Here is a 230,686-nt window from a genome sequence, read left to right as displayed (position 1 = left end):
CCGGCCCATGGACGACGAGCTGCCGCCGGAACCGCTGGACAACCCGCGCCGGCTGCTGGTGTGGCCCGCGCCGGACGTCACCACGCAGCAGGCGCTCAGCGACCGCGGATACCGGCCCGTCATCGTGAACTCGCGCGAGGAGGTCAGCGCGCAGATCGCGGCCTTCCCGGCGGCACTGTTCGTCGATCCGCTGACCGGGCCGATCACCCGGACCGCCCTCCAGTCGCTGCGCCAGGCCGCCGTGGCCGCCGAGGTTCCGGTGCTGGTCACGGCCGGGCTCGGGCAGGCGACGCGCGAGGCGGCGTACGGCGCCGACCCCGCCGTACTCCTGAAGGCGCTCGCCCCGCGTGACAGTGAGCAGCATCCGCCGCGGGTACTGCTCATCGAGGAGCACGCGGAGATCGCGCTCGCGCTGACGGCGACACTTGAGCGGCGCGGGATGCAGGTCGCGCGGGCCGCGAGCGACGCCGACGCGGTCACGCTGGCCTCGCAGTTGCGGCCGAACCTGGTGGTCATGGACCTGCTTCAGGTAAAGCGTCGTAGGTCCGGAATCGTGGACTGGCTGCGGGCGAACGGGCAGTTGAACCGCACACCTCTGGTCGTCTACACGGCTGCCGTCGACCAGGCCGACCTGCCGAGGCTCGCGTCGGGCGAGACGGTGCTGTTCCTCGCCGAACGGTCCACCAGCGCCGATGTGCAGAGCCGGATCGTCGATCTGCTCGCCCGCATCGGCACCAATTGATCAATACCGATCGGCACATTCTGCATACGTGGGGTGGGGCAATGTTTCACGTGAAACATTGCCCCACCCCACGTATGTCAGCCACGTATGTCAGCCACGCATGTCACCCGTGCATGAGCCCCGGCCGGCCGTCAGAGCTTGGTGACGTCCAACTCGCCCTCCGCGTACTGCTTGCGCAGGACCTTCTTGTCGAACTTGCCGACGCTCGTCTTCGGGACCGACTCGATGATCGTCCAGCGCTCCGGGAGCTGCCACTTGGCGATCTTGCCCTCGTCGGCGAGGAAGGCGCGCAGTGACGCGAAGTCGGCGGTGGAGCCCTCCGACAGGACGACCGTGGCCAGCGGGCGTTCGCCCCACTTGTCGTCGGGGACGGCCACGACGGCCGCCTCCATGACGTCCGGGTGGGCCATGAGGGCGTTCTCCAGGTCGACGGAGGAGATCCACTCGCCGCCGGACTTGATGACGTCCTTGGCACGGTCGGTGAGCGTCAGGAAGCCGTCGGTACTGATGGTGCCCACGTCGCCCGTCTTGAGCCAGCCGTCCTCGCTGAACTTGTCGGCGGGGCGCAGGGGTTCGCTGTCGGGGCCGTTGTAGTAGGAGCCCGCGATCCACGGGCCGCGCACCTCCAGCTCGCCGGCCGATTCGCCGTCCCAGGGCAGTCGTTCGCCGCCCGGGCCGCTCAACCGGGCCTCGACGCTCGCCGGGAAACGGCCCTGCGTGAGGCGGTACGCGAACTCCGTGTCCGTACCCACCGCATGGGCCGGCGGCCGGGCGATCGTGCCGAGCGGGGAGGTCTCCGTCATGCCCCAGGCGTGGCAGACGCGCATGCCCAGCTTGTCGAAGGCGGCCATGAGGGCGGGCGGGCAGGCGGAGCCGCCGATGGTGACCTGGGTGAGGGACGAGACGTCCCGGGGGCGTGCGGTGAGCTCCCCGAGCAGGCCCTGCCAGATGGTGGGGACGGCGGCGGCGTGCGTCGGCCGAATCTTCTCGATCATCTCGGCGAGCGGGGCGGGCTGTAGGAACCGGTCCGGCATCAGCATGTTGACGCCGGTCATGAAGGTCGCGTGGGGCAGGCCCCAGGCGTTCACATGAAACTGGGGGACCACTACGAGGGAGGTGTCCTGGTCGGTCAGACCCATGGACTGGGCCATGTTGACCTGGAGGGAGTGCAGGTAGATGGAGCGGTGCGAGAACACCACACCCTTGGGATCGCCCGTCGTCCCGGAGGTATAACACATGGAGGCGCCCGTGCGTTCGTCCAGCTCGGGCCAGTCGTAACCGGTCGGCTTCCCGGCGACGAGGTCCTCGTACTCGTGCACCTGGGCGTGCGACCCAGCGAGGGCGGAACGGTCACCGGGGCCGGAGATCACGACGTGCTCGACCGTCTTGAGGTGCGGGAGCAGCGGGGCGAGCAGCGGCAGGAGCGAGCCGTTCGCGATGATCACCTTGTCGGCGGCGTGGTTGACGATCCAGGCCAACTGCTCAGGGGGCAGACGCAGGTTGAGGGTGTGCAGGACCGCGCCCATGGAGGGGATCGCGAAGTAGGCCTCGACGTGCTCGGGGTTGTTCCACATCAAGGTGGCCACGCGGTCGTCGCCGACCACTCCGAGGTCGTCGCGCAGGGCGTGTGCGAGCTGTGCCGACCGGGCCCCGATCTCGGCGAAGGAACGCCGCCGCGGTTCGTCCTCGCCGGTCCAGGTGATGACCTGCGAGTCGCCGTGGATCGTCGACCCATGGGTCAGGATCCTTGAGATCAGCAGCGGTACGTCCTGCATGGTGCTCAGCACGGCGTCCTCCCGGGGCTTCATTGCCTACTCGGTGGTAAAGGTTGTGCTGATTCTGCTCACATACCGAGCGGTACGTCACTAGGGGAGAGTGATCGATCAGATCACGTCATGCCTCGGGAACTATCGGAGGTCACAAGAGGTTCCCGTCCGGGAACCAACGGGCTGATTCACCGGCGAATTCACCGGCGCAGCCACCAGCCGATCCACTGGCTACCGACTACCGACCACTGGCGGAGCTACCGGGCGAGGACCAGCTCAGGGTCCTCGCGCAGCTTGCCGAGCGCCCGCGAGACCGCCGACTTGACCGTGCCCACGGACACCCCGAGCACCTCGGCCGTCTGGACCTCACTCAGATCCTCGTAGTACCGCAGCACCACCATCGCCCGCTGCCGCGCCGGCAGCTTCATGATCGCGCGCCACATCGCGTCGTGCAGCACCTGATGGTCCGCCGGATCGCCGACCGGCGTCCCCTCGGGCTCGGGCAGCTCGTCGCAGACGAACTCGTCGACCTTCCGCTTCCGCCACTGCGACGTCCGCGTGTTCAGCAGCGCCCGACGGACGTAGCCGTCCAGCGCACGGTGGTCCTCGATCCGCTCCCACGCGACGTACGTCTTGGTGAGCGCGGTCTGCAGCAGGTCCTCCGCGTCGCTCGGATTCGCGGTGAGCGACCGGGCGGTGCGCAGCAGCACCGGGCGGCGGGCCTTCACGTACGACGAGAACGAGGGGTACGTGGGGTACGAGGGATGCTTGGGGTAGGACGCGAACGACAGGGTCTGCGTCGTCGGCGTAGCCGCGTTCGAAGCGCTCGTGCAGACGAGTGTGGTCATGGCTCTACGCTAGGTTCGCCCCCTACTCGGGCGGATCGGCCGCAGGTCCCGAAGCCACGTCCGCCTCAGGTTGTAGGAAGGGGGCTGCCTCCACCTCCTGAAGGTGGAGGCCGGGTACGGGACTATGAGGGTTCAACCCTGAGGGGTCGTACAGCGGTAGTACGGAGGCTGCTCCTCCAGTAGTAGAGGGAACCCCGGGCCCACTGGCCGGCCGGACGGTCGCGCTCATCCGGCGGCCGTCAGCACCAGCCCCGAGGTCGGCACCCCCGTACCTGCTGTGACCAGCGCTGTTTCCGCGCCCGGCACCTGGTTGACGGAGGTTCCGCGGAGCTGTCGTACCGCCTCCGCGATGCCGTTCATGCCGTGCAGGTACGCCTCCCCGAGCTGACCCCCGTGCGTGTTCAGGGGCAGCCCCTCGGCCGCGACGAAATCCGCCGCCTCACCCGGTGCGCAGAAGCCGAACTCCTCCAGCTGCATCAGCACGAACGGTGTGAAGTGGTCGTACAGGATGGCGACGTCGATGTCGGCCGGGCCCACCCCGGCGGTCCGCCACAGCTGACGGGCCACCACGCCCATCTCCGGGAGCCCGGTGAGGTCGTCGCGGTAGAAGCTGGTCATCTGTTCCTGCGCTCGGCCGGCGCCCTGAGCCGCCGCCGCGACGACGACGGGCGACTGCCGCAGCTCGCGCGCCCGTTCGACGGAGGTGACGACGACCGCCTGGCCGCCGTCCGTCTCCTGGCAGCAGTCCAGCAGCCGCAGCGGCTCGGCGATCCAGCGCGAGGCCGCGTGGTCGGCGAGGGTGATGGGCCGGCCGTGGAACCAGGCGGCCGGATTGGTCGCCGCGTACTTCCGGCCGCGGACGGCGACCTGCCCGAACGCCTCCGGCGACAGCCCGTACGCGTACAGGTACCGCTGCGCCGCCATCGCCACCCAGGAGGCGGGCGTGAGCAGCCCGAACGGCAGCGACCAGCCGAGCGCCACTCCCTCCGCCGACGGCTCCCGCCGCTGCACCCCCGACCCGAACCGCCGCCCCGACCGCTCGTTGAACGCCCGGTAGCAGACGACGACCTCGGCCACCCCGGCCGCGACGGCGAGCGCGGCCTGCTGCACGGTCGCGCAGGCGGCGCCCCCGCCGTAGTGGACCCGGGAGAAGAAGGACAGCTCCCCGATACCGGCGGCCTGCGCGACGGTGATCTCCGGGCTGGTGTCCATCGTGAACGTGACCATGCCGTCCACGTCGGCGGGCGTCAGCCCGGCGTCGTCGAGCGCGGCCCGCACCGCCTCCACGGCCAGCCGCAGCTCGCTGCGCCCCGAGTCCTTGGAGAACTCGGTGGCCCCGATGCCGACGATGGCCGCACGACCGCCTAGGTCGTCGCGCGCGTGCAGGGTCACAGGGTGCCTCCCCGCGAGGTCGACGGGGATACGGATGGAGGTACGGATGGAGGTACGGAGACGGTCACTGTCGCGGACACGTGCCGGCCGATCCCGTTCGCCCCGAGGACGCGTACGACGACCATGTCGCCCTCACCCTCACCCTCGCCGTCGACGTCCTCGATCCGTCCGGTCAACACCATGGTGTCGCCGGGGTAGTTGGGGGCGCCGAGACGGATGGCGAGCTTGCGCAGTACCGCGGTTGGCCCGAAACAGTCGGTGACGTACCGTCCCACCAGCCCGTTCGTGGTCAGGATGTTCATGAAGATGTCGGGGGACCCCTTCGCCCGCGCCGACTCGGCGTCATGGTGCACGTCCTGGAAGTCACGGGACGCGATCGCCCCGGCGACGATCAGCGTGCGTGTGATCGCGATCTCCAGCGGCGGCAGCTCGTCCCCGGCCCTCATCCGCCCACCTCCGCGGGAAGGTCGCCCCGGAACACCGGAAGCGCCGGCTGCCCCTCCTCGTACCGTACGAACTCCAGCCGCACCGGCATCCCGATCCGCACCTTGTCGTACGGCACGCCCACCACGTTGCTGACGATCCTGACGCCCTCCGCGAGCTCGATCAGCCCGACCGCGTAGGGCGGGTCGAAGGCCGGGAAGGGCGGGTGGTGCAGGACGACGTACGAGAAGACGGTGCCGTCGCCGGACGCCTCGACGGTGTCCCACTCGCCGCCGCCGCAGGCGTTGCATCCCGGCAGCCAGGGGAAACGGAGGGTACGGCAGCCGAGGCAGCGTTGGATGAGGAGCTGGTGCCGGTCGACACCGTCCCAGAAACCGGCGTTGTCGCGGTTGATGACCGGCCGGGGGCGCGTGGGGGTGGGGGTGAGGGTGGGAGCGGCCTGGGGTTTCTGCCCCGCAGGTGTCTCGGACGTCTCAGGTATCTCGGGTATCTCAGGGGCGCGTGAGGGGGCGTACGTGCGTACCGGCGCGTACTTGAGGATCCGGAAGCGGTGGGTGCCCACCGGCTCACCATCCACTCGTACGTCCGTCCGGGTCGTGACGAAGTACCCGGTGCCGAGCTTGGTGGTCTTGGGCCCGGAGACCGACTCGAGGACCGAGTCGAAGGCGACCAGGTCCCCCGGCCGCAGGGGCCGCAGATAATCCTGCTCGCAGTCGGTGGCGACGACCGAGGTGCAGCCCGCGTCGTCGAGCAGGGCGAGCAGTTCCTCGTACGCGGCCGAGCGGCCCGGATTCCCGGAGAGGCCGCCCATGGTCCACACCTGGAGCATGGCGGGCGGCGCGACGGCGTCCGGTCCGGCGTACGCCGCACTCGTGTCGCCCAGCGCCTCGCACCAGTGCCGGATCATCGGCTCGTTGACGGGATCCTTGCCGACACCGCCGCTGACGGCGGGGCGCCCTTCGAACGCGGCGAGCCGCTCGGCGAGTTGGTCACCGGGCGGATCACCGAGGCGGGGACCGGGCCGAGGACCAGGCCGATGACCGGGCTGATAACTGGGTAGGTGGGTCACGGTTTCTGACTGTCCGTCAGATAATGGAGGGTGTCAAGGGTCCGGAAAACGCCTGCGCGGCGGCACGAAGTACGTGCCGCCGCGCAGACGCGTTACCACCCCGTGAAGCGCTCCCCACAAGGGAGTTCAGGACCGCCGGGGACCCACACCCCAGCCGGCCCACGGCTCACCAGAGGTTGGTGAAGTTGACGACGGCGTTGGACTGGTCGATGGCCGTGAAGGCGGAGCCGTTCACCTGTGCCGTGTTGTTCTGGTTCGAGGCGCCGGAGCCGACCGCCTGTTGCTGCGAGGTGGACGAGTTGCCGTTGTTGTTTCCGCCCACGCCGCTGCCGATGATGCTGGCGACGGCCGAGTTCGATCCGTCGTCCGCGAAGGCGCCGTTGTCCGCCGTCGCGACGCCACTGAAGAGCGCGGCGGCGAGGGGCAGAGCCGAGACGGCGGCGAGAACGCGGGCGGTACGGATGCTTGCCATGTCTGTTCCTCCAGAACATGTACGCCCCGGCTCCAGTGCCGGACCGTACGAAGTACGCGTGATGCGTAGTGCGTGTGATGCGTGAACCACCTCTAGCCCCAAGGCAGTTGGCCACCCGCCCCGGTGCTGCTTCGCCGCTGTGCACTGCGTCGCGAGATCAGGATTGCCCACCGAATCCCCGGCGAACCACCCCGGAACCAATCATTCCCCCTCAAGCGTGATGACAAGTCGATAAACCCTCTTCAAGTCACGGAAGTTGCAGGTCAGGCCAATGAGGGTGATTCACGCCAACCAGTACGGCTGAGACCCAAGGGACGCAAGGGCCGAAGCGTTCCCGCACATTTCAAGCCATTCCGCCAAAACGACCCCGAAGGGCCACGCACCCTTCCCTTTTTCGAACATGAGTACGAACATGGAAACATGGCCACCACAGACCGGCAGGCCACGACGCTGGCCCTCGCCCACGCCCTGTCAGCCGCCGAACGCGGCCTGGCCGTCATCCCCCTGTCCCGGACGAAACTCCCGGCCCTGCGCTCCCCCCACCACGACGACCCGGCCCCGCCCCCGTGCCACGGCGAGTGCGGAGGCATGGGCCACGGCGTGTACGACGCCACGACCGACCCGTCCCGCATCCGCGAACTCTTCGCCGCCGCCCCCTGGGCCACCGGCTACGGCATCGCCTGCGGCCTGCCCCCGCACCACCTCATCGGCATCGACCTGGACACCAAGTCGGGCACGGACTCCTCCGCGGCCCTGCGCGAACTGGCACTGCGCCACCTCTTCACGATCCCCGAGACGGTGGTCGTCCTGACCCCGTCCGGCGGCCGCCATCTCTGGCTGACCGGCCCCGCGGACGCCGTGGTCCCCAACTCGGCGAGCCGACTGGCTCCCGGCATCGACATCAGAGGAGCCGGCGGCTACCTCGTCGGCCCCGGCTCCCGCACCGAACACGGCGTCTACGGCACGGCCCCCGGCACGGCCCACCTGACCCCGGCCCGCTGCCCACCGTCCCTCCTGCGCCTCCTCCTACCGCCGCCGCGCGCACACCGCTCCGCGTCCCCCACGCCGAGCGAACACGGCCAGGGCCTGGTCCAGTTCGTCCTCGCGGCCCACGAGGGCCAACGCAACACCCGCCTCTTCTGGGCAGCCTGCCGCGCGTACGAGAACGGCATCGGGCCCGCTCTACTGGCCCCTCTCGTGGAAGCAGCCGTCCAGACGGGACTTACGGAACGGGAGGCACGGGCGACCGTTGCCTCGGCGGCGCGGATGACGGGGTGGCGGGGGTGAACCCCCGGGCGGGCCGGCGGCCTGCGGCGCCGAACACGCAGGAGGGGCACCCCGGTGTCGGGGTGCCCCTCCTGATCGGCTCACACACTGAACCACTGCGGAAGCGGTGAGATTCGAACTCACGGTGACATCGCTGCCACGACGGTTTTCAAGACCGACCGGTTTCACGCGGCGGCATGCCCCTGACCTGCACACATGATGCCCCGGGGTGCATCATCCGATCTGTGTTGGCCAGAGGATGGCCACAAGGCTCTGTCGCGAGGCCGGTCGGGCCTCAGAACAGCCCCTGCCCATGGGATGAAACGTCAGCCGTTGGCGTCCTCGGGTGCCCGTCCCACCGCGAGCAGATGCGAACTGGCGGCGAGCAACTCCGGGTATGGCTCAGCCATCCGCGCGGCTGCCATGGCGGCCGCGATCAGGTCGTCTGTGGGGCCGTCGCCCGGTTGCTGTTCCACCGCTTTCACGAGCGACCACGCCGGACCCTCGATTCCGAACACCTGCACGTCGCTGAGCCCCGCTTGCCGAAGCTCATCAGCGAGTTCCTCACCACGATGGAAGTACGCCAGGGTGAAGTGATCACCATCGTGCACCCCAGTTCGGAGGATCTTCGAGACTGCCTCGTGCATGCGCTCAGTGTGGAGGTGCGCGTATGTGACGTGCTCGAACAGTGAGGCATAACGGTTGATCGCCGCTGCGGCTACCAACCCGCCCGGCTTCACGACGCGGCGCGCCTCTGACAGTGCCTGACGGCGGTCGCCAGCATCGGGCAAGTGGTAGAGCGGACCGAGTAGTTGCACGACGTCGTAGCTGTCATCGGCCGCGTCCAGGTCCCGCGCGTCTCCGAGGGACGCCGGGCAGACGGCGGACGCTTGTTCAACGTGGCGGGGAACGGGGTCCACCAAGGACACCTCGTATCCGTCCTTCACCAACCACTCCGCATGCGCTCCGGTGCCGCCCCCGACGTCCAGCACGCGCGCGGGGGCCGGCGGTAGGAAGCGGCGCAGGAGTTCTTTGGTTCGGGCCAGTTCGAGACGGCCGTCTGCCGACCGAGTCAGGCGGCTGTCCTCGTTCACGGTCTCGCCGTAAAAGCGCAGGACAGAGGGGGCCAATTCGCGATTCGACATAGCAGCAGTATGGTGTGTACCGGTGGACCAGTCCACCCTGGAGTGTCGGAAGGGAAGTCATGGCCCTACTGAAGTACGAGGAGATCGCGGAGTCGCTACGTGCTCGTATCGCCGCTGGCGAGTTCGCTCCGGATGAGCCTCTGCCATCCGGACGCGACCTCGCGGAACAGTGGTCGGTGTCGCGTGCGACCGCCATCAAAGCAATGGACGTGCTGCGTAGCGACGGTGTCGTCGTAGCCAAACAGGGAACGGGATTCGTCGTGACGAACACCCCCGTCGCGCGACCTGCGGGCGCACGACGGGCGGGTTCCGCCCGCATCTCTGGAGGCATGCCCTACGAGAGGGTGGGTGAGCCGGATTGGGCCGAGCCCCCGGTACGCGTGGCCACCGCGCTGCGCATCGATTCGGGAGTCTCCGCATTGCGGCGCATCCGACTCCACCGACTCCCGGACGGGAGCCCGCACAGCTACGCGGAAGCGTGGTTCCCGCCGGAGATCGCGGAAGCCTCGCCCCGCCTCGCGGACACCGCCCCGATCGCCGAGGGAACGACTCGTTACGTTCGTCGGCAGACCGGCCGCTATCCGGCGGAGGGGGTGGACGTGACCACGGTGCGGCTCGCAACTGAGCACGAGTCACACCACCTGGCGCTGCCTGAGGCGACGGCGGTTGCCGTCATCCTGCACACCGCGTACGACCAACAAGGGCGCCCGCTCGTATGTGAAGAGGGGGTCACCCCCTCCCCCCACTATGAGCAGGTGGAGACCTATGCGATGTAGGCCTGAGTTACCCATAGAAGAGCTGGACCGGTCCGCCGGTCCAGCTTTTTTGATGCTCTTTCAGCTCTCTGGCCAGCAGGAATGCTCCGAATGTCGACAAAGCTCATGCCGCCCGACTTGACTGGACCGGTCCACCGGTCCAGTCTATGGATGTGCCCGGAGGAAAGCCCCGCAAGGGGTGAGTACGAAGGAAGCGCGAATTGATTGAGAACTCAACAGTGTGCCGACCCAGCCACCTGAACACGGGTGGTCGATGGGTTGCCTCCCCTGCCCGGCCACGACGGGCGTACGCAGCAAAGCAGGCAGGGGAACGGGGCCCGCCGATCCGATCGGCGCCGGCCCACACCTACGACACCTCAGGAGTCAACGCATGTTCGACACGACGTCCCAGGAGTCCACCACCGACTTGACCTCCCCGGAAGCCGTGCAGATCGGCCAGGAGGTCTACGACCGCATCACGTCCGGCGAGTGCACGGACGCGGTGGCGGAGCTGAACGAGGCCTACGGCCGCAACGACTGACCCACCCACCACATCAACGGCGCGCGGCGCCCGGGGTGCAACCCGGGCGCCGCTTCGGGCCGTACCACCCTGCGAGAGGAACCACGACCCATGAAGCACATCGGTGCTGATCAGAAAGCTGTTACCACCGCTCTTCCCGACCGCGAGCCGACGTTCGCTGAGCTGGGCGCCATCTCGGTTGAGATGCCGCTGATCCTGGCGGAAGTCGAGTTGCTGGACGCACAGATCATGACGCTGGACCGCACCCCCACGGAGCTGGACGCGCGGCGTATCCGCCGGGCCCGCCGCAAGGTGCTGGCCGCCCGCCTCACCCTGGCGAACCTGACCACGATGCACATCCCGGGGGTGGGAGCGTGAGCGCGACCCTGGCACTGGACTGCCTCAGCGCGCCGCTGCGGGCGTTGCGGGTGCTGGCGGTGGACTTCGGGCATCTGCCCGCGCCGCACGTGGACGTGACCACGGTCTACCCGGACCGGCTGCGACTGAGCTTCCATGACGACCTGTCCGTGTTCGAGGCGTGGCGGGAGGCCCTGGGGGTCGACCCGGACATGGTCGACTACCGCGAGCAGAGCGCCGGCCAGACGCGCGTGCTGAAGGTGTTCGTCGACTTCTCGGGCGCCGTGCTGGAACTGACCGGCTACAGCGACATGCCCGTTGCGGCGGTGGCGTGATGGGCCGCCGCTTCAAGGACATGCAGACCCCGGAGCAGCAGTACGCGGCTCAGCAGGCCGCCCGCCGCGCTGACACTCCCGCGCCCTCGCGTCCGGTCGCCGCTGCCACGCACCGCGAGTGGGTGGCCATGTCGGCACACCAGCAGGCCGCGCACCTCGCCCGTCTGGACGGCCGTGAGGACGAGGCCCGCCGCTGGGAGCAGCAGGAAGCACAGGCCACCGCCCCGGCACCCAGGAAGCGGGGGTGGTTTCGGTGAGCCTCAACCGCAAGGGTCGGGCCGCTCTCGTGCTGGCCCTGGTCGCGGTCGTCGGCATGGCGTTCCGGGTGTCGTGGAACGCGTTGCGGGACATCGCGAACGCGGTCGGTGCGGATGACACCGCCGCCACCCTCTACCCGTTCGTGGTCGACGGCCTGATGGCCCTGGCCCTGGTCGCCGCTCTTGTGCTCGACGGCAAGGATCGGACGTTCGCGTTGCGGGTGCTGGGCGCCTACACGCTCGCCTCGTTGGTCCTCAACTACGTGCACGGTCTCGTGCCCGAGCTGCACGACGCTACGGCCGGTTGGGGACGGCTTGCCGCCGGCGAGTACGCCAACTGGGTGTTGGTCCTGCTGGCGACGTCGCTTCCGGTCGGGTCGATCTACTTCGGATCGGATCTGGTCGCCAAGGTGCTGCACCACCAGCCCACCCCGGTCCCCGACCCGATTCCGGCCCCGATCGTGAATGCGGAGGAATCTACCGAGACCATCAGTTATCGGTCTACCCCTGACCTGCTGGAATCGACTCCGCTGCCCGCGTTGGCGGCTGCGGTACCGGTGCCCGATCCGGCCGAGGTCGAACCGATCGTACGGAGTGCGGTGGCGGCTGAGTCGGTCCGTCCGCGTCGGGCGACCGGCAGGGTTCCCGCCGTCGCCCGCCCGACCCGACCGAAGCGCACACCGGATCAACTGCTCGCTGAGGCACGGAAGGTGACGGCCGGTTGGCCGGACGCCAAGCTCACCGCTGAGGGCATCCGCCTCGAACTGCACACCTCCCCGGTCAACGCCCGGATGCTGCGCGACACCTTGCGTGCCGAGCGTGCCGCCGAGGGCGGGGCGGTGGCGGTGTGAGCGGGCTGCGGATCGGCTCCGTGTGCACCGGATACGGCGGCCTGGACGAAGCCGTCCAGGCCGTGTTCGGCGGGGAGCTGGCGTGGGTGGCGGACAACGACCCCGGCGCCGCCCGCATCCTCGCCCACCACCACCCCGACGTGCCCAACCTCGGGGACATCACCGCCGTCGACTGGCACGACGTGGAACCCGTCGACATCTACATCGGCGGGTATCCGTGCCAGCCGTTCAGCTCCGCCGGCAAACGGAAGGGAACCGCCGATGCCCGGCACATCTGGCCCCACATCGCCCGTGCCCTTCGCGTTCTACGACCCCGCTACGCGGTCTTTGAAAACGTCGCAGGGCACCTTTCTCTCGGATTCGACACCGTCCTCGCCGACCTTGCCGCCCTCGGGTTCGATGCACGATGGTGCACTCTTCGCGCGTCCGACATCGGCGCCGCTCACCAGCGCAAACGGCTCTTCGTCCTCGCCTGGCCTGCCGACACCGGCAGCGCGGGACTGGCGGGGCGGGGGCCAGCGGGGGCAGCTCCCGACGGCCGTCACCTCGCTGCTGCCGACGCCCTCGACGTCGGAGAACACCGGTCCGGGACACGCCGCTCAGGGCGGGATGAACCTGCGCCACGTCGTCTCCCTGCTGCCGACACCGGTGGTCGGGGACTCCAAGGGCGCCCGCCAGTCGACAGCCCCGAACCCCCGCAGCAGTTCTCCGACGCTGACGGACCTGACGTTCAGCGGGGCACTGCTGCCGACTCCCCGCGCGTCGGCGAACGAGAACCGGCAGACCAGACGGACGCCGTCGCAGGAAGCGGGGACGCACGGCAAGTGCCTGGCAGCGGAGGTATCGAGTCTGCTGCCGACCCCGCGGGCATCCGACGGGGAGAACGGCGGACCCAACCAACGCGGGAGCAAGGGCGACCTGGCGCTCCCCTCGGCAGCACACCGGATTGGGGCGTCTACGGCCCGGCCGTCGCCCGCTGGGAAACCGTCCTCGGACGCCCCGCTCCCCGGCCAACTGACGCTCTGGGACGACTGAACCCCCCGTTCGTCGAATGGCTCATGGGCCTCGACGCCGGACACGTCACCGACGTACCCGGCCTCTCCCGCTCCGCACAGCTCAAAGCCCTCGGCAACGGCGTCATGCCCCAACAGGCCATAGCCGCACTGCACACCCTCACCACCGCCGGACACCACTCCGGCACCCTCGCCGCCTGAAACGGCCAACCCACAACCACCGTTTACAGAAGGGGAGTTGCCCGTGTCCAAGTCCGAGATCCGCCGTATCGACCGCGAGATCCACAAGGCCGCCGCCAAGCTGGAAGCGGTCAAGCGGGGCGAGTCGTGGCCGCTCAACGGTGCCGAGCGCCGGGCCATGGCCCGCGCCACCATCGGCGGCTCCTACAAGGTCGTACGGGGCAAGAGCACCGCCCGTGCGGAGCAGCAGATCGACACCACCACCTCGAACGCGGAGATGCGGCTGACCGCCGAACTGGCCGCCCTGCACGGCGAGAAGCAGCGCCTGATCACCGAAGCCGCCCGCGAGAAGGCGGCGAAGAAGCGTTCCGGCTGGTTCTGACCAGCCAACCCAGCAAGACCAGGCGCCGGGGTGCCCGCTCTTTCCACGGACCCGGCCACCCCGACGCCCTCACCCCCAACTCCCGCCCCCAAGAGGGGCAGTCAGGAGCACCACCAGCATGACCGACAACATCATCCCTCTCACCAAAACCCCCCTCACCGGCGCTGAGCCGGACGTGGCCCCCACGGTCCTGACCGTGGTGCCCGACGCCCCGCCCGCGCCCCTGACGCCGTTGTGGGTGCGCTCCGGACGTGCCGTCAAGACCGCCGTCACCCACGAGAGCACCAAGACGGCTGTTCGTGCGGTGGCCCGTCACGGCCTCTACACGTTCAACGGGGGCCGGATCGTGGCCCGCCGCACCTGGGACGGCAAGACCGGCGCCCGATACGAACGCATGATCCGCACGGCGGAAGCCGCCGGGAACCTGGAGGCCGCCGAGGAGTGGGAGGAGCGGTTGCAGCGCTTCCGCCAGGCACGCCACCACCGCCGCATGGACCTGCTGCACTCGCCCGTAGAGGCCGCCAAGGGACTTGCGGTCGGTACCGGGGTGGGCATCGGCGTGCTGGTCGCCCTCGGGGTCGTCATGGCGATCAACAACCACGACATCGGCGACGTCATCACCCCGCTCAAGGCGACCATCGAGTTCATCGCCCTGCTGATCCGAATCGTCCAGGTCACATGGGGCACCGCCATCATCGTCGGCCCGTTGCTCGCCCTGTTCGCCCTGTGGGCGGTCGGCAGCAAGCAGCAGGCCGCCCCGGCGTGGGCGCTGCCCGCGAACGTCCGCAGTGGTGAGGGTGAGCCGGTCACCCCGTCCATCGTCGTCAAGGCCCTGCGCGACCTCGGAGTACCCGCGCTGCGCAACGCCATCAAGGACATGGGCGACGCCGGCGCGTCCATGCTCGGACCGATCCGCATTGCCGGATGCGGTGTCGAGGTCGACGTGACGCTTCCCTCGGGGGTCTCCACGATCGAAGTGCAGAACCGGCGCCGGAAGTTGGCGGAGAACCTGACGCGGCACGAGCACGAAGTGTTCATCACCATCCCTCAGGCGGCCCGTACGGTGCGGCTGTGGGTGGCCGACTCCGGGGCGCTCGATGAGCCGATCGGGCCGTCTCCGCTGGTCACGGACGAGACGATGACCGCCGACTACACCAAGGGCAAGGCCCCGTGGGGTCAGGACCTGCGCGGCGACATGGCGGCACTGAGCCTGTATCAGCGCCACCTGCTGATCACCGGTCTGTCGAACCAGGGCAAGACCGTGGCCCTGCGCTCCCTTGCGCTGTGGCTGGCCCTGGACAAGTCGGTGCAGTTCTGGATCGGTGACCTCAAGGGCGTGGGCGACTGGGCCATGTTCGACGGCCTGGCCAGCATGTTCATCCAGGGCCCGACCGACGACCACGTCATCCAGGTGACCGAGATGGTCGAGGGCGCGGTCGAGGAGATGAACCGCCGTATCCAGGCCCCGCCCGGAACGGTGTTCCCCGCCCTGATCGTGATCGTGGACGAAGCACAGATGGCGTTCATGTGCCCGGTCGTCGACGACGAGCGGCGCCCCTACGGCGGAGCCAAGGCCACCTCGCGGTATTTCATGGCGGTCCGCAAGATTCACAACCAGGGCCGCGCGGTGAACGTGCTGATGTGGCAGGGGACGCAGGACCCCACCGACCAGAACCTTCCCAAGCTGGTCCGCGAGGGTGCCCACACCCGTGCCTCGCTCGCGCTGGGCACGGAGTCTCAGGCGCGGATGGCGCTGGGGGACAAGGCTGTCGACGGGGGCGCGGCCCCCAACCTGCTGCGCCCCGGCCTGGATCAGGGAACCCTGGTTCTCGCCTCGTCCGGCATCGACATTCCCGCCGGGCAGGCGTCCATCACGGTCCGCACGCACTACATCGACGACGACGCGGCCGAAGCCATCGTTGCCCGCGCCAAGGCGATGCGCGACGGGATCACCACCCTGCGCGTCGTCGACAAGGGGGAGGAGCGGGACGCCCTCGCCGACATCCTCGACGTCATCGGGGACGAGGAGCGCTCGCTGACGCAGGACGTCATCAAGCGGCTCTCGGTCCTGGACTCGGACGCCTACGGCCGCTGGTCGTTCGTCGACCTCAAGCGCGTGCTGGAGGCCGCCGACGTGGAGCCCTACAAGTCGCACGGCCGGATGAACATCCGCCGTGACGACGTCGCCCGCGCCCTCGCCGACCGCGACAGCGACGGTTCCGCTTCCGCCTCCTGATCGCGGGGAGGCAAACCCTCCCGTCGTGGGGAGGCGGGGAGAACTCCCCAACCGCCTCCCCACCCTGCCTCCCCCACTCTGATCAGCGGAAACATCATTTCGGGGAGGCGGGGAGGCACTCCAGGTCAGACCCCTGAAACCCCCTCCACAGCGCCCCCGGAAGGGGGTGTCCCTGCCTCCCCAAACCAGCACCGGAAGGGATTCCGCATGTACCCCGACCACACCCACCAGGCGCCCGACAAGCGGGCCATGACCATCCATCAGCCGACCCCGATACAGCCCGTCATCGCCGCACCCGCGCCGCTCGTTCCCGTCCAGCCGGGCACCATCCCGGCGGTCGCGAGCATCGTCCTGCCGGACGGCCGCGTCGTCACCGGCTACGCCATCAACCCCCTCCACCCCGAGCCCGTCACCACCCCGCCGGCCGTCTCCCGGACGGCCGTGAACGTCGCTCTCGGGGGCGTCGGGTTCCTCGCGGTGTGCGGCGGCCTGCTGCTCCTCACCACGTTCATCACCGCCCTCACCACCCTGATCACTCAGCTCATCACCCTGGCCGCCGTCATCTTCGGCGGCTGGATCGCCGTCCAGATCTTCGGCGCGAGCGGCCACAAGGGCGGGACCACGATCAACGCCCGCAAGGCAGTCATCAAGCGCAACAAGTTCTACGGCTGAGAGACCAACACCTGTGCTCCGAAAGGAAGTCATGACCACGCCCACCACGACATCCGCCGCCCTCCGGGACGACGACCCGCTCATGGAAGCCATCGCCCTCGCCGTCTGGGAACAGTGCGAGCGGCAGGACTACCGCACCACCAACGACGACCCCCGCAACATCGCCGCCGTCGCCGCCACCGTGGCCCGCGCACTCCTGCTCCCCGACACCACCGCCGACGACCCCGGGCCGGAGCCGGAGCCGTGGCCGACGCCGGAAGAGGCGTACGCCGACGCCCCGCACCCCCGCGACGAGTTCGACTGGCTCATCAGCCAGGCCGACGCCGGCAAGCGCAACCGAGAGTGGTGGCTGCGCCGCGCCGCCGCCGTCGACCGCAGGAGCGCCAACCTCCCGCCCGACCACCGCCTCAGGGACGAACACGCCCTCGAACTGGCCCACTTCCTGATCGAACTGGACGGCGCCACCGTCACCGGCGACCCCCGCCGCTACGTCCGCCGCCAGTACCTCTACTGGGCCAGGAACAACTAGCTACGCCAAGGGCGGCCCCCGTCTCGGCAAAAGTCCGGGGCCGCCCTTGTCACCCAGCACCCTCAAGGAACTGGAGACATCCAGCATGACCCATGACCCCCGTGCCGCGCTGCTGCGCGCGGCACTCGCCGCCGCTGAGCACGGCTGGCCCGTCCACCCCCTACGCCCCGGCGCCAAACCCCCCGCCCTGCACGGTGAGGCCGCGTGCCCCGGTACCGGCGAGTGCGCCGCCGGACACCGCAAGTGGGAGCAGCGCGCGACCCTCAACCCCGACGTCATCCGCGCCGCGTGGGCACTGCGCCCGTTCAACGTCGGCATCGCCACAGGCCCCGCCGGGCTGGTCGTCGTCGACCTCGACATGCCCAAGCCACAAGACGGTGCGGACACGCCTGACGGCTTGACGTCCTTTCAAGCGCTCTGCGAGCGCGCCGGGCATGCCGTCCCCGACACCCTCACCGTGCGGACCCCCAGCGGTGGCCGGCATCTGTACTTCACCACCCCGCCCGGCATCCGACTGCCCAGCACCAAGGGCACGTTGGCCCCGAAGATCGACACCCGCGCGTGGGGTGGCTACGTCGTCGCCGCCGGGAGCATCACCCCCGCCGGACCGTACGAGACTCTCAGCGGCTCTGTGGCGGCTCCGGTGCCCGGATGGCTGCTGAGCATCCTTCAACCGGCGCCCAAGCCGTCACAGACCCCCTCAGGGCCCGTAACGACACAATCAGGTCGATACGCTGACATCGCGCTCGGCAACGAGACCCGCAACGTCTCCGGGGCCCAACCCGGGGAACGCGAAACGAAGTTGTTCCGGGCAGCGCGCGCCATGGGGCGGTTCGTCGCGTGGGGCGACCTCCCCCGCGCTCTGGTCGAACAGGCTCTTCAGGAGGCGGGCGAGAGGGCCGGACTCACCGCTGCCGAGTGCCGCTCCACACTCCGCAGCGCACTCAACTGGTCGATCACCCACAACCAGCGCCGCCGGGACGCGGCATGAACACCCCACCCCGTCCCCCTCTGAAGAGCATCACCCTCGCTGCGACAGGCCCGCGCGCCGCCGAACCCACCGCACCCCGCACGGCCGTGGGCGAACCGAAGGGCGTCGCCGAAGGCGTCCGAAGTGCTGTTGGTTCTGACCCCGACACGGTCACCATCAGCGGCATCTGCCCCGGGCTGCAAGTGCAGTTCACCCACCCGCCCATCGCTGACTGGCTCTGTGCCTGTGGGCACCACGAGCGCGCCCGGGGCCGCGCCGCCGTCATCGAACTCACCACCCGCGTGACCGTCGGCCTCTGCCCCCACGTCACCACCGCCCAAGAAGGAAGGGCCGCCGCATGACCGAGTCGACCGCCACCCCGCCCGCCATCGACGGCGCCGCGCTGCTCAACGAGGTGGAAGCCTTCCACCGCCGCTTCAACGTCTTCCCCCACGAGGCCGCCTACGTCGCCGTGGCGTTGTGGGACGCGCACGCGCACCTGCTGGACTGCTTCGACTCCACCCCGCGTCTCGCCTTCCTGTCCCCGGAACCGGGTTCGGGGAAGTCGCGGGCCCTGGAGATCGTGGAAACCCTCGTGCCGGAGCCGATGACGGCCGTCAACGCGTCCGCCGCCGCGCTGTTCCGGTCGGTGTCCGGACCGAACGGGCGGCCCACGATCCTGTTCGACGAGATCGACACCGTGTTCGGCCCGAAGGCGGGCGACAACGAGGAACTGCGCGGGTTCCTGAACGCAGGCCACCGCCGTACCGGGGTCACCTACCGGTGCATCGGGGACGGCGGCAACCAGACCGTTCAGGCGTTCCCGTCGTACTGCGGAGTCGCGGTCGCCGGACTCGGGAACCTGCCCGACACGATCATGACGCGGTCCGTCATCATCCGCATGCGCCGACGGGCCCGTAACGAGCGCATCGAACCCTTCCGCGCCCGTCTGCACGAGGCGGAAGGCCACAAGCTCCGTGACCGGCTCGCCCAATGGGCCGAACACGCACGCGGGTTCGTCATGGGCGCCTGGCCCGACATGCCCGACGAGGTCAGCGACCGCCCGGCGGACGTGTGGGAACCCCTGCTCGCCATCGCCGACGCGGCCGGCGGCGACTGGCCCGACCGGGCCCGCGCCGCGTGCGTGACGCTGGTGACCGCGTCCAAGACCAACGACAAAGGCAGTCTCGGGGTCCGGCTGCTGACCGATCTGCGTGATCACGTGATGGTCGGCATCGACCGCCTGCCCACCATCGCCATCCTCGACCGGCTCAACGCGCTCGATGACGCGCCGTGGGCCGATCTCAACGGCAAGCCGCTCGACAGCCGGCGCCTGTCCAAGATGCTCGCGGAGTACATGACGGCCGACACCGAGCCGATCGCGTCCCGCAACATCAAGGCCGCCGGGAGCGTCCTCAAGGGCTACTACGCCACCGATCTGCACGACGCGTGGGGCCGCTACTGCCCCCCACCCCCGGAAAGTCCGCTACCTCCGCTACCGGGCACCGAAAACCTGGCCTGACCTGCGATAACACGGTAGCGGCAACCACCCCCGGTTGCCGCTACCGTGCCGCTACCCATCCGCTACCGCTACCTTTCCCGCTACCTCCAACAGGCCTCTGACCTGCGCGGTAGCGGCGGTAGCGGAAGTAGCGCCCCTCAGAAGGGGGCCCCGAGCCCCAACACGGCACTTCTCCAAGGAGTTTCGCCATGGCCCGCCCCCAGATGCTCAAACTCCCCGAAGTCCTCTCCGAGATCGAGATGAGCCGCGCCGCCTTCTACCGGATGCGCGCACGCGGCAAGGCACCGAAGCTCATCAAGCTCCCCAACGGCCAAATCCGTTGCCGCCGGGGCGACTTGGATGCGTGGTGGGCCAAGCACGAGATCGCCGCCTGATCACTGACCGAACCGAAGGGACCCCGCCATACAGCGGGGTCCCTTCTCCATGAGGGAGCACGATGCACAGCTACGACGTGCGCGTTTGGAACATTCGCAAGCGCCCGAGCAAAGCCGCTCCGTTCCAACTCCGGTGGCAGGTGGACGGAACGGAACACCAAGAGAGGTTCGCGACCAAGACGCTCGCGGATGCCCGCCGTGCCGAACTACTCACCGCGACCCGCAAGGGCGAGCCGTTCGACACCGAAACCGGCCTGCCCGTCTCGGAGGTCCGCGAACGCAACCGCACGACTTGGTACGCCCATGCCCGCGCGCACGCCGCGCGGAAGTGGCCGACCGCTGCGGCGAAGCACCGAGCGAGCATCGCGGAAAGCCTGACCATCGCCACGATGGCCGTCTGCTCGACAGGGAAGGGCCGACCAGCAGACGAACTCTTGCGCCGCGCGCTCTACCAATGGGGGTTCAACGCCGGACGCCAGGACCAGGAACCGCCGGAAGCGGAGGCCGCCGCGTTGGCGTGGGTCGAACGCAACGCGCCGGCCGTTGTCGACCTGGACAACGCCAAGCGCATGCGCACGGTCCTTGAACACCTGGCCAGCCGTCAGGACGGCAAGCCCGCCGCCGCGAACACGTTCCGGCGCCGTCGCGCGGTGCTGAGCAACTGCCTGCGTCTGGCCGTGGAACACGAACTACTCCCCGGCAACCCTCTGCACCGCGTCCACTGGGAGACACCCAAAACCGTGGAAGAACTGGACGTGCGCAGCGTCGCCACCCCTGCGCAGGCGCGAGCACTGCTGGACGCGGTCCGTGCGCAGGGCCCGCGCGGGGCTCACCTGGTCGCGTTCTTCGCCTGCATCTACTACGCCGCACTGCGGCCGGAAGAGGTGTCGATGCTGAGCGCTGAACAGTGCGACCTCCCCGAGGCAGGGTGGGGACGGCTCATGCTCGCCGGCGCCCGGCCACAGGTGGGCTCAGCGTGGACGAACGACGGCAAGCCGTACGAGGAGCGGCAACTGAAGCATCGGGCCCGCCGTTCCGTCCGCCCGGTGCCCATCCCGCCTGTCCTGGTCGCCCTGCTGCGCGCTCACCTAGACGCATTCGGGACCACACCCGAGGGGCAACTCTTCACCGCCGTACGGGGCGGTCCGATCCGTTCACAGGAGTACGGCGCGGCCTGGAAGGAGGCTCGCCGGAAGGTGTTCACGGCCGCGCAGGTGGCCTCTCCACTCGCCGCCATCCCGTACGACCTGCGACACGCGTGTGTGTCGTTCTGGCTCCGCTCCGGGGTGAGCCTCGCGGAGACCGCCCGCCGCGCGGGGCAGAGCGTGGCCGTACTCCAGCGCTACTACGCCAAGGTGCTGGACGGCGAGGAAGCCAAGATGAACGCGATGATCGAGAAGGGATTGGCGGAGTAGGGGAACGGAAGCGAGGGGCGTAAATCCTGGCCGCAGGTTGGCCGCACGCGCTGGTCAGAGATGGGATACAGGCGAGTCAGGGTGAGACAGGGTGAACGCAGATGGGGTGTCCCTCACTGAGGGACACCCCATCTGACCTGCAACGCATATGACCTGCGCGGAAGCGGTGAGATTCGAACTCACGGTGACATCGCTGCCACGACGGTTTTCAAGACCGTTCCCTTAGGCCGCTCGGGCACGCTTCCCCGTGCCGGGCCTGATCAGCTCGGCGCGGGACAAGAGTAACGGGTCCTCACGTGGGCGCGTGGGTCAGCTGTCGCCCTCGCGGGAGCCCAGGGTCAGTTCGACCGTCTTTGACTTGCCGTCGCGTTCGTAGGTGATCTGGACCTTGTCGCCGGGCTTGTGGGTCCAGATCTCGCCGATCAGGGTCGGGCCGCTGTCGATCACGTGGTCGTCGAGCTTGGTGATGACGTCGCCGGGCTTCAGGCCGGCCGCGGCGGCCGGGCCGCCCGACTCGACGGGGTCGGCGGCGTCCGTCGACTTCTGGCTGATCTGCGCGCCGCCCGTGCCCTCGGTCAGGGTGACCGAGGCGCCGATCTTCGCGTAGACCGGCTTGCCGGTCTTGATCAGCTGCTGTGCGACGTACTTGGCCTGGTTGATCGGGATGGCGAAGCCCAGGCCGATCGAGCCGGACTGGCCGGTGCTCAGGCCGCCGCTGCTGGAGGACTGGATCGCCGAGTTGATGCCGATGACGTTGCCGGCCGCGTCGAGCAGCGGGCCGCCGGAGTTGCCCGGGTTGATCGACGCGTCGGTCTGCAGGGCGCTCATGTACGACGCCTTGCTGGTGGCGCTGCCGTCGCTGGAGGCCACCGGGCGGTTCTTGGCGCTGATGATGCCCGTGGTCACCGTGTTGGAGAGGCCGAAGGGGGCGCCGATCGCGATCGTCGAGTCGCCGACGGCCACCTTGTCGGAGTCGCCGAGGGTGAGCGGCTGGAGGTCCGACGGTGCGTTCTTGAGCTTGATGACCGCCACGTCGTAGCCCTGTGCGTGGCCGACGATCTCGGCGTCGTACTTCTTGCCGTCAGGGAAGGTGGCCGTCAGCTTGCCGCCGTCGACCGCGTCCGCGACGACGTGGTTGTTGGTGACGATGTGGCCCTGGGTGTCGAAGACGAAGCCCGTACCGGTGCCGCCCTCGCCGCTGGAGCTCTCGGCCTCGATGGTGACCGTGCTCGGCAGTGCCTTGGCGACCACGCCCGCGACCGTGCCCGCGTCGCGCTTCAGGTCGCCGCCGCTCTGCTGTGCGGCGGCGACCGTCGTCGACGTGGTGGAGTCGTCGTTGTCCTTGGCCAGCGTGTAGCCGAGGCCGCCGCCCAGACCGCCCGCGACCAGCGCGGCCACCAGCACGGCCGCGAACAGCCCGCCGCGCCCGGACTTCGGTTTCGGCTGCTGGTCGTACGTGGCGCCCCAGGGCGTGCCCGTGTCGCCTCCGCCTCCGCCGTCCGCGTACGCCGCGCTGTCGCCGGCGTCCATGTACGACGGCGTCACCGGCGGCGGGGGCGGTGGCCAGGCGCCCGCCTCGTGGCCCGACCCGGCGCCCTGTCCTGTCTCCGGCGCTCCTGCCGACGCGTACGCCGGTACCTGGCCCGCGTGCGCCGGTTCCGGCTCCGGTGCGCCCGGGGCGCTCGAAGGCACCGGCGGGAGCGGAGTCGTCGATGCCTCGGTCGCGGTGGCCTGCGGGGAGGCAGCAGGAGATTCCACCGGCACGGGAGGTGCGGACGGGGCCGGGGGTACCTCAGTGCCCTCGTTCTCGGTGCTCACAGCTCTGTCTCCTCGATCCACGGCTGTCCTGGTCGGTCGCACTTGGTCACGTCCGATCACATATGTACGTACCCGTTTACACGGGTACGCGGTCGGTACGTTTCAGCTGTGCGTGTCCTTTTGTATGCCGTCAGCTTTTACCACCGGCCGTCAGGGCACCATAAGCGGTGCCTGTGGGTCCGGGACGATCCTTTATATCCGACAAGTCACACAAACATGGGTATCTGTTACGCGCGCGGGGTGCCCGCCGCGTCACGACCGTCCTCCGACGGTGACACCATGACGCGGTGACCCACGCACGACAGCACCCGATCCAGGTCGTCGCCCACCGCGGAGCCTCCGAAGAGGCACCCGAGCACACGCTGGCCGCCTACAAGAAGGCGATCGAGGCCGGCGCCGACGCCCTGGAGTGCGACGTACGGCTGACCGCGGACGGCCATCTCGTCTGCGTCCACGACCGTCGCGTCAACCGTACGTCCAACGGCCGCGGCGCGGTCTCCGCACTGGAGCTCGCCGATCTCGCCGCCCTGGACTTCGGTTCCTGGAAGAACGGCGACGAGGCCCCCGACTGGGAGCACCGCCCGGAGGACCGCGAGGACACCTCCGTACTCACCCTGGAGCGGCTGCTCGGACTCGTCGCGGACGCCGGGCGGCGGGTGGAGCTGGCCATCGAGACCAAGCACCCCACGCGCTGGGCGGGCCAGGTCGAGGAGCGGCTCCTGTTCCTGCTCAAGCGGTTCGGGCTGGACGCCCCGGCGTCCCCGGCCGATTCGCAGGTACGGGTCATGAGCTTCTCGGCGCGCTCGCTGCACCGGGTCCGCGCCGCCTCGCCGACGCTGCCGACGGTCTATCTGAACCAGTTCCTCTCACCCCGGCTGCGCGACGGCCGGCTGCCTCTGGGGGTGCGGATCGCGGGCCCCTCGATCCGGATCGTGCGCAGTCACCCGGCGTACATCGAGCGGCTGAAACGCGCCGGTCACCAGGTGCACGTCTGGACCGTGAACGAGCCTGAGGACGTCGACCTCTGCGTGGACCTCGGCATCGACGCCATCATCACCAACCGCCCGGGCGCGGTCCTGCGGCAACTGGGCCGCTGACCAGCCAGGCTCCCGCGACGACGGAACCCCCTCGGCCACGAGCCGTCTCTTACCCGACTCCGACCCCGGTTCGCGCCAGGACTCTTGACCTGACGGTCTCCGTGAGGAAACCTCCACCTTCGGCCATACCGTCGAAATCCGGCCACTCGGTTACAGGGAGTGCACCGGCGCGTTCGCTCTGTGTTCGATCACCGCGAGTGCGTCATACAAGGCGGAAGGGACGGTTTCCGGTACAGGCCAAGGGGGCATTCACACCGTGGCGTGGGGCAAAGGAGGTCTCGGGGGTGGCGTTGGTGGTGGCACAGGAGGTGCCCACGTCGTCGAGCATGGCCGTTCCCCATGGCCCTGCGGGCGTGGGGAGAGCAAGGCACCGGATGCGCGATCAGTTGCGCACGGGCGGTGTGTCGGAATCGGTCATCGACGACGCGGTGTTGATCCTGTCCGAACTCTTGAGCAATGCGTGCAAACACGGTCGGCCACTGGGCGAGGCCCTGGCCGGTGACGGCGATGTCCGGGCAGCGTGGCGCGTGGAGAACGGCGGCAGACTCACCGTCGAGGTGACGGACGGCGGCGGTCCGACCCGCCCGGTTCCGGCGACCCCTTCGGTGACGGCGCACGGCGGTCGTGGGCTGAACATCATCACGGCGCTGGCCAACGACTGGGGTGTCCGCGACGACACCCGCGGCGAGGTCACGGTGTGGGTCGTCGTCAACGACGACGTCCACGACCCGGACGCGGGTCACCGGCGTACCGACTTCGCCACCCGCATCACGGCGCGCTCGATGTCCGCGATACCCGAGCTGGACTTCGCGGACGCGTTCGACGACATGGACTGACGGCATACGGACGGCCGGACGTGTCCACAGGTCCGGCCGTCGGTGTGCGGTCCGTTGTCCACAGGGTCCCGTCGGCCGTCGTACGAGCGGCTAGGCTCGCGCCAGTACGAGACGAGCCGTAACCGGGAGACAGCCACGATGGCCAAGAAGCGACCCCAGACGAAGGCCTCGCGGCCCCAGCTGTCCGACCGGGAGATCCCGGTTGTCGGCGCCCGTGAGCCCTGCCCCTGCAACAGCGGCCGGCGCTACAAGGCCTGTCACGGCCGGGCCGCCGCGCACGCGGTGACCGAACTGGTGCACCGGCCCTTCGAGGGCCTGCCCGGCGAGGGCGACTGGGTGGCCCTGCGCGAGCTGGTCCCCGCCGCCACCGTGGAGCTGACCCTGGCGGGCGGCCTTCCCGAGGGCGTTCCCTCGGTCACACTTGCGACGGTCCTGCCGATGGCGTGGCCCGCCCTGCGCCGCGACGACGGCTCGGTCCTGCTCGGTCTGCAGAACGACACGTCGTCCGGCGACATCAGCCGCGACCTCGCCGACACCCTCCGGCGCGCGCTCGCAGCGGAGCCCGGTACGCCCGTCCAGGGCCGCCGCGCCCCGGCCGAGGGCCCGCGACTGCAGGACCTGCTCGACCCCGAAGGCGCGTTCGAGCCAGTTGTGCACACGGGGTTCGAGTTCTGGGTCCCGGACGCGGAGAACGCCACGGCGGACGTCACCGCTTCCCTGGAGCGGGCGAACGACGCCGCCATCCCGACCGTGAAGCTGACGGGCGTCGACGCCGCGTACTGGTGCGAGACGCCGGACAAGAACCACCTGCGCTGGGTGATGCCGCACGGTGAGGAGCAGCTGCTCGACGCCCTCGCGCGGCTGCACGCGGCCGGGCGGTCCAGCCTGGGCGAGGGCACGCGCCTGGTGGGTTCCTTCCGGGCGCACGGCCTCACCGTTCCGGTCTGGGACCTGCCGACCGGCGTCACCGCGGAGGACGTCGAGAAGCCGGCCGCCGAGTTCGCCGACCGTCTCGCCACCGCCCTGGCCTCGGAGGCCCCGCTCACCCCGGAAGAGCGCCGCGCCCGTGGCGGCCTGACCAACCGACAGGTGACTCTCAGCTGACGCACAGTCGGATCGGCCCGCTCCGACCGGGTGACTCCTGTCACAACTCCCCGTGAGAACAGGGGAATCGGTGTCCGAATAGCCAAGTTCGAATTTGCGAACCGCCGATCTCTTGTTAGCGTTGCAGTAGCCCGGTTGCTGGTGCATCCCCCGTCGCCAGCAACCGGGTCTTTCTGTGCCCGGAGATCCAGCAGTGGCCCGCGCGGCGTTCTGTACGGAACCGTGCCGCGCGTCAACTCCCGTCAGGCGCACCGGAGTTGCTCCCCGACCGCAGCAACAGCGGTCCCTGCCCGGCCACTCCCGCGAACTCCGCTACCGCCATGTACGCGCCCGGCTCACCCGCTGTGCGCTCCCTGGGCGTCTCGCACACCCCCGGCTCGTCCTCCGCGCCCACCGCGCACCGCAGCTGCACGGTGTGGGCCTCGGGCCCCATGAGACTCAGTACGGACGTGAGTGCACGGCCGGTGGCGTTGCGGTAGTAGGTGCGCGCCCAGGTCTCCTCCCCCTGCGACAGCACACAGGTCTGTGCCTCGATGCCGTCGGGGGAGGTGAGTTCGGGACCGCAGCGGGCGGCCGTGGCGAGCCCCAGACCCAGCAGCAGCGGTGAACCGGCGGGAGGATCGGCGGCCTCTCGCGCCTTACCGTCCTCAGGGCCCTCCTGAGGGCCCTCTTCCGGCGTCAGGGAAAGGAGGGCGGCGCGGTCCGCGTCGCCCACCGGCCCCGCGGACGCGACGGCCAGCGGCAGGGCGACCGTGAGCGCCACGACGCCCGAGAGAGCGAGCAGACGGAGGTTCATGGAGGTGAAGATAACGACAGGGGACGGGCGCCCGGTTGCCCGCGCGCCCGACACCCCTACAACTCGGGCGCGCTCACACCCGTACGAGTGAGCGCCTCGACCACGGCGTCCACCACGGCCTCGACATCGGGCACCCAGGGCGAGGCCGAGCCGGGCAGTGGTGCGCGCTCCCAGCGGATCTGGCCCTGGCCGGTCTCCGACGGGGGCAGCGCGATGTAGCCGCCCTCGCTGTGGAAGCGGAGGGAGCCGGGCACGAAGTCCTGCGCGTACAGCAGTTCGCCCAGCTGTTCCATCGTGTACGGCTTCACGAGCAGCGACCAGCGGGTGGGCGCCGCGACGACCGGACCCAGGCGCATGCCCTTGCGGTCCAGGGCCTCGAGGGCACGGGCCGCGGCCAGGGCCGGCAGGCTCACCGCGCACGGTGCCGCGCCGCCGGTGGCGAGGATGATGGGGGCCGTCGGCCGGTTGGTCCACCACCAGCGCACCATGCGCTCGTCGGTGGTGGCCGCGAGCAGACCGGGGTCGAACGGGTGAGCACCGGGGACCGTGCACTCCGGATCCGGGCAGCCGCAACGGGCGCGCCCCTGTGGATCCGGTGCCACGCCCGGGAGTACGGGCCACTGCCATCCGGTCGCGAACGTCAGAGCCGCGCCGAGCACCTCAGGCTTCCCGCCGTCACGCCGGGACAGGAGCCTGCGTCGCCTTCCGAGCCTTCCGAGGATCTCGCGCATGAGCGCTCGTTCCTTTCCGTTGCACGCCTGGCAACACCGTGGGCCACATCACGTCATGTGCAGATCACTTCACTGTGCGTACCTTCTGGCGCATCCCAACCTGTGGGAGGCAAGGGGCAGCCCCCCTGTTGTGCGCCGAGCGCCGAGCGTTGGCTACGTCCGCGTCCATACTGCGTTGATCAAAAGCATGGGCATGGCGCGGGGTGGCGGAGTCTGGCGTTTTGCCGTCCCGCGTGTTCTCTCCGCCTCCGCCAAGGGAGGATGGGGCACGGTCGTCGATGGTTAAGACGCCCGGGTCCGTCGCCAGGTTCCGGGAGGTTCCACAACCACCCCTGGTCTTCACCGAGAACGTACCCATCAAGACCGCTGTGACGCTCCGTCGAACCAGGCCAGTCGACCGCAATAACCCGCTACCCGAGTCAGTTTTAAGCCAACTTCGCTTTTCCGCAAGGGGACCCCGGCAAACCCATGGACACCAGGAATCCCGGCAGGACAATGCTGGACATCCCCTCACGAGTGCGTGTACATGTGGAGACACTGCTAGCGGCGCAGAATCACATGGGGGTTTGCGATGCTATTGAGCAATAAGCGCCGGTCGGAAGGCCGGACGCCATGAACGCCCCGCACCTCCCGAAAGTGGCCGGAATCGATGCCACGGTTCCCTCGCCCGCACACACTGTCGCGCCCGCGCCCGTATCCCCGGACACCCCAGCAGACACACCCGCGCTGACCTGCCCCAACGGCCCCGGCATCCTCCTTCAGGACCGCCTCGCCGGCTGGGTGTCCGACCTCACAACGCTGCACGAGCTCACGGAACGGCTGGCACGCACGGCATCACTCGCCGACGCACTCCAGGAGCTGCTGCGCGCCGGAGCCGCTCTCGTGGGCGCCCGGCGCGGTCTCGTCGTTCTGGAACCCGGTGACGGCCTGGGTCCCGACACCACCATTGGCCTGGGGCTTGCCCGCTCGGACCTCGGGCACATCGAGACGATCCCGCGCGGCGCGATGCCGTACGGCCGGCTTCTCGACACGGCCGCCGGGCTGCCCGGCGGCGAGAGCGAAATCACACACCCGGACCTCCTCGCCGAGGACGGTCTCGACCCCCGCCACCGCGAGGTGGCCGCCCGCCTCGGCTACGGGGCGAGCTACTCGCTCCCGCTGTCCACCGAGTCCGCGGGCCGCCTCGGCGCGGCCGTCTGGCTGTACGACGAACCCGCGGAGCCGGTCGAACGGCAGCGTCACCTCGTCGGCCTGTACACGCGGTTCGCGACCGAGCACCTGGCCCGGCTGGTCGAAGTGGAGCGCACGCGCGCGTGCGTGCGGACGATCTCCGAGGAACTGCTGCCCGCCCGGCTGCCCCGGACGGCCGGCGTCCAGCTCGCCGCCCGGCACCGCACCGGCCCGCGCGGCGGCGGCGACTGGTACGACGCGCTGCCGCTCCCGGACGCGGCCCTCGGCCTGGCCGTGGGCGCGGTGACCGGCTCCGGGCCCAGTGCGATCGCCGCGATGGGCCGGCTGCGGGCCTCCCTGCGCGCGTACGCGGTGATGGAGGGCGAGGACCCGGTGGCGGTCCTCTCCGACCTGGAGCTGCTGCTGCGGCTCACCGAGCCCGCCCGCTGCGCCACCGCCCTGTTCGCGTACTGCGAGCCCGCGCTGCGCAAGATCACGCTGGCCGGTGCCGGGCACTGCCCGCCGCTGGTGATCGGCGAGCGGCGCACGGAGTTCGTGGAGACCACCGTGTCGGCGCCGCTCGGGATGCTCGCCTGCTGGGAGGCGCCCAGCGTGGAGTTCCGTACCGAGCCGGGAGAGACGGTTCTGCTCTACACCGACGGGCTGCTGCACCGTACCGGCGCCTCCGTGGACAGGGCCTTCTCGCGGCTGCACGCGGCTGCGGCGAGCGTGCCCAGGCAGCTGCGGGACGATCCGGGCGCGATCGCGGACCACGTCCTGCGGAGCATGCTGCCGGACGAGCTGGACGCGTCGGACGGTCAGGAGGACGTCGTACTGCTGTCGGCGCGGTTCGAGTGAGCGGCCGGACACCCGGCCGGACATCCATCCGGCCGGTCGTCCGGTGGATCGCCTCTCGCGCCCCTGGGCCCCGTCCCGTACGACCGTACGATGGACGGGGTCCAGTGCCGTATCAAGGAGGATGACCGTGGCGGACGAGCTCAATCCGGTGACCCCGGAAACTGAGACCGAGCCCGAAGAGCCGATCAAGCAGCGGAAGAACGGCCTGTACCCGGGCGTCTCCGACGAGCTTGCCGAGAGCATGAAGTCCGGCTGGGCCGACACCGAGCTGACGGGCCTGGAGCCCATCGCGCAGGCCGGTCACACCGCCGCCCGGCGAGCCGCGCTCTCCGCGCGCTTCCCGGGCGAGCGCCTGGTGATCCCCGCGGGCAATCTGAAGACGCGTTCGAACGACACGGAGTACCCCTTCCGCGCGTCGGTCGAGTACGCCTACCTGACCGGCAACCAGACCGAGGACGGCGTTCTCGTCCTGGAGCCGGTCATCGACGGTCACAGGGCGACGATCTATCTCCTCCCGCGCTCCGACCGCGAGAACGGTGAGTTCTGGCTCTCGGGGCAGGGTGAGCTGTGGGTCGGCCGCCGGCACTCGCTCGCCGAGGCCGAACAGGTGTACGGCATTCCGGCCTCGGACGTCCGCGAGCTCGCCGCCGCACTGACGGAGGCCACCGGGCCGGTGCGGGTCGTACGTGGGTTCGACGCCGGTATCGAGGCCGCGCTGACCGACAAGGTCACCGCCGAGCGCGACGCCGAACTGCGGGTCTTCCTGTCGGAAGCGCGGCTGGTCAAGGACGAGTTCGAGATCGGTGAGCTGCAGAAGGCCGTCGACTCGACGGTGCGCGGGTTCGAGGACGTGGTGAAGGTCCTCGACAAGGCCGAGGCGACCTCCGAGCGCTACATCGAAGGGACCTTCTTCCTCCGCGCGCGGGTCGAGGGCAACGACGTCGGCTACGGCTCCATCTGCGCGGCCGGCCCGCACGCCTGCACGCTGCACTGGGTGCGCAACGACGGGGCCGTGCGCTCCGGAGAGCTGCTGCTGCTGGACGCGGGCGTCGAGACGCACACGTACTACACGGCCGACGTCACCCGGACGCTGCCGATCAACGGCACGTACACCGAGATCCAGAAGAAGATCTACGACGCGGTGTACGACTCCCAGGAGGCCGGGATCGCGGCCGTGCGGCCCGGGGGCAAGTACCGGGACTTCCACGACGCGGCACAGCGGGTGCTGGCCGAGCGGATCGTGGAGTGGGGGCTTGTCGAGGGGCCCGTGGAGCGGGTGCTGGAGCTGGGGTTGCAGCGGAGGTGGACGCTGCACGGCACCGGGCACATGCTCGGCATGGACGTTCACGACTGCGCTGCGGCGCGGGTCGAGTCGTATGTCGACGGGACGTTGGAGCCGGGGATGGTGCTGACCGTTGAGCCCGGGCTGTACTTCCAGGCTGATGATCTGACCGTGCCTGAGGAGTATCGGGGTATTGGGGTGCGGATCGAGGACGACATTCTGGTGACCGACAGTGGGAACCGGAACCTTTCGGCTGGGCTTCCTCGGCGCTCGGATGAAGTCGAGGCGTGGATGGCACGTCTCAAGGGTTGAGTTTCGTCTGCGGGTGATTCGTGTCTGGTCGCGCCCACGCGGCGGAGCCGCAAATGTCACAGCCCCGCGCCCCTGGCCATGTCGGCGTGGACCTGCATCTTGAGTTCGCCGTCGGTGAAGGGCGCCGTGGCGGGCTCGAGCGTGCCCTGCGGGATGCCGTTCGGGGCGGGCGGCTCGCGCCCGGGGTCTTGCTGCCCGCCACTCGGCGGCTCGCTGACGAGTTGGGGGTCTCGCGGGGGACCGTGAAGGCCGCCTACGACCAACTGGTCGCCGAGGGGTACCTCAGCGCTCGGCAGGGCGCCGGTACGCAGGTGGCCGCGCTGCCCTCCGCGGACGCCGGACCGCCGGAGGCACACGTACACGCGCGTGTGCCCCGGTTCGATCTGCGGCCCGGGAGTCCGGACGTGGGGACGTTCCCGGCGGACGCCTGGCTGCGGGCGCTGCGCCGGGCCATCGCGACGGCGCCCTCCCTCGCGTACGACTACGGCGATCCGCGCGGCCGGATCGAGCTGCGGACGGCGCTGTCGGGCTACCTGGGGCGGGCCCGCGGGGTACTCGCGCCGCCCGAGCGGATCGTGATCACCTCCGGGTACGTGCAGGGGCTCGCGCTCCTCACGCGCGTGCTGGACGGCGCCACGATCGCCATGGAGGACCCGGGGCTGCCCTTCCACCGTGAGGTCGTACGGCGGGCCGGCGGACGGGTCGTACCGGTGGGCGTCGACGAACGCGGCGCCCGCGTCGAGGAGCTGGCCGCCCGGCACGAGGTCGCCGCGGTCGTCGTCACGCCCGCCCATCAGTACCCGACCGGCGTCACCCTGCACCCGGAGCGGCGCCGGGCGCTCACCGACTGGGCACGCGCGCGTGACGGGCTGATCGTCGAGGACGACTACGACGGGGAGTTCCGTTACGACAGACAGCCCGTCGGGGCCCTTCAGGGCATGGCTCCGGGGCAGGTCGCCTACATCGGCACCGCCTCCAAGACGCTCGGGCCCGCCCTGCGCCTCGGCTGGATGGTGCTGCCGCCCCACCTCGTCGACGCGGTCGCCGACGCCAAGCTGCACAGTGATTTCCACACCGAGACCATCGGCCAGCTGGCCCTCGCCGAACTGATCACCAGCCACGCGTACGACCGGCACGTGCGCGCGTGCCGCCTGCGCTACCGGCGTCGCCGGGACCGGCTCGTCGAGCTGCTGGGCGCCCGTCGGAACGTGCGCGGGATCGCGGCCGGGCTGCACGCCCTGGTGGAGGTGGCCGACGAGGCGGCGGTCCTGGCACGGGCCGAGGAGGCCGGGCTCGCGGTCGGGCATCTCGGGGAGCACTGGCACGCGCTGGGCGAGGGGACGGCGGCGGAGCGTCGGGCGCAGGGGCTGGTCGTGGGGTACGGGACGCCCCGGGAGCGGGTGTATCCGGAGGCGCTGGAGGTGCTCGGGCGGGTTCTGGAGGGCGGCTGATTACGGTCTGCCGGGAGTTGGACCGGGAGTCACGCCGGGAGTGAAATTGGGTCATGAAAGAGCGGAACTATTGGGCCTGCCCATCGGTCCACCGTGCTTCTAACGTCGTCTGTATGACCAACTCCCTCGTCCCGCCCGCAGGCCCGCAGCGCGTCCTCGCCCTGGCCCAGCTGACCAACTCGGTCGGCGACGGGGCGTACTACGTCACCTCCGCCCTCTACTTCACCCACGTCGTCGGGCTCGCCCCCGCGCGCGTGGGGCTCGGGCTGACGCTCGCCTGGGCGGTCGGTTCGCTGGTCGGGGTGCCGCTCGGGCGGCTCGCAGACCGGCGCGGGGCGCGCGGGACCGCCGTACTGCTGGCGCTCGCCACGGGGGCCGCGGTGGCGTCCTTCCTCGTCGTGCGGGGGTTCGTGCCGTTCGTGATCGCGGCCTGTGCCTACGCGTCCGCGCAGTCGGGGCTCGCGGCGGCCCGGCAGGCGCTGCTCGCCGGGCTGGTGACCGCCGGGGACCGCACGCGGCTGCTCGCGCACCTCCAGTCCACGCTCAACGCCGGTCTGGCAGTGGGCGCGGGACTCGGCGGCCTCGCGCTGAACGCCGGGACCCGGGCCGCGTACCTCGGGGTGTTCGCGCTGGACGCGGCGAGTTTCCTGGTGTGCGCGGGGCTGCTGCTGCGGCTGCCGTCGGTGGCGCCCGTCGCCGTGACGAAGTCGCGGGGGCTCGGTGTGCTGCGCGACCGGCCTTACGTCGTCGTGACGCTGCTCAACACCGTGCTGCTGCTGCGCATGCCGTTGCTCAGCCTCGGTATCCCGCTGTGGATCACCGAGCGGACCGACGCTCCGGCCTGGGTCGTCTCCGCGCTGTTCGTGCTCAACACCGGGGCCGTGATGGTGTTCCAGGTGTGGATGGCGCGCGGGGTGTCGGGGCTCGCGTCGGCCACGCGCGCGGTACGACGGTCCGGGTGGGTCATGCTCGCGGCGTGCGCGGTGTTCGCCCTGTCGGCGGGGCTGAGCCCCTGGGTGGCCGTCGGTGTCCTGGTGGTCGGCGCGGCGCTTCAGGTCGTCGCCGAGATGGGGCAGTCGGCGGGGTCCTGGCAGCTGTCGTTCGAGCTGGCCACGGCCGACCGGGTCGGCGAGTACCAGGGCTTCTTCGGCACCGGCGTCACCGTGGCCCGTACCGCGGGGCCCCTCGTCCTCACCACGCTGCTGGTGGGCTGGGGGACCCCGGGTTGGCTGCTGCTGGGCGGGGTCACGCTGGTGGCGTCGTACGCGATGGGGCCGGCGGCCCGGAAGGCGGCCACCGCCGGCCCGGCGGGCGCGGGTGTCAGGCAGCCCGTGTCAGTGAGCTGACCGGCAGGGAGTCGAGGAACAGAGCCCCCGCGAAGAGGCCCGCGCTGCCCCGGGGGCTCCACGCGCGCGTGTGGAGGTCCTCGTCGAAGGCGGTCAGCGCCGCGGCGCCCGCCTCCGTGGACGTGCCGCCCGCCTCCAGGATTCCGCGGGCGCCCGCCTGGACGTGGCGCAGGCCGAGCGGGCCCGCCGTGTACAGCAACTCGGTGTCCTGGAGCGTCGACATGACGGTCACAAGGGCATCGAGACGGGCCTCCGCCTCCGTCGCCCCGGTCGAGCGGGCGGTGCCCAGGGCCTCCAACGCGCGCCGTACGTGCGGGAATCCGGCCCTCGCCTCGCCACGGGCGCCTGCCGCGCCGTACTTCGCCGACACCGAGGAGCCCCGGGAGGCTTTGCGCGGGGCGCGCTTGTCGGGGTGGGAGGCGATGCGCTTGGCGGCCGCGGCGACGTCGAGTGCCTTGGCCCGGGGGTCCAGGGCGGCTGCCGCGACCAGCAGGCCGAGCGCCCACAGGGCGCCCCGGTGGCCGCCGCCCGCGAGCTCCACCGAGTGCTCGGTGGACCGGCCGATCGCGCCGAGTTCCGTACGGAGACCGGGTGTCGGTTCGCCGGCGCGGCGCGCCGCCGCGGCCATCGCCGCGAGGCCGGGCGCGAGCGCCTTGGCCGACCAGCGCAGGGCAAGTTGGTCCTTGCGCGTGGTGCGGGCGTCGAGATCGCGCGGGTCGGGCAGGCCCGGCTTGGGAGCCAGGGCCAGCTGCCCGGTCAGCGCGTCCACGGCGGCCAGCGCCAGCGCCTCGTCCTCACGGCTGCTCATGGCCGCAGCCTACGAGGAAGCCGAGGCGGATGGGGAGGCGCTGTCGGTCGGTGCGTCCGTCGGCGGCTCACCGCTCGGGGGCGTACCGCCGCCTCCGCCGCCGCTGCCCGCGCCGGTGTTCTCGGCGTCCGGGTCGATACCCAGGGTGATGAAGCCCTTGTAGCCCTTGGAGACGTCCTTCTTGTGGACCGGCTTCAGGGTGAGCAGACCGCTGGAGGAGCCGCCGCCGTCGTACACCATGTCGTTGTCGAGGGTGGTGTAGCTGCCGGAGTGCTTCGAGTAGGGCTCCAGGGCGAAGATGCCCTCGGCCGCGTCGTCGGGGAAGAACAGCTGGCCGGTGTAGTTGACCGTGCCGCCCTCGTAGGTGCCGTCCTCCTTCTGGCCGCCGGTGTGGACCTTGAGGTGGATGTGGCAGGTGCGCGGGGTGTACCAGCCGGGGAAGATCGTCTCGAACTTGACGACCCCGTTGGCGTTGGCGACCTGGTAGCCGCGCAGGTACGTGTTGTCGTTGGCCGTGGAGCCGTCCTCGCTCTCGGCGGGGGCCGAGCCGCCGGGGTTGGCGGTGGTGTAGCCGGAGTAGTAGCCCCAGGCGTCGCAGTGCCAGATCTCCACGGCCGCGCCGGCGACCGGGGCGCAGGACTCGGTGGTGTCCTGGACGGTGATGCGCAGGGTCAGCGGGACACCGGACTTGCCCTCGGTGATGTCCTTTCTCACCAGTGCGTTGTCCAGGTAGTACGGCCCCTCGGTCACGCTCGACATGAGCACGCAGGCGCCGCTGCTCTCGCTCGCCGTGGCGGACGCCGTGGCGTCGGCGGTGGCGGTGCTCGTCGCCTCGTCGGCGAAGGCCGACTGGTAGCCCGCGACCACGAGCCCGCCGGCGGCGACCGTGCCTCCGGTCACCGCGAGAGCGCGGCGCCGGCTGATCGATGTGTCCTTGTGGTTTCCCGTCATGACCAGAAAATTAGGGACGGGGTCCGTCAGGAACATGGGTGTGGACTGAGAGCCGCCTGTGAAGCTTGAGAAACCTGAAGTCGGCGCCATCGTGACGCACGGGTCACCGCTGCGGACCGACCGCTCCCGGTGCTGTCACACCGCCATCAGCGGCGCGCCCTTCTGCCACTTGAGGATCTTGTCGAAGCTGACCACCGCACCACCCCGGCCCGGCTTGTTGCCGATGGTGACGTGATCGGCGAGTTCCTCGATCAGCGACAGACCCCGGCCGCTCTCCGCGTCGTACGAGACGGCGGCCATGGGCGCCGGTCGGCGTGGAGCCTCCGGGGCCGCCGGGCTCGCCGGGAAACCGGGCCCCGAGTCGGTGACCTCGATGCGGCACTTCTCCCCGTCGAGGTACGCGGTGACGCGATAGGCCCCGCGGGAGTCGTCGCCGTGCCCGGTGTCCCCGCCGTGCTCGACGGCGTTCGCACAGGCCTCGCTGAGCGCGACGGAGAGGTCGAAACAGATGTCCGGGTCGACACCCGCCGTCTCCATGGTGCCCAGCAGCAGGCGCCGGGCGAGCGGAACGCTCGCGGCCTCACGCCGAAGATGGAGTGACCACCAGATGCTCATGCTCCAGCCTCCAGGCCGCGGCTCGACATACCTGTACGTATTGCCGCCAGTGGCGGTGTGTAAGCACGCAGTTGACGTGATGCCGCCCATACGGGGGATGCGTCTCGGGCTTCAATCGGTGTATGTAGTGCATCAACCGACAGAAGCGATCTTCCGGTTGTACACGGTTTTACCTGGCGGTAGCCGACCGCACTCCACCTTGTGGACCTGCCGTAAGGGTGGCGTGGGGCCAGTGCGATGATGAGCCCGCCATGACTGCCCGCCGACGGCGCACAGCGCCCTCCGGAAGCGCCTTCCGGATGCTGAGGGCCGCGGTGTTCTCCGCGGTCTGTGTCGTGCTGGCCGGGGCCGGTCACACCCTCGCCTCCTGCGCCTCCGTTCCGCTGTGGACCCTGGGCGCCGGTTTCCTCGGGGTTCTCGCGTGCGCGGCACCGCTCGCCGGACGGACCCGATCACTGCCGGGCATCGTCACCCTGCTGGCCGTCGGCCAGACCGTCCTGCACACCCTGTTCGGGCTGGGGCAGCACACCGCGTCGTCGGCGGTGGCCTCCACGGCGGCCACGACAACCGCGACGGACACAGCCCTGGTCGCCCGGGCCGCCCGGCTGCTGTGCGGTGCGCCGCTCGCGGCGATCAGCCCGGCCCAGGCCCAGCGGATCCTCGCCGACGCGCGGATCGGTACGGGCGTTACGGGTGCGGGCACCGGTAGCGGTAGCGCTACCGGCATGGACATGGGGTCCATGAACCACACGGCGGACGCCCTCGCGTCCGGCGGGTCCGTCGCCTCCCTCGCCTCCCTCGTCTCCCTCCTGCCGACGCTGCCCATGCTGCTCGGCCACCTCCTCGCGGCCGTCGCCACCGGCTGGCTGCTGCGCCGCGGGGACCTGGCTCTGCTGCGGCTGATGCGGCTGTCGGCGCACGGGGTGGCCGAGGCGGCACTCGTACGATCCCTGCGCGGGGCGCTCGCGCTGGCGCGCGCACTCCTCACGGGCCTTCCGGGTACGCCCGGTACGGCGCCGCACGCACCGCGCGCGTGGACCCTCGTACCCCTCGGGCCGTCCGCCACCGAGCTCCAGCACACGGTGATCCGGCGCGGTCCGCCGGCCGCCCCGCTCGTGCTCGCCGCCTGACACGACGCGACCGCTCCCCATCGGGTACCCAGGGTCTTCGGATCCGAGGGTCCGAGTCCGAGGAAGGGCCGCCGTCGTGCGGCACGCGCGTGTGTGCGTCGTTTCGCACACGCGTCCCCCTTCCGCCTGCTCTTCGTCTCCGATCTGTCGGATCCTCTCCGGCCTGTCGGGTCGGACCTCACTCGAAGTGGAGCGCCTTCCGTCATGAAGGTTTCCCGTATCGCCGCCACCGGCGTCCTCGCCGGTGCCACCGTCCTCGTCCTGTCCGGCCCCGCCTTCGCGCACGTCAGCGTGTCGGCCGAGGGCACCGCCGCCAAGGGCGGCTACGCGACCGTCAACTTCAAGGTGCCGAACGAGCGCGACGACGCCTCGACCACCAAGCTCGAGGTCAGCTTCCCGACCGACCACCCGCTCGCCTCGGTGATGCCCGAGGCGATCCCCGGGTGGACCGCCAAGGTCACCAAGGCGACGTTGGCCAAGCCCCTCGAAATGCACGGCGAGAAGATCACCGAGGCCGTCTCCAAGGTCACCTGGACCGCCGACGACGGCAAGGGCATCCGGGCCGGCTTCTTCCAGAAGTTCCCGCTGTCCCTCGGCCAGCTGCCCGAGGACACCGACGAACTCGTCTTCAAGGCGCTCCAGACGTACTCCAACAAGGAGGTCGTCCGCTGGATCGAGGTCCAGAAGGACGGCGCCGAGGAGCCCGACAACCCCGCTCCGGTGCTCGCCCTGTCCGCCGCCACCGAGGACCACCACGGCGGCTCGGCGGCATCCACGGCCTCCGCGGAGCCCGCCGAGCAGGCCGCCGCGAAGACCACGACCACCGTCGCCGAGGCCGCCGACAGCAGCGACACCACCGCGCGCGTACTCGGCGTCGTGGGCATCGTCGTCGGTGTCGCGGGCGTGGCGTACGGCGTGGCCGGCCGTCGCCGCACCACCGTCTGACACCCGCTCACCTCCGGTGCGCACCGGGGGCGTGCGGTTGTCCCGTACGCCTCCGGTGTCCCGTACACCCCTGGGTGCGCGCCGAACCTTCCACGAACAACACCTTCGGGAACTCTCCTTATGCGCAAGAAGCTGTTCGCCGCGTCCGCCCTGCTCGTCGCGGCCACCCTGACCCTCTCCGCCTGCGGCAGCGGCGACGACTCCAACCAGTCCGTCGCCGATGTCTCCGTCGAGCCCGGCTCGGACAAGGCGGCCACGATCCTCGACCAGCCGTTCGAGAAGCCCGACCTCGTCCTCACCGACACCCAGGGCAAGCCGTACGACTTCCGCGCGGAGACCAAGGGCCGGCCCACGCTCGTCTACTTCGGCTACACCAACTGCCCCGACGTCTGCCCGCTGACGATGAGCAACATCGCCGTCGCCAAGACGAAGCTGTCCAGGGCAGACCAGGACAAGCTCCGCATCGTGTTCGTCACCACCGACCCGAAGCGGGACACCCCGGCCGCGCTGGGCAAGTGGCTCAAGGGCATCGACCCCCAGGTGGTCGGCCTGACCGGCGACTTCGCCACCATCCAGGCGGGCGCCCGCACCCTCGGCATCTCCGTCGAGCCGACGTCGAAGGACAAGAACGGCAAGACGATCTCGATGCACGGGACCCAGGTCATCGCGTTCTCCCCGAAGACCGACGGCGGCTATGTCCTGTACGGCGAGGACGCCACCGTCGACGACTACATCAAGGACCTCCCCAAGATCATCAAGGGGCAGAACCCGTGAGGCCCGCGAGGCCCGCGAGGTTCATGAAGCCCGCGAGGCGGCTGTCCGTCGCGACGGCCGCGGCGCTCGCCGGAGCACTCGTACTCGTCCTCACCGGGTGCGGGAGTTCGGGCTCCGGGTCCGACGACGACAGCGCCGGCGCCGGCCTGTCCGTCGGCTCCGCCTACATGCCGCAGCCCGTCTCGGACTCCATGGCCGCCGGATTCCTCGTCATCACCAACAAGGGCGCCGCCGGTGACGTGCTCACCCGCGTCACCAGTTCTGTCGCGGGCGAGGTGACCGTGCACAAGACCGTCGGGCAGACCATGGAGGAGGCCGAGCGCCTCGACATCCCGGCCCACGGCGAACTCGTCCTGCGGAGCGGCGGCGACCATCTGATGTTCGAGCAGCTCAAGCGCAAGCCGCGAGAGGGCGAGAAGATCTCCGTCCAGCTGCACTTTGCCAAAACCTCGCCGATCACCGTCGAGATGCCGGTGAAGTCCGCGACGTACAACCCGAAGACCGGACACTGAGACCGAGGGAGGGACCACCGTGACACAGACCATCGCCCCGCGCCTGCGGCCCCTGGTGCTGCTGTTCCTCGCGGTCGCCGCCGCGCTGCTCGCCGGGCTGGCCGGCGCCGCGCCGGTCTCCGCACACGCCGCGCTCACCGGCAGCGCCCCGCAGCAGGGTGTGGTGGTCGACAAGGCCCCGACCCAGGTGACGCTGACCTTCTCCGAGAAGGTCGCACTCTCCGACGGCGCGTTCCGCGTGCTCGACCCCAAGGGCAAGCGCGTCGACACCGGCAAGGCGACCGAGCTGAGCGGCACGACGTACGGCGTCCCGCTCCACGCCGGGCTGCCCGACGGCACGTACACCGTCGCCTACCAGGTCGTCTCGGCGGACAGCCACCCCGTCGCCGGCGCCTTCACCTTCTCCATCGGCGCCCCCTCCGTCACCTCCGTCTCGGTCTCCGACCAGACGGCGGGCGGCGGGGTCGTCGGCGCCCTCTACGGCTTCGGCCGGTACGTCTCGTACGCGGGCTTCATCGTCATGGTCGGCGGCGCCGCCTTCGTCCTCGCCTGCTGGCAGCGCGGCTCCGGCGTACGGGCACTGCAACGGCTCGTCGTCTCCGGGTGGCTCGCGATGACCGCGGCCACGCTCGCGCTGCTGCTGATGCGCGGCTCGTACACCGGCTCCGGCAAGGTCGGCGACATCTTCGACCTGGGCCTCCTCACAGACGTCCTCCAGACCAAGACGGGCGCCGCTCTCGTCTCCCGGCTGCTGCTGCTCGCGGCCGGCGCGCTGTTCATCGCGGTCCTCTTCGGGGCGTACGCCAGGCCCGAGACGGAGTCCACAGAGGATCACGAGGACGGGGAAGAGGGGGAAGAGCTGGACGACAGTTCCGCGCGGCGCGACCTCACCTTCGGGCTCGGCATCGGCGGCGGTGTCGTGGCGATCGGCCTGGCCGCCACCTGGGCGCTGGCCGAACACGCCTCGACCGGCCTCCAGCCCGACATCGCGATGCCCGTCGACGTGCTCCATCTGATCGCCGTCGCCGTCTGGCTCGGCGGGCTCTCGGCGCTCCTGGTCGCACTGTTCCGGGCGCCCGCGGACGCCCCGATCGAGGGTTCGGCCGTACGCCGCTTCTCGCGCGTCGCCTTCGGCAGTGTGCTGGCGCTGGTCGCGACCGGCATCTACCAGTCCTGGCGCCAGCTCGGCTCCTGGTCGGCGCTCACCGACACCTCGTACGGACAACTGCTGCTCGTCAAGATCGGCCTGGTGGTCGTCCTCGTCGGCATCGCCTTCATTTCGCGCCGCTGGACCGCCCAGTTGCCGGAGACCGCCCCGGCCGAGGCGGCGGCGGACGAGGATACGGAGAGCGCTGAGGAACCGGTCGCCGCAGCCGCCAAGGGCGGGGGCGCCAAGCGGGCCGCCCAGCTCGACCGGCAGCGGGCCGCCGTCGACACCGCGCGGCTGAAGCGGCTGCGCAACGCCGACCCCCTGCGCTCGGGGCTGCGCCGCTCGGTGCTCGCCGAGGCGGGCGTCGCCGTCGTCCTGCTCGCCGTCACGACCGTGCTGACGTCCACCGAGCCGGGCCGTACGGAGGAGGAGGCCAAGGCCGCCACCTCGGCGTCGTCCTCCTCGTCTCCTTCCTCCTCGGACGCGGACTCCGACGGGACGGGCGCGCTGACCCTGGACATGCCCTTCGACACCGGCGGCCAGGACGGCAAGGGCCTCGTGCGGCTCGACATCAACCCCGCCCGCGTCGGCGGCAACGTCATGCACGTGTACGTGGAACGGACCAACGGCAGGGCGTTCGACGTGCCCGAGGTGAAGGTCGCCTTCACTCTCACCGCCAAGAAGATCGGGCCGCTGACCGTGAACCCGGACCGCGTCGCCACCGGACACTGGACGGCGAACGAGATCCAGATCCCCATGGCCGGCGACTGGAAGATCGCCGTGACCGTGCGGACCTCCGACATCGACCAAGTGACCGTCGACAAGAACGCGCAGATCGGCTGAATCGCACCATGGCTGACCAGTCCACCAAGGAAGACAAGAAGGCGAACGCCGTGGGAAGTGCCCAGGAGAACGGCGAACAGGGGATCTCGCGTCGGCGGCTGCTCGGCACCGCCGGCGCCACCGGGCTCGTGCTCGGTGCGGCGGGCGGAGCCACCGGCTATGCCGTCGGTTCCTCCGAAGGCGACTCCGGCTCCGGCGCCTCCGGCCAGTCCCCGGCGCTCACTTCGGTGGGCGCGGACATGGCAATGTTTCACGGGAAACATCAGCCGGGCATCACCGAGGGCCTCCAGGCCAGCGGCCACCTCGTCGCCTTCGACCTGGCCGCAGGCGCCGGCCGCACCGAGGCCGCCGCGCTGCTGCGCCGCTGGTCCGACACCGCCCAGCGGCTCATGGCGGGCGAGGGCGCCGCGCACGACGACACGGATGTCGCCCGGGACGCGGGCCCTTCGTCCCTGACGGTCACCTTCGGCTTCGGATACGGCTTCTTCGCCCGCACCGGCCTGGAGAAGCAGCGCCCGGCGGCGCTCGATCCGCTGCCCGAGTTCTCCTCCGACCACCTCGACAAGGCCCGCAGCAACGGCGATCTGTGGGTGCAGATCGGCGCCAACGACGCCCTTGTCGCCTTTCACGCCCTGCGCGCGATCCAGAAGGACGCGGGCAGCGCGGCCCGGGTCCGCTGGCAGATGAACGGCTTCAACCGGTCGCCGGGCGCCACCGGCCGGCCGATGACCGCCCGCAACCTGATGGGCCAGATGGACGGCACCCGCAACCCGAAGCCGTCCGAGGCCGACTTCGACAAGCGCATCTTCGTGCCCTCCTCCGGCGAACCGTCCTGGATGGCGAACGGCTCCTATGCCGTCGTACGCCGTATCCGCATGCTTCTCGACGACTGGGAGCAGCTGTCGGTCAAGCAGCAGGAGGACGTCGTCGGGCGGAAGAAGTCGAACGGGGCGCCGCTCAGCGGCGGTTTTGAGACGACCGCGATGGACCTGGAGAAGGTCGACGCCAACGGCGATCTGGTGGTCCCCATCAACGCGCACTCCCGGATCACCCGCCCCGACGAGAACGGGGGCGCTGCCATCCTGCGGCGCCCGTTCTCCTTCCACGACGGGATCGGCGCGGACGGGACGCCCGACGCGGGGCTCCTCTTCGTCTGCTGGCAGGCCGACCCGCTGCGCGGTTTCGTCCCCGTCCAGCGCAAGCTCGACCGGGGCGACGCGCTGTCCACGTTCATCCGGCACGAGTCGAGCGGACTGTTCGCCGTGCCGGGCGGGGCGGGCGAGGGCGAGTACGTGGGGCAGCAGCTGCTGGAGGGGTGACGCGGCCGGTTCCCAGCCGGTGTCCGGGTCCACAGCACACCGGCTGGGCCCCTGTCACCCCTCGTGGCGGTGGGGTCGGGAAGCGCGCACCGGGTTCGGCAAGGGCCTGTCCGGCGGATCAGGTCGGGGGAAAGCAGCGGCGCCTTATCGGCACACGTGAGCGGGGCTTGGTGCGTGCAGCTGCAAGGCGGAGGAGGGCGTCAACGCGGAGCGTTGGCAACCGACGACAACGCCGCAGATGGGCGTGCCAAGCCCCGCGTCCCTGGCGTGAGCCGCCGGACAGGCCCTGGGGGCCATTAGGGTGAGGTCATGCCAGCCAGCTACGCGTATCTCGGCCCCGAGGGCACCTTCACCGAAGTTGCCCTGCGCACGCTTCCGGAGTCGGCCACCCGAGAGCTGATCCCGATGGTGTCCGTGCCGGCCACGCTCGACGCGGTGCGCAGCGGTGAGGTCGAGGCCGCGTTCGTGCCGATCGAGAACTCCGTCGAGGGCGGTATCACCACCACGCTCGACGAGCTGGTCGCGGGCTCCCCGCTGATGATCTACCGCGAGGTGCTGCTGTCGATCACCTTCGCGCTGCTGGTCAGACCGGGCACCAAGCTGTCGGAGATCAAGACCGTCACCGCCCATCCGGCCGCGCAGTCGCAGATCCGCAACTGGATGAAGGTCAACCTCCCGGACGTGGTCTGGGAGTCGTCCGCCTCGAACGCGGACGGTGCCCGGCTGGTGCAGGAGGGCCGGTACGACGCCGCCTTCGCGGGTGAGTTCGCCGCCGCCCGGTACGGCCTCACCGCGCTGGAGACCGGCATCCACGACGCGGAGAACGCGCAGACGCGGTTCGTCCTGGTGGGCAGGCCCGCCCGGCCCGCCGCGCCGACCGGCGCCGACAAGACGTCCGTCGTCATCTGGCAGCGCGACGACCACCCCGGTGGACTGCGTGATCTGCTGGGCGAGTTCGCGGTGCGGGGCGTCAACCTGATGCTGCTCCAGTCCCGGCCGACCGGACAGGGCATCGGCAACTACTGCTTCGCCATTGACGCCGAGGGCCACATTTCCGACCGGAAGGTCGCCGAGGCCCTGATGGGGCTCAGGCGGATCTGTCTCAAGGTGCGGTACCTGGGTTCGTACCCGCGTGCGGACATCGGCGTGGAGGACGTGCGCGCTCCCCTGCCGGGGACGTCCGACGAGGAGTTCGTGACGGCCGCCGACTGGGTGGCTCGTTGCCAGGACGGCCGCTTCTAGCCGGTCCTTCGGCCCTTCAGGCCGGTCCTACCAGCCGATTTCCGTTATCCACAGAAGTTATCCACAGGCTGGCTTCTCGACCTGGGGACAAGTCGACAACGGAACACCGGTCTGTCGACAAATCTCCCTACAGGCCGTCGACTCGTCCACAGCCCGGCATGCCACCCTTCGTCCACTCGTTTCCCTGGCGTAACTCCCCGGGGTTACGCATTTCCACTCGAAAGTGGGCGTTAGGGTGGTTTGCTTCGGGAATTGGCCATCCCGCGGACACCTTTCGAAATGATCACTTCAGTAATCCACAGATCTTTCGCACAGCCTGTGGATAACTTTTCCCGGGTGTGGATTACTGTGGACGACCCCGCCCCAAGTCCCCTTCACCGCAAGGGATTCGAGTCAACCAGGCACTGCCGCCCGACTCGTTCAGGGAAGCCGACCGCCTTCCTTTGACGCCACTCGGATACATCAACATTTCGGGCAAATGGCTACACAAGGTGCGTATGGAAATACCGAGTAGTGAGCGCCGACCCGGCACCGGTAGCCTTGGAGGGTGATTGACCTTCGCCTGCTCCGTGAGGACCCCGACCGTGTGCGCGCTTCGCAGCGCGCCCGTGGAGAGGACGTCGCGCTCGTCGACGCTCTCCTGTCCGCCGACGAGCGGCGCAGGTCGTCCGGCGCCCGTTTCGACGAGCTGCGTTCCGAGCAGAAAGCGCTCGGCAAGCTGATCCCCAGGGCCTCGGGCGACGAGAAGGCCGAGCTGCTGGCGAAGGCCGGACAGCTCGCCGCCGGCGTCAAGGCGGCCGACGCCGAGCAGCACGAGGCGGACGAGGAGGCCAAGAAGCTTCTCGTCCAGCTCGGCAACCTGGTCCACCCGGACGTCCCCGTAGGCGGCGAGGAGGACTTCGTCGTCCTGGAGACGCACGGCACGATCCGCGACTTCGGCGCCGAGGGCTTCGAGCCCAAGGACCACCTGGAGCTGGGCGAGGCGCTGGGCGCCATCGACGTCGAGCGCGGCGCCAAGGTGTCCGGCTCGCGCTTCTACTACCTCACCGGTGTCGGCGCGCTCCTTGAGCTCGCCCTCGTCAACGCGGCGATCGCGCAGGCCACGGAGGCCGGCTTCATCCCGATGCTGACCCCGGCGCTGGTCCGCCCGCGCGCGATGGAGGGCACCGGCTTCCTCGGCCAGGCCGCGGAGAACGTGTACCACCTGGAGAAGGACGACTACTACCTGGTCGGCACCTCCGAGGTCCCCCTCGCCGCGTACCACATGGACGAGATCCTCGACGCCGACAAGCTGCCGCTGCGCTACGCCGGCTTCTCGCCGTGCTTCCGCCGCGAGGCCGGCACCTACGGCAAGGACACCCGGGGCATCTTCCGCGTACACCAGTTCGACAAGGTCGAGATGTTCTCGTACGTCAACCCCGAGGACGCGGAGAACGAGCACCAGCGTCTCCTGAACTGGGAGAAGCAGTGGCTGACCGCCCTCGAACTGCCCTTCCAGGTCATCGACGTGGCCTCGGGCGACCTGGGCGCCTCCGCCTCGCGCAAGTTCGACTGCGAGGCGTGGATCCCGACCCAGGGCAAGTACCGCGAGCTGACCTCGGCCTCCAACTGCGACAGCTTCCAGGCCCGGCGCCTGTCCGTGCGGATGCGCGACACCAGCGACGGCAAGAACAAGGTGCAGCCGCTCTCGACGCTGAACGGCACGCTGTGCGCCGTACCGCGCACGATCGTGGCGATCCTGGAGAACCACCAGCTGGCCGACGGCTCGGTGCGCGTACCCGAGATGCTGCGCCCGTACCTGGGCGGCCGGGAGCTGCTGGAGCCGGTCGCCAAGTGACCGACGCCGCTGGGTCGTTCCCGTACCGGCTCGTCGCGACCGATCTCGACGGAACGCTCCTGCGCTCCGACGACTCGGTCTCGGCGCGCACCCGTGAGGCACTCGCCGCGGCCACCGCGGCGGGCGCCGCGCACATCGTCGTCACCGGCCGGGGCGTGCGCTGGACGCGCCACGTCCTCGACGAACTGGGCTACGAGGGACTCGCGGTCTGCGGCCAGGGCGCACAGGTGTACGACGTCGGGGCGCATCGTCTGCTGACGTCGATCACCCTGGACCGGCAGCTGGCCTCGCTCGCGCTGGCGAAGATCGAGGCGGAGGTCGGGCCGCTGTTCCTGGCGGCGAGCCGGGCGGGCCTCGACGGCGAGGTGCTGATCGGGCCGGGCTACGAGAGCGTGGGCTCGTTGCCCTTCGTGCCGGTCACGGAAGCGTCGGACCTCTGGACCGAGCCGCTGGGCAAGATCTACATCCAGCATCCGACCCTGTCCACCGACGAGCTCACCGAGGTCGCCGCCCGGACCGCGGGCGGCTTCGTCACGGTCACCATGGCCGGCGAGGGGATCGTCGAACTCCTCCCCCTGGGCCTGTCCAAGGCGAAGGGGCTGTCCCTGGCGGCCCGTCGGCTGGGCCTGAGGTCCGCGGACACGATCGCCTTCGGCGACATGCCCAACGACATCCCGATGTTGACCTGGGCGGCACACGGCGTGGCGATGGCGGGCGCCCACGCCGAACTGCGTGCGGTGGCGGACGAGGTGACGTCGTCGAACGACGAGGACGGCATCGCGGTGGTGCTGGAGCGGTTGCTGGCGTAGGCCCCTGCGGGGGCTGGGGGGTCTGGGAGGGCGGCCCGCGCGGAGTGAATCGCGCGCTCGAAGTGGCCGCCCCGGGCAGCTCCCCCCGCTTGGCGGGCCCTCCGGAGGTAGTGACTGCTCCGGAGCCCGCCGCGGGCTTGCCCTGAAGGAAGCCGCGCGAACCGCCGTGCATCGGCGTCGCCCGGCTCCGCTCCCAGTACCCGACACCAGCCACCGGATCTACGACATCAGACCTCTGACATCGGACAGATCTGGCGTACTGGACACAACTACTGTGCCTGTACGCCGCGTTCGATGCCACCGAATAAAACTGGTGAGCGGGCTCCGGGGCCGACCGGGCGCTCTACTTGCGGCGCCACCTGCGACGACGTGACTTGCTGAAGAACCAGCCCGCCGGGGGCTCGTCCGACCTCCAGGGCTGCGGCTCGGGTGCCTCGGCGCGCCATCTCGCCGCGAGCATCCGGGCGCGGGCGGACGGTTCGGCGGTTCCGGCGGAGCGTATGAAGTCCTCGTCGAGGACCAACTCGTCCCAGATGTCCCTGTCCCCTGCCATCCCCGTCCTCCTCGCCCCGCGGCCCCGTTTGTCCAGTGTGCCCGGACGCGCGTGAAGTCCCTGTCAGAAATCCCTGTCAGGAGACCGCGCGCATCCGGGCCCGCTACCGCCTACTCCTCGCCGGTCGGTGTCAGCGTGCGCAGCTTCTGGCCGGCGTACCAGGTGGCGAGGACGGTGACCGCGATCAGCAGGACCGTCGCCGTGGTCAGGCCGACGTCCGAGGTGATCAGCTCACCGCCGGTGACCTTGTGGCCGACGGCGAGGGCCCACTGCTGGACGCTCAGTGTGCGCGCCCCGGGCACCAGGGAGCCGAACAGGGCCTCCCAGACCAGGGCGTAGACGAGCCCGAAGACCACGGCGTGCCGGGACACCGTGCCGAGCAGCAGGAAGAGCGCGGCGTAGGCGATGGAGGCGACCAGCGCGGCGACCGTGTAGGAGACGGCGACCTGCTGGCCGTTGCCGTTGAGGATGAGGCCGGCGATGAACGTCGGCACCGCCGAGAACGCCATGGTGACGCCGATCGCGACGATCAGCTTGGTGTAGATGATCTTGGATCGCTTGAGCGGCTTGGAGAGCAGGTAGACGACGGAGCCGTCGTCGATCTCCGGCCCGATGGCGCCGGTGCCCGCGATGACGCCGATGAGCGGCACCATCGTGGCGAGCGCGAGGCCGCCCAGCACGTCCGCCGCCGTCTGGTCGTCGGCGCCGACGAGGCCGCGTACGGCGACGGCGATCACGATGAGCAGCAGGGGCAGCGCACCGAGGATGAGCGCCCGGCGGCGGCCGAGCAGGGCCCGGTAGGTGAGCCGGGCGACTGTGGGGTCGTACATTTTCGGCCTCCTACGCGGCGACGAGATACGAGAACACGGATTCGAGGGACTCGTCGGACGGCGAGACCGTGAGCAGCCGGATGCCGTGATCCCTGGCAACGCGGGGCAGCAGGGCGGTGAAGCGGCCGAAGTCGACGGCCTGGATGCGCAACGCGCCCTCCGCGAGGTCCACCTCGATGCCGGAGGTCGACGGGTCGGCGATCAGCGCGGCGGCCAGGGCCCGGTCGTCGCTGGAGCGGACGAGGTAGCGGTGCGGGCGGTCGGTCATCAGACGGCGGATCCGGCGGAAGTCACCGCTGGCCGCGTGCCGTCCGGCGACGACGACCTCGATGTGGGCCGCCAGCTGCTCGACCTCTTCGAGGATGTGCGAGGAGAACAGGACCGTGCGGCCCTCGGCGCCCATGCGGCGCAGCAGGTCCATGAGCTGCATGCGCTGGCGCGGGTCCATGCCGTTGAAGGGCTCGTCGAGCAGGAGGAGCGACGGGTCGTGGACGAGCGCGCTCGCCATCTTCACGCGCTGGCGCATGCCCTTGGAGTACGTGGAGATCTTGCGGTCCTGCGCGTACTCCATCTCGACCGTGGCGAGCGCCCGCTGTGCCGCCTTGGCGCCGAGGCCGTGCAACTCGGCGTTGGCGACCACGAATTCCTTGCCGGTGAGGAAGTCGTACATCGCCTCTCGCTCGGGGACGATGCCGATGTGCTTGTAGATCTGCTCGTTGCGCCACACGGGCTGTCCGTCGAGGGTGACGGTGCCGGTGGAGGGGGGCAGGAAGCCGCCCATCATGTTGATGAGGGTGGACTTCCCGGCGCCGTTGGGGCCGAGGAGGCCGGTGACGCCGGGGCCGATCGTCATGGTGATGTCGTTGACCGCCACCACGTTGCCGAACCAGCGCGAGACGTGGTCGATGTTGAGCGTGGTCACAGTCCGACCTTTCGGTAGCGGCGCAGCAGAAGGCCGTAGCAGCCGGCGATGAGACCCAGGACGGCGAGCAGGAAGACCACGCCTTCGCCGGTGCTGGGGCCCACCCCTCCGGGGTAGGCGGACGTGGCACCCAGGAAGGCCGTCTGCACCCCGTCGATGAGCGTGATGGGCGAGAAGAGGCCGATCCAGGAGACGACGCTCGAACTGCCCTGCCCGTCTCCCATGGTCTGCGCGTCGGCGATGGCCTGGAGCGTGGACACCGCCCCGTAGGAGATGGTCAGTACGGCGATGACCGCCGCGATACCGAAGCCCCGGCGCGGGGTGACCGCCGAGATGACGAGGCCGATACCGGCGAACAGCAGCGAGAGCAGTGCCACGGAGACGAGCCCCTGGAGGAAACCCTTGGTCTGGTCGGTGAAGTCGAGCTTGGCCAGCAGGGCGCCCGCGTAGAGCACGATCAGCGGCACCGCGGTGATGAGGAACAGGGCCGAGGCCAGCGCCGCGAACTTCGCCCGGACGTAGTCCGCGGTCTCGATCGGGCGCGAGAAGTACAGGGGTACGGTCTTGAAGCGCAGGTCGCGGGAGACGGCCTGGGGTGCCTGCGAGGCGACGTACAGGCCGATGACCGCCTGCATGATGATCGCGTAGTTCGTGTACTCGACGGGCAGTTTGGTGGCCTTGGTGGCGACCGCGACCGCCACCATGATGGCCGCCGGGACGCACATCACCGCGAAGAGCACCATCGGCAGCACCTTGGACTTGACCGAGCGGCCGAGGCCGTAGGAGCCGCGCAGGGACTGCGAGTAGAGCGAGCGCCGGGCGTACGCACGGCCCAGGCGCTGGCCGTCGTACGAGCGGTAGCCGATGTTGTGGATGCGGGACTGGGCGCCCGTCTGTGCCGGGGTCTGCTCAACCGCCATGGCCGACCGCCTCCTTGCCCAAGCTCTGCGGCACGTCGCCGCGTTGTTCGTCGCTGTCGGTGAAGACCTCGGAGATGTGGTGCCTGCGCTGTTCCATGCGCACCAGACCGAGGCCGAGGTCGGCGACCGTGTCCCGCACGAGGTCGTAGGTGTCCTCGCCCTGGGCGGTGAGCAGCAGGATGTGTCCGGCGCCGGGCAGGCCGCTGCCGTCGTGGGTGTCGACCCCACGCGCGTGGAGCGCGTCGCGCACCGCGGCGGTGCCGTCCGGGTGGTCGTCGGTGTCGGTCACCTCGATGGCGAGGATGGCCGTGGACTGGGTGAAGTCCGTGGTGGAGCTGGACCGCAGGAGCTTCCCGCCGTCGACGACCACCACGTGGTCGCAGGTCCGCTCCAGCTCGCCGAGGAGGTGGGACGTGACCAGCACCGAGATGCCGAAGTCGGTGTAGATGCGGCGGATCAGGCCGAGCATCTCGTCGCGGCCGACCGGGTCGAGGCCGTTGGTCGGCTCGTCCAGGAAGACCAGCTGCGGGTCGTGGACCAGCGCCTGGGCGAGCTTGACGCGCTGCTTCATGCCGGTCGAGTAGCCGCCGATGGGACGGTAGCGCTCCTCGTACAGTCCGACGTGGCGCAGGGTGTCCGCGGTGCGCTCACGGGCGGCGGCAGGCGGGAGCCCGGACATGCGCGCCATGTGCACGACGAACTCGGTGGCCGAGACGTCGGGTGGCAGGCAGTCGTGCTCCGGCATGTAGCCGACGCGCTCACGGATGGCGCCGCCCTCGGTGGCGACGTCGAGTCCGAGCACGGCGGCCCGGCCCTCCGTGGCGGGAGACAGACCCAGCAGGATCTTGATCAGGGTGGATTTGCCGGCGCCATTGGCGCCGACGAGTCCGGTCACACCGGGTCCGATGTCCATGGAGAGCCGGTCGAGCGCGGTGACCCGGGGGAACCGCTTGCTCAGGCTTTCGGTCGCGATCACAGTCACGTCCACGACGTTAGTGGCGCACACCACATCGGTCGTCAACCCGAAGAGCTGTCTCGGCATCCACCTTCAGTCGTACGGGCCCGTAGGGGTCCCCCTCAGGTCGAACAACCGACAGCCGGTTGTCCACATCAGCTCCGTTGTCCACAGACAGGCGTCCGACTGTTGACGCGGGCTCTAACAAGTGTCAGATTCGCGAGGGTCAAGTTACGGGCACGTAGCGCGGTCGATGGGGACGGTGGGCGGCGGCAATGACGACGGCGGAGGCGGACGGACCCACCGGGAGACCGGCTGGGAACCTGATCGGGGAGCCGGCCACGGAACTGGCCGGGTTCAGACGGGTGCAACGGCTGGCGTACGAGTGCGCGGAGGCCGTGGCAGCTCGGCTGGAGCCGGGGATCACCGAGCGCGAGGCGGCCCGGATGCTGCGGGAGTGGCTGCGCGAACGGGGCGTGCGGGACTGGTTCCATCTGCCCTTCGCCTGGTTCGGGGACCGCACGGCGTTCGTGAACTTCCGCATCCCGCTCCAGTTCTTCCCGACCGGCCGCCGGCTGGAGCCGGGGATGCCGTTCATCCTGGACCTGGCCCCGGTCCACCGGGGTTTCGCGGCGGACATCGGCTACTCCGGCTCGCTCGGCGCCAACCCGGTGCAGGACCGGCTGATGGCCGACCTGGAGGCGCACCGCGAGCTGATCCTGCGCGAGGTGCGCGAGCGGCGCCCGCTGCGCGAGATCTACGAGGACGTGGACCGCCTCATGGTCCGCCAGGGCTATGCCAACCGGCATCGCGCGTATCCCTTCGGGGTGATCGCGCACAAGATCGACCGGGTACGCGAACGGCCTTGGTCGCCCCGGCTGTTCGGGTTCGGAACGCAGTCCCTGAAGGGGCTGGCGGGCGACGCGCTGCGCGGCCACCGCGAGGGCTGGTCACCCCTGTGGTCGCCCTACCGCTTCTCCGACCACCCGCCGCAGCCGGGTCTGTGGGCGGTGGAACCGCATCTCGGATTCCGGGGCACGGGGGCGAAGTTCGAGGAGATCCTGGTCGTCACGGACTCCGCGGACCCGCGGGAGAGCGCGTTCTGGCTTGACGACGATCTGCCGCACGTGCGGCGCTGGGCGGAGGCGAAGTGACGATCGTGACCCTTGAGACGGAGGACGAGTGACTCTCGACGGGGCGCGTGAGCGCCGGGTACTGACGGGCGGGATCGACCTGTGTGTCGCCGAGTTGGGGGACCCGGCGGACCCCACGGTGATCCTCGTGCACGGCTATCCGGACACCAAGGAGGTGTGGTCGGAGGTCGCCGCACGGCTCGCCGACCGCTTCCATGTCGTGCTGTACGACGTGCGGGGCCACGGCGGTTCGACAACGCCGCGTCCGCTGCGTGGCGGCTTCACCCTGGAGAAGCTGACGGACGACTTCCTGGCGGTCGCGGACGCGGTCAGCCCGGACCGGCCGGTACATCTGGTGGGGCACGACTGGGGCTCGGTGCAGTCCTGGGAGTTCGTCACCGTCGCGCGCACCGAGGGCCGGATCGCGTCCTTCACCTCGATGTCCGGGCCGTCCCTCGACCACCTCGGCCACTGGACGAAGGGGCGCCTGAGGCGGCCCACTCCGCGCGCGGTCGCCCAACTCCTGGGCCAGGGACGCAGGTCCTGGTACGTGTACGCGCTGCACACGCCCGTGCTGCCCGAACTCGCCTGGCGCGGCCCGCTCGGCAAACGCTGGCCGAAGCTGCTGGCCCGCCTCGAAAAGGTCTCCGGGGACGGCTACCCGACCGCCTCCCTGCCCACGGACGCGGCCAACGGCGCCTGGCTGTACCGGGACAACGTCCGGTCCCGGCTGCGCAGGCCGCGCCCGGACGCGCACGCGCACGCGCCCGTGCAGCTCATCACGCCCCTGGGGGACGCGTTCCTCTCCGAGCGGCTGTACGACGGACTTGAGCGGTGGGCTCCCCGGCTGGTGCGCCGCACGCTCGACGCCAAGCACTGGATCCCGCGCACCCGGCCCGACCAGGTGGCCGCCTGGATCGGGGAGTTCGTGACCGCCAACGAGGGCGGGCGGCTCCCGGCGACGGCAACGGGCGCGTACGCGCAGCGTTTCGGCGGTCGGCTCGTCCTGGTCACCGGGGCGGGCAGCGGCATCGGACGGGCGACGGCCTTCGCGTTCGCCGAGGCGGGCGCCCGCGTGGTGGCCGTCGACCGGGACGCCGAAAGCGCCGTCCGCACAGCCGAGTTGGCGCGCCTTGTCGGCGCCCCCGAAGCCTGGGCGGAGCCTGTCGACGTCACGGACGAGCAGGCGATGGAGAAGCTCGCCGAGAAGGTCGCCACCGAGTACGGCGTGGTGGACGTGCTGGTGAACAACGCGGGGATCGGGCTCTCCGGGTCCTTCTTCGACACGACCCCGGAGGACTGGAAGAAGGTCCTGGACGTCAACTTGTGGGGCGTGATCCACGGTTGCCGGCTCTTCGGGAAGCAGATGGCCGAGCGCGGACAGGGCGGCCACATCGTGAACATCGCGTCCGCAGCCGCCTACCAGCCCTCCAAGGTGCTGGCCGCGTACAGCACTTCGAAGGCCGCGGTGCTGATGCTCAGCGAGTGTCTGCGTGCCGAGCTGGCGGGCCAGGGCATCGGCGTCTCGGCGATCTGCCCCGGGATCGTCAACACGAACATCACAACGACCGCGCGCTTCGCGGGAGTCGACGCCGAGGAACAGGCCCGCCGGCAGAAGCGTACGGCGCGGCTGTACGGGTTGCGCAACTACCCGCCGGAGAAGGTGGCGTCGGCGATCCTGCGCGCGGTGGTACGCAACGAGGCGGTCGCACCGGTGACGCCGGAGGCCCGGGGAGCACATCTCATGTCCCGTTTCCTGCCGAGTGCGTTGAGGACCCTGGCGCGGATGGACCCGCCCTTGTGACCGGTAACCCCAAACGGCAATAAATCTAACCAAGTTGACCAAAAGCCTTAAACTACTGGCTGGTTGTCCACAGTTTCTTCAATTCCCCTGTGGATAACCGCACTTGGCTGTGGATCAAACCTCCGCACCAAAATCAAATGCGTGATCACCGTCTCGCCCGGCACCCTTACGGGACGACCGAGAAAGAGATGGATGAAGAGATGGATGAAAGACGCACCGTGAAGGTGTCGAAGTACCTGTCGAAGCATCTGCGGCACCAGCCGGAACGGATCGGGCTCGCGCTCGACGAGGCCGGCTGGGTCGAGATCGACACCCTGATCACCGCTGCCACGGCCCACGGCTTCCGGTTCACCCGGGACGAGCTGGACCACGTGGTCGCCGCCAACGACAAGAAGCGCTTCGCGATCGACGGAACCCGCATCCGCGCCAGCCAGGGCCACAGCGTCGAGGTCGACCTCGGGCTGCCCCCGGCGACCCCGCCGCCGTACCTCTACCACGGCACGGTCGACCGCTTCCTGGACGCGATCCGCGCCGAGGGCCTTCGGCCCATGAACCGGCACGCCGTACACCTCTCGGCCGACCGTGAGACCGCGACCCGGGTCGGCGCCCGCCGAGGGCGACCCGTCGTGCTCCCGGTCGACTCGGCCGCCATGCACCGCGACGGCCACATCTTCCACGTCAGCGCGAACGGCGTGTGGCTCACTGAGGTCGTACCGCCGCGCTACCTGCGGTTCTCCGGCCCGCACTGACATCGCAGGGCACTGACACCGAACGGCACTGACCCATGCACTGACCGCCCGGTGACTGTTTCACGTGAAACATGAACGGCGCCCAGGCTCTGGAGCATGAGTCTGCACCTGAGCACCGTGATCCTGCCGTACCGCCGTTGGCACGAGGGTGGCCGTTCGACCTGGCAGCGCGCGGAGCAGCTCGGGTTCCACACCGCGTTCACGTACGACCACCTGTCCTGGCGCACCTTCCGGGACGGCCCGTGGTTCGGTGCCGTGCCCACGCTCACGGCCGCCGCCGTCACCGACACCGACCGGCTGCGCCTGGGCACCCTGGTGACGTCGGTCAAGGCTTTTTCACCTATCGCGTCCTGACCTGCCAGATTCCCCTTGGTCGGGGAGCGCGGTTGCCCGCTCAGATGCCGATGAGCCGGACGCGGTCGCCGCACAACCGGGCCATGTCGTCGATGTCCGAGGTCAGCATCGCCACCGGGCCCGGCTGACGCAGCGCCACCTCGGCGACGGTCGCGTCGATCGCGTACTTGTGGCCGTGCAGACCAGCGGCCTCGAGGAGTTCCGCGGACGCTTTCGCCGCGTCTTCGGTCACCGGCTCGACCTTGACGCGGGACAGCACCCACCGCAGCCGGGGCATGTCAACCCGCGCATGGCTGACTTCCACGATGGTGTCGGCTCCGATGACGAGGTCGGCGCCCATGGCATGGAACACCTGGAACATCACGAGAATTTTGCGGTCCTGTGCGATCCAGGCGGAGAGCCCCCGTCCGCGCCAGGACGACGGTCTCGACGTGCTCGTTCACGCAGCGCTCACCGACCCGTCCGCGCCCGTCGCCCCGAAGATCCTGGAACACGCCTCCGCCAGCTCCTCCTCGGCGAACTCCCCGTGCTCCTCCTCGTGACGCAGCAGGTCGGCGCCGAGCAACTGGTGCCGCAGCTGCCGAGCCACCGCCTGGGCCACATGACCGGAGACGTTGTCGGTGAGCTTCCTCAGTTCGGCGACCTGCTCGGTCGGCAGCGTCACCGTGATCCGTGTCGTATCCGCCATGGCCCGAACATACTGCGATATGCGCCCCCTGATCGTCCCACTCGACCCACGTCGGCAGGCGGCGCAGGGTACCCACTGCGGGCAAGACCGAGGCCGTGCCCGCCGAAAGAGGACCACCACCGTGGTCCGGGTTTGAACGCGATCGTGCCCGGCCGCCATGATGGGCTTGCCCGACGTCGGCAAGCGGCCGATCAGCGCGCGGCGCCACGTCGGACAGGGCCCGAGCGTGTCGGGTGGTGTGCGGGGCGCGGTGAGGGCCGCCTGGAATCGATGGGGCGAAAGAGCGTGGCACGGGTCGTCGTACGAGAACCACACACGGGCACGAGAGTCGCGCCGCCGATGGCCTCGCCGGAGGCAACCGCCTTCGCAAGGGCCCTGCTCGACGGCGGCTGGGCGGCGGTGTTCCTGCCCGGGGAGCCCGCCCGCCTCGGACGGCTGCTGCTGTGGCAGCCCGTGGGGGCAGCAGCCGACGGCGGCGTGGCGCCCGCGGGCATCGGGACCGAGTCTGTGGAGCTGGTGCTGCCGCACGGCCGGTCGGTCCGACGGCGCAGAGTGGAGGGGTATGCGCTGCCCGTCGCTCTCGCCGTGTCCGCCCTGGCCGGGGCACAGCCGCCGCATCCGTCCGCCACAGCCTGGCAGGCAGCCGCCCGTTTCGCGCTGCGACTGCTCGCCGACGGCCGTGTCCATCCGGCCCTCACCCCCGCCGGCTACGACACCTGGCAGGCCGGCCCCTTCACCGCCGCCCAGCGCCGGACGCTGGACGCCCTCGCCGCCGCCTTCCCGCCCCACGCACACTGCCTGCCCGAGCCCGGACCGGCCCCGCTGCGGATCGCCGAACCGGCCGCGCTGGTACGCCAGTTCTGCGACGCGATCGCCGACGATCTGGTCCGTACCCCGGCCGCGCCGCTCGCCATGGGTGCGGTGCCGTACGCCTGGCGCGAGACGCGTGCCGTACCCGCCCTGCGCGAGTGGGCCGAGGAGACCACCGCCGCGCTCACCGCCGAGGTCGGTGTGTCGCTGCGCGTCGACCTGCCCGAGGGGCGCCGTCGGCAGTTCCGGGCAGTCCTGCAGTTGCACACCGCGGCGGATCCGGCGCTCGTCGTCGACGCCGCACGGCTGTGGAACGAGCCGGCCGAGGTGGAGCGGTTGCTCGGCCCGCGCGCCGAGACCGAGACGCTGCTCGCGCTGCGCCGCGGCGCCCGCGCATGGCCCCCACTCCAGCGGCTGCTGAAGGACGCCGCCCCCGACGAGCTCCGGCTGACCGACGACGAGGCCTTCGACCTGCTGGGGGACGCAACCGACGCGCTGCGCACGGCCGGTGTCGACGTGCACTGGCCGCGCGAGCTGGTCAAGGCGCTCACCGCGACCGCGGAGATCGGGCAGCGCACCGCCCCCGGCTCCAGCGCGGGCAGCCTCCTCGACGCCGACGCTCTTCTCGACTTCCACTGGCAGATCTCACTCGGCGGCGAACCGCTCACCGAGGCCGAGATGGACGCCCTCACCGAATCCCGCCGCCCCCTCGTCCGGCTGCGGGACCAGTGGGTGGTCGCCGACCCGAAACTGGTCGCCCGCGCCAGGCGCCGCCGAATGGAACCGCTCACCCCCATGGAGGCGCTGAGCGCCGCGCTGACCGGCGAGGTGGAACGGGACGGCGACCCGATCCCCTGCGAGGCGGTCGGCCAGTTCGGCGACCTCGTCGCCCGTATCCGCGATCCTGAATCCCGTATCCCCGCCCCGCAGCCCGCCGCGCTCGAAGCCACCTTGCGCGACTACCAGAAGCGGGGCCTCGCCTGGCTGGCCGAGATGTGTGAACTCGGCCTCGGCGGCTGCCTCGCCGACGACATGGGCCTGGGCAAGACCATCACCCTGCTCGCCCTGCATCTGCACCGCCAGACCGACCCCGCCACCGCGGGCCCCACGCTCGTCGTCTGCCCAGCCTCCCTGCTCGGCAACTGGCAGCGCGAGGCGGCCCGGTTCGCACCGTCCACCCCCGTACGCCGCTACCACGGCGGCGACCGCCACCTGGACAACCTGGCCGGCGACGAGATCGTCCTGGTCACCTACGGGGTGCTGCGTCGCGACCGCGAAGTCCTCGCCGAGACCGCCTGGTCGCTGGTCGCCGCCGACGAGGCCCAGCACGTCAAGAACCCTTACGCCGTCACCGCCCGCGAACTGCGTGCCCTGCCCGCCCGCGCCCGCGTCGCCCTCACCGGCACCCCCGTGGAGAACAACCTCTCCGAACTGTGGGCGCTGCTCGACTGGACCACCCCCGGACTCCTCGGCCCGCTGACCGCCTTCCGCGACCGGTACGCCCGCCCCATCGAGGCCGGCGAGGACCCCGAGGCCGCCGAGCGCCTGTCCCGTCTCGTCCGTCCCTTCCTGCTGCGCCGCAGAAAGTCCGACCCGGGGATCGCACCCGAGCTGCCGCCCAAGACCGAGACCGACCGCGTCGTCTCGCTGACGGCCGAACAGACCAGCCTGTACGAGGCGGTGGTCCGCGAGACCATGGCGAGGATCGCGGAGTCCGAGGGCATCGCCCGCCGCGGCCTGGTGCTCAAACTGCTCACCGCGCTGAAGCAGATCTGCAACCACCCGGCCCAGTATTTGAAAGAACACGGCTTGAAGGAGCACGGTCTGCGTCGGTCCACACCGTTGCGAGGCCGCTCAGGCAAGCTCGAACTGCTCGACGAACTGCTCGACACCATCACCGCCGAGGGTGAGTCGGTGCTGGTCTTCACCCAGTACAAGCAGATGGCGACCCTTCTGGAGAAACATCTCGCCGAGCGCGGCATCCCCACCCTCTTCCTGCACGGCGGCACCCCCGTCGCACGGCGCGAGGAGATGGTGGAACGCTTCCAGCGCGGTGAAGTACCGGTGTTCCTGCTGTCGTTGAAGGCGGCGGGCACCGGCCTCAACCTCACCCGCGCCACCCACGTCGTGCACTACGACCGCTGGTGGAACCCGGCCGTCGAGGACCAGGCCACCGACCGCGCCTACCGCATCGGCCAGGACAGGCCTGTCCAGGTGCACAAGCTCATCGCCGAGGGCACCGTGGAGGACAAGGTGGCGAAGCTCCTGGAATCCAAGCGCGCGCTCGCCGACTCCGTCGTCGGCTCCGGCGAGGCCGCCCTCACCGAACTGTCCGACGCCGACCTCGCCGAACTCGTCTCCCTGGGGAGGCAGTCATGAACTCCTCGCTCCCCGGCCCGCGCCGCGCACCCGCCCGTGGCAGACGCGCCTTCGCCGCCACCTGGTGGGGCCAGGCATGGGTGACGGCCCTGGAGGACTCCACCCTGGACTCCGGACGTCTGTCCCGCGGACGCACCTACGCCCGCCAGGGCAAGGTCGGTACGACCACCGTCGCCCCGGGCCAGGTCAAAGCCGCGGTCCAGGGCAGCCGCCCGCGCCCGTATCGCGCCTCGGTCCACCTGCCCATCCTCACCGACACCCAGTGGGACACCCTCCTCGACACCGTCGCGGCCCGAGCCGGGCATCTCGCCGCGCTCCTCGACGGCGAGATGCCCGCCGAACTCGTCGACGACGCCCGCCAGGCAGGCGTCCCCCTCCTCCCGCTGCCCACCGAACTCGACCCTGACTGCTCCTGCCCCGACTGGGGACACCCCTGCAAGCACGCCGCCGCGCTCTGCTACGCCATCGCCACCACCATCGACGCCGACCCGTTCGTCCTCTTCGCGCTGCGCGGCCGTGGTCGCGAGGAGGTCCTCACCCAACTGCGCGCACGCCGTACAGCCACACAGGAGACCGCGAGTCCCCCGGCCCCGGACGGCATCCCCGCCGCAGCCGCGTACACCCGCTGGGCCGATCACGCCCCCCATCTGCCCGAACCCCCCGAGCCGTCCGCCCACACCATCACGCTCCCCGTCACTCCGCCGTTCGGCAGTGGGCTGGCCACCACGGACCTGGAGCGGCTCATGACCGACGCTGCCGCCCGCGCCGCGCGACTCCTCGCGGGTGACACCACCGACCTGCACCTGACCCCGCACCAGGACGCGGTACGGATCGCCGCGAGCAGTCACGGGCCCGAGTGGTTCCACCGCCTGACCGTGAACACAGGCACCAAACCGGACGCGTTCGCCCGCCTCACCCGCGCCTGGCGCCACGGCGGTCCCACCGGCCTCACCGTCGCCGAACACCCCCACACCCCCGACCCGGTGACGATGAAGGCCGCCCGGACCGGCCTGACCGGCGCCCTCACCGAGATGACCACGGCCCCCGTCCCCCTCAGGACCTGGCGCAACCGCCTCACCCTCACCGACCACGGCATCCAGCTGCGCCTGGGCCCCGACTCCCACTGGTACCCCTACTCCCAGGACGACGACGGCGAGTGGTGGCCGGCGGCACCGGCGAACACCGACCCGGTCACGGCCCTCACCTCTGTCTGGCAGCGGACGGCAACGTAACGTCGGCGATGGTGCCCGTGGCATCGACCCCTACAGATACGGTGGGGAGCCACCGAGGACCGGCAGACCTGCGGGCCAGTTCTTCGAGCTGGCGAACGGGGCCCCGTTTCACCGAACAGCCGGGCCATGCCACCGACTTCGGACACCGATGTGGCCACCGTGCCCGGCCACCGCAGTGTCATCTCGGTGACCGCCGCGTCGATCGCCGTACGTTCACGACGCCCCGGATGACACCTGGGCGGATGTCGACGACCTGCGCGCCAAGGCGCCTGGGTTGGCGAGAACGGGTCGGATCCCGGTGCACCACCGCCCGCCTCTCGGCAAGGGATCTGACGACGGATTGTCCGGGCGGGAGTCCGGAGACGTCGGCGATCGCGGCAAACGGCTTCTGCGGCAACCGCACTTCGGGCATGATCCGATGGGACATGCCCGTCGGCAGTACACCCGCGCGCCGGAGTTCGCGGAGCGGTACGGGGCGGCACCGGTACGACTCAGGGGGTACACGTGGTGGCGCTGGACGGCCCAAGCCTGGGCAGAATGCTGGACGACGTCGCGGTCGGAAAGATCCAGTTACCGGACTTCCAGCGTCAGTGGAAGTGGGACGACGACCGGATCCGCGCTCTGCTGGCCACGGTGACACTCGACTACCCGCTGGGCGTGGCCATGACGCTGGACACGGGCGGCGAGGCGCAGTTCAAGGCACGGCCACTGTACGGAACCGTGGTACAGCCCGGCATCGTTCCCGAGCAGCTTCTGCTGGACGGGCAGCAGCGGCTGACCTCCCTTTTCCAGGCGCTGCGGTCGGACCGGCCGGTGGAGACGAGCGACGCGCGGAACAAGCCCGTCCAACGCTGGTACTACATCGACATCTCGCAGGCGGTGAATGAGGAGTCCGACCGGGACGAGGCGATCCGGTCCATTCCCGCGGATCGCCTCCTGCGAGGCTCCTTCGGACGGCCGTTCCTGGATCTGTCCAGCAGAGAAGCCGAATGTACGGCCGGCTTCTTCCCGCTGAACCTGATATTCGACGCGGACGCCACCGGCAGGTGGCAGCGCGCCTACGTCAGCGCGTCCGATGACCGCTGGGACACCTGGTCCGCGTTCCAGGCGAAGGTCATCGACACGGTCAAGGGCTTCAAGGTGCCGCTGATCCGCTTGCCCAAGGAAACCCAGAAGGACGCTGTCTGCTCGGTTTTCGAGCGAGTCAACACCGGTGGTGTGGTCCTCAACGTGTTCGAACTGCTCACCGCGACCTACGCCGGAGACGACCGGTACAGCCGTGAACACGGCCGGGACTTCAGTCTCAGTGAGGACTGGAGGACGGCCAAGCAGATGCTCAGCACCGCGTATCCGGTTCTCGGTTCCATCGACGCCGACAGTCGGCATGAGACCGGACTGACCAGTCTGGACTTTCTCCAGACGATCGCTCTCGTGCAGACCTGGCAGCGCAAACAGCGGTTCCTGTTGGACAACCCGGGAACGGCCAGTCCACCTGCGGTCAGCTGTAAGCGCCGTGATCTGCTGCACCTGCCTCTGGCCGACTACAGCGCACTCGCCCCCGAAGTCACCAGTGCCTTCGCCTGGGTCGGCAAGTTCCTCGCCTCGCAGCACGTCTTCAAGGAGAGGGATCTGCCGTACGGCTCGCAGTTGGTCCCACTGGCGGCCATCGCCGCACTCCTCGGCCGGGAAACGTGCGAGGAGCCGACAATCAGGGAGGGACTGGCCCGCTGGTACTGGTGTGGCGTGCTCGGCGAGCTGTACGGAGGGGTTACGGACACCCGCTTCGTCCGTGACGTGGAACAGGTCATCGCCTGGCTGACCGATGGCGGCCCCGAGCCGGACACCATCGCCGAGGCTTCCTTCCAGGAGCAGCGCCTCCACCGGCTGACCTCACGCAACAGCGCCGCCTACAAAGGCATCTACGCACTGTTGATGAAGGAAGGCGCGGTGGACTGGCGCTTCCCGGACGAGGCCATCAGCGAGCAGAACCTGACCGGCTGGTCCGTCGACATCCGGCAGGTTTTCCCCAAGGCGTGGTTCGACCGCAATGAGGCTGACAGCGCGCGGATGACCAGCATCGTCAACAAGACCGCCCTGTCGTTCCAGGCGTACCAGACCATCGGCGGCAACCCCCCTTCCATTTACCTCGTCGCGTTGGAGAAGGCGGCTGGAATCAGCGGCGACTGGCTTGACGACATGGTCGGAACCCACCACATCAGCCCCAAAACCCTCCACGACGACGACTTCGACGCGTTCTACCGGGACCGGGCCGCGCGCTTGCTGAGTCTCGTGGAACGGGCCATGGGCAAAACGACGGTCTGAGAGGAAGTCGATGTCAGCTTCGGGCGAACTCGACGTGGCGGGCCTGGCCGGTGCCACGCTGAGCCGACGTCAGCTGCTCGCGCACTGGAACATCCAGTTCCGCAACCATGCGGCGGTGTCACGCGTCTCGCTCGACCTGAGCAACGCCGGGCTGACCACAGTGCCGGATCTCGCCGTCGGCCCCATCGACGGCGAGATCCGTGTGGTACGTCTGGCCGACAGCGATGCCGGTTCCGTACAGGGGCACCCGCCCGGTGGCGCTACCCCGGACACCCATCAGGCTGTTGACGTCGAGGACCTGAGCCACATCGTCCGGGACCCTCTTCAACCAGTGGACACGGGCGACACACCGGATTCCGGCGGGTCACCGGACGAGGCGCCCGGAGAGGATCCCGTCGGCCTGCTGCCACAGACCGCGCTGCGGATCAGCGTGTTCTCCTCAGCCGTCGGCGGAGCCGTCTCCGTCATGCCCGACGACACGCTGCCCAAGGCCATGAGCATCATGGCCGAACGCGGCTTCTCCCAGTTGCCCGTCCTCGACGGCCTGGGCGCCCTGCAAGGAGTCGTCACCTGGGCTTCCATCGCCCATATGCACGCCACCGGCCGGGAGGCCACCGTCCGGAACGCCCTCACCAGCGAGTACCACGCAGTCGAGTCGACCGCCTACCTCCTGCCGGTAGTTCCCATGATCCAGGCATATGGCTTCGTCCTGGTGCGCAGTGCCGCAGGATCAGTGACCGGCATCGTCACCACAGCGGACCTCGCCGACCAGTTCGTGGCCATCGCACGCCCGTTCTTCGTACTCGGTGAGATCGAACGGCGCCTCCGCCGCTGCCTCAGCCGGGTATACGGCGAGGACGACGTGCGACAAGTACACAGGGACCGACGTCGCAGACAGGTCGATCAGTTGATGTTCGGCGAGTACGTCCGGCTGCTCGACGACGAGGAACGCTGGAAGAAGCTCAACTGGCCCGGGGTGGACCGTGGCCACTTCGTCGGCCTGCTCCGCCGTGTGAAAGACGTCCGCAACGGCGTCATGCACTTCAACAGCGGGTATCCGGACGACGAGGCGACAGCCCTGCTCGACCGGTTCGTGGGCATCCTCCGCGGCTACGACCCGGACTCGACCGCCTGATGACGCCGCAGCGCTCGGCCGTACGGAGTCCTGGCACCGAACCATCCAGGGGGAACCGAGCCCGCCGGGACCACAGCATCGAGTTGCGCCGGGGCCCCGACGCCCGCTGGCACCCCTGCTCCCGGGACGACGACGGGAAATGGTGGCCCATGACACCGGCCGACACCGACCCGGTTGCCGCGCTCACCTCGGTCTGGCGGCCGACCAGGAGGTGACGGGGACGGCGGGTTCCGCGCCTGGCCAGCGGCGTCAGGCCCGAGGCGGACCGGTCAGGTGTAACCGAGTTCCTGCAGGCGGGTTCTGAGTCGTTCCGCAGCAGCCTCGCTCTGTCTCTCCAGGTCCGTGTAAGAAGTCCCGTACCGGTCACCCCATGCGCGGTAGACGTCGACCAGTCCCTGGCGCTCGGCGGCAGCAAGCCTCTCCACGCGAGAGCAAAGGTCGTTGCCAAGGACGTCAAGTACTCGTTCGCGCGCCAGGTTCCCAGGAAGATACGGAGGTCGGCCGTCGGCCACCGCCCACCGGTCGATCACCCCGGGAAAGCCTCGGAGGTCCAGGCTCCTGAGGTCGTCCTGCCGAACGTCCCACCATGCCGCGAAGGCACCGGTCAACTGGTACCGGTCCAGGATCCCGGCCGGCAGGAGCTCCTCACGGAAAGAGGCCAGGAGCCGGGAACGCAGCATCAACAGCCTGCTGGTGCCCGCGAGTTCGGCAATGCGTGATTCCGTTGCCCGCCACCAGGAACGGCAGTGGTCGACGAAGTCCCTCTCTCGGGCAGCGGCCAGTTCCGGGATACGCGCCGCGGTCGCCTCGCAACCGCTGCCCAGGAAGTCGAGGTAGCCGGAGCCCTTCGTCGTGAACAGGTCTGCGACGCCGATTCCGAAGACCTGGAACCTCCCCATTTCCGTGTCGACCTCGCTTCTCGGCACTCCGCCGAACAGCGCGGCACGGACGTCCAGCGACGGCTCGGCGGGCGGACCCGCATCGACGTAGCGCCGGATGTTGAGGTTGAAGCCGTTGTCCGCGATCTCATCCAGGGACACCACACGCGAGAAGCCGGGGATGTCCGACCACTCGCGGAACGCGCCCACGATCTTCTCCACGTTCTGCGGCTCCAGGCGGTTCTGCGACCGCCCCGTGACCACTTCGCGCTCGGCGTTGACGAACAGCACCTGGCCGCGCTGATCCATCGGTGTCCCGTCCGTGCCGCGCAGCACCAGGATGCAGGCGGGGATGGCCGTGCCGTGGAAGACGTTCGGTCCGATACCGATCACCGCTTCGAGTCGGCCGTCCTCGACGATTCCCTGGCGGATCTCCGCCTCCGCCCCGCCCCGGAACAGCACACCGTGCGGGGTGACGACCGCTCCGATCCCGTCCGGACGGAGTGTGGCCAGCACATGCTGAACGTTCATCAGATCGGCCTTCCCGCCCCGCTCGGGTGTCCAGCCGTACTTCATCCGCTCCGGATGCCTCATCTCCTTCTCTGAGTAGTTCATCGAGAAGGGAGGATTGGTCAGCACACGGTCGAAGCGCCTGAGGTGGCCGTTTTCCAGTGAGTGAAGCGGATCGGTCAGTGTGTCCCCGCAGAGCACGGAACTGTCCGTGAGGCCGTGCAGCAGAAGGTTCAACCGGGCCGTGGAGCACGTCGCGGCGTTCATCTCCTGCCCGAAGAGAGCGAGGTCCGCGCCCTCCCCACCATGCTCCTCGACGTACCGTCCGGCCTGGACGAGCATGCCTCCAGAACCGGCGAACGGATCGTAGACCGACTGTCCCTTCCGCGGCCCGACCAGGCGCACCATCAGCCGGACCACGGAACGGGGCGTGAAGAAATCCCCGCCGCGTTTCCCCTCGCTGTCGGCGAACGCGCCCAGAAGGTGGTCGTAGGCACGGCCGACCGTGTCGCCGAACTCCAGGTCGCCGTCGTTCAGCGGAATACGGTCGAAGTGACCGACCAGTGCCTTCAACTCGGCGGGGCTCAGCCTCACGTCGAAGTCGACGGCCTCGAACACGTCCTTCAGGACTTCGGGGTTGCTCTGCTCAAGTTCCCACAGCGCCTCGTTGAGCACACGCCCCGGCGCCTTGCCCTCGTAGTCGACGATCTGGGACCAGCGCGCACGGTCAGGCACCCGAAGGATGCCGGGCTGGTCCGAGACCCGCTTGAGAACCAGCATCGCGGAGATGACGTCACGGTACTGCGACGCGTCCATCCTGCCGCGCAGGATGTCGGCAGCGGCAAAGAAGGCCTGTCCCAGTTGACTGACGGTGATCAGGCTCATGTGCGCCTCACTCCCTGGATCAGCTCTCCGAAGATGGCCGGCCGCAGTGCCTCCAGGCGATCGGCCATCTGCCGTTGGATCCTGATCCGGTTGTCGACGTCCGCCAGGGCTTCGACGACAGCGTGCTGCCGGTCCAGGGGCGGCACGGTGACCGGCAACTCGTTCAGCATCACCGAGTTGAGCGAGGGCACCGTACCCGGGATGGACTGGCCCAGCATGAACCGTTGCACGGGCGGATACGACAGGTACGACACGAGATACTCGGGCAGGACACGGTCCCGCTGGGGCCTGATGCGCAGACAGGACGAGCCGTAGAACCAACTGGCGTGTTCTGCCTCGATCAGCCCCAGTCGGCCGAGCGTCCCCTGCCGCACGACGAGGATGTCGCCCTCCCGCAGCGAGAACCGGGAGAGGCGTTTCGACTCGTCCCACGGCACCCGCCGTAGCCGCCGGGTGTCAACTGTGTGGTCGTCGGTGAGATCCGGCGGTGAGATCACCGGCACTCCGTCGGGGCCGTCGTGCAGGTTGTCCAGCAAGGACCCGGACGGACCGGCCTTCACTTCACACAGGCTCCCGAGCGGGATCTCGTGGTCCCAGACCATGGATACATCGTCTCCTTTCACGGCCCCTCCGTCCTCTTCCCGACGCTGTCGATCCGCCATGGTCACGCGCGTGGGCGGTGGGGTGCGGGTGCGCACCCGCACCCCACCGCCCACGGTCAGGCGACGCGCATCCAGTACCGCATGGCAGCGCGCACCAGTTCCTCCGCGACGGCGGCCAGCAGAGCCATGACGACCATGATCAGCGCCGCCGGACCTTGCCCGACGGCGAAGGCGCCGACCACGACCACGACGATGATCACTACGAGCGGCACCACGGCCTTGATGGCCCTCGGCGGGAGGGACCATGCATGATGGGTAACGGCATTCCTCACGAGGATGTCCTTTCTGTCTCCGCACACTGTGCGGGGATGGTTGAGCCGCGCCACCCTGCATGCTGTCCAGGCCCAGCAGGGTGGTGCGGCGGTTCACATACGGCACCGCACACCAAGTCCGGGCCCCGCCCGATCCTTGATGACACTGAAGACACTACATCTCGAAGCTAGCTTCGCAAAATGTCGAGCACGTCAACTGTCCCACCGAGGACGGAGAGTTGATCCGCGTCCCCTGACGACGTCACCACGCCCGGTGGGGCACCCCGCCGGTCTCGTTTATCGTCGAGAGCATGCGTCTGAGCACTGTGATCCTGCCGATCCATCGATGGAACGACGGACAGAAACTGTGGCAGAGAGCCGAGGAACTGGGCTTCCACGCCTCCTACACCTACGACCACCTCTCCTGGCGCACCTTCCGGGACGGGCCGTGGTTCGGGGCGGTACCCACGTTGACCGCAGCGGCGACGGCTACGCAGGGTATGCGGTTGGGTACTCTCGTAACCTCGGTCAAGACGTTTTCGTCTATCGCGCCCTGAGCTGCGGCGATTCTGGTTTTCGGCGGTTGGGCGCAGGGATCCGCGCTCGCTGGCGGGACGGTGTCGCGGTCAGAGCCCGATCATCTGGACCTTGCTGCCGCACAGCCGGGTCATGTCCTCGACATCCGACGTGAGGATGGCGACCGGCCCGGGCTGACGCAGGGCCGTTTCCGCAACGGTGGCGTCAATCGCGTACTTGTGGCCGTGCAGACCAGCGGCCTTGAGTAGTTGTGCTGCCGCCTTGGCCGCTCCCTCTGTGACCGGCTCCACCTTGACCCGGGAGAGTACCCATCGCAGCCGGGACAGGTTCACCCGGGAGTGGCTCACCTCCACGATGGTGTTGGCGCCGACGACAAGATCTGAGCCCATCTCGTGGAACACCTGGAAAATCGCCAGAATCTTCCGGTCCTGGGCAACCCAGGCCGACAACCCCTCGCTGTCCAGGACGACCGTCTCGATATGCCCGCTCACGCGGCGCTCGCGCCGCCCGCGGCCTGCGTCGTACCGAAGATGCGTGCTCGGGCCTCGCTCAGCTCCTCCTCGGTGAAGGCCCCGTGCTCGTCTGTGTGGCTGCGCAGGTCGGCCCCGAGAAGCTGGTGCCGGATCTGTCGGGCCACTGCGTCGGCCACATAGCCGGAGACGTTGTCCGTGAGCTTCTTCAGCTCCGCCACCTGCTCGGTGGGGAGCGTCACCGTGATGCGCGTGGTGTCAGCCATGACAGCAAGCATACCGAGGTATGCGCCTTCGAGCACAGGCTATTGCCGGGCGACTGCGCGACGCGCCAGTTCAGCGGGTCCGGTGGCGGTATGCCTCGATCCAGTGCGAACCCTCTGGGGCGGATTCGGACAATGGCAGGTCCAGAACTCCGATGTTCTGCCGGACCGCTCCCCGAGCGCAGCGGGCAACCACGCGCCCGTCCCGGGTCAGATCGAAACCGATCACGTTCACCTCGACACCGAGGAAAGTGGTGGTGAACGGTACGGCGAGGTTCTCCTCGATCATCGTGAAGAGGCCGGTGAGCTCATCTACCTCACCGTAGGACACCCTCGCCGCCGCGTTCCCGCCCACGCCCACTGCCTGCCCTTGCTCGGCTCGGCCCGGCCCGGCCCGGCCCGCTGCGGATCTTCGAACCGGCCGCGCTGGTACGCCATTCCGCTGTCATGTAAAGGGTGACTACCGACGGCCGGTGAGGAGCGCGCTGAGGCGGTCGCCGATCACGGAGACACCAGGGCGGGGCCCGTTCGCGTAGTACCAAGGCTTACGCTGGCGCAACAGCGCCTCGCCGTGCTCACTCCAGGTGAATTCGGGCTTCCGCAGCAGCTTCCGGAAGACCACGTCGGCTGTCTCCGGGTACGCGACGGCCAGCCGTCTGATCGGCAGCGGCCCGATCGACTCCTCGCGCAGGTAGGTGCGCAACAAATCCTGGTGCTGCCTGCGTCCCGTGAGGGCCGGGTTCGCGAAGAGGTCCCGCAACATTCCGTAGTCCGCGTAGAAGTTGAGCCCGTCGACCTCGTCATAGACGACACCGATGGTGTCCGTGTCCACCAGTTCTTGCGGCAGCTCGAAGAAGGGGAAATCCAGACCAGGAAGCCGCCTGCCCCGAGCACGATCGGGCTGTCCGGCGACGGCGGCCTCTTGACGGTGACGGTAGTAGGCGTCGAGGAGATCCTCGGCCTCGGCAGGCGGAAGAACCAGTTCGTCACCGCCGCAGAACTCGACGAAGGCAGCCCGGTCCTCGCGCATCCGCTGCCATCCCTGCTCGATCTTCTCAGGGTTGCGGAAGACGAGTTCTGGCCGACTGGTGGCCAGGTGAAGGACGGTCTGGGCGATCTCGGCGGCGCTGGACTTGGGGTAGCCCGACATCGCCCCGGACACCAGCCACGCCCCGCTGGCCGAGCGAACGGGTACCAGGCAGGTGTGCAGGAAGCTCCCCCTGGACACTCCGCGGAACGCCACCCGCCCCACATTGAAGTACGTGCGGTACTCCAGGTCGTCGACCAGGTTCAGCAGGACGACGGCATCCTTCTCCTTGCGCCGGACCTCGAAGATGCCCTCGACCGGGTCACGCCAGCCGAGCAGTATCTCCCGGTCGACCGCGGTCAAGTCCTTCCGCCTGGCGACGAACCGGTCCACCACGGTCGAACCGTCCGGCAGGCGGTACCGCAGGATGAAGTGGTCGACGATCCGGATCGCCCCGCCCTCGTCCAACTGCCGCTCAGGCCCGGCGGCTTCCAGAAGGAGGGGCGTCAACCACCGGTCGAAGCGGGCGCTCTGCCCGAAGGCGACCAGCTGCCCTTTCAACTCGGCACTGCGCTCGATGAGGTCGGCCAGCGACAGCTCGCCACCGCCCTGCCGTGTGCCCGGTACGGCGTCAGCCACGTTCAGCCCTCTCAGACAAGCCCGTTCCATGTGGGTGTTAGGTGCCCGGCCTCAGCCGGCCCAGTGACGGTACGCCTCGATCCGCTCCGCGCCCTCGGGCGCCGGGCTGGGCAACGGCAGTTCCAGGATTCCGATCGATTGCCGCATGCCGCCACGAGAGCACAGTGCGAGGATCCGTCCGTCCGGCGTGAGGTCGATGCCACGCACGGTCACCTCGACACCGAGAACCACGGTGGTGAAGGGCAGTTCAAGGTGCTCCTCAAGCATGGTGAACAGACCGGTCAGTTGCTCGTCGTCGTTGTAGGCGTCGACAGTCGCCTCTTCGATCATGGCCTCAAGCTCGGCCGTGTCCAGGGCACCCATGGGACAACGCTAGCGTCCCTCCGGGTGGCAAGGGGCGGCAATGGTGCCTGGAACCCCACCCCGGACCGGCGAGGGCGAATGGTGGCCCGCTGCACCGGCCGACGCCGACCCTGTCGCGGCCCCCACCTCTGTCTGGCAGCGGACGAAAACGTAGTGCCGGCGGTGGTGCCCATGGCATCGACCGCTACGGATACGGTGGGGAACCACCGAGGACCGGGGGTTCGGATGAGACAGGGCGACGCCACCTATGAGGCAGCCGCTTGACGAGACGGTGAAAGTCCTTCGGCGCTGGGCACAGGAAGGCCGCACCGACGGCTGGTACAAGTCTCTGAGCGAAGAGCTGAAGGCGAAGGGACACAACGTCCACTACCGCGGTCCGACAATTCAGCCACCTGCTCGGTGACGCCTGCCGCCGGGACAGCGAGGGGATCGAGCCCATGCTCTCCGCGATCGTGATCCTCAAGGCGACCGGCAGACCCGCGGGGCAGTTCTTCGAGCTGGCGAACGGGTCCCCGTTTCACCGGACGGCCGCAGACTGGACCTGGGAGCAGGAGCGCGCCCGCGTCTTCGCGCACTACCGCGCGGGCTGAAGGACACCCCCAGGCGGGGTGTCCGGTGCTGCGGTTGCTCCGAGTCACCGGAGCATAGAGTCGTAGGCATGCGACTGAGCACCGTAATCCTTCCCATCCACAAGTGGGGCGAGGGACAGAAAGTCTGGCAGCGCGCCGAAGACCTCGGGTTCCACGCCTCATACACGTACGACCACCTCTCCTGGCGCACCTTCCGGGACGGGCCGTGGTTCGGGGCGGTACCCACATTGACGGCAGCGGCGACGGCTACGCAGAGTACTGGGCACTCTCGTAACCTCGGTCAAGACGTTTTCGCCTATCGCATCCTGACCTTCAGGAACCTTCACCGGCCTCGGGTTTCGTCGGGGCCGGACGGTCGGCACACCGGTGAAACCAGCCCCCTGCCAGGGGCCGGTTCACGCTTCAGGCTGCTGCGAAGGCCAGGACCGTGTTGTGGCCGCCGAAGCCCAGTGAGTGGCTGAGAGCCAGGCGGACGGGTTGGGTGCGGCCGGCTGCCGTCACGATGTCGATTCCGGTGGTGGTGTCGTCCGGTGTGGTGAAGTTGGCGGTCGGCGGGACCGTGCCGCTGACGATGCTCAGCACGGTGAGGGCGGCCTCGATGGCTCCCGCGGCCCCCATGGTGTGTCCCAGAACTCCCTTGGCGGACGTGACCGATGGTGGCCGGCGGGGATAGAGCTCCCGGATCGCGGTGGCTTCCACGCTGTCGTTGAGGGGCGTGCTGGTGCCGTGGGCGTTGATGTGGTCGACGTCGTCCGGGCCGGCTCCCGTCTGCTCCAGGGCTCTTCGGGTCGCGGCTCGCAGTCCCGCTCCTTCGGGGTGTGGCGCGGTGGGGTGGTGGGCGTCACTGGTACTGCCGTGACCTGCGAGTAACGCCAGTGGGCGGGCTGCGCGGGAGGCGGCGTGCCGTCCGCGTTCCAGGACGAGCATTCCGCAGCCCTCGCCGAGGACGAAGCCGTCGCGGTCCTTGTCGAAGGGGCGTGAGGCGCTGCCGGGGTCGTGGTTCCGGATGGAGAGTGCACCCATCTTGGCGAAGGCGGCGGCGCACAGGGGGGTGACCATGGCGTCGGTGCCTCCCGCGATGGCGATGTCGCAGGCCCCGGACTTCAGGAGGAGGCAGGCGGTGATGAGGGCGGTGGCTCCCGAGGCGCAGGCGGTGGAGGTCTGCAGGGAGGGGCCGGTGGCACCGAGTTCGAGGGCGAGATGGCCGGCGGTCATGTTGGGGAGGAAGGCGGGCAGCGTCATGGGCGAGACGACGCCGTGGCCGGTGGTGAGCAGTTTGCGGTGCTGGGTTTCGAGTGTGCTGATGCCGCCCGCCGCGGTGCCGACGATCACGGCCACCCGTGCGGGATCCCATTCGCCGGGGTCCAGGCGGGCCGCGTCGAGGGCCTCGCGGGCGGCGGTGAGCAGGAAACGGGTGCCGGGGTCGAAGCGCCAGAGCCGCCCCGGTCCCGGTTCCAGGGGCGGTACGCGGCAGGACATGGTCACCGGGCTGCCGCTGAGGGCGGGGTCGGTCCGAGCGGTGGGCCTGCCCGCGCACACGGCCTTCCAGGTGGGTTCGGCTCCCACGCCCGCGGGTGTCACCAGGCCGACGCCGGTGACGGCGATTTCTTCGCTCACTGCACGGCCTCGCGTCCGGACGCCGGTGCGTCAAGGAGCGCTGTCACCGAGCGGGCCACGTCGGCGACGGTGAGGTCGGCACTGGCGGCGGAGTCGTCGAGCGGGACCTGCCACTCCTCCTGGAGCGTGACGTAGAGCTCCACCACGGCGAGGGAGTCGAGGTCCAGGTCGTCGAGGGTGGCGTCGGGGCGGATGCGTTCGGCGTCGACCTCGAACTTGTCACTGAGGAGGGTCACGATGCGGTCGTAGACGCGGTCCACGGATGGCTCCTTGAGAGGTCGGGCGTGCACAGGGGCGTGGTGTCCGGGCCGGCGGGCGGGGCTTCGGACCGGGGGACGGCGGCGGGCCAGTTCAGCGTGGCGGAGGCCCAGGTGAGTCCGCCGCCGAACGCGGTCAGCAGCGACCGCTCGCCGGGGGCGACGGCTTGGTGAACGGCGGGATCGGCCAGGACCAGGGGGATGGAGGCGGCGGCGGTGTTGCCGAGTTCCCCGATGTTGCCGAACCGGTGGGCGGGTGCGATGCCCAGGCGGTCGCCGACGGAGTCCAGGATGCGCTGGTTGGCCTGGTGGCCGACGAAGGCCCGTACGGTTTCCGGTCCCCAGTCGGCCTGGCGGAGGACGGAACCCGCGGACTGGGTCATCCGGCGGACCGCGTGGGCGTAGACCGTGCGGCCCCGCATGTGGAAGTAGCGTGCGTCCGGTTCGGGCGGCGGCAGGCGGTGCGGGTGGCGGGATCCGCCGTACGGGACGGTGATGAGGTCGCTGCCGCTCCCGTCGGCTCCGAGGTCGACGGCGGTGACGGCTCCGGGTTCGTCGGTGGTGCCCGCGGTCAGCAGCACGGCTCCGGCACCGTCGCCGAAGATCGGCGCGGTCTCCCGGTCCGCGGGATTGACGATGCTGGTGTAGGTGTCGGCGGCGATCACCAGGATCGTGGAGCAGGTGCCGCTGCGGACGAGGGCCGTCGCCGTGGCCAGCGCGTACAGGAAGCCGGAGCAGACCGCGGCGATGTCGAAGGCGGGGATGGTGCCCAGTCCCAGCCGGTGGGCGACCGCGGGAGCCGTGGCGGGGCAGGGGTGGTCGGGTGTGCTGGTGGCCAGCAGCAGCATCTCGGGGTGGTGGTCTCCGGCGGAGGCGAGGGCCGCCCGTCCCGCGCCGACGGCCAGGTCGCCGGTGCTGGTGCCGGGGCCGGCGTGCCGTCGGCGTGCGATGCCGGTGCGGTCGCGGATCCAGGCGTCGTCCGTGCGCAGGTCCCCACGTGCGACGACCGTGTCGTTGTCGACGACGTGCGGCGGGAGGCAGGCTCCGATCCCGGTGATGACGGCGGTCGGACGAGCCGGGTGCGTGAAAGTCCTCTCGTGGGCGTTCATGCCGCGGCGAACGGCGAGGCAGGTTTCGGGTAGCCGGCCAGACCGCCGTCGGGTACGGCCAGGCCGCCGTCGACGACGAGCGCGTGCCCGATCACGAAGGACGAGGCCGGGGAGGCGAGGAAGAGAGCGGCGCCGGCCACCTCGTCCGCGGTGGCCCACCGGCCGAGCGGGACATGGCTGGTCAGCCAGTCCGAGAGAGGGCCGGGCCCGCTGGCGAAGGCGGTCATGTCGGTACGGGTCCAGCCCGGGCACAGCGCGTTGACGCGGATACCCTGACGTGCCCAGCCGACCGCGAGGCTGCGGGCGAGGGAGAGCTGGGCCGCCTTGGTGGCGGCGTACGCCTCCATCATCGGGGTGCCGACGAGCCCGGCGACGGAGGACATCAGGACCAGGCTGGCGCGGCCGGAGTCGGCCAGGTGGGGGTGGGCGGCCCGGCACAGCGCGGCCGTCGCGTTGAGGTTGACGGTGACGACGGTGTCCCAGTCCTGCTGACGGGCGTGCTGAAGCGGTGTCATCAGAGGGCTTCCGTCCTCTGCCGTCGGGAGGGTGCCGGCGTTGTGGACGACGATGTCCAGGCCGCCCAGCGCGTCGGCCGCCGCGTCGGTGAGGTCGGCCGCGACGCCCGGCTCGGCGAGGTCCCCGGCGAGGGCCACGGCCTTGCGGCCCCGGTCCTCCACCGCCCGTACGGTGCCGTCGAGAGCGCGCAGCGTACGGGCGGTCACCGCCAGATCGCAGCCCGCGTCGGCCAGGGCCTCGGCAACGGCCTTGCCGATGCCCCGGGACGCGCCCGTCACCAGCGCGCGTGCGCCGTCCAGGCGGAACAGGTTCATGGCGTTCATCGCGGGACTCCTTCGGATTCGGATTCGGGCGGTCGTGAGATGACGGTTCCGGTCGCGGTGGACGCGGGTACGACGGCTGCCTCCGGCGTGATGGCGTGTGCCCCGCTCCAGGTGAGGAGCGCGCTGCCCCAGGTCATACCGGCGCCGAAGACGGCCAGGAGGACACGGTCTCCGGGCCTCAGCTGCCCGCGGGACGCGGCGCGGGCGAGTGCGTACGGCGCGCTGGCGGCACCGATGTTGCCGACCTCGTCACCGACGACCACCAGACGGTCGGCGGAGATGCCCAGGTCGGCGCCCATGCGCCTCAGCAGTACGGGGTTGGGCTGGTGGGCGACGACGCAGTCGACGTCCCCGATGCTCAGCCCACCGCGTGCGAGGGCATCGGTGATCAGCCGGGGGAAGACGTCTGTGATGAACCGGCTGATGGTGCGGCCGTCCATGCGGATGCAGTGGTCGCGGCCGACGAGCGTGGCCGGGCTGGCCGGGAGGCGGCTGCCGCCCGCCGGGATGAGGACGCGGTCGGCGAGGGCGCCGTCGGAGCCGAGGCTGAAGTGCGTGAACCCCTGAGGGGCGGGCACCGGCCCCAGGATGGCTGCGGCGGCCCCGTCGGCGAACAGGACGGCGGTGCCCCGGTCGGCCGGGTCGAGGAACTTCGAGTACGTCTCGACGCCCACCACCGCCGCGTACCGGATCCCCTCGGTGCCCCGCAGCCAGTCGTGCGCCACCTTGGCCGCGAACAGCCAGCCCGAGCAGGCAGCGCTGACGTCGAGGGCGACGGCGCCGGAAGCGCCCACCAGAGTCTGGATCCGGCAGGCGGTCGACGGCCCCAGTTCGTCGGGGGTCGAGGTGCCGCAGACCAGCAGGCCGATGTCGGCGACATCGATGCCGGCCGCCTCGGCCGCCGACCGGACGGCGTGCGCCGCCAGGTCGGAGGCCGCCTCGGCAGGGCCTGCCACATGGCGTTTGAGGACGCCGGTGCGTTCTCTGATCCACTCCGCCGTCACGCCGGCAGCCTCCGCGACCTCCGCGTTGGTGCGGACCGTGGGTGGCAGATGGGTGCCCATGCCAAGGACGCCGATACGGCGCTCGCCCGTCATTGCGTACCTCCTCGGGTCCAGGTGAGCGTGGCTCGCAGCGCGGTGTCGTAGTCCGGGGCTGCCAGGGGGGCGCACACGACGTCGTCGGGATGGGCGAACGCCTCCGTCAGCAGCGGTAGATGAGGCCCGATCGCATCGCACAGCTCGTCGGCGACGACGGACAGCCCCCGGATGTCCGCCGGTCGCAGCGTTCCGTGGGCGAGCAGTGAACCGGACCAGCGGCGGGCGGCCATGACGCCGTGCAGGGCCGCCAGCGGCCGAAGGGCCTGTGCCAGGCCGTGATCGCGTATCCCGTCGAGCGTGCGGGGCACGTCCTCGGCCACGAGCACGTCCGCATAGACCTCGCCGAGCAGCCCGGCGTCCTCCAGCAGCGGGTTCCAGGCATCGAAAGGGGCGTTCGGGTCCGTCGTGCGCAACTGCCCCGACAGGCGCTGGGTCAGGCTGTTCTGATGCCGGCGTACGACCGCGGGCCACCAGTGCGGGGACGCGGGTGGTGCCGACGGGGTTTCCCCTGGTGGCTGTCCGCCCTCTTCGGCGAGGGAGCGGCCGATGTCGTAGAAGATGAGCTGGCTGTCCCCGCCCGCCGCGTCGAAGGCATGGTGGAAGCCGTGGTAGGCGGCCAGGCCGTTCACGTCCAGGTGCCCGGAGAAACCGCAGCGGCTCTGACAGACGGCAGTGACCCGGGCCGCCAGCCGGACCGCGGCGGCCTTGTACGCGGCCAGCGGGCGGTTGACGGCGGCCCACGGTGTGAACCCCATCGCCTCCGCCCCGTTGCCGGCCGGGGGCACCGGGGCCGCGAGGGACTCCGCCCACACGGTGCGCGCCCCGTCGGCGGCGCATGTCAGGGCGAACGCGTCGGCCAGCGCCCCCAGCACGGCGCGTTGCTGGGTCCGGTACGCCAGCAGGGGGACGCCGGGGGACAGCTTCCCCTGAGTGCGGCGCTGCCGCGCGTAGTTGACGGCCTGTACGGCCGACTGGCGGGCGGTCGCGGCCGCGACCGCCGGCATGGTCGCCCACAGCCCCTGCCCCACGCGCAGGGTGCGCTGCAGGCGTCGCTCGCTCGACCCGGCCGGGTCGTGGAACGTGCCGTCGTCACCGATGCCCGCACCGTCGGCCAGCCAGTGGGCGTACGGCACCCGGACGTGGTGGAAGCGCACCAGGACGTAGTCGAGGGGCAGTGCGCCCAGCCCGAGCGGCGAGGAGACCTCGACGCCGGGAAGCAGCCCGTCGTCACCGGTCAGCTCGACCACGAACGCGAAGACCCCGCGGTCCGTGCCGTCCGTGACCAGGCGCGCGAGCACCACCGCCGTCTGCGGTACGTCGAGGGTTCCGGCGCTGCCGAACTTGGCGGCCTGTGGGTCCGGCGTGTGCAGGACGAACTCGCCGGTGGCCCGGTCGAGTTCCGCGTGCGTCCGGGTCGCGAGGTGGCTGTTGGCCTGGCCGGCCTCGGTGATCAGGTAGACGCCCTTGGCCCGGCCTGCCCGCAGCGCCTCCATAAGCCGTCCCAGGTGTTCGCCCTGGCCGTCGGCGAGTTGGGCCATGGATCCCAGGCAGAGGAGGTGGTGGACCAGGGCCGCCAGACAGAGGGAGGGGTCGGCGACGGCGGCCCAGGCGTGGACGGCAGCCACCTGCGCCGGATCGTCGAGGAGACGGTTGGCCTTCGGCAGGGTTTCGCCCAACAGACGTAGGCGGTGCAGCAGTTGTCGGCCGCCGTTGTCGGCTTTCCCGGCATCGGCGGGACCGCGGCCGGCGGCGAGCGCCTTGTGCAGTGCGGAGAGGAAGGACGAGTCACAGGAACCGTGGAGGAGTCGTTGCATCTCGTCACGGGTGGCCACGGGGAGGGAAGCGAGGGACATCGCTGGTTCTCCAGGTCGGGGAGCGGGGGTCACCAGGGGAAGTCGGTTTCGGCGAGAGGCGCGTGGACGGGTGGTGCGGTGTCCGCGGACAGCACCCGGCGGGCGCTGGAGGCCAGGGCGTCCCCCGTACCCGCTTCGAAGAGGACGTCCGGACGATGCCGGGCCGCCTGGCGCAGTACAGCGGGCACGGCGGCGGGCCTTACCAGGCAGTCGGCCAGGCGCCGCGCCAGGTCGTCGTCCGGACGGTAGCGCCGTCCGGCGACGGCGGAGTACACGGGGAAGCGGGCCTCGGACCAGGTGCGGGCGCGCAGCGACGCGGCGAACACCTCGGCCTGGGAGGCGAACGACGGATGGTGGGAGGAGAACGGCAGGCGCAGCCGCGCGCTTGCCACGTCCGAGTCCGCAGCAGTCTTCTCGACACGTACCAGGTCCGGCACGGGGCCCGCGACCACCACCGACCGGTCGTCGTTGACCACGGCCACCCTCGCGTCCGCCGCTCCGGCCTGTTCCAGCAGACGGCGAGCGGACGGTTCGGGACAGGAGAGGAGGGTCAGTCCGCCGGGACAGGAGGCGAGCACGAGCGAGAGGTCGTGGGCCGCGCGTGCGCCGTCGTGGATGGTGAGAACTCCGGCGGCGGTCAGCGCGGCGATCTCGCCGAAGCTCACTCCGACGACGGCAGACGGCGCTCCGTAGGCGTCGCACAACGCCTGGTGCACCGCCACCGAGGCGCCGAACAGGGCGAGTTGGGTGGCTCCCGTGGCCGCCTGCGCCAGATCCCGCCCGCTGGGCGGATTCGCCCCCAGCAACCACGGACCGAGCGGCGGCAGACCGAGCCCGACCGCGATGTCGTCGATCTCCTGGAAGACCTGACGGACGGCGGCGAGCACGCCGCCGTCGGCACGGGCAGCGCGTACCAAAGAGCTGACGGAGAAGTCCCCTTGTCCTGGGAACAGATGGACGGAACGCCGCCAGTCGGACGGACGATCCGGTCTGCGCGCGGGGCTGATGTGCATCTCACCCTTCCGTTCGGACAGGTCGCCTGTGCACAAGGGGCGTACGGCTGCAACGTGTGCTCGGCCAGTGCGCACTGTGCACGGCCGCCAGTGGAGCCACACCCTGAGCGTGCCTGACCGAAAGCGCTTCCAGCGCCCATGCGGGAGGCAAACCCGTTGAACACGTGCGGGCGTTGAACGCCCGTACTGACGAACCGCCGAGCGGGACAGAAAGAGGAGCGTGCGATCGCCCCGTACACCGAACCAGGCCCTGCGCTTCCTCCTGGCCGAGGCCGGGTGGACCGGGGCCCGCCTGGCACGCCAGGTCAACACGCTCGGCGCCGCCCAGGGAACCCCACGTCACTACGACCGCACCACGGTCGCGCACTGGCTGGCCGGCAGCCGCCCGCGCGCACCCGTACCCGGCCTCGTCGCGGAAGCCCTCTCCCGGCACCTCGGCAGACCCGTCCGAGTGGAGGACACTGGGCTGCTCGGCCCCGGGCAGTGGGACCACGGCGTCGAATCGCCACCGGGTGAAGGGAGTGCCGTGGAACGCCTCGACCGGATACTGCGCGACACCGGCCGGCGAAGCGTCGCACTCGTCGGCGCCTACTCGCTGGCGGCGCTGGCCGTACCGCACGGACCGTCCTTCGCCGCGAAACCACGGACCTCCACAGCCACTCCGGCGCCTCGCGTCGACATGGCCCACGTGGCCTCCGCCAGGGAACTGCTCGGCCTCTACTCCCGGGCTGACGCCTCCTTCGGGGCCGGACCGGTACGCGAACCGCTGCGCCAGTACCTCTCGACGACGCTGCTCCCGTGGCTCCGCTGCGACATGAAACCCGCCGTCCGACGCGAGCTGCTCACGGTGGCCGCGCAGCTCACCTACCTCTGCGCGTTCACCCACTTCGACATGAACCGCCACGCCGCCGCGCAACGCTTCTACCTCACCAGCATCGAACTCGCCCGCGAAGCGGGCGACCCGGTCGGACACGCGCTCGGCCTGCGCGGACTGAGCGTGCAGGCCCACGCACTGGGGCACTTCGCCGAAGCCCAACGCCTGGCCGAAGCCGCTGTACGTACCGGCGCACGTCACGTCCCGCCACACCAACAGGCTTTCTTCCTAGGCCAGTTGGCCGTCACCAAGGCGGGTCTGGGCGACACCCGTGCCACCCGCATGCTGGCCACGGCCGAACGCTGCCTGGAAAGGTCGTCGAGCGGTGTCTCACCGGTCGGAGCCTTCCATCACGGCTCCCTGGCTCTTCAGCACGCTGCCGTGGCCAGGAGCATGAGTGACAACCGCGCGGCTGCCCGGGCGCTCGACCTGTCATTACGGTGTCGTCCGGCCGACGAACGAAGGTCCGGTGCCCTCGGCCTCGCCGAACTGGCCGCGGTCCAGCTGGCGGCCGGCCGCCTCGAACAGGCGTGCCGGACCTGGCGCGACTTCCTCGATGTACACCCCCACATACACAGTGCTCGCGCCGACGACCGGCTGCGCGCCCTGACCGCTGAACTCCGTCCCCACGCCGCGCACCCCGCCGCCGCGGCACTCCTCGCACGAACTCGCGAGATGCGCCCTGGCGCCGGCCGTGACAGTGACCGCGCGCGCCGCCCCCGAAACGTTCCCTGAGAGAGCCGCGCATGGCCCCGCTTCCCTCTGCTCACACTGCCCCGACAGGGTGAAATCGGAGTCCAAGGTGGAAAAGAGGTAATTCGTGCCTGTTGGATGGTGGTGCGGCCATCTCTTTTCCCACTTTCCCCCTACGCCCATTCCTGCGACCCCCACCAGGAAGATGAACCGAAGCGTCCTCTCCGAAGTACTTCACTCCACCACCCTGCACGTCGCTCCGGGCGCGCTCGCAGTGGCCAGATCCTTCAGGCACCCCACACGCGGCATGGTCGACTGTCCTGCGCACCACCTGCTCGCCGCGCACGCCCGGCGAGCGGGCCTCGTCGCCGACAGCCTCTCCTTATCGGACACGGACCTGGGCGATGCCCTCCCGGAGGCGCCGACCACTGTCTTCACCGTCTCCTACGAGAAACCGGAAGGCGGACATCGCGGGCTCGCCCTCGCGGTGCGCAGCAACGACCCCGCCGCGATCGCCTTCGCACGCCGACAGATCGAGTCCTGGCAACCCGTACTGCGCACACGCCGGGTACTTTATGTAGTCGCTCCGACGGTCGGGGGCACTGCCGACGGCCCTCGGACGGCGGGTCACCCGGTGCCGTCGCAGACAACCGACGGCCCCCGCAGCCCATGGCAGCCGTGCGGCTGCCCCGCCGGCGCCTCGTGCCCTGCGACCGGAAACGCGCAGCGCGCCCTGCGCCGGTTCCTGGACCGGGGAGCTGAGGTGGTCGTCGTGGGAGCACCGGTCGCCGGTACCGGGACATGGCCGGCGCAGGCCCTCGGGGCAAGCGCGGTCCTGGTGCGGACCCCGCAGGAAGCGGAGCTCCTCACCGTCACCGACCCTGACCGCCTCGCATTCGCCGTCACCCCCGGTGCCGCCGTGTCCGAAGTGGCGGAGATCCTGCACGTGCTGCGACGACGCTGTCCCCGTCTGCGGGGCCAGCACCCGCGGGAGTGGTGCTACACCATGGACGATCTGCGCACGGTCGTCGCTTCGGCACTGACCCAGTCCGACACGCTGCTGGTCACCGGCGAGGAATCCGCACCCGCAGTCAGGACCGCGATCACGCAGGCCGCTCGGGCAGGGGTACGAGTCCGCGACGTGACCGAGCTGGCGAATCTGCGCCCAGACGACATCGACGGCGCGACGATCACCCTGCTGGACGCGACACCGGACGGACGGGGCCGACGGGAGGTCGGCCAAGCCCTCAACGGTCTGGGGCCGGCAAGCCATGTCCGCCGCGAGGTGCGCTCCTACCCCGAGCCGTCACACGACGCTGCCCAGAGCATTGCCGCGAGATGATCCGCGCGCGGCCGACCGGGTACCGGTCGGCCGCGGGCCTGTCCAGACATACCGCCGATCAACCCGGACGGCAAGGCAAGCATCGTGTGAGGACCGTCCCGATGAGGTTCGGGGCGGGACGGCGTACTTCCATGGCGTGAAAGGTATTGACCCAAATGAGTGACGCATTGATCTCGACGTCACGGAACCTGTCAACTTGGGTTCGTGAACGCCTCATCCACTCAGGGTTTCAGCCCACGGGGTGCGTCGGATCCGCGGTGCCAGCGGCAGCGGACCGAACTCCCCTCAAGTGAGCGCTGTACGACTGCGGCGCAGTTCGAGATCGCTCGGCACATCGACTTCCCGCTGATCGTGTGCGCGGAGCACCTCGGTCCAGCGCTTTTGACAGCTCCCAACGTCCTGTGGCCGCCCAGCATCACGTTGCTGAGATGACTTCCGTCGCGTGCGGCGGCGGATCGGACTCGGGTGATTCCGCCGCCGGCGCGAGTGGTACGCAGGCCGCTGCTCCCGCCCAGGACGGAGCCGCGGAAGCGGGAGGCGGCGACCCGGTGGAGACGCCGCTGACCGGCGAGGCGAAGGAGAAGGCCGAGGCGGCGGCGCTGGCGGCCTACCCGGGCACGGTGGTCAAGTCCGAGGAGGACGCGGAGAACCCCGGCATGTACGCGGTGGAGATCACAGGAAGACCGACGACAGCGAGGTCGAGGACTTCCGCCGCGATCACACGGGGACAGAACACATAGCAGGATACGGCGCAAGGGTCCAGCCGGTGCGCGACGCGTAGGAAGAACTGCGCAAGACCGCGAGCCTGCTCGGCGACTTCATCCGCGTGTAGAGGAAGACCACGGCCCCGCAGTGAAGGAAGTACTCACATCAGCATTGCGGGCGTCAACGCGGCCTGGTGACAGAGCCGTTGGGGATGTTGTGATGACCCTTGGTAGCCTCTCACCGCCTACGTGTCCCCGTGACGGTGAGAGGTCGCGTCACCTCTTGGTCCTGAAACCGGCGAGATGGGCAACTGGGCTACGGCCGGAAGGAACAGCAAGGGCCAGACGGAGTCGCTCGCGGCGGCGAACGCGGGACCGGTCCGGGTGGATCGCTACAACCATGTGCCCTCGCATGATCGGGCTGGCGTGCCGACACGATGCCCCCTCCGCGGGGCAGGTATGCGCCAAGCATTCGAAATTCACCCGTTCGAGCATTCGCCTTGATGGCACGACCCCGCAGGGTGCTACCACAGGCAGATGCAGAAACGGAGTGAAGTCTCCCGGAGTGATGACTGCGGGGCCATAGCGTGCATCGTTCGCGCGGTCCGCGCGGGCGACGACCAGCTCGTCGGAGTGCTCCTGCGCCGGTTCGCGCAGCATGCGGAGATCGAAGCCCTTTTCCGGCTCCGGGATGCACTCGACAGTGACGACGGTCCGCCTCCGTGGCCATCGGCTCCGGCCGGTGGCAGCAGAATCGATCGTCCGGAAACCATGTGTGCAACGTCCCTCGCACTCCGGTGTGACCCGCGGTGTGGGTGTGGCCGCCGTACCTCCTGAGGGCCGCCTTCGTTCACCGGATATGGACACCAACGTTTACGCCCTGATCGACCCGGAGGGCGAGTTGTACTTCCGTACCGGGGTGCCGTACGCAATGTGGAGAGATACCGATCCGCACAACGGGTCGCACTGCGGGTTCACCGTGATTGATGCACAGCACCAGACCCGTACCCGCGGGGTGCGCGGGTACGTCGGAGACGTCTCCGCGCTGTTCCCGGAAATGTACCTGCCGAACCCGATCGCTCAGCGGGTCGCCTCCGAACTCACACAGCAGCAGGCCATCGCACTGTTCGGCAAGCTGACGCTCTGCGGGTGCCGGTACGACGACGGCGAAGCCGAAGACGTGGGGCTGACCGAGCAGCAGCAGGAGGCCATCCGTGCCGCGCACAGAGTCGCACTCGCCGACACTGACCCCGCCGAGGCGGGACTGGTCGGGGGACCGTCAAGGTCACCCTCAGTTTGAGCCGGGCGATCGCAGGCGGTTGGGCGGAGGGCGGGGCGGTCGTCGATGACGATCGCACTGCCGTGCCGGGTTCCGGGACTGCGACTCCCACCGGTAGGCGTCCTTCAGGAGGGTGCAGACCGACGGTCCGTACGTGCGGGTCGCACACGGCGTCGAGGGTCTTCACCTATCGGGTCGTGCCGGTGGCGACCCGTCCGCACCAGGCCACTCGTCCTGGGCGATGCCTGGCAGCGCTGCGGCGACCTCCGATGGTGCACCATGCAGTCCGAACGGGTGCGGGCGCGGGATGGGCGGTGCCTTTCCAGCGGGGAATCGGCCATCGAGTAGGAGTCCGACATCGAGTGCCGGAACATGAGTGACGGGCCATCAGCACCGACCCGTACTCGCCCACTGCGGCGTCTTGAAGGGTGATGAGGTTGAACTACCAGAGCCGCCCACCTTCCCCAATTGGTCCGATTTTAGAAGATATGGGAAGGATGGGGAGTAGGTGCGTGCGTCACGGTGGTCAGCCTGCTCACCGCTCGGCTCTGGATGTTGAGTAGCTATGACCAGACGCTGATCTTTGAGGAGGGGAGCGTGTAAAACTTGGGAGGGGTGTTGCACCTCGTGGCTGCGCTGGATACGTGAATCCCATGTGATTCCACGGCAACTTCGCGTGCCAGGAGGCCCAACCACGATGTCAGCGAAGTGACTGCTTGGTCTTTACTGTGGCCTCTTTCCGTGCGTCCATTAGTCGAGTTGCTTGAGCGCTTCGGCAGCGATGCGCTCGAAGACGGCCTGGTCCGCAGTGAAGTCCGAGTCGGGAATCGGCCAGTGGATCACGATCTCGGTGAAGCCGAGGTCCCGGTGGCGGCCGGCGAAGTCAACGAACGCGTCCACCGACTCCAGCGGGCGGTTCCGGTCCGGGGTGAAACCGGTCAGCAGGATCTTGTTGAGCTCGGCCGCGTCCCGGCCGAGCTCCGCGCACGCCTTGTCGAGCTTGCCGACCTGGCCGCGCATCGCCTCCAGCGACTGCTCGGGGGTCCCCGTCTCGTACAGCTTCGGGTCGCCTGTAGTCACCCACGCCTCCCCGTACCGGGCGGCGAGCCGCATTCCGCGCGGGCCGGTCGCCGCCACTGCGAAGGGCAACCGGGGCTGCTGCACACAGCCGGGGATGTTCCGGGCCTCTTCGGCCGCGTAGTAGAGGCCCCGCTCTGTCACGGCGCCCTCGGTGAGTAGCCTGTCGAGCAGCGGCAGGAACTCGCCGAACCGGTCCGCCCGCTCCCTCGGCGTCCACGCCTCCTGACCCAGCACGGTGGCATCGAAGCCATTGCCACCAGCACCGATGCCGAGTGTGATCCGGCCTCCGGAGATGTCGTCGAGCGAGATCAGCTCCTTGGCCAGCGTCACGGGATGCCTGAAGTTTGGCGACGTGACGAGGGTGCCCAAACGCATCTGCTCCGTGACGCCCGCTGCGGCCGTCAGCGTCGGGATCGCGCCGAACCACGGGCCGTCCCGGAACGAACGCCAGGAAAGGTGGTCATAGGTGTACGCCGTGCGAAACCCCAGCTCCTCCGCGCGCTGCCACGCGGTACGGCCTCCCTCATGCCAGCGGCGGTACGGAAGGATCACTGTGCTCAGGCGCAAGCTCATGTCTCAGAGCCTACGGCGATGCTCGGCCAGTCTGAGACACACAGGGCTCGGCGCAGATCCTGGGCCTGACCTCGGGGGAACCTGGGTGGCTCCCTCCTGCAGGGACGCCTCAACACGCTTTCCAAGTCTTCGTCCGGGGGTTCGGTGGAGGCAAGGGTGTTCTGCCCTGGGGTGGAGTGGAGTCTCGGACAGGGGATGGCCGGTGCTGGACGCGGGTGAACGAGACCAAAACTGAGACCAGAGCTCGGTCAGTTATTGCTGGTCAGCGCGGATTTATGGTCCCGCTGCGCACGGCTGTCAGTGCAGGGTCTGCTTTGCGGCTGGCGTGATTCGAGGGTGGACCGCAGCGAAGGTCAAAGGCGGAGTGCCGAAGGCGGTGGCGAAAGATTGGTCGTTTGCTGGTCTGCTGCTGTCGGTTCTCTGGGCTTGCTCTCGACGGCGTGTTCCTAGGGTCGTTGACGTTCCCCCGGAAGTCCGGCCCCGCCGGACTCCGCACCCCGTACCGCTCTGGAGACACCTGATGCGTGCAATGCCCCGTCGTGCCCTGGCCGTCGTTCCCTCCGCCGTGCTGATGTTCGCGCTCGTCGCGTGCGGCGGCGGATCGGACTCGGGTGATTCCGCCGCCGGCGCGAGTGGTACGCAGGCCGCTGCTCCCGCCCAGGGCGGAGCCGCGGAAGCGGGAGGCGGTGACCCGGTGGAGACGCCGCTGACCGGTGAGGCGAAGGAGAAGGCCGAGGCGGCGGCGCTGGCGGCCTACCCGGGCACGGTGGTCAAGTCCGAGGAGGACGCGGAGAACCCCGGCATGTACGCGGTGGAGGTCAAGAAGGCTGACGGCAGTGAGGTCGAGGTCTACCTCGACCCGAAGACGTACAAGGTCGTCAAGACCAAGGACGAGGCGGCCGACGACGACGGCAGCTGATCCCTGGCCGGTCCGGAGGAAGGAGCGCCATGCCCACCGACCCCGCACACCCCGCGCCGGCCCAGCGGCCGGACCCCGAGGCCACGGCGGTACTCGCCGCCGCCTCCCTCGACCCGGCTGAGGGCGGCTACGGGGACCGCTACGGGGAGGACGCTTTCGACTATCCCGAGCATCACTCTCCCGCCCCGGCGCAGTCGTGGGCGGCGGCGGGTGAACAGCCGGCCGGGTACGCCTCGACAGCGGACCCCGCTGATGAGGAGTCGGCAAGCGGGGACGTGGGGCAGCGGCGCGCGGGCGGAGACCGCTCACGCCCGGCGGGCCGGGGGCGGCAGGTGGCCGCCCGGCGCAGGCCGGCCCTGATGGTCGCCGCCGCGCTGGTGGTCATGGGTGGCTTCGGCGTCGCTCTTTCGATGGTGAGTGACACGCTCTCCTCCGATGCGGTGCCCAGCGGCTCCAGCGGTACCGCACAGGTTTCCGCGCCGAAGTCGCCCACCGAGCCGTCTCCTTCGCCGGATGCCACGGCCTCCCCCTCGCCCCCCGCCGCTGGTGGAGCCGGCGGAGCCGGTGTGTCTGCTGCGCCGAGCCCGACCGGCCTCCTGCCCAGCGCCCGTGAGCAGCACGGCGACGAGCGCGGAGACGACGGACGGGAGGAACACGACCGCGAGGACGGCGGCCGCGCCGACGACGACTGACATCCCTCCTCGGCGTCCGGTGCTGTCGCTGCCCCGCTACCGCCGCCCGGCCGGTCCCTCACTCCCGCTCGACCGGCCGGGCGGCTTCCCCTTGGCGTTGCTGTCGCGGTCGCGTCGCATCATCCGTTTCCCCAGGTCCCAGGCGGGTTCTCGTGAACACCCCAACCCCCGTGGCACAGCTGTGCGAGCCTTTCGGCATGCGGCTGCTGCTGATAGAAGACGACGACCGGATCGCCGGGCCACTCACCGAGGGGCTGGGCCGCTACGGCTTCACCGTGGACCGGGCGCGCACCGGCGCCGCCGGACTCGCGGACGCCGCCGACACCCCGGATCTGGTCCTGCTCGACCTCGGGCTGCCGGACATGGACGGTCTCGACGTGTGCCGCAGCCTGCGGGCCCGCTCGGCCATCCCGATCATCATGATCACTGCCCGGGGCGAGGAGGCCGACCGGGTGGCGGGGCTGGAGCTCGGCGCGGACGACTACATGGCCAAGCCGTTCGGCGTACGGGAGTTGGTGGCCCGTATCCGCGCGGTCACCCGCCGCACCGGCGCCCTGCCCGCTGTCCCGGCGGGACCGGACGCGACCTCCGCGATACCCGCGGCGGCCCCCGCACCCCAGCAGCTCGGCCCGTTGCAGATCGACCGGCGCACCCGCCAGGTCCGTGTCGGCGGACGCGAAGTGGCCCTGTCCCCGAGGGAGTTCGACCTGCTCGCCTACCTCGCCCAGGATCCTGGCGCCGTGCACTCCCGTCAGCAGATCATGGACGCGGTGTGGGACCCGCACTTCTTCGGCCCCACCAAGACCCTCGACGCCCATGTCGCCGCCCTGCGCCGCAAGCTCGGCGATCCGGGCTGGGTGACGACCGCGCGCGGCGTCGGCTTCCGCCTGACCGTGCCCGGCGATCCGCCGCCCGAGGCCGTCCGATGACCCGGCGCCTGCTGTACAGCTATCTCGGCCTGGCCCTGCTGGTGCTGGCCGGCCTGGAGATCCCGCTCGGCTACCTCTACGCCCGCGGAGAGACCGCCCGCTTCGCCCAGAGCGTCGAGCGGGACGCGACGATGCTCGCCGAGGTCACCGAGGAGAACATCGAAGAGGGCAACACCGCCGACCTGCCCACCCTGATCGGCGACTACACCGCCCGCACCGGCGGCCAGGTCATCGTGGTCGACCGCACAGGCGTGGTGCTGGCCGCCTCCGGCTCATCCGTCCCGGCCGGCACGAACCTGTCCGCCGAGCCGGACATCGCCACCGCCCTGAACAACCAGCCCACCACCGGCACCCGCACCGCCACCGACGGCGCAGAGGCGCTCTACGCCACCCAGCCCGGCGCCTCCGGCACCACGATCCGCGGCGCGCTGCGCCTGGCGTACCCGATGACGATGGTCACCGACCGCATCCACACCATCTGGCTCGCCCTCGCACTGGCCGGGGCCTGCGTCCTGGCCGCGGTCGCCCTGGTCGCCTTCACCCTGGCGCGCTGGATCACCCGCCCGCTGCGCACCCTGCACCGCGCCACCACCCAGCTCGCCGACGGCCGCCTGACCAACCCGCCCGACGCCACCAGCGGCCCGCCCGAACTGCGCGAACTGGCCACCTCCTTCACCCACACCGCCACCCGCCTGCAACAACTCCTGGACGCCCAGCAGGCGTTCGCCGGCGAAGCATCCCACCAGCTCAAGACCCCGCTGACCGCGCTGCGCCTGCGGCTGGAGAACTTCGAGCCCTACCTCGACCCGCGCGCCCACGACAGCCTCGACGAAACCATCGGCGAGGTCGAACGACTCGGCCGGATGGTGCACGGACTGCTCGCCCTGGCACGCCTGGAGAACTCGGCCACCACACCGGAACCGACCGACCTGGACGCCGTACTGGCCGAGCGCGCCGCGATGTGGGAGTCCCTCGCCGCCGAACAGGACGTCGCCGTCACCGTCACCGGCACGACAGCAGGCAGCGTCTGGGCGATCCCGGGGGCCTTGGATCAGGTCATCGACAACCTGGTCGCCAACGCGCTCCGCGTCTCCCCACCCGGCACCACCCTCACCCTCGCCCGAACCCCCGGCGCCGAACTGCACGTCATCGACCAGGGCCCCGGCCTGCCACCGGCCGACCGGGAACGGGCCTTCGACCGGTTCTGGCGCGCCTCGGACTCCCACCACGACGGCACCGGACTCGGCCTGCCCATCGTCCGCCACCTGGTCCGCGCCTCCGGCGGAGAAATCACCCTCCACCCTGCCCCCGGCGGCGGCCTGGACGCCCGCGTCCGCCTGCGCCCCGTGACCGGCGGACGGAGGCGGGCCGGGGACGAGGCGCCACGGCCGACACGAGCTACGGCTACGGCGCGCTGAACAGGCCGAGCCGTCCCAGGACCTCGTGAGCCTGGTCCACGACGCGGACACCACCGCGCGGCACGGCGGGCCCCCACGTTAGGCTGACTGCCAGCAGTGATCTGTGATGACTGCGCGGCGGTGGGGCTCGCCGTACCCGAACCGCGGCATCGGTGCCGCCAACAGTCCCTACTTGCGATGGTGTGCGCCCGCGTGCGTGCGGGCCCCGGCGAGTAGGAGACGTACGTTCATGACAGTCCCCAAGTCCCAGACGGTGGACGAACCCACGGACCCCGACGTCGATCTGCACGTGCCCGCCCAGCGGCAGCAGTCCTGGCGGGCACAGGGACCGATCGTGGCGGTGGTGGCGCTCGGCGGAGCAATCGGGGCCTCCGCCCGGTACGGGGCCTCGCACGTGCAGCTGCTGCTGGGCACCGGGCTGTGCGGGGCGCTGACGACGTACTCGACGTTCTCCTACGAGACGCTGCGGCTGGCCGAGGACGGGGCGCGGTTCTTCGCCGCCGCCAATGTGATCGCGAGCGTGGTGGCCGGACTGGGCGCGGTGTTCGTCGGGGTCGCCTTCGCCGAGGCGCTGTGGGCGTGACCAAGGATTCCGCCCGCCAGTCGACCCGGATGGGGCCCTGGCGGTTCGTCGTCTGGTTCGGCACGGTCAGCCTGCTCGCGGACTTCGTGTACGAGGGCGCCCGCTCCATCACCGGCCCCCTGCTGGCCTCACTCGGCGCGTCGGCGCTGGTGGTGGGCGTGGTGACGGGCGCGGGCGAGGCGGCGGCCCTGGGCCTGCGACTGGTGTCGGGACCGCTGGCGGACCGTACCCGCCGCTTCTGGGGTCTGGCGATCGCCGGGTACGCACTGACGGTGGTCTCCGTACCCCTGCTCGGCGTCGTAGGCGTGCTCTGGGCGGCGTGCGCGCTGGTGATCGCCGAACGTGTGGGCAAAGCGGTGCGCTCGCCGGCGAAGGACACGATGCTGTCGCACGCCACCGCCGCGACCGGGCGCGGGCGCGGCTTCGCCGTGCACGAGGCGATGGACCAAATCGGCGCGCTGATCGGACCGCTCGTCGTGGCCGGCATGCTCGCGATCACCGGCGGCGACTACGGGCCGGCGCTGGCCGTGCTCGCCCTCCCGGGCGTCGCGGTCCTGGGTCTGCTGGTGTGGCTGCGGGCGCGGGTGCCCGACCCCGAGGCGTACGAGCGGGAGGTGGTCACTTCCAGGGATGAGCCTGCATCGGACGGTCGTCTACCGACGGCGTTCTGGACGTATGCGGCTTTCACCGCTGCCACCACCACCGGGTTCGCCACCTTCGGCGTGCTGTCGTACCACCTGGTCGAGCGGCATCTGATGGCTGCGGCGTGGGTGCCGGTGCTCTACGCCGCTGTCATGGCCGTCGACGCCGTGGCAGCGCTCGCCACCGGCTGGCTGTATGACCGCCACGGCGCACGTGTGCTGATGGCGCTGCCGGTCCTGACCGCCGCCGTAGCGGTGCTGGCGTTCACCGACACGGTCGCGGTCGCGGTGGCCGGGTCCCTGGTGTGGGGCGCGGCCATGGGTATCCAGGAATCCACCCTGCGCGCCACGGTCGCGGACCTGGTGCCCAGCGGACGGCGGGCGACCGCATACGGCCTGTTCGCCGGTGTCGTCGGCGCGGCGAGCCTGGCCGGTGGGGCACTGACCGGCGGCCTGTACGGCTACTCGATTCCCCTGCTGATCACCGTCGTGGTCGCCATCCAAGTCCTCTCCGTGGTTCTGCTGGCCGCCACGCGAGCCACTTGGCGCTGATCACAGGAGCGTCTCGGGTTGGGGGTATGCCACCCCGGGGTACGACATCAGACTCGGCGCGTCGAAGGACTGAACTCCCGGTGCCTCATGGTCGGTTTCGAGGGATCTCCCACGCGCGAGTTTTGGTGGAGCACCGGTCAACTTCCGCCATGTCCACCGAGAGGCTGCCTTCGCCGTCGGCTACGGCTTGCTTGCACGCGTCCCGGATAGCGATCAGTTCGTACACCACGGTCGGTCCTTGAGGTGGTCTCGTCGTGACGGGCTAGCTTCCGAGGATGGCCTCCCGTGCCGCTCGTGACCAGATGGCCTGCTGACGCATGGTGAAGCCCATGCGGTTCCAGTGGAACAGGACGTGGCGGGCGAGGACACCGCGGGTGCCGAGGGCGAGTCGTCCTTCGCGGCCGGCGTCTCCGAGGGTCTGGCCGCCGTGCTTCACCGCGTCGGCCCAACCGGCGAGGGGAGCCAGCGAGTTGCCGACGGTGAGGGCGGGATCGGTGTCGGCCGCCAGGAGTTCACGCACCGTGCCGCTCATGGCGGTCACCCGCTCCGGCGGAACGTCGTCAGGGAGAGGGCGCTTGGCCTCGACGCGTGCCCACACGTCACCTTGCTCGCTCCATTCCTGTCCGGCGGCGCACAGAAACAGGGTGGTGATGATCAGCGAGGTCGCCTTGGCGTCGAGTGGGACGCTGTCTTCTGCTGCCGAACCACGTAGGTAGTCGAGAACTCCCACGCTGTCCGCATGGAACAGAGCGTGGGCGATCCTCATCCCGTCAGTGCCGCCGAAGGCAACGGTCTCGGCCTCGTACGGCGACGGCCACCAGCGTCTCACCACGCCCCACGAGACCGCGCTGTCGAGAGCCTCATGGATGGGCTCCGATGCGCACTCGCCGATCGTCTGCGGGCCGTGGACGACGCGGAGACGCCAGCAAGGGGACTTGCGGACGAACCACCAAGCACCGATGGCCCCAGCGTCGCAGGCTTCGCGTAGAGACGGGAGTAAGTAGGCGAGGAAGGTGCGTTGGGCGGTCGGGTAGTCGGTGAACTCGATGTTCACCTGCTGCCAGTCGGTGGCGGATGACCGTGCGTCAAGTGCTGTTCTTCCAGCGGCGCAGTACAGCCTGACGGTTTCGGCCAGGTGTTCCGGTGAGGAATGCAGCTGGGCAGAGACCGCCTCGATCGGGGTGCCAGCCAAGACGGCGTGGACGGCTCGTTCTGCCGTTCTGCTGTCGTGCAGGTCCACGACTTCCTCCTTTCGGGGCCTCTGTCAGGCGAGGAGCAGGCAGGCATCCCAGTCTCTGGCCGGTGCCTCGTCGGTTTCGATGCCCTGGAAGGCGAGCGCGGCTCCGGACGTGCCTTCGAGGAACCCGGCTTCCGTCGGTGTCTCGGCGGTGAGGAAACGTTCGCTGAGATGGGGCAGGAAGCTGGTGAAAACGGCTGGCTCGTCGGCGTCCTGGGCGACGCGCTGAACCACCCGCATGAGGCCGCCGATGCCGTGACAAAGGCCCCGACCGGTGAGTTGGTCGAGTTGGAGAGGGTCGGCCAGACAGTCCAGGAGCGCTCGTTCGGCCATGCGTCTGCGGTCGGCGTCGCTGAGGGCGAGGGCGGCGAGTTGCTGGGCGCGGGTGAGGCCGGGGGTGCCGTAGCACCAGGATGGTGCGGCCGGTTGCATGGGGCTCGCGGTGGTGTCGGTGATCCAGCGCGGCCATCGGGTGCCTCGGTGGTCGTCGACGCGTTTCTGGTCCAGCCAGCGGCAGATGCGCAGCATCGCCTCCTGGTGGCCGTGCACAGTGATGCCGCGCAGGTGTGCCAGTGCGAGGAGGGTTAGGGATCCGGTGATGCCGTGGGCCAGCCCGGCATTGGCGTGGCCGCCTGGGGTGGGTGCGTGGAGGTTGACGGGGCTGTGCCCCACCCACCAGCCGGGCCGTGGGCATCCGTCGGGGCCGGGGAGCGGCTCGGTCAGGCGCACGAGGTATTCCAGGACGCTTTTGAGTTCCGGTCCGTCGGGGGTGCGGCGCAGGAGGAGGGCTCCGAGGCCGGTGAGGCCGCGCAGTAGGTCGTACTCGGCGAAGCTGGTGGGTCGACCCTGATCGATACGGGTGTGGGCGGCCTCCAGGCGGCTTCGGGTGTGCGTTGCCACGATGCGGTCGAGGGCGTTGAGGGCGCCGGCGTATTGGTTGCTGTCGGCGGCGGTCAGGTGCAGGACGTACGCCATCGCGGGTGCGCCGAGGAACAGGCCCGCTTGGTCGCCGTCGATCAGTGGGCCGACGGCGGCGAGTCGACGGTGGACGGCCTGCCACGATCCACGGCCTTGGCGGGCGTGTTCGATGTGGAGCAGGGCGATACCCAGGGGGCCGTGGGCGAGGGACTGCCGGAAGGCGGTGTCCTGCTCGGGGACTGGTCTGACGCCGGTGGTCACCGTGGTGCTCCTTCGGCGCGGGCGCTCCAGGACAGGGCGGCGGTGCGGGCCAGGCGGCGGCAGACGGTCTCGTTGCCGGGATCGATACCGGCTGCCCGGTTGTGGTGCATGTGCAGCAGAGACGGCAGTACGTCGATGGGTTCGGCGCCGTGGTCGGCGAGGGCGGTGCGGTACGTCTCCAGTGCGGCGCGGCGACTGGCCCAGGCGGTGACGACGCGTTCGCCGCCTGGCAGGGCTCGCAGGGCGGCGAAGTCGCTGTCCGGGGCGGTCAGTTGTATGGCCAGTGCTTGGAGATCACGCGAGGGCATCTTGCCTTGTCCCTTGAGCAGGTACTCGGTCAGCCAGCGGCGCCCGGCCGCTGGGCTGCCGGTGAACGTGGCGGTGATGTCCGTGATGCCGGCGGCGGTGACGGCCGGCTGTAGGTGGGGAGGTAGGCCGAGCGTCTGTTGGGCGATTGCGGCGGCGGAGTCGGCGGCGAAGGCGCGCTCGGCGGCGGCCAGGGTGTCGCCGGTGCCGTAGCGGCCGGTTTCCGGTTCGTCGGTGTCCCACTGGATGCTGCGGATCAGTCCGGTGGTGCGGAGTTCCGCTGCCCAGGCTCCGACGTGCTGCGCGGCGGTGCCGAAGGCATCGGGGGCCGGCAGTCGGAGGCGCAGACGCAGGTGGGTGTCCGGATCGCTGTAGCGCGTGTACCACCACAACGGCTCGCCGCCTGCCCAGTCCTGGAACAGACCGGGCAGGTGCGTGGTCAGGATCTCCGGGGCGCGTTCGGGGTGGCAGTAGATCTTCAGGTACGCCCATGGAGAGGTGCCCGGCAGGCGCCCGCTGTCGCGCCGTACGACCGCTGTCGTTCGGGGGCGGTGGACTGCGGGTGGGAGGCTGGAGGCGAACGGCATGGTGATTTCGTGGGCGTGGCCGAGCCAGCCGTATGCCTCGGCTTCGGGGGCTTCGTGCAGTGTCGCGGTGCCGGTGCGCTCCAGCTCCATGCGCAGGAGGTGTTGGTGGGTGGGGTGGTCGAGGTCGAGGCGGAGGCGCTGGTCGTCGGAGCCGAGGAAGACGGTGCGGGTTACGCCGTAGCGGCAGCGCCAGTCGGTGAGGCGGCGTAGCCGGCCGGGACGGTCGTCGTGGCCGAGGTCGCTCAGTCGCAGGTGCCAGCAGGCGGGCGACAGGATGGTGCGGCCGGTGCGGACTTCGGGCAGGAAGGGAAGTCGGGCGGCGGCTCCCCAGGCGAAGGGGGTCAGCACGGCTGTGTGAGAGCGGTGCACCTCGGTGACGAAGCGGACCAACGGATGGGTGGCGTTGGTGAGTTCGACGGCGTTCATCACCGACGGCTCGATGAGTTTGCCGGTGGACAGCGAGGCCAGGTAGAAGCGCTTCGAGTCCGCGGTTACCGCGAGGTCGTCCAGGTCGAGCGTGGCGGCGGGGTTGTGTTCGCCCAGCGACAGCAGGTGTGGCGTGACGGCGAGGGCGCGGCTGACGTTCTGGGTACGGCGGCGCAGCGGCGGGCTGGAGACCTGTGCTCGCTCCGCGTCGGCGGTGAGCGTGGGCAGGGCCGCGTACGCGGCCGTCATGCGGTGGCGGTCGGCTGACTCCAGCATGGCCAGGAACCGGCCTGTCGTCGTGCCCGCCGCCTGAGACAGGCCCGCGACACTCAGCGCGAACTGCCCCTGCTGCAGGGCGTCCAGGGAGGTGGCAAGCACGGAGAAGCACAGCTCGACATGGGCAGGGGCCTGAGTGGCCTCGTCGACGGCGAGCGCGGCAAGATCCTCTTCCGTCAGGACCACCTCACGTACCTGGTTCGCCGCCGCGTGTTGGGCGAGGGCCAGCAGGTGTTCGTCCCGGCGGGTTGTGCCCTGGACGGGTCGCTTGAGGACGGAACCGCGGTAACCCGCCGGAAAACCGAGGCCGATGTCGGGATCAGTGAGGTCACGGACCGGGACGAGGGCGCCCATGCTGTAGCGCTCCAGGAAACGGGCGCGGTAGTCCTGCCAGGCCGGGGGCCCGGCCGGGAACGGCGAGATACGGGCCATCACTTGAAGGGCGTGTTCTGCTTCTCGGGCGACCTCGGCGGGCAGGACGACTTCGCAGTCGGGCAGCAGATTCACCACCAGGGTCTGCTCGGTGACGCCGGTCAGGGCTGTCATGCGCCGGGTGGCCTCGATGCGTAGAGCCCGCTGTTCGTCGGCCGAGGCATGGTTGTGCCGGATCAGAAGCTGATGGATCCGCCGGAGGTGCCCAGCCGTTGCTGCCTGGGGCTCGGTGCTGACGGTTGTCAGTTCGGCCAGATCTGTCAGGTCTGCCAGTTCGGCCACCAGGTGCCCGAGGGCGTCGTCACAAACCATGGGCGCCCGCAGGCTGGTGATGAGGATCTGGTGTGCGACGAGGCTATGAACCATGTCCTCGATCACCGACGTGGGCGTGTCGGGATGGCCGGCGTGCAGTTTGGCGACGATGTCGTCGACCGTGATCGGCGAACGGGCCAGTTCAAGGACTGCCTCGGCAGCGGGCGTGCGGCGCAGGGTGACCTCGGCCGGGCCGTCCTTGCCCGGCTGGTGAGGTACGGCGATCCGGGTGCCCCGGAGGACGCAGGTGGCATCGGCGATCACGGGCAGGCGCCGCAGCAGATCGCGGTTCTGCTCCAGGGCGGTGACCATCTCGGTGAGCCACTCGGCGTCCGCTCGGGCGGAAGCCCGGTGTCCGGCGCCCCATTGGACCTGGGCCTGGTTCCCGAGGCGTACGGGCGCGGGGCCTGCGAACAGGCCGAAGGGGGTTGCACGGTGCTGCATCCGCAGCAGGTAGCGCACCAGGGAGATGACCGTGCGCCGAACGGTTCGGGGCCGCTGGTCACGGCTGTTGAGCACGCTGTGCACGGCCTCGACCAGAAGAGGGCTGGCGACCTCGATGGCAGCCGCCGTGGCATCGTCCGTCCAGACCTTGCCGATCCACTCCCGCCACTGCTCCACATCGCCGGAGGAGCTGCCGTCCAGGTCAGGCCAGGGAGGCACCTGGGCCGCCAGCGGTCGGGCGGCTGCTCTGATCAGAATCGCGTCAACGGCCTTGTACATCCCCATCCCCGTGGCTCCTTCGTCCGTCGTCCTGGGCGGTGCGGGGCCGGGCCCAGGACTTCGGCCCGGCCCCGCACCGGTTGGTCAGCCTCCGATGCAGGTGCTGTTGGAACAGGCGGACTGGCAGGTCGCCCCGCAGCCGTCGCCGGTGTCGTTCAGAAGACCCGGCACGACCGGGGCGGACGCGATGGTCTCGATGTTGAGGTCGAAGTCCGTGTCGGCGGCGGTCGTGAAGTCCGTGGCGGCCTTGAGCGCGGTGTTGCCCTGCTGTGCCATCTCGAATTCCTCCCGTAGAGCTGGGTGGGATGTGCCTTGCTGCCCTGACCGGTGGGCGCTGTCGGCGCTACGGCCAGGTGATCAGGACCCGTGTGTGGGGCCGGTCGAGGACCCGGCCCTCGGGAAGCTGCCCGTCCGGCGTGGACGCCGGGTAGACCTCGATCTGTGCCCGGTCGCGGCGGTGCTCGCGGTCCCAGACCCGGATCTCCTCCACCAGGTGCTCGGCGACCTTCTGGCCCTGCGAGCCGTGGCCGATGGCGCCGAGCTCGAATCGGTCCGGGTTGTCGGTACGACGCACGGTGCGGTAGGCGAAGCTGTCCGCGTCGACGAGCGTGGGCACGCCGAGCGGCGAGGCGGAGGCGACCAGGCCGCGTTCGCGGGCAGCCGGTGTCGCGGCCAGGAGCGGCAGGTTGTCCAGGGCGGTTGTCAGCCAGAGGTCCAGGTGCTCGCTGGACTCGTCACCGGCGAGCGTCACCCCGGACCAGGCTTCGACACGAGGGCTGCGCAGGGCGGCTCGCAGCCCGTCGGCGTGGGGCTCGGGGTGGCCGTCCAGCCGCAGCCCGACCTCTTCGCCCTCGGTGTCGTGCAGGAGGACCAGGCGGACCCGGTTCTCGCCGACGCCCTGCATGGGCACGAAACCGCACAGCTCGACGCTGTCGCTCACCAGCCGGTCGCCGTGGCGGACGAGCGCGACGGTGCGGGTCATGCCGCGCATCCGCAGAGGCACGACGATACGGCCGCCGTCGACGAGTTGTTCGGTCCAGGTCGGCGGGATGTCGGCGGCCTGGACGGTGACGATGACGCGGTCGTACGGGGCGTGCTCGGCCATGCCGTACTCGCCGTCGGCGGTGATGACGCGCACCTGCTGGTCGTAGCCGGTGTCGGCCAGGAACTTCTCGGCGCGTGCGGTGACGTCGGGGTCGATGTCCACGGTGACGACGAGGCCCTCGGGGCCGACGATCTCGGCGAGGTAGGCGGCGTTGACGCCGCCGGAGCCGATCTCCAGGACCCGCATGCCGGGCCGGATGGCGGCCTGTTCGATCTGCATGGCCTGGATGCGGGCGGCGGACACCGAGCTGATGGCCACGCCGTCGGCGTCCTTCTTCGTGATCGCGGCATTCTCCGCCTGGTACACCGCCGCCATGTCATCGTCGGGGGTGGCCAGATGACGGGGGACCTTGCGGAACGCGGCCACGACGTGCGGGCTTCGGGCTGCATCGAGCGCGATCAGTTCCCGGACCATCGCGTCGCGCAACTGCTGGTCGGACGCGGGGGCTCCGTCGTCAGGGGTGGTCATGTCGGGGACGTTGTTCACAGGCTCTCTCTTTCTCGGCTACGGAGGGTTGTCACGACGCGGCCTCCAGGGGCACGGGCTGGTCGACGTGCTTGGTAGCCATGGGACTCAGTGACCAGCTGCACCACACCCACTTACCGCGACGGTTCCCCCGCCTGCGGTATCCCCAGTCGTCCGAGAACGCCTCCACCAGCGCTAACCCGCGGCCGGACTCGTCGTCGGCCGACTCGCGGCGTGGCACCGGAAGAGCGGAAGAGACATCGGCGACCTCGATGAGGACCGTCTCGTCGCGCTGCTGCAACACCATCACGATCGGCCCTGAGGTGTGCTGCAGGGCATTGGTCACGAGTTCTGACGCGACGAGCACCATGTCGTCCGCCAGGTTGTCCAGGCCCCATGCGGCCAGCGTCTCGTGCACGGTCCTGCGCGCCCTGGACACGGCTTCCGGGCTGGGCTCCAGAGGCGTCGCGACCACGCGCAGGATGCGGCCGACTGACGGCCGCGATTCGGTGGCCGTCATCATTCCCACCCGCGCGATACATCCTGGCCTCGCCGTACGGTCCCCGTGCTGTTGCTGAAACGGCTGACCGAGGCGCAATCGGCGCCCTCACCGGCCGGAGTCGCCCACGGCTGCACGGACAGAGTGGTGGGACAGGCCCGGCCACCCGGACGTAGGGGAAGCGGCCGTCTGTCCTGGAGGGCCAGTGGAGGGCTTTCCTGCATCGCGGCGAGGCTCCTTGGGAAGGAACGGACAAGACCGAGCGGGATCTCAACCACCGTGTACGTTGCCGGTGATGACTCCTCGCACTCGGTGACGGCGACCAGAGTGGGCCTGATGTGGATCTCACCGCCATGGCCCAGCAGATAGCGTCCGGCGCTCTTCCGGGTGACAGACGTCGCGCGCGGGTAGCGTCGAAGTGTCGTCTGAGCCAAGGGTGTTGCGTGCGGAGCAGGTGACGGGATCCCCTGCATGCGAGGGAGCCGCAGGCCCAGGGCCGACGGCGGATGGTCAGTGGTCTTCTTGGCCGAGAGGGGCCGACGATGGATGAACGTCCCAGGACGCTGCTCAAGGCTCTGGTGGCCCAACGCCACTGGCGCTACAGCGACTTCTTGGCCCACTTCACCCGCATCGCCGAGAAGGTCGTCAAGAAGGGCACCGCGAACCCGACGATCTCCGAGGCGCAGTTCCGCCGCTGGACCGCGGGAACCATCCGGACCCTGCCGAGCCCGGACGCCTGCCGGGTGCTGGAGGAGATGTTCGGCGTCAGTGCCGCCGCCCTGTTCCAGGCGCCGCCCTCGCCCGAGTCACCCGCACCCGTATTCAGCCTGAAAGACGAGATCGACATGACCGCACGCGACGCATCCAGCGAGGCCGGCGCCGCCGCCTCCGCGTCCATCTCCGACACCACACTCGACCAGTTGCGAGACGACGTCGCCGAACTCGCCCGCCGCTACCACTCCTTCTCGGCGTTCGAGGTCCTCCAGAACGCGCGCAGGCTGAGGGAGGAAGCCGAACAGCACCGCGACCGTACCCAGGTGCCTGCCCAGCAACAGGACCTGCTGATCATCGCCGGTCAAGCCTGCGCGCTGCTGTCCGCGGCGGCCTTCGACCTCGGTTCCCTCGACGGCGCCACCCGCCTCGCCCGCGCCTCCGCGCTGTACGGCGAGACCGCCCGCTTCACACCGCTACGGGCCTTCGCCGGAGGCGCTCTCGCCTACATCGCCTACTTCTCCGGCCGCCCCGCCGAGGCAGCCCAGATCGCGCAACGCGCGCAGATGCTCACCGGCCTCGGCGATGTCGCGCACCGCCGCCTGGCGGCCATCGAGGCACGCGCGCATGGCCACCGAGGCGACGCCGCCTCCGCCCAGCAGGCCATCGACGTCTCCCATCGGGAGGGACGTGGTGAGACCGACGACCTGCACGACGGCGTGGCCGGCGAATTCGGCTTCCCCGGCGAGCGGTTGGCCATGTCCAACGCCTCGACCTGCCTGCTCCTCGGTGACGGCGAACAGGCCGAGGCCGCAGCCCGCACCGCCCTGGAGCTGGTAACCAGCAAGCCGGAGGCACTGTGCTCCGCACGCGTCGTGGGCGGGGCCGCCGCGGATCTGGCCGCCGCGCGGCTGCTGAGCGGTGATCTCGACGGAGCCGTCGATGCCCTCGAACGCGTCTGGACCGTGCCGGGTGAGCAACGCGCCACCGGCCTGCTGACCCGCACTGCGCGCATCCGCCGGGCCCTGACCGACGAACGCTTCCGCCGAACGCCCCTCGCCGACGAGATCGGCGATCGGCTGGAGCACTTCAGCAGACTCGCCGCCCAGCACCAGCTCGGTGCGGGCGCCGGAGCGGTGGCCGCCCTGGAGGGCTGAGGGAACTCAGGAAGCGGAGGCCAGGGCAGCGAGGATCCTGGCCTCCTTCTCGGGCGCGAGCCCGTGCTCCGCCCGGCGGGGGTGATCCACGGGGCGACCGTCGGCCCGCAGCCACGCCCATGTGTCCGTGATCGTCTCGGTGAGCGGACGGCACCGCAGACCGGCCTCCACCGCACGGCCGGCATCCACCGACCACACCCCTGTGTGGGTACGCCACAGGGGCAGTTCGGTCCACTGCCGCACTCCGTGCTCGGCGAGCAACTCCGGTTCCACCCACACCAGATGGCCGTCCGTCCCGGTGACGGCGAGACACGCGTGCAGGAAGTCCCCGAAGCCCATCCCCTCGGGGTGAGCCACGTTGAAGGCGCCGCCAGCGGTCGCAGCTGCCTGGTCCACGGCGAACGCCGCGACATCGCGCACGTCGACCGGCTGGATGAGCCGGTCGGCCGGAGCCGGCGCCAGCACAGGTCCGCCCCGGCCGGCCCGGTGCAGCCACCACGGCAGCCGACCCACGTACTCACCCGGCCCAAGAATGACCCCGGGCCGCAGAAACACCGCCCGCTCGCCGAACGCCTCACTGACCGCGCGCTCCCCGCCGGCCTTCTGAAACCCGTACTTGGTGGGCGAACCGTCCGAGCCCGTGTAGCCGAAGGACTCGTCCGCGTCGGACGGGCACTCCAGCACCTCGGACGACTCGGTCAGGGTCTGGTGCGGCCAACCCGAATACACCGACACGGTGGAGACGTGCACCCACCGGGACGCCGCATCACGCAGCGCCCGTGCGGCCAGCCGCACGTCACGCGGCGGAAAATCGGAACTCGACGTGTCGATCACGGCATCCCAAGGCCCCTGGGAAGCAAGCCGGTTGAGGTCCGCCACCTCGGTACGGTCGCCATGGACCGCGCGCACCTCGGGCACATCCCGCCCGGACCGGCCACGGTTGAACGTCGTCACGTCCCAACTGCGGCGTAGCGCCTCGTCCACGATGCTCTTGCCCAGGAACCACGTACCGCCCAAGACCAGAATCCTCATGCCCGGAATCCTGCCCTTCCCGAAGACTCAGGAGAAGAGACCCCTGTCGACGGTCTCGTCCCCGCTCTAGCGATGTCTCATGGTGTGGTTATCCCCACCGCCAGGGGGTGACTTACCGGATAGGCAATGACATCGGTGCGCGGCGATCATGTGTCCCGGAGACAGCTTGTTGGCCACGCATGACGAAGGGACACTTCATCGATGCGCATCCTCCTGATCGGGGCGCCCGGAGCTGGCAAGGGCACGCAGGCCGTGCGCCTTGCCGCGCATCTGTCGATCCAGCACATCTCCACCGGTGACCTGTTCCGCGAGCACATCGACCAGGGCACCGAGCTCGGGCAGAACGCCTACACGCACATACGCGCTGGCCTTCTGGCACCGGACGAGGTCACCATCGAGGTGGTCAAAGAGCGCCTTGCCCGTCCAGACACCGAGCGCGGATTCCTGCTGGACGGCTTCCCTCGCAATCTTGCCCAGGCGGATGCGCTGGACGGCATCCTGGCCGACTCGAAGTCGAGGCTGGATGCCGTGCTAGACCTGGAGATTCCTGAGGCCCAGGTGGTCAGGCGGATCGCTGGACGACGGTTGTGCCGTCAGGACCGCGAACACATCTTCCACGTCGACTACAGCCCGCCTGAAGTGGCAGGAGCCTGCGACGTCTGCGGCGGTGAGCTGTACCAGCGCGATGACGACCGCGAGGCAACCGTTCGTAAGCGACTGGAGGTCTATCGCAGCGAGACGGCGCCGGTCATCGACCACTACCAAGCTCAGGGCCTGGTGACCACGATCTCGGCCGAGGGCCAGGTCCAGGAGGTCCTGGACCGCGCGCTGGTCGCGATCGGCGACGGTCAGGTCGATGCATCCGGCACGTCGAGTTGCTGACCCCTCCATTGAGAAGGACCGCCGACGTGGTCATCGAGGCCCGGAGCACCGGGATTCCTGTGAACCTGGTGTGGCCCGTCAGCGCTGCCCGCGCCAACTGATCACCATGGTCGCGGGCAGGGCCACGGTGACGATCAGCGTCGGCGCGGTCGCGCCGCTTCCTGCTGGGGGATGGCCGCCGCGACGGGGGCCGGAGCGGGGTTCGGCTTTGGGCGGCGAGGTGGCGCGGTGACGTATCCGAGGTGGTGCAGCCGCCAGACGAGGACGTCGCTGGCCGAGTCTGCGCTGTCGAGTTCGCGATGGGTGGCAGCTTTGGCAAGCAGGGCGGCCGTGTCGTGGCCGGCGCGTTCGGCCTGGTCGAGGACGGCTGTCAGTCCGTTCCAGCCGGGCTCGGCCTGGAGGCGGTCGGCGAGGTGGGGGAGGGCGGCGTGGACCGTGGCGGTGTGGCGTCGTCGGTTCGGGGCGGGCAGGTGTTCGCCGTGGGTGCGCAGGGTGGCCAGTGGGCCAGCAGCGGTGGCCTGGTAGGCGGTACGCAGGTGGCGGGCGGCGAGCTGGGCGGCCTCGGCCTGCTGGGCGTGGCCACGGGCGGCATGCCAGCGGGCGGCAACGATGACGGCCAGGATCACGACGTCGAGGATCAGGGCGGTGGCGGCGCCGTCCGGGCCTCGGCCGAGGGCCGTGCCGGAGTGGACGATCTGGCCGGCTGCACGGCGCAGGGCGTACATCTCCTGATCCTTGGCGCGGATGTGGGAGCGGCTGGCACGCTCGAAATGCCGTGCGGCTGCTTGCAGTTCGGCGCGGCTGGAGGGGGGTGAGGTCTGGGCGAGAGCGTCGAGGACCTCGCCGACCCCGATCAGCTGGGCTGCCGCTGTGTTGTCGTCCTCGGCCGTCATCGAGGTGAGGGCGGAGTCGGCGGCCTGGACGGCGACGTAGCGGGCGCGGGCTGGTGCCGAGGCGCCGCTCGGGTCCAGGGCCGTGGGCGGCGGGGCCGTGTCCGTGGGGGTGGTGAACCGTTTCCGGATGCGGGGCAGGGACAGGTCGGGGGCGAGGGTGGATCCGGCGAACCAGATGGGCTCCTTGGTCTCGTTGCGGTCGCCGACCATGGCGACCTTGTAGCCGAGCGCATCACCGGAGGGCGCGGTGCGCTTCTTTATGCGTACGCCTTCCGCGGCGAGCCGGTCGAAGAACTCCGCCTCGTCGGCGGCGCCGGCCAGGGCGCGGCGGACGTGCTCGTGCAACAGCTCACGGGAGGCGTCTTCCTGGCCGAGGCGTTCGGCCTTGTGGCGCTCGGCGCTGGTGGGGCGCTTGGCGGCGGTGCCGTCGCCTTCCTTGAGGCGGCGGAGCCCGAACTCCTTCTCGATCTTGCGGCATTCGGCCTGGGCGCGGGTGCCGTCCTTGTGGTGGCGGGGTCGGGTGCGATCGGCGCGGACGAGGGTGGCGACGATGTGGATGTGGTCGGGGGCGTGGCGCACAGCGATCCAGCGGCAGGCTTGGTCGTCGCCGTCGGGGGCGATGCCGGTGGCGTTCAGGATGCGGCGGGCGACGATCGCCCATTCCTCGTCGGACAGGATCCGGTCGCCGGGGGCTGTACGGACGGGGCAGTGCCACACGTGCTTCTTCGGCGCGTTGTCGCCGAGGGCGTCGACCCACAGGTCGAGGTCGGCGGCCAGGTCGCTGAAGGTGGCGTTCGTATCGCGGCCGGGGTCGGGCAGGTGGGGGTCGTAGGCGGCGACGAGGTGTGGGTCGATGTGGGCCTCGATGTCGCTGGTGCGGTAGAGGTAGTGGATGAGTCCGATGGTGCGGGAGCCGCGGGAGACGTCGGGGACCACAGTCTCAGCTCACCAGCTTCCGTGCGGCGGTGCGGATCTCGGTGGCGGCATCCGCGACGGCGTCGGCGGCGCGGGCGATGTGGGGTGCGTCGCCACCGGAGTTGAGGACCTTGGCTATCTGGTTGAGGTTGGTGCCGGCGCGCACCAGCTGGATGCGGGCGGCTTCGAGGACGTCGAGGGCGTCGTCGTGGTCCAGGCGGGGGCGGCCGTGGATTTCGGCGTGGACGGCCTGGGCGATGAAGCGGGCCTTGGAGATGCCCTTGGCGTCGGCGGCCTCCTGAATCTCGGTGGCCTCGGCGGTGCTGGCGCGGAAGGTCTGGCGCTCGGAGCGCTGCTTGGGCTGCCGGGAGCGGCGACGTCCTCCCCGCCTGGCCCTGGCCGACGGCTCCCGCCGTTGTTCGTGGCCGCACTCGGCCACGAACCCCTGACCCGGCGCCTCCTGGTGCCGGGCCTCCTCCGCCACCCCCGGGGCGGAGGCAAGCGCACTGGACCGGCCATGGGACGGTCCAGTGCTACAGCTTGCTCCGTCTGGGGCAGAGGCGGTGGTCGTCTGCTGCTGGGGTGTGGGGAGTTCGTGGTGCTCGTCGGACATTGGGTTCTTCTCCATGGAGTCGTTCGGGATGCGGGTCGTAATCGCGGCCGTGAAGCCGAGGACCGCGAGGGGCGGTCACAGGACCGGGCTTCGGGGCCGGCGTGGTGCAGGTGAAGAGCTGGAGTGCTGAGGCGCGGGCCGGCAGCGACGCTCAGGCGGCTGTGCCTGGCGTTGGCGGAACGTGATTCGCCAACGCCAGGCGTTCTGCCGCAGCTCTCATGTGGCGACGGCGTCCTTGGCGGCGCTCAGTTCCGCCTTGACGATGTCGGCGGCCTTCTGGGCGCCGTCCTTGCTGATCGAGTAGCCCTTGGCCCGGACCGCCCTCTCCAAGGCAGGGCGGGGGACCTGGCCTGTCTCGGCGCCCATGGCGCGGGCCATGGTCAGCAGCTCCTCGTCGGGTACGGTGCGTTTGCGCCGGTCCGTCCTGAGCGCCGTCTTGGCGCTCGGCGTCATGGCGATGGCGGGCTTCGCCTCGGGCATGGGCACCTCGTTCGCCTTGGCGGGAACCCCTGTGTTGGCGTCGTCCGTCTCCTCGTGGCGGATCTGGCGGTCCTGCCTTGGCGTGGCGGATTCGGCGGACGGGGTGGCGAGGGTCGCGTCCGCCATGGCGCCTTCGCCGCCGAGATGGCGGTTCATCACGAGGTAGAGGTGGACGGCGCCGGCAAGGGCGAGTGGAGCGATGCCGGACAGAGCGCCGACAGTCGCGTTGTTGAGGCGTAGGCGGGTCCCTTCGTTGAGGCCGACGGCGTGTACGACGTTGGCCCAGATGCTGGTGAGGGTGGCCGCGCCGACGAGCGCCCACACATACAGGCGGGAGCGCAGCGGGGCCCCGCGCAGGATGAGCAGGGCGACGATGCCGATGGCGATGAAGCCGTCGATCACCAGGGGGAAGAGGTAGGTGAGCAGCCCGCGCACATGGCTGGCGACGGCCATCTGACGCAGCGCGTCGTAGGAGAGCGCGAAGCCGATGGTGGCGAGCAGGACGATGCCGACGCGGATGGTGAGGCTGCCGCGGACGGCGGCCGGGGCTGTCGGTGCAGGGGAAGGCAAGGCAATCGCTCCGGGAACGCAGGGCACTGGGGCTTGAGGAGGAGTGCACTCCCACGCGGACCCCTCTACAAGGAGGGGGCCGCGCGTGAGTAACCGGTGATGTGAGGTGTGTGTGGGTTCGCGTGAGCTTCTGACCTGGTCATTTATCGGCTGGGTAGCCCCGCGTGAGGGGCCGGTGAGTCCGTCGCCGGGACCTGGTCCGTGAGCGCCCGCGTGAGTCGCCGTTCCGGCGCCGGACGCTTCCCCGACACCGGAACCCGCCTCCGTCAGGAGACGACGGCCATGTGTCGTGCCGTGACCCGGTAGCGGACCTGGCGGCTGCCGCCCGGCTCCTGTTCCTTGGTGGCCTGCCCGACCTCGTGGAGGGCCTTCAGCGTGCGCCGGGCCCTCTCCTGCTCCTTGGCGCTCGGGTCCGCCTCTCCGGTCATCAGGGCCGCGAGTTCCCTGCTGGTGAGGCCGCCCGGTGCATCGCGCAGCAGGGTGTACGGGTCGAGGGGGACGTCGACGCGCGAGGTGCCGCGCCGGTGGTCGTGGACGACCGTGAGGGGGCCGATCTCGCCGGTCACCGTCTTGGCGTGGTGGAGCTTGACCGTCGCGTCGCCCGCTCCCCCGCTCAGGAACATGACGCTGCCCGCACCCGCCGTGAACCAGGTGGTGCCGTACACCTTGTCCAGCGTCGGGCGTCCGCCGGGCTTGGCGTCCGCTGCGGACTTGCGCTGGTGGTGCAGTTCCAGCAGTTCGACGCCGGAGCGGAGCAGTTGCTGGCGGGCGCGGTTGTAGGCGCCGACGGCCTCGTCGTCGGTGAGCTTGCCGACGATGTCCTTGACGCTGTCGATGACCACGGTGTCGGCGTCGTGGTGGGCGGCGAGTTCGGCGAGCAGGTTCGGCTCGCGGTCGAGCGTGGCCGGAAGCGGTCCTCCCCAGACGACGAGCCGGTCCCGGAGGGTCTCCTCGTCGATCGGGCGTACCAGGCGTCGCAGGGCACGGGCGATCTGCGGCGGCCGGTCCATGGCGAGGTACAGCACGCGCCTGCCTTCGGTGACGGGCATCCCGAGCACCAGCGCCTGGAAGCCGAGCCGAGCCATGACGAGCTGGTGGGCGATGGTGCTCTTGCCGACCCCCGGCGGGCCGACCACCATCAGGCTCTCGCCGCTCGCCCATCCCGTCTGCTCGGGCGTGCCCCATACCGGCGGGACCTCGGTGCCGAGGCTGTTCACGAAGTCCCAGCCGTCGACGGCGAACCGGCTGAGCCTGCCGCCACCACTCGATCCGCGCCAGTCGGTGCTGTCGAGGGCACTCTGCAGCAGCACGCGTATCTGGGCAGGGTCGGCGCCTTCGGCACCGCTCTGCTGCAGGGTGTGCACCGCCGCCGCCTGAAGGCGGCGCAGCTCCGCCTTCTCCCGCACGATCTCGGCGTAGTAGTCGCAGTTGGCCGGCCCTGGGGTCGCGCCGGCGAGAGTGTGGAGGTAGGGGGATCCGCCGACGCGGGTGAGGGCGCCGACCCGTCCGAGTTCCTCGCCGAGCGCGATGGGATCGGTGGGCGATCCCTCGTCGCGCAGGGAGAGCAGGGTCCGCCAGATGTCGCTGTGCGCGGGTCGGTAGAAGTCGATGGCCTGCAGAATCGGCCGGGCGGCATCGACTGCCGCCGAGCTGTACATGCAGGCGCCGAGCACGGCTTGCTCCGCCTCCAGGTTGTGCGGCGGTACGGACAGACCGGGACCGTCGACCTCGTCGAAGCGGGTGTTGGTCTGAGGGGATGCGTTGCGGGCGGGCGAGAACGTACCCTGGGGCACAGAACTTCCTCACTCGGTGCCATACGGGCTGGCAGGCCCGGCACCGGGACAGATCGTTTATGGGCGGTCGTCTGGGAGTCGTTTCGGCCTTCGGCGCTCCAACGCCGGGGGCCGCTCCCATGTCTGCGGCGGCTGCTGCGTCTACGCGGCCTTCGCGTACGTCGTGGTCGTCATCAGGTCGGCCAGCCGCGCCGCACTGTGCGGGCTGATCGTCGTCCTGAATCCAGCGCAGACGCGCTCCAGGGCCTGGGCGCGGGCCGCTTCCTGGGCCTCTCGGCGGCCGGACGGTCGTACGGAGACCGCGGTGTCCTGGCGCTCCGACGGCAGTGGCATGGGCAGGTCCTTGCTGACGGTGCGGGGCTGGCAGGCCCCGCACCGCCGGTCGTTCGATGGGCGGTCGGTCGTGCGCTCGGTCCCGAGGTGCTCCAACACCTGGGGCCGTGCGTGTCGCCTACGAAGGACTGGCAGGTCCTCCGCGGTTGAGCTCAAGTTTCCGGAGATTCGCCGGTTGGGTTAACCGGCGATCCGTGGTTATAATCCGCGGCCCTCTTGACCGGCACAGAGCTCAGGGACCGTGACCTTCATTGCCTACAGCGGGTTCTGCTCGATGGCGATCCGGTCCCAGTCGAAGACCCCGCTGGGTTTGGCGGACGCGTCGATGACCACCCCGGAGAACAGGAACCGCAGCACCGCGTTGCGCCGCTCGTCGGTCATCTCCTCGGCGTGCCAGGCGGCTTTCGCTCCAGGGCCCGTCAGCCCGTCCAGCAGCTTCATCGGCCGTACGACCAGACGGCGCTGGGCCTTGGCGATGCGGTCGGTGATCTCCTTGCGCATCTTGCGGTACTCCGCCGTCGAGATCTCCTTCGCAGTCCACATCTCGTTCAGCTCGACGAGCTGCCTCTGATCGGCCGCGACGGACTCCGTCGCGGCGTCCGGCAGCGAGGTCGAGGCGAGTTTCCCGGAAACCGTGAGCTTGCCGAGCAGGTCGATGGCGGCCTCCGTGACGAATTTCTCCAGTTTCACCGCGACGATGCGCCGCACGCACTTCTTGTCGCCGTTGCGGCTCTTGCGCGTACACAGGTAGGACGGCACCGCGCCGACCTTCGTGCCGGACATGAGCGTGCCGCAGCGCGAGCACATGACCAGTCCACGCAGGAGATAGAAGCGGCGCAGCTCCAGGTTGGTCTGGTGGATCGCGGAGCGGTACTCGCGCCGGGCGCGGGTCTCCTCCCAGGTGCCCCGGTCGATGATCGCGGGCCACTTGCCCGGCCCGACCTCTTCACCCTGGTGCATACGGATGCCGGCGACGTGCCGGGAGTCGAGGAGCGCGCGGACCGTGCCCTGTGACCATTCCTTGCCGTACACGGTCTTGATGCCGCGCTTGTGGAAGAGGAGGGCGATCGCGCTCGGGCTCTGGCCCTTGAGGTACCGGTCGAAGAGCTCTCGGACGATCTCGGCCTCGTCCTCCTTGATCGTCACGCCGTCCGTCTCGTACCCGAAGCGGCGCTTACCCGAGTGCGGCAGACCGTTCTCGGCGCGTTCCTTCAGCGCCGACTTGAGCCGCCGGGAGGTGTCGTCGGACGACCGGCAGGCATGGGCTACCTCGATGCGCAGGATGAACCGGTCGTCGGGGTCCGACAGGTCCCGCCGGTTCGCCTCGCCGTGCAGCGTGATCCGGTGCTCGTCGGAGACCTGGAGCAGTTCCTCCAGGTCCCTCGGCTGCCGCATCAGCCGGTCCGGGTGGTACGCGATGACGTGGCGGAACTCGTGCCGCTGGGCGCGTTCGAGAAGCTGGTCCCAGCCCGGCCGCTTGCGGCCCCGGCTCCACGCCGACCTGCTGTTGTCCACGAAGACGTGGGCGGGGTCGATGGTGAGTCCCCGGCGCTCGGCGATCTCCCTGCAGATACGTTCCTGCCGATCGACGCCGGTCTGGTCGTCGTCGTCCGCCTGGGATATCCGGCAGTAGAGAGCCGCAGGCTCACCTGGGGTTATGGTCGGCTCGTGGGGCCTGGGTCGTCGCATGGGACCGATGGTATGAGCATGCAGTGGGCTCGCCGAACTTCCGGCACCCGGTGACGCTGGCCAAGGAGCTGATCTCCCTCGACGACGTGTCGAACGGCCGGATCACCCTCGGTATCGGCGCGGGCGGCACCGGCTTCGACGCCACGGCGCTGGGCCAGGACCCGTGGACACCCCGGGAGCGTGCCGACCGGTTCGGCGAGTTCGTGGCGCTTCTCGACAAGCTGCTGACCGAGGACGGCAAGGACGGCGTCTCGTATCAGGGCGACTACTACTCGGCCCACGAGGTGCGCAACATCCCGGGCTGTGTGCAGCGCCCCCGGCTGCCCTTCGCGGTGGCCGCCACCGGGCCGCGCGGGCTGAAGCTCGCGGCGCGGTACGGGCAGGCGTGGGTGACGACCGGTGACCCCCGGCTGTTCGAGAGCGGCACGCCCGAGCAGTCGGTCCAGGCCCTGCGCGGGCAGACCGAGAAGCTGGCCGACGCCTGCGCCGCGATCGGCCGGGACGTGAGCGGGCTCGACAGGATCCTGCTCACCGGGTTCACCCCGGACCGGGGGCGTCCGCTGGAGTCCGTGGACGCGTTCGTCGACTTCGCGGGCCGGCACCAGGAGCTGGGCTTCACCGAGATCGTGATCCACTGGCCGATCCCCGACTCCGACTTCGCGGCCGACGAGCGGGTCTTCGAGCGCATCGCCACGGAGGCGCCGGCGCAACTGCGCTGACCCGGCGCCGGTCAGGGCGGCCACTCACCTGGGCGGACCGCCGCACGGGCGTGCGCGGACGTACGCGAGAATGGGCGGGTGACCTCAGCGACCAGAGAGCCCGAGACCCCCGCCGCCGCCCTCCCGATCCGGCTGATCGCCACCGACCTCGACGGCACGCTGCTGCGCGACGACAAGTCGGTGTCCCCGCGCACGATCGCCGCCCTGGCCGCCGCCGAGGCCGCGGGCGTCGAGGTCTTCTTCGTCACGGGCCGCCCGGCCCGCTGGATGGACATCGTCAGCGAGCATGTCCACGGTCACGGTCTGGCGATCGTCGGCAACGGCGCCGCCGTGGTCGACCTGCACGGCGGCCCCGGCGCCCACCGCTTCGTGAAGGTGCGGGAGCTGGCCAGGGACAACGCGCTGGACGCCGTACAGCTGCTGCGCGAGGCCGCGCCGGGGACCGTGTACGCCGTGGAGCAGACCTACGGCTTCCATCAGGAGCCGGGGTATCCGAAGCTGCACATGGAGGTGCCGGACAATCTGGCGCCCGCCGAGAAGCTGCTGGCCCCGGGCGGGCCGAGCGACGGTGAGCCCGTGCTCAAGATCCTCGCCTTCCATCACACGATGGACCCCGACGCGTTCCTCACCACCGCCCGGCTCGCGATCGGCGACCGTGCCAACGTGACCCGCTCCAGCCCCAGCGCCCTGCTGGAGATCAGCGGCCCCGAGGTCTCCAAGGCGAGCACCCTGGCGCTGTGCTGCGCCGAGCGGGGCATCTCGTCCGAGGAGGTCGTCGCCTTCGGGGACATGCCGAACGACGTCGAGATGCTCACCTGGGCCGGCCGGTCGTACGCCATGGGCAACGCGCATCCCGACGTCGTCGCGGCGGCCTCGGGGCACACGGCGCCCAACAACGAGGACGGAGTGGCCGTCGTGATCGAGCGGCTGCTCGCGGAACGCCTCTGAGGAAGCCGCCCTACGGGGACCGCGCCTACAACTGCACCCCCCGCGCCACCAGCCACGCCGCCGGGTCCACCCCCGATCCCAGTTCCGGTGTGACACGTACCTCGAAGTGCAGATGCGGGCCGGTCGAGTTGCCGGTCGTGCCGGTCTGGCCGATCCACTGGCCCGGAGTGACCCGCTGTCCCTGGTCGACGGTGACGGCGGCGAGGTGCGCGTACTGCGTGTAGTAGCCCCCGGGGTGCTCGATCACGATCTCGATGCCGAAGGCGCCTCCGCACGACACCGACACCACCGTGCCCGCACCGACCGCCCGCACCGGAGTGCCGATCGGTACCGCGAAGTCCTGCCCGGTGTGCCCGTTCGCCCACCGGTCGCCGCCGCTGCCGAAACTCGCGGACAGCTCGTACGTCTCCACGGGCGTGACGTACTCCGGCATGGTTCCGGGATCCGGCTGGTCGAGCCGGACGGCTCCCCGGCAGGAGCCCGCCGCGACCGAGGAGTCGGCCCGGCCCTGGAGCGTCCAGCGAGCCTCTTCGAGCTTCGCCTCGATGGACCGCTTCAGCTCGGCGAGTTCACTGTTCCGCCGCTCCAGCTTCTGCCACTGCGCCGCCGCCTTCGCCTCGTCGGCGGCGAGCCGGGCCTCCGCACGCCGGCTCTTGTCGATCGCGTTGTTGACGGCGAGATCGGCCTGCCACACGGCTCGCTGACCGCGCATCAGCTCCTCGGGGCTGTCCGCGAGCAGCATCTGCGCGGTGAGCGGCAGGCCGCCTCCGCTGCGGTACTGGCCGCGTGCGATCCGGCCCAGGTCCTCGTGCAGGACGGCGATGTCGCGCCGTTCGCGGGCGAGGAGTCCCTCGTACCGCCGGGCCCTGGCCCCCTCCACCGCGGACTCGCGCCGTCCGGCCTCGTACTGCTGCGTCACCACGGCGGCATCCGCGTACAGCCGGGTCACCTGGGTGCTGAGACCCGAGTCCGTACCGGAGTCGGATCCGGGGTCCGTGTCCTCGCCCGAGGCGGCCGTGGGCCGGGCGACCAGGACCGCGAGCGCGCACAGCAGTGCCGGAACGAGCAGCGGATGACGGCGATGTGAGCCCATGTCAGCGATCGTGTACCGCAAACCGGTCCGGTGGCCTGTTCAAGTCGTACGCCCGGGGGACGCCTTGCCACGAACGGCCCAGCAACGGGGTACACGGCAGCCTCAGTACGGCGCCTGCCACACGACCGTCGTTCCGCCGCCGTCCGGGCCGCTGCCGGGTCCGTGGCGGCTGTCGCCGCCCAGCGACTCGGCGCGCCGTTTCAGGTTCCTGAGGCCGCTGCGCCGACCGCCCTCGGGAATGCCGACACCGTCGTCGGCGACGGTCAGCCGTACGCCCGGCCGACCGTCCGGCAGGGTCACGTCCGCGTCGACCACGACATCGATCCGGGACGCCCCGGCATGCCGGAAGGCGTTGGACAGCCCCTCACGGAGGGCGGCGACGAGGTTCTTGCCGGTCAGCTCGCCGACGGTGGTGTCGACCGGACCGACCACGCGGAGGGAGGGCTTGAATCCGAGTGCCACGGCGGCCATGTGGATCTCCCGTCGCACCCGTGTAGACAGCTCGGACGGCACTTCGCCGGGGTCGTCCTGGAGCGCGAAGATCGCGGTACGGATCTCCTGGATGGTGACGTCCAGTTCGTCGACGGCCCTGCCGACGCCGTCCCGCACCTCGGGCGCGACCGGTCCGCGCTGGGCGCTCTCCAGCATCATCCCGGTGGCGAACAGCCGTTGGATGACGAGATCGTGCAGGTCACGGGCGATCCGGTCACGGTCCTCGTACACCGCGAGCCGTTCCCGGTCGCGCTGTGCCTCGGCCATCATCAGCGCGAGCGCGGCCTGCGCGGCGAACTGGACGGCGAGCGAGCGCTCCGTCTCCGTGAACGCGCGCTCTCCCCGCGCGCGGGGCATGGCGAGGCTGCCGACGACGCGGCCGTCGCTCTGCAGGGGCAGCAGCATGGTGGGCCCGTAGTCCCGGTTGAGGCCGTTACCCATGGCAAGCCGGGGGTCGGTGGCCGCGTCCGTGACGAACACCGGCCGGCCGTCGAGGAGTTCGGCGACGACCTCGCTCTCCGGCGGGATGATCACCCCGAGCGCGTCGGAGGGGCGTTCAGCGTCCACGGCGACGATCTCCAGGCCGCCCTCGTCGGCGGGCAGCAGCACGATCCCGGCCGCGGCCCCGGAGAGCCGGCGGGCCTGCTCGGCGACGATCCGGAGGGAGTCGCCGATGTCGCCTCCCGAGAGGAGCGCGGTGGTCACGGCCACGGACCCGTCGATCCAGCGCTCGCGCTGTCTGGCGGCCTCGTACAGGCGGGCGTTGCCGATGGCGATGCCCGCCTCGGCGGCCAGCACACGGACCAGGGTCAGGTCGTGCCCGGTGAACGGGCCGCCGCCACGCTTGTCGCCCAGGTACAGATTCCCGAAGACCTCGCCGTGCACCCGGATCGGCTCGACCCACCGGACGGTCTCCTCGTCGACGCCGTGGTGCACGAAGTCGGCGAAGCCGATGCCGTCCTCGGCGAGGACCCCGATGGCCACGCGCCCGGCGTCCACCAGTGCGGTCGCCGTCGCACAGATCCGCTCCAGCGTGGCATGCGGCCCGAGCCCGCTCCCGACGGCCCGCATCGCCTCCAGCAACTGCGGCACGCACGGCTCGGGACGAAGCGACGGGTCGGACATCCCCCGAGCGTAATTACTCCCGTTTGTCACCGAAAGTCGAGCGGCGACGACTCCCCTGACGAACAGAGGTGCAGAGGGCTGACAGGCAGGGGACTAACGCACCGCCGCCACCGACGCCAGTTGCTCGGACTCCGCCTCCCGCTCGGCCATCCGCCGCAGCGGCCCCTCGACGGCGACCAGCTCCGCGTACGTCCCCCGCTGCACGACCTGCCCCCCGTCCAGCACGATCACCTCGTCCACGGCGTCGAGTCCGGCCAGCCGGTGGGTGATGAGCAGCGTCGTACGGCCCTCGGTCGCGGCCAGCAGATCGGCGGTGAGCGCGTCGGCGGTCGGCAGGTCCAGGTGTTCGGCGGGCTCGTCGAGCACGAGCACCGGGAAGTCCGCGAGCAGTGCCCGGGCGAGCGCAAGCCGCTGCCGCTGCCCGCCGGACAGCCGCGCCCCGTGCTCGCCGACCAGGGTGTCGAGCCCGTCGGGCAGCGACTCGGCCCAGTCCAGCAGGCGGGCCCGCGCGAGGGCTCCCCGCAGGTCGTCCTCGGTCGCGTCCTTCTTCGCCAGCAGCAGGTTCTCGCGCACGGAGCTGTCGAAGAGGTGCGCGTCCTGGGCGCACAGCCCGACCAGCCGCCGTACGTCGTCGCCGTCCAGCGCGTACGCGTCCACGCCGCCCAGCGTGTAGGAACCGGCGTCCGCGTCCAGGAATCGTAGGAGCGCCTGCGCCAGCGTCGTCTTGCCGGACCCGGACGGGCCGACGACGGCGATCCGGCGCCCTTCGTCGAGGGTGAGGTCGAGGCGGGCGAGCGCGTCCCGGTCCTGTCCGGCGTGGCGGGCTGCCAGGTCTTTGACGACGACAGGGAACGCCGACAGAGGCGCGGGGAGCGGCTCTTCGGGCTCGCGCACGGGCTCGGGCGCGTCCAGGACCTCGTACACGCGCTCGGCGCTCCTGCGCACCCGCTGCCGGTACCGCACGGCCAGCGGCAGCCCGAGGACGGCCTCGAAGGCGGCCAGGGGAGTGAGGACGACAACGGCCATGACCACCCCGTCGAGCCGCCCGTCGGCGACCCCTTGGGCACCCACGAGGGCGGTGGCCGCGACCGTCAGCCCGGACAGCAGCGCGGTGAGTCCGTCGCCGAGCGCGGTGGCGGTGGCGGCGCGCGAGGCGATCCGGGTGAGGGCGGAGTCGGCCCGCCGTACCTGCTCGGTACGTCCGTTCAGGGCACCCGCGACCGTCGACTCGGCGGTGCCGGTGAGCAGGTCGGTCACGTGCGTGGCGAGTGCCCCGCGGGCCGGGGCGAGCCGGCGTTCCGCGCGTCGTGCCACGGCGCTGGTCACGAGGGGGACACCGACACCGGCGGCGAGCAGTCCGGCGGCGAGGACAGCCCCGGCCTCCGGCAGCAGCCACGCCGTGAACCCGACGGAGGCGGCGGAGACGACGAGGGCGGCCCCGGCGGGCAGCAGCCAGCGCAGCCAGTAGTCCTGGAGGGCGTCCACATCGGCGACGAGCCGCGACAGCAGGTCCCCGCGCCTGGTCGTCCGCAGTCCGGCGGGCGCCAGCCGCTCCAGGCGCCGGTAGACGGCGACCCGGGTGTCGGCCAGCATCCGCAGCACGGCGTCGTGCGACACCAGCCGCTCGGCGTACCGGAAGACGGCCCGTCCGATCCCGAAGGCACGCGTGGCCGTCACGGCGACCATCAGATACAGCACGGGCGGCTGCTGCGAGGCCCGCGAGATGAGCCACCCGGAGGTCGCCATGAGCCCGACGGCACTGCCCAGGGCGAGACTCCCGAGCAGCAGCGCGAGTCCGAACCGCCCACTCCGGGCCCCGGACATGGCCCGCACCCGCGCGAGCACGCCAAGTCGCCCCGCAGAAGTGCTGGGCACGCTTTCTTCCTCGCCGAGCACGGGGAGCCGTGCACTCTGCGGGCCGCCCACGACAAGCCCGTCGCCGCCGAAGGAACCGCCGGCCTGCTCGGCACCAGGCAGGTGAGCGGGGCGGGCAGCCTCCTCCAACCGCACCACCCGGTCCGCCACCGCCAGCAGCGCCGGCCGGTGCACGACCAGCAGCACCGTCCGTCCGACGGCGAGGCGCCGTACGGCGGCCACGACCTCGGCCTCGGTCTCCCCGTCCAGCGCGGCCGTCGGCTCGTCGAGCAGCAGCACAGGCCGGTCCGCGAGGAACGCCCGGGCCAGCGCGAGCCGTTGCCGCTGCCCGGCGGAGAGCCCGGCCCCGTCCTCGCCGAGCACCGCGTGGACCCCCTCGGGCAGCGCGTCCACGAACTCCAGCGCACCGGCGTCGGCCAGCGCGCTCCGTACGGCGGTGTCGTCGGCGTCGGGGCTGGCCAGCCGTACGTTCTCGGCGATCGACCCGGCGAACAGGTGGGGCCGCTGCGGCACCCAGGCCACCCGCGAACGCCACCGCTCCAGGTCGATGCCGGTGAGATCGGCGCCCCCGACCGACACCCGCCCTTCCGTCGGCCGTACGAACCCGAGCAGCGCGTGCAGCAGCGTCGACTTGCCCACGCCGCTCGGTCCGACGAGCGCGACCGTCTCGCCGGCCTCCACAGCGAAGGACGCGTCCGACACCGCGTCCACCGACCGCCCGGGATACCGGACGGTCACGCCCTCGAAGGCCACTCCGCCCTCCGGAACCGGCCCGGTCCCGGACTCCGGCACCGGCGTCTCCAGCACGGCGAAGATCTCCTCGGCCGCGGCCAGGCCCTCCGCCGCCGCATGGAACTGGGCGCCCACCTGCCTGAGCGGCAGGTACGCCTCGGGCGCGAGGATGAGAATGACGAGCCCGGTGTACAGGTCCATCTCGCCGTGCACGAGCCGCATACCGATGGTCACCGCGACGAGCGCCACGGACAGCGTCGCCAGCAGTTCCAGCGCGAAGGACGAGAGGAAGGCGATCCGGAGCGTCCGCATCGTCGCCTGCCGGTACTCACCGGTGATCCGCCGGATCGACTCGGCCTGCGCCTTGGCCCGGCCGAACACCTTCAGCGTCGGCAGCCCGGCCACGACATCGAGGAAGTGGCCCGACAGCCGGGACAACAGCCGCCACTGACGGTCCATGTGGGACTGCGTGGCCCAGCCGATCAGCACCATGAAGACCGGAATGAGCGGCAGAGTGCCGACGATGATCGCGGCAGACACCCAGTCCTCGGTGACGATCCGCGCCAGCACGGCCACGGGCACCACGACCGCGAGCCCCAACTGCGGGAGATAGCGCGAGAAGTAGTCGTCGAGCGCGTCCACCCCCCGAGTTGCGAGGGCGACCAGCGACCCGGTCCGCTGCCCGCTCAGCCATCCGGGGCCGAGCGCGACGGCCCGCTCCAGCAGCCGCCCGCGCAACTCCGCCTTCACCGCCGCGCTCGTCCGGTGGGCGGCCAGCTCGGTGAGCCAGCAGACCACCGCCCGGCCACCGGCGACAGCCACCAACAGCAGCAGGGGCGTACGGAGTTCGGTGACCGAAAGTCCGTGCTGGAAGGCTCCGACGACGACCTCGGCCATGAGCATGGCCTGCGCGATGACCAGCCCCGCGCCGACGGCACCGAGGCCGACGACCGCCAGCAGGAAACGGCGAGTGGCACCGGCGTACCGGAGGAGGCGCGGATCGATTGGTTTCACGTGAAACATGCCCTTCGGTCCAGGGAGGTGGTTTCACGATGTTTCACGTGAAACATCGTGAAACCACCTCCCACAGACAGAGATGACGCAGACAGCGATGACGCGGACAAGGACGACTCAGTGCGTGGCCTCGGCGAGGTGCTGCGTGCCGATCCGCTTGCGGAACACCCAGTACGTCCAGCCCTGGTAGAGCAGGACCATGGGGGTGGCGATCCCCGCACACCACGTCATGATCTTCAACGTGTACGGGCTCGACGAGGCGTTGGTGACCGTGAGGTTCCAGTCCGCGTTGAGCGAGGACGGCATGACGTTCGGGAAGAGCGTCAGGAACAGCATCGCGACGGCGGCCACGATGGTGACCCCGGAGAACGCGAACGCCCAGCCCTCACGCCCCTTCCGCGCCGCCCCCAGCGCGGCGACCAGGGCGAGCACGGCCACGACCGCCGCTGCCAGGGAGCCGGCGTCACCGTTGTCGGCCTGGGTCCAGCCCAGGAACGCGAGCGCGACGACGGCGGCCAGGAGTCCGACGCGGACCGCCAGCTTCCGCGCCCGTTCCCGGATGTCCCCGACGGTCTTGAGGCCGACGAACACCGTGCCGTGGAAGGTGAACAGCGACAGGGTGACCAGGCCGCCGAGCAGGGCGTACGGGTTGAGCAGATCGGCGAGATTCCCGACGTACTCGAAGTCCGCGTCGATCTTCACCCCGCGCACGATGTTGGCGAAGGCCACGCCCCAGAGGAACGCGGGCAGCAGCGAGGTCCAGAAGATCGCGGTCTCCCAGTTGCGCTGCCAGTTCTCCTCGGGCCGCTTCACCCGGTACTCGAAGGCGACGCCCCGCACGATCAGGCACACCAGGATGAGCAGCAGCGGCAGATAGAAGCCGGAGAAGAGGGTGGCGTACCACTCGGGGAAGGCGGCGAAGGTCGCGCCGCCCGCCGAGAGGAGCCACACCTCGTTGCCGTCCCAGACGGGCCCGATGGTGTTGATGAGGACCCGCTTCTCCGCACGGTCGCGGGCGAGCAGCTTGGTGAGGACGCCGACCCCGAAGTCGAAGCCCTCCAGGAAGAAGTAGCCGGTCCACAGGACGGCGATGAGGACGAACCAGACGTCGTGAAGTTGCATGGCGATTCCAGCTCCCTGGGCCTAGTAGGAGAAGGCCATCGGCTTGTCGGCGTCCTGTGGGTCGCCGCCGATCTTCGTGGGCGGGTTGAGGTCGGCCTCGGTCAGTTCGGGCGGTCCGGCCTTGACGTACTTCACGAGGAGCTTGACCTCGATGACGGCGAGGATCGCGTAGAGCGAGGTGAAGACGATCATCGAGGTGAGGATCTCGCCCTGCGAGACCCCGGGAGAGACCGCGTCCCGGGTCTGGAAGATGCCGTACACGACCCACGGCTGGCGGCCCATCTCGGTGAAGATCCAGCCCCAGGAGCTGGCGATCAGCGGGAAGCCCAGGGTGAGGACGGCGATGCGCCAGTACCACTTGGTGAGCGTCGGGCCGAGCGCCTTCCCGGGCAGCAGCGAGAGGTGCGGTACCTCGTCGTCGCCGACCCGCAGATGCTGCGGCAGCATGAACTTCTTGCGGGTCAGCCAGAGTCCGGCGAGCCCGATCGCGAAGGACGTCATGCCGAAGCCGATCATCCAGCGGAAGCCCCAGTAGGCGACCGGGATGTTGGGCCGGTAGTCGCCGGGCCCGAACTTCTCCTGCTCGGCCTTGTTGACGTCGTTGATGCCCGGGACGTACGAGCTGAAGTCGTCGTTGGCGAGGAAGGACAGCAGGCCGGGGATCTCGATGGCGACCTTGTTGTGGCCGGCCTCGACGTCGCCGTAGGCGAAGACGGAGAAGGGCGCAGGAGCCTCGCCGTCCCAGAGGGCCTCGGCGGCGGCCATCTTCATCGGCTGCTGCTTGAACATGACCTTGCCGAGGAGGTCACCGCTGACCGCGGTGAGCAGACCGCCGATGACGACGGTGACCAGGCCGAGCCGCAGCGAGGTCTTCATCACCTCGATGTGCTTCTTGCGCATCAGATGGAAGGCGGCGATGCCGACCATGAAGGCGCCACCCGCGAGGAAGGCCGCGGTGAGGGTGTGGAAGACCTGGGTCAGCGCGGTGTTCTGGGTGAGGACCAGCCAGAAGTCGGTGAGCTCGGCGCGCCCCTTCTGTTCGTTGATCCGGTAGCCGACGGGATGCTGCATCCAGGAGTTGGCCGCGAGGATGAAGTACGCCGACAGGATCGTGCCGATCGAGACCATCCAGATGCAGGCCAGGTGGATCCTCTTCGGCAGCTTGTCCCAGCCGAAGATCCACAACCCGATGAAGGTGGACTCGAAGAAGAAGGCGATCAGCGCCTCGAAGGCGAGCGGGGCACCGAAGACATCGCCGACGAAGCGCGAGTAGTCGGACCAGTTCATGCCGAACTGGAACTCCTGCACGATGCCGGTGACGACACCCATCGCGATGTTGATCAGGAAGAGCTTGCCCCAGAACTTGGTGGCCTTGAGGTACTTCTCCTTCTCCGTGCGCACCCAGGCGGTCTGCAGGCCGGCGGTGAGCGCGGCGAGGGAGATCGTCAGCGGGACGAACAGGAAGTGGTAGACGGTGGTGATGCCGAACTGCCATCGGGCCAGAGTCTCGGGCGCCAAAGCGACGTCCACATCTCCTCCTTACGAGCCGTGATCATTGCGGCAGTCCGTCCCGGTTGCCAACTGGCACGAGAGGGACAAACAGGACGCGCTTGTGAACGCGTTCACATTCACAAGCAATTATGGCGCATACCCGTTCGAACTTGGAGGGGCGGGGGGTCCCTAAACGAGGCCTGACCGGCCCTTGACGGAAAAGGGCCGGTCAGGCGGGGTCCGGACGGTCCGTGAGCGGGTCTGGTACCGACGCTCGGGACCTCGGACTAGAGCTCCTTACGGAACATCTCCGCCGCCTTCAGAAAGACGTCGTTCGCCTCGGTCTCCCCGACCGTCACCCGGACCCCCTCGCCCGGGAACGGCCGGACGACCACTCCGGCCCGCTCGCACACCGCCGCGAAGTCCACCGTGCGCTCCCCCAGCCGCAGCCACACGAAGTTCGCCTGGGTCTCGGGCACCGTCCAGCCCTGGCCGCGCAGACCGTCGACCACCCGTGTGCGCTCGGACACCAGCGAACCGACCCGGCCGAGCAGCGCGTCCTCGGCCCGGAGCGAGGCCACCGCCGCGTCCTGGGCGAGCTGGCTCACCCCGAACGGCACCGCCGTCTTGCGCAGCGCCGCCGCCACCGGCTCGTGGGCGATCGCGAACCCGATCCGGAGCCCGGCGAGGCCGTACGCCTTGGAGAAGGTCCGCAGCACACAGACGTTCGGCCGGTCGCGGTAGAGCGTGACCCCGTCCGGCACCTCAAGATCGCGCACGAACTCCTTGTACGCCTCGTCGAGCACCACCAGCACATCACCGGGCACCCGGTCCAGGAACCGCTCCAGCTCGGCCCGCCGTACGACGGTCCCCGTCGGGTTGTTGGGGTTGCAGACGAAGATCAGCCGGGTCCGGTCGGTGATCGCGTCCGCCATCGCGTCCAGGTCGTGCACGTCCCCGGGCGTCAGCGGGACCTTGACCGACGTGGCGCCGCTGATCTGCGTGATGATCGGATAGGCCTCGAAGGACCGCCAGGCGTAGATCACCTCGTCGCCGGGCCCGCTGGTGGACTGGATCAGCTGCTGTGCGACGCCGACCGAGCCGGTGCCGGTGGCCACATGGGAGACCGGCACGGCGAAACGTTCTGCCAGCTCGCTCATGAGCTCCGTGCAGGCCATGTCCGGGTAGCGGTTGAAGGCCCCCGCGGCTGCCGTCACGGTCTCCAGCACGCCTGGCAGCGGCGGGTACGGGTTCTCGTTCGAGGACAGCTTGTAGGCCACCGGACCGCCGGACGCGGCCGGCCTGCCCGGCTTGTAGGTGGGGATCCCCTCCAGCTCGGCGCGCAGCCTGGGGCTCGTCTCGCTCACCGCAGTCCTCCTCGTGACCACCACCGGCTCAGCACGGCCACCCGCTGCCGGTTACCGGGTACCAATGCTTCACACCTTATGAGGATTCGGCGCCGCCGCGTACGGGTCGGTCGCAGCCGAGAGTCTCCGAAGCCCTCCGCGCCCCAACCTCACCCGCCCCACGGGCATCAGTGGTATCAGGGGTATCACCGTACAAAATTGTACGAATCGGGGGGCGCATTGCGCTTCTCGGCACGCGCCGGTGGCTCACGCCGTGGCGCGCATCCCCCGTAGAGGTGAGTTGAGACCTCTTCGAAACATCGGTCACTTGGCAGGCCTATGCGCGCCGACAAGTCAGGTAGGGCAGTAATATCGTTCAACTGGCTTCTTTTCTAAGGCAGTTGATAACTTTTGACCATGCAGAAACGTGCCTGTCAACGACTGCATATGCGTCCGCACTACCCCACCGCATGAGCCCTACTATCGGCTCGCCATGACAGCAGCAGGGAAGCACCAGGTGAGCCGAGCGGAGACAACCCGACGAGCCAGCCGGCCGGGCCGGGCAGGCATCAGAGACGTGGCCGCCGCCGCCGGCGTCTCGATCACGACCGTCTCCGACGCCCTCAACGGAAAAGGCAGGCTCCCGGACGTCACCCGACGCCATGTCCGTGAGGTCGCGGACCGGCTGGGCTACCGCCCGTCGGCCGCGGCCCGAACCCTCCGTACCGGCAAGTCCGGGCTGATCGGTCTGACCGTGACGACATACGGGGATGAACCTTTCACCTTCACCGAGTTCGCGTACTTCGCGGAGATGGCGAGAGCCGCCACCTCGGCCGCGCTCGCCCGGGGCTACGCCCTGGTCATCCTCCCCGCGACCTCCCGCCACGACGTGTGGTCGAACGTCGCCCTGGACGGCACGGTCGTCATCGACCCGTCCGACCAGGACCCGATGGTCACCGAACTCGTCCGGCAGGGGCTGCCCGTCGTCTCCGACGGCCGCCCGGCCGGCTCGCTCCCGGTCACCGCATGGGTCGACAACGACCACGAGGCGGCGGTCCTGGGCATCCTCGACCATCTTGCCGCCGCCGGCGCCCGCCGCATCGGCCTGCTGACGGGGACGACCACCGACACCTACACCCGTCTCTCGACCACGGCGTACCTGAACTGGTGCGAGCGGGTCGGCCAGGACCCGGTGTACGAGTCCTACCCGGCCCACGACCCGTGCGCGGGCGCCGTGGCCGCCGACCGGCTGCTGGCCCGCCCGGACCGCCCGGACGCCGTCTACGGCCTCTTCGACCCGAACGGCACCGACCTGCTGGCCGCGGCCCGCCGCTACGGCCTGCGCGTCCCGGAGGACCTCCTGCTGGTCTGCTGCAGCGAGTCCACGGTGTACGCCACCACGGAGCCGCCGATCACCACCCTCTCCCTGAAGCCGCGCCGCATCGGCACGGCGGTGGTCCAGCTCCTGATCGACGCCATCGAGAACCTCGACTCGGACATGCCGTTCGAGCAGGTGATACCGACCGAGCTGATCGTGCGGACGTCCTCGCAGCGACGTCCGCCGCGCACGACGGTCAGTCATCCGCGGTCGCCCGAGGAAGGGTGATCCGGGGGCGGTGGTGAGGGAGGACGAAGTGGGCTTGTGCGGGGCCGGTTCCCGCAGAGCGGGGCCGTACGAGGGGTCGGCCCCGTAGGGGAAGCGGGAACCCGGCCCCGTTCAGGAACGCGGGACACCGGCGTCCGATAAGTTCACGGGCGCCGGTGTCATGATCGTACGAAGCGTCGGTGTCCGAGGTTCGAAGCAAGGTACGAAGCAGACGAGTCCGGGGCGGGACCAGACGGGAAAGCCCCTCCGAATCGGGGCGAAAGCCGCGGTGAACTGGGCTCCTTCGCCGATTCACCACCCCTGGGTCATCACATGGCGCGATCCGCATTCCTATGATGGGCCCACGACACCGCGGGCCGCTGCGACCAGGCAGTCCGATGCGGTGCAGATGCGGCGCAATGGTGGAGGGGTCGATGACTCAGGGGACCGGTCAGGTACCCGAGGTGACGCGGACGGCGACGTTGCGCGACTTCCGGGTGCCCGCTTACGTCCATGAGGCCGGTCCGCACACCGACGGCACGGCCCCCGGGGACGTCACCGCCGGGGCGGCCGACACCGAGGTCCAGGAGCCCGCCGAGGGCGCGCAGACCCCGTCCGACCTGGAGGAATACCCCGACGGGTACACGCCGACGCAACGGGACCTGCCCGTCATCAACCGCGGCGACACCCTTCAGGTGACCGTCGATCCGGCGGCCCTGGCCGCCGACGGCCCGGGACCTCTCTTCGTCGTCGGCGACGTTCACGGCTACCTCGACGAACTGGTGGGCGCCCTTCAGGAACAGGGCCTGATCGACAGCGCGGGCGACTGGTCCGCGGGCACCGCCCGGCTCTGGTTCCTCGGTGACTTCACCGACCGCGGTCCGGACGGCATCGGCGTCATCGACCTGGTCATGCGGCTGTCCGCCGAGGCAGCCGCGGCCGGCGGCTACTGCAAGGCCCTCATGGGCAACCACGAGCTGCTGCTGCTGGGCGCCAAGCGGTTCGGTGACACCCCCGTCAACTCGGGCGCGGGCACGGCCACCTTCCAGGCGGCCTGGTTGCTGAACGGCGGCCAGAAGACCGACATGGACCGGCTCCAGGACCACCACCTCCAGTGGATGGCCCGCCTCGACGCGATCGAGGAGGTCGACGGCCACCTGCTCGTGCACTCGGACACCACCGCCTACCTCGACTACGGCGACTCGATCGAGGCGGTCAACGACACCGTCCGCGAGACGATCACGCGCAACGACGCGGACGAGGTGTGGGATCTGTTCCGCAAGTTCACCAAGCGCTTCTCCTTCCGCGACGAAGGCGGTGCCGAGGCCGTACGCTCCCTCCTCGATACGTACGGCGGCACCCGCATCGTTCACGGGCACAGCCCCATCCCGTATCTGGTGGGCGACATGGGCACCGAGGACGACGGCGAGAACAACTCCGGTCCGAACATCGAACATCCCCATGTCTACGCCGACGGGCTGGCCATCGCGATGGACGGCGGCGTGACCATGGCCGGAAAACTGCTGGTCCAGGAACTTCCACTGGACCTCTGACGGATATCCGCGCGTTTCCCGGGCAGGCGTCCTCCGACTACGAACCGCGTCGGACGGGGGACAGTCGCACGGCAATTTCTTCAAACCCCCTGTCACCACGCGCCGTCGCCGCTCTACCATCGGCTTATCCGTAGCAGGCTCCCCTCCGTTTCTGCCCGACGGCTCGTCAGCATGCCGAGCCCCAAGCCCTACGGAGCATCGGGGGATGCACATGAACAGCGTTCCGCAGCACCTGCTGAACGAGGACCGCCAGGAATACGAGCGGATCCTCGATGAGGCGCTGCGCTCCGCCCCACAACGCCCGGAACTGGCCGCCGTCGGTCAGCGTCTGAACCCCGAACAACTGCGCACCATGGCACTCAACGCCACCGCGCTCATCACGGTCGCCGCGGCGGCCGAATACCAGCACTACGTGAAGGTCCGCGACGAACTGCGCCACCCGGCGCCGTCCACCCCGTCGTCCCTCCACGAATCCGGCACCACCGAACCGGGCACAGGCGCGTTGGGGCTCGCAGGCATGGGCGAGGTCGCCGCCGAGACCGCCGGGGCGGGCGCCGTCGCCGTCGTCGCGGTCCTGGCTCCCGTCCTCGCGGGCACGGCCGCGGCGATCTTCCTGCTCGTGGGCTACGTCCTCAAGATGCTCGACCCCGAGCCGACGTTCGCCCGGACCATGCTCACCACCGGATGGGTGTTCGGTGCGGTGACCGCGGTGGCCATACTCGTCGCCGCGGTGGGTCTGCTCCTCACTGCCCTGCGCAACAGCCCGGAGGCGGAGGAGGCCGGGGCGTACGGCGAACTGACCGGGGAGGTCGCGCAGGCCAGGGAAGCCTGGCGCGAGGCCCTGCTGGAGCGCGGCATCATGCCGTTCCTCCGCGACGCCCTCGCCGATCCCGGTACGGCGGCCATGAACCGCAAACCGGCCCCGGAACCCACCACCGGCCGTATGCCCCGACTCGGCTACAACCGACCCGGCTTCAGCAGCCCCGATGACGGCTCGACGACGGGCCACCGCCCCAGCTTCTCGAGCCCGGACTTCAGCAGCCCGGACTTCGGAGGCCCGGACCACCCGCCGGAGTGACCGGCCGGTCCGGCTGCCGGACCCAGGACTCAGGCGGAGCAGGCGGCTACCGAAGCCGCCTGACCACCTGGGCCTCCGCACGCTCCACAGGCGTACGGCCGTGCACATGGACCAGGGCCAGGTGTACGGGGCCGGGGCCACCGGTGGAGAACGAGGAGGAGCTCTCGCTGAAGCCTCACGAGTACTCCCTCGTGCCGCTGGCCTTCGTCACTCAGTCCGCCAGCGGCAGATACACCCTGTTCCCACTCGCCGCGAACTCCTTCGACTTCTGGAGCATCCCCTCGGCGACCTCCTCGGCCGTCGCCCCCGCAGCCGCCGTACCGCCGAACCGCTCCGTGATGCTCTGGCTGATCTTCATCGAGCAGAACTTCGGCCCGCACATCGAGCAGAAGTGGGCCGTCTTGGCAGGTTCGGCCGGCAGGGTCTCGTCGTGGAACTCCCGCGCCGTGTCCGGGTCGAGGGCCAGGTTGAACTGGTCCTCCCACCGGAACTCGAAGCGGGCGTCGGAGAGCGCGTCATCCCATTCCTGCGCACCTGGGTGCCCCTTGGCGAGGTCGGCTGCGTGGGCGGCGATCTTGTAGGTGATGACGCCGGTCTTGACGTCGTCGCGGTTGGGCAGACCCAAGTGCTCCTTGGGTGTGACGTAGCAGAGCATGGCCGTGCCCCACCAGGCGATCATCGCGGCACCGATGCCGGAAGTGATGTGGTCGTACGCGGGCGCGACGTCCGTCGTCAGCGGGCCGAGCGTATAGAACGGAGCTTCATCACAGATCTCCTGCTGCAGGTCGATGTTCTCCTTGATCTTGTGCATCGGGACGTGTCCCGGGCCTTCGATCATCGTCTGTACATGGAAACGCTTCGCGATCTTGTTGAGTTCCCCGAGCGTCCTCAACTCCGCGAACTGCGCCTGGTCATTGGCGTCCGCGATCGATCCGGGCCGCAGACCGTCACCCAGGGAGTAGGTGACGTCGTAGGCGGCGAGAATCTCGCACAGTTCTTCGAAGTTCTCGTACAGGAAAGACTCCTGGTGGTGCGCCAGGCACCATGCCGCCATGATCGATCCACCGCGCGAGACGATGCCGGTCTTGCGGTTCGCGGTGAGCGGTACGTACGCGAGACGGACACCCGCGTGCACCGTCATGTAGTCCACGCCCTGCTCGGCCTGTTCGAGGACCGTGTCCTTGTAGATCTCCCAGGTCAGTTCCTCGGCCCTGCCGTCCACCTTCTCCAACGCCTGGTAGAGCGGCACCGTGCCGATGGGAACGGGGGAGTTGCGCAGCACCCATTCGCGGGTGGTGTGGATATTGCGGCCGGTGGACAGGTCCATGACCGTGTCGGCGCCCCAGCGCGTCGCCCAGGTCATCTTCTCGACCTCCTCCTCGATGGAGGAAGTGACCGCGGAGTTGCCGATGTTGGCGTTGACCTTCACCAGGAACCGCTTGCCGATGATCATCGGCTCGATCTCCGGGTGGTTGACGTTCGCGGGCAGTACCGCACGTCCGGCGGCGATCTCCTCGCGGACCACCTCGGGGTCCAGATTCTCCCGGATGGCGACGAACTCCATCTCGGGCGTGATCTCCCCGCGGCGGGCGTACGCGAGTTGCGTCACCGCCTGTCCGTTCCGGCTCCGGCGCGGCTGCCTGGGCCTTCCCGGGAACACCGCGTCGAGGTTCCTGAGCCCGCCGCGCGGCGAGGTGTGCTTGATCCCGTCGTCCTCCGGACGGATGGGGCGGCCCGCGTACTCCTCGGTGTCGCCTCGGGCGATGATCCAGTTGTCACGCAGCGGCGCGAGCCCCCTGCGGACATCGGTGTCGGTCTGAGGATCGGTGTACGGGCCCGATGTGTCGTACAGAGTGACCGACTTCCCGTTGGTGAGGTGCACCTGACGGACCGGCACCCGCAGGTCGGGGCGTGAGCCGCCGACATACCCCTTGTGCCAGCCGACGGACTTCCCGGCCTCCTGGGACTGGTCGCCCTGGCTGGGCTGTCCGTCCTGGTCGGAGGCAGGCGTGCGTGTGTCCTTGATGGTCATGAGACCTACTCCCTACGCCGGCATTACCCGGTAACAGGTTCAGCGGTCGACGCAGCGGATTCCGTCTGCCGATGTTTCATGTGAAACATCACTCGTTCCACATGTTCCACGTGAAACATCGCTAAGACGGAGGTCAGCGCCCTCTCAGCCCGGTGCTCCGAGCTCCCGCGTGTGCAAAGGTGCCTCCACGCTAGCGTCAATTTGGGCGAGGTGAACAGAGGGCCCCTGCCGTTCTTGCGATGATCGGGCGGTGACCACGACGCAAGGACCCCCATACCCGTCCTCCGAGCCACCGCGCGGAAGCGGTACCGGGCACGGTTCCGGGCCGGGCAGCGGAAACAGCGGCGGCACCGGCCGAGAGCGCGGGCCCCGGCCCGGCAGCGACTCCGGCGGCCTCGGTGGGGCGACCGGACCGGGTGCCGTTCCTGGATACGGGCCCGGCCGACGGTTCGATCGCGGCTACAGGCCCGGAGCAGGTGCAGGTGCAGGTCAGGACAGCCGACCGGCTCCGGGTGGCCAAGGTCCGGGCTTCGAAGCCGAGGGGCCCGGGACCGGCCAGTTCGGCCCTCTTCCCACTTCCGGTGGAGGGCGAGGTCCCGGCTCTGGAACAGGCAGTGGTCACGATCACCGGTTCAACCCGCAACACGGCGCCGACCATGGCCACTCCGGGCACGGGAACGGTCCCGGCGACGGTCACAGCGGTGGACCCGGCGGCGGTTCTGATGCTGGGCACGGACCCGGACCGGGTGGTGGGCACGGGGGCGGGAGCGGGAGCGGTGACGCTCACGGACCCGATGACAACAACGGTCACTCGCACGGCCACAGTCACAGCCATGGCCCGGCAGCCCCCGTCTCCGTCCACCTGCGGAAGATCATCGGCGCGATTCTGATCCCCTTCGCCGTGGCGGTCGTGGTCGGGCTCGCGGTGCTGTGGCCCGGGGGCGCCCCGGCGCACGAACGCACCGGCGTCGGCTTCGACCGGCAGACCCAGCAGGCCACGGTCACCAAGGTCGTCGCGGTGGACTGCAAGTCCGTCAACGCCTCGGGGGAGACCCCGACCGGCGACACGTCCACCGCCGAGGGCTCCTCGGCGCAGCAACAGGCGACCGGCGACTGCAAGCGGGCGACGATCCGGGTCGATACCGGTGACGACAAGGGCCGTACGTTCACGGAGATCGTCCAGCCGGACCAGTCACGGCAGTTGCACCAGGACGAGAAGGTCGTGGTGGCCTACGAGCCCTCGGCGCCGAAGGACCTGCAGTACTCGGTCGCCGACGTCAACCGCCGGTTCCCCATGGCCCTGCTGGCCGGCATCTTCGCACTCGCCGTCGTGATCGTCGGACGCATGCGCGGGGTGATGGCGCTGATCGCACTGGCCGTCAGCTTCATGATCCTGACCTTCTTCATCCTGCCGGCGGTCCTCCAGGGCTCGAATCCGCTGGTCGTGGCGGTGGTCGGGGCCAGCGCCATCATGCTGATCGCGCTCTACATGTGTCACGGCCTCTCGGCCCGTACGTCTGTGGCGGTGCTCGGCACCCTGATCTCGTTGGTGCTGATCGGCATCCTCGGCTCGCTGTTCATCGGCTGGGCCGCACTGACCGGCAACACCGACGACAGCACGGGCCTGATCCATGGCCTGTATCCGTCCATCGACATGAGCGGCCTGCTGCTCGCGGGCGTCATCATCGGTTCGCTCGGTGTCCTGGACGATGTGACTGTGACGCAGACATCGGCGGTCTGGGAACTCCACGAGGCCAATCCGACGATGGGATGGCGTGGGCTGTACCGGGCCGGCATCCGCATCGGCCGCGACCACATCGCGTCCGTCGTCAACACTCTCGTCCTCGCCTACGCGGGCGCCGCGTTGCCGCTGTTGCTGCTCTTCTCGATCGCGCAGAGCAGCGTCGGGGCCGTCGCCAACAGCGAACTCGTCGCGGAGGAGATCCTGCGGACCCTGGTGGGTTCGATCGGCCTGGTCGCGTCCGTGCCGGTGACCACGCTCCTGGCGGCCCTGATGGTGTCGGCCGACCGCCCGGGTACGGCACCACCGGCTGCAGAGGCTGTACCGGGACCAGGGACTGCGGCAGCCCGGCCAGGGTCGGAGGCGGCGACCCAGGCGGCCCCGGCCCGCGCCGGGAAGGGCCGTCGGCGCAAGCACTGACGGAGGCTGGGCACCGGTTCCGTCAGTGCTTACGGCGAAGCAGGGCTACGCGCCAAGTACGGCTGTAACGCTTCTCCAACGCCGAGGAGAAGCGTTACAGCACTGTCGGGAGCTCCGGCGCGATACCGCTCACCCCGCGCTCTGTTCCTCCGCCAGAATGCGGTCCAGCGCCTCGTCGAGGTGAGCGTCGAAGTCGGCGAGGGAACGCTCCTGCCCCAGCGGCACGAGCTTGTCCGTACGGTCGAGGAAGGCCACCAGCGGCGCCGCACCGGAGCGGAACAACGCCTGGTCGCCGCCGACCTGCAGCCGGATCAGTACCTCGCCCAGGACATCTGTGTCGGCGGGCGAGATCCGCACATCCCCGTCCCCGCAGGGCCGTCCCACACCGTCGATCAGCAGCTCACGCCCGAAGGCCCAGGTCGCAGGTGCGTCGCCGGGCAGATGGAAGGTCAGCCGGACAGCATACGGATCACGGGTCTCGTAGCGCAGCTCCACCGGAATGCGGAAGGAGAGCTCCTCCGAGACAAGAAAGCTCATCATGACTTCTGCCTGCACCGACTCGCGCATCGCCTAACCCCGTCACTTGCCGTGGACTGGCCTGGAATCATCGCTCTGATACTGCTCGAATCTTGCTGAAAGTACACGATGAATCACAAGGAGTGAGTTTTCAGATACTGATAGAGATCGCGAGCGACCCCAGCAGCCTTCCGACTTCTGCCTGCAACTGCTGCGCCGCGACTAGCAGCCGATCGGCCTGGTGGGAAGGGAGAGAAATGGCCAATGTGGCAGCGGTGGAGCCGATGGTGATCGGAACCGCCGCACAGACCGTCCCCAGCGCGTACTCCTGCCGCTCCACGACCAGTTCCATCCGCCGCATCCGGTCGAGGCGGCGCAGCAGTGTGTGGCTGTCACGCACCGTGTAGGGGGTGACAGCCTGTACGGGGTGACGGTCGAGATGATCCCGGCGGCACTGCTCGTCCAACTGGGAGAGCAGGCACTGTCCGATGGCGTGTGCGTGCCCGGTCTCCCGGAAGTCCGCCCACTCCTCGACCGCCGGGTTGCCGGGGGTGTCGGAGACGCACATGACCTCGATCTCGCCGTCGCGGTACACCGCGTAGTACACGGGTACTCCGATGGTGTCCCGCCAGTGCGCGAGTGCGTCCACCACCGTGCTGCGACGTTTCTGCCTCGCACCGTTGCTGCCAAGCCGCTCGGCCGCCTCACCGAGGAAGAACAGCCCTTTCTCGCGCCGCAGGTAGCCCTCGAAGACGAGCGTCCGCAACAGGTGGTAAGCGGTCGGGAGGGCGAGACCGGTCTCGCGGGCCAGTTGTTTGGCCGGTGCGCCGTGCTCGTGCGCGGCGACGGATTCCAGCAGGCGCATCGCTCGCTGTACGGAGCCGATGAGAGTCGCCGTGGGATGCGATTCGCCGGGCGGCACGGTGACAAGGGTGGGTGCGGGGGCTGATACGGATCTCTCGGTGGGTCGGCCGCGATTCCTTGGGGAGGGCGCGGTCCGCTGTTCGGGCCGGCGCTGTACGGGTGGAGCCTGTGGTTCCGCGGGTGCGGTGTCGACCATGGCGAGGGTCACTCTCGAGGGCGAGGGGGGCTGCCCGTGCGGAAAGGCACGGGAGGAGGGGGTACGCCGTCCGCGGGGGTTGTCCCCGCGTCGAATTCCGGACTCTAACCGCCTGTCACCGCGCGCAGACGGCCCGTACGGGAAACTTCCCCCGCCCGAGGGAACCGGTGATTTCTGTTACCGGCGCCCGCGCCGTCCCGCCCACCGGCTCCCGTGCCCCCCTCGCCCCACAGCTCTCACCAGTCGCTGCGCGACGACGAACTCGACATGAACTTCCGTACGACGTAGACGAGTCCGCCGACCAGGGCGACGAAGACCAGCGCCTTGAAGAGCAGGCCGATGACGAACCCGACGACGGTCGCTATCAGCCCGCCGAACACGACGAGGGCGATGACCGGCACCGCGACCCACTTCACCCACCACGGCATTCCCGCGAAAATCTCTCGCATCGCCCTTTTCCTTACTTTTCGGCCCGTCGCATCCGCCGGGGCCTGTGCCCTTCGCTCGTGCCGGGACATTCGATGTTCCGCCTTCGATGCTAGGGCCGGCAGGAGGCCCGGCGGGGGCCTCGCATCCCTTGTCCTCCCCTGATCGATCCCCTAGGGAACCCTGAGGCGGCGGGTCAGCTCTCAGGCGGAGAGAAGACCACCATGACCCGCAGATCCTCGCTGATGTGGTGGAACTTGTGGGCCACCCCGGCCGGCACGTACACGACACTGCCGCGTGCCACCTGGGTCGTCTCCATGCCGACCGTGATCGCGGCCCGCCCACTCACCACGAAGTACACCTCGTCCTGACGATGAGGCTGCTGCGGGTCATGCTCGCCCGCGTCCAGTGCGTACAGGCCGACCGACATGTTCCGTTCGCGCAGGAACTGCAGGTAGGCACCGTCGTTGGCGGCACGTTCCGCCTCCAGTTCATCCAACCGGAATGCCTTCATCGCCCTCGCCCACGCTCGTAACCGATCTCTTCTGCCACGATCAGACACATGAAGAATTTCGTAGTCAAGACACTCGCCAACGCGGGTGCCCTCGGTGTGGCCGTGTGGGTACTCGACAAGATCACCCTGACCGGTGACAGCACGGGCAAGAAGATCGGCACGCTGATCGTCGTCGCCCTCCTGTTCGGTCTGGTGAACTTCCTGGTCAAGCCACTCGTGAAGGTGCTCACCTTCCCGCTGTTCCTCCTCACGCTCGGCCTGATCACCCTCGTGGTCAACGCCCTGATGCTGCTGCTCACCTCGTGGCTGGCAGACAAGTTCGACCTGAGTTTCCACGTCGAGGGCTTCTGGACGGCCGTCCTGGGCGGCCTGATCATCTCGATCGTCTCCTGGGCGCTGCACATCGTCCTTCCCGACGAGGACTGAGGACGTCCGATGCCCTACCGCGTCTGTTTCGTCTGCACCGGCAACATCTGCCGCTCCCCGATGGCGGAGTCCGTCTTCCACGCGCGCGTGGAGGAGGCCGGGCTGGCCGGCCTGGTGGAGGTCGACAGTGCGGGCACGGGCGGCTGGCACGAGGGCGACGGCGCCGACCCGCGCACGGTCTCCGTGCTGGAGGCGGCCGGTTACGACGGCGATCACGCGGCCCGCCAGTTCAGGGCCGCGTGGTTCGCCCACCTCGACCTCGTCGTCGCCCTCGACGCGGGCCATCTGAAGGCCCTGCGCCGTCTGGCGCCCACTCCGCAGGACGCGGAGAAGGTCCGTCTGCTGCGCTCGTACGATCCCGCCGCGGGTGCGGATCTGGATGTCCCGGACCCGTACTACGGGGGTATGGACGGCTTCCAGGAGTGCCTTGAGATGGTGGAGGCGGCGAGCGTGGGCCTGCTCGCCGCTGTACAGACGGAAGTGGAAGGACGAGCGGCATGACTGATTCGGCTGCGAACGGGAGTTCGGGCGTTCACGCGAACCCGGGTATGGGCGACGGCACGCGTGCGGTACGGGCGGGGCTGCCCGACCCGGTCAAGCACGCGCCGGCCCTCCCCGGCCCGGTGTTCGCGGCCCACTACCACCTGCCCGGTGCCCCCACCGGCCCGTACACCTACGGCCGCGACGAGAACCCGACCTGGACGCTGCTGGAGCGCGCCATCGGCGAGCTGGAGGCGCCGGAGCGGGACGGCGTCGAGACGCTCGTCTTCGCCTCCGGGATGGCAGCCGTCTCGTCGGTGCTCTTCTCCCAGTTGCGCACCGGGGATTCCGTCGTCCTGCCCGACGACGGCTACCAGGCGCTGCCTCTGGTACGGGCCCAACTGGAGGCGTACGGCATCGAGGTGCGCACCGCTGCGACCGGTGGCAACGCTCAGCTCGACGTTCTCGACGGCGCGCGGCTGCTGTGGATCGAAACCCCGTCGAACCCCGGGCTCGACGTGTGCGACGTACGACGGCTCGCCGAGGCGGCACACGCGCGTGGCTGTCTCGTGGCCGTCGACAACACCCTGGCGACACCGCTCGGCCAGCGCCCGCTGGAGCTCGGCGCCGACTTCTCCGTGGCCAGTGGCACCAAGCAGCTCACCGGGCACGGCGACGTACTGCTCGGTTACGTCACCGGTACGGACGCCTCCGCGATGGCCGCCGTACGTCGGTGGCGCAAGATCGCCGGGGCGATTCCCGGGCCCATGGAGGCCTGGCTCGCGCATCGGTCGATCGCCACACTCCCCTTGCGTGTCGACCGGCAGGACACCACCGCGCTGGCTCTCGCCGAGTCTCTGCGCGGGCGGCCCGAGGTGACCGGGCTGCGTTATCCGGGGCTGCCGGAGGATCCCTCACACAAGATCGCTTCGCGGCAGATGCGGCGCTATGGATGCGTGGTTTCCTTCGTGCTGCCCACGCGCGCGCGTGCCGACCGTTTTCTCGACGCGCTGCGGCTCGTGGACGACGCCACGAGCTTCGGTGGGGTCCGGTCCACGGCCGAACGGCGCGGCCGGTGGGGCGGGGACGCGGTACCGGAGGGCTTCATTCGATTCTCGGTCGGCGCCGAGGACCCGGAAGACCTGGTCGCGGATGTGCTGCGCGCGCTGGAGGAGTCGACGGACTGACCGGTCGAGCAGGAGCCGAGAGGCACTGCGCTACGCCCGGTGGCGGTCCGAGCCTCCCCCCTCGTGGCTCGGACCGCCGCGGCTCCGCGCACGAAGAACCGCGCGAACAAGGCTAGTTGACTCTGTGTCAGTGTCCAATCACCGTAGCGACAGGGTCCTATCGACTTATTTATAGTTGGACGGGGCCGGGAGGTCGAAAGAAGGGCAGAGGAGGGGGAGCGCGTCATGGACCTGGCCTTGCTGCGCACCTTCGTGACCGTCCACCGGGCCGGCTCCTTCACTCGCGCCGCCGCCCTGCTCGGCCTCTCGCAGCCTGCCGTCACCTCGCAGATCCGCACCCTGGAGCGGCAGCTGGGGCGCCCTCTGTTCCTGCGTCAGGCCCGTGGCGTGACCCCCACGACCATCGGCGACGAGCTCGCGCACAAGGCCGCACCGCATCTCGACGCGCTCGTGGAAATCACCGAGACCGGGCTGGACGAGGACTCCTCCGTGCGCACGCTGCACCTCGCCGGGCCACCGGAGTTCACCGCGGAACGCGCGCTGCCCGCGCTTACCGAGCTGACCGGGGACGACGGCCAGGGCTTCGCCCTTCGCGTCTCCTTCGGCAATGCCGAGGAAACCCTGGAGGGCCTGTCCGCCGGGCATCATGATCTGGCCATCACGACGACCCGTCCGCGCGGCACCCTGCTCACAGCGACTGCGCTCTGCGACGAGGAACATGTCCTGGTGGCCGCTCCGCGCTGGGCCGCCGAAGTCGGACCCTGGGAGCTGCGCCACAAAGGGGCGTCCGTCCTGCAGGACCTCCCCCTGGTGGAGGTCCACGAGTCACTGCCACTCGTCGTCCGCTACTGGGCCTCCGTCTTCGGCTCCCACCCCGCCGCTTCCGGCACCGTCATCGTGCCCGACTTGCGCGCTGTGCTCGCCTGCGCGGCCGCGGGTGCGGGACTCGCGGTACTGCCGCGGTATCTGTGCGCGCCCGCGCTGGAGCGCGGCGAGGTGGTCGCTCTGCTCGATCCGGCGGTGCCCCCACTGCGGACGTATTTCCTGGCGGTCCGCACCGGCACCCTGGCGATGCCGCACATCACACGGGCGCACGAATGGCTCCAGCACGCGGCGGCCGACTGGGGGTGAGCCTCCGCAGGGCCTGGGATCCCTCTGCGGACCTCTCCGGACCTCTGCGATGTTTCACGTGAAACAGGCATTTCGCCTCACGCGATCCACCGTCTTTGCTTCAACGAGAACACTTCGTGGAGGGCCGACATGTTTCACGTGGAACCAGCCGGGCCACATTCCTCCCATGACCGTCCGACCCGTGGTCAAGCGCACCGCACGCGCCATCCTGCTCGATGGCGACGACCTGATCCTCATCAAGCGGACCAAGCCGAGTGTCGATCCCTACTGGCTCACTCCGGGTGGCGGCGTCGAACCGGACGACACGACCGTCGTCGACGCCCTGCACCGTGAAGTGCACGAAGAGCTGGGGGCCAAGATCACCGACGTGGTGCCCTGCTTCGTGGACACCGTCGAACACATCGGCGCGGACGGCGGCGCTACGGGCGTGAAGGTGCAGCACTTCTTCGTGTGCCGTCTGGAGACCATGGACCCCGCCCTGCGACACGGCCCCGAAGTCGACGAGCCCTGCGGCGAGTACGAGATCGTCCGCATCCCCTTCACCCGGGTCGGCATCGCCTCCGTCCATCTCGTGCCACTGTCGTTGCGCCACTATCTGGACGGGAACATCGAGGGCGTACGGGCGATGCACGCGCCCGACCTGGGCTGACAGCGCGCAGCCGGGTCAGCTACCGGTGACGACCAGTTCCTCCACCGAGTCGTGGTGGATCCGCTCCGCGGGGAAACCGGTGCGCAGCAGCTCGTCCACCCCGCTGCGGATCATCCCGGGCGGGCCCGACAGGTAGGCGTCGTACTCGTACCAGGGCCCGTACTCCCGTACGGCATCGGGGAGCTGGAGATGCGCCTGCTGGTCTATGACCGCGCGCACCGCCAGCCAGGAGTGGCTCTGCTGGAGCCGCAGCATGGCGTCGATGTCGTACAGGTCGAGATCTGTACGGGCGCCGTAGAAGACCTCGACCCGCCGCCGGTCACCGTGCTCGGCGACGTCCTCGACCAGTGCCTTGATGGGCGCGATGCCGGTGCCGCCGCCCAGACAGAGCAGCCCGCTGTTGGTGGTGTGGTCGACAGTCATCGTGCCGGCGGGCGGGCCGAGCCGGACGATGTCGCCGGATCGGGCACGGTGCACCAGCGCGTTGGAGACCCAGCCCGCAGGCACCGCCTTCACATGGAACGACAGCAGACCGTCGGAGCGGGGCGCCGAGGCGAAGGAGTAGTGCCGCCAGATGCGGGGCCACCACGGCGTCTCCAGGCTCGTGTACTGCCCGGCGAGGAACGGGTACGGCTGGTCGGGCCGGACGGTGATGACGGCGATGTCCGGGGTCCTGAGGTCGTGCGAGACCACCTCCGCGTACCACCAGGCCGGAGCGCGCAGTTCATCGACGGCCGCAGCGTCGATCATCACCTGGGACATCGTCGTGTACGCCCGCACCCACGCCGCCTCGGTCTCCTGGTCCCAGATCTCGGCGGCGTACCGGCTCAGCGAGCCGATGAGGCACTCGCCGACGGCCGGGTAGTGCTCGGGTCGCGTGCCGTACTTGCGGTGGCCGCGGCCGAGGTTCTTCAGATACGCGACGAGTACCTCGGTGTTGTCGATGTGCTCGGCGGCGGTGAGCAGTGCCTTGAGAAGCCGGTCCCGCTGGGTGTCCATCGCGGCCGGGAAAAGTGAGCGCAGTTCGGGATGGCGAACGAAGAGGAGCGCGTAGAAGTACGAGGTGGCCTTGTCGGCGACAGGACCGACCACTTCCATGGTCCGCCGGATGCGCACTGCGTCCGGGGACGCCTGCTGGAGCGGCTCGGAGTACGGCGCGGGGGGTGCGGGGGAAGCCTCGGCGGTGGTGGCCTCGATGGCCGGCACCGGGCGGAGAGGCGGTGCGGGGGGAACGGGCTCGGGTGTGCCCGACCACGTGTCGGAAACCGGCGGTACGGAAGCCGGGGTCACCGGGGCGAAGGGCGGGCGAACCGGGGTCTCGTTGACCGAAGGCGCGGGAGTGAAGGGCGCGGGAAGTGGAGTCGCGGGAGCGAGGGGCAGGGGAGGCAAGGGCGCGGGATTGGGAGGGGTCGCCGGAGGCTCAGGGGGCGGCGGCGCGGGTATTCGTTCTCGCGCCGACGGAGGCTCGTTCCCCGCCTGACGGGCGTTGGCATCCGGCAAGAAGCTCGGGGCGGCACCCGGAGTGGGCCTGCCCACGGGACGCAGCGCGGCGAGCCGATTGCCTTCCGCTGCCTCCTGCTCGCCACCCGGGGACGCCTCCGGCTGCTTGTGCGGCTTGAACCAGCCGTCCCCGCCGCTGCCGCCGGTAGTGCCGTTGTCGGCCGACGTGGTGATCGGAGCGTCCATGGTCTGCCTCGCCTCGAACATCTTTCGGTCGGTCTGCGCACTTCCTGGTTCGGAATGTGCTCGCGTTCCCCCGCTGACGGCTGGTTTTCCCCGTTCGCCCCCTGTCCAATGCGGCCACATTCAACCCGGACCTCCGTCGCGTAACCGGAAATGCGAGTCTTCGATCTCTCCGTCCCCTTAGGCTGCATTGCCCTGCTCCTGCCTCGTGCGCGGGATACGCACCCCCGATCGGACAAGAACCGGAGTCGACCATACCGGCCGTTGCCGAGCACACAAGTCCCGCCCTGATTCACCGCTGACGAGCAAGGGGGCGAACCATCAATTCCATCAACTACCGGGCGCCGCACACCAATTCATAGGCATCCCACAAATCCTGCCCCGCGTAGGTGTGGGTCGCGAGACCTGCCAGATGACGGTCGGCGTTGACCGCGACGGAGACCGGTACCACCCCGAAGAGCTCCGCGTCGGAGAGCGAATCGCCGTACGCGACACAGTCCGCCCGGGTCAGCCCGAACTGCCCGCAGAGCCGGTCCGTGATCTGCACCTTGGCCGCGGGCGTCAGGATTCCGGTGGGATCCAGCGGCTCCGTGAAGGGCACCGCCGGAAAGCGCGAGCCATGCGCCGCATGCGCGCCCCACCCCGTCAGCCGTTCGACGAAGAACGAGGGCGACAGAGAGACAACGGCGCAGTACTCCCCTCGGTCCCGGATCGCATCCCATGTCTCCCTGATCCGCCGCAGCCAGGGCGCTTCCGCGAAGGCCGCGTCGACATGGGCCACGGTCAGTTCAGCCCAGAGGAGGTACACGCGCCGCGCGTACTCCGCAGCTTCGACACGCCGGGTCACGAAGTCCCGCTCCAACTCGGCAATTTCGCGGTCGAGCCCAAGTTGCCGGGATATCTCGACGGGGGCGGCCGAACCGTGCAGCAGTATTCCGTCGACGTCGAAGAGATGCAGTCGCGTCATGAGTGCCGAGGCGAGGGCCTGTCGCCCGATGACCGTTGCTCAACGTTTCACGTGAAACATCTGTCCACGCGCTGTACGGTCCGGCACGAGATGGCCAAAAGAGCGTGCGGTCGGCCGCAAACAGGTGGACGCAAGGGGTGCCGGTCGGACAGCCTGACCTGCGTGCCGACTCCTTCTCCCGCTGATCTTCCCATCCGCCGTCTGACGCACCGCGATCTCACCGCCTGCGCCGACTTGTCCGAGGACCGGGGCTGGCCCCGCGAGGAGCACAAGTGGGGTCTCCTGCTCACGGCCGGGAAGGGCTACGGGATCGACGACCCCGGCGGCGGACTGGTCGCCGCATGCGTCGTCACCGAGTACGGACTGTATGGAAACCCCGAGTTGGGAGCCATCGGCATGGTGCTGGTCGCCGAGCGGTATGCCCGCCAGGGCGTCGGGCGGCGGCTGATGCAGCACATCGTCGCCGCGATGGGCACCACGCCACTGACGCTGTACGCGACCTCGAACGGCCGCCCGCTCTACGAAGAACTCGGCTTCAAGGTCATCGGCAGGTCCGAGATGTTGCGCGGACACTTCACACCGGACGGACCGGAGCCCGAAGTCGGCACGCGCGCGGCCACGGCCGAGGATCTCACCGAAATCATCCGGCTCGACGAGGAGGTGTTCGGCATCGACCGCACCCCCGTCATCACGCGGCTGCCCGCCTTCTCCGACCAGTTGCGCGTCGCCGAGGAGAACGGCCGGATCATCGGCTACGCGGCGGCCTGGCCCAACATGGACACCCATGTCGTCGGTCCCTTGATCGCCCGCGACACGGAGACGGCGAAAGCGCTCCTCACCTCCCTCGCCGCCCACACCGACCGTCCGCTGCGCACGGACATCGACGTAAGACACGAGGCACTGCTGGCCTGGGTGAAGGAGCGCGGGCTGGCGCAAGCGGGCCTCAACGCGGTGATGACGTACGGAATCCCCGAACTGCCGGGTGACTGGACGCGGCGGTTCGCGCCTCTGACGGTGGCCGCGGGCTGATGGTCTGCGGCAAGAGACCAACTCTGCGGCTCCCAGCAGACACGGCGGCGACTCTGAACCGCGCCCGGCCTGTCCGGGTCACCGGCGCAGGGCCGCCTGCCGCCTGACAGGCGTGCCGCCGGCGACGACCGGACTGGGTGCCCCGGCGCGGCGCTCCAGAGCGCCCGACAGGAAGGCCAGGAGCAGGGCGCCAGTAGCGAGAGCGGCACCGACCCAGTTGGGGTCGGTGTAGCCGAGACCCGCCGCGATCACCATGCCTCCGAGCCAGGCGGAGAGTGCGTTGCCGAGGTTGAAGGCCCCGATGTTGACGGCCGAGGCCAGTGTCGGCACACCCTGCGCCTGGTCGAGGACCCGCTTCTGCAGGGGCGGGACGGTGGCGAAGCCAAGCCCACCGATCAGCGCGATCGTGACGGCGACAGCACGACGGCGTGGGCGTCCATCTGCAGATGAAGGCGGTCGCCGACGCGGTCGTCCTCAGCCAGAGCGCCACGACACGACTGGTCACCAGACTTGGGGACCGCGGGCTGCTGGCCCGCTATCTGTGCCCAACCGACCGCCGCGGGATCTACACGAACGTCAGCGAAGCAGGGCTCGACCTTCTCGACGAGGCACGCCCCACCAACGACATCGCCCTTCGCGAGGCACTCGACGAAGCCGCCAGGAATCCGGAGCCGGCTCCGCTGGTCCGGGTCGTGGAGTCGGTGAACCTCCCCGCATAGGGTTCGGCCATGGGAGATCTTGAGATACGGTCCGCGACCGCGGAGGATGTTCCCGCGATCGTCGGCATGCTCGCCGACGACCCGCTGGGCGCGCAGCGCGAGTCACCGGACGACTTGACCCCGTACCTGACCGCACTGGCCCGTCTGACCGCCGACCCGAACCAGCACCTGGTCGTCGCCGTCCGCAAGGGGCGCGTAGTCGGCACGCTCCAGCTCACGATCGTTCCCGGACTGTCCCGCAAAGGTGCGACCCGGTCGATCATCGAGGGCGTACGCGTTCACGCCGCCGAACGCGGCAGCGGTCTCGGCGGCCGGCTCATCGAGTGGGCGATCGACACGTCACGCCGGGAGAACTGCCAGTTGGTTCAGCTGACCTCGGACGTCACCCGCACGGACGCCCACCGTTTCTACGAACGGCTCGGCTTCACGCCTTCGCATGTGGGCTTCAAACTCCAGCTCTGAACACCCGGAGGAAGCGTCATGTTTCACGTGAAACATGACGCTTCTTCGCAGTCGGCGCCTACCTGATCCCGCGCCACCCTTCCGGATCCACCCCACCCGGCACGGACGCCCCCTCCTCGTACGGCTGACGCACGAAGACGAACGACCCGAGGTCCAGGTGGTCCGCGACTCCGCTCGGCCGTCGTACGGCCCTCAGGAGCTCTCCGGCGAAGTAACCGTCGAGGCCCGTCCAGGTGCCGTCGCCGTTCGACCTGAAGCGCGAGCGACGGCCGGCGCCCGTCAAGGGCCCCAGCGAGACACCCCCATCGACCGACAGTCGCAGGACATAAGGGGCGGTCCCCCAGTACCACTGGCCCGCCAACTCCAGTACGGCCCTGTCGACTTCGGGCAACGGACGCCATGGCTCGGGAATCCGCGGCTCGGCCTCCGCGACGATCTTCACGAGGTCGGCGGCGACCGCGGACACCGCCGAGCCTGAGGTGCAGTTGGCCATGACGACAGCCGCGAGGTCGTCCGCCACGCTGATGGTGAGGCTCGCCAGGAAGCCGGGCAGTGATCCTCCGTGCCCCACCAGCAGTCGGCCGTCCCGGTACTGGACCTGCATACCGAGGCCGTACGCCGCACCCGCGGCCACATCCTCCGGCTCGGCCGGAGCTGCCGGCGTACGCATCTCCGCAACTGACGCGGCGCTCAGCACCCGGTCGTCCCCCTTGGCGAGGAAGGCGGCGAAGCGCGCCAAGTCTGCTGTCGTGGACCAGAGCTGACCGGCCGGCGCCATCCGTCCGAGGTCCTCCGTCGGCTCCGGCAGCAGCACATCGGCCCAGGGATGCACCGCCCAGCCACCGGCGTGCGGTGCCTGCGGCTGCCCGCTGGTCCGCTCCAGCCCCAGGGGTTCGAGCACCTCACGCCGCAGCACGTCCTCCCACGGAGCACCGCGCAGCTCCTCGACCAGAGCGCCGAGAACGCTGTAGCCGGGGTTCGAGTAGTGGTGGCGTCGACCCACGGGATGCAGCAACGGCCGCTCCCCGAGTACGCCGGCCAGCTCGGGCCGCAAGGATCCGGGTGTCCGCTCCCACCAGGGCCCGGGTGACTCGGCCGCCAACCCCCCGGTGTGCGCGAGCAGTTCGGCGATGGTGGCCTCCCCCGCGCCGGTACCCGGCAGGTGTTTCTCCAGCGGATCGACGAGATCGACAAGCCCCTCGTCGCGCAGTCGCATCACCAGTACTGCGGTGAAGGTCTTGGTGATCGAACCGATCCGGTACTGCACGTTGGCATCGGGCGCATGGCCGTCCACCGAGCTCCGCGCCCCCGTCCACACTGTCTCCCCGCCGCGCACCACCGCCGCGACCAACGACGGCGCCCGCCCTTCACTCTGGGCAACCGCGATCCGATGCAGCAACGCCCGCCGCGTGCCGGGAAGGAGCTCGTCCTGAGGTGTTGTCATGGGGCAAGTTCATCGGTCGTGTTGCGTTGCGTCGAGCTCATTTCCCCAGCCCTGGGGTACGCGTCACGTCTGGGCCATGTCCACGAAGCGCGAATAGTGTCCCTGGAAGGCAACTGTGATCGTCGCTGTCGGGCCGTTTCGGTGCTTGCCGACGATGATGTCCGCCTCGCCCGCGCGCGGAGACTCCTTCTCGTACGCGTCCTCACGGTGCAGCAGGATCACCATGTCCGCGTCCTGCTCGATGGATCCGGACTCACGCAGGTCGGAGACCATGGGCTTCTTGTCCGTACGCTGCTCGGGGCCACGGTTCAGCTGCGACAGCGCGATCACCGGCAGCTCCAGCTCCTTGGCCAGGAGCTTCAGGTTTCGCGACATGTCGGAGACCTCCTGCTGACGGCTCTCGGAACGCTTGCCGCCGGACTGCATCAGCTGGAGGTAGTCGATGATCACGAGCTTCAGGTCCGCGCGCTGCTTGAGGCGGCGGCACTTGGCACGGATCTCCATCATCGACAGGTTCGGGGAGTCGTCGATGTACAGCGGCGCGGCCGACACGTCCGGCATACGGCGGGCGAGCCGGGTCCAGTCCTCGTCGGTCATCGTGCCGGAGCGCATGTGGTGAAGGGCCACACGTGCCTCGGCGGACAGCAGACGCATGGCGATCTCGTTGCGGCCCATTTCGAGGGAGAAGATCACGCTCGGCATGTTGTGCTTGATCGAGCAGGCACGAGCGAAGTCCAGCGCCAGCGTCGACTTACCCATGGCGGGGCGGGCCGCGATGATGATCATCTGACCGGGGTGCAGACCGTTGGTGAGCTGGTCGAGGTCGGTGAACCCGGTCGGCACACCGGTCATCTCCCCCGAACGTGAGCCGATCGCCTCGATCTCGTCGAGCGCGCCCTCCATGATGTCGCCGAGCGGCAGATAGTCCTCCGTGGTGCGCTGCTCGGTGACCGCGAAGATCTCGGCCTGGGCGCTGTTGACGATCTCGTCGACGTCCCCGTCGGCCGCGTATCCCATCTGGGTGATACGGGTTCCGGCCTCGACCAGACGGCGCAGAACCGCGCGCTCGTGCACGATCTCCGCGTAGTACTCGGCGTTGGCCGCCGTCGGCACCGTCTGCACCAGTGCGTGCAGATAGGGGGCACCGCCTACCTTGGTGATCTCGCCCCGTCTGGTGAGTTCGGCCGCAACCGTGATGGGGTCGGCCGGCTCGCCCTTCGCGTAGAGATCAAGGATCGCCGTGTAGACGATCTCGTGCGCGGGCCGGTAGAAGTCGTGGCCCTTGAGTACCTCGACAACGTCGGCGATCGCGTCCTTGGACAGCAGCATGCCGCCGAGGACGGACTGCTCGGCGTCCAGGTCCTGGGGCGGTACGCGCTCGAAAGACGTGCTCTCGCTTTCCCACGCGCCGTTTTCGCGACCACGGTCGTGCTGTTCCTCGCGGCCCCGGCCCCCTTCGCGGCGCTGTCGGGTGGGGGGCAGACGATCACTGGGACCACTGTCGGCCCACGGATCGTCCAAGGGCTCGGAAATACTCACCGAGCCACCTCCTCCCGTCCGCCGAGCGGACCTCGCCGTGCCCTCTTTTCTACGGCACGGCACTGACAAATAAGACGCCCAACTCCGGTTCCGGCGCGTCGGTTTTGTGACGTTTCCGAGGCTGGGAGAAGGAGCGGGCGCCGCACCACCGTAGGCCCGTCGGCACCGTCAGCCAATCTGGTTATCCACAGGCCATGTGGACGACGGCCCGGATGCTGTGGAGAACTCAGCAAAACCTGTGCACGACTCGGTGGACAGCCCTGTGAACAAGCTTTCGCGGCTTTCGACGCACCACCTCTGACCAGCTCTTTTCCCATCCACTGGCTGTGCAGAAGAAAAACTTTCCACATCGGGCCAAGATCTCCACGAGCGGCACACCTCGAGGCGCACCTCAAGAGACCAGGTAATAGTCACAAGCACATTGCATCTCTTACCTGTGGAAGATTAGATTGGTGGTCATGACACAGGCTCCCGCTGAACCCAGGGCGACCCGACGCCGGCACGACCGAGAGATCGTCGCACTGGCCGTCCCCGCCTTCGGCGCACTCATCGCCGAGCCTCTCTTCGTCATTGCCGACAGCGCCATCATCGGCCATCTCGGCACAGCACAACTCGCCGGCCTCGGCATCGCCTCTGTCCTACTCACCACAGCGGTCAGCGTCTTCGTCTTCCTCGCGTACGCCACCACAGCCGCCGTCGCCCGACGCGTCGGCGGGGGTGATCTCCAGGCCGCCATCCGCCAGGGCGTGGACGGCATCTGGCTTGCCCTACTGCTCGGCGCCGCGGTCATTGCCGTAGTCCTGCCCTCGGCGCACGCGCTCGTGGACCTCGTCGGCGCCTCGAACACCGCAGCCCCGTACGCGGCCACCTATCTGTGGATCTCCGCACTCGGAATCCCGGCCATGCTCGTCGTCCTCGCCTCCACCGGTGTTCTGCGCGGGCTCCAGGACACCAGAACCCCGCTGTACGTCGCCATCGCGGGCTTCGTCGCCAACGCCGCCCTGAACGTGGGCCTCGTCTACGGCGCGGACCTGGGCATCGCGGGTTCCGCCTGGGGCACCGTCATCGCCCAGTGGGGCATGGCGGCGGCCTATCTCACGGTCGTCGTCCGGGGCGCCCGCCGGCACGGCGCCTCGCTGCGCCCCGACACCGCGGGGATACGGGCCTCCGCCCAGGCGGGCGCGCCGCTTCTCGTGCGTACCCTCTCCCTACGGGCGATCCTCATGATCGCCACGGCCGTTGCCGCACGGCTTGGGGACGCGGACGTCGCCGCACACCAGATCATCCTGTCCTTGTGGAGCCTGCTCGCTTTCGCGCTCGACGCGATCGCCATCGCAGGGCAGGCCATCATCGGGCGCTATCTCGGCGCGAACGACACTCGGGGCGCCCGCGAAGCCTGCCGCAGAATGATCGAGTGGGGCATCGCCACCGGAATCGTGCTCGGCCTGCTGGTGATCGTCAGCCGCCCATTGTTCCTGCCCCTGTTCACCAGCGACGCCGTGGTCAAGGACACCGCGTTGCCGGCCCTGCTCATGGTCGCGCTGTCGCAACCGATCTGCGGGATCGTCTTTGTCCTGGACGGCGTACTGATGGGCGCGGGCGACGGCCCTTACCTGGCCGGGGCGATGCTGATCACACTGGCCGCCTTCGCACCGGTGGCCCTGCTCGTGCCAACCTTCGGTGGCGGCCTCACCGCCCTCTGGGGAGCGATGACGCTCATGATGACTGTCCGCATGCTGACTCTGTGGCTGCGAGCCCGTTCAGGCCGTTGGATGGTCACGGGCGCCACCCGCTGAAGGTACGGAGAGCGCCGAGTACGCCGCACCCCTCCGCTCCACATCCTCCTGTTTCACGTGAAACATCGACCCGATTCCTACCGTTTCACGTGAAACATCGCCGTTCTCAGTTCCGCTCACGCAGAAGGGCCGCACCCCGGAGGATGCGGCCCTGGAACTGCTCAGCGAGCGCGAGGCTCAGGCGGCGACGACCTCGATGTTGACCTTGGCGGCAACCTCGGGGTGCAGGCGCACGGACGTCTCGTGGGCGCCGAGCGTCTTGATCGGCGTGCCCAGCTCGATGCGGCGCTTGTCGACGTCGGGGCCACCGGAAGCCTTGATCGCCGTGGCGATGTCGGCCGGGGTGACGGAACCGAAGAGACGACCGGCGTCGCCGGAGCGGACGGCCAGACGGACCTTGACGCCTTCGAGGCGGGCCTTGATGTCGTTGGCCTGCTCGATGGTCTGGATCTCGTGGATCTTGCGAGCGCGACGAATCTGCTCGACGTCCTTCTCGCCACCCTTGGTCCAACGGATCGCGAAGTTCCGAGGGATCAGGTAGTTGCGAGCGTAGCCGTCCTTGACGTCGACGACGTCGCCCGCGGTACCGAGGCCGGAGACCTCGTGGGTAAGGATGATCTTCATTAGTCGGTCACCCTTCCCTTATCGCGCGGTTGACGTGTAGGGCAGCAGCGCCATCTCACGGCTGTTCTTGACAGCCGTGGCGACGTCACGCTGGTGCTGCGTGCAGTTGCCGGTGACGCGGCGGGCACGGATCTTGCCGCGGTCGGAAATGAACTTCCGCAGCATGTTCGTGTCCTTGTAGTCCACGTACTGGACCTTGTCCTTGCAGAAAGCGCAGACCTTCTTCTTAGGCTTGCGCACAGGCGGCTTCGCCATGGTGTCTCTCCTGTGTGATCAAGAAGTGTGGGTACGGCCCACCCCTCGGCCAAAGGCCTAGAAGGGGGGCTCGTCCGAGTAGCCGCCACCGGAACCACCGGAACCACCGGAACCGCCGGAACTACCGGAGCCGCCGGAGTTTCCACCCCAGCCGCCGCCACCAGCGCCACCCTGGTTGCCACCAGCGGGAGCGCCCGTTGCCCAGGGGTCTTCAGCCGGAGCGCTGCCGCCCTGCGGAGCACCGCCGGAGTTTCCACCCCAGCCGCCGCCCTGCTGGCCGCCACCGCCACCGCCGCCACTGCCGCCGCTGTAACCGCCCTGGCCACCTCGGCCGGCGGCCTTGGTTACCTTGGCGGTGGCGCTGCGCAGGCTGGCGCCGACCTCGTCGACGTCCAGCTCGTAGACCGTGCGCTTCTCGCCCTGCGTGGTCTCGTAGGACCGCTGCTTCAGCCGGCCCTGCACGATGACGCGCATGCCTCGCTGGAGCGACTCGGCCACGTTCTCCGCCGCCTGACGCCAGACCGAGCAGGTCAGGAACAGGCTTTCGCCGTCCTTCCACTCGTTCGTCTGCCGGTCGAAGGTGCGGGGGGTGGACGCGACACGGAACTTCGCGACCGCCGCACCCGAGGGGGTGAAGCGCAGCTCGGGGTCGTCGACAAGATTGCCGACGACCGTGATGACGGTCTCGCCTGCCATAGGGGAACCTCTCGGCGGGTTTGCTGCTGGCTGCTTTTGGTGCTGCTACTCGGATTCCCGAGATCAGCTGAGCGGGAGGCTCAGTGGGTCTCGGGGCGGAGGACCTTGGTCCGGAGGACCGACTCGTTCAGGTTCATCTGCCGGTCGAGCTCCTTGACGACCGCAGGCTCGGCCTGCAGGTCGATGACCGAGTAGATGCCCTCGGGCTTCTTCTTGATCTCGTACGAGAGACGACGACGGCCCCAGGTGTCGACCTTCTCGACCTTTCCGTTGCCCTCACGGACGACGGAGAGGAAGTTCTCGAGCAGAGGGGCGACAGCGCGCTCCTCCAGCTCGGGGTCGAGGATGACCATCACTTCGTAGTGACGCATGTGGAACCCACCTCCTTTGGACTCAGCGGCCACGGTCGTTCCGTGGCAGGAGGGTTGTTATGCGTACGCAACGGTATCGGCAGCCACTGACAGTCGGAGGTCTCCGAAGGGATTCCTCGTCGCGGCATGGGCAGACACCGGTGCAGAGGGTACAGAGTACCCGCACTGCGCTTCCGGTTGAAATCAGGGCCGGGTGACCGTCAATCTGTACACATCGGGTGTGTATGGCGCTACGATGCGCCGCCTTCCGCAGGAGGTGCCACATGGCACAGGCATTGCGACCCAACACCGCCGGATCTCTCTTCGCCACCGACGGCAAGCCCCATCCGCTCCAGGACAGCCTGCTCGCTGTGACACTGGTGCTCGGAGTGACGGCCTTCGTCACGGCGATGTTCCACAGTCTGCATCTGCTCAGTTCCTGGACCGGTCTGGTGGGGATCCTCACCGGCGCGTACGGACAGTTCGTCTCGGAGACGACCCGCGAACGCTTCGGGCTGATCATGGGCCTCGGCGCCGCCGCGGTCGGCTTCTTCCTCGGCATGGCGCACGGCGGCCTCTTCGGCGGCGTGATCGGCTGACGCGGCCCCCCTGATGCCCCGGCCGAGGCAAGGCCGGGGCACAGGTGCCGTACGGCCAGTCGAGGCGCTCGCAGGGCGCAGTAGGCTTCGGCGCGAGAGCCGGAGCCCCTGTACCCATGGGGACACACCAGCCCGAGGAGCGCCCGGAATGAGCCTGACCCTGAGGACGATCAGCCGTGAGCAGCATCTGGCGTACATCCAGAGCCTGCCGTCGGCGAGCCACATGCAGGTTCCGGCCTGGGCAGACGTCAAGGCGGAGTGGCGCTCCGAGAGCCTCGGGTGGTTCGACGACCGGACGGGCGAGATCGTCGGCGCCGGTCTCGTGCTGTACCGCCAGCTGCCCAAGATCAAGCGGTATCTGGCCTATCTGCCCGAGGGCCCGGTCATCAACTGGTTCGCGCCGAATCTCGACGACTGGATCCAGCCGATGCTGGCGCATCTCAAGCAGCAGGGCGCCTTCTCGGTGAAGATGGGCCCGCCGGTGATCATCCGGCGCTGGGAGGCCACGTCCATCAAGGCGGGCATCCAGAGTCCGGACGTGAAGCGGCTGCGCGACATCGAGGCCGACTTCATCGAGCCGCGCGCCTTCGAGGTCGCCGACAAGCTGCGTCGTATGGGCTGGCAGCAGGGCGAGGACGGCGGGGCCGGCTTCGGCGACGTACAGCCTCGCTACGTCTACCAGGTGCCGCTCGCGAACCGTTCGCTGGAAGAGGTTCACCAGAACTTCAACCAGCTGTGGCGCCGCAACATCAAGAAGGCCGAGAAGGCCGGTGTCGAGGTGGTCCAGGGCGGTTACCAGGACCTGGAGGAATGGCAGCGGCTGTACGAGATCACAGCGTTGCGTGACCACTTCCGGCCCCGCCCTCTGTCGTACTTCCAGCGCATGTGGACGGCCCTCAACACCGAGGACCCCAACCGTATGCGGCTCTACTTCGCCCGCCACAACGGAGTGAACCTGGCGGCCGCGACGATGCTGATCGTCGGCGGGCACGTCTGGTACTCCTACGGCGCCTCGGACAACATCGGGCGTGAGGTCCGTCCCTCGAACGCCATGCAGTGGCGGATGCTGCGCGACGCCTACGCGCTGGGCGCCACCGCCTACGACCTGCGCGGCATCTCCGACTCGCTGGACGAGACGGACCACCTCTTCGGCCTGATCCAGTTCAAGGTCGGCACGGGTGGGCAGGCTGCCGAGTATCTCGGCGAGTGGGACTTCCCGCTCAACAAGCTGCTCCACAAGGCGCTCGACATCTACATGTCGCGCCGCTGATGTACCGGAATTCCCGTTCACACCACTGATGCACCGCAGCCACGAGAAAGGTTCCAGGTCCCGGCCATGGCGCTCACGCTCTACGTCGACACCGCGCGCTGGCGTGCGCACCACAAGCACGTGTCCGAGCAGTTCCCGGGACTCGTCCCGGTCTGCAAGGGCAACGGCTACGGCTTCGGGCACGAGCGGCTGGCGGAGGAGGCCACGCGACTGGGCTCGGACATCCTGGCCGTCGGAACGACGTACGAGGCCGCGCGGACCAAGGACTGGTTCAGCGGGGACCTGCTGGTGCTGACGCCGTTCAGGCGGGGCGAGGAGCCCGTGCCACTGCCCGATCGCGTCATCCGCTCGGTGTCGTCGGTGGACGGGGTGCACGGCCTCGTCGGGGCCCGTGTCGTCATCGAGGTCATGTCCTCCATGAAGCGTCACGGTGTGACCGAGCAGGAGCTGCCCCAGCTGCACGCCGCCATAGAGGACGTGCGCCTCGAAGGCTTCGCGATCCACCTGCCGCTGGACCGCACCGACGGCTCGGACGCCGTGGAGGAGGTCATCGGCTGGATGGACAGGCTGCGCGCGGCCAGGCTGCCCCTGCACACCATGTTCGTCAGCCACCTCAAGGCCGAGGACCTCGCGCGACTTCAGCAGCAGTTCCCGCAGACCCGCTTCCGCGCCCGTATCGGTACCCGGCTGTGGCTGGGGGACCACGAGGCCACGGAGTACCGCGGCGCGGTCCTGGACGTCACTCACGTGGCCAAGGGCGACCGCTTCGGCTACCGGCAGCAGAAAGCGGCCTCGGACGGCTATCTGGTGGTCGTGGCGGGCGGTACGTCGCACGGGGTGGGCCTGGAGGCCCCCAAGGCCCTGCACGGTGTCATGCCGCGCGCCAAGGGCGTCGCCCGCGCCGGCCTCGCCACGGTCAACCGCAATCTCGCCCCGTTCGTCTGGGACGGCAAGCAGCGCTGGTTCGCCGAGCCCCCGCACATGCAGGTGTCGATCCTCTTCGTGCCCTCGGCGGACGCCCGGGAGCCGAAGGTCGGCGAGGAACTGGTGGCCCATCTGCGCCACACCACCACGCAGTTCGACCGGATCGTCGACCGCTGACCCACCTGCCGCAGGTTGTCTGAAAGGCCGTACACGGACTCCGTGTACGGCCTTTCACTTGGCGCCTACAAGCCGCGTTCGCTCAGAGCGAACGTTCGTCGTCCTCCCGCACCTGCTGGCTGCCCCACTCCACCTGCGGCCCGTCGAAGTGCGCGGCGTGCCGCGGCGGATGAGCCGCTGGGCCGAGTACGAAGACGTCCTCAGCGCCGTCGAGCACGCCTCCTGACGGATCGTCGTCGCCGGCCCGGCGCACCACGTCCCGCTCCGGCATGAGGATGTCCCTGACGACCACGGCACACAGGTACAGCGTGCCCACCAGGTGGACGCCGATGACGAACTGGTAGCCCTCGGTGGGCAGCCCCTTGTGGGCATCACCGCTGGTCGTGTACGCGAGGTACAACCAGATGCCCAGGAAGTACGCGACCTCACACGCCTGCCAGATCAGGAAGTCCCGCCATTTCGGGCGGGCCAGTACGGCAAGGGGGACCAGCCACAGAACGTACTGGGGTGAGTAGACCTTGTTGGTGAGGATGAAGGCCGCGACGATCAGGAAGGCCAGCTGGGCGAAGCGCGGCCGGCGCGGGGCGGTCAGCGTGAGTGCCGCGATACCCGCGGCCGACGCCAGCACCAGCAGCATCGCGAAGGTGTTGACGGTCTCGGTGGTGAACGGATAGTCGAAGCGCTGGGCGATGACCAGCCAGAAGGAACCGAAGTCGACGCCCCGTTCCTGGCTGAACGTGTAGAACTTCGACCAGCCGTCGAAGGCGAAGTACATCACCGGAAGGTTCACCGCGAGCCAGGCGACGACTGCTCCTCCCAGCGCCTTGCCGAACGGCCGCCACTTGCCCGCGCGCCAGCACAGCAGGAGGAGGGGTCCCAGCAGCAGGACGGGATAGAGCTTGGCGGCCGTGGCGAGCCCCAGGAGGACTCCGAAGGCGAGCGCCCGGCCACGAGACCACATCAGCATCGCAGCGGCCGTCAGAGCGACCGCCAGCAGGTCCCAGTTGATGGTGGCGGTCAGAGCGAAGGCGGGTGCCAGAGCGACCAGCAGACCGTCCCAGGGGCGCCGCGCGTGCGTGCGTGACACGCAGACGACGATGATCGCCGCGCACACCATCAGCATTCCGGCGTTGACGAACCAGTACCACTGCTCCTGGTGCTGGATGGTTCCGCTGCCGGGCGTGAGCCAGGCGGCCACCTCCATGAACACGCCGGTCAGCACCGGGTATTCGAGGTACTCCATGTCGCCGGAGATCTTGTCGAAGTACGGCACGAGTCCGTCGGCGAATCCGCGGCCCTGATAGAGGTGCGGAATGTCGGAGTAGCAGGCGTGCGTGTACTGCGAGCTGGCCCCGAAGAACCAGCCGCCGTTGTAGCAGGGCGCCTTCTGGACCAGGCCGAGGGCGAACATGCCGATGGCCACGAGCGCGACCACTCGTACCGGAGTCCACCAGGACGTCCCCAGCAGGGCACGTCGTCCGATGGGGCCGCCGATCAGCTCACTGCCGGCCACGGCGATCTCGTCGTCCCTGGTCGGCCGTACCGGGTCCTGCTCGCGCACGCTCGCTTGCGTCGTCTCTGCACTGGGCATGGGCGACATCCTGCCGTACGCACCTAGGAACACGCCGAGGGCCGCCGCACCTGGTCGGTGCGACGGCCCCATGTTTCACGTGAAACAGCGTGAATCGGATCGGTGTTTCACGTGAAACACCCGCGCTTGGCGCTGCTTCGGCCAACCGCTCGGTCAGCCGAAGATGCCTCCGCTATCGCTTCCGTTACTGTTGCCGTTCGTGCTTCCGCTGCTTTCCTCATCGCTCTCCGAGGCTGAGGGACTGGATGTCACTCCGCCGTCGGTGGAGCCTTCGTCCGTGCCGCCCGTATCGGTCCCTCCGCTGTCCTGGCAGGTGACGTCGAAGGTGCCACAGGTCTCGCTCGCTGAGGGGGAGAGGGAGGGCTCGGGCTCTTCCTCGGTGGGCGTCGGGCTCGGCGACGGAGGCGCTTCCTCCGACTCCGTGACAGAGGGAGTCGGGCTCGGCAGCGGGTCCTCGTCGACTACCTCCCCGTAGGGCTCGGGGGTCTCGAAGTCCTTCGACGGCATGCCCTTGAGCGCCTGTTCCATGTAGTCGTGCCAGATCTCGGCAGGGAACGAGGCGCCGTGGATCTTCTCCTGGCCACCCGTGCCGTACATCTCCAGGAACTCACGGTTCTTGTTGGTCTCGTCGTCGTCCATCCGGAACATGCTGATCGCGGTGGACAGCTGCGGGGTGTAACCGACGAACCAGGCCGACTTGTTGCCGTCGGTGGTACCGGTCTTGCCGGCCACCTCACGGCCGGTCAGCTGGGCCGCCGTACCCGTTCCGTCGTCGACCACGGTCTTGAGGACGTCGGTGACGTTGTCGGCGACCTGGGCGGTGAACGCCTGCTTGGGGCTGGCGATCTTCTCGTGCTCGAAGACGGTGCCGTCCTTGCTGTTGACCGTCTCGACCGAGTAGGGGGTGTTCTGCTTGCCGCTGGCCGCGAAAGTCGCGTAGGCGCCTGCCATGCGGATAGCGCTCGGGTTCGAGGTACCGATCGAGAACGACGGGAAGTCGGCGCTGGCCAGACTGCTGTCGAGCAGGCCGGCGTCGGTGGCGGACTCCCTGACCTTGTCCAGGCCTACGTCCATGCCGAGCTGGACGTAAGCGGAGTTGGCGGAGACCCGCATCGCCTCACGCAGGTCGATCCGGAAGCTGGGCGTGTTGTACGACTCGTCGCCGTCGTTGCGCTGCAGCCACTCCTTGTCGTCCTTGTCCTTCCAAATGGTGTTGTCGTAGTTCTTGATCTTCAGCTTGTTCTTGCCGCTGTAGATGCTGTCCGGGGAGACCTGGGTCCGCTCGTCCTGCGCCTGCGTCGCCCCCAGATCCGGATCCCGGACGCCCCACTTCATCGCTGCGGCGAGCACGAACGCCTTGAACGTCGAACCCACCTGGGCGCCTGTCGTGTCGGCGTTGTTGGTGAAGTGTTTGGTCGCGTCCTCACCGCCGTAGACGGCCTTGATCGCACCCGTCGCCGGGTCGACGGATGCCCCGCCGAACTGGACGTACTTGTCCGTCTCCGGCCGCTTGTCGGTGTCGATGTTCGCCTTGCGGACCTTCGTGACCGCCTTCTCCAGCGCCTGGACCTTCTTCTTGTCGAAGGTCGTGTAGATCGAGTAGCCGCCCTGCTGCAGTTGGTTGGCGGTGATCCCGGTCTTGTCGGTGTTGTTGATGAGGTAGCCCTTGGCGAGGTCGACGAGGTAACCGACCTGGCCGCTCAGCGCGGTGTTGGAACGAGGGTTCTGCGTCTTCGGGAAGGTCGTGTACTTGGCGCGCTCGACCGCGGTCATACGCCCGTCCTTGACCTCCTCGTCGAGGATCCACTTCCACCGGTACACGGCCCGCTTGGTGTTGGCCTGCGGGGTGGCGTTCACGTTGTCGACGGCCACGTTGCCGGCCGGGTCGTAGTACGTGGCGCCCTTCAGCACCGCGGCCAGGAAGGCGCACTCGCTGGCATCCAGATCCTTGGCGTTCTTGTTGTAGTACGCGCGGGCGGCTGCCTGCAGACCGTAGGAGTCACGGCCGTAATAGGCGGTGTTCAGGTAGCCGGCCATGATCTCCCTCTTGTCGACGTTGGTGCCGACCTTGATGGAGATGAACAGCTCCTTGAACTTCCGCGTGAGCGTCTGCGACTGGTCGTCCAGCCGGGCGTTCTTCACGTACTGCTGGGTGATCGTCGAACCACCCTGTGTCTGACCACCCTTGGCCATGTTGAACAGGGCACGGGCGATGCCCATCGGGTCGACACCGCTGTCGGTCTCGAACGTCTTGTTCTCGGCCGACATCACGGCGTAGCGCATCGCCGGTGGAATCTGCTCGTAGCCGATGATCTGGCGGTTCGTCTCGCCACCGGTCGCCACCATCTGGCTGCCGTCGGCCCAGTAGTAGACGTTGTTCTGAGCGTTGGCGGCCTTCGCGACATCCGGCACGCCCACCAGGGCGTAGCCGACGCCGGCCACCGCCACGAGACTGCCGACGAAGCCGATGAACAGTCCCGTCACCTGCCGCCACGACGGCATCCAGCGCGCGACTCCGTACTTGCCCGCGCGCGGATAGTCGATGAAGCGCTTCTTGGGCGGAGGGCCCGCCGCGCGGCCTCTGCCGCGCCCGGGTCCGTTCGGGCCGTTGGGACCACCTCGGCGTCCGCCGCCCTCGGGCTCTCTGCGACGCGCGCCAGTACTTCTCTGCGAGGCGCGCCGGGATTCGGCACGGCCTCCGGACTGGCGCTCGTCACCTTCCGCTCCGTATGGACCCAACCCATAGGAATCCGATCCATAGGAGTCGGAAGGAGACTCGGTTGCGCCTCGCGGTGCCGCGCGGCGGCCGGCGGACGGGCCGGACTGGCCGCGTCGGGCCGCGGCACGTCCGCCTCCCTGCGACTGCGGCGGTTTGCGACGGTGCTCGCTCATCGAACGATTACTCCTTGGGCAGGCGCATCCGTACGCGCCTGGAAACGGCGACTGGTTTCCGGTCCCCCCAAAGTACGGATGCGGCCGGGTTCGCATTCATCCGTACCGCACCGAGCACCACGACGTCCCCAAACGTCACTCGGTTCCCGGTGGACTGCATGGCGCACAGACTACGCACCGTCAAAACCGGTCCAGCCCCGAAGTTCACCGCAAACCAGGCAACTTGCTTCCTACGAATCGGTGATGTGATCCCGTTCACGGCCTCCGCTCTTGTCGCATCCGCAGGGCCGTTCTATCGTCTAGATGTATCGAGTCGATACATCAGCTCGGCATAAACAGTGCCGGAGACCATCACGGTGGGACCGTGGGAGAGGGGAGGCGAGGATGAGCCGGCGTGCCGGAATCCTTGAGTTCGCCATCCTCGGTCTGCTCCGCGAGTCCCCGATGCACGGCTATGAGCTGCGTAAACGTCTCAATACGTCACTGGGTGTGTTCCGCGCCTTCAGCTACGGCACGCTGTACCCCTGCCTCAAGACTCTGGTCGTGAACGGCTGGTTGATCGAGGAGCCTGGCAGTGCGCCCGAGGACGTGGTCGCTGCTTCGCTGACAGGGCGCCGCGCCAAGATCGTCTATCGGTTGACGGCGGAAGGTAAGGAGCACTTCGAGGAACTGCTCTCACAGACGGGCCCGGACGCGTACGAGGACGAGCACTTCGCCGCTCGTTTCGCCTTCTTCGGCCAGACGTCCCGAGATGTACGCATGCGCGTGCTCGAGGGCCGCCGCGGCCGGCTGGAGGAGCGTCTGGAGAAAATGGGCGCCTCTCTGGCGCGTACCCGAGAGCGCCTCGATGACTACACCCTTGAGCTCCAGCGCCACGGAATGGAGTCCGTGGAGCGCGAAGTGCGCTGGCTGAACGAGCTCATCGAGAGCGAGCGGGCCGGTCGGGACCTCAAAGGTGCCGTTTCCGGGGACCCCGACTCGCAGGACACCACATCTGGAGCGCCGGGCGGCCTGCCCCGGTCCCGGGAGGACGACTCCCGGACCGGTCCGTCCGACGACACCGCCACGTGAGGGCCGCTCAGGTCCTCACTCGTACACACAGGGAGCAACCGAATGGGTTCCATTCGCGTAGCCGTCGTCGGCGTGGGCAACTGCGCCGCGTCACTGGTACAGGGAGTCGAGTACTACAAGGACGCCGATCCGGCGGCCAGGGTCCCGGGCCTCATGCACGTGCAGTTCGGGGAGTACCACGTCCGTGACGTGGAGTTCGTCGCCGCGTTCGACGTCGACGCGAAGAAGGTCGGTCTCGACCTCGCGGATGCCATCGGCGCCTCCGAGAACAACACCATCAAAATCTGCGACGTCCCCTCCACGGGTGTGACCGTCCAGCGCGGCCACACCCTCGACGGGCTCGGCAAGTACTACCGCGAGACCATCGAGGAGTCCGACCAGGACCCGGTCGACATCGTCCAGATCCTGAAGGACAAGCAGGTCGACGTCCTCGTCTGCTACCTCCCCGTGGGTTCCGAGGCCGCGGCGAAGTTCTACGCCCAGTGCGCCATCGACGCCAAGGTCGCCTTCGTCAACGCCCTCCCGGTCTTCATCGCCGGCACCAAGGAGTGGGCGGACAAGTTCACCGAGGCGGGCGTCCCGATCATCGGCGACGACATCAAGTCGCAGGTCGGCGCCACGATCACGCACCGTGTGATGGCGAAGCTGTTCGAGGACCGGGGCGTGGTCCTGGACCGCACGATGCAGTTGAACGTCGGCGGCAACATGGACTTCAAGAACATGCTCGAGCGCGAGCGCCTGGAGTCCAAGAAGATCTCCAAGACGCAGGCCGTCACCTCCCAGATCCGCGACCGCGATCTGGGCGCCGACAACGTCCACATCGGTCCGTCCGACTACGTGGCCTGGCTCGACGACCGCAAGTGGGCGTACGTCCGTCTTGAGGGCCGTGCCTTCGGCGACGTCCCGCTGAACCTGGAGTACAAGCTGGAGGTCTGGGACTCCCCGAACTCCGCCGGCGTCATCATCGACGCCGTGCGCGCCGCGAAGATCGCCAAGGACCGCGGCATCGGCGGCCCGATCCTCTCCGCGTCCAGCTACTTCATGAAGTCCCCGCCGGTCCAGTACTTCGACGACGAGGCACGGGAGAACGTCGAGAAGTTCATCAAGGGCGAAGTCGAGCGCTGAGAGGAGTCCAGCGCGGTCGAGCCCCAACAGGCTTGTCGCTCCTGCCCGTCGAGGGTCCCCGGGTCATCCGCCCGGGGACCCTCCTCGTATGTGAGGCTGTGCCCTATGGCTGTCGTGCGTGACCTGCGGGTACTCCTGCGTCTGAGCGACTTCCGGCGGCTGCTCGCCGTACGGCTGCTCTCCCAGGGCGCAGACGGCGTCTTCCAGGTCGCACTCGCCGCGTACGTCGTCTTCTCGCCGGAGAAGCAGACCTCGCCGGCCGCGATCGCCTCCGCGATGGCGGTTCTGCTCCTGCCTTACTCCCTGGTCGGCCCCTTCGCGGGCGTCCTGCTGGACCGCTGGAGACGCCGACAGGTCTTCCTGTACGGCAACCTGCTGCGCGCCTTGCTGGCATGCGTGACGGCCGTCCTGATGCTGAGCCATGTCCCCGACTGGCTCTTCTACGTCTCCGCCCTCTGCGTCACCGCCGTCAACCGCTTCGTCCTGGCCGGGCTCTCGGCGTCCCTGCCGCGCGTGGTCGACGACGAGCGCCTGGTGATCGCCAACTCGCTCTCCCCGACAGCCGGCACGCTCGCTGCCACGGCGGGCGGCGGACTCGCCTTCGGCGTACGGATCGCGGCCTCCGACTCCGACGCCGCAGTCGTCCTCCTGGGCGCGGCCCTCTACCTCTGCGCGTCACTCGCCTCCCTACGCCTCGACCGGGAACTACTCGGCCCCGAACCCGAGTTGCTGCAGCCCCGGCTGGGGGCGGCGCTCGCCGGCACCGCGCGCGGCCTGGCGGCAGGCGTACGACACCTTGCCGCACCCGGGCGCCGGGAGGCGGCCTGGTCGCTGGCCGCCATGACGCTGATGCGGTTCTGCTACGGCGCCCTGACGGTCATGGTGCTGATGCTCTGCCGGTACGCCTGGTCGGACGGCTCCGACGACGGGCTGGCCCTGCTGGGCCTCGCGGTGGGCATCTCCGGGGCGGGTTTCTTCGTCGCGGCGGTGATGACACCGACAGGGGTCGGGCGACTCGGTCCCGGCGGCTGGATCGTGGTGTGCGCCGGAGCGGCGGCGGTCCTGGTGCCGGGGCTCGGCCTGTCATTCACCGAGGTGCCCATGCTGATCGCGGCGTTCGTCCTGGGCCTCGTCACCCAGGGCTCGAAGATCGCCACGGACACGATCGTCCAGTCCTCGGTCGACGACGGTTTCCGCGGCCGGATCTTCTCCGTCTACGACGTCCTGTTCAACGTCGCCTTCGTCGGCGCGGCCGGGGTGGCGGCCCTGATGCTGCCTTCTGATGGGCGATCGGTGGCTTTGGTGGTCGTGGTCACCGCCATCTATGCAGTAATTGCAGCCCATATATTCCGATATGGCACACGTTGAGTATCGGATCGATTCTCCAGAGCGCTACCACGCCTGCGCCAAAGAACCCTTTTGCTCTGGAGAACCTCAAATCCATTGCGTCATCAGGAAGTTGACTGCAAAGATCTCGTCTCGTGCCCGGCGACGACCAACCCGAGCACAAAGACCGGGTGACATTGGCTCACGAAATCGGGGAACGTAAATGAAGATTTCTATCGCACGCGGAACAACAGCAGCATTCAGCGCTATCGCGATCCTCGCTGGCACCGCATCGCAGGTTTTCGCCACAGACGCCACGACGACCATAGCCGAGCGGAGCGATCACTCCGCTAACCCAGCCGCCTACGCCAACTACCTGCGCCACTCCCCCCAAGAGGGGGCCGCTGACGCACTCAAGAAGTTCCAGCATCTGACGCAGGCTGAACAGAACAAGTTCATCGGCTATCTGCACGACCCGGCCCTGCTCAAGTCGCTCCTCGACAAGACCGCGGACCAGGGCAGCCAACTTACCGCCTCCTCCCGGAACGCCAGCAGCACGACATCACTGCGCAACGGCGATGTCACCATTGGGAAAGAACGCACCATCAGCGGCCTTTCCGCCGCCGCGAAGAAGCCACTGCCCAGTGGAAATCACACGGTGAAGTACAATGCATACCTAAAGTTCTTTGGCATAACTGTCATAAAGCTCAGCCTGTGGGTAGACTTTCACAGCAATGGGCGAGACATCACCAAGGTGAATTCCGCTAACGCCGGCAAAAAAAACCTCAGCGGTGTAATTAATATCTCCAAGGGAGTCCCTCAGAAGTCGCTGAGCAAGTGGAAATGGTGCAAGAATGGCCACTGCACTGAAGGCCACAATGCCGATGCCTCGGTAATCTGGGAAGGCACCATTGTCTTCAAGGGGAGCACCTTCCAGATCGATAAGGAGCAGTGGATGAGGGCCAACGTCTATGGCTCGCTCATCAACTACTCTCTTAAGAACGTATAGCCGAAGCCGAACAACACGACGAATCGCTGGTCCGTCGCCGTTGGACAGGGAGGGCCTCTCTCCCCCCAACACCAATCAGGTTCATGGGAGGGGTGCAATGTTTCACGTGAAACATTGCACCCCTCCCATGAGGTTCAGCCCTGCTCCGCCCACCACTCTTTGAGCGCCGCCACCGCTGCCTCTCGCTCCATCGGCCCGTTCTCCAGCCGCAGTTCCAGCAGGAACTTGTACGCCTGCCCGATCGCCGGACCCGGCCTGACGCCCAGGATCTCCATGATCTGGTTGCCGTCGAGGTCGGGACGGATCGAGTCCAGTTCCTCCTGCTCCTGGAGTTCGGCGATGCGCTGCTCCAGACCGTCGTACGCCCGCGAGAGTGCCGTGGCCCTACGCTTGTTCCGCGTGGTGCAGTCCGAGCGGGTCAGCTTGTGGAGGCGGTCGAGGAGAGGGCCCCCGTCCCGGACATAGCGGCGGACCGCCGAGTCCGTCCACTCTCCGGTGCCGTACCCGTGGAAGCGCAGGTGCAGCTCGACCAGACGCGAGACGTCCTTCACCAGCTCGTTGGAGTACTTGAGCGCCGTCATCCGCTTCTTGGTCATCTTCGCTCCGACCACCTCGTGGTGGTGGAACGAGACCCGCCCGTCCTCCTCGAAGCGCCGAGTGCGCGGCTTGCCGATGTCGTGCAGCAGCGCGGCAAGCCGGAGCACGAGGTCGGGGCCGTCCTGCTCCAGCTCGATCGCCTGCTCCAGGACGATCAGCGAGTGATCGTAGACGTCCTTGTGCCGGTGGTGCTCGTCGCGCTCCAGGCGCAGGGCCGGCAGCTCGGGCAGTACGTGGTCGGCGAGGCCGGTGTCCACCAGCAGCGTCAGGCCCTCGCGCGGGTGCGGGGACAGGATCAGCTTGTTCAGCTCGTCCCGTACGCGCTCCGCCGAGACGATCTCGATGCGGCCAGCCATGTCGGTCATGGCCGTGACGACCTCGGGCGCCACCTCGAAGTCGAGCTGGGCGGCGAACCGCGCCGCCCGCATCATCCGCAGCGGGTCGTCCGAGAAGGACTCCTCGGGCGTACCCGGCGTGCGCAGCACCCGCCTCGCCAGGTCCTCACGGCCCCCGTGCGGATCGATGAACACCTTCTCCGGCAGTGCCACGGCCATCGCGTTCACCGTGAAGTCACGCCGGACGAGGTCCTCCTCGATGGAGTCGCCGTACGACACCTCGGGCTTGCGCGAGGTCCTGTCGTACGCCTCCGACCGGTAGGTCGTCACCTCGATCTGGAAGCCGTCTTTCTGAGCCCCGACCGTCCCGAAGGCGATCCCGACCTCCCACACGGCGTCCGCCCAGGGTCGGACGATCTTGAGTACGTCCTCGGGGCGGGCGTCGGTCGTGAAGTCCAGGTCGTTGCCGAGCCGGTCCAGCAGAGCGTCCCGGACGGAGCCGCCGACCAGGGCGAGCGCGAACCCGGCCTCCTGGAAACGGCGGGCGAGGTCGTCGGCGACCGGGGCCACCCGCAGCAGCTCACTCACCGCGTGGTGCTGCACCTGGCTCAGGGCACTGGCATTGTCTTCGTTGGCGTTCGGCACAACAGAAAAGGTTACGTGGCCCGGGCGTCGGCCCGCGCCTCCATAAAACGTCCACGCACTTTGCCGGGGACTCCTCCGTCAATACACAGACATAGAGGACAGCCGACCGGTATTCCGCGATCTTGTGGAGCAGTCCGCGGCACTTCCCCTCAGCGCGCATCGTTACCATGCGTGGACGCACATTCCGACGACCACTGACGACGAGGGACGGGCGAACGCGTGGCCGAGGCGGCAGACTTCCCGGGGCTGACTCCCTCTCCCGCGCGCCGGTGGTTCCGGCGAGCCGGAGTGCTGCTCACAGGGGCGCCCCTACTTGCCGGTCTGCTCCAACTACCCACCGGACAGCCCGCGTACGCCGCCGGGTCGGACCCAGTGGTCGTCTCCCTGGATTCGCTCACCCCCAGCGCCCCCACGGACGGGGACACGCTGACCGTGTCCGGCACGGTCACCAACAAGGGCAAGCGGACGGTCACGGACGCCCATGTGGACCTGCGCGTGGGGCAACTGCTGACCACCCGCTCCGGGATCGACGACGTCGCCGCGCGCACCGACTACGAAATGGGCGCCGACGGGACGGAGGTCGGCGGCAAGTACGTCGAGAAGTTCTCGAAACTCACTCCCGGCGTCGCCCAGCCGTTCACCATCTCCGTTCCGGTCGACAAGCTGGACCTCGGCCAGGACGGCGTCTACGAGCTCGGCGTCTCACTGTCGGGCGAGACCTCCGCCGAACCGTACGAGCGGGTGCTCGGAATCAAGCGGACGTTCCTGCCGTGGCAGCCCGAGGAGGCGGACACGAGGACACGGACGACGTATCTGTGGCCGCTGATCTCCACGGTCCACATGACGGCGGAGACCGGCCCGGGCGAGCAGCAGACACCCGTCTTCCTCAACGACGACCTCGCCGCGGAGATCTCCCCGGGTGGACGCCTGGAGCAGATGCTCTCGCTGGGCAAGGAGCTCGACGTCACCTGGGTGATCGACCCCGATCTGCTGGCCTCCGTCGACGCGATGATCGGCAGTTACGGCGTCCAGGGCGCCGACGGCTCCAGTACGCCCGGCACCGGTCAGGCGGTCGCCAAGCAGTGGCTCGCCGAACTCCAGGACGCGGTCGAGGGCAAGGAGGTCGTCGCCCTCCCCTTCGGGGACCCCGACCTCGCTTCCATCGCGCACAACGGCAAGAACGTCACCGGCACTCTGAGCCACCTCAAGAGCGCCACGGACGTTGCCACCAACACCGTGGAGACGATCCTCCACATCACACCGAGCACCGACTTCGCGTGGCCGGTGAACGGTGCCGTCGACCCGTCGATCGTCAAGATCGCCACCTCGGCCGGCGCCGACAAGGTGATCGCGCGCAGCGACAGCCTGAAGGAGACCGGCGACCTGCCGTACACGCCCTCCGCGGCCCGGCCCATCGGCGGGGGCACCACGATGGTCGTCGCGGACACGCGGCTGTCCACGGCCTTCCAGGGCGACATGACAAGTGCCGGCAGCTCCACCCTCGCGGTGCAGAAGTTCCTCGCCACGAGCCTGACGACCACCCTCCAGACCGACAAGCAGCGCACCGTCGTCGTCGCCCCGCAGCGCATGCCGTCCGCGAGCCAGGCCCAGACGATGGAGAAGGCGATCACCGCCCTCCAGGACTCGAACTGGTCCCAGCCGCAGGAACTCACCGCGACCGCCGACACCAAGCCGGACCCGGGCGCCACCACCAAGGTGCCCGCGGCGTCCTCGTACCCCACCACACTGCGCAGGCACCAGCTGCCGCAGGCTGCCTTCGCGCAGATCGCGAGCACGCAGGACAAGCTCGACAACTTCAAGATCATCCTTACCGACGAGACCCGTGTGGAGACCCCGTTCGGGCGGGCCATCAATCGTGAGATGGCCACGTCCTGGCGCGGCCGGTCCCGCGAGGCGGACAGTTTTCGCAGGGGCGTGGAGCTGCACCTCGACGAACTGACCGACCAGGTCAGGCTGATCAAGAAGTCAGAGACGAAGCTCTCCGGCGGCAGCGCCACCATCCCGGTCACCGTCCAGAACAACCTCGTCCAGCCCGTCGACAACCTCGTGCTGCGGTTCACCTCGACGAACCCGACCCGGCTCAAGATCGGTGACGGCGCCTACCAGGAACAGGACATCGCGGTCTCCGGCGGGCACAGCCAGTCGGTGAAGTTCACCACCTCGTCCAATGCCAACGGCCCGATCACCGTGATCGCCCAGCTGTACACGAAGGACGGCCAGAAGTACGGGCCCGCCGTCTCGTTCAACGTGCGGGTCACCGAGTTCACAGCCATGGCCATGCTGGTCATCGGCGGTGGCTTCCTGCTCCTCGTACTCGCGGGCCTGCGCATGTACACACAGCGCAAGCGCGCCGCGGCCCGGCTCGCAGCGGAGCCCGGTAACGGGCACGAGGACGAGACCGCGGATGAGGACGCCGGCGCCGACGAGAACCAGGACGGCTCCGAGAGCCGTCCTCAGGGGGAGTCGGACGCATCGGTGCGGGCAGACGCCCCGGAGCAGCCGAGTGACCCGACGCCGAACACCGCACCGGAAAGCGCCGGCCCGTCCGGGACGGGTGAGAGAGTGGACCGTTGAGCGATGTCGTCGTGGCCGGTGGGCCCGGTGAACGATGAGGTGGGGTAAACCATGAACGCGCCGTACGACGGTGACCGCGGTCAGGGCGCGGGCGACTCGGGCTCTCCCGAGGGTCCGCCGCCCGAGGATGGCCAGGTGCCGGCGCAGTCCCCCGCGGACATGTACCTCCAGGACGCCTACACCCAGGACCCGTACCGGGCCCAGGACCTCACCGCCCAGGACCCGGTGGCCGAGGCGCTCTACGACCGCGCCGCGCACCCCCCGCCGCCGCCCGGCACGTATCAGCCGCAGCCCCCGCTCTACGGACAGCCCGTCCAGTCGGCGTACGCCCCCGACCCGCACGTGTGGGCCCAGACCCCGGCCCCCGAGCCGGACGGAGCCACGCAGTACCTGCCGTACGGCGACGATCCCCGCACCACCCAGTACGTGGGCGTCGACGCCCTTGTCTCCCAGGCCGGGGAGCAACGGCACGAGCCGGACGCATTCGCGCATCTCTTCCGGGACCAGCAGCAGGGCGGCGGGCAGGGGCCCGTGGAGCCCCCGGTGGTACCCGGCCCGTTCCCCTCGCCGGCTCCCGTCCCGCGGGCCCAGGCCCCGGCGGCCGACGCCACGATGCAGCTGACCCCCCAAGCAGCCCCCGCCCCCGCACCGGCGGCCCCCAAGAAGGGCGGTCGGGCCACCGGCCTGCTGAAGTCGAGCGCCGTCATGGCGGCGGGCACGATGGTCTCCCGCCTCACCGGCTTCGTACGCTCGGCACTGATCGTGTCGGCCCTCGGTCTCGGCATGCTGGGCGACTCCTTCCAGGTCGCCTACCAGCTGCCCACCATGATCTACATCCTTACCGTGGGCGGAGGCCTCAACTCCGTCTTCGTTCCGCAGCTCGTGCGCGCCATGAAAGAGGACGACGACGGCGGCGAGGCGTACGCCAACCGCCTGCTCACCCTCGTCATGGTGGCCCTCGGCGCGCTCACCGCACTCGCGGTCTTCGCGGCCCCCCTGCTGGTCCGCGCCCTGTCGGTGAAGATCGCCAACGATCCCGCGGCCAACGAGGTCGCCGTCACCTTCACCCGCTACTTCCTGCCCACCATCTTCTTCATGGGCATCCACGTGGTGATGGGGCAGATCCTCAACGCGCGCGGGAAGTTCGGCGCGATGATGTGGACGCCGGTCCTGAACAACGTCGTCATCATCGTGGCGCTCGGCATGTTCATCTGGGTCTACGGCAGCGCGGCGGACTCCGGCATGCAGGTCACGACCATCCCGCCTGAGGGCCAGCGGCTCCTCGGCATCGGCGTGCTCCTGGGCCTCGTCGTCCAGGCCCTGGCAATGATCCCGTATCTGCGCGAGACCGGCTTCAGGATGCGGCTGCGCTTCGACTGGAAGGGCCACGGCCTGGGCAAGGCGGCGATGCTCGCCAAGTGGACGATCCTGTTCGTCCTCGCCAACCAGGCCGGCGCCCTCGTCGTCACCCAGCTGGCCACCGCCGCCGCCGGCGAGAACCCGAAGATCCAGGGCACCGGCTTCGCTGCCTACGCCAACGCCCAGCTCGTCTGGGGCCTGCCGCAGGCCATCATCACGGTCTCCCTGATGGCCGCGCTGCTGCCGCGGCTGGCCCGCTCGGCCCACGAGGGCGACGCCGGCGCGGTCCGCGACGACATCTCCCAGGGCCTGCGCACCACCGCCGTCGCGATCGTGCCCATCGCCTTCGGTTTCGTGGCCCTCGGCATCCCGATGTGCACCCTGATCTTCGGCTCCTCGGGCACCACCGAGGCCACCAACATGGGCTTCATGCTGATGGCCTTCGCCCTGGGCCTGATCCCCTACTCCGTGCAGTACGTCGTCCTGCGCGCCTTCTACGCGTACGAGGACACCCGCACGCCCTTCTACAACACGGTGATCGTCGCCGCCGTCAACGCGACGGCCTCCGCCCTCTGCTTTTTCGTGCTCCCGGCCCGCTGGGCCGTGGTAGGCATGGCCGCCTCGTACGGCCTCGCGTACGCGATCGGTGTCGGTGTCGCCTGGAACCGGCTGCGCAAGCGCCTCGGCGGCGACCTCGACGGCACCCGTGTCCTGCGGACGTACGCCCGGCTGGGCATCGCCTCGGTACCGGCCGCGCTCCTCAGTGGCGCGGCCTGCTACGGCATCGGCCACACTCTGGGACAGGGCGCCGGCGGCTCCTTCGTCTCCCTGCTCGGCGGCGGTGCCGTCCTGCTTGTCGTCTTCTACATCGCCGCCCGTCGTATGCGCATTGAAGAACTGAACTCACTGGTGGGTATGGTGCGCGGGCGACTGGGGCGATGAGTCGAGGGAAACCGCACAACCATCGTCCGCCACCGCGTGTCGTGCAGAGTGGCGGACTGTGGGCACAATTGGGTTTGACGTCGGAGAGCTCGCAACGGATGGGGAGGCAGGAGCGACGGTGGCGGAACGGAGCACGGCTGCCGTCGACGTGGCAGACAACAGCGGCGACGAGCCGCTGACCGCGCAGGCGGACGAGTCCACGGCCGACGGCGTGGCCCAGAACCGGGAGCGGGACACGGACAACGACGAGGCACAGGGAAGCGGCGGGACCGAGAGTCCCGGAAAGGCCTCACCGCCCGAACTGCACAGCGGCCACAAACTCGCCAGGCGCTACCGCCTGGAGGAGTGCGTCACCCGTCTGGACGGATTCAGCAGCTGGCGCGCGGTCGACGAGAAACTGCGTCGCGCCGTCGGCGTGCACATCCTGCCCGCGGACCACTCACGGGCGCGTTCCGTGCTGGCCGCGGCCCGCTCCTCGGCGCTGCTCGGCGACCCCCGCTTCGTGCAGGTCCTCGACGCCGTCGAGGAGAACGACCTCGTGTACGTCGTCCACGAGTGGCTGCCCGACGCGACGGAGCTCACCGCGCTCCTGGCCGCCGGCCCGCTGGAGGCGCACGACGCCTACCAGATGGTCAGCCAGATCGCCTCCGCCATGGCAGCCGCCCACCGGGAGGGCCTCGCGCATCTGCGCCTGACCCCGGGCACCATCCTGCGGAGTTCGTCCGGCCAGTGGCGTGTGCGCGGCCTCGCGGTCAACGCCGCCCTGCGCGGCATCACTTCCGACACCCCGCAGCGCGCCGACACGGAGGCGATCGGCGCCCTGCTGTACGCCTCGCTCACCCAGCGCTGGCCGTACGAGAACGACGCGTACGGTCTGTCCGGGCTGCCCAAGGGCGTCGGTCTGATCGCGCCCGACCAGGTGCGGGCCGGAGTGCACCGCGGCCTGTCGGAGCTCGCGATGCGCGCGCTCGCCAACGACGGCGCCACCGCCTCACGCCACGAGTCCGCGTGCACGACGCCCGAGGAACTGGTCAAGGCGATCGGCGAGATGCCCCGCATCCGCCCGCCTGAGCCGGTGTTCACGGCCCCGCCCGACTACCAGCGCACGACGTACCAGCAGGGCTCGTACGGCCGCCAGGCGCCCCGCCCGGGCCTCGCACAGCCGCTGCCCACCCCGCCGCCCCCGCTGCAGACCCGCACGGGCAAGGCCCTGAAGTGGGCGGTGTCGGCGCTGCTGATCGCCGCGCTGGGCCTGGGGAGCTGGCAGCTTGCGGACGCGCTCATCGACCGCGGCAGCTCCAACGACACCAACCAGACAAAGACTCCGGACGACAACGACAAGAACACCGACAAGGCCAAGCCGGTCTCCACGCTGAAAATCCAGGGTGCCGAGGAGTACGTCGCCAAGGGCAGCGCCCAGCACCCGGGAGACGTCGACAAGACGTACGACGACGACAGCTCGACGTACTGGCGTACCGCGAGCTACAACGACGGCCCCGACATGAATCCGGCTTACAAGCCGGGCGTAGGTATCGTCTACGACTTCGGCTCGGCCCAGGAAGTTTCGGCCGCTTCAATAGGGCTCCTTTTCGGAGGGGACCACACAACCGTCACGCTGTACGCGACGGACTCATCGAGTTCGTCGGTCCCTCTGACCTCGATGACGAAGCTCGGTACGGTGACAACCAAGGGCACCACTGCCAAGGTCGCGATCGCCAAACCGGTGAAGAGCCAATACGTGCTGGTCTGGTTCACCGCCCTGCCGTATGCGCCTGGCGACTCGTTCAGCGGTTCGGGTTACAAGCAGGCCATAACAGACTTGAAGTTCACCGGCTGACGATCCACCGAAGGGAAGGGGGCCCATGGCGGAAGGCGCCGCGTTCGACGGAGTGAGCGATCAGGACCTCCTCGCCCGCCATGTCGACGGTGACCCCGACGCCTTCGGTGAGATCGTGCGTCGGCATCGTGACCGGCTCTGGGCGGTGGCCCTGCGCACTCTGGGGGACCGCGAGGAAGCCTCTGACGCCGTCCAGGACGCCCTCGTCTCCGCCTACCGGGCCGCCCACACCTTCCGGGGCCAGTCGGCCGTCACGACCTGGCTGCACCGCATCACGGTGAACGCCTGCCTGGACCGCGCCCGCAAAGCCGCGTCCCGCAAGACCTCACCGGTCGACGACACCGAACGGCTGGAGCAACTGCTCGAACCGCACGAGTCGGCGTCGGCCCCGGCCGAGCGCAACGATCTGCACCGCCAGCTCATCGAAGCGCTCGGCACCCTCCCGCCCGACCAGCGAGCCGCCCTCGTGCTGGTGGACATGCAGGGCTACCCGGTCGCGGAGGCAGCCCGCGTCCTCGACGTGCCCACCGGGACGGTGAAGAGCCGTTGCGCCAGAGGCAGAGCCAGACTGCTGCCGCTCCTCACCCATCTCCGGCCGGAAAAAGCCGGTGACGGCAAGGAATCGGGTGACGGACGGAACCGGGCGCAGGGGACATCCGTCCCACCCGCAGCGGGACCAACGGATGCAGGACCAAGTGATTCAGCTGCTGTGAAGGGCGGAGGTGGGCGAGCGTGACATCCACGACCGACACAGCTGGACACCCGGACGTCACGGAGATCTCCGACCTCACGGAAAACCTGCTCACACCCTCCCGGACCGCGGACGTTCGACGGCATCTGGACGAGTGCGTCCTCTGCGCCGACGTGTACGCCTCCCTGGAGGAGATCCGTGGCCTCCTCGGCTCGATGCCGAGTCCTGTGCGCATGCCGGACGACGTCGTCGGTCGTATCGAAGCCGCCCTCGCTGCCGAGGCACCGCTGAACACCCCGGTGTCGGTCGGCGCCGCCGGTGTCGTGTCGGGCGAGATCGAGGGCGCGCATGTTTCACGTGAAACATCGACTCCCGCCGAACGGCTCACGGACCGACCCACAGGCCATGCTCACGCGGCCACCGGTCCGGGCCGGAAGGACCGCACACGACGCGGAAAGCGCCGCACCATTGTCCTGGGCACAGTCTTCACTGCTGCCGTCCTGGGACTCGGCTCTCTGCTGGTGTCCTCACTGGGCGATGACACCAAGCAGTCCGAAGCTGCGAGCACGTTCTCCGGGCAGAAGGTCGAGACCCAGGTCGCTGAACTCCTCAAGCGTCAGGGCGGCAAGAAGAGCGCCGACATCGAAGGCATGCACTCCACGGACCACCCCAGCATCAAGATTGTTCCGGTGGTCCCCTCCTGCGTCGCCAAAGGCATCGGCCGCAGCGACACACCTATCCTCGGCGTCAAGCAGGGCACCTACGACGGCACCGCCGCCTATCTCGTAGTGCTCCCCGCAGCGGGCGACGACACCCGCGTCACTGCCTACGTCGTCGACTCGGCCTGTGTGCAGGAATCGTCGGCCGCTCCGGCAGAGATTCTGCTGACGCAGTCCTACGCGCGTTCCTGAGCGCGGGCCCTTCGACTCCTCCCTCCGCGGTCTCCCCTACCCGGTGGCGCCCCTGTGTGCCCGGACACAGCGGGAATGCGGGCCCCGTAGGATCCGTTGGGTGGGGTGAGAGTTCTGAGAGAGGCTCCCACCGGTCGTACGAAGCCGTCCAGAAACGAGGAAACACGCCGTGAGCGACGTCCGTAACGTGATCATCATCGGCTCAGGGCCTGCCGGCTACACAGCGGCGCTCTATACCGCACGCGCGTCGCTGAAGCCGCTGGTCTTCGAGGGCGCCGTGACCGCCGGTGGTGCGCTCATGAACACCACCGAGGTGGAGAACTTCCCCGGTTTCCAGGACGGCATCATGGGTCCTGACCTCATGGACAACATGCGCGCCCAGTCCGAGCGCTTCGGCGCCGAGCTCGTCGCGGACGACATCATCGCCGTAGACCTGACGGGTGACATCAAGACCGTCACGGACACCGCGGGCATCGTGCACAAGGCGAAGGCCGTCATCGTCGCCACCGGCTCGCAGCACCGCAAGCTCGGACTGCCGAACGAGGACGCCCTGTCCGGCCGTGGCGTCTCCTGGTGCGCGACGTGCGACGGCTTCTTCTTCAAGGACCAGGACATCGCCGTGATCGGCGGCGGCGACACCGCGATGGAAGAGGCAACCTTCCTCTCCCGCTTCGCGAAGTCGGTGACGATCGTCCACCGTCGGGACACCCTGCGTGCCTCCAAGGCGATGCAGGAGCGCGCCTTCGCCGACCCGAAGATCCGCTTCGTCTGGGACAGCGAGATCGCGGAGATCCAGGGCGACCCGAAGCTCGCCGGACTGAAGCTGCGCAACCTCAAGACCGGCGAGCTGTCCGACCTGGCCGTGACGGGGCTGTTCATCGCGATCGGCCACGACCCGCGTACCGAGCTCTTCCAGGGACAGCTGGACCTCGATGAAGAGGGCTACCTGAAGGTCGACGCGCCGTCCACGCGGACCAGCCTCAGCGGGGTCTTCGGCGCCGGTGACGTGGTCGACCACACGTACCGCCAGGCGATCACCGCGTCCGGCACCGGCTGCTCCTCCGCTCTGGACGCCGAGCGCTTCCTCGCCGCCCTGGCGGACAGCGAAGAGCAGGCCGAGCCCGAGAAGACCTCTGTCTGACCCCGTCCGCCCCACCGCAGCATCGAGTTAAGGAGCCCCCTGTGGCCGGCACCCTGAAGAACGTGACCGACGACTCCTTCGACGAGGACGTCCTCAAGAACGACAAGCCCGTCCTGGTGGACTTCTGGGCCGCCTGGTGCGGACCGTGCCGCCAGATCGCGCCCTCGCTCGAAGCGATCGCCGCCGAGTACGGCGACAAGATCGAGATCGTCAAGCTCAACATCGACGAGAACCCGGGTATCGCCGCCAAGTACGGCGTGATGTCCATCCCGACCCTGAACGTCTACCAGGGTGGCGAGGTCGCCAAGACCATCGTCGGCGCCAAGCCGAAGGCCGCGATCCTGCGCGACCTTGAGGACTTCATCGCCGACTAGTCGGCGCAGCAGCCGATGTTTCACGTGAAACATGAGTGGGCCGACCCTTTCGGGTCGGCCCACTCTCTTTGCCTCAGTCCTCAGAGCGGCCGAAGTGCCGGCTCCTTCTGTACTCCTCCCAGCAGCCGGTCGAGCGCCAGCTCCATGTCTTCCTTCCAGGAGAGCGTCGTCCGCAGTTCCAGGCGAAGCCGAGGATGCAGGGGATGGGGCCGCACCGTCTTGAAGCCCACAGCCAGGAGATGGTCCGCTGGAAGCACACAGGCCGTCTCCTTCCAACGGGCGTCCCCGAAAGCCTCGATCGCCTTGAAGCCCCGGCGCAGAAGGTCCTTGGCGACTGTCTGCACCATCACGCGCCCCAGTCCCTGCCCCTGGTAGCCCGGCATGATGAAGGCGGTCATCAACTGCACCGCGTCCGGCGAGACCGGACTCGTGGAGAACGCCGTGGACCGGGGAACGTAAGCCGGAGGGGCGTAGAGCACGAACCCCACCGGGTTGGCGTCGACATAGACGACACGGCCGCAGGAACCCCATTCGAGCAGAACGGCCGAGATCCACGCTTCCTTTTCCAGCGCGGATGTCCCCGCTTTCAGCGCGGCTTCTCCGCTGACGGGATCCAGTTCCCAGAAGACACACGTGCGACAGCGCTTGGGAAGGTCCTGAAGGTTGTCCAGCGTGAGCGGTACGAGCCGACGCCCCATGAAGGCTGTTCCTCGCTTCCTTCGCCCGCAGCGTCGCGAGCGGCTGTCAGAGCACTCCGTTCCCTGAGCAGACTGCCGACGAACCCGCCGACGGCGCCCAGTCCCAGACCTGCGCTCACCAGTCCGGTGCGGCTCACCGTTCGCATGGCTCCCGCCTCTCCAACTCAGAGGTGCTGCCAGGTGGATCCGCCATCCCGAACGCATCGTATCCACGAAGCGATCGCATCGATACCGCCTGTAAGCAAAGAGCGGGCCGTGTCCGGTGTGCACCGGACACGGCCCGCTCCGACCGTCGGAGGTCTCAGTCCTCCGAATCCTCGGAGTCATCGTCCAGAAGACTTTTCTGAAGAACCGGACCCTCGCCCGGGGCGAGAGAGCTGAGGATGCGCTCAAGGTCTTCCATCGACGCGAACTCGACGGTGATCTTGCCCTTCTTCTGGCCGAGGTCGACCTTCACCCGTGTCTCGAAGCGGTCCGAGAGACGACCTGCCAGATCGGTCAGGGCCGGAGACACCAGGGCACCGGCCCGTGGCCCCTTGGACCTCGTAGCCGCCGTAGGCCGCGAGCCCATCAGGGTCACGATCTCCTCGACGGCCCGGACCGAGAGCCCCTCGGCCACGATCCGGTGAGCCAGCCGGTCCTGCTCCTCCGAGTCGTCCACGGAGAGGAGCGCCCGGGCGTGCCCGGCGGAGAGGACTCCGGCGGCGACACGGCGCTGGACCGGCGGCGAGAGCTTCAGCAGACGCAGGGTGTTGGAGACCTGCGGCCGGGAACGGCCGATCCGGTCCGCCAGCTGATCGTGCGTGCAGTGGAAGTCCTTGAGCAACTGGTCGTAGGCCGCCGCCTCTTCCAGCGGGTTCAGCTGAGCCCTGTGGAGGTTCTCCAGCAGCGCGTCCAGGAGGAGCTTCTCGTCCTCCGTGGCTCGCACGATCGCCGGAATCGCCTCAAGGCCCGCTTCACGGCAGGCCCTCCAGCGCCGCTCGCCCATGATGAGCTCGTAGCTGGTGGCACCCACCTGCCGTACGACGACAGGTTGAAGGAGACCGACCTCCTTGATGGAGGTGACCAGCTCCGCCAGCGCGTCCTCGTCGAACACATCACGCGGCTGTCGTGGGTTCGGCGTGATGAAGTCGATGGGCAGCTCGGCGAAGTGGGCACCGATGGGAGGCGCCGGGACCTCCCCGAATTCGTTGAACTCGTTCGAGGAGGCATCCTCTGTTTCACGTGAAACAGGCGGCAGCGTGGCCACCCTCGCCGAGGCCACTCCGCGCTCGGCCGTAAGTACGGGGACCGCCGCCGGTGAGGTGGAGGCGGTACCCCCCATCGCCGGTGGCATCGGCCTGTCTCCGGTCGGTGCAGCTGGGATCAGTGCGCCGAGACCACGGCCCAACCCCCTCCGTCGCTCGCTCACTGAATACCCTCCACGATGCTCTGTTCGCTCTGTGCGCCGATGTGGGCGTGCTGCGCGTCATAACTGACGCCGACACCCTTCAGCGCGATTTCCCGGGCCGCCTCAAGGTAGGACAGGGCCCCACTCGATCCTGGATCGTAGGTGAGCACCGTCTGTCCGTAGCTCGGCGCCTCGGAGATTCGGACCGAGCGCGGAATGCTCGTCCGCAGCACCTCGTCGCCGAAGTGGTTGCGCACCTCGTCCGCGACCTGGGACGCGAGGCGCGTCCGGCCGTCGTACATGGTGAGCAGGATCGTCGTTACTTGAAGGTCGCGGTTGAGGTGGGCCCGCACCAGATCGACGTTGCGCAGCAGCTGGCCCAGGCCTTCCAGCGCGTAGTACTCGCACTGGATGGGGATGAGCACCTCGGCGCCGGCGACCAAAGCGTTGACCGTCAGCAGACCGAGCGAGGGCGGGCAGTCGATGAGGATGTAGTCCAGGGGCTGCTCATACGCCTGGATCGCTCGCTCGAGCCGGCTCTCTCGTGCCACCAGTGACACCAGCTCGATCTCCGCACCGGCGAGATCGATGGTGGCGGGTGCGCAGAAGAGGCCCTCGACGTCGGAGACCGGCTGAACGACTTCCGAGAGTGGCCTGCTGTCGATCAGCACGTCATAGATGGATGGAACATCGGCGTGATGGTCGATCCCCAGCGCCGTGGAAGCGTTGCCCTGAGGATCGAGGTCCACGACCAGGACGCGAGCCCCGTGCAGGGCGAGCGAGGCGGCGAGGTTGACGGTTGTCGTCGTCTTCCCCACTCCGCCTTTCTGGTTGGCGACCACCATGACGCGCGTCCGCTCCGGCCGAGGCAGGCCTTCGCCGGCCCGCCCCAGAGCCTCCACCGCCAATTGGGCAGCACGACCGATGGGAGTGTCGTCCATCGGGGGCGGTGTTTCACGTGAAACATCCTCCCCAATCGACTCGGTTCGGGGACCGGGGACCGGATCGGTCATCGGTCCCGCGATGTTGGCGTTGGACCGCAAGGATTCACTCTCCTCGACTTCAGGCTCGCAATGAACAGAGCCTGCCATGTCTTCGGGGTCGTGAACCAGTGAGGCCTGGTGTTCTGTGGAGAAATCCACCTCTGTGGACAACTCCGTTACCTCTCCGGGTGAACCGGGAGGCTTTCGGTCGCGGGGTGCGGCCGCGGCCCGGCCGCGGCTGATGATGCCGTGCAGCAGTGAGCGACGTTTCACGTGAAACAAGATGCCCAGCTGTGAGCTCTCTGGCCGCGCGACACTCCGAGATGTATAGGTTAGGCAGCTTGTGTGGAGTACGTCTCGTCGTCAGGACGGATCAACGAACCTGAAGATCAGCGCCGACGTCGCACCCGTCCCGTCCGGGCAGCCTTGGCCCGCTTCGCCGCGAACCGCACTCCGCCGGGACTCTCCCCGACCACAACCCGCACGACGGTCGACAGCGGGTCCACCAGGCCCTCACCCACATGCAGGATGGATGTCTCGACCGCCCCGAGCTTGCTCAACGCGGTGGCCGAAGCCTTCAGCTCCTCCTCGGCGGTGTCCCCCTTGAGCGCGAGCATCTCCCCGTACGGACGCAGCAGAGGAATGCCCCAGGTGGCCAGCCGGTCCAGCGGGGCCACGGCACGTGCCGTCACCACGTGGACCGGCTGGAGCGTCCCCATGACCTCTTCCGCGCGGCCACGGACGACCGTCACATGGTCCAGGCCCAGCAGCTCGACGACTTCGCTGAGGAAGTTGGTCCGGCGCAGCAGCGGTTCGAGCAGTGTGATCTTCAGGTCCTCCCGGACCAGTGCCAGGGGAATGCCGGGCAGGCCGGCGCCCGAACCGACATCGCACACCGTCACGTTCTCCGGCACGACCTCGGAGAGCACCGCACAGTTCAACAGGTGCCGCTCCCACAGGCGGGGCACCTCACGCGGGCCGATCAGACCACGCTGCACACCCGCCTCAGCGAGGAGTTCCGCGTATCGGACCGCGTCCGCGAAGCGATCGCCGAACACCTCGCGCGCCTGCTCGGGCGCCGGGGGGAGCTCCGCTGCCTCCGTCACGGGGACCGTCCTTCCGTACCGCATGAGCGCACTGGGCGCTGATCACCAGGACTACAGGGACTGGAGCTGTCGAGGACCGCATATGGGCGAACAGGAGGCCGACAGCTGCCGGGAACTACAGGCTGACAAAGTTCGGCCCCGTCTGCGCAACAGACGGGGCCGGAGGGACCTACGTACCGATCAGGCGGGAAGGACGACGACGAAGCGCTGGGGCTCCTCGCCCTCGGACTCGCTGCGCAGGCCCGCGGCCTTCACCGCGTCGTGCACGACCTTGCGCTCGAACGGGGTCATCGCCTTCATCTTGACGGGCTCGCCGGAGCTCTTGACCTCGGCCGCGGTCTTGGCACCCAGCTCCGAGAGCTCCTCACGCTTCTTGGCGCGGTAGCCCGCGATGTCGAGCATCAGCCGGCTGCGGTCCCCGGTCTCCCGGTGCACGGCCAGGCGCGTGAGTTCCTGGAGGGCCTCCAGTACCTCGCCGTCCCGGCCGACCAGCTTCTGCAGATCTCGGCCGCCCGCGTCGCTGATGATCGAGACAGCGGCCCGGTCGGCCTCGACGTCCATGTCGATGTCGCCGTCGAGGTCGGCGATGTCAAGCAGACCCTCGAGGTAGTCCGCCGCGATCTCGCCCTCCTGCTCCAGGCGGGACAGGGTGTCTACACCCTCGGCTGCGGCGGAGGTGGTGGTGCCTTCCGTCACGGGATGGACTCCTTCTTACTTCTTGGACGGGGACTTGGGGCGCTGCGGACCCTTGCGCTGTCCGGACTGGGCCTTGCTGCGGGTACCGGACGTCTGCTTGGCGGCTCCTACGGCCGGCTTGGCGTCGGCGGGCTCGTCGGACTTGCTCAGTGACACCGTGGAGGTGTCCGACTCGGCACCGCCTGCCGCCCTGGTGCCCGACTGACGCTGGGACTTGCTCTGGCGCTTGGGCTGCTGGCGCTTGGCGGTGGCGCCAGCGGGCGTACCGTCCTCGGTCTCGGCGATCTCCGGGTTCACGCCCTTCGTCACCGTGCCGTCGGGCTGAGCCGCGAGGCCCGCCTTGTTCAGGCCGTTGATGAACTTGCGCTCGAACTCGTTGCGGTCTCGGCCCTTGGAGACGATGGCCTTCACGATGGCGCGCTCACCACGGCTGCGGGTCTTGCCGTGCTGCGTGACGTGCTTGTGGAGGCGCTCCAGGTGAGTGGCCTGCGCCTTGCTGCCCGGGGTCGGGTTGTTGCGGATGACGTACATCTGCTGGCCCATGGTCCACACGTTGGTGGTCAGCCAGTAGACGAGGACACCGACCGGGAAGTTGATGCCGAAGACGGCGAACATGACCGGGAAGACGTACATCAGCATCTTCTGCTGCTGCATGAACGGTGTCTTCACCGTGGTGTCGACGTTCTTCGTCATCAGCTGGCGCTGTGTGTAGAACTGCGACCCCGACATCAGGACGATCATGATGGCGGTGACGACGCGGACGTCCATGATCGAGGCACCGAGCGCCTCCACCTTCGACGCGCTCTCGGTGAACTTCGCGGCCAGCGGAGCGCCGAAGATGTGCGCCTTCCGCGCACTCTCCAGCAGCTCGGCGTTGATGACGCCGATCTTGTCGCCCGACGCGATGCCGTTGAGCACGTGGTACAGGGCGAAGAAGAACGGGGACTGCGCCAGGATGGGAAGGCACGAGGAGAGCGGGTTGGTGCCCGTCTCCTTGTACAGCTTCATCATCTCTTCGGACTGGCGCTGCTTGTCGTTCTTGAAGCGCTCCTGGATCTTCTTCATCTCGGGCTGCAGCGTCTGCATGGCCCGGGTCGCCTTGATCTGCTTCACGAAGAGCGGGATCAGGCAGATGCGGATCAAGATCACCAGGGACACGATGGACAAGCCCCAGGCCCAGCCGGTGTCGGGGCCGAAGATCGCGCCGTACACACTGTGGAACTGGACGATGACCCAGGAAACGGGTGTCGTGATGAAGCTGAAAATGCTGGCAATCGTGTCCACTAATCATGCTCCTTGGACATGGGACGGGGTCTCGGCGGCCGGACTCGAAGGATTCTGTCCCTCGATGGCCGCGCCGGCGGCGGAGGTCCCGCCCTTGCGTGCATGCCAGGTGTTGCGCAGCATTTCGTGCCACCGCGGACGCTTGCGCGGCGGGACATGGTCCACACCGCCGAGCGACCACGGGTTGCACCGCAGGATGCGCCAGGCGGTCAGTGCCGTCCCCTTGACCGCACCGTGGCGGTCGATGGCCGTATGGCCGTAGTGGGAGCACGACGGGTAGTACTTGCACACGGGCCCGAGCAGCGGACTGATCGTCCACTGGTACAGCTTGATCAGAGCCAGTAGCGGGTACTTCATCGCGCGCCCCCTCCCAGCAGCCGCTGCAGAGCGGCGTCCAGGTCTCGGGCCAGCTGTGCATGGTCGGCGTCGCCCGCACCGGGCAACGCTCGTACGACTACCAGGCTACCGGGGGGCAGCCCGGCGACTCGGTCGCGCATCAGGTGGCGAAGCCTGCGCTTCACCTTGTTGCGGACGACCGCGCCGCCGACTGCCTTGCTGACGACGAAACCCGCACGCGTCGGGGGAGCGCTCTCCCCAGGCGCGTGCGGGTCCGTGGCACCGCTACGAAGATGGACGACGAGGAGCGGACGGCCGGCCCGGCGGCCCCGTCGTACCGCGGTCGCGAATTCCTCGCGCCGCCTCAGCCGATGCTCGGTAGGCAGCACGACGTCATGACCTGATCAGGATCAGGCGGACAGGCTCGCGCGACCCTTGCCACGGCGGTTCGCGAGAATCGCGCGACCGGCACGGGTACGCATCCGCAGGCGGAAGCCGTGGGTCTTGGCGCGGCGACGGTTGTTCGGCTGGAAGGTGCGCTTGCTCACTCGGGGGCTCCAGAAAGAATCGGTAGATACCGGGGTGCCGTCTTGGCTGTCACCGTGCGCCCACGAGTAGCTCGCTTACGCCCGATTGCACCGCTCCCGATCACTGAAGAATGCCCTGGTAGGAGCACTCATACGTGATCTATGCCCATCGGAGGCAGGCGGCAGCAGCCATCGACAACTCGACCTGGTCACGGTACGCGGGGCTACGCCATCCGGTCAAACCAGCACCCCGGGCGAGACACTATCCACAGCCTGGGGACAACAACTTGAACCGCACCCGTCGCCCTGACTACCGTGGCCGGACTCCCTACCGCCCGTCCGACCCGAAGTACATCCCGATACGTCCCAGAACCACACGTTCGTGGGACCCGTGAGAGAGCGTGCCCTGTGGCTGACGTACCTGCCGATCTTGCCGCAGTGTGGCCACGAGTGCTGGAACATCTCCTCGGTGAGGGCCGCGGACAGGGCGTCGAGGTGAAGGACGAGCGCTGGATCAGGCGCTGCCAGCCGCTGGCCCTGGTCGCGGACACCGCACTGCTCGCCGTACCGAACGAATTTGCGAAAGGCGTGCTGGAAGGCCGCCTGGCGCCGATCGTCAGCGAGACACTCAGCCGCGAGTGCGGCCGGCCGATCCGTATCGCGATCACCGTGGACGACTCCGTCGGCGAGCAGCCCGCGCCCTCCGCCCCGCCGCAGTCGCGCTACGAGGAGCCCGATCTCCCGCCGGCCCGCGACCCGTACCAGGGATACGGCCGCCACCGCGCCGACGACCACTCCCAGACGCGCGACGGCCAGCAGCCCTCCCACGCGGACCAGCTCCCCACCGCCCGCCCCGCCTACCCGTCCGAGTACCAGCGCCCCGATCCCGGCGCCTGGCCCCGGCCGACCCAGGACGACTACGGCTGGCAGCAGCCCCGGCTCGGCTTCCCGGAGCGCGACCCGTACGCGTCACCGTCCTCGGACTACCGCCCGCAGCCACCGCGCGACCGCTCACCGTACGAACAGCAGCGTTCCGACTACGAGCAGCAGCGCGGCGACTACGGACAGCCGCGCTCGGAGTACGAGCAGCGCGCCGGCCGCCGCGACCTGTCGGACTCCCCGTCGAACGGCGGTCACGAGCACCGGGGCGGCCCCGGAGGCGCCGTGCGTCCCGGCGGCGGCGCACCCGGCTCGCCGGCTTCGCGGCAGACCCCGGCACCGGGCCCCGGCGAGCCGACCGCACGCCTCAACCCCAAATACCTGTTCGACACGTTCGTCATCGGGGCGTCGAACCGTTTCGCCCACGCGGCGGCCGTCGCCGTCGCCGAGGCACCCGCGAAGGCGTACAACCCTCTCTTCATCTATGGGGAGTCGGGACTCGGCAAGACACACCTGCTGCACGCCATCGGGCACTACGCGCGCAGTCTCTACCCCGGCACGCGCGTGCGATATGTGAGCTCGGAGGAGTTCACCAACGAGTTCATCAACTCCATCCGCGACGGCAAGGGCGACAGCTTCCGCAAGCGCTACCGCGAGATGGACATCCTGCTCGTCGACGACATCCAGTTCCTCGCGGACAAGGAGTCGACGCAGGAGGAGTTCTTCCACACCTTCAACACGCTCCACAACGCCAACAAGCAGATCGTGCTGTCCAGCGACCGCCCGCCGAAGCAGCTGGTCACACTGGAGGACCGGCTGCGGAACCGCTTCGAGTGGGGCCTGATCACCGACGTCCAGCCGCCCGAGCTGGAGACGCGGATCGCCATCCTCCGTAAGAAGGCGGTCCAGGAGCAGCTCAACGCCCCGCCGGAGGTCCTGGAGTTCATCGCCTCCCGCATCTCGCGCAACATCCGCGAGCTGGAGGGCGCGCTGATCCGGGTGACGGCGTTCGCGTCGCTCAACCGGCAGCCGGTGGACCTCGGCCTCACGGAGATCGTCCTCAAGGACCTGATCCCGGGCGGCGAGGACTCGACTCCCGAGATCACCGCTCCGGCCATCATGGCGGCGACCGCCGACTACTTCGGCCTCACGGTCGAGGACCTCTGCGGCAGCTCACGCGGCCGTCAGCTGGTCACGGCCCGCCAGATCGCCATGTACCTGTGCCGCGAGCTCACGGACCTCTCGCTGCCGAAGATCGGCGCGCAGTTCGGTGGCCGCGACCATACGACCGTCATGCATGCCGACCGCAAGATCCGCGCTCTGATGGCCGAACGACGCTCCATCTACAACCAGGTCACCGAGCTGACCAACCGCATCAAGAACGGCTGACAGCAGCGCGGCCACAGCACCGAAGGCGCCCCCGGAACGTGTCCGGGGGCGCCTTCGACGTTCTCCGGCAGCTCCCCCAGGGGTGCCGGACGCTTCCTCCGCCGGTTTTGCTCGTGTCGGCCGTTGCCGTACCGCAACCCACTGTTCGAACGCGCGCCGGGTTACGGCCACCCTCCACAGATTCGGTGACTTTTTCGCGTCCACACCCTGGGGACCCAGAAGTTGTCCAGACTGTGTCCACAGGCCAGGCTGGTGATAGACCATCAGGCCAGGTCAGGTGGTTGTGGATTGGTGGACAAAAGATGTCCACAGCCTGTGGACAAAGAAATGATCCACAGGCTGTGCACGGAGTTGTCCACCGGCGGCCCACAGGCTGCGGCCTGTTGTCCCCAGCGATCACCGACTTCTCCACACCTCTGTCCACTGTTCGGCAACACAACGCGCCTGCTCACCACGTCGAGTGAAAGGCGTCACATCGAGCTGTCTGGTTGGGCTGTGGGAAACGTGGGTAAAGCTGGGGACGGCGCTGGGGAGAAGTACCCCCCGCCTGTGCATGGAGTGTGCAGAACTTTCTGTTCTCCACAGAGGGGCCTGGTTATCCACCGCCTCCACCCACAGGGCCAGTGGACAAAATTTGCCGCCTGAGCTGCGAAAACGGGGTTATCCACGGTATCCACAGCCCCTACTACTACTGACAACTTGAGAGAGCTGGATATCCGTTTCGAAGTGGGTCCTGTGCACAACTCGCTCTCGGGAGCCCGGCTGCCCCTCGTCACGACTTGACCCGAGAGGCACCTACTGTCAGTGCTGTGCGTCAGACTGTTCCCCGGTGTCCTTCCCAGCACAGGGACCGACGACACCGAGACAGACGACGAAGCCAGGCAGGCCGAGAAGCGCCGGCAACAGCAGGAGGCGGCAACAGTGAAGATCCGGGTGGAACGCGACGTACTCGCGGAGGCAGTTGCCTGGGCGGCGCGCAGCCTCCCGGCCCGTCCACCGGCCCCTGTCCTCGCCGGACTCCTGCTGAAGGCCGAGGAAGGCCAGCTGAGCCTGTCGAGCTTCGACTACGAGGTCTCCGCGCGGGTGTCGGTCGAGGCCGAGGTCGAGGAGGAGGGCACGGTCCTGGTGTCGGGCCGGCTCCTCGCCGACATCTGCCGCGCCCTTCCCAACCGCCCGGTGGAGATCTCCACAGACGGTGTACGGGCGACGGTGGTGTGCGGCTCCTCCCGCTTCACCCTCCACACCCTGCCTGTGGAGGAGTACCCGGCGCTGCCGCAGATGCCGACCGCGACCGGCACGGTGCCCGGTGAGGTCTTCGCCTCCGCCGCCGCCCAGGTGGCCATCGCGGCCGGCCGTGACGACACGCTGCCCGTCCTCACCGGTGTGCGCATCGAGATCGAGGGCGACAGGGTGACGCTGGCCTCGACCGACCGCTACCGCTTCGCGGTCCGCGAGTTCCTGTGGAAGCCGGAGGACCCGGAGGCGTCCGCGGTGGCCCTGGTGCCCGCCAAGACGCTCCTGGACACCGCCAAGGCGCTCACGAGCGGCGACAGCGTGATCCTGGCGCTGTCCGGCTCGGGAGCCGGTGAGGGTCTCATCGGTTTCGAGGGCGCCGGCCGTCGCACGACGACGCGTCTGCTGGAGGGCGACCTCCCGAAGTACCGCTCGCTGTTCCCGACGGAGTTCAACTCCATCGCCGTGATCGAGACCGCCCCCTTCGTGGAGGCCGTCAAGCGTGTGGCCCTGGTGGCCGAGCGGAACACCCCGGTGCGGCTCAGCTTCGAGCAGGGCGTGCTCATCCTGGAGGCCGGTTCCAGCGACGACGCACAGGCTGTGGAGAGGGTCGACGCCCAGCTTGAGGGCGACGACGTCTCGATCGCCTTCAACCCGACGTTCCTGCTGGACGGCCTGAGCGCCATCGACTCCCCGGTCGCCCAGCTCTCCTTCACGACGTCCACGAAGCCCGCGCTGCTCAGCGGCAGGCCGGCCGTCGACGCCGAGGCGGACGAGGCGTACAAGTACCTGATCATGCCGGTTCGCCTCAGCGGCTGAGCCCTTTCGAACGGCTGATCGCCTCCGACGGAAACACCGCAGGTGGGGGCATACGTTTGAGCGCGTATGCCCACAGGTGTGCATGAGAGTCCGGGTTTAGGCTCGGACGTGGGCACGAGCAACAGGAGTGCCCTCATGCCACGTCGCAACCTAAGGAACAACTGATGGAGCTCGGTCTCGTCGGCCTCGGCAAGATGGGCGGCAACATGCGCGAGCGGATCCGCCGCGCAGGTCTCACCGTCATCGGATACGACCGCAACCCGGACGTCGCCGATGTGCACAGCCTCAAGGAGCTTGTGGACGGGCTCAGCGCCCCGCGGGTGGTGTGGGTGATGGTCCCGGCCGGCGCCCCGACCCAGTCCACCATCGACGAGCTGGCCGAGCTGCTGGAGCCCGGTGACGTCGTCGTGGACGGCGGCAACTCGCGCTGGACGGACGACGAGAAGCACGCCGGGGAGCTGGCGGCCAAGGGCATCGGTTTCGTCGACTGCGGTGTCTCCGGCGGCGTCTGGGGCCTGGAGAACGGCTATGCGCTGATGTACGGGGGCGACGCCGAGCACATCGCCAAGGTGGAGCCGGTCTTCGAGGCCCTCAGGCCCAAGGGCGAGTTCGGCGCGGTGCACGCGGGCAAGGTGGGTGCCGGGCACTTCTCGAAGATGGTCCACAACGGCATCGAGTACGCGATGATGCAGGCCTACGCAGAGGGCTGGGAGCTGCTGGAGAAGGTCGACTCCGTCACGGACGTGCGCGAGGTCTTCCGGTCCTGGCAGGAGGGCACCGTCATCCGCTCCTGGCTGCTCGACCTGGCCGTCAACGCCCTTGACGAGGACGAACACCTGGACAGGCTGCGCGGGTTCGCCGCGGACTCCGGGGAGGGCCGCTGGACCGTGGAGGCCGCGATCGACCACTCCGTGCCGCTGCCCGCGATCACGGCGTCCCTGTTCGCGCGGTTCGCGTCCCGGCAGGACGACTCCCCGCAGATGAAGATGATCGCGGCGCTGCGCAACCAGTTCGGCGGCCACGCGGTCGAGTCGAAGTAGTCCACAGGTCCGCTCAGCGGTCCGCGAGTCCGGGGGAGGTCGGCGAACGACCATGCACGTCACGCATCTGTCGCTGGCCGACTTCCGTTCGTACGCCGGGGTCGAGGTCCCGCTCGAACCGGGCGTCACCGCGTTCGTGGGCCCCAACGGCCAGGGCAAGACCAACCTCGTGGAGGCGGTCGGCTATCTCGCCACGCTGGGCAGCCACCGGGTCTCCTCGGACGCGCCCCTGGTCCGCATGGGCGCCGACCGGGCGATCATCCGGGCGCAGGTCAAGCAGGGCGAGCGGCAGCAGCTGGTCGAGCTGGAGCTGAACCCCGGCCGGGCGAACCGCGCCCGCATCAACAGGTCGTCGCAGGTCAGACCTCGTGACGTACTGGGGATCGTACGGACGGTGCTGTTCGCGCCGGAGGATCTCGCCCTGGTGAAGGGTGACCCGGGTGAGCGGCGGCGGTTCCTCGACGAGCTGATCACCCTGCGCTCCCCGCGGATGGCGGGCGTGCGCTCCGACTACGACCGGGTCCTCAAGCAGCGCAACACGCTCCTCAAGTCGGCGGCGCTGGCCCGGCGGCACGGCGGTCGCACGATGGACCTTTCGACGCTCGACGTGTGGGACCAGCATCTCGCGCGCGTGGGCGCCGAGCTGCTGGCCCAGCGGCTCGATCTGATCGCGTCGATCCAGCCGCTGGCCGACAAGGCGTACGAGCAGCTGGCGCCGGGCGGTGGTCCGCTCGCCCTGGAGTACAAGCCGTCGGCGCCGGGTGAGGCACACGGGCGTGAGGAGCTGTACGAGCAGCTGATGGGGGCCCTGGCCGAGGTGCGCAAGCAGGAGATCGAGCGGGGCGTCACCCTCGTGGGGCCTCATCGGGACGATCTGCATCTCAAACTCGGGCAGCTGCCCGCCAAGGGGTACGCGTCCCACGGCGAGTCGTGGTCGTACGCGCTGGCGCTGCGGCTGGCCTCGTACGACCTGTTGCGGGCCGAGGGCAATGAGCCGGTGCTGGTGCTCGACGACGTGTTCGCTGAGCTGGACACCCGGCGCCGGGAGCGGCTGGCCGAGCTGGTGGCGCCCGGTGAGCAGGTGCTGGTGACGGCCGCGGTCGACGACGACGTACCGCACGTACTGGCGGGGGCGCGGTACTCGGTGTCGGACGGGGCGGTGGAGCGCGTATGAATGCCCAGGAACGCTTGTCGGGGGGAACCCCGGACGAATCCCCCAAACCTGTCCCCGAGCCCTCCGGGGTGGATCTCGCGCGGGTGGCGCTCAGGGCGGCGAAAGAGGCGGCACGCGCGCGTGGGGACGCGGCCCGGCAGAAGAAGCAGTCGCGGCGTGGGGGTGGTCTGCGGTCCGGGTCGGGTCGTGACGGACGTGATCCCATGGCGCTCGGGGCGGCGATCAACCGGCTGGTGACGGAGCGCGGGTGGGAGGCGCCGGCCGCGGTGGGCGGGGTGATGGGCCGCTGGCCGGAGATCGTCGGCGAGGACCTGGCCAAGCACTGCGAGCCGGAGTCGTACGACGAGGACGAGCGGGTGCTGACCGTGCGCTGCGACTCGACGGCCTGGGCGACGAACGTGCGGCTGCTCGCGCCGCAGCTGGTCGCACGCCTGAACGAGGATCTCGGGCAGGGCAGGGTGCGGCTGATCAAGGTGCTCGGCCCCCATGGTCCGGCCCGCCGTTTCGGCCCGTTGCGGGCGCCCGGGAGCGTTGGTCCCGGTGACACCTACGGGTGAGCCCCGCCACTCCCTGTAGGTGAGCTGTGTCACATGGAATGCGTGGCGGGGGCGTGCGGACGATGGTGCGCGCGTTCGTGAATCCCTACTTGACTCCCCGGTAGCCAAGGGTTGACACCCGGAAGCGCTGAGTGCCTCTCCAAGCCTCTTGGAGCCCCGCTCTGTATATGGGGACTCGAGAGACGCCGGTTGAGGGCGGCACATGCGGACTCAGGTACCGGCAAACCCCCATCACTGTCGGCGCTACCGGTAGACTGGGAGCTAATCCCGCCCCATTGGAGGGGACCACCGGGAAATGGTGTGCACCGCTGACTAAGGCTTACCAACGCAACACGCCGCAGCCGCTCCGGCCACCCTCCATCAGGGGGACCCCGGAGTTCGGCTTGTGCTGTGCCAGAAAGGGCGCTTCGTGGCCGATTCCGGCAACCCCAACGAGAACATCCCGTCCACCGACGACGCCGGCGCGACCGTCGAGGCGAAATCCTTGAACGGCGAGGTCACCGCCTCGTACGACGCCAGCGCCATCACCGTCCTCGAGGGTTTGGACGCGGTCCGCAAGCGACCCGGCATGTACATCGGTTCGACCGGTGAGCGTGGTCTGCACCACCTGGTGCAGGAGGTCGTCGACAACTCCGTCGACGAGGCGCTGGCCGGTCACGCGGACACCATCGACGTCACGATCCTCGCCGACGGCGGCGTACGCGTCATCGACAACGGCCGAGGCATCCCGGTGGGCATCGTGCCGTCCGAGGGCAAACCCGCCCTTGAGGTCGTGCTGACCGTGCTGCACGCGGGCGGCAAGTTCGGCGGCGGCGGCTACTCGGTCTCCGGCGGCCTGCACGGCGTCGGTGTCTCCGTCGTGAACGCCCTGTCCAGCAGAGTCGCGGTCGAGGTCAGGACGGACGGCTACCGCTGGACGCAGGAATACAAGCTGGGCGTCCCGACGGCTCCGATCGCGCGGCACGAGCCCACGGTCGAGACCGGCACGTCGGTCACCTTCTGGGCCGACGCCGACATCTTCGAGACGACCGTGTACTCCTTCGAGACGCTCTCGCGGCGCTTCCAGGAGATGGCGTTCCTCAACAAGGGTCTGACGATCAACCTCACTGACGAGCGCGAGGTGGCGAAGGCGACGGTCGGTGCCGACGAGGCGGGTGCCGACGAGAAGGACGAGGTCAGGACCGTCTCGTACCACTACGAGGGCGGCATCGTCGACTACGTGACGTACCTCAACTCCCGTAAGGGAGACGTGGTGCACCCGACCGTCATCGACCTGGAGGCGGAGGACAGGGAGAAGAGCCTGTCCCTTGAGGTCGCGATGCAGTGGAACAGTGGTTACACGGAGGGTGTGTACTCCTTCGCGAACATCATCCACACGCACGAGGGCGGTACGCACGAGGAGGGCTTCCGGGCCGCGCTGACCTCGCTGATCAACAAGTACGCGCGCGACAAGAAGCATCTTCGCGAGAAGGACGACAACCTCACGGGTGACGACATCCGCGAGGGTCTGACCGCGATCATCTCGGTCAAGCTGGCGGAGCCCCAGTTCGAGGGGCAGACCAAGACCAAGCTCGGCAACACCGAGGCGAAGACCTTCGTACAGAAGGCGGTCTACGAGCACCTCAACGACTGGTTGGACCGCAACCCGAACGAGGCCTCGGACATCATCCGCAAGGGCATCCAGGCGGCCACCGCGCGCGTGGCGGCCCGCAAGGCCCGCGACCTCACCCGTCGCAAGGGTCTGCTGGAGACCGCGTCCCTGCCGGGCAAGCTGTCCGACTGCCAGTCGAACGACCCCGTCAAGTGCGAGATCTTCATCGTCGAGGGTGACTCCGCCGGCGGTTCGGCCAAGTCCGGCCGTAACCCGCAGTACCAGGCGATCCTCCCGATCCGCGGCAAGATCCTCAACGTCGAGAAGGCCAGGATCGACAAGATCCTGCAGAACCAGGAGATCCAGGCGCTGATCTCAGCCTTCGGTACCGGGGTCCACGAGGACTTCGACATCGCGAGGCTGCGCTATCACAAGATCATCCTGATGGCGGACGCCGACGTCGACGGGCAGCACATCAACACCCTGCTGCTGACCTTCCTGTTCCGCTTCATGCGCCCGCTGGTCGAGGCCGGACACGTGTTCCTCTCCCGTCCTCCGCTGTACAAGATCAAGTGGGGCCGGGACGACTTCGAGTACGCGTACTCGGACCGTGAGCGCGACGCGCTGATCGAGCACGGCCGGCAGAACGGCAAGCGCACCCGGGACGACTCGGTCCAGCGCTTCAAGGGCCTCGGCGAGATGAACGCCGAGGAGCTGCGCATCACCACGATGGACCAGGAGCACCGGGTCCTCGGCCAGGTCACGCTCGACGACGCCGCGCAGGCCGACGACCTGTTCTCGGTCCTGATGGGCGAGGACGTCGAGGCACGCCGCGCGTTCATCCAGCGCAACGCCAAGGACGTCCGCTTCCTCGACATCTGAGTCGGTCTCAGCTGACCGCACCAGAAAGGATCTTCACCAGCAATGACCGACGAGACACCTCTTTCCCCCACTGGTCCGAACACCCCTGAAGAGGGCCAGATCATTCTGCGTGTCGAGCCCGTCGGGCTCGAGACCGAGATGCAGCGCTCGTACCTCGACTACGCGATGTCCGTCATCGTGTCGCGCGCGCTGCCCGACGTACGGGACGGTCTCAAGCCCGTCCACCGGCGCGTCCTGTACGCCATGTACGACGGTGGCTACCGGCCCGAGAAGGGCTTCTACAAGTGCGCCCGCGTCGTCGGTGACGTCATGGGTACGTACCACCCGCACGGCGACTCCTCGATCTACGACGCGCTGGTCCGTCTCGCGCAGCCGTGGTCGATGCGGATGCCGCTGGTGGACTCCAACGGCAACTTCGGTTCCCCGGGCAACGACCCGGCCGCCGCCATGCGGTACACCGAGTGCAAGCTGAAGCTGCTGTCCATGGAGATGGTCCGTGACATCGACGAGGACACCGTCGACTTCAAGGAGAACTACGACGGCCGGAACCAGGAGCCGACGGTTCTGCCGGCGCGTTTCCCGAACCTGCTGATCAACGGTTCGGCGGGTATCGCGGTCGGTATGGCGACCAACATTCCGCCGCACAACCTCCGCGAGGTCGCGTCCGGCGCCCAGTGGTACCTGGAGAACCCCGAGGCCTCCCACGAGGAGCTCCTCGACGCCCTGATCGAGCGGATCAAGGGCCCCGACTTCCCCAGTGGTGCCCTGGTGGTGGGCCGTAAGGGCATCGAGGAGGCGTACCGCACGGGCCGTGGCTCCATCACGATGCGCGCGGTCGTCGACGTCGAGGAGATCCAGAACCGCCAGTGCCTGGTGGTCACGGAACTTCCCTACCAGGTCAACCCGGACAACCTCGCGCAGAAGATCGCCGACCTGGTGAAGGACGGCAAGGTCGGCGGCATCGCCGACGTCCGCGACGAGACGTCGTCCCGTACGGGTCAGCGCCTGGTCATCGTCCTGAAGCGGGACGCGGTCGCCAAGGTCGTGCTGAACAACCTCTACAAGCACACCGACCTGCAGACGAACTTCGGCGCGAACATGCTGGCGCTGGTGGACGGCGTACCGAGGACCCTGTCCCTGGACGCGTTCATCCGGCACTGGGTGACGCACCAGATCGAGGTCATCGTCCGGCGTACGCGGTTCAGGCTGCGCAAGGCCGAGGAGCGCGCGCACATCCTGCGTGGCCTGCTGAAGGCCCTGGACGCCATCGACGACGTCATCGCGCTGATCCGGCGCAGCGACACCGTCGAGATCGCGCGCGAGGGCCTGATGGTGCTCCTGGAGATCGACGAGATCCAGGCCAACGCCATCCTGGAGATGCAGCTGCGCCGGCTGGCGGCTCTGGAGCGCCAGAAGATCGTCGCCGAGCACGACGAGCTGCAGGCGAAGATCCGTGAGTACAACGCGATCCTCGCCTCGCCCGTGCGTCAGCGGGGCATCATCAGCGAGGAACTCGCCGCGATCGTAGAGAAGTTCGGCGACGACCGGCGCTCCAAGCTGGTTCCGTTCGACGGTGACATGTCCATCGAGGACCTGATCGCCGAAGAGGACATCGTCGTCACGATCTCGCGCGGCGGCTACGTCAAGCGGACCAAGACCGAGGACTACCGTTCGCAGAAGCGCGGCGGCAAGGGCGTACGCGGGACGAAGCTCAAGGAAGACGACATCGTCGACCACTTCTTCGTGTCGACCACGCACCACTGGCTGCTGTTCTTCACCAACAAGGGCCGTGTCTACCGGGCGAAGGCGTACGAGCTGCCCGACGCCGGTCGTGACGCGCGTGGTCAGCACGTCGCCAACCTGCTGGCCTTCCAGCCGGACGAGGCGATCGCGGAGATCCTCGCGATCCGCGACTACGAGGCGGCGCCCTATCTGGTGCTGGCCACCAAGGGTGGTCTGGTGAAGAAGACGTCTCTGAAGGACTACGATTCCCCGCGGTCGGGCGGTGTCATCGCGATCAACCTCCGTGAGACGGAGGACGGTTCCGACGACGAACTGATCGGAGCCGAACTCGTTTCGTCCGAGGACGATCTCCTGCTGATCAGCAGGAAGGCACAGTCGATCAGGTTCACGGCGACGGACGACGCACTGCGTCCGATGGGCCGGGCCACCTCGGGTGTCAAGGGCATGAGCTTCCGTGAGGGGGACCAGCTGCTCTCGATGAATGTTGTTCGACCCGGTACGTTCGTGTTCACTGCTACCGACGGCGGTTACGCGAAGCGGACCAACGTCGACGAGTACCGCGTCCAGGGGCGTGGCGGCCTCGGTATCAAGGCCGCCAAGATCGTCGAGGACCGCGGCTCTCTCGTCGGTGCGCTGGTGGTCGAGGAGACCGACGAGATCCTCGCCATCACGCTCTCGGGCGGTGTGATTCGTACGCGGGTCAATGAGGTCAGGGAGACGGGCCGTGACACCATGGGCGTCCAACTGATCAACCTGGGCAAGCGCGATGCCGTCGTCGGCATCGCACGTAACGCCGAGGCGGGAAGCTTGGCCGAGGCGGTCGACGGCGAGGACGCCGTGGACGAGTCGGCCGAGGGTACCGCGACCATCGGCACGGACGAGGGCGATCAGTCCTCGTCGGAGTAGCGCGAGGAGTGAGTCATCGTGAGCGGAGCCACGGGCGCCGGTTCGTCCGGCAGTTCGTCCGGTCCCTCGACCGGTACGGACAAAGACGGCGGCGGTCGTGGCTCCGCCGCGCGTGCGACCGATGGACAGCAGGGTGCGAGGGACGCGCAGAGTGCGACAGATCCGCACACGACCAACCTGCAGGCCATCAAGCCGCGTACGACCGGCAAGCGCTCGCCAGACACACATGGATCCCAGGGATCCCAAGGATCCCAGGGGGGAACCGTGACGGACGCCAGAGGTCCGCAGACCCAGCAGTACGGGGCCGGCGGGGCCGCGGCCGGCCCGGGAGCCCCGGGTGTCATGCCGGGGGCGGAACCCGCCGCGCAGCGTGCCCCCGCGCCGCCGCAGCAGTCGCCGCTGCCCGGCGAGCGGCAGCCGCAGCAGCCCGCGGGGCCCTACCACCCGCCGCAGGCCTACCCGTCGGCCGCTGCTCCGGCAGTCCCCGCGGCCCCGGTCCAGGCGCCGGCCCAGTCCCAGAGCCAGGCCCGCACTCCGGCGGGGGCCGTACGGCGCCCGCGTACGGGGGCGAGCACCCTGCCCCGTACGCGCAAGGCACGTCTGCGCGTGTCCAAGGCCGACCCGTGGTCGGTGATGAAGGTCAGCTTCCTGCTGTCGATCGCGCTGGGCATCTGCACGATCGTGGCGGCGGTGGTCCTGTGGATGGTCATGGACGCGATGGGCGTCTTCTCGACGGTCGGCGGCACGATCTCGGAGGCCACGGGGTCCAACGAGTCGAACGGCTTCGACCTCCAGTCCTTCCTGTCGCTCCAGAACGTCGTGCTGTTCACGTCGGTCATCGCGGTCATCGACGTCGTCCTCGCGACGGCGCTGGCGACACTCGGCGCGTTCATCTACAACCTCTCCGCTGGCTTCGTCGGCGGCATCGAGCTGACGCTCGCCGAGGACGAGTGAACTGAGCGGTGAGCGGGTGAAGCGCAGGTGAGGGGCGTTCTCAAACGCCCCTCGGCCGGCGCCCGACTATCGATTTTGGGACTGGCCGCGTCGTGCGCTAATCTTCAGAGGTCAGCGCGCGGGACATACACCGCACAGCGCGGCGGGGCTATAGCTCAGTTGGTTAGAGCGCATCCCTGATAAGGATGAGGCCACAGGTTCAAATCCTGTTAGCCCCACAGTGAAAAGAACCCCAGCCAGAGATGGCTGGGGTTCTTTCGTTTGTCCTGGTGCTTCTCCGTGTGGCTTTGTACGCAAGTTCGCCGCTACATGGGGAGGGGGATCACGCGAGGGTCGCGCGAGGTGCGTGAGGGGTGCGAGGGGTGTCCCGCGAGTGGGGTCCGGAGGGAGGCTGTGCCGCCGTCTCGGCGTCCGTGTCGGTCTCCTGGCCGGCTTCCGTCTCCGTCTCCGTCTCCGTGTCCGCGGGTGAGCGGTGGCGGCAGCTCGGGGAGGAGCCGTGGGCCTCGGCTCGGATGCGCTGCTTCATCGTGGGGGGCAGTGAGCGGGCGTAGGACCAGGCCCAGTCGGCTGCCGCGGGTAGCGCCGCGGGTGCGGTGCAGTTGCGCGCCGGGTGGCTCTCGGCCACCGCCGCGGTGGCGGTCGTCGTGATCAGGCCGAGCGTCGTGCACAGCGCCAGGAAGGCGGTGACGACGACGGTCCACAGCTTCATGACCTTGTTCTGGGCCATTGCCCCTCACTTTCAGGTTGGGCGATTTGCGTACTTTCCTCATGATGTGTATGGAGGCTGCGAAGTGGTGGACCGACGCCCGCGGCGCGTCGATCTTCAGATGAACACCACTCGGATGGGTGCAGGAAGGGCGAAAAGCGGAAGATGGGGCGCAAAGCAGGGTGCAGTGGGGCGAATAGTCACGATGCGTGGAGATGTGATCACCCTCCGATCGGAGCGGTGTCGTCCGCTTCTACTGCTGTGCGCCGGGCGGGAGTTGGGGGCCGGCGCAGGTCACCGATCGGTCTCGGTCGGAGGGTATAGTCGGCCTCCAGAGGTCCCCTACGTCAAGGAAAGACGAGGTCGCACGGTGAAGAAGCTTCTCCTGGTCGCACTGGCCGCCATCGGCGGGCTCCTCGTGTACCGCCAGATCCAGGCGGATCGCGCCGAGCAGGATCTGTGGACGGAGGCGACCGACTCCGTGCCCACGGGTTCGTGAGTATCGACAGCAGTCTGTGAACAGACCCCGGCCGCCGACGCGGTCGGGGTTTTGTGTTGTCGGGGATGGCGGCGGGGGCGGTGGGTGGTTCACCGTCGTGAACAATGTGATTGCTGGGGCAAATCGAGTGCCTTGGGGTGGGTTGATTCGGGTGCTCGTACGAATTGCGGGCGTGCCGGGGCGCCCGGCGGGGCAGGATGGGCGACGGTCCGGGCAGAAACGGTGCCCGGGCACGGCGCGGACGGTGGACGGATCGGGCACGGCGGGGCATGACGAGGGGTGGCGCGTGATGGGGCGGCGCACGGTGCGTGGCGCGGTCGTGGCGGCGGTGCTGTGCGCTGTGGTGGGTATGGGTGCGGGCCCGGGGGCCGGTACCGAGGCGGTCGCCGCGCCGGATGCGTACGCGTACGACTTCGCCGAGGGCGCCCAGGCCGTCGAGGGAGCCGCGAGCACCACGGACGCCGTGGGGCTGGAGCCCGGTGGGACCTACCGCAGCACCCTCCCGGTCAACGGAAGGATCTACTTCCGCCTCGCACTCGACGCCACGTCGAACGCGTACGTGTCCGCCACCGCCGTCCCCCGGCAGGGCACGACCGTGTCTTCCTCCGACGGCGTCAGGGTGGCCGTGCAGGACGCCGACGCCCGTTCCTGCTCCTACGACAGCACACGCTTCGGGGCGTCCCGCAGCCCGCATCCCGTCGCCGCCTGGGCGTCGCGCGCGACCGACGGCGAGACGACGGGGTGTCAGGCAGCCGGCACGTACTACGTGGTGGTGGACCGCATCGACTCGGCGGGCTCCTCGTCGGACAACTGGGAACTGGAGCTGACGTACGTGTCGGAGCCGGGCCTCGCGAACAAGGCAGCGACGACCCCGCCCGCCTCCCCCGAGTCCTGGGACTCCGCCTCGCCCGACCCGCTCGCCGGTGACGCCGTCCGCCGCGAGGGCGGCGCCGGCTTCGCCACGGCCGTTGCGGTGGGCCAGGGAGTCTGGCAGGACGACATCACGCCCGGCGGGACGCTGTTCTACCGGGTGCCGGTCGATTGGGGGCAGCAGCTCCACGCGGTGGCCGAACTCGGCAGTTCCAGTGCTGCTTCCAGCGGCGGCAGCCAGTACGTCAGCAGCGCACTCGTCATGTCCCTGTACAACCCCGCGCGCGGGTACGTCGACGACAAGGCCCTCGTCTACGACGGCCGCCAGAGATCGGCCGCCCTCGATCCGCTGCCACCCGTCGCCTACGCCAACCGGTACGGCGTCGGCGACCCGTTGAGCGAGATGCGGTTCGCCGGCTCCTACTACCTCGTCGTCCATCTCGCCGAGCAGGTGACGGAACGATTCGGCGCGGGACCGTACGGGCTGACGCTGCGGGTGCAGGTGAGCGGTACGGCGCAGGACGCGCCCGGGTATCTGGGGCAGTCCGTGCCCCGGGACACGTTCGCGGTCACCGAACAGGACCGGGCGGCGGCCGGCGGGTGGACGTCCGGCGTGGTGGCCGGCGGTACGGGAGCCGACGGGGCGGACGGAAACGGCGGGGGCGGTGACGCCGCGATGCAGGTCGTCGCGGTGAGCGGCATCGGGGCGGGGAGCGTGCTGGTGCTCGGGCTCGGGCTGTGGACGGTGGTCGCTCGGCGCCGGGCCGAACGCGCCTAGCTCAGATGTGGAACAGAGCCCAGAAACCTACGGCGTAGCAGGCCAGGGCGAGGAACAGGACCGGTATCGCCACCTTCGCGGGCGGACCGGGGCGGCGCTGACGGCGTCGGCCGCGGCGCTGCGGAACCGCCTGGGGGGAGAGCGCGACCTGCGGGGAGAGCGCGGCGTACGAAGAGGACGAGGCGTACGCGTCCTGCCGCAGCGTCGGAGTCGCGGTCGGGGTCGCGGTCGGGGTCCGGGTGGCTGTCCGGGGTGTGTGCGGCTGGGGGGAGTGCGGCTGCGCGGGCTCGAAAGGCGGGGTTCCGAAGGACGGGACCTCGAAGGGCGGGGGTATGTGGACCGCGGCCGGAGCCGGCAGCGGGACGGCCGTGGGGGGAGTGGGGGGCTGCGCCGGCCGGTGGTGGGAGTGCTGGTGCTGCGGTGTGCCGGAGGGGACGGCGACCTGGGGAGGGGGCAGGTGGAAGCTCCCCGTGTCCGACATGCTGGACGGCTGGGGCGGGACCACTGCCGGGGGGTGAGGGGGGCGCGGAGGTGTGACGTCCGACCGGGGCGGGGCGCCGTTCCGCTGAGCGGAGTGAGAGGGGTGAGCCGGGTACGTCGGCGGAGCCTGCGGGCCCTGTTCGGCGGCGCCGGCTCCGGGCCGGATCGGGGCCGCGCCGGAGGACTGCCAGGGTTGCCCGGCACCGGAACCGGCGCTTGAGGGCGTGGGGTCCTTGGCCGGCCTGGCGGGTACGGCACCTGTGCCCGGACCTGAGGGCGGCGAGCCGGTTCCCGGTGTCGGCCCGAGTCCCGGCCCCGGCCCTGTGTGCGTGCCGCCGGTCGCCGGGCCGGTGGGCGTGCCGTCCGGGTTCGGTTCGCGGTACGGGTCGTAGCGGCGGGCTGCTCCTGGGCCGGTCTCCATGCCGGTGTGCGGGCCGGTGTGCGGGCCGTTCGGCTCGCCGAGTCCGGCGCCGGTGTCCGGCCTGCCCGTGGCCGTGCCGGTGCGTGCGCCGCCGTTCGTGGTCACGCCCGGGGCCGGTTTGAGGGGGCCGGCCTGGGCGAAGCCCTTGGGGAGGGGGCCGAGTTGGTCGAAGATCTCGATCAGCTCGTCGTCGGGGCCGGGCTCGGGCAGGAGTTCGGCGGCCTGGGCGAGGGCCTTTCGCGCGCCCGTGGCGGTGCGGAACCGCGCCTGTGGGTCCGGTTGCAGCAGCGTGGCCACGACCTGCCAGAGCGGTTCGGGTATGCCCTGCGGGGCGCTGGGCGTGCCGTGCGCCGCGAAGTACTCGATGAGGGCCTTGGAGTCCGGCTTGGCGCCCTCCAGGAGATAGAGCGCGACCAGGCCCACGGCGAACAGGTCGGAGGGGAAGTCCGGGTCCGCGCCCAGCATTTGCTCGGGGGCGAAGTAACCGGGCGTGCCCACCACGTAGTCGGTCTCCGTCAGCCGTGGCTCGCCCAGCCGCATCGCGATGCCGAAGTCGGACAGCCGCAGCCGCGGGCGGCCCGTACCGGTCGCTTCGAGCAGCACGTTGGCGGGCTTGATGTCACGGTGGACGACGCCTTCCGCGTGCACGGCGGCGAGGCCGGAGAGGAGCTGGTCGATGAGGGTGCAGACGAACGCGGGCGGCAGAGGGCCGTAGTCCGCGATCAGGTGGACGAGCGAGCCGCCGGCGACCAGGTCCATGGTGAACAGGACCTTGTCGTCGTCGGCGGCCCAGCTGGCCGGGGCGAGGACATGCGGGTGGTCTATCCGCAGGGCCTGTTCACGGACGAAGCGCAGCAGTGAGTGGGCGTCGCTCTGCTGCAGGACCTTGGCGGCCACGTACCGGCGGCGGCGGTGGTCCCAGGCACGCCAGACCGCGCCGACTCCCCCGCGCCCGATCGGGTCGGCCAGTTCGTACCGTCCCGCGAAGACCTCACCCATGGCTCTGCGTCGATCCCCCTTCGGATCACCGCTCGGTCGGTTCCGGACCGGCGAGTGGTACGGCTCCTCTTACCCCACTCCGGAGCCCGCTGTCTCCCTGCTCACCCAGAACCTGTCTCCGTACCTGTTTCCCTGTCTGTCTGGCTGTCTGTCGCCGTCCCCCGGTTCATGTCGTGGCCCGCGTTCTTCGCCTGTCCAAGCCTGAACTCGTGCGCCTGCCCCCCGTTTGTGCCCCTGAGCCGTGGCCCGGCCGCCGAACCCCCGGTCGGCGGCCGGGCCGGCGGCTCAGCTCTGGTGGGACTGGTAGTGCGTCACGGCGTCAGAGGTGCGGCCCGCGCCGTACACCCGGAGGAACTCTGCCAGTTCCGGGTGGGTCGGGGCGAGAGTGTCAGCCGCGTCGATGATGTCGCCGGCGGCGGACACCGAGCGCAGCAGCGACTGGATCTCGCGGACCACCCGCTTGACCGTGGGCGCCCCCGAACTCGTCGTCGACTGTGTGGTGTTGCTGAGCACCGATCCCCCCTGCGACTTCTTGATCTCGTCCATCCGCTCGGTCGCCTCGGCCGCGCTGACGCTGCCGTCCGCGACCTGACCGGCCAGATCCTGCAGCAACTGCACGCGCTGCACCACTGCCGGGTTGCCGATCTTGGCCCGCTGGCCGCTCATGAGCTGTGACAGCATCGGCGCGGACAGCCCCAGTACCCCCGCGAGACGAGCCTGGTTGAGTCCAAGATCGTCGATGAGCTTACGGAAGAGCGCCCCCAGCGGCTCCCCGTACCAGTTCCGCTGAAGCTCCCGCGCTCTTGCGGTGGCTTCCTGCTGTGCGGCATCCATTGCGTCTCCCCATCGCTTCCCCAAATACCGCGGTTCGCTGTAGCGAACCACGTCGAGCATCTTACGGAGAGTGGTCGTCCACGGGGACCCCCAATCCTTTTGCGAGATACCGGGGGTGACCCGGTACTCTGGTCGTCGGCGCCCACCAGTACCTGGTTGTTCTGGGCGGACGCCTTCCATTCGGGGCCTTAGCTCAGTTGGTAGAGCGCTGCCTTTGCAAGGCAGATGTCAGGAGTTCGAATCTCCTAGGCTCCACTCCCGAAATGCCCTCTGAACTGCGGAAACGCAGTTCAGAGGGCATTTCTGCGGGCGACGGACGCTGTCCGCGTCTACCGGCCGGGTGCGTGAGCCGAAGGTGAGCTGCGCCGCTGGATCGCGTCGGCCACGCGTTCGTGGAAGATCACACGGTCTGCCTCGGGGATGGAGTAGATCCCGGGGACCGTGTTGATCTCGTTGAGCACGAGCCCGTGCTCCGAGCCGAACCAGTCGATGGCGGCGAGATCCCAGGTGAATCCGGCCAGCAGCTTCTCGCAGGAACTCATCAGCTCGCGGGCTTCGGGCAGGTCGGTGTCCAGGCAGGACACCGTCACGTCACTGCCCTGGCCGACCCGGGGTGTCGCCACCCCGATGAACTTCGAGTGATCGCGTCGGCGGTCGTAGATCCCCAGCAACTCACCGCCCGCGTAGAAGCATCTGACCTCGCGTCCGCCCGATTCGATGAACTCCTGGACGAGGCAGGACATTCCGGAGGCCGAGTAGAGCTGGAGCGTCGAGACCAGCAGATCCCTGTCCGTCACCTTGATGACGCCGAAGCCCTTCATCGTGCCCCGGGGTTTGACCACCAGCGGGTACGACAGCTTGTCTTCGACCGTCGAGACGAGGTCCGGAACGTTTTTCCCGGTCGGCTTGGCCAGGAGGGTCTTCGGGGTGGGAATTCCGAGGCCGCGTGCCCGTTCCAGGGCGAAGTGCTTGTCGCCACAGGTCCAGGTGAACTCGAAGCTGTTGAGGACGGGATGGCCCGCTTCTTCCAGGGCGCGGGACAGGGACAGCAAATAGGTGTCCAGCGGATCCCCGCTCAGCCCGAAGTGGATCAGGAACGCGTCGGCGCGCTCGCGCAGTGCCTTCCTTCCGTAGTCGAACTCTCCGTGATCGAGGCGCCCTGCGGGCGGGGTCCAGATCACGTCTTCGGCGACTATGTGCTCATAGGTGTAGGGGCCTTCGTCGATGACGCCGGCGTCTGTGTCGGCATGTTTGGAGAGCGAGACGATTCCGAGGTGGGGCTTCTTCGTCAACATGGCACGCGGACTCTTTCGGGCTCTGGGTCGTGGTGGGGGGAAAGGGGGGGAGGACAGGAGGCCGTTCGGCCGGGGTGGGGGTTCTTATCGGGGGCCGCTGTTCGTGGCCTCTTCCTCGACGCCGGGTTCCTCCGTGTGTGCGGAGGCCGGCGGTGCGGCCGGGGAGAAGCGTGGCCGGCCGGCCAGCACAGCGGCCGCGACCGTCAGCAGAGCCGCCGCGGCGGCCATGACGACCAGGGTGTTACCGGACCCGGCCACCGCGGCCGCCGGGCCGATCGCCGCCAGACCGAGAGGGCGCAGGCCGAACGACACGAACCCGTCGAAGGAGATGACGCGGGACAGCCGGTCAAGGGGCACGTTCGCCTGCACCGCGGTCTCCCAGAGGGTGTCGCCGACGCTCAGGGTCATGCCGTACAGGACCAGTAGTGCCACCAGTGACCAGAGCGGGAGGCCGGCCGCCATCGCCAGGAGGGCCGGAACGGTTCCGAGGACGACGGTGTACGCGCTGCGCAGGGGGTTCGCCGGTCTCCAGCGCATGGCTGCCATGCCGCCCAGGAGGTGTCCGACCGACATGCACGACAGCAGGACCGCCCATCCGCTGTCGCCGCCGTAGTGGTCCAGCGCGGTCATCGGCCCGAGAACGGCGACGGCGCCGACCACCAGCACCTGGAAACCGGCCGCGTGCACCAGTCCCAGCAGTAGCCAGCGGGAGTTGACGACTTCACGGAATCCGGTGGCCAGTTCCTTTCGCCAGGAGCTTCTTCTCGTCCTGTCCGTCGCTTTCTTCCCGGATTTTCCGCCGGATGTGCTGCCGGGGACCTCAGGGAGGTTGGGAATGCGTCCCAGGAGCAGGGCTCCGACGAGGAACGAACCGGCGTCCAGAGCGAGCGCGAAGGCCGGGCTGGTGAAGGCGAGCAGGACGCCCGCGAGCAGGGGGCCGAGAATGGCCGCAGTGCTGAAGGCGGTTGAGATCAAGGCGTTCGCGCGCTGCAGATACTCCTTGTGCAGCGCTCGCGGCAGGATGCTCCTGGATGCCGGGAACACGAAAGCCGAAGCGGCGCCCTGTATCGCCTGCAGGGCCGCCAGCAGCAATATGGGCGCGTGCCCGCTGAAGAGGATCGCCGCGGTCAGACCCTGCACCACCGTACGTACCGCGTTCGCCAGGAAGAGGATGCGCTGGGGGGAGAACCTGTCTCCCACGATCCCGGCGGGCAGCATCAGGAGCGCGTACGGCAGTGCTCTGGCCGCCAGAACCAGGCCGATGGCGGTCGCGCTGTCGTTCATGGCCAGGATCGCGAACGGCAGCGCCGCCTGGGTGAGCGCGTCCCCTGTGGCGGACACCCCGGTCGCGGTGAAGACGCGTCGGAAGGCGCGGTCCTTGAATATGTGCGTGCCGGTCGCCTGGTTCATCGGCCGGTGACCGCCGGCTCCGCTTCGCCTTCTGTCTCGACGCGGAACCTCTTGGCCACGTCATGGCACAGCTGGTCGTACGCCTCCTGCGTCTCGGCGCCGAGGACGACGAACAAATACCATTCGGACGGGTGGCTCAGCCGGGCTCTTCCGCCCACCTTCCTGAGGTGCTGCCAGTCCAGTACGCCGGGGAATTCGGCCAGTTCGGTGTCCGAGGGCATGCTGGTGATGACTCCAGGGCGTTCTGGCCCCAGATGGACGGCGCCCATGTACGGGTGGTCGGGGGTGGGCTCCGGGCAGGTTCCGGTCAGTTCCGCGGCGGCTATCGACTGCCATACCGGGTGCCCGAAATGAGCGCTCAGCATGCGCGGCACCCAGGCTCCTCCGATGCGTGTCCCGATCTCGGAGAAGAAGATGTCCCCGTCGGGCCTGACGAATGCCTCCAAGTGGGTTGCGCCGTCCCGGATTCCGAGCCCTTGATTGACCCGGTCGTGCAGTTCTCGCAGACGGCGGTAGAGACCCGAGTGGTCTGCCTCGGGCAGGATGTGGGAACCGTCGAGCGGGCGTGCCGCGGTGCCCTGTTCCATCAGCGTGATTCGGTTCGCGTAGTACTGGTGCACGACGAAGGTCAGAGCCCGGCCGCCGGACCAGATGGCGTCGACACACAGCTCCGTGCCTTCGACGAACTCCTCCACGATGAGCTGCTTGCTGCGCAGCAACGGTTCGAAGGTGAGTTGTTCGACGACGCCGGGCAGGTCGTCCGGGAGGTCGACGCGGACCGTGCTCATCGTCCCGAACCCGGAGGCGGGTTTCACCACCACGGGGAAGGAGAGCCGCGCCGCCGCGGCCGCGACCGCCCGCGTGTCACTCGCGTCGGACAGGGACTCGAAGCGGGCTGCGGGCGTGCCCGTCAGCGTCACCCGCTGCTTCATCAGCCGCTTGTCCCGGAACGCGACATGACGCATCGGGTCGTCGTCGTTGCCGAGCAGCACGTCGAGATAGCCGGCGCCGTACTGGCTGAACTCGGCGTGACTGATGACCTTGACGTTCTCGACGCCACGGAGCCGGAGATCCACGGCGACGGCGGCCAACTCCTCGATCGAGTCGAAGTGGCTCACCCGGTAGACGTGGCGCATCCGCGCCAGCACCTCCGGATCCGGCCGCAGCTGCTGTGTGTCGAAGTCATCGAGGATGATGTACAGATCGGAGCTCAGGTCCAGCAGAGCCGTAGCCAGCTGGGGCTGCCATTTGCACAGGACCACGGCGTCCGGTCGCGATACCGCGTTCGTGTTCACCGGGTCGGACATCGGGTCGGACATCGGATGATCGGACATCGGGGTGGACATTGTTTTTCGACTCCCCATTTTCACGCCGTTCTTCTACGGAAGTTCAGGACGGGCGGCGGGACCGGACGCGGCTCCGTACAGGGCGTCGAACATGACCGACTCCTGTGCCGGGCCGAAGACCTCACGCAGTCGGCCGTTCTCGTACACGCCGATGTGGGGCAGCGGGAAGGCCCACAGCTCCGCGTACACGCTGGTGTAGGCGCCGCAGTTGAGCACCGCCAGCCCGTCCTGCTCGACGGTGACGGGCAGCTGGGCCGACCGGCACAGGTGGCTGGGCGCACAGGTCGCGTCTCCGACGTGCGCCCGCTCCCACGCCGTATCGGGGGACAGCCGGAGCGGCACCGGGTGGTAGGCGAGGTCGGGCAACGGGATGAGGATGTTGGAGGAGAGATCTGAGATCAGCCAGGTCTCCTTGGAGTTCACCTTCTTCCCGATCACGTTGCTGAAGCCGATGGCCGCGTCCCCGACGGTGTACCGGCCGGGCTCCAGCACCAGCGAGGGCGGCGTCGCAAGGATGTCCAGTGCGTCACGCGCGGCGTCGGCGAAGTCGTGAGCGGTGCTGCCCGCACGTTCCAGCAGGAAGCGCGACTCCAGGCCGCCGCCCAGGTTCAGGACCGGGAACGGCCGGTTCGGCGGGGCGCTGTGCAACGCCAGTTCGGCCAGGCCCCGGACCATGCGGTGGAAGATCCCGGCGTCGGTGCAGTGCCTCAACTGGTGTGCGTGCAGGGCCGTCACCGAACACGAGGGCGAGGACAGGGCCCGCTCGACGAGTTCGGCGGCACCGTCGAGGTCCGCGCCGAGCTTCGAGCCCGCCGTGAAGAACGCGCCCGGTTCGTCGAGGGTGTTCACCCGCAGGGCGATGTTCGCCACCCGGCCCTGGGACCGTGCCTCGTGCTCGACGCGCTCCAGTTCCTCGATGCTGTCCACACCGATCAGGCCGGCGCCCGCAGCGACCAGTTCGCGCCGGTGGCCGACCGTACGGGCCGGGCTGTTGGCCACCACCTGCTCCGGAGCGAAGCCGAGCCGGCGGGCCAGGCGCCACTCCAGGCTGCTCATGACCTCGACGCCGTGTCCGTCGGCGCGGAGAGCGTCGGCGATGGCGGGGACGTAACAGCTCTTGAGCGGAAAGTGCAGGGAGACGTCGAAATGGCGTGCGAAGGCGTCCCGCAGCGAGCGTGCGTTGTCGCGTGCGCGGCCGGGCAGGTAGACCAGCCACGGATCCTCGGAGTCCCAGAGCTGGTGGAACGGGGTGCCCTCGACCGTCAGGACCCCGTCTTGGTGTCCGAGCCAGGGGATGAGGCCACCTATGTCCTGCAGTTCGCCGCGGCGCAGGCCGAACAGGTTCTCCTGAGGTGGTGTCGGGTCAGTGGGCACAGGTGTTCTTTCTCGTGATGGGGCGCGGGGAGGGCGGACGACGGGACGGTGGTCAGCCGAGGACGCGCGGATCGAGCCGGGCACCCGCCCATGCGCCCGGCAGGCCGGCGAGGACGGTGCCCGGGAGAGGGCTTTCGCCGTCCCCGACGGGTCCGGTGTCGGTGAGCGCGTCGCCGAGGCGGTTGCTGAGCAGGTCCTCCTGGGCGGCCCGCAGCCGACGGTCGGCCAGCGCGACCACGTCGGGGAGCGACCGGTCGCAGGGGTGTTCGATCCGGTAGTCCTCCAGGAGAAGCCGGTAGCTGTCGCGTGCGGGGTTGTGGAGGACGGGGGCCAGGCCGTCGATCGTGGGCGGCCGGGCCGACTGTCCGGAGCGTCCGCCCGCGGTGACGTGGCTCGTGCGCAGACCCGCGGTCCGGGAGCGCGACCGTTCCCGGAGGCCGACGTCGTCCGCTCCGGCCGTGCGCAGGTCGATGGCCACCTGGGTGGGAGTGACCCCGCTGCCGAACACGGCCGCACGGGTGTTCTGGAGCTGCGCGGCGAAGGCCAGCACCCTGCTGGTGATGCCGATCTCGAACACGCTGACGTCCGGGCGGCCCAGGTATGTGTCGAAGTCGGGCCCGAGCTCGTACGCCAGCATCCACGGCTCCAGCAGACCCTGCGGCGAGGGCAGTACGGCTGCCACGGCACGCCGCGCGTAGTGGGCCGGGGCCCGGCGTTCCACCAGGAGGCCAGGGACGCCCACCGCCTGGGCCACCTCCGCCACGAGATCCAGGATTCCGCGCCAGGCTTCGGTCCGGCCGGCGGTGTGGGCGGCGATGTGGACGCCCAGGGACGGCGCGATGAACTCGTCCCGGATCAGTGCGCGGACGTCGGCCACCGGACGGTAGACGCCGTCGTTGGAGGCCACGGCCCGGGGCAGCGGCTGCTTTCCGGGCCCGCCGATCCGTTCCCGCAGCCAGTCGAGGTGCGCCAGGTTGGTGTCGAACCACAGGTACTCCTGCGGGGCCAGCTCGTAGCAGTCGAACGCGGCCGACATCTCCTTGGCGAACCGCCAGGTCGCGTCGGACCGGCAGAGCGGCGGATGGGCCACCAGTTCCAGGTCCCATCGGCGGTCGGCCCCGGCCGTCATGGCGGCGATGACCCGGTCCGCGAGATCCAGCCCGGCGCCGGTCAGATTGGTGACACCACGGGCCAGCCGGAACCGGCTCATCATCCCGGCGGCGACCAGACGCCGCTGGTAGGGCAGGAATCCCTTGCCCACATCAGTCAGCATGACGGGGCCTCCAGGCGGCCAGCCGGAACCGGATCAACGTGGTGTCGATCCGCTCGACCCGGTGTTCGAGTCGGGTGAAGTACCGCTCCAGCACGCCGGTCGTGGGCTCCGCGTCGAACGTACGGGCGCGTGCCCATGCCTCGGCCAGCAGTACGTCGGAGACCAGGTCGTCGCCGTCCAGTGCGTGGGCAAGGGAGTAGAAGTGCTGGTCCACTCCGGCGCGGCGCAGCCGTACGCGGCCCACGAGCTCGAAGTCCAGGTCCAGTGTGCGCAGCGTGAAGGTCCGCGATCCCATGGCCGAGGTGGCCCGGCGTTCGGTGCTGAAGGCGACTCCGGGCGGCACGGAAGCACCTCGGTAGTCGGCTTCGGGGCCGCTCACCGGGAGGGCGAACGCCGCGGGCATACGTTCCCAGCCGAGCTCGCGCATGCTGTCGAACAGGTCGCGCCGCCAGGTGAGTTCCAGCTGGGAGACCGGCAGCAGGTGTGCGTTCCGGTTCACGGGAGCATCTCCCTCGTCTCCTCTTTCTCTCTGTTCTCGCTGTCGTTGTTCTCTCTGTCGTTCCACAGGCGGGTTCCGGCGCGACCCGCGACATGAAGGCGTAGCGGATCGGTGCTCATGTCCACCTCGGCGCCCAGAGGCAGGGACAGCCGGGGCTCCGTGTGGCCGAAGTCGACATCGGCGACCACGGGCATGGAGGTGCCGTCGAGCAGGTGCAGCAGCGCGTCGTCGAAGTCGGCATAGCCGCCGGGCGCCGCCGAGGGCCGGCTGCGCCGCCCCAGGACGAGGCCGGCCAGCCGATGAAGACGCCCCGAGTTGTTCCACTGGGCGAGCAGCGAGAGAAAGTGGTCCGGCGCCATACCGAAGTCCTCGAGGAAGAGGATCCTTCCGTCGGTCGGCGGCATGTGGGGCGTACCGAACAGACCGGTGACGGCCGGAAGGCACCCGGCAAGCAGGGGGCCCCTGGCGCGACCGTGCTGCAGCACCCGCCAGGGGGACGCGGGGCAGGTCCGAAGAGCGCGTTCGTCCTCGCGGTCCCACCAGGGGTTGTCCTCGGTCCACTGTGCGGGGGGCCGGAGCACACCGCCCGTACCCGCCAGCGCGTTCCGCAGCCCGTCGAGGGTGTAGGGGAACGGGCCGGTGAAATGACCGAACTCCGATACGAGCATGGGCCCGTGGACCGCCGGAACGCCCTGCGCCGCGAAGGCCCACAACAGCACCGAGACGTCGCTGTAGCCGATCAGTGGTACCTGGGCGGCGCGCAGCAGGCCGAAGTCGAGGTACGGAAGCACCAGTCCCGCCGTCCAGCCCCCGGCAGACGCGAGGACGGCGTCCACCCCCGTCTCGACCAGCGTGTGCAGTTCCGCGGCGAGTTCACGGGGATGGGCGGCACTCGCCCGGCTCACCCCTGCGAAGCTCTCCGCGGTGCGACAGTCCCAGCCGGCGTGCCGGAGCGCGGCCAGGGCGCGCGCGGTGCGGCGCGGGAACAACGCCGGGGCCGGCGAGGACGGCGTCCACAGACCCAGGTTCCGTACGGGCCCACGGGTGAGGCGCCGTACGGACTGCTGTGCCTGGGGTTGCGGCGTCGTCATGCCGGCGCCGGCGCCGGCGCCGGTCGAGGGCTCGGGGCGAACATCTCGCGGCACGTGTCCAGGCCCTCGATGCCGATTCCCCCGTCGCGCGGACCGTTCAGCCAGGTGTCGGCAGCCAGCCGGTGGCGCAGCCAGCGGACGGGACTGTCCCGGCGCAGCCGCAGTTCGAAGCCGTCCTCCTGGTAGCCGTGGTACCGGTTCACAGCGATGGAGGCAGGGTTGTCCTCGAAGACCTGGCTGGTCGCCCAGCGTGCGCCGAGTCCGGCGAACGCGAAGTGGAGCACCGCGGCCCGCATCTCCTTGCCGAACCCCTGCCCCTGGAACTCACGGCCGAGCCAGGAGCCGGTGGAGAACTCACCGAGAGCGCCGAAGTCCGTGGCCCACAGGCCCTTCATGCCGATGGGCCTGCCCTGGTGGTACACCGCGAACTCCAGGTGCCAGGCGTCCTTCGACCACGACGCCCGTGTGCCCCACAGGAACTGGAAGGCGTTGCGGCGCAGAAGGTGTGGCGGAGCGTCCGTCCAGTCGACGGCGAAGGGTGTGGTGCCCGGATCGTGGATTCCGTCGGCGGCGACGTCGCAGACCGCTTCGTAGTCGGTGTCCGTGGGCACCCTCAGCTCCAGCCGCCGGGTGCGGACCACCAGGCCGAACAGCGGCCAGTGGCCGTGCTGCCCTGCCTGCGTGGCAGACGGTTCCGCGGTCATCGGGAGAGGGCCGTGCCCGGGACCGGCGCAGAGGCGTGCAGGATGGGGAACGTGGTCGGCGCGCTCTTGCGGTAGAGGAGGATCGCGTAGCGGGCGTATCCGAGGTTCTCGTTGAACAGGGTGTAGAAGTAGTGCAGCCGGCGGCCGGCGGCCTCCTTCAGCTCCTGGGACATGTCGTCGTTGCACGGCTGGGCGAGGACCGCGGCGACGTAGGCGTCGATCTGCTCCGGGCTCAGGTCGAGGTACTCGTACTCCTCCGAGAAGAACAGTTCGGATCCGGGGCGGCCGAACATGTCCTCCCAGTCGGCGCGGCTGAAGCGCGGAAGCGGGGCTCCGATCGCCTGTTCGACCTCGGCCAGAAGCCGGGCCGGGGGACGGCGGTGGTAGAAGATCGGCACCGCGGCGAGCACACCGAAGCGCTTGAGGACGCGGTAGTACTCGTCGACGGCGCGGCCGCGATCGGGGATGAACGATGTCACGTTGCTGGCGAAGAGCATGTCGAAGTGCTTGTCGGGGAAGGCGATGCGGGTGCCGTCTCCGACGTCGAAGTGGGCGTTGTCGAGGCCGAGGGCGGCCGCCTTGTTCCGGGAGAACAGGACCGACGACTCCTCGATGTCGATGCCGTGGACGTCGCACTTGGTGGCACTGGCCATCTCCAGCACGGAGAAGCCGGTGTTGCTGCCGACCTCCAGGATCCGGTCGCCGGCGCCGAGACCAGGGACGCGGTGCAGTACGGACCGGATCGTGGCGGCACCGCCGGAGCACATGTTCGGCTCGTTCACGAGGCCGACGGTCTGCGAGAAGTTGAGGTGCTGGACCTCGTTCGGGGTAAGGGTACGGACAGGCGCGGTGGTGGTCATGGGGACTCCTGTGGAGATGCCTGAAACATCACAAAAGGGACATCAAGGGGTGCGGAAGCGGCGCGAGAACAGCGCGGAACCGGTACGGGAACGGGCGGTCAGGGAACGATGTTGTGGCCGTTGCGGCGCGGCAGCAGCTGGAAGTCGCGGATGTCGTCGTGGTCGAGCACCCACATCAGGAAGCGCTCGATGCCGAGCCCGAATCCCGAGGTGCGCAACGGCGCGAAGTCCCGCATCTCCAGGTACCAGTTGTACGACTCGGCATCGACCTGGTGGAGATCGAGCGCACGGCGTACCTCCTCGGCCGTCACGTGGCGCTCTCCCGCACCCACGACCTCGCCCATCCCGAACAGCAGGTCCGCGTTGAGCGCGGTACGGCCTTCGGGGTCGCCGAACGCCTGGTAGAAGGGGACGGCGAGGTGGTCCCAGTGCGTCACCCAGAGGAATTCGCCGAGCTTCTCCATGAGCAGCCGCTCCCCCTCCCGGGTGAGGGTGCGCCAGCCGCCCTGGTCCTCGATGCCGGCCCCGCCGAGGAGTTCGGCCGCCTCGTCGAAGGTGATTCGCCTGAACTGCTGCCCCGAGGCGAGCCGTTCGAGCCGGGTCAGGTCTCCGCCACAGCCCAGGATGACGTCCGAGTCGCGCTCCAGCAGACCGGCGGCCAGCTGGCGAAGGTAGTCCTCGACCGTCGTCAGCATCTCGTCCAGACCACCGACGATCTCGGCCTCGCTGTGGAAGAACTGGCACAGGTGGGTGGCGTCGGTGTCCTCGCCCCGGAAGGACGGCATGACGTAGTAGGCGTCGGTTCCGGTCAGCCGGCAGCCGAATTCGAGCATGAACTGCATCGAGTCCGCGAGGTAGGTGGGGGCGCCCATCAGGTCGACGCTGACCGGGAGCGAGTCGCTGCCCAGCCCCATGGGACTGGAAATGGAACCGGTGGTGACGGGCAGGTGCAGGGTCTGACCGCCGCGGGCCCGCCAGTAGTCGAGCGTGAGTTCGCTGATGCTGTTCTGCAGCCGGGCGACCGCCCGGTACCAGGGGTTGCGCAGTACTTCGAGGTGGTAGTTGCTGGCGTTCTTCCAGACCTGGGAAGGAAGAGTGGGCATGGTGAGATCTCCCAGTTGATGTTCATGGCGGGATCGGTTCGGGCGCGGCACCGCGACGGATGTCCGGCGGGAAGCGCGGAAGGCGCTGAACGGCCGGCGGTGTGCCGTCGGGCGGAGTTCAGCCGGGCGGAGTTCAGTCCCAGCCCCAGCTGTCGGGTGCCGTTGTGGTTGTCGTCGCCTCCGCCACCGTGCCGGTGCCCGTGGCCTCCGGGATCACCGCGGCGCTGCCGAACACCGCGACGAGAACGGTGCAGGGAATGATGAAGAGGAGAAAAGCGCGACGCATCGAGTCCTGCCTCAATTGAGCTGAAGGCCACAATGACCTCGACGGCCCTGATGGCGTGGACGAAAAAAGCTGCTCGTAACTGGCGTCCGGAGAAAATTACCGAGTGGGCATTTCTGCTGCCTGGCCGCCGAGCAATAATTTGTCAGCCGTCGATCGGTGAGGCAAGGAAATTAGGTGGCATCAACATGCACTGGCATGATCTGGCCATTCGCAGCCACACGGTTCCGTGAACACGGAGACGACTCCGTGGCACAGTCCGGGCCGCCGGCCGGGCATCGGAATGTGGAACTTCGACCTGTTCGTGCGACCAGTGCCCGCCAGCAATTCGCGCGTTGCCACCAGCACCCCGGAGCCCGCGACGGCGGCGGACTCGGCGGTCAGGAAAATCGCCCCGAGATACGGTGTCTGGCGGTGCCGGGCCAGGTGGACGTGCTCGATCCGGCATGCGGAGACCCTGGGGACGAGTGCGGCTACTTCACAGAGATTGATCCAATTTTGCCCGAATTTGCAATGGGGGGTTTCCAGGTAAATGGCATACACGCTCCGAGGATCGCACCCCGGGGGGCGGACTTTGTGTAAACCATTGGCAGCTTGGCGCCATGGCCATAAACGGCCACCGTGGACGGTATAGGATTAACGCGAGATTCCCTTCCGGGAGCCTGGCGAGACCTCTTCCGTAGGGGGCGGAGCCACGGTCGCTGTTCATCACGCAAAGGCAAAGTGAAAATGAGCGAGAATACGGCGGACTCCGCCGCGTTGATCCAGGGCAAGTGGCGTGACGTGTGGGAGAAGTCGGGTGTCTTTCACGCCGACGGCCACACGGACCGCGAGCGGGCATACGTCCTCGACATGTTTGCCTATCCGTCCGGCGACCTGCACATGGGGCACGCCGAGGCCTTCGCGTTCGGTGACGCGGTGTCCCGTTATCTGACGCAGCGCGGCTACGACGTCCTGCACCCCGTCGGCTGGGACTCGTTCGGGCTGCCTGCGGAGAACGCGGCCATCAAGCGCGACCAGCATCCGGCGGACTGGACGTACAGCAACATCGACACCCAGGCCGAGTCGTTCCGCCGGTACGGCGTCTCCTTCGACTGGTCGACCCGGCTGCACACCTCCGATCCCGAGTACTACCGCTGGACGCAGTGGCTGTTCCTCCGCTTCCGGGAGAAGGGGCTCGCGTACCGGCAGGCCTCGTCCGTCAACTGGTGTCCCAAGGACCAGACCGTGCTCGCCAACGAGCAGGTGATCCAAGGGGAGTGCGAGCGGTGCGGCACCCAGGTCACCAAGCGCGACCTGACCCAGTGGTTCTTCCGGATCACCGCGTACGCCGACCGGCTGCTGGACGACATGGAACTGCTGCGCGAGGGCTGGCCCGAGCGGGTGCTGGCCATGCAGCGCAACTGGATCGGCCGCTCTTCGGGAGCGCACATCGACTTCCGGGTGGCGGGCAGGGAACGCCCCGTACGGGTCTTCACGACCCGTCCGGAAACCCTGTACGGAGCCACCTTCCTCGTCGTCGCCGCGGACTCGCCGCTCGCTGCCGAGCTGTGCGCACCGGAGGGGCGCGCCGACTTCGACGCGTACCTGCAGCGGACCCGGAGGCTGTCCGACATCGACCGTCTCGCGGCCGGACGGGAGAAGACCGGAGTACCGCTCGGCGTCTCGGCGCTGCATCCGCTCACCGGGGAACCTGTTCCCGTCTGGGCGTCGGACTACGTCCTTGCCGGGTACGGCAGCGGCGCGGTGATGGCCGTCCCCGCACACGACCAGCGCGACCTTGACTTCGCACGCACCTTCGACCTCCCCGTCCGGGCCGTCGTGGCGGCCGACGAGAACCCCGCGGTCACCGGCGAGGCGATCGCCGCGGACGGCCCTTACGTCGACTCGGGGCCGCTGAACGGGCTGAACAGGGAGGCGGCCGCCTCCCGCGTCCTCGCCGAGCTCGAGGCCGAGAGCGCCGGCGCCGCAGGGGTGCAGTACCGGCTGCGTGACTGGCTGGTGTCCCGGCAGCGGTTCTGGGGCTGCCCGATCCCGATCGTCCACTGCGCCTCGTGCGGCGAGGTCCCGGTGCCCGACGACCAGCTGCCGGTCCGGCTGCCCGACCTGCGGGGCGCCGACCTCGCGCCGGCCGGCGTCTCGCCCCTGGCGGCGGCCGAGGAGTGGGTCAATGTCCCGTGCCCGAGCTGCGGCGACCCGGCCCTCCGGGACACCGACACCATGGACACGTTCGTCGACTCGTCCTGGTACTTCCTCAGGTACTGCTCCCCGGGCTGGACCGAAGGCCCGTTCGACCCCGCGGCGGTCCGTCGCTGGATGCCCGTCACCCAGTACGTGGGCGGTGTGGAGCACGCCATCCTGCACCTGCTCTACGCCCGCTTCTTCACCAAGGTGCTGCAGGACCTCGGCCTGGTCGACTTCCCCGAGCCCTTCCTGTCCCTGCTGAACCAGGGGCAGGTCCTGCTCAACGGCTCGGCGATGTCCAAGTCCAAGGGCAACATGGTGGACCTCGGCGGACAGATCGCCGAGTACGGTGTCGACGCCGTGCGCCTGACCATGGTCTTCGCCGGTCCTCCGGAGGACGACATCGACTGGGCGGACGTGTCGCCCGCCGGCTCGGCCCGCTTCCTCGCCCGGGTACTGCGGCTGGCCGACGACGTGAGGTCCGATCCTGGGAGCGCACCGGAAGGCGGCGACGACGCATTGCGCCGGGTGATCCACCGGACCGTCGCCCAAGCGACCCAGCTGGTGGAGACACACCGGTTCAACGTGGTCGTGGCACGGACCATGGAACTTGCCAACGCGCTCCGCAAACACATCGACGCGGGTGGTGCCGCGGACCCGGCGGTACGGGAAGGAGTGGAGGCCGTGGCGGTCATGCTGTCGCTCTTCGCGCCGTACACCGCCGAGGAGATGTGGGAGCGGCTGGGCCACGAGCCGAGCGTCTCCCGCGCGGGCTGGCCCGAGGTGGACCCTGCCCTTGCCGCAGAGCGGGACGCGGTCTGTGTGGTTCAGGTCAACGGCAAGATGCAGGGCCGGATAGAGGTGGGCGCCGACATCACCGAAGACGAACTGGTACGCCTCGCACAGGACCGGGCCGCGACCGCCCTGGGCGGCCGACAGGTGGTACGAGTGATCGCGAAGCCTCCCAGGCTGGTCAACTTCGTCACCGCCGACCCTCGGAAGTGACCTGACCCCACTCCGGCCGGCCGGTGCACGGCCTCGTGCCACCGGCCGGCCGGATGCTTCGCCCAGCAGCCGATCACGCCGCCCCGACCCCGAGCAAGAGGAGGCTCCTCCGCTCAGGGACGGCCGGTGCGGCGCCCTTCCCAGTGGCCCGAGGCGGCCCGCCCGGAGTTACAGCCAGCCCGCGCGCGTGGCGAGGACCGCGGCCTCGAAACGGCTGCGCGCCCCCAGCTTGGCCGTGATGCTCGCCATCAGCCGTCGCGTCGTACGCAGCGACAGACCCAGCTTGCGGGAGGCGACGTCGTCCGTCTGCCCCTGGGCGAGCAGGTTCAGCAGAGTGACTTCCTGTGGAGTGGGGTCTTCCGCCGCGTTCGTCTGCTGCACACCCAGCGGCGACGCGCGGTCCCACACCATGTCGAACAGCGACACCAGCGCGCTGAGCACACCGGGCGCGTGGACGACAACGGCGCCGGCCTTGGTGTCCTCCGGGTCGATGGGCAGCAGCGCGACCGACCGGTCGGCGATCAGCATGCGCAGGGGCAGCGACGGGGCGGTCCGGATCTCCCCACCGAGTTCCGAGAGCCAGCGCGCGTACTCTGTCGTCGCCCGGTCGTTGCGCACGCTGTCCAGGTAGATCGTCCTCAACGTCACGCCTGCGGCCAGACTCTCCTCGTCGAGCGGACGACTGGCCTCCAGCGCCTCTCGGCTATGCGCTCCACCCGGCATGAAGGCGAGGAGTTCGGACGTCGCCTGCCGGGACAGCTCGGACAACCGTGTCCGTACGCTGCTTACGCTCTCCAGGCGCTCCAGGCCCGCATTGCCGTGCCGCGTCCGCTGAGCCGCGAAGACGGCGGCCAGATCGGAGGTGACGGCACGCATGGATGCCAGCTCCATCTGCTGGGCGCGGATCTCCACTTCCCGCCGGTGGATGTAGGCGGCCAGACCGACCTCGGGATGAACGGCCACCACGTCGTCCGCCTCGTCCGCGGGCCCGAGCATGGAGAGATCCGCCAATTTGCTCAGGGCCGCACGGACCTCGGACGCTCCGACACCGAGTTCCTGGGCGATCTCCGAGACACCCCAGCGCGGTTGCATGATCACGAGGCGGTACACCTCGATACAGGTTCTGTCCTGTCCGGTCAGTGCCGCCAACGAGTTTGTACCCTCATCCGCCTGTATGGACCGTGTCCCACCTATTGCCTGCGTATCGGTAAAGCTGCTCACGATGATGTCCCCCGACTTTGTTGAACCGTCTCGCGACAATAACCCCGCAGGCTCCTGGCGGAGTGTGCAAAGTGAGTGCGTGAGCTGGGTATTTGCCGTTTCATAACGAAACGGCAGGCCCGGCATACCGAATCTTGAGACGCCTGGAGTAGTGCCTCCCGCACCCCGAAGGTGGGGCTGGCCACACCCCCGGTTGGGGAGTCCACGTCATCGTTTCCAGGAGCGTGCGACGGCATCGTTGAACCCGGTTGATCCCCGTGATCCACAGAGGTTCACAGCCCACCGCCCGTAAGGAAACCGCCGTGAAGTCGCTGCTCCCGTCGAAGCCCAGGACGACCGGCGCGGCGCTGTGCACAGAGGTGTCCGGGGCGAGGGGGACAACCGCCGCCGTTCCCGGGCCACTCGCCTCGTTCGCGCGGTTCGTCCTGTGCGGCGGTGGCGTCGGACTCCTCTCCAGCGGCGCCGTGGCGCTGCTCGCCGCGACGATGCCCTGGGTACTGGCGAACGCGCTGATCACGGTCGCCTCGACCATCCTGTGCACCGAACTCCACGCCCGCTTCACCTTCGGGGCCGGCCGGCGTGCCGGATGGCGCCAGCACTGGCAGTCCGCGGGCTCGGCCACCGCCGCCTACGCCGTCACCTGTGGCGCGATGTTCGCCCTGCACCTGCTGCAGTCCTCGTCGGGCATGCTGACCGAGCAGATCGTCTACCTCAGCGCCTCTGGCCTCGCCGGCCTAGGTCGCTTCCTGGTCCTGCGCCTGTTCGTCTTCGCCGTAGGCCGGAACAAGCCGGTCCGCCGCGACATCCGCCGGGCGCCGGTCCTGAGGAGCATCGGCGGCCTCAGGACGAGCACGCGACTGGTCGTCTCGGCCGTCTCCTGACGAGGGGACCGCGCCGGAAGACTGCCGCCGACGTTGTTTCACGTGAAACAACGCCCGTCATGTTTCACGTGAAACATGACCGTGGGGCGGGAAGCCTTCAGGCTTCCCGCCCCACAGCGATCTCACGAACGACACCATGCGTGAACCGTCAGCGGTGGTTCTCGTCGCCCTCCGCCGCCTCCGACTCGGCCTCCTTCACCTGGACCTCGGGATCCAGGACCGACTGACCAGTGCCGTCCACGGACGTCAGACGACCCGCCTCCGGAACCTCGGTCGCGGCGGGCGGCTCGACCAGCCAGTCGGGGTTGGCCTGCTTGTCCCACCACTTCCACGCGGCAAAAACGCCCCCGGCCAAAATGCCGGCCATGGCCAGCCCCTTGGCGAGCCGGCCGGCCCGGGCCCGCCGCTGGTGCTTGCGGGCCAGCTTCCTGATCTCCTGCGGTGTGACCTGACCGCGCAGCGCGGCCAGCGCCGCGGCACCGCGCGCGGCGGCTTCCTCTCGTACGGGTCCAGCTGCCGCGACCGCGCGCTCCACGCGCGGCGCGGTGTAGTCGGCGGCCTGGCGGGCGGCCCTGGCGGTACGGGCGGCGGCTTCATGGGCGGCATGGTCGACCTTCGGCGGCACATGGGTACGGGCCTGCTCCAGCCGCGGCGCTAGATGCGCGCCGTACTGGACACGGGCCTGTTCCGCAGCCTGGGACACCTTGGGCGCAAGCCGTACGCGTGCCTCGTGTGCGTACTGAGTGGCCCTGTCCTTGGCTGTGTCGGCGTAGGGCGCCACCACGTCCGCGGCGTGCAGGACGCTGTCCTTCGCCGAGCCGGTAGCGGCGCGCACGCTTTCAATGCGGGTCACGGGTTCCTCCTCGTCGGTGGCGTACGGTTATCGACTCTCCACCCTTTTACGGATCATGCCCGGCAATACGTCGTGAGGCATGTGAGGGCGGGCATCCGGGTCAGGGACAGCCGATCGCGCGGGACTGCCGGCACCGGACCGATCGCATGTGACAGCGGATGACGATCACATGCAATAGCGATGAATTCAGGGCATCGGGAGCTTGTCGTCGACAATGCCACGGATCGCGGCAACGTGTCCCCGTCCCGTGCCTACTCGGCCGGTTTTCTCCGAAGCGGCGGAGCGCAAGCGAAAGTGCCGGATTTCCGCTCGGAGGAAGGTGCCGGGCGACGCACGCCGTGGACCGTGCGAGGATCTGGGAGGCACAAGAGGACAACGGAAGGCAGATCGTGGCTGAGCAGCTCTACGCCACCCTGAAGACCAGTCACGGCGACATCGAAGTCCGGCTCCTGCCGAACCACGCGCCCAAGACGGTCCGGAACTTCGTCGAACTCGCCACCGGCGAGCGTGAGTGGACGAACCCGAGCACGGGGACGAAGTCCAGGGACAAGCTCTACGACGGCACGGTCTTCCACCGGGTGATCCGCGGTTTCATGATTCAGGGCGGTGACCCGCTGGGCAACGGCACCGGTGGGCCCGGCTACCAGTTCGAGGACGAGTTCCACCCGGACCTCCGCTTCGACAAGCCGTACCTGCTGGCCATGGCCAACGCCGGACCGGGCACCAACGGTTCGCAGTTCTTCATCACCGTCGCCCCGACGGACTGGCTGTCCCGCAAGCACAGCATCTTCGGCGAAGTCACCGACGCGGCCAGCCAGAAGATCGTGGACACCATCGCGACCGCGACGACCAACCCGCGCACCGAGCGCCCGGTCACCGACGTCGTCATCGAGTCGGTCGTCATCGAGACGCGCCAGGGCTGAGACGCGAGCCCCTCCCACCGGCTCTTTCCCCGGGATCCAAGTGATCCCCACAGGAAACACGCAGGGAACCAAACGCCCCGCCCATCCGTAAGGATGAGCGGGGCGGTGCATTGCACAGACGACGCATCGACGCATCGACGGATTTGGGGGACCCCATGGATCAGGCGCCAGGCAGCCCGCCGGGACCGCAGGACGCCCAGAGCCTGCCCACCTGCTACCGCCACCCGGACCGCGACACAGGCATCCGCTGCACCCGCTGCGAACGCCCGATCTGCCCCGAGTGCATGGTCAGCGCCTCCGTCGGCTTCCAGTGCCCGGAATGCGTGCGCAACGGCTCCGGCACGGGACACGCGCCGAACGCCTCCACTCCCCGCACCCTCGCCGGCGGCACCCTCACGGCCGACCCCAAATTTCTCACCAAGATCCTGATCGGCCTCAATGTCGCCGTCTTCCTGCTTCAGCTGTCGATCGGCGACGACTTCACGGAACGCTTCGAACTCGTCGGCAGGGCCTACTTCCCGGGCCTCGGCTCGATGGAGGGCGTCGCGGAGGGGCAGTGGTACCGGCTGTTCACGTCGATGTTCCTGCACGCCGACGGCAACCCCATGCACATCGTCTTCAACATGCTCAGCCTGTGGTGGATCGGCGGCCCTCTCGAAGGCGCTCTCGGCCGTGCCCGTTATCTCGCGCTGTACTTGGTCTCAGGCCTCGCGGGCAGCGCGCTGACGTATCTGATCGCCGCCCAGAACCAGCCGTCGCTCGGTGCCTCCGGTGCCATCTTCGGCCTCTTCGGCGCGACCGCAGTCCTGATGCGCCGCCTGAAGTACGACATGAGGCCGATCCTCGCCCTGCTGGTGATCAACCTCATCTTCACCTTCGGGATGAGCAACATCGCCTGGCAGGCCCACATCGGCGGCCTGGTCGGCGGCGTCGTCATCGGCTACGCCATGGTCCACGCCCCGCGCGAGCGCCGGTCCCTGGTCCAGTACGGCGTCTGTGGGGTGGTCCTGGTCGCGGTGGTCGTCATGACCCTGATCCGCACGGGCCAGCTCGTCTAGCAGCCCGTTCCACCCGTCCAGCCCGTCCCGCCTGTCACTGAGTGCCTGTTGTCCACAGTCCGTGGCGCTACCTGTGCACAGTGTGCGGGAACAGCTGTGCCCCCTGTCACCGACCGGAGTTTTCCCAGGTCAGGCAGGGGGCAAACAAGCTTGCGATTGCCGGTGCTTCAGTCGTACCGGCGTCAACACTCGCTGAGTTATCCACAGATCGTCGTCTTTTCCCCAGGTGGGGTGTGGAAAATGCTGCTGTCTGTGGATAACTCAGCGAAAGGCCCTGGGTAGAGCCCTACTTCCACTGCGTGGAGACACCGAATCCGGCGGCGATGAAGCCGAAGCCCACCACGATGTTCCAGTTGTCCAGTGAGTCGATCGGCAGCTTGCCGTCGGTCACATAGAACAGAACGATCCAGGCCAGGCCGATGAGGAACATGGCCAGCATGACCGGTGCGACCCAGCCACGGGTGTTCAGTTTGATGGCCGTCGCCTGCTTGGCGGGTGGCGGCGTGTAGTCGGCCTTCTTGCGGATACGTGACTTCGGCACGAGGGTCTCTCCTGTCGATGCGCTGCGTGGCCGCGCAGGGAACTGATTCGGGCTCCGGGGCAGCGTACAAGGGGACACTTAGTGCTCCCCCGGGCGTCCGTTAGCGTAGTGCTTCCGCGGCGCCGAAGGAGATAAGGGTACGTTGAGCAATTCTGCCGACTCTCCCGGGAGGGATCCCAGTCCCACCCGTAACCGTCGATTCCGCCCGGTGCGGGTGCTCACTGTGGGGGTCTTCGCCCTCGCGGGGCTGATTTTCTTCACGAGCTTCGACACGGCCAAGGGCACGAACATCCGCACGGACGCCTCCCTGCTGAAGCTTTCGGACCTCATCCAGGACCGTAGCCACAAGAACGGCCGGCTCGACGAGTCCCTCGCGGCCCTGCGCGACGACGTCGAGGCGCTCGCCGAGCGCGACGACGGCAGTACCGAGGCCGAGGACGCCAAGCTGGCGGCGCTGGAGAAGGCCGCGGGCACCCAGAAACTCAAGGGCGAGGCGCTCACGGTCACCCTCGACGACGCTCCGCCGAACGCCACCGCGAAGCTCCCCGGCTATCCCGAGCCGCAGCCCGACTATCTGGTCATCCACCAGCAGGACCTGCAGGCCGTGGTGAACGCCCTGTGGCAGGGCGGGGCCAAGGGCATCAAGGTCATGGACCAGCGCCTGATCTCCACCAGCGCGGTCCGCTGTGTGGGCAACACCCTGATCCTCCAGGGACGCGTCTACTCACCCCCGTACAAGATCACGGCGATCGGTGACCCGGAGAAGCTGAGGAGCGCGCTCACGGCGTCCAAGGCGATCCAGAACTACATGGTGTACGTCAACGTCTACGGGCTCGGCTGGCAGGTCGACGAGGACGGGACGGTGACTCTGCCCGGCTACTCGGGCACAGTGGACCTGCACTACGCGAAGCCTGTGGAGTAGCTGGAACAGCGGCTGAAGCAGCCGGTAGCTCATCGCTGGGGGGCCTGTGTCGGGGCGCGTGATCATCAGGACGGTCAGCGAACTGTGCGTCACGGTGGGCACGGTGATCGTGCTCTTCGTCGTGTACGTGCTGTTCTGGACGGGCGTGAAGGCCGACGACGTCATGGACGACCAGATCCACCAGCTGCAGGAACAGTGGTCGAAGGGCACGGTGACGCAGGCGCCGCCACAGCCGACGCCGACGTCCGCGAGCACCACGGCCTCGACGGCCGGCCCCAAGCCCTCCGGGCCGTACACCTCGGGCAAGCCCTTCGCGATCATGTACATTCCGCGGCTTGGTTTCACGTGGAACAAGCCCGTGCTCGAAGGCACGAGGACGAACACCCTGAAGAAAGGCCTCGGCCACTACGCCACCACCACGAGGCTCGGCCAGGAGGGCAACTTCTCGGTCGCCGGCCACCGGCGTACGTACGGCGATCCGTTCAAGGACTTCCCGAGGCTGCGCCGCGGGGACGCGGTGGTGCTGACGGACGGGACGACGTGGTTCACGTATCGGATCGACAAAGGCCCCTACAAAACCGTGCCCACGGATATTGAGGTGATCGACCCTGTGCCACGTAAGAGCGGGTACACGCATCCGGGTCGTTATCTCACGCTGACCACGTGTGATCCGGAGTGGGGACACAGTCATCGGCTGATCGTCTGGGCGCACCTGGATTCCACACAGCCTGTGGAGGCCGGGAAACCCGTGGCGCTGCGCCGTTAATCTGGTGAGGTACGGCGTGAGTCCGGTGCCGCGAGTCGGGTGCCGTGGGCGACGGAAGGGACGGCATGTACGGCTGGATCTGGCGGCATCTGCCGGGGAACGCGTGGGTGAGGGCGTTGCTCTCCCTCGTGCTGGCGCTGGCGGTTGTCTACGTGCTCTTCCAGTACGTCTTCCCGTGGGCCGAGCCCCTCCTCCCCTTCAACGATGTGACGGTGAACGACCAGTGAGCGCACGGATTCTCGTCGTCGACAACTACGACAGCTTCGTCTTCAACCTGGTCCAGTACCTGTACCAGCTGGGCGCCGAGTGCGAGGTGCTGCGCAACGACGAGGTGTCGACGGCGCACGCGCAGGACGGCTTCGACGGTGTGCTGCTGTCGCCGGGCCCGGGTACGCCCGAGGAGGCCGGCATCTGCATCGAGATGGTCCGCCACTGCGCGGCCACCGGGGTGCCGGTGTTCGGTGTCTGCCTGGGCATGCAGTCGATGCAGGTGGCGTACGGCGGTGTGGTGGACCGCGCGCCCGAGCTGCTGCACGGCAAGACGTCCCTCGTGGAGCACGGGGGACGGGGTGTCTTCGCGGGCCTGCCGAGCCCCTTCACGGCGACCCGCTACCACTCGCTGGCGGCGGAACCGGACACGGTCCCGGCCGAGCTCGAAGTGACCGCCCGTACGCACGACGGCATCGTCATGGGCCTCAGGCACCGTGAGCTTCCCGTCGAGGGGGTGCAGTTCCACCCCGAGTCGGTGCTGACGGATCACGGTCACCTGATGCTGGCCAACTGGCTGGTGGAGTGCGGTGACCCGGACGCTGTGGCGAGGTCTGTGGGGCTCGCCCCGGTGGTGGGCAGGGCCTCGGCGTGACCGCCGTGCGCCCCGAGCGCGAGTCCGGTTCCGCGTACGGCGGAGACACCGGCGACCAGGGAACCTCGTACGGGCAGCAGCAGCCGTACGAGGCGCCGGGCGCGTTCGAGGCGGCGGTGGACGGCCTGGCGGACCCACTGAGCGACCCGTTGCCGGGGCAGCGGAACGATCCGCCTGCGCCTGTGCCTCCTCCGTCGGCTGCCCGCGCGCGGGGCCGGCGGCGGAAGCGGAGCCATGCGCGGCCCTACGGCGCCTCGGCCGAGCACGGTGCGGCGGAGCACCGCGACCCCGGACCCGAGTCGGGGTACGAGGCGCGGGGGTACGCGCAGGACTGGCAGGTGGGGGTGTACGAGGAGCAGGTGCCGTACGCGCCTCCTCCCGCGGCTTCCTCTGTCGCGCCTCCTGCCGCGGTCCCTCCCGCCGCCTCTCCCGCGCCCCTTCCGGAGACGCCTCCCGCGTCCCCGACCGTCGTCCTGCGGCCCGTCCTCCGCCCGCCTGTCGACGAGGAGACGGTGGCGCTGCGGCTGGCGGACCTGCCTGCCGGTCTGCGTCCCGAGGCGCCGCGAATAGGCGACGAGGACTCGACGCCGACGGCTTCGGCCGCCTCAGGGGCCACAGGCGCCCCTGAGCGCCCGTCTGTGTCCAGCGGGCGCGCAGCGCGCCGGAGGGCCGCCAAGGCCCGTCACGGTCGCCCTGAGGGCCCGCAGGAGGCATCGGAGGGCGTGGCCGCCGAGACGTCGGCGGAGGGAGTGCCTCTTTCGCGGGTCGCGGCGAGGCAGGCGGCGCGGGCGCAGAAGCCGGGCATGGCGGTGATGGCGAGCCGGGCGGTCGGTGAGGTGTTCATCACCACCGGCGTACTGATGCTGCTGTTCGTGACCTACCAGCTGTGGTGGACGAACGTGCGGGCGCACGCGCAGGCCGGGAACGAGACGACCAGCCTCCAGGACGACTGGGCGAGCGGGAAGCGGGCGCCGGGGGTGTTCGAGCCCGGGCAGGGCTTCGCGATCCTGGACATCCCCAAGCTGGACGTGGTGGTGCCGATCGCGGAGGGCACCAGCAAGAAGAAGGTGCTGGACCGGGGCATGGTCGGGCACTACGCGGAGGGCGGCCTCACCACGGCGATGCCGTCCGCGGCGACCGGCAACTTCGGGCTCGCGGGCCACCGCAACACGCACGGTGAGCCGTTCCGGTACATCAACCGGCTGAAGAAGGGCGACGCGATCGTCGTGGAGACGCAGGACAAGTACTACGTCTACAAGATGGAAGCGATCCTGCCGGTCACGTCGCCGGGCAACACGAGCGTGCTGAACCCGATTCCGACCGGCTCGGGTTTCACCAAGCCCGGCCGCTACATCACTCTCACGACATGCACGCCGGAGTTCACGAGCAAGTACCGGATGATCGTGTGGGGCAAGATGGTCGAGGAACGGCCGCGCAGCAAGGGCAAGCCGGATGCGTTGCTGCAGTAGTTGGTGCAGTGGTGGTGACGGCGGCGGGCTCGTGCAGTAGCAGTAAGGGCAGATGAAGAGTGGCAGCGACGACGGACCACGACGAGCAGACCGCCGACGCCCCGGTTTCCCCGTCGCAGGCCCGCCCGCGGGGGCCGGTCGGCAAACTGGCCACCGCGGTGAGCCTTTTCGGTGAACTCCTCATCACGGCGGGCCTGGTGCTCGGCCTGTTCGTCGCGTATTCGCTCTGGTGGACGAACGTCGTCGCGGACCGCGAGGCGGACAAGCAGGGTGACGAGGTGCGCGACCACTGGGCCGACGCGAACTCGGGCCCCGGCGCCCTGGACACCAAGGACGGCATCGGCTTCCTGCACGTCCCGGCGATGAGCAACGGCGAGGTCCTGGTCAAGAAGGGCACGTCGTCGAAGGTCCTGAACGACGGCGTGGCCGGCTACTACATGGACCCGATCAAGTCGGCGCTCCCGCAGGCCAAGCAGGGCAACTTCACACTGGCGGCCCACCGGGACGGCCACGGCGCCAAGTTCCACAACATCGACAAGCTGAAGAAGGGCGACCCGATCGTCTTCGAGACGAAGAACGACTGGTACGTCTACAAGGTCTACGACACCCTTCCGGAGACCTCGAAGTACAACGTCCAGGTCCTGTCCGCGATCCCGAAGGAATCGGGAAAGCGGAAGCCTGGGCGGTACATCACGTTGACGACCTGCACGCCGGTGTTCACGTCGGAGTACCGGTACATCGTGTGGGGGGAGCTGGTTCGGGTGGAGAAGGTGGACTCGAAGCGGACGGTTCCTCAGGAACTCAGCTGACAGGCCCCCTTGGAGGGGGTCTGTCGTTAGCATGACGGAGGCCCGAAGCCGCAACTTTCCTTTGCGGCTTCGGGCCTCACCGGTCCCCTGGCTTTGGATAACCTCCCGGTTAGCGCGACAAGGTGTCTCGCTTAATTCCTGCAGCAACTGAGACCGGCCGACTGGATTGCTTCGAGCAGCTCAGCTCTCTACTGGCCCTTTTCGTACCTCGCGGTCTCAAGCCTCCGGAGCCGCGCGTGATGCTGCCTGAGCCGCCGCTCGACGTGCTGGACGCCCGTCCGCAGCGCGACCAACTCCCTCCTGTGCTCGCCCGACGTCTCGATCAGGGCGTTGAACATCGGCACGACGGTGTTGGCGAGGACGTGGGTGATCCGTTGGTCGATGCGCCGGTCGATGTGGTCGTCGACGGAGAACGTGCCTGTACCGACAGGGTTGTCCACAGGCCGAGCGCGTACCAGGTACTCCATGTCGAGCAGGTACACACGCACCTGACGTGCGACTTCGCTGTCCCGGAGCAGCATGGCGACGTTCAGAACGGTTCGGCGGGAGAAGAGGGCGAGGTGGCGTGTGTGGGACTGGACCCCACTAAGCTCCTTGAAGGAGCTTAGTTCTGAACCTGTCAAAACTCGGTAGCCGTTGGATTGCAGTTCCGTGCCATGGTCAAGCACCAGCGAGCGGATGGCCTTGATGCCGACCTGAAAGTACGTCGCCACCATCGCCGTAGTCACATGCATCCCGTCCGGCAGCAGCGACAGCGCCTTCACCCTGTCGAGCACGTCCGTCCGGTCCAGCGCGCTGTCGCGGAGCGCCTTCGATTCCAGCAGTGCTGTTTCGTTGATCACTTTTCGTTTCTCCTCACTCGTCGGTTTTTCCTCACATATCCAACGAGTTCAGGCATACGAAGTTCTGGTCGGATTTCGCACATGGATATGAGTGAGCCCCGGCTCCTTTGCAGGTGCCGGGGCTCACTAAGGTGACAAGCGGGGTCAGCCGTCGTTGCCGTTGTTTCCGCCGTTGTTGCCGTTTCCGAAGCCGAAGCTCTGGAGCGTGATCTGGGTGTTCCCCGGGTCGTCGACCTCTGTGTCCTTGACCGGGTCCTGGGCGGTGACGAAGGCGGTGTCGCTCTGGTCGCTGCCCTGGGTGAACTGGATGTTGGTGAAGCCGGCCGCCTGGAGGGTCTGCTTGGCCTGTCCCACGGTCTGTCCGACGACGTTCGGGACCTGGGTCTTCTCCTGCTCCTCGGCCTTCTTGCCGATCTGGATGGTCACCTTGGACCCCGGGTCGGCCTGGGCGTTGGCCTGCGGTGAGGTCGCGATGACCTTGCCGTCCTGGTTGTCGTCCTCGGTCGCGATCTCCGTGCACTCGCCGATGAGGTCGTTGTCCGTCATCTGTTGCTTGGCTGTGTCACAGTCCTGGCCGGTGACGTCCGGGACGGTCGACTTCTCTTCCTCCTTGGCGATGGTGAGGGTGATCGTCGTGCCCTTCTCCACCTCGTCGCCGACGTCCAGAGACTGTTCCAGGACCTTCCCCGGGTCCTCGGGGGACTCCTTGGTCACCGTCTTGACGTCGAGTTGGTACTTGTCGCCCTCGAGTTCCTTCGTGGCCTCGTCGACATCGTCCCCGAGCACGCTCGGTACGACCACCTTCGGCGCCCCGGTGGACACCACCAGCGCGATGGTCTGGTCCTTCTTCACCTCGACACCGGCCGCGGGCACCTGGGAGCAGATGTTGCCCTTGGGCTCGTTCTCGCAGGGCTTCTCGGTGAACGTCAGTTTCAGCTCGACGTTCACCGCTGCCTGCTGCGCATCCTTCTTGGACTGGCTGACGAAGTTCGGGTTGCTGAAGGCGCTGTCGTTCACAGCCTGGCCGTCGAACACCCACTTGCCGATCAGGATCGCGCCCACCAGCACCAGGATGCCCGCCACGGCCAGCAGGATCGTCGAGGTGTTCGACTTCTTCGGCTGGCGGCGTCGGGAGCGGTCGTCGTAGCCGAAGCCGCCGTCGTCCGGGCTCATCGGGGGGAGCATGGTGGTCGCGCCGGCGTCGGAGCGCAGGGCGGTGGTGGCCTGGTCGTCGGGGTAGCCGTAGCCGCCGTAGCCGACCGCGCTCATGGCTTGCGCAGCTGCGACGGGCTGGCCGTCGAGGCAGGCCTCGATGTCGATGCGCATCTCGTCGGCGGACTGGTAGCGGTAGTCCGGGTCCTTGACCAGGGCCTTGAGGACGATGGCGTCCATCTCGGGAGTGATCTCGGGGTCGAACACCGACGGGGGCTGCGGTTCCTCCCGTACGTGCTGGTACGCCACCGCGACCGGGGAGTCCCCGATGAACGGAGGGCGGACCGTCAGGAGTTCGTAGAGCAGGCACCCGGACGAGTACAGGTCGGACCTGGCGTCCACCTGTTCGCCCTTCGCCTGTTCCGGCGACAGGTACTGGGCTGTCCCTATGACCGCCGACGTCTGCGTCATCGTCATGCCGGAGTCGCCCATCGCACGGGCGATGCCGAAGTCCATGACCTTGACCTGGCCGTTGCGCGTGAGCATCACGTTGGCCGGCTTGATGTCACGGTGGACGATGCCGCTTCTGTGGGAGTACTCCAACGCCTGGAGGATCCCGATGGTCATCTCCAGCGTCCGCTCGGGCAGCAGCTTGCGGCCCGAGTGGAGGAGCTCGCGGAGGGTCGAGCCGTCCACGTACTCCATGACGATGTACGGGATGGACGTCCCGTCGATGTAGTCCTCGCCGGTGTCGTACACGGCGACGATCGCGGGATGGTTGAGCGAGGCGGCCGACTGGGCCTCCCGGCGGAACCGGGCCTGGAAGGAAGGGTCTCGCGCGAGGTCGGCGCGCAAGGTCTTCACTGCCACGGTGCGGCCCAGGCGGGTGTCATGTGCGAGGTATACCTCTGCCATGCCACCACGGCCGAGCACGTGACCCAGCTCGTACCGGCCGCCGAGGCGACGCGGCTCTTCCATGCTTCCTACCAGCCCTCTCCGTCGGTCCCGACCGCACCTGTGTGTGGTCCGGCGGTGTGCCGTCCGGGCCTACGGTACCCGGGTTCATTTGTGTGACCTGGCCAAGCCCGTCAGCCGATACCGGACCGGTATCGCAACGTGCACCGATGTGAAGGGGACGTGACGGGGGTCACTGCTTGCTGTTGATGACCGCCTCCATCACGCTCTTGGCGATGGGCGCGGCCAGACCGCCGCCCGAGATGTTGTCGCGGATGGCGCCCTCGTCCTGGACGACGACGGCCACGGCGACCGGTGAGCTGCCGTCGGCGAGCTTGGCATAGGAGATGAACCAGGCGTACGGCTTCTCGCTGTTGTCGACGCCGTGCTGGGCGGTACCGGTCTTGCCGCCGACGGTCACGCCGTTGATCTGGGCGTTCTTGCCGGTGCCGTCCTTGACGACCGTCTCCATCATCGACTGGAGGGTCTGGGCGTTCTTGGAGGTCAGCGGCTGGCTCATCTCCTCGGGCTCGGTCTGTTGGAGCACGTCGAGGTTGGGGGCCTGGAGCTTGTCGACCATGTACGGCTTCATCAGCTTGCCGTCGTTGGCGATCGCGGAGGCGACCATGGCCATCTGTAGCGGGGTCGTCGCGGTCTCGAACTGGCCGATCGAGCTGAGCGCGGTCTGCGGCCTGTCCATCTTCTCGGGGAAGTTGGAGGCGGCGGAGCGGACCGGGACGAACTGCTCGGAGTTGAAGCCGAACTTCTTGGCCTCCTCCAGCATCTTGTCCTTGCCGACGTCGACGCCGATCTTGCCGAAGACCGTGTTGCAGGAGTACTGGAGGGCGACGCGCATGGTCGCGTTCTTACAGGGGATGGACCCCTCGTTCTTCAGCTCGGTCGTGGTGTCCGGCAGTGTGTAGGGAAGCGGCGAGTCCGTCTTCTCGTCGGCGTCGGTGTACAGGCCGTTCTCGAGAGCCGCCGCCGCCGTCACGACCTTGAAGGTGGAGCCGGGCGGGTAGATGTCGCGCAGGGCCCGGTTGAGCATGGGGTCGTCGGGGTCGGCCTTCTTCTGAAGCTTCGTCCAGGCCTCCGAGTCCTTGTTCGAGTTCCCGGCGAACACCGAGGGGTCGTACGAGGGGAAGGAGGCCAGGGCCAGGATCGCGCCGGTGGACGGGTCGATCGCGGCCACCGCGCCCTTGCCGCGGCCCTTGAGGCCGTCGTACGCGGCCTTCTGGGCGGCGGCGTTGAGGGTGGTGACGACGTTGCCGCCCTGCTTCTTCTTGCCCGTGATCATGTCGAGGGTGTTGCGGAAGAAGAGCCGGTCGTCGTTGCCGGTGAGGATGCCGTCGTCGATGGATTCGAGCTGCGTCGCGCCGAACGCCTGCGAGGCGTAGCCCGTCACGGGGGCCCACATGGGGCCGTCCTTGTAGCTGCGCTTGTACTCGTAGTCGCTGCTGTCGGACGTGGTGGAACCGGTGATCGACTTGCCGTCGACGATGATGTCGCCGCGGGGTGTGGCGTAGCGCTCGATGGCGACGCGGCGGTTGAGGGTGTCGTCCTTGAGGTCGTTCGCCAAGACGTACTGGATCCAGTTGTCGCGGAGGAGCAGGGCGAGCACGAGCAGCCCGCAGAAGAGGGCGATCCGGCGCAGGGGCTTGTTCACGGTCGGACCACCTGGGTCATCTCGGCGTCGGGGTTGGGAGCCGGGGCGGGCGCCGGGCGGCGTGCGGTGTCACTGATTCTGAGCAGGATGCCGATGAGGGCCCAGTTGGCGATGACGGAGGAACCGCCGTACGCCAGGAAGGGCATCGTCATACCGGTGAGCGGGATCAGGCCCATGACGCCGCCGGCGACGACGAAGACCTGGAGGGCGAAGGCGCCGGAGAGGCCGATGGCGAGGAGCTTGCCGAAGGGATCGCGGGCGGCGAGGGCGGTGCGGACGCCGCGTTCCACGATCAGGCCGTAGATGAGCAGGATCGCCATGATGCCGGCCAGGCCGAGTTCCTCGCCGAAGGTGGCGAGGATGAAGTCGGAGTTGGCCGCGAAGCCGATGAGGTCGGAGTTGCCCTGGCCGAGGCCGGTGCCGAGGGTGCCGCCGGAGCCGAAGGCCCACAGGGCCTGCATGGACTGCTCGGTGTGGCCTTGGACGCCCTTCTGGCTGAGGAGGTACTCGTTCATCGGGTCGAGCCAGGCCTGGACGCGCTGCTGGACGTGCGTCTCGAAGCTGGCCACACCGACCGCGCCGGCCGCCGACATCAGCATCCCGAAGACGATCCAGCTGGTCCGCTCGGTGGCGACGTACAGCATGATGATGAACATTCCGAAGAACAGCAGCGACGTGCCGAGGTCGGTCTCGAAGACCAGGATCAGGATCGAGATGATCCAGACGACGATGATCGGTCCGAGGTCGCGGCCGCGGGGCAGGTACAGGCCCATGAAGCGGCGGCTGGCGAGGGCGAGCGCGTCACGCTTCACCATCAGGTAGCCGGCGAAGAAGATCGCGAGGGCGATCTTCGCGAACTCGCCGGGCTGGACGGTGCCCAGGCCGGGGATCTTGATCCAGATCTTGGCGCCGAAGATGTCGACACCGAGGCCCGGGACGAGCGGCAGGACCAGCAGGACGAGCGCGCCGGCCATGGAGATGTAGGTGTAGCGCTGCAGGATGCGGTGGTCCTTGAGGAAGACCAGCACGGCGACGAACAGGGCCACGCCCAGTGCGGAGTACAGGAGTTGGCGCGGTGCCGCCTCGACGTAGATGTTGAGCCGCTGGAGCCGCTTGGACTGGTCCAGCCGCCAGATGACGACCAGCCCGATGCCGTTGAGCAGCGTGGCCAGGGGCAGCAGCAGTGGGTCGGCGTACGGGGCGAACTTCCGTACGACCAGGTGGCCGACGCCGGCGATCAGGCCGAGTCCGAGGCCGTAGCTGAGCAGGCCTGCGGGGACTTTGTCGTCCATGGCCAGGCCCACGTTGACGTAGGCGAAGACGGGGATGACGACGGCGAACACCAGGAGTGCCAGTTCGGTGTTGCGCCGGCTCGGGGTGCCGATCGCGCCGATCGTGGACGTGTGGTGCTGCGAGGTGTTGGTTGGACTGCTCATCGTATGAAGTGGCCCCTCACGGCTTGCCTACTGCTTACCGCACAGCGAGACCAGCTTCTGCTCATCCTCGGAGAGGCTGGGGCCGGGTGTGGGAGTGGGTGCGGTTGTGGACGGAGACGCCGTTGTGGTCGGCGTCGGGCTCGGCGATGCCTTGGACGCGGCGGCGGTACTGATGGTTCCCGTGGTGCCTCCGGCCTCGCCCTCGCCGGTCTTGGCGTTGTTCGCGTTGTCGGCCGCGCGCCGTGCTTCCTGCTTCTTGCACGCGGAGGCCTGGACGGCCAGTTCGGAGATCTTCGACTGGGCGTCCTTGAGGCCGCCCTCCGCGATGGTGGCCTTGACCTGCTTCTGCTGGTAGGCGGGCAGGTACTTGAGTTCGATCTCGGGGTGGTCCTTCTCGACCTTGGAGAGCGACACCCAGGCGAGGTCCTGGCTGATGCCCCGGTACAGAGCGACGTGCTCGTCGGTGGCGCCGACGTAGTACTGGGTCTGTGTCCAGCGGTAACCGCCGTACAGGCCGCCGCCGATGACGGCGAGGGCGAGCGTGATGTAGAGGGTTCTCTTGAACCACCTGCGGCCGGCGCTGGGTTTGACGAAGTCCTCGTCGGTGTAGCCGCCGAAGCCGCCGGTCTGGATGTAACCGGTGGTGTCGCCGGAGCCGGGCGGCCCGAACTCGCCGCCCCCGCCGCCGTGCGCGGGCCGCTGCCGGCCGAGCCCGGAGGCGCGTCCCGCGGGCGTCTGCATGGCGCCGCCGTCGTGCAGGTTGTGCTGGTTGTGCTGGTTCTCGGCGACCGCGCCGACCACGACGGGTACGTCGGACAGCTGGCCGGCGAGGGTGTCCCCGGTGTCGAGGTCCAGGACGTCGGCGATGATCACGGTGATGTTGTCGGGGCCGCCGCCGCGCAGCGCGAGCTCGATGAGCTGCTGCACGGTCTCCTGGGGGCCCTGGTAGCTGGCGAGGGTGTCCTCCATGGTCTGGTGGGACACGACGCCGCTCAGCCCGTCGGAGCAGATCAGGTACCGGTCGCCGGCCCGGACCTCACGGATGGAGAGGTCGGGCTCGACATGGTCGCCGCTGCCCAGCGCGCGCATGAGGAGCGAGCGTTGCGGGTGGGTGGTGGCCTCTTCCTCGGTGATGCGTCCCTCGTCGACGAGGCGCTGCACCCAGGTGTGGTCCTGCGTGATCTGGGTGAGGACGCCGTCCCGGAGGAGGTACGCACGTGAGTCGCCCACGTGTACGAGGCCGAGGCGCTGGCCCGTCCACAGGAGGGCGGTGAGCGTGGTGCCCATGCCCTCCAGCTGGGGGTCCTCCTCGACCATCATGCGGAGCTGGTCGTTGGCCCGCTGCACGGCGGTGCCGAGCGAGGTGAGGATGTCGGAGCCGGGGACGTCGTCGTCGAGGGCGACGATGGTGGAGATCACCTCGGAGGAGGCGACCTCACCGGCGGCCTGGCCGCCCATGCCGTCGGCGATCGCGAGGAGGCGGGGACCGGCGTAGCCGGAGTCCTCGTTGCCCTCGCGGATCATGCCTTTGTGCGATCCGGCGGCGAAGCGCAGTGACAGACTCATGCGCACCTCGCCCGTCGGCTCCGGGTACATCCGCACGGTGCCCACCCTCCGGTCGGGAGCGCGCCGGTGGCCTTCACATGGACCGCCGCTGCGTGCTCGCTCCGCTCGCGCCTATTCATGATGTAGCACTACTTCCGCAGCTCGATGACGGTCTTGCCGATGCGGATCGGCGCGCCCAGCGGAATCGGTGTGGGAGTCGTCAGCCGGGTCCGGTCGAGATAGGTGCCGTTGGTGGACCCGAGGTCCTCGACGATCCACTGGCCGTCGCGGTCCGGGTAGATCCTGGCGTGCCTGCTGGAGGCGTAGTCGTCGTCCAGCACGATGGTCGAGTCGTGGGCCCGCCCGAGCGTGACCGTCTGCCCCTGGAGGGCGACGGTTGTGCCCGTCAGGGTGCCCTCCGAGACGACGAGTTTGCTGGGTGCGCCCCGGCGCTGCCTGCCGCCGCCGGACGGCTGCTGCTGGCGTTGCTGCGGTGGCGCGGCGGCCTGTCGGGCGGCCGCCTGCTGCTGGCGGCCGCTGTCACGCCTCGACCCGCGCTGGGTGACACGCGTACCGAACAGGTCGCTGCGGATGACCTGCACGGCCACGATCACGAACAGCCACAGAACAGCCAGGAAACCCAGCCGCATGACCGTGAGGGTCAGCTCTGACATTGCCCCCGCTTCACCCTTCGGCTTGCCGGTAAATGATGGTGGTGCTGCCCACGACGATTCGGGAGCCGTCGCGGAGCGTAGCGCGGGTGGTGTGTGTCCCGTCCACCACGATGCCGTTGGTGGACCCTAGATCCTGGATTGCGGGGGGTGTTCCGGGGCGGATCTCACAGTGCCGACGCGAGACGCCGGGGTCGTCGATCCGCACGTCGGCCTCGGTGCTGCGGCCCAGGACGAGCGTCGGGCCGGTGATCTGGTGGCGGGCGCCGTTGATCTCGACCCAGCACCGCATCCGGCCCGCTCCCGCGGCCGGCCGCTGCCCCATGGGCGGTCCCGCCGGGGCGGCGCCGAGAGATCGGAAGAGCGTGCGGTAGGGAAAGGGGGTAGGCTATA

At 69.1% G+C, this 230,686-nt stretch carries 203 protein-coding genes, 3 tRNA genes, 9 pseudogenes and 1 riboswitch (1 of these 216 cut by a window edge); of the genes and pseudogenes, 109 read left to right on the top strand and 106 right to left on the bottom strand.

The features are described 5' to 3' along the window. A pseudogene (locus G3I71_RS19180) lies at positions 1-742 on the top strand (nickel transporter) (its annotated part extends 1,467 nt beyond the left edge of the window); the annotation flags it as partial. Positions 743-873: 131 nt separating this feature from the next. Here the strand turns inward: G3I71_RS19180 and G3I71_RS19175 are convergent. The 6 genes from G3I71_RS19175 to G3I71_RS19150 all read right to left on the bottom strand — a co-directional run bounded on the left by G3I71_RS19175 (position 874) and on the right by G3I71_RS19150 (position 6,733). Beyond that, complete coding sequence (locus tag G3I71_RS19175) at positions 874-2,550, bottom strand: long-chain fatty acid--CoA ligase (RefSeq protein WP_164316017.1); 1,677 nt, start codon at positions 2,548-2,550, stop codon at positions 874-876. Positions 2,551-2,765: 215 nt separating this feature from the next. Next, positions 2,766-3,356 (bottom strand): SigE family RNA polymerase sigma factor, encoded by a 591-nt coding sequence (locus G3I71_RS19170; RefSeq protein WP_164316016.1) that lies wholly within the window; start codon positions 3,354-3,356, stop codon positions 2,766-2,768. 225 nt (positions 3,357-3,581) lie between these two features. Next, a complete protein-coding gene (locus G3I71_RS19165; protein ID WP_164316015.1) occupies positions 3,582-4,748 on the bottom strand; it encodes a lipid-transfer protein in 1,167 nt (388 codons plus the stop codon). Further along, complete coding sequence (locus G3I71_RS19160; RefSeq protein ID WP_164316014.1) at positions 4,745-5,194, bottom strand: MaoC family dehydratase; 450 nt, start codon at positions 5,192-5,194, stop codon at positions 4,745-4,747. The genes G3I71_RS19165 and G3I71_RS19160 overlap by 4 nt, the downstream gene beginning before the upstream one ends. After that, positions 5,191-6,261: a bifunctional MaoC family dehydratase N-terminal/OB-fold nucleic acid binding domain-containing protein gene (locus G3I71_RS19155; RefSeq protein ID WP_164316013.1), complete on the bottom strand. Its 1,071-nt coding sequence runs from the start codon at positions 6,259-6,261 to the stop codon at positions 5,191-5,193. The genes G3I71_RS19160 and G3I71_RS19155 overlap by 4 nt, the downstream gene beginning before the upstream one ends. 166 nt (positions 6,262-6,427) lie before the next feature. Continuing rightward, positions 6,428-6,733 carry a hypothetical protein gene (locus G3I71_RS19150; RefSeq protein WP_164316012.1) on the bottom strand — a complete coding sequence of 102 codons (306 nt, stop codon included), beginning with the start codon at positions 6,731-6,733 and terminating at the stop codon, positions 6,428-6,430. A 420-nt stretch (positions 6,734-7,153) separates the two neighbouring features. Here G3I71_RS19150 and G3I71_RS19145 point away from each other — a divergent pair, with 420 nt between their 5' ends. After that, complete coding sequence (locus tag G3I71_RS19145; RefSeq protein WP_164316011.1) at positions 7,154-8,020, top strand: bifunctional DNA primase/polymerase; 867 nt, start codon at positions 7,154-7,156, stop codon at positions 8,018-8,020. 305 nt (positions 8,021-8,325) lie between these two features. Here the strand turns inward: G3I71_RS19145 and G3I71_RS19140 are convergent, their stop codons facing one another. After that, positions 8,326-9,144 (bottom strand): class I SAM-dependent methyltransferase, encoded by an 819-nt coding sequence (locus G3I71_RS19140; RefSeq protein ID WP_164316010.1) that lies wholly within the window; start codon positions 9,142-9,144, stop codon positions 8,326-8,328. Positions 9,145-9,203: 59 nt separating this feature from the next. Here G3I71_RS19140 and G3I71_RS19135 point away from each other — a divergent pair, with 59 nt between their 5' ends. From G3I71_RS19135 to G3I71_RS19065, 16 genes are all read left to right on the top strand, one after another. Further along, entirely contained in the window at positions 9,204-9,920 is a 717-nt protein-coding gene (locus G3I71_RS19135) for a GntR family transcriptional regulator (protein ID WP_164316009.1), read from the top strand. A gap of 370 nt (positions 9,921-10,290) precedes the next feature. Further along, positions 10,291-10,440: a hypothetical protein gene (locus G3I71_RS50360; protein ID WP_203730720.1), complete on the top strand. Its 150-nt coding sequence runs from the start codon at positions 10,291-10,293 to the stop codon at positions 10,438-10,440. A gap of 90 nt (positions 10,441-10,530) precedes the next feature. Then, a complete protein-coding gene (locus tag G3I71_RS19130; RefSeq protein ID WP_164316008.1) occupies positions 10,531-10,797 on the top strand; it encodes a DUF6284 family protein in 267 nt (88 codons plus the stop codon). Further along, positions 10,794-11,111, top strand: a complete 318-nt coding sequence (locus G3I71_RS19125) for a hypothetical protein (protein WP_164316007.1) — start codon at positions 10,794-10,796, stop codon at positions 11,109-11,111. Before G3I71_RS19130 ends, G3I71_RS19125 begins: the two co-directional genes overlap by 4 nt. Further along, a complete protein-coding gene (locus G3I71_RS19120) occupies positions 11,111-11,368 on the top strand; it encodes a hypothetical protein (protein WP_164316006.1) in 258 nt (85 codons plus the stop codon). The genes G3I71_RS19125 and G3I71_RS19120 overlap by 1 nt, the downstream gene beginning before the upstream one ends. Continuing rightward, the gene (locus tag G3I71_RS19115) at positions 11,365-12,219 is read left to right on the top strand and encodes a DUF2637 domain-containing protein (RefSeq protein WP_164316034.1); all 855 of its coding nucleotides are present in this window, start codon (positions 11,365-11,367) and stop codon (positions 12,217-12,219) included. The genes G3I71_RS19120 and G3I71_RS19115 overlap by 4 nt, the downstream gene beginning before the upstream one ends. Continuing rightward, positions 12,216-13,433, top strand: coding sequence for a DNA cytosine methyltransferase (locus G3I71_RS19110; RefSeq protein ID WP_164316005.1), 1,218 nt, complete (start codon positions 12,216-12,218; stop codon positions 13,431-13,433). The genes G3I71_RS19115 and G3I71_RS19110 overlap by 4 nt, the downstream gene beginning before the upstream one ends. A 43-nt stretch (positions 13,434-13,476) precedes the next feature. Beyond that, complete coding sequence (locus tag G3I71_RS19105) at positions 13,477-13,794, top strand: hypothetical protein (protein WP_164316004.1); 318 nt, start codon at positions 13,477-13,479, stop codon at positions 13,792-13,794. A 118-nt stretch (positions 13,795-13,912) separates the two neighbouring features. After that, positions 13,913-16,030, top strand: a complete 2,118-nt coding sequence (locus G3I71_RS19100; protein ID WP_164316003.1) for an ATP-binding protein — start codon at positions 13,913-13,915, stop codon at positions 16,028-16,030. 207 nt (positions 16,031-16,237) lie between these two features. Beyond that, the gene (locus G3I71_RS19095; protein WP_164316002.1) at positions 16,238-16,702 is read left to right on the top strand and encodes a hypothetical protein; all 465 of its coding nucleotides are present in this window, start codon (positions 16,238-16,240) and stop codon (positions 16,700-16,702) included. A gap of 31 nt (positions 16,703-16,733) precedes the next feature. Further along, complete coding sequence (locus G3I71_RS19090) at positions 16,734-17,231, top strand: hypothetical protein (protein ID WP_164316001.1); 498 nt, start codon at positions 16,734-16,736, stop codon at positions 17,229-17,231. Positions 17,232-17,316: 85 nt separating this feature from the next. Then, positions 17,317-18,222: a bifunctional DNA primase/polymerase gene (locus G3I71_RS19085; RefSeq protein WP_164316000.1), complete on the top strand. Its 906-nt coding sequence runs from the start codon at positions 17,317-17,319 to the stop codon at positions 18,220-18,222. Further along, on the top strand, positions 18,219-18,563 hold the full coding sequence (locus G3I71_RS19080; RefSeq protein ID WP_239149214.1) for a hypothetical protein: 345 nt from the start codon (positions 18,219-18,221) through the stop codon (positions 18,561-18,563). Before G3I71_RS19085 ends, G3I71_RS19080 begins: the two co-directional genes overlap by 4 nt. Next, on the top strand, positions 18,560-19,723 hold the full coding sequence (locus tag G3I71_RS19075) for a DUF3631 domain-containing protein (protein ID WP_164315999.1): 1,164 nt from the start codon (positions 18,560-18,562) through the stop codon (positions 19,721-19,723). Before G3I71_RS19080 ends, G3I71_RS19075 begins: the two co-directional genes overlap by 4 nt. A gap of 188 nt (positions 19,724-19,911) precedes the next feature. Continuing rightward, positions 19,912-20,097, top strand: a complete 186-nt coding sequence (locus tag G3I71_RS19070) for an AlpA family transcriptional regulator (RefSeq protein WP_164315998.1) — start codon at positions 19,912-19,914, stop codon at positions 20,095-20,097. Between the two features lie 62 nt (positions 20,098-20,159). Beyond that, entirely contained in the window at positions 20,160-21,512 is a 1,353-nt protein-coding gene (locus tag G3I71_RS19065) for a site-specific integrase (protein WP_164315997.1), read from the top strand. 158 nt (positions 21,513-21,670) lie between these two features. Here the strand turns inward: G3I71_RS19065 and G3I71_RS19060 are convergent. Next, positions 21,671-21,757 (bottom strand) — tRNA-Ser (locus G3I71_RS19060). Positions 21,758-21,821: 64 nt separating this feature from the next. Beyond that, positions 21,822-23,330: a trypsin-like peptidase domain-containing protein gene (locus tag G3I71_RS19055; RefSeq protein ID WP_164315996.1), complete on the bottom strand. Its 1,509-nt coding sequence runs from the start codon at positions 23,328-23,330 to the stop codon at positions 21,822-21,824. 287 nt (positions 23,331-23,617) lie between these two features. Here G3I71_RS19055 and G3I71_RS19050 point away from each other — a divergent pair, with 287 nt between their 5' ends. From G3I71_RS19050 to G3I71_RS19035, 3 genes are all read left to right on the top strand, one after another. After that, positions 23,618-24,427: a glycerophosphodiester phosphodiesterase gene (locus tag G3I71_RS19050; protein WP_164315995.1), complete on the top strand. Its 810-nt coding sequence runs from the start codon at positions 23,618-23,620 to the stop codon at positions 24,425-24,427. A gap of 284 nt (positions 24,428-24,711) precedes the next feature. Beyond that, on the top strand, positions 24,712-25,263 hold the full coding sequence (locus G3I71_RS19040; RefSeq protein ID WP_164315994.1) for an ATP-binding protein: 552 nt from the start codon (positions 24,712-24,714) through the stop codon (positions 25,261-25,263). A 138-nt stretch (positions 25,264-25,401) separates the two neighbouring features. Next, positions 25,402-26,367 carry a DUF5926 family protein gene (locus G3I71_RS19035; RefSeq protein WP_164315993.1) on the top strand — a complete coding sequence of 322 codons (966 nt, stop codon included), beginning with the start codon at positions 25,402-25,404 and terminating at the stop codon, positions 26,365-26,367. 232 nt (positions 26,368-26,599) lie between these two features. Here the strand turns inward: G3I71_RS19035 and G3I71_RS19030 are convergent, their stop codons facing one another. Both G3I71_RS19030 and G3I71_RS19025 read right to left on the bottom strand, forming a co-directional pair. Beyond that, entirely contained in the window at positions 26,600-27,163 is a 564-nt protein-coding gene (locus G3I71_RS19030; protein WP_164315992.1) for a hypothetical protein, read from the bottom strand. A 56-nt stretch (positions 27,164-27,219) separates the two neighbouring features. After that, positions 27,220-27,894 carry a bifunctional DNA primase/polymerase gene (locus G3I71_RS19025; RefSeq protein WP_164315991.1) on the bottom strand — a complete coding sequence of 225 codons (675 nt, stop codon included), beginning with the start codon at positions 27,892-27,894 and terminating at the stop codon, positions 27,220-27,222. A 612-nt stretch (positions 27,895-28,506) separates the two neighbouring features. Here G3I71_RS19025 and G3I71_RS19020 point away from each other — a divergent pair. The 4 genes from G3I71_RS19020 to G3I71_RS19005 all read left to right on the top strand — a co-directional run bounded on the left by G3I71_RS19020 (position 28,507) and on the right by G3I71_RS19005 (position 34,313). Then, the gene (locus G3I71_RS19020; protein WP_203730716.1) at positions 28,507-29,922 is read left to right on the top strand and encodes a PP2C family protein-serine/threonine phosphatase; all 1,416 of its coding nucleotides are present in this window, start codon (positions 28,507-28,509) and stop codon (positions 29,920-29,922) included. A gap of 127 nt (positions 29,923-30,049) precedes the next feature. Further along, a complete protein-coding gene (locus G3I71_RS19015; protein WP_164315990.1) occupies positions 30,050-31,516 on the top strand; it encodes an aminopeptidase P family protein in 1,467 nt (488 codons plus the stop codon). Between the two features lie 53 nt (positions 31,517-31,569). After that, on the top strand, positions 31,570-32,967 hold the full coding sequence (locus G3I71_RS19010) for a PLP-dependent aminotransferase family protein (protein WP_164315989.1): 1,398 nt from the start codon (positions 31,570-31,572) through the stop codon (positions 32,965-32,967). Positions 32,968-33,080: 113 nt separating this feature from the next. Beyond that, on the top strand, positions 33,081-34,313 hold the full coding sequence (locus tag G3I71_RS19005; RefSeq protein WP_164315988.1) for an MFS transporter: 1,233 nt from the start codon (positions 33,081-33,083) through the stop codon (positions 34,311-34,313). On the opposite strand, the gene G3I71_RS19000 is transcribed toward G3I71_RS19005, so the two are convergent. The 3 genes from G3I71_RS19000 to G3I71_RS18990 form a co-directional block, all read right to left on the bottom strand. Then, positions 34,288-35,121 (bottom strand): triphosphoribosyl-dephospho-CoA synthase, encoded by an 834-nt coding sequence (locus G3I71_RS19000; RefSeq protein WP_164315987.1) that lies wholly within the window; start codon positions 35,119-35,121, stop codon positions 34,288-34,290. The genes G3I71_RS19005 and G3I71_RS19000 overlap by 26 nt on opposite strands. Positions 35,122-35,130: 9 nt before the next feature. Next, positions 35,131-36,072: an intradiol ring-cleavage dioxygenase gene (locus tag G3I71_RS18995; RefSeq protein WP_203730712.1), complete on the bottom strand. Its 942-nt coding sequence runs from the start codon at positions 36,070-36,072 to the stop codon at positions 35,131-35,133. Between the two features lie 135 nt (positions 36,073-36,207). Further along, on the bottom strand, positions 36,208-36,687 hold the full coding sequence (locus tag G3I71_RS18990) for an ATP-binding protein (RefSeq protein WP_164315986.1): 480 nt from the start codon (positions 36,685-36,687) through the stop codon (positions 36,208-36,210). Positions 36,688-36,938: 251 nt separating this feature from the next. On the opposite strand from G3I71_RS18990, the gene G3I71_RS18985 reads away from it, so the two are divergent. From G3I71_RS18985 to G3I71_RS18945, 9 genes are all read left to right on the top strand, one after another. Next, the gene (locus tag G3I71_RS18985; RefSeq protein WP_164315985.1) at positions 36,939-37,817 is read left to right on the top strand and encodes a hypothetical protein; all 879 of its coding nucleotides are present in this window, start codon (positions 36,939-36,941) and stop codon (positions 37,815-37,817) included. A 204-nt stretch (positions 37,818-38,021) separates the two neighbouring features. Further along, positions 38,022-38,762, top strand: a complete 741-nt coding sequence (locus G3I71_RS18980) for a YcnI family protein (RefSeq protein ID WP_164315984.1) — start codon at positions 38,022-38,024, stop codon at positions 38,760-38,762. Positions 38,763-38,882: 120 nt separating this feature from the next. Then, positions 38,883-39,536: an SCO family protein gene (locus G3I71_RS18975; protein WP_164315983.1), complete on the top strand. Its 654-nt coding sequence runs from the start codon at positions 38,883-38,885 to the stop codon at positions 39,534-39,536. A 23-nt stretch (positions 39,537-39,559) separates the two neighbouring features. Beyond that, complete coding sequence (locus G3I71_RS18970; protein ID WP_164315982.1) at positions 39,560-40,048, top strand: copper chaperone PCu(A)C; 489 nt, start codon at positions 39,560-39,562, stop codon at positions 40,046-40,048. Positions 40,049-40,067: 19 nt separating this feature from the next. Continuing rightward, entirely contained in the window at positions 40,068-42,041 is a 1,974-nt protein-coding gene (locus G3I71_RS18965) for a copper resistance protein CopC (RefSeq protein WP_164315981.1), read from the top strand. Positions 42,042-42,049: 8 nt separating this feature from the next. Continuing rightward, positions 42,050-43,360 carry an iron uptake transporter deferrochelatase/peroxidase subunit gene (gene efeB / locus G3I71_RS18960; protein ID WP_164315980.1) on the top strand — a complete coding sequence of 437 codons (1,311 nt, stop codon included), beginning with the start codon at positions 42,050-42,052 and terminating at the stop codon, positions 43,358-43,360. A 309-nt stretch (positions 43,361-43,669) separates the two neighbouring features. Beyond that, entirely contained in the window at positions 43,670-44,602 is a 933-nt protein-coding gene (pheA, locus tag G3I71_RS18955; protein WP_164315979.1) for a prephenate dehydratase, read from the top strand. Positions 44,603-45,149: 547 nt separating this feature from the next. Further along, positions 45,150-46,439: a serine--tRNA ligase gene (gene serS, locus G3I71_RS18950; RefSeq protein WP_164315978.1), complete on the top strand. Its 1,290-nt coding sequence runs from the start codon at positions 45,150-45,152 to the stop codon at positions 46,437-46,439. Continuing rightward, positions 46,436-47,248 carry an HAD family hydrolase gene (locus tag G3I71_RS18945; RefSeq protein ID WP_164315977.1) on the top strand — a complete coding sequence of 271 codons (813 nt, stop codon included), beginning with the start codon at positions 46,436-46,438 and terminating at the stop codon, positions 47,246-47,248. The genes serS and G3I71_RS18945 overlap by 4 nt, the downstream gene beginning before the upstream one ends. A 343-nt stretch (positions 47,249-47,591) precedes the next feature. Here G3I71_RS18945 and G3I71_RS18940 read toward each other — a convergent pair whose 3' ends face one another. The 5 genes from G3I71_RS18940 to G3I71_RS18920 form a co-directional block, all read right to left on the bottom strand. Continuing rightward, on the bottom strand, positions 47,592-47,801 hold the full coding sequence (locus tag G3I71_RS18940) for a hypothetical protein (RefSeq protein WP_164315976.1): 210 nt from the start codon (positions 47,799-47,801) through the stop codon (positions 47,592-47,594). 110 nt (positions 47,802-47,911) lie between these two features. Beyond that, positions 47,912-48,631, bottom strand: a complete 720-nt coding sequence (locus G3I71_RS18935) for an ABC transporter permease subunit (protein ID WP_164315975.1) — start codon at positions 48,629-48,631, stop codon at positions 47,912-47,914. Positions 48,632-48,641: 10 nt separating this feature from the next. Then, positions 48,642-49,553, bottom strand: coding sequence for an ABC transporter ATP-binding protein (locus G3I71_RS18930; protein WP_164315974.1), 912 nt, complete (start codon positions 49,551-49,553; stop codon positions 48,642-48,644). Next, the gene (locus tag G3I71_RS18925; protein WP_164315973.1) at positions 49,550-50,473 is read right to left on the bottom strand and encodes an ABC transporter permease subunit; all 924 of its coding nucleotides are present in this window, start codon (positions 50,471-50,473) and stop codon (positions 49,550-49,552) included. Before G3I71_RS18925 ends, G3I71_RS18930 begins: the two co-directional genes overlap by 4 nt. Further along, positions 50,463-51,449, bottom strand: coding sequence for an ABC transporter ATP-binding protein (locus tag G3I71_RS18920; RefSeq protein WP_164316030.1), 987 nt, complete (start codon positions 51,447-51,449; stop codon positions 50,463-50,465). The genes G3I71_RS18925 and G3I71_RS18920 overlap by 11 nt, the downstream gene beginning before the upstream one ends. A 254-nt stretch (positions 51,450-51,703) precedes the next feature. Here G3I71_RS18920 and G3I71_RS18915 point away from each other — a divergent pair, with 254 nt between their 5' ends. The 4 genes from G3I71_RS18915 (at position 51,704) to G3I71_RS18900 (ending at position 55,468) form a co-directional block, all read left to right on the top strand. Then, a complete protein-coding gene (locus G3I71_RS18915) occupies positions 51,704-52,582 on the top strand; it encodes a M24 family metallopeptidase (RefSeq protein ID WP_239149213.1) in 879 nt (292 codons plus the stop codon). 28 nt (positions 52,583-52,610) lie between these two features. Next, positions 52,611-54,365 (top strand): SDR family oxidoreductase, encoded by a 1,755-nt coding sequence (locus tag G3I71_RS18910; RefSeq protein ID WP_164315972.1) that lies wholly within the window; start codon positions 52,611-52,613, stop codon positions 54,363-54,365. Positions 54,366-54,565: 200 nt separating this feature from the next. Further along, positions 54,566-55,114, top strand: coding sequence for an RNA 2'-phosphotransferase (locus G3I71_RS18905; RefSeq protein WP_164315971.1), 549 nt, complete (start codon positions 54,566-54,568; stop codon positions 55,112-55,114). A 96-nt stretch (positions 55,115-55,210) separates the two neighbouring features. Next, entirely contained in the window at positions 55,211-55,468 is a 258-nt protein-coding gene (locus G3I71_RS18900) for an LLM class flavin-dependent oxidoreductase (protein ID WP_164315970.1), read from the top strand. A 40-nt stretch (positions 55,469-55,508) separates the two neighbouring features. On the opposite strand, the pseudogene G3I71_RS18895 reads toward G3I71_RS18900, so the two are convergent. Both G3I71_RS18895 and G3I71_RS18890 read right to left on the bottom strand, forming a co-directional pair. Beyond that, positions 55,509-55,911, bottom strand: a pseudogene (locus G3I71_RS18895) (DNA-binding protein). Further along, the gene (locus G3I71_RS18890) at positions 55,908-56,156 is read right to left on the bottom strand and encodes a hypothetical protein (RefSeq protein ID WP_164315969.1); all 249 of its coding nucleotides are present in this window, start codon (positions 56,154-56,156) and stop codon (positions 55,908-55,910) included. The pseudogene G3I71_RS18895 and the gene G3I71_RS18890 overlap by 4 nt, the downstream one beginning before the upstream one ends. Before the next feature lie 339 nt (positions 56,157-56,495). On the opposite strand from G3I71_RS18890, the gene G3I71_RS18885 reads away from it, so the two are divergent. The 4 genes from G3I71_RS18885 to G3I71_RS18870 all read left to right on the top strand — a co-directional run bounded on the left by G3I71_RS18885 (position 56,496) and on the right by G3I71_RS18870 (position 64,034). Next, complete coding sequence (locus tag G3I71_RS18885; protein ID WP_164315968.1) at positions 56,496-59,345, top strand: DEAD/DEAH box helicase; 2,850 nt, start codon at positions 56,496-56,498, stop codon at positions 59,343-59,345. Next, the gene (locus G3I71_RS18880; protein ID WP_164315967.1) at positions 59,342-60,577 is read left to right on the top strand and encodes an SWIM zinc finger family protein; all 1,236 of its coding nucleotides are present in this window, start codon (positions 59,342-59,344) and stop codon (positions 60,575-60,577) included. Before G3I71_RS18885 ends, G3I71_RS18880 begins: the two co-directional genes overlap by 4 nt. Before the next feature lie 537 nt (positions 60,578-61,114). Continuing rightward, positions 61,115-62,899, top strand: coding sequence for a DUF262 domain-containing protein (locus G3I71_RS18875; RefSeq protein ID WP_164315966.1), 1,785 nt, complete (start codon positions 61,115-61,117; stop codon positions 62,897-62,899). A 10-nt stretch (positions 62,900-62,909) separates the two neighbouring features. After that, positions 62,910-64,034: a CBS domain-containing protein gene (locus G3I71_RS18870; protein ID WP_164315965.1), complete on the top strand. Its 1,125-nt coding sequence runs from the start codon at positions 62,910-62,912 to the stop codon at positions 64,032-64,034. Between the two features lie 269 nt (positions 64,035-64,303). Here G3I71_RS18870 and G3I71_RS18865 read toward each other — a convergent pair whose 3' ends face one another. The 3 genes from G3I71_RS18865 to G3I71_RS18855 form a co-directional block, all read right to left on the bottom strand. Further along, complete coding sequence (locus G3I71_RS18865) at positions 64,304-66,307, bottom strand: type I restriction-modification system subunit M (protein ID WP_164315964.1); 2,004 nt, start codon at positions 66,305-66,307, stop codon at positions 64,304-64,306. Then, complete coding sequence (locus tag G3I71_RS18860) at positions 66,304-66,909, bottom strand: restriction endonuclease subunit S (RefSeq protein ID WP_164315963.1); 606 nt, start codon at positions 66,907-66,909, stop codon at positions 66,304-66,306. The genes G3I71_RS18865 and G3I71_RS18860 overlap by 4 nt, the downstream gene beginning before the upstream one ends. A 116-nt stretch (positions 66,910-67,025) precedes the next feature. Beyond that, the gene (locus G3I71_RS18855; protein WP_164315962.1) at positions 67,026-67,241 is read right to left on the bottom strand and encodes a hypothetical protein; all 216 of its coding nucleotides are present in this window, start codon (positions 67,239-67,241) and stop codon (positions 67,026-67,028) included. 290 nt (positions 67,242-67,531) lie between these two features. Between G3I71_RS18855 and G3I71_RS18850 the strand changes: the two are divergent. Next, positions 67,532-67,747 (top strand): annotated as a pseudogene (locus G3I71_RS18850) (LLM class flavin-dependent oxidoreductase); the annotation flags it as partial. Positions 67,748-67,846: 99 nt separating this feature from the next. Here the strand turns inward: G3I71_RS18850 and G3I71_RS18845 are convergent. The 5 genes from G3I71_RS18845 to G3I71_RS18825 all read right to left on the bottom strand — a co-directional run bounded on the left by G3I71_RS18845 (position 67,847) and on the right by G3I71_RS18825 (position 70,519). Then, complete coding sequence (locus G3I71_RS18845; RefSeq protein WP_164315961.1) at positions 67,847-68,248, bottom strand: PIN domain-containing protein; 402 nt, start codon at positions 68,246-68,248, stop codon at positions 67,847-67,849. Continuing rightward, positions 68,245-68,493 carry a hypothetical protein gene (locus tag G3I71_RS18840; protein WP_164315960.1) on the bottom strand — a complete coding sequence of 83 codons (249 nt, stop codon included), beginning with the start codon at positions 68,491-68,493 and terminating at the stop codon, positions 68,245-68,247. Before G3I71_RS18840 ends, G3I71_RS18845 begins: the two co-directional genes overlap by 4 nt. A 70-nt stretch (positions 68,494-68,563) precedes the next feature. Further along, the gene (locus G3I71_RS18835; RefSeq protein WP_203730708.1) at positions 68,564-68,845 is read right to left on the bottom strand and encodes a hypothetical protein; all 282 of its coding nucleotides are present in this window, start codon (positions 68,843-68,845) and stop codon (positions 68,564-68,566) included. A 105-nt stretch (positions 68,846-68,950) separates the two neighbouring features. Further along, entirely contained in the window at positions 68,951-70,156 is a 1,206-nt protein-coding gene (locus tag G3I71_RS18830; protein ID WP_164315958.1) for a hypothetical protein, read from the bottom strand. Positions 70,157-70,207: 51 nt separating this feature from the next. Beyond that, entirely contained in the window at positions 70,208-70,519 is a 312-nt protein-coding gene (locus G3I71_RS18825) for a calcium-binding protein (protein WP_164315957.1), read from the bottom strand. A gap of 437 nt (positions 70,520-70,956) precedes the next feature. Between G3I71_RS18825 and G3I71_RS18820 the strand changes: the two genes are divergently transcribed. Continuing rightward, on the top strand, positions 70,957-71,109 hold the full coding sequence (locus G3I71_RS18820) for a hypothetical protein (protein WP_164315956.1): 153 nt from the start codon (positions 70,957-70,959) through the stop codon (positions 71,107-71,109). Positions 71,110-71,177: 68 nt separating this feature from the next. After that, positions 71,178-71,363, top strand: a pseudogene (locus G3I71_RS51160) (LLM class flavin-dependent oxidoreductase); the annotation flags it as partial. Positions 71,364-71,511: 148 nt separating this feature from the next. Here G3I71_RS51160 and G3I71_RS18810 read toward each other — a convergent pair. The 7 genes from G3I71_RS18810 to G3I71_RS18780 are packed head-to-tail and all read right to left on the bottom strand — an operon-like array spanning position 71,512 to position 78,897. Next, positions 71,512-72,726: a beta-ketoacyl-[acyl-carrier-protein] synthase family protein gene (locus G3I71_RS18810; RefSeq protein ID WP_164315955.1), complete on the bottom strand. Its 1,215-nt coding sequence runs from the start codon at positions 72,724-72,726 to the stop codon at positions 71,512-71,514. Further along, positions 72,723-72,986: a phosphopantetheine-binding protein gene (locus G3I71_RS18805; protein WP_164315954.1), complete on the bottom strand. Its 264-nt coding sequence runs from the start codon at positions 72,984-72,986 to the stop codon at positions 72,723-72,725. Before G3I71_RS18805 ends, G3I71_RS18810 begins: the two co-directional genes overlap by 4 nt. Next, a complete protein-coding gene (locus G3I71_RS18800) occupies positions 72,959-74,092 on the bottom strand; it encodes a beta-ketoacyl-ACP synthase III (RefSeq protein ID WP_164315953.1) in 1,134 nt (377 codons plus the stop codon). Before G3I71_RS18800 ends, G3I71_RS18805 begins: the two co-directional genes overlap by 28 nt. Further along, positions 74,089-74,931, bottom strand: coding sequence for an SDR family NAD(P)-dependent oxidoreductase (locus tag G3I71_RS18795; protein ID WP_164315952.1), 843 nt, complete (start codon positions 74,929-74,931; stop codon positions 74,089-74,091). Before G3I71_RS18795 ends, G3I71_RS18800 begins: the two co-directional genes overlap by 4 nt. After that, positions 74,928-76,028: a 3-oxoacyl-ACP synthase III family protein gene (locus G3I71_RS18790; protein WP_164315951.1), complete on the bottom strand. Its 1,101-nt coding sequence runs from the start codon at positions 76,026-76,028 to the stop codon at positions 74,928-74,930. The genes G3I71_RS18795 and G3I71_RS18790 overlap by 4 nt, the downstream gene beginning before the upstream one ends. After that, the gene (locus G3I71_RS18785; RefSeq protein ID WP_164315950.1) at positions 76,025-77,884 is read right to left on the bottom strand and encodes an acyl-CoA dehydrogenase; all 1,860 of its coding nucleotides are present in this window, start codon (positions 77,882-77,884) and stop codon (positions 76,025-76,027) included. Before G3I71_RS18785 ends, G3I71_RS18790 begins: the two co-directional genes overlap by 4 nt. Positions 77,885-77,913: 29 nt before the next feature. Then, positions 77,914-78,897, bottom strand: coding sequence for an ACP S-malonyltransferase (locus G3I71_RS18780; protein WP_164315949.1), 984 nt, complete (start codon positions 78,895-78,897; stop codon positions 77,914-77,916). A gap of 220 nt (positions 78,898-79,117) precedes the next feature. Between G3I71_RS18780 and G3I71_RS18775 the strand changes: the two genes are divergently transcribed. From G3I71_RS18775 to G3I71_RS18760, 4 genes are all read left to right on the top strand, one after another. Further along, the gene (locus G3I71_RS18775; protein ID WP_164315948.1) at positions 79,118-80,506 is read left to right on the top strand and encodes a hypothetical protein; all 1,389 of its coding nucleotides are present in this window, start codon (positions 79,118-79,120) and stop codon (positions 80,504-80,506) included. 163 nt (positions 80,507-80,669) lie between these two features. Further along, entirely contained in the window at positions 80,670-81,806 is a 1,137-nt protein-coding gene (locus tag G3I71_RS18770; protein WP_164315947.1) for a 4-hydroxy-3-methylbut-2-enyl diphosphate reductase, read from the top strand. 428 nt (positions 81,807-82,234) lie between these two features. Next, positions 82,235-82,546, top strand: coding sequence for a hypothetical protein (locus tag G3I71_RS18765; protein WP_239149211.1), 312 nt, complete (start codon positions 82,235-82,237; stop codon positions 82,544-82,546). A gap of 823 nt (positions 82,547-83,369) precedes the next feature. Continuing rightward, positions 83,370-83,810 (top strand): hypothetical protein, encoded by a 441-nt coding sequence (locus G3I71_RS18760; RefSeq protein WP_164315946.1) that lies wholly within the window; start codon positions 83,370-83,372, stop codon positions 83,808-83,810. 729 nt (positions 83,811-84,539) lie between these two features. On the opposite strand, the gene G3I71_RS18755 is transcribed toward G3I71_RS18760, so the two are convergent. Continuing rightward, the gene (locus G3I71_RS18755) at positions 84,540-85,442 is read right to left on the bottom strand and encodes an LLM class flavin-dependent oxidoreductase (protein ID WP_164315945.1); all 903 of its coding nucleotides are present in this window, start codon (positions 85,440-85,442) and stop codon (positions 84,540-84,542) included. A 520-nt stretch (positions 85,443-85,962) separates the two neighbouring features. Here G3I71_RS18755 and G3I71_RS18750 point away from each other — a divergent pair. The 6 genes from G3I71_RS18750 (at position 85,963) to G3I71_RS18725 (ending at position 91,176) form a co-directional block, all read left to right on the top strand. Next, entirely contained in the window at positions 85,963-86,361 is a 399-nt protein-coding gene (locus tag G3I71_RS18750) for a PepSY domain-containing protein (RefSeq protein WP_164315944.1), read from the top strand. A gap of 29 nt (positions 86,362-86,390) precedes the next feature. After that, complete coding sequence (locus tag G3I71_RS18745) at positions 86,391-87,053, top strand: hypothetical protein (RefSeq protein WP_164315943.1); 663 nt, start codon at positions 86,391-86,393, stop codon at positions 87,051-87,053. 197 nt (positions 87,054-87,250) lie between these two features. Beyond that, positions 87,251-87,982 carry a response regulator transcription factor gene (locus G3I71_RS18740; protein WP_164316028.1) on the top strand — a complete coding sequence of 244 codons (732 nt, stop codon included), beginning with the start codon at positions 87,251-87,253 and terminating at the stop codon, positions 87,980-87,982. Further along, positions 87,979-89,400, top strand: coding sequence for a HAMP domain-containing sensor histidine kinase (locus tag G3I71_RS18735; protein ID WP_164315942.1), 1,422 nt, complete (start codon positions 87,979-87,981; stop codon positions 89,398-89,400). Before G3I71_RS18740 ends, G3I71_RS18735 begins: the two co-directional genes overlap by 4 nt. Before the next feature lie 229 nt (positions 89,401-89,629). Next, positions 89,630-89,983 (top strand): CrcB family protein, encoded by a 354-nt coding sequence (locus tag G3I71_RS18730; RefSeq protein ID WP_164315941.1) that lies wholly within the window; start codon positions 89,630-89,632, stop codon positions 89,981-89,983. Further along, positions 89,980-91,176, top strand: a complete 1,197-nt coding sequence (locus tag G3I71_RS18725; RefSeq protein WP_343242997.1) for an MFS transporter — start codon at positions 89,980-89,982, stop codon at positions 91,174-91,176. Before G3I71_RS18730 ends, G3I71_RS18725 begins: the two co-directional genes overlap by 4 nt. A 262-nt stretch (positions 91,177-91,438) precedes the next feature. Here G3I71_RS18725 and G3I71_RS18720 read toward each other — a convergent pair whose 3' ends face one another. The 6 genes from G3I71_RS18720 to G3I71_RS18695 form a co-directional block, all read right to left on the bottom strand. Then, positions 91,439-92,416: a thiopeptide-type bacteriocin biosynthesis protein gene (locus G3I71_RS18720; RefSeq protein WP_164315940.1), complete on the bottom strand. Its 978-nt coding sequence runs from the start codon at positions 92,414-92,416 to the stop codon at positions 91,439-91,441. Positions 92,417-92,440: 24 nt separating this feature from the next. Then, entirely contained in the window at positions 92,441-93,592 is a 1,152-nt protein-coding gene (locus G3I71_RS18715; RefSeq protein WP_164315939.1) for a lanthionine synthetase C family protein, read from the bottom strand. Further along, positions 93,589-96,660, bottom strand: coding sequence for a lantibiotic dehydratase (locus tag G3I71_RS18710; RefSeq protein ID WP_239149210.1), 3,072 nt, complete (start codon positions 96,658-96,660; stop codon positions 93,589-93,591). Before G3I71_RS18710 ends, G3I71_RS18715 begins: the two co-directional genes overlap by 4 nt. Positions 96,661-96,738: 78 nt before the next feature. Beyond that, positions 96,739-96,930 carry an FxLD family lanthipeptide gene (locus G3I71_RS18705; RefSeq protein WP_164315938.1) on the bottom strand — a complete coding sequence of 64 codons (192 nt, stop codon included), beginning with the start codon at positions 96,928-96,930 and terminating at the stop codon, positions 96,739-96,741. Between the two features lie 67 nt (positions 96,931-96,997). Next, a complete protein-coding gene (gene fxlM / locus G3I71_RS18700) occupies positions 96,998-98,227 on the bottom strand; it encodes a methyltransferase, FxLD system (RefSeq protein WP_203730704.1) in 1,230 nt (409 codons plus the stop codon). 49 nt (positions 98,228-98,276) lie between these two features. Further along, positions 98,277-98,699: an ATP-binding protein gene (locus G3I71_RS18695; protein WP_164315936.1), complete on the bottom strand. Its 423-nt coding sequence runs from the start codon at positions 98,697-98,699 to the stop codon at positions 98,277-98,279. A gap of 566 nt (positions 98,700-99,265) precedes the next feature. Here G3I71_RS18695 and G3I71_RS18690 point away from each other — a divergent pair. Then, the gene (locus G3I71_RS18690) at positions 99,266-100,591 is read left to right on the top strand and encodes a DNA-binding protein (RefSeq protein ID WP_164315935.1); all 1,326 of its coding nucleotides are present in this window, start codon (positions 99,266-99,268) and stop codon (positions 100,589-100,591) included. A 6-nt stretch (positions 100,592-100,597) separates the two neighbouring features. Here the strand turns inward: G3I71_RS18690 and G3I71_RS18685 are convergent, their stop codons facing one another. Next, positions 100,598-101,623: an NAD-dependent epimerase/dehydratase family protein gene (locus tag G3I71_RS18685; protein ID WP_164315934.1), complete on the bottom strand. Its 1,026-nt coding sequence runs from the start codon at positions 101,621-101,623 to the stop codon at positions 100,598-100,600. A gap of 201 nt (positions 101,624-101,824) precedes the next feature. Here G3I71_RS18685 and G3I71_RS18680 point away from each other — a divergent pair, with 201 nt between their 5' ends. Then, entirely contained in the window at positions 101,825-102,505 is a 681-nt protein-coding gene (locus tag G3I71_RS18680; protein WP_164315933.1) for an adenylate kinase, read from the top strand. 134 nt (positions 102,506-102,639) lie between these two features. Here G3I71_RS18680 and G3I71_RS18675 read toward each other — a convergent pair whose 3' ends face one another. The 6 genes from G3I71_RS18675 to G3I71_RS18650 all read right to left on the bottom strand — a co-directional run bounded on the left by G3I71_RS18675 (position 102,640) and on the right by G3I71_RS18650 (position 109,791). Continuing rightward, complete coding sequence (locus G3I71_RS18675; RefSeq protein WP_164315932.1) at positions 102,640-104,334, bottom strand: mobilization protein; 1,695 nt, start codon at positions 104,332-104,334, stop codon at positions 102,640-102,642. Positions 104,335-104,338: 4 nt separating this feature from the next. Then, positions 104,339-104,797, bottom strand: coding sequence for a plasmid mobilization relaxosome protein MobC (gene mobC / locus G3I71_RS18670; RefSeq protein ID WP_164315931.1), 459 nt, complete (start codon positions 104,795-104,797; stop codon positions 104,339-104,341). A gap of 345 nt (positions 104,798-105,142) precedes the next feature. Continuing rightward, positions 105,143-105,976, bottom strand: coding sequence for a DUF2637 domain-containing protein (locus G3I71_RS18665; protein WP_203730703.1), 834 nt, complete (start codon positions 105,974-105,976; stop codon positions 105,143-105,145). 266 nt (positions 105,977-106,242) lie between these two features. After that, entirely contained in the window at positions 106,243-107,769 is a 1,527-nt protein-coding gene (locus G3I71_RS18660) for a DnaB-like helicase N-terminal domain-containing protein (RefSeq protein ID WP_343242996.1), read from the bottom strand. Positions 107,770-107,910: 141 nt separating this feature from the next. Then, positions 107,911-108,102, bottom strand: a complete 192-nt coding sequence (locus G3I71_RS18655) for a hypothetical protein (protein ID WP_164315929.1) — start codon at positions 108,100-108,102, stop codon at positions 107,911-107,913. Positions 108,103-108,357: 255 nt separating this feature from the next. After that, complete coding sequence (locus G3I71_RS18650; protein WP_164315928.1) at positions 108,358-109,791, bottom strand: recombinase family protein; 1,434 nt, start codon at positions 109,789-109,791, stop codon at positions 108,358-108,360. 29 nt (positions 109,792-109,820) lie between these two features. Between G3I71_RS18650 and G3I71_RS18645 the strand changes: the two are divergent. Further along, positions 109,821-110,510 (top strand): annotated as a pseudogene (locus tag G3I71_RS18645) (LLM class flavin-dependent oxidoreductase); the annotation flags it as partial. A gap of 78 nt (positions 110,511-110,588) precedes the next feature. Continuing rightward, complete coding sequence (locus G3I71_RS18640; protein ID WP_164315927.1) at positions 110,589-111,458, top strand: HAD hydrolase family protein; 870 nt, start codon at positions 110,589-110,591, stop codon at positions 111,456-111,458. Positions 111,459-111,483: 25 nt separating this feature from the next. On the opposite strand, the gene G3I71_RS18635 is transcribed toward G3I71_RS18640, so the two are convergent. The 6 genes from G3I71_RS18635 to hisC all read right to left on the bottom strand — a co-directional run bounded on the left by G3I71_RS18635 (position 111,484) and on the right by hisC (position 121,769). Further along, on the bottom strand, positions 111,484-112,551 hold the full coding sequence (locus tag G3I71_RS18635) for a peptidoglycan DD-metalloendopeptidase family protein (RefSeq protein WP_164315926.1): 1,068 nt from the start codon (positions 112,549-112,551) through the stop codon (positions 111,484-111,486). 102 nt (positions 112,552-112,653) lie between these two features. Further along, entirely contained in the window at positions 112,654-114,168 is a 1,515-nt protein-coding gene (locus G3I71_RS18630) for a GAF domain-containing protein (protein ID WP_164315925.1), read from the bottom strand. Positions 114,169-114,261: 93 nt separating this feature from the next. Continuing rightward, positions 114,262-117,798: a thiol reductant ABC exporter subunit CydD gene (cydD, locus tag G3I71_RS18625; RefSeq protein ID WP_164315924.1), complete on the bottom strand. Its 3,537-nt coding sequence runs from the start codon at positions 117,796-117,798 to the stop codon at positions 114,262-114,264. 108 nt (positions 117,799-117,906) lie between these two features. After that, positions 117,907-118,911 carry a cytochrome d ubiquinol oxidase subunit II gene (gene cydB, locus G3I71_RS18620; protein ID WP_164315923.1) on the bottom strand — a complete coding sequence of 335 codons (1,005 nt, stop codon included), beginning with the start codon at positions 118,909-118,911 and terminating at the stop codon, positions 117,907-117,909. A 21-nt stretch (positions 118,912-118,932) separates the two neighbouring features. Further along, positions 118,933-120,441: a cytochrome ubiquinol oxidase subunit I gene (locus G3I71_RS18615; RefSeq protein ID WP_164315922.1), complete on the bottom strand. Its 1,509-nt coding sequence runs from the start codon at positions 120,439-120,441 to the stop codon at positions 118,933-118,935. A 248-nt stretch (positions 120,442-120,689) separates the two neighbouring features. Then, complete coding sequence (gene hisC / locus G3I71_RS18610) at positions 120,690-121,769, bottom strand: histidinol-phosphate transaminase (protein WP_164315921.1); 1,080 nt, start codon at positions 121,767-121,769, stop codon at positions 120,690-120,692. Between the two features lie 472 nt (positions 121,770-122,241). On the opposite strand from hisC, the gene G3I71_RS18605 reads away from it, so the two are divergent. The 3 genes from G3I71_RS18605 to G3I71_RS18595 all read left to right on the top strand — a co-directional run bounded on the left by G3I71_RS18605 (position 122,242) and on the right by G3I71_RS18595 (position 125,964). Beyond that, a complete protein-coding gene (locus G3I71_RS18605) occupies positions 122,242-123,354 on the top strand; it encodes a LacI family DNA-binding transcriptional regulator (RefSeq protein ID WP_164315920.1) in 1,113 nt (370 codons plus the stop codon). A 413-nt stretch (positions 123,355-123,767) separates the two neighbouring features. After that, positions 123,768-124,886, top strand: coding sequence for a metallophosphoesterase (locus G3I71_RS18600; RefSeq protein WP_164315919.1), 1,119 nt, complete (start codon positions 123,768-123,770; stop codon positions 124,884-124,886). A gap of 205 nt (positions 124,887-125,091) precedes the next feature. Next, entirely contained in the window at positions 125,092-125,964 is an 873-nt protein-coding gene (locus G3I71_RS18595) for a hypothetical protein (protein WP_164315918.1), read from the top strand. Positions 125,965-126,175: 211 nt separating this feature from the next. On the opposite strand, the gene thiC is transcribed toward G3I71_RS18595, so the two are convergent. Further along, positions 126,176-127,996, bottom strand: a complete 1,821-nt coding sequence (gene thiC, locus G3I71_RS18590) for a phosphomethylpyrimidine synthase ThiC (protein WP_164315917.1) — start codon at positions 127,994-127,996, stop codon at positions 126,176-126,178. Further along, a riboswitch (TPP riboswitch) is annotated at positions 127,989-128,175 on the bottom strand. (Overlaps the previous gene by 8 nt.) Positions 128,176-128,666: 491 nt before the next feature. Between thiC and G3I71_RS18585 the strand changes: the two are divergent. Next, a pseudogene (locus G3I71_RS18585) lies at positions 128,667-130,157 on the top strand (YibE/F family protein); the annotation flags it as partial. A 129-nt stretch (positions 130,158-130,286) separates the two neighbouring features. Here G3I71_RS18585 and G3I71_RS18580 read toward each other — a convergent pair. The 4 genes from G3I71_RS18580 to G3I71_RS18565 all read right to left on the bottom strand — a co-directional run bounded on the left by G3I71_RS18580 (position 130,287) and on the right by G3I71_RS18565 (position 132,673). After that, complete coding sequence (locus G3I71_RS18580) at positions 130,287-130,724, bottom strand: SsgA family sporulation/cell division regulator (protein ID WP_164315916.1); 438 nt, start codon at positions 130,722-130,724, stop codon at positions 130,287-130,289. A 100-nt stretch (positions 130,725-130,824) separates the two neighbouring features. Then, on the bottom strand, positions 130,825-131,733 hold the full coding sequence (locus tag G3I71_RS18575) for an IclR family transcriptional regulator (protein WP_275409225.1): 909 nt from the start codon (positions 131,731-131,733) through the stop codon (positions 130,825-130,827). Between the two features lie 236 nt (positions 131,734-131,969). Then, positions 131,970-132,182, bottom strand: a complete 213-nt coding sequence (locus tag G3I71_RS18570) for a DUF5326 family protein (protein WP_164315915.1) — start codon at positions 132,180-132,182, stop codon at positions 131,970-131,972. A gap of 173 nt (positions 132,183-132,355) precedes the next feature. Then, positions 132,356-132,673 carry a cupin domain-containing protein gene (locus G3I71_RS18565; RefSeq protein ID WP_164315914.1) on the bottom strand — a complete coding sequence of 106 codons (318 nt, stop codon included), beginning with the start codon at positions 132,671-132,673 and terminating at the stop codon, positions 132,356-132,358. Between the two features lie 48 nt (positions 132,674-132,721). Here G3I71_RS18565 and G3I71_RS18560 point away from each other — a divergent pair, with 48 nt between their 5' ends. From G3I71_RS18560 to G3I71_RS18540, 5 genes are all read left to right on the top strand, one after another. Continuing rightward, a complete protein-coding gene (locus G3I71_RS18560; protein WP_164315913.1) occupies positions 132,722-133,099 on the top strand; it encodes a phage holin family protein in 378 nt (125 codons plus the stop codon). 9 nt (positions 133,100-133,108) lie between these two features. Beyond that, entirely contained in the window at positions 133,109-133,600 is a 492-nt protein-coding gene (locus tag G3I71_RS18555) for a low molecular weight protein-tyrosine-phosphatase (RefSeq protein ID WP_164315912.1), read from the top strand. Continuing rightward, positions 133,597-134,766 (top strand): cystathionine gamma-lyase, encoded by a 1,170-nt coding sequence (locus G3I71_RS18550; RefSeq protein WP_164315911.1) that lies wholly within the window; start codon positions 133,597-133,599, stop codon positions 134,764-134,766. Before G3I71_RS18555 ends, G3I71_RS18550 begins: the two co-directional genes overlap by 4 nt. Before the next feature lie 225 nt (positions 134,767-134,991). Then, entirely contained in the window at positions 134,992-135,897 is a 906-nt protein-coding gene (locus G3I71_RS18545; RefSeq protein WP_164315910.1) for a LysR family transcriptional regulator, read from the top strand. 166 nt (positions 135,898-136,063) lie between these two features. Next, the gene (locus G3I71_RS18540) at positions 136,064-136,546 is read left to right on the top strand and encodes an NUDIX domain-containing protein (RefSeq protein ID WP_164315909.1); all 483 of its coding nucleotides are present in this window, start codon (positions 136,064-136,066) and stop codon (positions 136,544-136,546) included. A gap of 15 nt (positions 136,547-136,561) precedes the next feature. On the opposite strand, the gene G3I71_RS18535 is transcribed toward G3I71_RS18540, so the two are convergent. Beyond that, a complete protein-coding gene (locus G3I71_RS18535; protein WP_203730700.1) occupies positions 136,562-138,253 on the bottom strand; it encodes a globin domain-containing protein in 1,692 nt (563 codons plus the stop codon). A gap of 310 nt (positions 138,254-138,563) precedes the next feature. Next, the gene (locus G3I71_RS18530; RefSeq protein WP_164315908.1) at positions 138,564-139,196 is read right to left on the bottom strand and encodes an HAD family phosphatase; all 633 of its coding nucleotides are present in this window, start codon (positions 139,194-139,196) and stop codon (positions 138,564-138,566) included. Positions 139,197-139,358: 162 nt separating this feature from the next. Between G3I71_RS18530 and G3I71_RS18525 the strand changes: the two genes are divergently transcribed. Then, positions 139,359-140,225 carry a GNAT family N-acetyltransferase gene (locus G3I71_RS18525; protein WP_164315907.1) on the top strand — a complete coding sequence of 289 codons (867 nt, stop codon included), beginning with the start codon at positions 139,359-139,361 and terminating at the stop codon, positions 140,223-140,225. 78 nt (positions 140,226-140,303) lie between these two features. Here G3I71_RS18525 and G3I71_RS18520 read toward each other — a convergent pair. Beyond that, a pseudogene (locus tag G3I71_RS18520) lies at positions 140,304-140,639 on the bottom strand (MFS transporter); the annotation flags it as partial. Between G3I71_RS18520 and G3I71_RS18515 the strand changes: the two are divergent. Next, positions 140,639-140,944: pseudogene (locus G3I71_RS18515) on the top strand (MarR family winged helix-turn-helix transcriptional regulator); the annotation flags it as partial. The pseudogenes G3I71_RS18520 and G3I71_RS18515 sit on opposite strands and share 1 nt — an antisense overlap. Before the next feature lie 9 nt (positions 140,945-140,953). Further along, entirely contained in the window at positions 140,954-141,406 is a 453-nt protein-coding gene (locus G3I71_RS18510) for a GNAT family N-acetyltransferase (protein ID WP_164315906.1), read from the top strand. A 58-nt stretch (positions 141,407-141,464) separates the two neighbouring features. Here G3I71_RS18510 and G3I71_RS18505 read toward each other — a convergent pair whose 3' ends face one another. Then, complete coding sequence (locus tag G3I71_RS18505) at positions 141,465-142,850, bottom strand: serine hydrolase (RefSeq protein WP_164315905.1); 1,386 nt, start codon at positions 142,848-142,850, stop codon at positions 141,465-141,467. Between the two features lie 63 nt (positions 142,851-142,913). Beyond that, positions 142,914-144,389: a replicative DNA helicase gene (gene dnaB / locus G3I71_RS18500; protein WP_164315904.1), complete on the bottom strand. Its 1,476-nt coding sequence runs from the start codon at positions 144,387-144,389 to the stop codon at positions 142,914-142,916. Between the two features lie 458 nt (positions 144,390-144,847). Here dnaB and G3I71_RS18495 point away from each other — a divergent pair, with 458 nt between their 5' ends. Beyond that, entirely contained in the window at positions 144,848-146,185 is a 1,338-nt protein-coding gene (locus tag G3I71_RS18495; protein WP_164315903.1) for an MATE family efflux transporter, read from the top strand. A gap of 177 nt (positions 146,186-146,362) precedes the next feature. Here the strand turns inward: G3I71_RS18495 and rplI are convergent, their stop codons facing one another. The 4 genes from rplI to rpsF all read right to left on the bottom strand — a co-directional run bounded on the left by rplI (position 146,363) and on the right by rpsF (position 148,131). Then, positions 146,363-146,809, bottom strand: a complete 447-nt coding sequence (rplI, locus tag G3I71_RS18490) for a 50S ribosomal protein L9 (RefSeq protein WP_164315902.1) — start codon at positions 146,807-146,809, stop codon at positions 146,363-146,365. Between the two features lie 18 nt (positions 146,810-146,827). Next, the gene (gene rpsR, locus G3I71_RS18485) at positions 146,828-147,064 is read right to left on the bottom strand and encodes a 30S ribosomal protein S18 (protein ID WP_006381652.1); all 237 of its coding nucleotides are present in this window, start codon (positions 147,062-147,064) and stop codon (positions 146,828-146,830) included. A gap of 57 nt (positions 147,065-147,121) precedes the next feature. Continuing rightward, positions 147,122-147,760 (bottom strand): single-stranded DNA-binding protein, encoded by a 639-nt coding sequence (locus G3I71_RS18480; RefSeq protein ID WP_164315901.1) that lies wholly within the window; start codon positions 147,758-147,760, stop codon positions 147,122-147,124. Between the two features lie 80 nt (positions 147,761-147,840). Beyond that, positions 147,841-148,131: a 30S ribosomal protein S6 gene (gene rpsF, locus G3I71_RS18475; protein WP_164315900.1), complete on the bottom strand. Its 291-nt coding sequence runs from the start codon at positions 148,129-148,131 to the stop codon at positions 147,841-147,843. Between the two features lie 263 nt (positions 148,132-148,394). On the opposite strand from rpsF, the gene G3I71_RS18470 reads away from it, so the two are divergent. The 3 genes from G3I71_RS18470 (at position 148,395) to G3I71_RS18460 (ending at position 151,080) form a co-directional block, all read left to right on the top strand. Then, positions 148,395-148,709 (top strand): hypothetical protein, encoded by a 315-nt coding sequence (locus G3I71_RS18470; protein ID WP_164315899.1) that lies wholly within the window; start codon positions 148,395-148,397, stop codon positions 148,707-148,709. Positions 148,710-148,857: 148 nt separating this feature from the next. Beyond that, positions 148,858-149,979, top strand: a complete 1,122-nt coding sequence (gene femX / locus G3I71_RS18465; RefSeq protein ID WP_164315898.1) for a peptidoglycan bridge formation glycyltransferase FemX — start codon at positions 148,858-148,860, stop codon at positions 149,977-149,979. Positions 149,980-150,045: 66 nt separating this feature from the next. Then, positions 150,046-151,080, top strand: coding sequence for an alanine racemase (locus G3I71_RS18460; protein ID WP_164315897.1), 1,035 nt, complete (start codon positions 150,046-150,048; stop codon positions 151,078-151,080). An 82-nt stretch (positions 151,081-151,162) separates the two neighbouring features. Here the strand turns inward: G3I71_RS18460 and G3I71_RS18455 are convergent, their stop codons facing one another. Together G3I71_RS18455 and G3I71_RS18450 are read right to left on the bottom strand one after the other, a co-directional pair. Continuing rightward, positions 151,163-152,671, bottom strand: a complete 1,509-nt coding sequence (locus tag G3I71_RS18455; RefSeq protein ID WP_164315896.1) for a glycosyltransferase family 87 protein — start codon at positions 152,669-152,671, stop codon at positions 151,163-151,165. Positions 152,672-152,824: 153 nt separating this feature from the next. Beyond that, the gene (locus tag G3I71_RS18450) at positions 152,825-155,563 is read right to left on the bottom strand and encodes a transglycosylase domain-containing protein (protein WP_164315895.1); all 2,739 of its coding nucleotides are present in this window, start codon (positions 155,561-155,563) and stop codon (positions 152,825-152,827) included. A gap of 384 nt (positions 155,564-155,947) precedes the next feature. On the opposite strand from G3I71_RS18450, the gene G3I71_RS18445 reads away from it, so the two are divergent. The 4 genes from G3I71_RS18445 to G3I71_RS18430 all read left to right on the top strand — a co-directional run bounded on the left by G3I71_RS18445 (position 155,948) and on the right by G3I71_RS18430 (position 160,094). Continuing rightward, complete coding sequence (locus G3I71_RS18445) at positions 155,948-156,634, top strand: PadR family transcriptional regulator (protein ID WP_164315894.1); 687 nt, start codon at positions 155,948-155,950, stop codon at positions 156,632-156,634. 42 nt (positions 156,635-156,676) lie between these two features. Beyond that, complete coding sequence (locus G3I71_RS18440; protein ID WP_164315893.1) at positions 156,677-157,759, top strand: inositol-3-phosphate synthase; 1,083 nt, start codon at positions 156,677-156,679, stop codon at positions 157,757-157,759. A gap of 105 nt (positions 157,760-157,864) precedes the next feature. Then, entirely contained in the window at positions 157,865-159,127 is a 1,263-nt protein-coding gene (locus tag G3I71_RS18435; protein WP_164315892.1) for an MFS transporter, read from the top strand. Between the two features lie 181 nt (positions 159,128-159,308). Then, positions 159,309-160,094, top strand: a complete 786-nt coding sequence (locus tag G3I71_RS18430) for a hypothetical protein (protein WP_164315891.1) — start codon at positions 159,309-159,311, stop codon at positions 160,092-160,094. Between the two features lie 134 nt (positions 160,095-160,228). Here the strand turns inward: G3I71_RS18430 and G3I71_RS18425 are convergent, their stop codons facing one another. After that, entirely contained in the window at positions 160,229-161,671 is a 1,443-nt protein-coding gene (locus tag G3I71_RS18425; RefSeq protein WP_164315890.1) for a CCA tRNA nucleotidyltransferase, read from the bottom strand. A 219-nt stretch (positions 161,672-161,890) separates the two neighbouring features. Between G3I71_RS18425 and G3I71_RS18420 the strand changes: the two genes are divergently transcribed. The 7 genes from G3I71_RS18420 to trxA all read left to right on the top strand — a co-directional run bounded on the left by G3I71_RS18420 (position 161,891) and on the right by trxA (position 171,521). Beyond that, positions 161,891-164,266 carry a DUF6049 family protein gene (locus tag G3I71_RS18420; protein ID WP_164315889.1) on the top strand — a complete coding sequence of 792 codons (2,376 nt, stop codon included), beginning with the start codon at positions 161,891-161,893 and terminating at the stop codon, positions 164,264-164,266. Positions 164,267-164,317: 51 nt separating this feature from the next. Next, positions 164,318-166,567: a murein biosynthesis integral membrane protein MurJ gene (gene murJ / locus G3I71_RS18415; protein ID WP_164315888.1), complete on the top strand. Its 2,250-nt coding sequence runs from the start codon at positions 164,318-164,320 to the stop codon at positions 166,565-166,567. A gap of 118 nt (positions 166,568-166,685) precedes the next feature. Further along, complete coding sequence (locus tag G3I71_RS18410; RefSeq protein ID WP_164315887.1) at positions 166,686-168,404, top strand: protein kinase family protein; 1,719 nt, start codon at positions 166,686-166,688, stop codon at positions 168,402-168,404. A 25-nt stretch (positions 168,405-168,429) separates the two neighbouring features. After that, complete coding sequence (gene sigM, locus G3I71_RS18405) at positions 168,430-169,140, top strand: RNA polymerase sigma factor SigM (protein WP_164315886.1); 711 nt, start codon at positions 168,430-168,432, stop codon at positions 169,138-169,140. Further along, positions 169,137-170,006 (top strand): hypothetical protein, encoded by an 870-nt coding sequence (locus tag G3I71_RS18400; protein WP_164315885.1) that lies wholly within the window; start codon positions 169,137-169,139, stop codon positions 170,004-170,006. Before sigM ends, G3I71_RS18400 begins: the two co-directional genes overlap by 4 nt. 169 nt (positions 170,007-170,175) lie before the next feature. Then, positions 170,176-171,147, top strand: coding sequence for a thioredoxin-disulfide reductase (gene trxB / locus G3I71_RS18395; protein ID WP_164315884.1), 972 nt, complete (start codon positions 170,176-170,178; stop codon positions 171,145-171,147). A 41-nt stretch (positions 171,148-171,188) separates the two neighbouring features. Further along, positions 171,189-171,521 (top strand): thioredoxin, encoded by a 333-nt coding sequence (trxA, locus tag G3I71_RS18390; RefSeq protein ID WP_164315883.1) that lies wholly within the window; start codon positions 171,189-171,191, stop codon positions 171,519-171,521. A gap of 80 nt (positions 171,522-171,601) precedes the next feature. Here the strand turns inward: trxA and G3I71_RS18385 are convergent, their stop codons facing one another. From G3I71_RS18385 to rpmH, 9 genes are all read right to left on the bottom strand, one after another. After that, a complete protein-coding gene (locus tag G3I71_RS18385) occupies positions 171,602-172,219 on the bottom strand; it encodes a GNAT family N-acetyltransferase (RefSeq protein WP_164315882.1) in 618 nt (205 codons plus the stop codon). A 301-nt stretch (positions 172,220-172,520) separates the two neighbouring features. Next, positions 172,521-173,630: a ParB/RepB/Spo0J family partition protein gene (locus G3I71_RS18380; protein WP_164315881.1), complete on the bottom strand. Its 1,110-nt coding sequence runs from the start codon at positions 173,628-173,630 to the stop codon at positions 172,521-172,523. Next, on the bottom strand, positions 173,627-174,700 hold the full coding sequence (locus G3I71_RS18375) for an AAA family ATPase (RefSeq protein ID WP_164316022.1): 1,074 nt from the start codon (positions 174,698-174,700) through the stop codon (positions 173,627-173,629). The genes G3I71_RS18380 and G3I71_RS18375 overlap by 4 nt, the downstream gene beginning before the upstream one ends. 281 nt (positions 174,701-174,981) lie before the next feature. Continuing rightward, positions 174,982-175,698: a 16S rRNA (guanine(527)-N(7))-methyltransferase RsmG gene (gene rsmG, locus G3I71_RS18370; protein WP_164315880.1), complete on the bottom strand. Its 717-nt coding sequence runs from the start codon at positions 175,696-175,698 to the stop codon at positions 174,982-174,984. Between the two features lie 180 nt (positions 175,699-175,878). After that, complete coding sequence (locus G3I71_RS18365) at positions 175,879-176,394, bottom strand: R3H domain-containing nucleic acid-binding protein (protein WP_164315879.1); 516 nt, start codon at positions 176,392-176,394, stop codon at positions 175,879-175,881. A gap of 15 nt (positions 176,395-176,409) precedes the next feature. Further along, positions 176,410-177,678, bottom strand: coding sequence for a membrane protein insertase YidC (gene yidC, locus G3I71_RS18360; RefSeq protein ID WP_164315878.1), 1,269 nt, complete (start codon positions 177,676-177,678; stop codon positions 176,410-176,412). A 3-nt stretch (positions 177,679-177,681) separates the two neighbouring features. Next, positions 177,682-178,035, bottom strand: coding sequence for a membrane protein insertion efficiency factor YidD (gene yidD / locus G3I71_RS18355; RefSeq protein WP_164315877.1), 354 nt, complete (start codon positions 178,033-178,035; stop codon positions 177,682-177,684). Then, entirely contained in the window at positions 178,032-178,403 is a 372-nt protein-coding gene (gene rnpA / locus G3I71_RS18350) for a ribonuclease P protein component (RefSeq protein ID WP_164315876.1), read from the bottom strand. The genes yidD and rnpA overlap by 4 nt, the downstream gene beginning before the upstream one ends. Before the next feature lie 21 nt (positions 178,404-178,424). Then, complete coding sequence (rpmH, locus tag G3I71_RS18345; protein ID WP_006381191.1) at positions 178,425-178,562, bottom strand: 50S ribosomal protein L34; 138 nt, start codon at positions 178,560-178,562, stop codon at positions 178,425-178,427. A 387-nt stretch (positions 178,563-178,949) separates the two neighbouring features. Here rpmH and dnaA point away from each other — a divergent pair, with 387 nt between their 5' ends. The 9 genes from dnaA to G3I71_RS18300 all read left to right on the top strand — a co-directional run bounded on the left by dnaA (position 178,950) and on the right by G3I71_RS18300 (position 191,926). Then, positions 178,950-180,809, top strand: a complete 1,860-nt coding sequence (gene dnaA / locus G3I71_RS18340) for a chromosomal replication initiator protein DnaA (RefSeq protein WP_164315875.1) — start codon at positions 178,950-178,952, stop codon at positions 180,807-180,809. Positions 180,810-181,730: 921 nt separating this feature from the next. After that, positions 181,731-182,861, top strand: coding sequence for a DNA polymerase III subunit beta (gene dnaN, locus G3I71_RS18335; protein ID WP_164316021.1), 1,131 nt, complete (start codon positions 181,731-181,733; stop codon positions 182,859-182,861). 164 nt (positions 182,862-183,025) lie between these two features. Continuing rightward, positions 183,026-183,901, top strand: a complete 876-nt coding sequence (gnd, locus tag G3I71_RS18330) for a phosphogluconate dehydrogenase (NAD(+)-dependent, decarboxylating) (protein WP_164315874.1) — start codon at positions 183,026-183,028, stop codon at positions 183,899-183,901. 52 nt (positions 183,902-183,953) lie between these two features. Beyond that, on the top strand, positions 183,954-185,075 hold the full coding sequence (gene recF, locus G3I71_RS18325) for a DNA replication/repair protein RecF (protein ID WP_164315873.1): 1,122 nt from the start codon (positions 183,954-183,956) through the stop codon (positions 185,073-185,075). Then, complete coding sequence (locus G3I71_RS18320; RefSeq protein WP_164315872.1) at positions 185,072-185,632, top strand: DUF721 domain-containing protein; 561 nt, start codon at positions 185,072-185,074, stop codon at positions 185,630-185,632. The genes recF and G3I71_RS18320 overlap by 4 nt, the downstream gene beginning before the upstream one ends. A 409-nt stretch (positions 185,633-186,041) precedes the next feature. Further along, positions 186,042-188,105, top strand: coding sequence for a DNA topoisomerase (ATP-hydrolyzing) subunit B (gyrB, locus tag G3I71_RS18315; protein WP_343242994.1), 2,064 nt, complete (start codon positions 186,042-186,044; stop codon positions 188,103-188,105). A 42-nt stretch (positions 188,106-188,147) separates the two neighbouring features. Beyond that, the gene (gene gyrA, locus G3I71_RS18310; RefSeq protein WP_164315870.1) at positions 188,148-190,754 is read left to right on the top strand and encodes a DNA gyrase subunit A; all 2,607 of its coding nucleotides are present in this window, start codon (positions 188,148-188,150) and stop codon (positions 190,752-190,754) included. A gap of 18 nt (positions 190,755-190,772) precedes the next feature. Further along, on the top strand, positions 190,773-191,708 hold the full coding sequence (locus tag G3I71_RS18305) for a DUF3566 domain-containing protein (protein ID WP_164315869.1): 936 nt from the start codon (positions 190,773-190,775) through the stop codon (positions 191,706-191,708). A gap of 144 nt (positions 191,709-191,852) precedes the next feature. Further along, a tRNA-Ile gene (locus tag G3I71_RS18300) sits at positions 191,853-191,926 on the top strand. A gap of 104 nt (positions 191,927-192,030) precedes the next feature. Here the strand turns inward: G3I71_RS18300 and G3I71_RS18295 are convergent. Further along, positions 192,031-192,435 (bottom strand): DUF6344 domain-containing protein, encoded by a 405-nt coding sequence (locus G3I71_RS18295; RefSeq protein WP_164315868.1) that lies wholly within the window; start codon positions 192,433-192,435, stop codon positions 192,031-192,033. A gap of 349 nt (positions 192,436-192,784) precedes the next feature. Between G3I71_RS18295 and G3I71_RS51155 the strand changes: the two genes are divergently transcribed. Together G3I71_RS51155 and G3I71_RS18285 are read left to right on the top strand one after the other, a co-directional pair. Beyond that, positions 192,785-192,913, top strand: coding sequence for a DLW-39 family protein (locus G3I71_RS51155; RefSeq protein WP_003999697.1), 129 nt, complete (start codon positions 192,785-192,787; stop codon positions 192,911-192,913). Positions 192,914-193,157: 244 nt separating this feature from the next. Beyond that, complete coding sequence (locus G3I71_RS18285; RefSeq protein ID WP_343242993.1) at positions 193,158-194,561, top strand: hypothetical protein; 1,404 nt, start codon at positions 193,158-193,160, stop codon at positions 194,559-194,561. A gap of 1 nt (position 194,562) precedes the next feature. On the opposite strand, the gene G3I71_RS18280 is transcribed toward G3I71_RS18285, so the two are convergent. Together G3I71_RS18280 and G3I71_RS18275 are read right to left on the bottom strand one after the other, a co-directional pair. After that, on the bottom strand, positions 194,563-196,461 hold the full coding sequence (locus G3I71_RS18280) for a serine/threonine-protein kinase (protein WP_164315867.1): 1,899 nt from the start codon (positions 196,459-196,461) through the stop codon (positions 194,563-194,565). Positions 196,462-196,746: 285 nt separating this feature from the next. Further along, entirely contained in the window at positions 196,747-197,295 is a 549-nt protein-coding gene (locus tag G3I71_RS18275) for a DNA-binding protein (protein ID WP_164315866.1), read from the bottom strand. Positions 197,296-197,477: 182 nt separating this feature from the next. Here G3I71_RS18275 and G3I71_RS18270 point away from each other — a divergent pair. Further along, positions 197,478-197,550 (top strand) — tRNA-Ala (locus tag G3I71_RS18270). Between the two features lie 74 nt (positions 197,551-197,624). Here the strand turns inward: G3I71_RS18270 and G3I71_RS18265 are convergent. The 11 genes from G3I71_RS18265 to G3I71_RS18215 form a co-directional block, all read right to left on the bottom strand. Then, positions 197,625-198,590, bottom strand: coding sequence for a RimK family alpha-L-glutamate ligase (locus G3I71_RS18265; protein WP_164315865.1), 966 nt, complete (start codon positions 198,588-198,590; stop codon positions 197,625-197,627). Between the two features lie 84 nt (positions 198,591-198,674). Then, positions 198,675-200,000, bottom strand: a complete 1,326-nt coding sequence (locus G3I71_RS18260; RefSeq protein ID WP_164315864.1) for an MFS transporter — start codon at positions 199,998-200,000, stop codon at positions 198,675-198,677. After that, positions 199,997-201,319 (bottom strand): ATP-grasp domain-containing protein, encoded by a 1,323-nt coding sequence (locus G3I71_RS18255; protein ID WP_164315863.1) that lies wholly within the window; start codon positions 201,317-201,319, stop codon positions 199,997-199,999. Before G3I71_RS18255 ends, G3I71_RS18260 begins: the two co-directional genes overlap by 4 nt. Before the next feature lie 60 nt (positions 201,320-201,379). After that, on the bottom strand, positions 201,380-202,720 hold the full coding sequence (locus G3I71_RS18250) for a hypothetical protein (RefSeq protein WP_164315862.1): 1,341 nt from the start codon (positions 202,718-202,720) through the stop codon (positions 201,380-201,382). A gap of 52 nt (positions 202,721-202,772) precedes the next feature. Beyond that, positions 202,773-203,993 carry a hypothetical protein gene (locus tag G3I71_RS18245; RefSeq protein ID WP_164315861.1) on the bottom strand — a complete coding sequence of 407 codons (1,221 nt, stop codon included), beginning with the start codon at positions 203,991-203,993 and terminating at the stop codon, positions 202,773-202,775. Further along, on the bottom strand, positions 203,983-204,492 hold the full coding sequence (locus G3I71_RS18240) for a hypothetical protein (RefSeq protein WP_164315860.1): 510 nt from the start codon (positions 204,490-204,492) through the stop codon (positions 203,983-203,985). The genes G3I71_RS18245 and G3I71_RS18240 overlap by 11 nt, the downstream gene beginning before the upstream one ends. Beyond that, a complete protein-coding gene (locus G3I71_RS18235) occupies positions 204,489-205,583 on the bottom strand; it encodes an LD-carboxypeptidase (RefSeq protein WP_164315859.1) in 1,095 nt (364 codons plus the stop codon). The genes G3I71_RS18240 and G3I71_RS18235 overlap by 4 nt, the downstream gene beginning before the upstream one ends. Next, the gene (locus tag G3I71_RS18230) at positions 205,580-206,287 is read right to left on the bottom strand and encodes a GNAT family N-acetyltransferase (protein WP_164315858.1); all 708 of its coding nucleotides are present in this window, start codon (positions 206,285-206,287) and stop codon (positions 205,580-205,582) included. The genes G3I71_RS18235 and G3I71_RS18230 overlap by 4 nt, the downstream gene beginning before the upstream one ends. Next, positions 206,284-207,147 (bottom strand): class I SAM-dependent methyltransferase, encoded by an 864-nt coding sequence (locus tag G3I71_RS18225; RefSeq protein WP_164315857.1) that lies wholly within the window; start codon positions 207,145-207,147, stop codon positions 206,284-206,286. The genes G3I71_RS18230 and G3I71_RS18225 overlap by 4 nt, the downstream gene beginning before the upstream one ends. Before the next feature lie 98 nt (positions 207,148-207,245). Next, complete coding sequence (locus G3I71_RS18220; RefSeq protein WP_164315856.1) at positions 207,246-208,250, bottom strand: asparagine synthetase A; 1,005 nt, start codon at positions 208,248-208,250, stop codon at positions 207,246-207,248. A gap of 133 nt (positions 208,251-208,383) precedes the next feature. Next, positions 208,384-208,536, bottom strand: coding sequence for a hypothetical protein (locus G3I71_RS18215; RefSeq protein WP_164315855.1), 153 nt, complete (start codon positions 208,534-208,536; stop codon positions 208,384-208,386). A gap of 32 nt (positions 208,537-208,568) precedes the next feature. Here G3I71_RS18215 and G3I71_RS18210 point away from each other — a divergent pair, with 32 nt between their 5' ends. Together G3I71_RS18210 and leuS are read left to right on the top strand one after the other, a co-directional pair. After that, on the top strand, positions 208,569-208,766 hold the full coding sequence (locus G3I71_RS18210) for a hypothetical protein (RefSeq protein WP_164315854.1): 198 nt from the start codon (positions 208,569-208,571) through the stop codon (positions 208,764-208,766). A 496-nt stretch (positions 208,767-209,262) separates the two neighbouring features. Further along, positions 209,263-211,722, top strand: coding sequence for a leucine--tRNA ligase (gene leuS / locus G3I71_RS18205; RefSeq protein ID WP_164315853.1), 2,460 nt, complete (start codon positions 209,263-209,265; stop codon positions 211,720-211,722). A gap of 168 nt (positions 211,723-211,890) precedes the next feature. On the opposite strand, the gene G3I71_RS18200 is transcribed toward leuS, so the two are convergent. Further along, positions 211,891-212,814, bottom strand: a complete 924-nt coding sequence (locus G3I71_RS18200; RefSeq protein WP_239149217.1) for a helix-turn-helix transcriptional regulator — start codon at positions 212,812-212,814, stop codon at positions 211,891-211,893. Between the two features lie 488 nt (positions 212,815-213,302). Here G3I71_RS18200 and G3I71_RS18195 point away from each other — a divergent pair, with 488 nt between their 5' ends. Next, positions 213,303-213,824, top strand: coding sequence for a GtrA family protein (locus G3I71_RS18195; RefSeq protein ID WP_164316018.1), 522 nt, complete (start codon positions 213,303-213,305; stop codon positions 213,822-213,824). A gap of 148 nt (positions 213,825-213,972) precedes the next feature. On the opposite strand, the gene G3I71_RS18190 is transcribed toward G3I71_RS18195, so the two are convergent. Next, on the bottom strand, positions 213,973-214,677 hold the full coding sequence (locus G3I71_RS18190) for a DUF5324 family protein (protein ID WP_164315851.1): 705 nt from the start codon (positions 214,675-214,677) through the stop codon (positions 213,973-213,975). 389 nt (positions 214,678-215,066) lie between these two features. Between G3I71_RS18190 and G3I71_RS18185 the strand changes: the two genes are divergently transcribed. Next, entirely contained in the window at positions 215,067-215,600 is a 534-nt protein-coding gene (locus G3I71_RS18185) for a peptidylprolyl isomerase (RefSeq protein WP_164315850.1), read from the top strand. 155 nt (positions 215,601-215,755) lie between these two features. After that, positions 215,756-216,658 carry a rhomboid family intramembrane serine protease gene (locus tag G3I71_RS18180; RefSeq protein ID WP_164315849.1) on the top strand — a complete coding sequence of 301 codons (903 nt, stop codon included), beginning with the start codon at positions 215,756-215,758 and terminating at the stop codon, positions 216,656-216,658. 286 nt (positions 216,659-216,944) lie between these two features. Here the strand turns inward: G3I71_RS18180 and crgA are convergent, their stop codons facing one another. Next, the gene (gene crgA / locus G3I71_RS18175) at positions 216,945-217,199 is read right to left on the bottom strand and encodes a cell division protein CrgA (RefSeq protein WP_164315848.1); all 255 of its coding nucleotides are present in this window, start codon (positions 217,197-217,199) and stop codon (positions 216,945-216,947) included. Between the two features lie 142 nt (positions 217,200-217,341). On the opposite strand from crgA, the gene G3I71_RS18170 reads away from it, so the two are divergent. Genes G3I71_RS18170 through G3I71_RS18145 form a run of 6 tightly spaced genes read left to right on the top strand, consistent with a single transcriptional unit; the run spans position 217,342 to position 222,027 of the window. Beyond that, positions 217,342-218,121, top strand: coding sequence for a DUF881 domain-containing protein (locus G3I71_RS18170; RefSeq protein ID WP_164315847.1), 780 nt, complete (start codon positions 217,342-217,344; stop codon positions 218,119-218,121). A 46-nt stretch (positions 218,122-218,167) separates the two neighbouring features. After that, positions 218,168-218,887: a class E sortase gene (locus tag G3I71_RS18165; protein ID WP_164315846.1), complete on the top strand. Its 720-nt coding sequence runs from the start codon at positions 218,168-218,170 to the stop codon at positions 218,885-218,887. Between the two features lie 44 nt (positions 218,888-218,931). Continuing rightward, positions 218,932-219,114, top strand: a complete 183-nt coding sequence (locus G3I71_RS18160) for a hypothetical protein (protein WP_164315836.1) — start codon at positions 218,932-218,934, stop codon at positions 219,112-219,114. Next, positions 219,111-219,749 carry an aminodeoxychorismate/anthranilate synthase component II gene (locus G3I71_RS18155; protein ID WP_164315845.1) on the top strand — a complete coding sequence of 213 codons (639 nt, stop codon included), beginning with the start codon at positions 219,111-219,113 and terminating at the stop codon, positions 219,747-219,749. Before G3I71_RS18160 ends, G3I71_RS18155 begins: the two co-directional genes overlap by 4 nt. Then, a complete protein-coding gene (locus G3I71_RS18150) occupies positions 219,746-221,218 on the top strand; it encodes a class E sortase (RefSeq protein ID WP_164315844.1) in 1,473 nt (490 codons plus the stop codon). Before G3I71_RS18155 ends, G3I71_RS18150 begins: the two co-directional genes overlap by 4 nt. A gap of 59 nt (positions 221,219-221,277) precedes the next feature. Continuing rightward, a complete protein-coding gene (locus G3I71_RS18145; protein ID WP_164315843.1) occupies positions 221,278-222,027 on the top strand; it encodes a class E sortase in 750 nt (249 codons plus the stop codon). A gap of 188 nt (positions 222,028-222,215) precedes the next feature. Here the strand turns inward: G3I71_RS18145 and G3I71_RS18140 are convergent, their stop codons facing one another. The 7 genes and pseudogenes from G3I71_RS18140 to G3I71_RS18110 all read right to left on the bottom strand — a co-directional run. Beyond that, the gene (locus G3I71_RS18140) at positions 222,216-222,869 is read right to left on the bottom strand and encodes a restriction endonuclease (protein WP_164315842.1); all 654 of its coding nucleotides are present in this window, start codon (positions 222,867-222,869) and stop codon (positions 222,216-222,218) included. A gap of 144 nt (positions 222,870-223,013) precedes the next feature. Beyond that, on the bottom strand, positions 223,014-224,999 hold the full coding sequence (gene pknB / locus G3I71_RS18135) for a Stk1 family PASTA domain-containing Ser/Thr kinase (protein WP_164315841.1): 1,986 nt from the start codon (positions 224,997-224,999) through the stop codon (positions 223,014-223,016). A 169-nt stretch (positions 225,000-225,168) separates the two neighbouring features. Next, a complete protein-coding gene (locus G3I71_RS18130) occupies positions 225,169-226,641 on the bottom strand; it encodes a penicillin-binding transpeptidase domain-containing protein (protein WP_164315840.1) in 1,473 nt (490 codons plus the stop codon). Next, complete coding sequence (locus tag G3I71_RS18125) at positions 226,638-228,077, bottom strand: FtsW/RodA/SpoVE family cell cycle protein (RefSeq protein ID WP_164315839.1); 1,440 nt, start codon at positions 228,075-228,077, stop codon at positions 226,638-226,640. Before G3I71_RS18125 ends, G3I71_RS18130 begins: the two co-directional genes overlap by 4 nt. A 27-nt stretch (positions 228,078-228,104) precedes the next feature. Beyond that, complete coding sequence (locus G3I71_RS18120; RefSeq protein WP_203730722.1) at positions 228,105-229,673, bottom strand: Stp1/IreP family PP2C-type Ser/Thr phosphatase; 1,569 nt, start codon at positions 229,671-229,673, stop codon at positions 228,105-228,107. A 98-nt stretch (positions 229,674-229,771) separates the two neighbouring features. Further along, positions 229,772-230,296: an FHA domain-containing protein gene (locus tag G3I71_RS18115; protein ID WP_164315837.1), complete on the bottom strand. Its 525-nt coding sequence runs from the start codon at positions 230,294-230,296 to the stop codon at positions 229,772-229,774. A gap of 10 nt (positions 230,297-230,306) precedes the next feature. Next, positions 230,307-230,591: pseudogene (locus G3I71_RS18110) on the bottom strand (FHA domain-containing protein); the annotation flags it as partial. Positions 230,592-230,686: the final 95 nt, after the last annotated feature.

It is taken from the genome of Streptomyces sp. SID12501 (assembly GCF_010550245.1).
GTDB lineage: Bacteria > Actinomycetota > Actinomycetes > Streptomycetales > Streptomycetaceae > Streptomyces.
The sequence above is the reverse complement of the archived record's forward strand: the minus strand, read 5'-3'. Positions and strand labels throughout refer to the sequence as shown.

What these genes read in the sequence shown, in the direction of transcription:
- G3I71_RS19175 (WP_164316017.1), bottom strand. Translation starts at nt 2,550, where the DNA reads ATGAAGCCCCGGGAGGACGCCGTGCTGAGCACCATGCAGGACGTACCG.
- G3I71_RS19170 (WP_164316016.1), bottom strand. Translation starts at nt 3,356, where the DNA reads ATGACCACACTCGTCTGCACGAGCGCTTCGAACGCGGCTACGCCGACG.
- G3I71_RS19160 (WP_164316014.1), bottom strand. Translation starts at nt 5,194, where the DNA reads ATGAGGGCCGGGGACGAGCTGCCGCCGCTGGAGATCGCGATCACACGC.
- G3I71_RS19150 (WP_164316012.1), bottom strand. Translation starts at nt 6,733, where the DNA reads ATGGCAAGCATCCGTACCGCCCGCGTTCTCGCCGCCGTCTCGGCTCTG.
- G3I71_RS19145 (WP_164316011.1), top strand. Translation starts at nt 7,154, where the DNA reads ATGGCCACCACAGACCGGCAGGCCACGACGCTGGCCCTCGCCCACGCC.
- G3I71_RS19140 (WP_164316010.1), bottom strand. Translation starts at nt 9,144, where the DNA reads ATGTCGAATCGCGAATTGGCCCCCTCTGTCCTGCGCTTTTACGGCGAG.
- G3I71_RS19135 (WP_164316009.1), top strand. Translation starts at nt 9,204, where the DNA reads ATGGCCCTACTGAAGTACGAGGAGATCGCGGAGTCGCTACGTGCTCGT.
- G3I71_RS50360 (WP_203730720.1), top strand. Translation starts at nt 10,291, where the DNA reads ATGTTCGACACGACGTCCCAGGAGTCCACCACCGACTTGACCTCCCCG.
- G3I71_RS19130 (WP_164316008.1), top strand. Translation starts at nt 10,531, where the DNA reads ATGAAGCACATCGGTGCTGATCAGAAAGCTGTTACCACCGCTCTTCCC.
- G3I71_RS19120 (WP_164316006.1), top strand. Translation starts at nt 11,111, where the DNA reads ATGGGCCGCCGCTTCAAGGACATGCAGACCCCGGAGCAGCAGTACGCG.
- G3I71_RS19100 (WP_164316003.1), top strand. Translation starts at nt 13,913, where the DNA reads ATGACCGACAACATCATCCCTCTCACCAAAACCCCCCTCACCGGCGCT.
- G3I71_RS19095 (WP_164316002.1), top strand. Translation starts at nt 16,238, where the DNA reads ATGTACCCCGACCACACCCACCAGGCGCCCGACAAGCGGGCCATGACC.
- G3I71_RS19090 (WP_164316001.1), top strand. Translation starts at nt 16,734, where the DNA reads ATGACCACGCCCACCACGACATCCGCCGCCCTCCGGGACGACGACCCG.
- G3I71_RS19085 (WP_164316000.1), top strand. Translation starts at nt 17,317, where the DNA reads ATGACCCATGACCCCCGTGCCGCGCTGCTGCGCGCGGCACTCGCCGCC.
- G3I71_RS19080 (WP_239149214.1), top strand. Translation starts at nt 18,219, where the DNA reads ATGAACACCCCACCCCGTCCCCCTCTGAAGAGCATCACCCTCGCTGCG.
- G3I71_RS19075 (WP_164315999.1), top strand. Translation starts at nt 18,560, where the DNA reads ATGACCGAGTCGACCGCCACCCCGCCCGCCATCGACGGCGCCGCGCTG.
- G3I71_RS19070 (WP_164315998.1), top strand. Translation starts at nt 19,912, where the DNA reads ATGGCCCGCCCCCAGATGCTCAAACTCCCCGAAGTCCTCTCCGAGATC.
- G3I71_RS19065 (WP_164315997.1), top strand. Translation starts at nt 20,160, where the DNA reads ATGCACAGCTACGACGTGCGCGTTTGGAACATTCGCAAGCGCCCGAGC.
- G3I71_RS19035 (WP_164315993.1), top strand. Translation starts at nt 25,402, where the DNA reads ATGGCCAAGAAGCGACCCCAGACGAAGGCCTCGCGGCCCCAGCTGTCC.
- G3I71_RS19030 (WP_164315992.1), bottom strand. Translation starts at nt 27,163, where the DNA reads ATGAACCTCCGTCTGCTCGCTCTCTCGGGCGTCGTGGCGCTCACGGTC.
- G3I71_RS19025 (WP_164315991.1), bottom strand. Translation starts at nt 27,894, where the DNA reads ATGCGCGAGATCCTCGGAAGGCTCGGAAGGCGACGCAGGCTCCTGTCC.
- G3I71_RS19020 (WP_203730716.1), top strand. Translation starts at nt 28,507, where the DNA reads ATGAACGCCCCGCACCTCCCGAAAGTGGCCGGAATCGATGCCACGGTT.
- G3I71_RS19010 (WP_164315989.1), top strand. Translation starts at nt 31,570, where the DNA reads ATGTCACAGCCCCGCGCCCCTGGCCATGTCGGCGTGGACCTGCATCTT.
- G3I71_RS19005 (WP_164315988.1), top strand. Translation starts at nt 33,081, where the DNA reads ATGACCAACTCCCTCGTCCCGCCCGCAGGCCCGCAGCGCGTCCTCGCC.
- G3I71_RS19000 (WP_164315987.1), bottom strand. Translation starts at nt 35,121, where the DNA reads ATGAGCAGCCGTGAGGACGAGGCGCTGGCGCTGGCCGCCGTGGACGCG.
- G3I71_RS18995 (WP_203730712.1), bottom strand. Translation starts at nt 36,072, where the DNA reads ATGACGGGAAACCACAAGGACACATCGATCAGCCGGCGCCGCGCTCTC.
- G3I71_RS18990 (WP_164315986.1), bottom strand. Translation starts at nt 36,687, where the DNA reads ATGAGCATCTGGTGGTCACTCCATCTTCGGCGTGAGGCCGCGAGCGTT.
- G3I71_RS18985 (WP_164315985.1), top strand. Translation starts at nt 36,939, where the DNA reads ATGACTGCCCGCCGACGGCGCACAGCGCCCTCCGGAAGCGCCTTCCGG.
- G3I71_RS18980 (WP_164315984.1), top strand. Translation starts at nt 38,022, where the DNA reads ATGAAGGTTTCCCGTATCGCCGCCACCGGCGTCCTCGCCGGTGCCACC.
- G3I71_RS18975 (WP_164315983.1), top strand. Translation starts at nt 38,883, where the DNA reads ATGCGCAAGAAGCTGTTCGCCGCGTCCGCCCTGCTCGTCGCGGCCACC.
- G3I71_RS18970 (WP_164315982.1), top strand. Translation starts at nt 39,560, where the DNA reads ATGAAGCCCGCGAGGCGGCTGTCCGTCGCGACGGCCGCGGCGCTCGCC.
- efeB (WP_164315980.1), top strand. Translation starts at nt 42,050, where the DNA reads ATGGCTGACCAGTCCACCAAGGAAGACAAGAAGGCGAACGCCGTGGGA.
- pheA (WP_164315979.1), top strand. Translation starts at nt 43,670, where the DNA reads ATGCCAGCCAGCTACGCGTATCTCGGCCCCGAGGGCACCTTCACCGAA.
- G3I71_RS18940 (WP_164315976.1), bottom strand. Translation starts at nt 47,801, where the DNA reads ATGGCAGGGGACAGGGACATCTGGGACGAGTTGGTCCTCGACGAGGAC.
- G3I71_RS18935 (WP_164315975.1), bottom strand. Translation starts at nt 48,631, where the DNA reads ATGTACGACCCCACAGTCGCCCGGCTCACCTACCGGGCCCTGCTCGGC.
- G3I71_RS18925 (WP_164315973.1), bottom strand. Translation starts at nt 50,473, where the DNA reads ATGGCGGTTGAGCAGACCCCGGCACAGACGGGCGCCCAGTCCCGCATC.
- G3I71_RS18915 (WP_239149213.1), top strand. Translation starts at nt 51,704, where the DNA reads ATGACGACGGCGGAGGCGGACGGACCCACCGGGAGACCGGCTGGGAAC.
- G3I71_RS18905 (WP_164315971.1), top strand. Translation starts at nt 54,566, where the DNA reads ATGGATGAAAGACGCACCGTGAAGGTGTCGAAGTACCTGTCGAAGCAT.
- G3I71_RS18900 (WP_164315970.1), top strand. Translation starts at nt 55,211, where the DNA reads ATGAGTCTGCACCTGAGCACCGTGATCCTGCCGTACCGCCGTTGGCAC.
- G3I71_RS18890 (WP_164315969.1), bottom strand. Translation starts at nt 56,156, where the DNA reads ATGGCGGATACGACACGGATCACGGTGACGCTGCCGACCGAGCAGGTC.
- G3I71_RS18885 (WP_164315968.1), top strand. Translation starts at nt 56,496, where the DNA reads ATGGCCTCGCCGGAGGCAACCGCCTTCGCAAGGGCCCTGCTCGACGGC.
- G3I71_RS18880 (WP_164315967.1), top strand. Translation starts at nt 59,342, where the DNA reads ATGAACTCCTCGCTCCCCGGCCCGCGCCGCGCACCCGCCCGTGGCAGA.
- G3I71_RS18875 (WP_164315966.1), top strand. Translation starts at nt 61,115, where the DNA reads ATGCTGGACGACGTCGCGGTCGGAAAGATCCAGTTACCGGACTTCCAG.
- G3I71_RS18870 (WP_164315965.1), top strand. Translation starts at nt 62,910, where the DNA reads ATGTCAGCTTCGGGCGAACTCGACGTGGCGGGCCTGGCCGGTGCCACG.
- G3I71_RS18865 (WP_164315964.1), bottom strand. Translation starts at nt 66,307, where the DNA reads ATGAGCCTGATCACCGTCAGTCAACTGGGACAGGCCTTCTTTGCCGCT.
- G3I71_RS18860 (WP_164315963.1), bottom strand. Translation starts at nt 66,909, where the DNA reads ATGGTCTGGGACCACGAGATCCCGCTCGGGAGCCTGTGTGAAGTGAAG.
- G3I71_RS18840 (WP_164315960.1), bottom strand. Translation starts at nt 68,493, where the DNA reads ATGGCTGACACCACGCGCATCACGGTGACGCTCCCCACCGAGCAGGTG.
- G3I71_RS18825 (WP_164315957.1), bottom strand. Translation starts at nt 70,519, where the DNA reads ATGGGTGCCCTGGACACGGCCGAGCTTGAGGCCATGATCGAAGAGGCG.
- G3I71_RS18820 (WP_164315956.1), top strand. Translation starts at nt 70,957, where the DNA reads ATGCTCTCCGCGATCGTGATCCTCAAGGCGACCGGCAGACCCGCGGGG.
- G3I71_RS18800 (WP_164315953.1), bottom strand. Translation starts at nt 74,092, where the DNA reads ATGAACGCCCACGAGAGGACTTTCACGCACCCGGCTCGTCCGACCGCC.
- G3I71_RS18795 (WP_164315952.1), bottom strand. Translation starts at nt 74,931, where the DNA reads ATGAACGCCATGAACCTGTTCCGCCTGGACGGCGCACGCGCGCTGGTG.
- G3I71_RS18790 (WP_164315951.1), bottom strand. Translation starts at nt 76,028, where the DNA reads ATGACGGGCGAGCGCCGTATCGGCGTCCTTGGCATGGGCACCCATCTG.
- G3I71_RS18785 (WP_164315950.1), bottom strand. Translation starts at nt 77,884, where the DNA reads ATGTCCCTCGCTTCCCTCCCCGTGGCCACCCGTGACGAGATGCAACGA.
- G3I71_RS18780 (WP_164315949.1), bottom strand. Translation starts at nt 78,897, where the DNA reads ATGCACATCAGCCCCGCGCGCAGACCGGATCGTCCGTCCGACTGGCGG.
- G3I71_RS18770 (WP_164315947.1), top strand. Translation starts at nt 80,670, where the DNA reads ATGAACCGAAGCGTCCTCTCCGAAGTACTTCACTCCACCACCCTGCAC.
- G3I71_RS18765 (WP_239149211.1), top strand. Translation starts at nt 82,235, where the DNA reads ATGACTTCCGTCGCGTGCGGCGGCGGATCGGACTCGGGTGATTCCGCC.
- G3I71_RS18760 (WP_164315946.1), top strand. Translation starts at nt 83,370, where the DNA reads ATGGACACCAACGTTTACGCCCTGATCGACCCGGAGGGCGAGTTGTAC.
- G3I71_RS18755 (WP_164315945.1), bottom strand. Translation starts at nt 85,442, where the DNA reads ATGAGCTTGCGCCTGAGCACAGTGATCCTTCCGTACCGCCGCTGGCAT.
- G3I71_RS18750 (WP_164315944.1), top strand. Translation starts at nt 85,963, where the DNA reads ATGCGTGCAATGCCCCGTCGTGCCCTGGCCGTCGTTCCCTCCGCCGTG.
- G3I71_RS18745 (WP_164315943.1), top strand. Translation starts at nt 86,391, where the DNA reads ATGCCCACCGACCCCGCACACCCCGCGCCGGCCCAGCGGCCGGACCCC.
- G3I71_RS18740 (WP_164316028.1), top strand. Translation starts at nt 87,251, where the DNA reads ATGCGGCTGCTGCTGATAGAAGACGACGACCGGATCGCCGGGCCACTC.
- G3I71_RS18735 (WP_164315942.1), top strand. Translation starts at nt 87,979, where the DNA reads ATGACCCGGCGCCTGCTGTACAGCTATCTCGGCCTGGCCCTGCTGGTG.
- G3I71_RS18730 (WP_164315941.1), top strand. Translation starts at nt 89,630, where the DNA reads ATGACAGTCCCCAAGTCCCAGACGGTGGACGAACCCACGGACCCCGAC.
- G3I71_RS18710 (WP_239149210.1), bottom strand. Translation starts at nt 96,660, where the DNA reads ATGGGGATGTACAAGGCCGTTGACGCGATTCTGATCAGAGCAGCCGCC.
- G3I71_RS18705 (WP_164315938.1), bottom strand. Translation starts at nt 96,930, where the DNA reads ATGGCACAGCAGGGCAACACCGCGCTCAAGGCCGCCACGGACTTCACG.
- fxlM (WP_203730704.1), bottom strand. Translation starts at nt 98,227, where the DNA reads ATGACCACCCCTGACGACGGAGCCCCCGCGTCCGACCAGCAGTTGCGC.
- G3I71_RS18690 (WP_164315935.1), top strand. Translation starts at nt 99,266, where the DNA reads ATGGATGAACGTCCCAGGACGCTGCTCAAGGCTCTGGTGGCCCAACGC.
- G3I71_RS18685 (WP_164315934.1), bottom strand. Translation starts at nt 101,623, where the DNA reads ATGAGGATTCTGGTCTTGGGCGGTACGTGGTTCCTGGGCAAGAGCATC.
- G3I71_RS18680 (WP_164315933.1), top strand. Translation starts at nt 101,825, where the DNA reads ATGCGCATCCTCCTGATCGGGGCGCCCGGAGCTGGCAAGGGCACGCAG.
- G3I71_RS18655 (WP_164315929.1), bottom strand. Translation starts at nt 108,102, where the DNA reads ATGCCACTGCCGTCGGAGCGCCAGGACACCGCGGTCTCCGTACGACCG.
- G3I71_RS18650 (WP_164315928.1), bottom strand. Translation starts at nt 109,791, where the DNA reads ATGCGACGACCCAGGCCCCACGAGCCGACCATAACCCCAGGTGAGCCT.
- G3I71_RS18635 (WP_164315926.1), bottom strand. Translation starts at nt 112,551, where the DNA reads ATGGGCTCACATCGCCGTCATCCGCTGCTCGTTCCGGCACTGCTGTGC.
- G3I71_RS18630 (WP_164315925.1), bottom strand. Translation starts at nt 114,168, where the DNA reads ATGTCCGACCCGTCGCTTCGTCCCGAGCCGTGCGTGCCGCAGTTGCTG.
- cydD (WP_164315924.1), bottom strand. Translation starts at nt 117,798, where the DNA reads ATGTTTCACGTGAAACCAATCGATCCGCGCCTCCTCCGGTACGCCGGT.
- cydB (WP_164315923.1), bottom strand. Translation starts at nt 118,911, where the DNA reads ATGCAACTTCACGACGTCTGGTTCGTCCTCATCGCCGTCCTGTGGACC.
- G3I71_RS18605 (WP_164315920.1), top strand. Translation starts at nt 122,242, where the DNA reads ATGACAGCAGCAGGGAAGCACCAGGTGAGCCGAGCGGAGACAACCCGA.
- G3I71_RS18600 (WP_164315919.1), top strand. Translation starts at nt 123,768, where the DNA reads ATGACTCAGGGGACCGGTCAGGTACCCGAGGTGACGCGGACGGCGACG.
- G3I71_RS18595 (WP_164315918.1), top strand. Translation starts at nt 125,092, where the DNA reads ATGCACATGAACAGCGTTCCGCAGCACCTGCTGAACGAGGACCGCCAG.
- thiC (WP_164315917.1), bottom strand. Translation starts at nt 127,996, where the DNA reads ATGACCATCAAGGACACACGCACGCCTGCCTCCGACCAGGACGGACAG.
- G3I71_RS18580 (WP_164315916.1), bottom strand. Translation starts at nt 130,724, where the DNA reads ATGCGCGAGTCGGTGCAGGCAGAAGTCATGATGAGCTTTCTTGTCTCG.
- G3I71_RS18575 (WP_275409225.1), bottom strand. Translation starts at nt 131,733, where the DNA reads ATGGTCGACACCGCACCCGCGGAACCACAGGCTCCACCCGTACAGCGC.
- G3I71_RS18570 (WP_164315915.1), bottom strand. Translation starts at nt 132,182, where the DNA reads ATGCGAGAGATTTTCGCGGGAATGCCGTGGTGGGTGAAGTGGGTCGCG.
- G3I71_RS18565 (WP_164315914.1), bottom strand. Translation starts at nt 132,673, where the DNA reads ATGAAGGCATTCCGGTTGGATGAACTGGAGGCGGAACGTGCCGCCAAC.
- G3I71_RS18560 (WP_164315913.1), top strand. Translation starts at nt 132,722, where the DNA reads ATGAAGAATTTCGTAGTCAAGACACTCGCCAACGCGGGTGCCCTCGGT.
- G3I71_RS18555 (WP_164315912.1), top strand. Translation starts at nt 133,109, where the DNA reads ATGCCCTACCGCGTCTGTTTCGTCTGCACCGGCAACATCTGCCGCTCC.
- G3I71_RS18550 (WP_164315911.1), top strand. Translation starts at nt 133,597, where the DNA reads ATGACTGATTCGGCTGCGAACGGGAGTTCGGGCGTTCACGCGAACCCG.
- G3I71_RS18545 (WP_164315910.1), top strand. Translation starts at nt 134,992, where the DNA reads ATGGACCTGGCCTTGCTGCGCACCTTCGTGACCGTCCACCGGGCCGGC.
- G3I71_RS18540 (WP_164315909.1), top strand. Translation starts at nt 136,064, where the DNA reads ATGACCGTCCGACCCGTGGTCAAGCGCACCGCACGCGCCATCCTGCTC.
- G3I71_RS18535 (WP_203730700.1), bottom strand. Translation starts at nt 138,253, where the DNA reads ATGTTCGAGGCGAGGCAGACCATGGACGCTCCGATCACCACGTCGGCC.
- G3I71_RS18530 (WP_164315908.1), bottom strand. Translation starts at nt 139,196, where the DNA reads ATGACGCGACTGCATCTCTTCGACGTCGACGGAATACTGCTGCACGGT.
- G3I71_RS18510 (WP_164315906.1), top strand. Translation starts at nt 140,954, where the DNA reads ATGGGAGATCTTGAGATACGGTCCGCGACCGCGGAGGATGTTCCCGCG.
- G3I71_RS18505 (WP_164315905.1), bottom strand. Translation starts at nt 142,850, where the DNA reads ATGACAACACCTCAGGACGAGCTCCTTCCCGGCACGCGGCGGGCGTTG.
- G3I71_RS18495 (WP_164315903.1), top strand. Translation starts at nt 144,848, where the DNA reads ATGACACAGGCTCCCGCTGAACCCAGGGCGACCCGACGCCGGCACGAC.
- rplI (WP_164315902.1), bottom strand. Translation starts at nt 146,809, where the DNA reads ATGAAGATCATCCTTACCCACGAGGTCTCCGGCCTCGGTACCGCGGGC.
- rpsR (WP_006381652.1), bottom strand. Translation starts at nt 147,064, where the DNA reads ATGGCGAAGCCGCCTGTGCGCAAGCCTAAGAAGAAGGTCTGCGCTTTC.
- G3I71_RS18480 (WP_164315901.1), bottom strand. Translation starts at nt 147,760, where the DNA reads ATGGCAGGCGAGACCGTCATCACGGTCGTCGGCAATCTTGTCGACGAC.
- rpsF (WP_164315900.1), bottom strand. Translation starts at nt 148,131, where the DNA reads ATGCGTCACTACGAAGTGATGGTCATCCTCGACCCCGAGCTGGAGGAG.
- G3I71_RS18470 (WP_164315899.1), top strand. Translation starts at nt 148,395, where the DNA reads ATGGCACAGGCATTGCGACCCAACACCGCCGGATCTCTCTTCGCCACC.
- femX (WP_164315898.1), top strand. Translation starts at nt 148,858, where the DNA reads ATGAGCCTGACCCTGAGGACGATCAGCCGTGAGCAGCATCTGGCGTAC.
- G3I71_RS18460 (WP_164315897.1), top strand. Translation starts at nt 150,046, where the DNA reads ATGGCGCTCACGCTCTACGTCGACACCGCGCGCTGGCGTGCGCACCAC.
- G3I71_RS18455 (WP_164315896.1), bottom strand. Translation starts at nt 152,671, where the DNA reads ATGCCCAGTGCAGAGACGACGCAAGCGAGCGTGCGCGAGCAGGACCCG.
- G3I71_RS18450 (WP_164315895.1), bottom strand. Translation starts at nt 155,563, where the DNA reads ATGAGCGAGCACCGTCGCAAACCGCCGCAGTCGCAGGGAGGCGGACGT.
- G3I71_RS18445 (WP_164315894.1), top strand. Translation starts at nt 155,948, where the DNA reads ATGAGCCGGCGTGCCGGAATCCTTGAGTTCGCCATCCTCGGTCTGCTC.
- G3I71_RS18440 (WP_164315893.1), top strand. Translation starts at nt 156,677, where the DNA reads ATGGGTTCCATTCGCGTAGCCGTCGTCGGCGTGGGCAACTGCGCCGCG.
- G3I71_RS18435 (WP_164315892.1), top strand. Translation starts at nt 157,865, where the DNA reads ATGGCTGTCGTGCGTGACCTGCGGGTACTCCTGCGTCTGAGCGACTTC.
- G3I71_RS18430 (WP_164315891.1), top strand. Translation starts at nt 159,309, where the DNA reads ATGAAGATTTCTATCGCACGCGGAACAACAGCAGCATTCAGCGCTATC.
- murJ (WP_164315888.1), top strand. Translation starts at nt 164,318, where the DNA reads ATGAACGCGCCGTACGACGGTGACCGCGGTCAGGGCGCGGGCGACTCG.
- sigM (WP_164315886.1), top strand. Translation starts at nt 168,430, where the DNA reads ATGGCGGAAGGCGCCGCGTTCGACGGAGTGAGCGATCAGGACCTCCTC.
- G3I71_RS18385 (WP_164315882.1), bottom strand. Translation starts at nt 172,219, where the DNA reads ATGGGGCGTCGGCTCGTACCGCTCACGCTGGACAACCTTCAGGACCTT.
- G3I71_RS18375 (WP_164316022.1), bottom strand. Translation starts at nt 174,700, where the DNA reads ATGGCAGGCTCTGTTCATTGCGAGCCTGAAGTCGAGGAGAGTGAATCC.
- yidD (WP_164315877.1), bottom strand. Translation starts at nt 178,035, where the DNA reads ATGAAGTACCCGCTACTGGCTCTGATCAAGCTGTACCAGTGGACGATC.
- gnd (WP_164315874.1), top strand. Translation starts at nt 183,026, where the DNA reads ATGGAGCTCGGTCTCGTCGGCCTCGGCAAGATGGGCGGCAACATGCGC.
- recF (WP_164315873.1), top strand. Translation starts at nt 183,954, where the DNA reads ATGCACGTCACGCATCTGTCGCTGGCCGACTTCCGTTCGTACGCCGGG.
- G3I71_RS18320 (WP_164315872.1), top strand. Translation starts at nt 185,072, where the DNA reads ATGAATGCCCAGGAACGCTTGTCGGGGGGAACCCCGGACGAATCCCCC.
- gyrA (WP_164315870.1), top strand. Translation starts at nt 188,148, where the DNA reads ATGACCGACGAGACACCTCTTTCCCCCACTGGTCCGAACACCCCTGAA.
- G3I71_RS18295 (WP_164315868.1), bottom strand. Translation starts at nt 192,435, where the DNA reads ATGGCCCAGAACAAGGTCATGAAGCTGTGGACCGTCGTCGTCACCGCC.
- G3I71_RS18280 (WP_164315867.1), bottom strand. Translation starts at nt 196,461, where the DNA reads ATGGGTGAGGTCTTCGCGGGACGGTACGAACTGGCCGACCCGATCGGG.
- G3I71_RS18275 (WP_164315866.1), bottom strand. Translation starts at nt 197,295, where the DNA reads ATGGATGCCGCACAGCAGGAAGCCACCGCAAGAGCGCGGGAGCTTCAG.
- G3I71_RS18265 (WP_164315865.1), bottom strand. Translation starts at nt 198,590, where the DNA reads ATGTTGACGAAGAAGCCCCACCTCGGAATCGTCTCGCTCTCCAAACAT.
- G3I71_RS18260 (WP_164315864.1), bottom strand. Translation starts at nt 200,000, where the DNA reads ATGAACCAGGCGACCGGCACGCACATATTCAAGGACCGCGCCTTCCGA.
- G3I71_RS18255 (WP_164315863.1), bottom strand. Translation starts at nt 201,319, where the DNA reads ATGTCCGACCCGATGTCCGACCCGGTGAACACGAACGCGGTATCGCGA.
- G3I71_RS18245 (WP_164315861.1), bottom strand. Translation starts at nt 203,993, where the DNA reads ATGCTGACTGATGTGGGCAAGGGATTCCTGCCCTACCAGCGGCGTCTG.
- G3I71_RS18235 (WP_164315859.1), bottom strand. Translation starts at nt 205,583, where the DNA reads ATGACGACGCCGCAACCCCAGGCACAGCAGTCCGTACGGCGCCTCACC.
- G3I71_RS18230 (WP_164315858.1), bottom strand. Translation starts at nt 206,287, where the DNA reads ATGACCGCGGAACCGTCTGCCACGCAGGCAGGGCAGCACGGCCACTGG.
- G3I71_RS18225 (WP_164315857.1), bottom strand. Translation starts at nt 207,147, where the DNA reads ATGACCACCACCGCGCCTGTCCGTACCCTTACCCCGAACGAGGTCCAG.
- G3I71_RS18220 (WP_164315856.1), bottom strand. Translation starts at nt 208,250, where the DNA reads ATGCCCACTCTTCCTTCCCAGGTCTGGAAGAACGCCAGCAACTACCAC.
- G3I71_RS18215 (WP_164315855.1), bottom strand. Translation starts at nt 208,536, where the DNA reads ATGCGTCGCGCTTTTCTCCTCTTCATCATTCCCTGCACCGTTCTCGTC.
- G3I71_RS18210 (WP_164315854.1), top strand. Translation starts at nt 208,569, where the DNA reads ATGACCTCGACGGCCCTGATGGCGTGGACGAAAAAAGCTGCTCGTAAC.
- leuS (WP_164315853.1), top strand. Translation starts at nt 209,263, where the DNA reads ATGAGCGAGAATACGGCGGACTCCGCCGCGTTGATCCAGGGCAAGTGG.
- G3I71_RS18200 (WP_239149217.1), bottom strand. Translation starts at nt 212,814, where the DNA reads ATGCAACCGCGCTGGGGTGTCTCGGAGATCGCCCAGGAACTCGGTGTC.
- G3I71_RS18180 (WP_164315849.1), top strand. Translation starts at nt 215,756, where the DNA reads ATGGATCAGGCGCCAGGCAGCCCGCCGGGACCGCAGGACGCCCAGAGC.
- pknB (WP_164315841.1), bottom strand. Translation starts at nt 224,999, where the DNA reads ATGGAAGAGCCGCGTCGCCTCGGCGGCCGGTACGAGCTGGGTCACGTG.
- G3I71_RS18125 (WP_164315839.1), bottom strand. Translation starts at nt 228,077, where the DNA reads ATGAGCAGTCCAACCAACACCTCGCAGCACCACACGTCCACGATCGGC.
- G3I71_RS18120 (WP_203730722.1), bottom strand. Translation starts at nt 229,673, where the DNA reads ATGTACCCGGAGCCGACGGGCGAGGTGCGCATGAGTCTGTCACTGCGC.
- G3I71_RS18115 (WP_164315837.1), bottom strand. Translation starts at nt 230,296, where the DNA reads ATGTCAGAGCTGACCCTCACGGTCATGCGGCTGGGTTTCCTGGCTGTT.